This is a genomic window from Bacillus cereus group sp. BfR-BA-01309, assembly GCF_022664315.1.
GTDB classification, from domain to species: domain Bacteria; phylum Bacillota; class Bacilli; order Bacillales; family Bacillaceae_G; genus Bacillus_A; species Bacillus_A mobilis.
Genome location: NZ_JAKUHE010000004.1, coordinates 115344 through 341651, shown reverse-complemented (window position 1 = coordinate 341651; position 226308 = coordinate 115344). Strand labels below are relative to the sequence as shown.

The window sequence follows — 226308 nt, the reverse complement described above, 5'->3', positions numbered from 1 at the left end:
CGCCCTCGGCACCATATGCGCCCGTAGCTCAATTGGATAGAGCGTTTGACTACGGATCAAGAGGTTAGGGGTTCGACTCCTCTCGGGCGCGCTTTTATTAACGGGAAGTGGCTCAGCTTGGTAGAGCACCTGGTTTGGGACCAGGGGGTCGCAGGTTCAAATCCTGTCTTCCCGATTTTCCAAAAACATGGGGCCTTAGCTCAGCTGGGAGAGCGCCTGCCTTGCACGCAGGAGGTCAGCGGTTCGATCCCGCTAGGCTCCACTTTTTTAATATCATTTATGGCGGTGTAGCTCAGCTGGCTAGAGCGTACGGTTCATACCCGTGAGGTCGGGGGTTCGATCCCCTCCGCCGCTACCATAAAGGACCTTTAGCTCAGCTGGTTAGAGCAGACGGCTCATAACCGTCCGGTCGTAGGTTCGAGTCCTACAAGGTCCACCATTAGACGTTTCTATCTCGGAGGTATACCCAAGTTCGGCTGAAGGGATCGGTCTTGAAAACCGACAGGCGGCGAGAGTCGCGCGGGGGTTCGAATCCCTCTACCTCCTCCATTTTTTCTAAATTAAATATTTTATCATCGCGGGGTGGAGCAGCACGGTAGCTCGTCGGGCTCATAACCCGAAGGTCGCAGGTTCAAATCCTGTCCCCGCAACCAAATGGTCCCGTGGTGTAGTGGTTAACATGCCTGCCTGTCACGCAGGAGATCGCCGGTTCGACCCCGGTCGGGACCGCCATTTTTTTACATAAAGGCTCGGTAGCTCAGTCGGTAGAGCAGAGGACTGAAAATCCTCGTGTCGGCGGTTCGATTCCGTCCCGAGCCACCATTTTGAAGTCGCAAGCCGACTTAGCTCAATTGGTAGAGCAACTGACTTGTAATCAGTAGGTTGGGGGTTCAAGTCCTCTAGTCGGCACCACTTTCAAAATGAGCCATTAGCTCAGTTGGTAGAGCATCTGACTTTTAATCAGAGGGTCGAAGGTTCGAATCCTTCATGGCTCACCATTTACAATTTAATGCGGGTGTAGTTTAGTGGTAAAACAAGAGCCTTCCAAGCTCTGGTCGAGAGTTCGATTCTCTTCACCCGCTTTTCAATTATGGGCCTATAGCTCAGCTGGTTAGAGCGCACGCCTGATAAGCGTGAGGTCGATGGTTCGAGTCCATTTAGGCCCACCATAATTGTTCCGCAGTAGCTCAGTGGTAGAGCTATCGGCTGTTAACCGATCGGTCGTAGGTTCGAGTCCTACCTGCGGAGCCATATTATAGAGAAGTACCCAAGTGGCTCAAGGGGCTCCCCTGCTAAGGGAGTAGATCGCGAACGCGGTGCGAGGGTTCGAATCCCTTCTTCTCTGCCAGAACTGGCCCGTTGGTCAAGTGGTTAAGACACCGCCCTTTCACGGCGGTAACACGGGTTCGAATCCCGTACGGGTCATACTAAAAGAGATAGCATAATCTGCTATCTCTTTTTTGTTGTGTATAAATATAAAAGAAGCTATAACAGATTATAAATAATCAATTAAAAAAGTTATATTAATTTAAATAGGATTACCTCTTCTTATACATAAGAAGAGGTAATCCTATTTTTTGAATATGTTTTAACTCTCTGCTGAATGTCCATCCGGTTTCATAACAGCATGACTATATGCGGAGTAAAGAGTTTTGTATCCTAAAAGTGCAATAGTGAAAGCAAGGCCTCCTGCTATAATAGCCACACTAAATCCTGCCCGAGCTCCAAAGTTATCAATAACTAAACCAGCTATCGCTGATCCTAGGGAGACTCCAATACCAAGTCCTGTAATTGCCCAAGTCATTCCTTCGGTTATTTTTGATTCAGGTACGATTTTTTCCACAAGCCCCATAGTAATAATCATAGTAGGGGCGACAGATAACCCTGCAAAGAAAACAATAACTACTAGCCAAGTAATAGTGTTTACGAAAACTAGTGGCAGCATTGTTATCATGGAAAGCGTGACTGCTATTAAAAACTGATTATAGGGTGGAGTATTGAGTTTAAGCGTACCGAAAATAAGGCCTGCTAGGCATGAACCGATTGCATAGACGGAAAGCACAAAGCTAGCAGCTACCGTGTTTCCTTGATGTTCAGCAAAAGCTACACTAACGACATCTATTGTGCCGAAGATAGTACCAATAGCAATGAGTGTGCATACTAGTACTCGCAAAGAACCAATTTTAAATACTGTTCCTTTGTTTGTAATGTCGTGAGGGTGTACAGGCGGTTCTGTGCTTTTTTGCATGGTGAATAGGCATACCCCAATTGTAAGAAAAACAGATGATAAAAGTGGGCCTGCTTCTGGGAAGAACATAACGCTTAAACTGACAGATAATACAGGACCAATTATGAAGCAAATTTCGTCGACAACCGATTCGAAGGAAAATGCTGTATGCAATTTATGGGATCCGCGGTATAGTTTAGTCCAACGTGCACGCACCATGGCTGACATGTTGGGCATACAACCTGCACATAAGGCGGATAGAAATAGCGTCCAATAAGGAGCTTCATATTTCGTACATAGAAGTAAGAGGATCGTAAAGAAAACACTGATACCTGTAGTCGGAAGAAGTATGCGAGATTGCCTTAATTGATCGGCCATCCGAGAAATATGAGGAGCTAGTAAAGCTGATGATAATGTAAAGGTGGCTGCAACAGCTCCAGCAAGCCAATAGTCACCACGTAACTGAGATAACATTGTAACAATACCAATGCCCATCATTGATATGGGCATCCGAGCTATAAATCCTGCTAATGAGAATCCTTTTGTACCAGGAGAACTGAAAATTTCACGGTAGGAATTAAACATAATAATCACCAAAGTATTTGACGTTTACATATACATTCTTCATTCTTTTAACTCCTCCTCTGTTTCATTAATACCTTCTATAAAAAGGGACAGTGAGTCAATGTAGGGTATGGGTAAGAAATTATATTATCTTGTAAGCTAGAAATAATTGACATACGCACCGTATGCCAATATCATATTAACATACGGTGCGTATGTCAATTGAAATGTTTTATCTCTGGATAGAGAGCTGACGTTCAAAGGAGTTATTCTTTTACATAGAGAACGATACTATAATGCGATTTATTTTGAATAAAGAGAATGAATAGAAATAGGAGGAAAAGATGGTTAAAAAAACGAGAGCAGAAATGATTACTGAAACACGTGCTAAATTGCTGAGTGCAGCAAGAGAGGCTTTTGGTACGGTTGGATATGTAAACACGTCTATGGATGAATTTACAGCATCTGTCGGTTTAACACGTGGTGCAATTTATCATCATTTTGGTGATAAAAAAGGATTGTTAGAAGCAGTTGTAAAAGAAATTGACATGGAAATGGATAATAAATTAGGGGAAGTATCAGATAAGGCAGAAGGAAAATGGGAAGGATTTGTTGGGCGTTGTCGTGAGTATTTAACAATGGCACTTAATCCAGAAATTCAGCGAATCGTACTTCGAGATGCACCAGCAGTACTAGGAAATAGTTATTATCAATCATCACAGTCGCAATGTTTAACGACGATGGCGGAGATACTTCAACAATTAATGAAGGACTCTATTATTGAAAAAACGGACTGTGAAGCTTTAGCAAGATTCATAAATGGCGGACTAGTGGACCTTGCTTGTTGGATTGCGAATTCTGAAGATGCAGAAGCGCAGTTGTCTAAAGCTTTGCATAGCCTATCACTTATATTGAATGGTTTATTATTAGAAAAGAACGCATGATTTTAACTGATATTTTTTTATTAATATACGGGAATGGTTAAAAGGGAGGTGTTAAAGTATAGGTTAATTCATTCAAATCATATTCTTTTTATTCACAATCTAAAGAAAACGCCTCCATTGAGATTGATTTCATACTTGATTCAATAACTTTACACTCTATGTGAAAAAGTTCACAATTAGGTCATAATTTGTGAAGTGATTCACAATGATACGTGCTACAATATGAATGTAAAGAAGTTAAACAACATTAAATTAGTATTTTAATTAATTACTTAAACAATCATAAAAAAATATATGTGAACAATAGAGAGGGGAAATTAACATGAAAAAAGGTATCAATCGTGTAGTATTAGTAGGAACAGGAGCTGTAGGTTGTAGTTACGCTTACTCAATGATTAACCAAGGTGTAGCTGAAGAATTCGTACTTGTAGATGTTAATGAAGCAAAAGCAGAAGGAGAAGCAATGGACTTAAGCCATGCGGTACCATTCTCTCCAGCAGCAACAAAAGTTTGGAGCGGTAGCTATGCAGATTGTAAAGATGCAGATTTAGTTGTTATCACAGCTGGATTACCACAAAAGCCAGGTGAAACTCGTTTAGACTTAGTTGAGAAAAATACAAAAATCTTTAAACAAATCGTTCGCGGTATTATGGATAGCGGATTCGATGGAATCTTCTTAATCGCAACAAACCCAGTTGACATTCTAACTTACGTAACTTGGAAAGAATCTGGTTTACCAAAAGAGCGCGTAATCGGTTCTGGTACTACTTTAGACTCTGCTCGTTTCCGTTACATGTTAGGTGACTACTTAGATGTAGATCCACGTAACGTTCATGCTTACATCGTTGGTGAGCACGGTGACACTGAACTTCCAGTATGGAGCCACGCTACTGTAGGTGTACAAAAACTAGAAACAATCTTAGCTAACAACGAGCAGTACAATCAAGAAGACTTAGATAAAATCTTCGAAAATGTTCGTGATGCAGCTTACCATATTATCGAGCGTAAAGGCGCAACTTACTACGGAATCGGTATGTCACTACTTCGTGTAACTAAAGCAATCTTAAGTAACGAGAACAGCGTATTAACTGTATCTGCATACCTTGAAGGTCAGTATGGTGAGAAAGATGCTTACGTAGGTGTTCCAGCTGTAATTAACCGCCAAGGTGTACGTGAAATCGTAGAACTTGAGTTAAACGAAGAAGAAAAAGCGAAATTCGCTCATTCTGTAAAAGTATTAAAAGAAACAATGGCACCAGTACTATAATAATTGCTAAATAATTCAGAGGCGGGAAACTGCTTCCTACCTCTGAGTTTTTATCCCGCTTTAATGGGCAGTAAGACCCCCACCTCAAAATTCAGCGAAAGCAAAGAAGTTAGGTGGGGATCAACTGCTGCCCATAAAAGTCCGATTGGTTCAACTAATAATTAGTGGGTGATGAAGAAAACCCCCACTGATTAAAGTTTCACTTTATATAACTTAATATAAATTCCTTTTCCGGTTTCCCTTGTATATCCCCAATATACCCCTTTTGCTGGATCAGGGTCGTTTATAGAAAAGAGCACTCCACTTTTATGTAGAGTGCTCTTTATTACTATTTTTTAGGAGTTAATCCTAATTTCTTTAAAATATCTGCTAGTGTACCGCTTTTTGATTTTTCAACAGGCGTTTGTGATTGAGATGCATCTGGACCTTTCTTCAAGAAGTTCTTTTCAACGAAGCGAATATCTTTTTCATCGACAATGCCATCTTTATTAAGGTCGCCGTCTTTTACAGATAGTCCTTTTTTACCATAGTTGTTAGCGATAATTTCTGCATCTTTTATATCAATTACTTTATCTCCATTTACATCACCCGCAAGGTTTTCATCAAAGCGTGCATAGTAATATTGGCCAAGTAGCTTACCATCTTTTTCAGTACCTAATTTCGTTGTGAGACGGCTTGTTAAATGCCCTGGAACTTCTACGTACAAGTTGTAGTCGCGTTTATTAACAGGAAGTCCATTTAGTTTAAAGTAACCGTATTTATCAAGTGAGCCTTCAAACTTATGACGATAAGAATCTGTTGCATATACTTTTACGCCAAGCTTTGTATAATCAAATTTTTCATCTAAATATCCACGTTCATTTAAGAATGCACCAGGTTTAATATTGCCTTCTACTAGTGAGTTTAAAGACATCACTGAGAATGTTTGATCTTGAAGGACACGCATTCGGTTTGGTTCTGATTGACCTTGTTTCCAGTAAGCAAACACAGCTAAATCTAATTGAGCATTTGCTTCATAAAATTCATCATTTTCTACTTTGAAAGTTACATCAATGAACGGGAAGTCACCATCTAACCCCGCGAAGTTTTTGTCATCGATAGCTCCGCCTACTGTAACAGAACCTTCTTCTAATTTAGGTTCATTCACTTTTGCTGTTACACCTTTTTCAGAAAGGAGCTTTTCAAAAGCAGGATTCAATTTTGCATTTGCAAATTTGAAGTTTTTCTCTAGGAATTTTACGTTAAATTCTCCGGCAACAAATTGTTTTACATGCTTCGCGTTTAATGTCAGAGTGAATTCATCATTTTTATATAATTCTTTTTTATCATAACTAGCTTTCGCATATTGGGCACCTTGCGGGATAAACCAATAGTTATTTACACCGCTCGGGTAGTCAGGGCCTGCAGTTGCATAATCGAAAATATATACGCCTGTATTCATTGGACCTTCAGTTTTAAAGGAATCAGGTGTAATGCCAACTTTAAAGTCACCATTTTCCGTAATAGGTAAAAACTTGTGCAAGTATGGAGAATAGTCATAGTACATAACGCCGTTCGCTTCTTGCGTAATGTTTAATCCTTTTCCTCTTAAGTAGTCAACGTTAGAATCATATACATTTCCTTTAATCCATAGTGCTTTTTTACCATCTTCTACTGTATAGTTTTCTTCATTTAATTCATAAATACCAGGCTGTAATCCAGTTAATTTCACTTCTGGCGGTGTATTATCAATTACGACATAATCACCTTTCACACGTGCTTTACCGGCTTTATCATAGCCAACAAACTCAATTGTGTAATCACCTTCTGGTAAGTCGATTTTCTCATCACCAATTGGTTTTGCAGGATCATTTGTAAAAGGATATACTCTGCCGTTAAAGAATGAATCTAAATAGTAATACACGTCCGTTTTTAGGCCACTCGTGTTTAACGTTCCGATGAAGCCGAGCGCTTTATTTGTTTTTGAATCTTTCACGATAAGATCTAACGTCTCCAGTTCGCTGTTTAATTGGAACGCCCCGTGAACATATGATTCGCGGTATGGATTGAATTTAGATGTATCAGTTGAGATAGTTTTTCTTGATAATAGTGCATTTTCAATACCAGGCTCTGATACACGAATAGAGAACGGAATTTGATACGTTTCTTCTTTATTTTTCGTGTTTGTAATATGAATATATCCTTCATAGCGGCCTTGCTTTGCACCAGCAGGAATATTAATTTTTGCTTCAATCTCATCTGATTTACCAGCATCAAGCGTAATTGTTTCAGAAGTAGAAACCTTTACACCGTTTGCGATAGCATCGTTAATAGCAGAAGATGCTGGTGTATAAGAAATTTCTGTTTTAAATTCTTTCTTCTCTTGTTTATTGCGATTTTCAACTTTAATTTTTCGTTTTTGTTCAAGAGATTCCCCGTCTTTTTGATAGTACTTACCGAATGCAATGGATCCAGTTTCTTCAGGTACTTCAATTACTTCATCATTTACAATTGTTTTTGTCGTATCTAACACTTTAAAACTTGTTTCCGTATGAACAGAGTTATAAGCATCTACTCGTCCAGCACCCACTTCATATACGGAATACTTTTCTTTTAAATCATCAGCTGTGTTCATAAGAGACGCTTTTACATCGAATGGAGAGTATTCTGGATGTTCTTGTAAAATAAGAGCAGCAACGCCAGCAATATGAGGAGAAGCCATAGATGTTCCTTGCATACGTTCATAGGAAACATCATAGTTTTCACCTTCTTGCGGGTCGTTAATATATTCAGGTACTGTTGAAAGTACCGCAACACCAGGTGCTGTAATATCAGGTTTAATATCATCATTTGATGTAACAGGGCCGCGTGAGCTAAAGTCTGCAAGATGATCGCCTTCTGTTTGAATGTAATTGATTTCATCGAAAGTTAATGATGTTTTACCTTGTTCAATTTGAGCTTTTAGTTTTTCGCCATCTTCTTTCGTTAAGCGGAATGCTGGAATGTATTTTGTGCTTTCGCCGATGTAGTAAGGAATTTCTCCATCCACATTGTTATAAATAATAACTGCTTTTGCACCAGCTTGTTTTGCATTTGCAATCTTTTCATCAAATGCGAGTGTGCCGCGTGCAACGAGAGCGATTTTTCCTTTTACATCCTTTTTACTAAACTCGTCAGGAGTACCGATTCCGACAGATTCAATAGGGAGAGATTGTCCTTTGAAATCTTCTATTTTATCAGTAAAGTTTTTGCCGAATAAAATTAGGTTAGGGAATTGTAATTGTCCAGCATGACCTGATAGTTTCGGTAAGGAAATAGAGCTATCACTTGCTCCAACTGTAATAGCAAATGGAGAAGCACCTGGTGATCCGAGTGTCGCTGGATTTGGACCAGAGTTCCCAGCAGCAACGACTGTAACAACACCAGAAAGCATCGCGTTATTAACAGCGATAGATGTTGGATCAAGCGGATTGTTGCTATCATCACCTAAAGATAAGTTAATGACGTTCATACCGTCAGAAATAGATTTGTCGATTGCAGCGATAATACCAGAACTATCTCCGCTTCCGTAAGGACCGAGTACACGATAGTTATACAGTTCAATGTCAGGTGCAACACCTTTTACTGCGGAATCTGATTTATTTTTCTTTTGAGCAGAAACGATACCTGCTACGTGAGTACCATGCGCAGTGTAGAAGGAAGAACCACGATCATCAAATTCAGGAGCACCAGATTGTTGCCACTCTGTATAAGTTGTTTCCATCGGATCTGCATCGTTATTAATAAAGTCCCAACCTTTTACGGAGTTTGGGTCTACCTTACTAGAATCTTCACCCGGTTTTGCGCGATAGCCCTTATACACGTCTTTTAAGTCAGGGTGAGTGTAATCAATACCTGTATCTAATACACCAACTTTAATTCCTTTTCCAGTAATGCCTTCGCTATGTAACTTATCTACTCCAATTTGCGGAATGCTATCTGTTAGTTTTTGAGATGCTTTCTGCTCCGCTTGTTTTGGTAAATTTAATTTCACTTCGTAATCTTTCCAAATACGTTTTACAACGCCAATTCGTAACAATTCTTCCACTGTATTTGCAGGTAACGTTAGAGCAACCCCATTTATCGCATGCTTATAAGAACGTTTAATTTGGACAGACTGGAAATTCCCTGACTTTACTGATGGGCTGAATTGATAAAGGCGCTTTAATCCTTTTTGGAATTCCTCATGTTCTTGATCAATACGTGCTTTTATATTTTCAGGAGCAGCTTGTAATCCTTTTTCTTTTTGTTTTAATTCATTGATCTTTACTGGAGCCGTTTGAAATTCTACAATGATATTTACTGGTTCGGAACTACTCGTATTAATATCTGGCGAAATAGTAAAACCAGGATTGGCATCTAACGTTTGTAATGCCTGACGTTGTTCTTTAGAAAGTTTTGATAGTAAAGACTGGGCGCTTGAAGAGTCAATTTGGTTAATAGGATTTTCAGCAAGTACATTGAACGGAAGGGCAGTTGAAAGTAGAACGCCAGCCGTTACAATTCTGGTAACAAAACGATTTTTCTTTTTCATGTATAGGCCTCCGATAATTTATATTTTTAAAATTATTTCTCCACGCCTGGTGTTTGCTCTGCATGGAATGTCCAGTTTAGCTGTAAGGAATCACCCTGGAATTTATTTTGATCTTGGTCGTTATCTTCAAAGGAGAAGAGCACGTGTAAGTAATCTGTTTCACCAGATTTAATACCATCTATTAAGTTATGACGTTCTAGAGAAGTAGCTACATCTTCAGGTTTCATAGTTTTTAATTCTGATAGTTTTGTTTCCCACAAAATTTCGTGATCATCGTTTGGATTAGAAGGCTTTCCATCATTCACTAAAAATTTGACGATGATGTGATCACCTAAATCTTCACCATCATTATTTTGTTTTGCATCTGTAACTTCATAGGATGTTTCAAGTGCTACTTTTGCAATATCTAATGTTCCTTTGTTTTCAAGCTTGAAGTTTCTTTCGATCAAATCACCTGGCTTTAAATCTTTCACATTAACAATTACGCTTGGGTTAATAGAAAGATCTAGTGTACCAGCTTGAAATGAGTTACTAGATGTTTCAGAATCACTGAAATAGGCGAATACACCGCCGAATGTAAGGGATAAGCCAAGTGAAGCTGTGACAACTCCCATTCCAACCTTTTGTTTTAATGACATAAGAAAGCCCCCTAGTTAAATTTTTATAGCGACCGTTCGTAACAAGGATAAATAAGTAAACATAGTAGTCCGCTATGAATTATAATTACGAAAGGTCAATGTTCTTTATTGAGAACAAGTATATGCTTATGAATTTTCCATTTCAATAAAATTATGACAAAAAATGTTGAGAAACATTTTTTTATGACAGATTATTTTGTTACGATTTTAAGTGATAACTAGCGAGTAAAATAGGATAGATCTAATGAAATAAAGGTTGAGAAATAAATAATAGGATGAAAGACTAGTAGAAAATGAAGCGTTTGCAATGAATATTCGTCAAAATTCGATATTTTACACAGTAAATTTGAATATTTTAAGCGAAATTAAAGAAAAAAACGAATATTTTTTAAAAGATAACAAGGATATTTCAGTTTTTCGCAGAAATGATAAAGAGTAAAAAATTTCTGTCATCTTAGTGAGGTGAACATATTGGATGTAATAAATTGTGAAAAAGTGAAACGAGATGAGTTTCATACAGAAAAGTACTATGACAGTTATAACATCTTTGGGGCACATATTGTGGCGGAAGATGGGATGCGAGGTGTACGATTCACAGTATGGGCTCCTCATGCGAAAGCAATGAGTGTTGTTGGAGATTTTAATGAATGGGATTATGAGCAACATAAGATGCTACAAGTGACAGAAGAGGGGATTTGGTCCTTGTTTGTACCGCATATTGAAGAGAATGAGATATATAAGTATGCGATTGAAACGATGGATGCTAACGTGATTTTAAAAGCAGATCCTTACGCAGTATATGCAGAAGTAAGACCAAATACGGCATCTGTAGTTTTTGATATAGAGGGATATGAATGGAATGATAAAAACTGGATTCGTAAGAGAAAGAAAAAATCGATTTATAAAGAAGCGATGACAGTTTATGAATTACATTTCGGTTCTTGGAAAAAGAAAGAAGATGGCGCTCTGTATTCTTACAGAGAAATGGCCGAGGAGCTCATTCCGTATGTGGTGGAACATCAATTTACACATATTGAAATTATGCCGCTTGTTGAGCACCCATATGATCGTTCTTGGGGATATCAAGGAACGGGATATTATGCAGCGACAAGTAGATTCGGCACGCCACATGATTTGATGTATTTTGTCGATGAATGTCATAAATATGGAATCGGTGTCATTTTAGATTGGGTGCCGGGGCATTTTTGTAAAGATGCTCACGGTTTATATTTGTTTGATGGGACACCGACTTATGAATATAAAGATATAGATGTACAAGAAAACCTGGTATGGGGAACTGTTAATTTTGATTTAGGGAAGAGGGAAGTGCGTAATTTTTTAATTTCAAATGCGTTATTTTGGATGAAGTATTTCCATATTGATGGTTTCAGGGTGGATGCAGTTGCAAACATGCTGTACTGGAATAAAGAAGGACAGGAGCAAAGTAATGAGCACGCTGTTTCATTTTTACGAGAGTTAAATGAAGCGGTGTTTGCAGAAGATGAAGATTTTCTTATGACAGCAGAAGATTCAACAGCTTGGCCACTTGTAACAGCTCCAACGTATGAAGGTGGGCTTGGATTCAATTACAAATGGAATATGGGCTGGATGAATGATGTGCTGAAATATATGGAATGTGCGCCTGAGTACAGAAAGCACATTCATGAGAAAATAACGTTCTCATTACTATATGCTTACTCTGAAAACTTTATATTACCGCTTTCTCATGATGAAGTCGTTCATGGGAAAAAGTCGTTATTAAATAAAATGCCAGGAGATTACTGGGATAAGTTTGCTCAACTTCGTTTATTATATGGATATTTCTTTACTCACCCAGGCAAGAAATTACTCTTTATGGGTGGAGAATTCGGGCAGTTTGATGAGTGGAAAGATCTTGAAGATTTAGATTGGAATTTACATGACTTTGAAATGCATCGTTATATGCATGATTACTTTAAAGAGCTCATAGCATTGTATAAGCGCTCCAAACCACTTTGGCAGCTTGATCATTCACCGGAAGGATTTCAGTGGATAGATGCTAATAATCATGAGCAAAGTATCTTCTCGTTTATCCGCCAAGGGGATAAGCAAGAAGATGCGTTAGTTGTCGTATGTAATTTTACGAAAGCTACATATGAAAACTATAAAGTAGGTTTGCCAGATTTCGAGTATTATAACGAGGTTTTAAACAGTGACGCTGAGCAATATGGCGGATCGGGGCAAGTGAATAAGAAACGTCTTAAGACGATTCAAGAACCGTATCATAATCAAGCGGCACATGTAGAAATTACAATTCCACCATTTGGCGTATCCATATTACGACCAGTGAAGACGAGAAAGGGGAGCAAAAAACAAGATGGCTCAAAAACAAAAGTGCGTAGCAATGTTACTAGCAGGGGGAAAAGGTAGTCGATTAAGTGCATTAACAAAAAATCTAGCCAAGCCAGCTGTTCCATTTGGTGGTAAATATCGCATTATTGATTTTACGCTAAGTAACTGTGCGAATTCTGGTATTGAAACAGTGGGGATTTTAACGCAATATCAACCACTCGAACTTCATAATTATATCGGAATCGGCAATGCTTGGGATTTAGACCGAGTAAGCGGTGGAGTCACAGTTTTACCTCCTTATGCGGAGTCTTCAGGGGTGAAATGGTACACAGGTACGGCAAGTGCCATTTATCAAAACTTAAACTATTTAAGTCAGTACGAACCAGAGTATGTTCTGATTTTATCAGGCGACCATATTTATAAAATGGATTACAGTAAAATGCTAGATTACCATGTGGAGAAAGAAGCGGACGTTTCAATTTCTGTTATTGAAGTACCTTGGGATGAAGCGAGTCGTTTCGGCATTATGAATACGAACGAAGAGATGGAGATTGTTGAATTTGAGGAGAAACCGCAATTTCCAAGAAGTAATCTTGCATCAATGGGAATTTATATTTTTAACTGGGCAATTTTGAAAGAGTATTTAGAGATGGATGCAAGAAATCCTGAATCTAGTAATGATTTCGGAAAAGATGTACTTCCGCTTTTATTAGATGAAGGGAAAAAGCTGATGGCGTATCCGTTTGAAGGATATTGGAAAGATGTTGGAACGGTGAAAAGCTTATGGGAAGCGAATATGGATTTACTTCGCGATGAAACGTCGCTGAATTTAAATGATCGTAATTGGCGTATTTATTCTGTGAATCCAAATGAGCCACCTCAATATATTGCACAGCAGGCAAAAGTAGAAGAATCACTTATTAATGAAGGATGCGTCATTGAAGGGGACGTGAAGCATTCTGTATTATTCCAAGGTGTGACGGTGGAAGAAGGTAGTATGGTTATTGATTCTGTCGTTATGCCAGGAGCGAAGATTGGTAAAAATGTTGTGATTGAAAGAGCGATTGTTGGATCGGAAATGGTTATTGAAGATGGAACAATTATTCGTCCAGAAAAAAATGTCGACGATGTAGTACTCATTGCTGAAGGGAAATAGAAAAGGGGGATGAAATGAATGGGAGAAAAAATGTTAGGAATTATTAATGCAACGGGAAGTTTTCCTTCCTTAAAGAAAGTAACAGGGCATCGTTCACTAGCGGCGTTACCGTTTGGGGGCCGTTATCGACTCATTGATTTCATGCTTTCAAATATGGTGAATTCTAATATTCATAGTGTAGCGGTTTTTACAAGTCATAAAAACCGTTCACTAATGGACCATGTTGGTTCAGGAAAACAGTGGGATTTAGATAGAAAAAGAGACGGACTGTTTTTATTCCCGCCAAATTGCCAATGTGATCAAGATGAATTTGGTTCTTTTGCACATTTTAGAAGACATATTGATTATTTTTTAAGAGCTAGAGAAGAATACGTTGTTATTACGAATAGCCATCTCGTAACAGCATTAAATTTCCAGGCGGTGTTAGAGCGACATATACATACGGCAGCTGATATTACTGAAGTTTGCCATGAAGGGGTTTCGCTTCAAACTTACGTGTTAAAGAAACAATTATTGTTAGATTTATTTGAGACATATAAAGATGTGGAGCAATACAGTTTATTTGATGTAGTGAGAGAAAAGCGCGGAAAATCACTGCATATTGCTACGTATGAGCATACAGGATATGTAGCTATTATTGATTCGATCGAAAGTTACTATAAACATAGCTTAGAAATTTTGCAGCCTGCTATTTGGAAGCAATTATTTAAGAAAGAAGCACCGATCTTTACGAAAGTAAAAGATGAACCACCAACTCGTTACCTGAAGGGTGCAGCCGTGAAAAATACAATGATTGCAAACGGCAGTATTATTGAAGGTGAAGTAGAAAATAGTGTTATCTCCCGTTCTGTTAAAATTGGCAAAGGTTCAATTGTTCGTAATAGCATTATTATGCAGAAGAGCAAAATTGGAGATAACTGTATAATAGACGGTGTTATTATTGATAAAGACGTGAAAATTGGTGACGGTGTTGTACTAAAAGGAAACGCCGATGAGCCATATGTTGTAGAAAAAGGAAGCATCCAAAATAGTACAATTAATAGTTATTCTTAAAAGAATCAGTGGGGGTTTTTCCTCCACTGATTAAAGCATTCATTTAAATGAAAACTCGAAGGGAGGAAGCTGCAAGGGAAGTCGTATAAGCTTTTCGTGCAGTGGGACAACAAGTGAATATTTTATTTGCAGTATCAGAATGTGTACCATTTGTTAAATCGGGAGGATTAGCTGATGTAGCAGGTGCGCTCCCAAAAGAGCTAAAAAAATTAGGCGTGGACGTTCGCATTATACTTCCAAATTATAGTCTTATTCCGCAAAAATTAAGGGATGGATGTACGTTACATAAAGTAATTAACGTCCCGCTTGGGTGGAGAAATCAATATTGCGGAATTTTAAAAGGTGAGCAAGACGGGATTACGTATTACTTAATAGATAATGAATATTATTTTAAGAGAGATTCTCTATATGGTCATTATGATGACGGAGAGCGTTTTTCTTATTTTTCGAAAGCAGTTTTAGAGTGTATTCCTCATCTTGATTTCGAAGTGGATGTTCTTCATAGCCACGATTGGCATACAGCTATGGTGAATTTCTTATTACGTGAAAAGTATCAAGATAATCCATTATATGAGCATATTAAAACGGTATATACGATTCATAACTTGCAGTTCCAAGGTGTATTTCCTCCTGAAGTGATGTACGACTTGTTAGAACTTGGTGATGAATATTTTCATAGTGAGCAGCTAGAGTTTTATGGAAATGTGAACTTTATGAAGGGTGGAATTATTGCTTCTGATCAAATTACAGCGGTTAGCCCGACATACAAAGAGGAAATTCAATATGAGTTTTTCGGTGAGAAGTTAGATGGGTTGTTACGAAAGAATAATGGTAAGCTTAGCGGCATCGTAAATGGAATTGATACGAGCGTATATAATCCAGAAACGGATTCGTATATTACTGCTCAGTATGATGCGGAGTCATTAGAGGAAAAGAATGAAAATAAACGCGCTTTGCAGCGTTATTTTGGTTTGCCAGAAAAAGAAGATACACCAATTATTTCGATGGTAACGAGATTAACGAAGCAAAAAGGTCTTGATTTAGTACGTACTGTATTCCGCGAAATAATGGAGGAAGATGTACAATGTATTATTTTAGGATCAGGTGATTCGGAATATGAGCAATTCTTTGAGTGGATGGCATACGAGTATCCTGAAAAGGTAAAAGTGTATATCGGATTTAATGAAGAATTAGCTCACCAAGTATATGCGGGAAGTGATTTATTTTTAATGCCATCACTATTTGAACCGTGTGGACTTGGACAACTTATCGCATTAGCGTACGGTACGATTCCGATTGTAAGAGAAACAGGCGGATTAAATGATACGGTACAATCTTATGACGAAGAAACTGGAGAAGGAAATGGTTTCAGTTTCACGAACTTTAATGCACATGACATGCTGCACACGGTTCTTCGTGCAATTGAATTTTATCATGATAAACCGGTATGGGAGCAGCTTGTAAAGCAAGCGATGACGGAAGATTATAGCTGGGAGAAATCAGCTCTTGCCTATAAGAAATTGTATAAAAGTCTCATGGAATAACATGTAGGTGGTGAAGAAATGTTTACTCATGTTGAAAGCTTCAAATCAGCTTTTCTAGAAAAGTTAGAGACGATGTATGGGAAAAGTTTCAAAGATTCTACAACTCGTGATCAATACAATACACTTGGGTACATGGTACGTGAGTATATGAATAGTCAATGGATTGCAACGAACGAAAGCTATCGATCTGGAGAGCGAAAGCAAATGTATTACTTATCCATTGAGTTTTTACTTGGGCGTTTGCTTGGAAGTAACATATTGAATTTAGGCATCAGGGATGTATGTGAGCAAGGACTTTCTGAGCTTGGGATTTCGTTGCAAGAATTAGAAGAGGTGGAAGCAGATGCAGGTCTTGGAAATGGTGGACTTGGACGATTAGCAGCCTGTTTCCTTGATTCACTTGCATCGTTAAATTTACCAGGTCATGGCTGTGGCATTCGTTACAAACACGGCTTATTTGATCAAAAAATTGTTGATGGTTATCAAGTTGAATTTCCAGAACAGTGGCTTCTTCATGAAAACGTATGGGAAGTAAGAAGGCATGATCAAGCTGTAGAAGTAAGTTATTTCGGTAATGTTGAACCGCTATACATTGATGGACGTTTAGAGTTCAGGCATACGAATGCAGAAGTGATCATGGCAGTACCATATGACGTTCCGGTAGTAGGTTATGAGACGAGTACTGTAAACACACTTAGACTTTGGAATGCTGAACCAGTTCCTTTCCCGCAAAATTGCAAAGATATTTTGAAATATAAGCGTGAAACAGAAGCGGTATCGGAGTTTTTATATCCAGATGATACGCATGATGAGGGGAAAATACTTCGTTTGAAACAACAGTATTTCCTCGTATCAGCAAGTTTGCAAAATATCGTTCGTCTGCATAGAGAAAGATATGGTGACCTTCGTCAATTGCATGAAAAAATTGCGATTCATATTAATGATACACATCCAGTTTTGGCGATTCCAGAACTGATGCGTATTTTATTAGATGAAGAAAAACTAGCATGGGAAGAAGCTTGGCACATAACGACGCAAACGATTTCTTATACGAATCATACGACGTTATCAGAAGCACTTGAGAAGTGGCCAATTCACATTTTTAAACCGTTATTACCGAGAATTTATATGATTATTGAAGAGATTAATGAACGTTTCTGTCACGAACTTTGGGAACGTTATCCATATGAATGGCATCGTATTGAAGAGATGGCGATTATTGCACATGATCTTGTGAAAATGGCTCATTTAGCAATTGTCGGTAGCCATAGCGTTAATGGTGTAGCGAAAATTCATACGGAAATTTTAAAGCAACGTGAAATGCGATTGTTTTATGAGTTTTATCCAGATAAGTTTAATAATAAAACGAATGGAATCGCTCATAGACGCTGGTTAATGAAGGCGAATCCGCAGCTGACGAACCTTATTTCAGAGGCGATTGGAACAGAGTGGAAGAAAGAACCGATTAAGCTTCAAGCGCTGCAATTAGTTCAACACGATGCGAGTTTCCAAGAGAAATTTGCAGAGGTAAAACAAGAGCGTAAAGAGATTTTAGCGGAGCGTATTCATAATAAAATGGGGATTACAATTGATCCTAATTCTATTTTTGATGTGCAAGTAAAAAGACTGCATGCTTACAAACGACAATTATTAAACGTTCTTCATATTTTATATTTGTATAACCGTTTGAAAGAGGATGCTAGTTTTACATTTTATCCGCGTACTTTTATTTTTGGAGCGAAAGCATCACCTGGCTATTACTATGCAAAAAAAATTATTAAATTAATTAATGAACTCGCAAGGAAAGTGAATAATGATCCGTACGTAAGCCAATATATGAAGGTTATCTTTCTAGAAAACTATCGGGTGTCTCTAGCGGAAGATATATTCCCAGCGGCGGATATAAGTGAACAAATTTCAACTGCGAGTAAAGAGGCATCTGGAACAGGTAATATGAAATTTATGATGAATGGTGCGATTACACTCGGCACGTTAGACGGAGCTAATGTTGAAATAAAAGACAGAGTCGGTGATGATAACTGTTTCATTTTTGGTTTAACGGCGGAAGAGGTTCTTCATTACTATCAAAATGGTGGATATCGTGCAAGTGATTATTATCACCACAATATGCATATTAAAAAAGTAGTAGATCAGTTAACGAATGGTTTCTTTGCACATTCGGGAGCTGAATTTGAAGCGATTTACGATTCTCTCGTAATTCAAAATGATGAATACTTCGTTCTGAGAGATTTTGGTCCATATGCGGAAAGGCAAGAAGCTGTCGGTAGAGCTTATGAGAATCGAACGAAGTGGCTAGAAATGTCGATTTTAAATATTGCACAATCTGGTCATTTTGCGAGCGATCGAACGATTTTACAGTATAGTAATGAGATTTGGGGTATTGGTAATGCGGTTACGCAGTATTAAATGAAAGTCCTTTTTAAAGGGGCTTTTATTCATCGAGACAAAGTGTAAAAATGAATAATGCGTATAGGGATGCTAAAGTGTATTCACTTTTAAAAGACGAATATAATTGCTAAAAAACCCGAGCTTAATCTCATTAAGCTCGGGTTTCTTTTTTTGCTTAAGAAAGAAATGGGATGGCAGTATACATGATACCTGTTCCACCGTATTCTCCTGTCGCAAAGTATGAAAATGTAAAGAAACCTGTAAACGAAAAAATTACAATGAGAAAAAGTGCAAAGATAAATTTTAGCATGTAAGGTCCCCTCATCCAAAAATAACTTCATATATTATTATAGTATAAGGATATTGGATTTCCAATTGTTTACTGTTCAAAAATGAGAAGTCAGACATGTTTTGTATGTTGTAATGGCATGATTATTTGTAATAGATTTTGTGTTTTTTGTAAAAGTCATGTTGTGATGAACGTGTGCATATTCCCAGTCTTGTTCATTAAAATGGACATTGCGTGGAGGGAGAAGAGGAACGACATCAAATAAATTAACGAAGCGAAAGCTACTAGCTACTTGTAGTTTATAATAATTACGAAATGCAATATCGCCCACTTTTGGAGAGGCAAATGTATAAAGACCGTATTGTGCGAAGGCGGTGTTTATACGCGCATCGAGTATATGTAGTGTGGCGAGCGCGCCGCCTAGGCTATGACCTGTTGCAAGAAGTTTTTTATGGGCTGGTAGTGATACGAGCATATCCATAATAGAATCTCGGCAAGATTCATAAATGGAAAGAAAGCCGTTATGGACATTTCCGCTATTCAAAGCGTATGGGTATGGTTTTTGGTTAACGAGTGAATCGATAATCCAGTCTGTATCTGTTTGTGTCCCGCGAAAAGCTACAATAATCGTATCCTCAGATTCTAGTATGAATCCGAACCATTCTGTCGTTTGAATGGTTTTTCCTTGAAAGCCTTGTACATATTGAAAACCATCTGGTATTTCGAAAATCCCATTTTGTTTATATTGTTCATACGTTAACTCGCAACAAGAAGCTAACAATATGGCAGTATCTTTATCGAAGGATAAAGGAGTACGCATTAAGGAAGCCCTCCTTAAGAAAAGGTATAGTTCAATATATGCAGTGAGGGACTTGATTCATTCTTTTGAGGAGGTTTGAACCTTTATAAATATGAAGAAGCGCGGCCAAATGAGGCTATGGAATTCAAAGTGGTTTATACATTCAAAAAAAGATAGTTCCCTATGAGGGAGACTATCTCTTTTTTGTTTTATCCCGCTTTAATGGGCAGTAAGACCCCCACCTCAAAATTCAGCGAAAGTAAAGAAGTTAGGTGGGGGATGAAGAAAACCCCCACTGATTAAAGTTTCACTTTATTCTTTCCCATCTAAAAGACGTCCAAGTCCGCCTAAAACGCTGCCTTCACCGCTGTTTTGAGCTGCTGGGCTTGTAAGGCGTGCTGCTAAACGGCTAAGTGTTAAGGACTGAATCCAAACTGTTCCAGGTCCTTCTAACGTTGCGAAGAATAAACCTTCGCCGCCAAATAGAGCTGTTTTTACTTTTCCAACGAATTGAACATCGTAGTTAACGTCTTTTGTCATGGCTACGAGACACCCCGTATCAATGCGAAGTCTTTCGCCAGGTTTTAATTCACGCTTGTATACAGTTCCGCCTGCATGCATGAAAGCAAGTCCATCACCTTCAAGTTTCTGCATGATGAAACCTTCTCCACCGAAGAAACCAGTTCCGATTTTTTTCGTAAACTCGATTCCGATAGAAACGCCTTTTGCTGCACAAAGAAACGCATCTTTTTGGCAAACTACTTTTCCTTGATATTCTGTTAAATCTACAGGAACAATTTTACCAGGATAAGGAGCAGCAAAAGATACGTGGCGCTTGCCATGACCTGTATTTGTAAAGACAGTCATAAACATACTTTCGCCTGTAACAAGACGCTTACCAGCGCCCATTAATTTACCGAATAGACCACTAGATTGGCCAGAACCATCACCGAAGATTGTTTCCATTTCGATATGATCTTCCATCATCATCATTGCGCCAGCCTCTGCGATAACGCTTTCTTCTGGATCTAATTCAATTTCAACAAACTGCATATCATCGCCATATAATTTATACTCGATTTCATGTGCTTGCATTTTTTCACCTCATCATATGTAGTAATTATATTGTACCGAAATCAAAGAAATTAGAATACTGTAGATTTGTTAATTTTTAAATAAAAATAGAATGAAAATTTAAGGTTATACTAGGATTATAAAAAACGATGGATTGAAAGTGTTCTCATTTGACGTTTTTGATATAGCATGATATAGTGAAATCACTATTGAGCTACATAATGTGGTACGGAAATAAAGCACGTTGTATTAAAGGCTGTAAGCTTGTTATACATTCATGTCCTTTATATCCACCTTTTCATGTGGATTCATAGTTTCATTTTTATTTAGGAGGTACATGACATGCAAACAGGTAAAGTTAAATGGTTTAACGGCGAAAAAGGTTTTGGCTTCATCGAAGTTGAAGGCGGAGAAGACGTATTCGTACATTTCTCAGCTATCCAAGGCGAAGGCTTCAAAACTTTAGAAGAAGGTCAAGAAGTTTCTTTCGAAATCGTTGAAGGAAACCGCGGACCACAAGCAGCTAACGTTACAAAAAACTAATTAGCTAGCGATAAAAAGCATTCCGATTTTCGGAATGCTTTTTTTTATTCTTTGGAACTCGATTCATTTGAGGATAATTCGCCCTTAAAGGTACGCTCTTCAAAGTCATCAAGCATTTGTTCATATTCTTCATGCTCTTCTGTAGCGAAAACTTGCGGATTTTTTCCATACATGTCTGTTCCTATAAAATTTTCGAAATCCTCTACATACCCAACATTTTCCTCACTATTTACGTACATGCCATTATAGTTTTTTGAATCCTGTCTTTCTAAATCGGACGGTGTTTCGGATGTCCCGTAATTTGCGACATCTTGCCATGCATCTTCCGCATCGTATTCAACAGAATGATCTTCGTCGTGCTTGTGAAAAGAAGGAGCCAACACTTCTTCTTCAACTGGTCGCGTGTTCATATTTAATTTATTTGTAGTGTGCTGAATACACGTTGTAGCAGTTGGCATTGCCTCTAATCTTTCAAACGGAATTTCTTCGCCAGATACTTCGCAAATTCCATACGTACCTGCTTCAATTTTTTGCAGAGCATGTTTCGTATCTTCTAGCTGCTTATGCCAAAACTCGATGAGCCCGAAATCTTTTTCACGTTCGTACAATTCTGTAGCCATATCACCTGGATGATTGTCATAGCTAGATAATTCTCCAACAGAATCGCGTTCAGAAGCACGATCTGTATTCTCATGAGTTTGTATTGTTTGTTCAACTTCTAGCTGTTGTTTTTCTAAAATAGATTTAAATTGATTTATTTGTTGTGGAGTTAACATAGTCGTCCACCTTCCTACAATTCAGTTTCTTTACATAGTATGAGCGTTGCGAGTAGGAATTATGAGCTGAAATTGGTATATGAAAAAGGAGCCGCGTTAGCGGCTCCTTCTTATAGGAAATATCCAAGTAGTAATCCGATTCCCATTAAGAGACCGAAGATTGTATTTGTTTTTGCTGTTGCAATCATTGCAGGTACCATTTCCATTGGAATGCTTTTGCCGATAAAGCCTTTCGTCGCTTTAAATGCTTTCGGTGCACTTAAAAATACGATAAGCATCCATGGTGATACGATGCCTACGATAATTAAAGCAATTGTCCAAATGTAGGAAACGATGAACATAGAAGCAAGTACACCAACGGCTCTTTCACGTCCAACGAGAATTGCTAACGTTTTACGACCATTTTCTTTATCGCCATCTAAGTCACGAATGTTATTAGCTAATAATATGGCGCCAATTAAAATGGAGCTTGGAATAGATAGTAAAATGACTTCTGATGTTACAGTTCCAGTTTGAATAAAGAATGAAATCCCGATAATAATGACACCCATAAATAGTCCGGCGGTTAACTCTCCAAATGGTGTATATGCAATTGGAAGTGGACCGCCTGTATAAAGGTAAGCAACAGCCATACAAACAAGACCGATTGCCGCAAGCCACCAGCTAGAATTCATACAAATATAAACACCTAATAGTATTGCGATGCCGAAAAATCCAAATGCTAAGTTAAGCACTGTTTTTGGTTGAATGCCATCGCGAACGATAGCGCCGCCGATACCAACTGAGCCTTCGTGATCAAGTCCTCTTTTATAATCAAAGTATTCATTAAACATGTTTGTTGCTGCTTGAATGAGAAGACAAGCAAGAAGCATCATAAGGAAAAGAGGGAGATGTATTTGATTTATGCCTCCGACCTGCATTGCATATGCTGTTCCGATGAAAACAGGAACGAAAGCTGCTGTTAATGTATGGGGACGTAGTAAACTCCACCAAATGCGCCAGCCGGTTTGCTTACTTGGCTTTGGCGCCGTAGGAGAGGAATTCGTTTCGACGTTCATTTCCATGTTGAATCCTCCTTTGGTCACATATTGTACACAACTAAGTGTAGAAAAAGCATCATTTAGTGTCAACGTTTATTTTCTAGGAAGAGAAGGTGAATTTCTCAGAATTGCTAAACGTTGACAGGCCTTTCGTTTGAGGTGTATCTTAAAATCAAGCGTAATTATGACTATTTTTCGCCCATAGGGGGGAGACAATTGTGATTCAAACGAAACAAGTAGGCTTGCAAGAAGTTCTTGCTGCAGCTATTAAGCGTGCAACTGATGAAAAAATATTGGTGAGCTTCGTAAAACAAATGGACTGGATGGATCCGCTTCTGTTTTATGCAGCAGGTAAAAGGATTGCATCCGAAAATAGATGTTATTTTGCAGACCCAGCTCAGCATGTAATATTTGCTGGAATTGGCTCTGTTTTCACTATAGCAACTGCTTCTCAAAAACGCTTTCAAACTACTCGTGATGAGTGGGATAAAGTAAAAGAAAAAGCATTTGTACAAAGAGAAAAATACGAATTTGGAACAGGTCCTCTTTTATTTGGTGGATTTTCATTTGATCAAGAAAAAGAGAAAACGGACTTATGGAAAGAATTTGATGATACGACATTTTCACTACCAGCATTTTTATTAACTGTAAAAAATGAAAAAGCATGGTTAACAATGAATACATTCGTTTCAGCAACAGATTGTGCAGAAACTCTTTATAATGAAATTGTTTCTTTAGAAGAGGAAATTTTACGAGAGAGTAAATGTGCACTAGAAGGATCGAAATTAACAGTTACTTCTAAAGTAGAAGTAGATCCGAAAGGCTGGATGAAGGCCATTGAGAAAGTGCAAGATGAAATGAAGCAGGGGAACGTGCAGAAGGTTGTATTAGCGAGGGAGCTAAAAGTAGAAATGGATCACCATATTGATTCTGCTCTCGTTTTAGAAGCACTTCGCATAGGGCAACCAGATTGTTACGTATTTTCTTTTGATTATAAAGGAGCATGCTTCTTAGGAGCGACGCCAGAGAGATTAATTCGCAAAGAAGATGAGAAGTTTACTTCGATGTGTCTTGCTGGTTCAACTGGTCATGGTCAATCTATAGAAGAAAGTAAACGAAATAGTAATGCGCTTCTTCATGATGAAAAGAATTTAGCTGAACACGGTTATGTTGTGAACATGATCCGAGGAGTATTAAATGAGCACTGCGAATCTGTTAATATTCCGGAAAGTCCGGGCTTATTAACAACGAAAAACTTAATTCATTTATATACGCCTGTAGAGGCAAAAGGCGATGCGAGTCTTTTAACAATGGTAGAAGAATTACATCCAACACCAGCTCTTGGCGGGACACCCCGTTTGGAAGCGATGACACTGATTCGTGATGTTGAATTGTTAGACAGAGGATTATATGGTGCACCGATTGGCTGGATAGATGATGAAGGAAATGGTGAATTTGCGGTTGCGCTTCGCTGCGGATTATTAAATGGCGAGAAAGCATCCTTATTTGCCGGTTGCGGGATTGTAATTGATTCAGTACCGCAACTTGAATATGAAGAAACAAGTTTGAAGTTTAGACCGATGCTTGGTGCTTTGGAGGAATTAATGAAATGAACAATCATATAGAAGCATTATCATATTATTTAGGCGCGTTCGTGGATGAACTGACGCGTCTAAATGTATGTGATGTTGTCATTAGTCCAGGCTCACGGTCAACGCCGATTGCTTTGCTAATGGAACAACATGAAGGAATGAACACATATTTACATGTAGATGAAAGATCAGCAGGATTTTTTGCGCTCGGTATCGCAAAAGCGAAAAAGCGTCCCGTTGCATTATTATGTACGTCAGGAACGGCAGCAGCGAACTACTATCCAGCTGTATGTGAAGCTTTTCATTCAAGGGTCCCGCTCATCGTCTTAACAGCAGATAGACCACATGAATTAAGAGACGTCGGTGCACCACAAGCGATGAATCAATTCAATTTATACGGTACATTTGTGAAGCAATTTACAGAGATGGCACTTCCAGAAGCGAGTGAAGCGATGTATCATTACGCTCGTATGACGACGCAGCGCACGATAGCAAGCGCACTTCTAGCGCCGCAAGGACCTGTTCATCTTAATTTTCCAGTTCGCGAACCGCTTATTCCGGACTTTTCATTAGAAAGTTTATGGGATAAAGGACGCGGGGAATATACAGGAGTAGTTCAGCAAGGGAACGTGATGATGCCGAGTGAATATGTAGATTCTCTTGTAGGGCGCCTTTCACATATGGAAAAGGGGCTTATTATTTGTGGAGATGATAGTCATTCAGAAATCGCAGCGTTTGCAACGCAACTAGCTGAAAAAACGGGATATCCAATATTAGCAGATCCACTTTCTAACATTCGTAGCGGACACCACGATAAAACGATGGTAATCGACTGTTACGATACATTTTTACGAAATGAACTGTTAAAAGAAACGTGGGAGCCAGAAGTCATGATTCGCTTTGGTGGTATGCCTGTTTCGAAAGCATTAACGCAGTTCATTAAAAAACAGACGAAAGCCATTCATATCGTTGTTGAGGAATCTGGACAATGGAGAGATCCAGCTCTCGTTGCGACAGAAGTGGTCCAAGCGAGTGATATTGCATTTTGCAAGGCACTAATAGAAAAAATGCCAGTTATGAAAAAGAATGATTGGTTCGGAATGTGGCAACATATAAACGAAAAAACGAAGGAAACGCTTCGTGAAATGGAAACATATGATACTGCATTTGAAGGGAAAGTTATTACGGATATCGTCCGTGTATTACCAGAAGGGGCAACGTTATTTGCGAGTAATAGTATGCCAATTCGTGATACAGATTCATTCTTCTTCACATCGGACAAAAATATTCAAGTGATGGCAAACCGCGGTGTAAACGGGATTGATGGAATCATTTCGACAGCTTTAGGAGCGAGCATTATTTGCGATCCGCTCGTATTAGTTATTGGTGATTTATCATTTTATCATGATTTAAACGGATTATTAGCCGCAAAATTACATGAATTAAATATAACGATTGTTGTCGTAAATAATGACGGTGGTGGTATTTTCTCATTCTTACCACAGTATGAGAAAAAGGAACACTTCGAATCATTATTTGGAACACCGATTGGGCTTGATTATGAGCATGTTGTCAAAATGTACGGTGGTTCATTTAGCCGTGTAAATGGTTGGGCGCAATTCCGAGAAGAAGTACAAAAAGGAACGACGGCGGCAGGTTTACACGTTGTAGAAATTTGTACGAACCGTGATGAAAACTTAACATTGCACCGCAAATTATGGGCAAAAACGCAGGACGTAATTACTACATCGTTGCAAGGTGAATCAAAATGAACGTAACACTGCAAGGTGTATCGTATGAATATGAAGTAGTCGGAAGCGGGGAACCACTTCTACTTCTTCATGGTTTTACGGGAAGCATGGAAACGTGGGGTTCTTTCGTTCCTTCTTGGAGCAAGCAATTTCAAGTCATTTTAGTAGACATTGTTGGGCACGGAAAAACGGAAAGTCCTGAAGATGTGACTCATTATGATATTCGAAATGTAGCATTACAAATGAAAGAACTACTGGATTATCTTCATATTGAAAAAGCGCACATACTTGGCTATTCAATGGGCGGTAGACTGGCGATTACGATGGCATGTTTATATCCGGAGTATGTACATTCTCTTTTATTAGAAAATTGTACAGCTGGGCTCAAAAGTGAAGAGGACAGAAAAGAACGTCGTGAAAAAGATGAGCGACTTGCTCATAAAATTAAGCGAGAAGGCATCAATAGTTTTGTAACGATGTGGGAAAATATTCCGCTGTTTGAAACGCAAAAACGTTTAGCACAAAATGCACAAGAAGCGGTGCGAAAAGAACGACTTGCTAACGATCCAAAAGGACTTGCAAATAGCTTGCGCGGCATGGGAACAGGGGCTCAGCCTTCATGGTGGGACGAGCTGCCGAACTTAAAAATGCCTGTTCTTTTAATGAACGGAGAGCATGATGAAAAGTTCTTTCACATATTAAAAAACATCGAAAAATGCGTCTCTGACGCGAAATTTGTCAAAATTGATGGTGCTGGCCATGCAATTCATGTGGAACAACCGGAAAAGTTTGATACAATAGTAAAGGGATTTCTAAAAACTATGCAGTGATGCTTTTTCACCTAAGAAGGAAGCTACACTTATAGAGGAGATCAGAAATATACAAGGAGGTAGTTGTAATGGCTATTGAATGGGTAAAAGAAGGCAATTACGAAGATATTATTTATTCAACATACAATGGTATCGCAAAGATTTCGATTAACCGCCCTGAAGTACATAACGCATTCCGTCCTAAAACGGTAATGGAGTTAATCAACGCTTTTGCACACGCTCGTGATGATGCAAATGTTGGCGTTATCATTTTAACAGGTGAAGGTGGACGTGCATTCTGTTCTGGCGGCGACCAAAAAGTTCGCGGTCATGGTGGATATGTAGGTGACGACCAAATCCCTCGTTTAAACGTATTAGACTTACAACGTCTAATTCGCGCAATTCCTAAACCAGTTATCGCAATGGTAGCAGGTTATGCAATCGGTGGTGGACACGTACTTCATATCGTATGTGACTTAACAATCGCTGCAGACAACGCTGTATTCGGACAAACTGGTCCTAAAGTAGGAAGCTTTGACGGTGGATACGGAGCTGGTTACTTAGCTCGTATGGTAGGCCACAAGAAAGCTCGCGAAATTTGGTACCTATGCCGTCAATACAGCGCACAAGAAGCGCTTGATATGGGCTTAGTAAACACAGTAGTACCATTAGAAGAGCTTGAAGCAGAAACAGTACAATGGGCACAAGAAATCTTAGCAAACAGCCCAATGGCACTTCGTTTCCTAAAAGCTGCATTCAACGCAGACACAGACGGTCTAGCTGGTATTCAACAACTAGCTGGAGATGCAACGTTATTGTACTATACAACTGACGAAGCAAAAGAAGGTCGCGACGCGTTCAAAGAAAAACGCAGTCCGGACTTCGGTCAATTCCCTCGTTTCCCGTGATCAAAAGCGGAAGCAGCTCGTTCAGAATGTGAGGGGGATGGAGCTTCTGACGTAGAGGCGCTTTTTGCCTCATAGGAAGAAGCGAAGCCACCGAACATTCTAGCTGCTGTAGCTAGATGTTTTAAAAGCGGAAGCGGCTCGCCTACAAAGTGAGACGCAACCGATGATCAAACCGGAAACAAAACAACTAAGAGACTTGATGTCATATCAAGTCTCTTTCTTTCATGAAAGGAGAATGGATGATGGAGACGATGCCAAATTGGTTAAAGCAACGTGCATTTTTAACACCAGATCGCACTGCAATTGAAATAGAGGAAGAGAAAGTTACTTTTATGCAGCTGCATGAAAAAGTAGTATCTGTTTGTGAACGCCTCACGCATGTAGGAGTGAAGCGTGGGCAAAAGGTGGCTGTTCTGATGAAAAATGGTATGGAGATGATTACAGTTATTCACGCCCTATCTTACGTAGGTGCAGTAGCTGTACTTTTAAATACGCGTCTTTCAAGAGAAGAGCTACTTTGGCAAATGGATGATGCTGAAGTTGCATGCTTAGTGACAGATCAAAATTTTGAGACTAAAGATGTTCCTGTATATTCATTCGCCGAAGTGATGAATGGACCGAAGGCCGAAGCGGAAGCCTCTATACAAGAAGAATTCTCTTTAGAAGAAGCGATGACAATTATTTATACGTCAGGGACGACAGGAAAACCGAAAGGCGTTATTTTGACGTACGGCAATCACTGGGCAAGCGCGGTTGGTTCTTCGTTTAATTTAGGGCTTCGTGATGATGATTGCTGGTTAGCTTGTATGCCGATGTTCCACGTTGGCGGGTTATCTCTTTTAATGAAAAATATTATGTACGGCATGCGCATTTTACTCGTTCCGAAATATGATGCTGACTTTATTCATAAAGCACTTCAAACGAGAGGCGTAACGATTATTTCTGTCGTTTCTAAAATGTTAACTGATCTATTAGAAAGACTTGGAGAAGAGACATATCCATCTTCTTTACGATGCATGTTACTGGGCGGGGGACCAGCGCCGAAACCGTTACTTGAAACATGTGTAGAAAAAGGAATTCCTGTGTATCAAACGTACGGTATGACAGAAACGTCGTCGCAAATTTGTACGTTATCAGCAGATTACATGTTAACGAAAGTAGGATCAGCCGGGAAACCACTATTTCAGTGTCAACTTCGTATTGAAAAAGATGGCGTAGTAGTAGCGCCGTTTGCGGAAGGCGAGATCGTAGTAAAAGGACCAAACGTAACAGGCGGTTATTTTAACCGTGAAGATGCGACGCGCGAAACAATTCAAAATGGATGGCTTCATACTGGTGACCTCGGTTATTTAGATGAAGAAGGATTTTTATACGTATTAGATCGCCGCAGTGATTTAATTATTTCTGGCGGGGAAAATATATATCCGGCTCAAATTGAAGAAGTGTTGCTTTCTCATCCGATGGTAGCGGAAGCCGGTGTTGTCGGTATGACTGACGATAAATGGGGACAAGTACCCGCTGCTTTTGTGGTGAAAAGCGGAGAGGTAACAGAAGAAGAAATTCTTCATTTTTGCGAGGAGAAATTAGCGAAATATAAAGTGCCGAAAAAAGTATGTTTCTTAGAGGAATTACCACGAAACGCTTCGAAAAAATTGTTAAGGCGAGAGTTAAGACAATTAGTGGAGGAGATGTAAGTGGAAATAAAAAAAGCGACACTTCATATAACGGAAATGCCACTCGTAACCCCGTTTGCTGCAAGCTACGGAACGTATGAGAAGCGTGAGAGCATCGTGATTGAATTAGAAGATACGGACGGGTACATTGGATTTGGCGAAGTCGTTGCGTTTTCTGAACCGTGGTATACGGAAGAAACAGTGAAGACAGCGCTGCATGTACTACAAGATTTTTTATTACCTGATTTATTAAAGGCAGAGATTTCTCATCCGAATGAAGTGCCAGGTTTGTTCCAGCATATAAAAAGAAACCGAATGGCAAAGGCCGGAATTGAAGGGGCTGTTTGGGATTTATACGCAAAGCGTGAACAGAAATCACTAGCGACATTACTTGGCGGAACTAGGACTGAAATTGAAGTTGGTGTTGTGGTTGGTATTAATACAATTCCAGTTATGTTAAAACAAATCGAGAAGTACGCAGAAGAAGGGTACGAGCGTTTTAAAGTGAAAATAAAGCCAGAGCATGACTACGAGTTATTGAAAGAAATTCGTAAAGAGTTTCCGCACATCCCGTTAATGGTTGATGCAAATTCTGCCTATACATTAGCGGATACGGAGAAGTTGAAACGACTGGATGAATTTCAATTGATGATGATTGAACAGCCGTTAGCCGATTACGATTTTCTCGACCATGCACAGTTACAAAAGAAAATAGAAACGCCCATTTGTTTAGACGAAAGCATCCATAGTTTAGAAGACGCGCGAGTTGCGATTACGCTTGGCAGCTGCCGCATCGTTAATATTAAACCAGGGCGAGTGGGTGGATTAACGGAGTCGATTCAAATCCATAATTATTGTATGGAGCACAACATACCCGTTTGGTGTGGCGGTATGGTAGAGATGGGGATTTCACGAGCACAAAATGTTGCACTAGCTTCATTGCCGAACTTTACGATTCCAGGTGATATATCTGCCTCTAGTAGGCACTGGGAGAAGGATATTATTTCGCCGGAAGTGATGCTTGAAGGCGGAAAGGTGATTGTACCGCAAAGCGTTGCCGCTGAGTATGAAGTAGACCGTGGAAGGTTGGTGGAAATTACGAAGCAGCGAATTATTTTGGAGCGATAGGTTGAGTCTTTCAAATAGCGGGAGAATTTCGTCGTTAATTGTCGGTAAGTCGATATTCCTTGTCGAAACGTCGATATATTAAAAAAATCGTTGATATATTTCAAGTTGTGTTCGATATATTTGAAAAATCGTCGATATAATTTCATTTACTAAGGTTACTCCCGTGAGTAACCTTTTCGTATTGTACAAATTGGATAGACTAGTTTACAATCGAGCGTATACAAGGGGGAGTAATATGAAGCGCATTTCAATTTTAATAGCGGATGATGAGGCAGAAATTGCTGATTTAATTGAGATACATTTAGAAAAAGAAGGCTACCACGTCGTGAAAGCAGCTGATGGAGAAGAGGCAATTCATATTATTGAAACGCAGCCAATCGACTTAGTGGTTTTAGATATTATGATGCCGAAAATGGATGGTTATGAAGTGACGCGCCAAATTCGCGCGAAGCACCATATGCCAATCATTTTCTTAAGTGCGAAAACATCTGACTTTGATAAGGTGACAGGTCTTGTATTAGGCGCAGATGATTATATGACGAAGCCTTTTACACCAATTGAACTAGTTGCGCGTGTAAATGCACAATTACGCCGATTTCTTACGTTAAATCAGCCGAAAGTAGCGGAGAATAAATCTGCTTTAGAGGTAGGCGGGGTCGTTATTGATCCGGAGCGAAGAACGGTAAATGTGTACGGAGAACAAGTTGAATTAACACCGAAAGAGTTTGACATTTTATATTTATTAGCGAGCCATCCGAAGAAAGTGTACAATGTAGAAAATATTTTTCAGCAAGTATGGGCAGATGATTATTTTGAAGGCGGAAATACAGTTATGGTACATATTCGTACATTGCGGAAAAAACTTGGGGAAGATAAAAGAAAGAACAAGTTAATAAAAACAGTGTGGGGAGTAGGGTATACGTTCAATGGCTAAAAAGATGAGAAGCTTTCGCTCGAAGATGGTTATGCTATTTGCGTTAAGTATGATATTTGCTGGTGGCGTAACGTATATCACTTATGAAGGATTACGGATTTATTATAAATTAGTCGTTCGTTTTGAGGATCCGTTAGCTCAATTTCGTTCCATGGTAAGACAAATTGGGGATGTTAATTTCTTTTTAATTATTTTCATCCCTCTATCGATTATGTTTTTCTTCATCCTTACTAGGCCTTATGTAAAATATTTTGATGAGATTTCAAGCGGGATTCATCATTTGGCAAACGGTGATTTTACAAATGAAGTGCGCGTTTCATCAAATGATGAGTTTGGATATATCGCCGGTGAAATTAATGTAGCGAGTGAAAAATTAAAGGAAGCGGTTGAACGAGGAGACTTTGCGGAAAGTAGTAAAGATCAGCTCATTGTTAATTTAGCTCATGATTTAAGAACACCGTTAACATCCGTTTTAGGTTATTTAGATTTAATTCTTAAAGATGAGAATTTGACGAAAGAACAAATTAAACATTTTTCCACAATCGCTTTTACGAAATCGGAAAGGCTAGAAAGTTTAATTGATGAGTTATTTGAAATTACGAGAATGAATTATGGGATGTTGCAGTTGGACAAAAGACCAATTGATATAGGTGAATTGCTTATACAGTTAGAGGAAGAATTGTATCCGTTATTAGAAAAAAAGGAATTAGAAGCGAGATTGAATATCACGCCGCAGTTACCTATTAACGGTGACGGGAAGTTATTAGCGAGGGTATTTGAAAATCTTTTAACGAATGCGATTCGCTACGGGTATGATGGAAAGTTTGTTGATGTGAACGGGTACATTGAAGGTGAAGAGGTAGTCGTACAAATTATTAATTACGGAGACAGCATTCCAGAAGAAGATTTACCGTATCTTTTTGATATGTTTTATACAGGTGATAAGGCAAGATCAGAGCAGCAAGGTGGTACAGGCCTTGGGCTATTTATTGCGAAAAATATTGTTGAGCAGCATGATGGAAAGATTTCTGCTGAAAGTAATGTAATTAGAACGATATTTGAAGTGAGATTGCCAAAAGAAGAGAGCGAAGTAATTTAATAAAAATTTAAACTTTACCCCACTTTTTATTTTAATAGTTTTTTCTATTCTATACGTAAGTTACGTTAAGGAGGAACTAGAAATGAAAAAGTGGGTATTTATTTCTTTTTTTATAGCATGCACAATCTGTGTAGGCGTTTATATATCACCATTATTTCAAAAAGAGATCGATGTTAAAATTGCCGACAAAGATAATACGGTAAGAGCTGCGAATACAGAAAATATAGAGATTACAAAAGAAGAAATTTATAAAGGGGATCTATTATTAGTTAATAAAGATTACCCAGTTAAAAAAGATAGTATTAGGTCTGACATTATAAATGTAAATCACAATAGTGAATTAGTAAGAGGTTACGTCATATTTGATAGAAATCTTCGCTTATCAAAGGGTGTTGTGGAAAGTTTTTTGAACGTTGTCGATGCAGCTGGAAAAGATGGAGTACAGCATTTCTTAATGAGTAGCGGGTATCGAGATTTTCAAGAGCAAAGTAAATTATATAAAGAAATGGGATCTGATTATGCACTTCCAGCAGGATACAGTGAACATAATTTAGGATTATCGCTCGACGTTGGATCTACGCAAAAGAAAATGGAGAGAGCCCCTGAAGGAAAGTGGATTGAAGATAACGTATGGAAGCATGGCTTTGTTTTACGTTATCCGAAAAATAAAAGTCATATTACAGGCATTCAATATGAGCCGTGGCATATACGTTATGTCGGTTTACCTCATAGTGCGATTATGCAAAAAGAGAAAATTACATTAGAGGAATACTTAGACTTCTTAAAAGAGAAAAAAGAAATTTCAACGAATGTAGAAGGTAAGAAATATACGGTTTCTTATTATAAAGTTTCCGGGAACAGGAAAGTGAATGTTCCAGCGAATAAGCAGTATGAAATTTCGGGGAATAATATGGATGGGGTTATTGTGACGGTACAGGAATAGATAATCTTGATTCTCCCATAATAGTGCTCTACTACAGGAGAATCAAATAGGGGGAACACATATAAATTTTTATATAACGAGGATTGGAATGAACACATTTTCAATGACGTTCATTCCGAGTAAAAAAGATTGGAGCCTCATCAACATTTTTCAGCCATATATACTCCTGACTATGTAAGCTATCCTTCATCCAGACATCGCCTTTATATATATTTGTTTTCTTGCGAAGCCAAGTAAGATAAGGTCCAATAACTTGAGGGTCTTCATCACGTTCATTCTGTTTTGGGAACGAGATTTGTTTCTGTTCTTCTGTTTTTATATTGATCATATAAAGTGTTGTAAATATCGCCGGAACAGGACCTTCTTTCCATACCTTATTTTCTGTTGCACGAGCCACAATCACTTTGTTTGGTGAAAACCATTCTAAATCAAGGTCTACATAACCGACAGGTGTGTAGACCTTTTGTTGTTTTGCTGTTACCATGTCTGCAACTGTAAATTTTTTATTTTCTACAAAGAACCTTCCTTCTCCTGAAATATAGGCGAGTTGATTAGTTGATGGAGCCCACTTCATCCAATCGTTGAACCATAGCATGTTACCAATCGTTCGAAAGTGTCTTCCTTTTGATGAGATAACACATAATGTATTGCTATCCATTGCCAAAGAAGCAGTAGGACTAGCCAAAAAGCTAATCCACTTTCCATCAGAACTCCACTTGAAATAGTTAGCGTTAATCGCAAATAAATCAGTTTCATTTGTTTGAATCGTATAAAAAGGCTTTATTTTATCTTTAGCAAGATTTGCATTGACTGGTATTTTATAAAGTGGAATTGTGCCCCATCCGGTCGGACGCAAGCAGGATTGTGAGGAGACGATAAATTCCTTTCCGTTCGGGAACCATTCGAAATCACTAACCCCAAGTGATACATTTTCAAAGCCTTGTGGGCGACCGTTTTTAATTTTTGTAACGTTTAATAAACCTTGATCAGTGTAAGCCAATTGATTTTTATTTGGTGACCACTTAAAGTCAGATGTTACGACTCTTACATAAGGCTGATAGTTTATTTTCTTTTTCGTATCATAAATGAATAAGTTAGATTCTTTACCCGCTTCATTACTATCAATATAGCCAATAAACCTACCGTCATAAGACCATTTTGGAGAATACACATATCGATTTTTTGTGATTTGTATTTCTTGATTTTCTGTCTTTATCCATAGCTGATGGTCCCGGATAAATGCAGCCGTGAGTGATGGAGGGGCTGCGCTAACCGTTGTTGGTACATACAAAGTGATTAAAATTATAAATAATAAAATTCGAAATCCCAAGAATATCCCTCCTGCTTATAGGGTGTCCGAATATGTAATGGAAACTCATATTTTAATATAAAATTAAACATTATAACGTTATATTTACTTTTCGTTTTTTTCATGTTACTCTAAATATGTGAAAGAGATATAAAATGAAATTTTAATGTAAGCGTATTCTTACGGCTTCTTATAGAAAAGGGTGGAAATACAATGACAGAACGATTCGTACTACGTAATGTGAAACGTGTGAACGGGGAAGAGATTGACATTGTAATTGAAAATAACAAAATCGCACAGGTGACGAAAGCTGGTGCTGGCGAGGGTGGAAAGGTTCTTGATTACTCTGGTACTTACGTATCGAGTGGCTGGATTGATTTGCACGTTCACGCTTTTCCAGAGTTTGATCCGTATGGCGATGAGGTGGATGAAATTGGCGTTAAGCAAGGGGTAACGACAATTGTTGATGCGGGTAGCTGCGGAGCTGATCGTATTGCAGATTTAGTAAAAAGTAGAGAACAGGCGAAAACGAATTTATTTGCCTTTTTGAATATTTCTCGCATCGGTTTGAAACGAATTGATGAACTGTCCAATATGGAATGGATAGATAAAGAGAAAGTAATAGAAGCAGTAGAAAAGTATAAAGATGTAATCGTTGGGTTAAAGGCGAGAATGAGTAAAAGTGTCGTTTGTGATAGTGGAATTGAACCGCTTCATGTTGCACGCTCTTTATCTCGTGAAACATCATTACCGATTATGGTACATATCGGTTCAGCGCCTCCTCGCATTGAGGAAGTTGTACCTCTTTTAGAAAAAGATGATGTGATTACACATTACTTAAACGGGAAAAAAAATAATTTATTTGATGAAGAAGGCAAACCGCTACCTGTATTACTAGATGCAGTAAACCGCGGTGTTCATTTAGATGTTGGCCATGGCAATGCTAGTTTTTCTTTTAAAGTAGCAGAAGCGGCGAAGCGTCACGATATTGCTTTTAATACAATTAGTACAGATATTTACCGAAAGAATCGTATACACGGTCCAGTATATAGTATGGCTCACGTTCTTTCGAAATTCCTTTACTTAGGTTATCCGCTAGAAGAAGTAATTGATGCGGTGACGAAACATGCGGCAGAGTGGCTGAAAAAACCAGAGCTTGGCCGTATTCAAGAAGGCGATATTGCAAACTTAACTTTATTTACGGTGAAAGATGAGAAGGTTACGTTAATTGATTCAGAAGGGGATCAGCGCGTTGCTGAAAGAAGAATTGATACGAAAGGGGTTGTAATTAATGGGTCATTCATTGAATGCTAAGTACGGATTAAAAAGAGTGATTAATGCGAGCGGTAGAATGAGTATTTTAGGTGTATCCGCTCCTACAGATACAGTTATGGATGCGATGAAACATGGTGGACAAAATTATGTAGAAATTGCAGATTTAGTAGATAAAGCAGGAGACCATATTGCGAGAATTCTAGATTCAGAGGCAGCGGTTGTTGTAAATTCAGCATCGAGCGGAATTGCACTTTCGATCGCTGGTATCGTTACAGAAGGAAATCGCCGTAAAAGTGAAAGACTTCATCAAGAGGTCATCGCAAAAAACGAAGTGATTATGTTAAAAGGTCATAACGTTCAGTACGGTGCTCCTGTTGAAACGATGATTTACTTAGGCGGAGGTAAACTTGTAGAAGTTGGCTACGCAAATGAAGGGAAAGCAGAGCATATTGAAGATGCGATTGGTGAAAATACAGCGGCGATTCTGTATGTGAAATCCCATCATACCGTGCAAAAAAATATGATTTCTGTTGAAGAAGCATGGGAAGTTGCGCAGCGAAATAACGTACCACTTATCGTCGATGCGGCAGCTGAAGAGGATATTCAAAAATACGTGAAGTATGCAGACCTTGCCATTTATAGCGGTTCAAAGGCGATTGAGGGGCCGACTTCTGGTATTGTCGGCGGGAAACGAAAATATATTGAATGGCTGAAAGTGCAATTACATTGCATCGGAAGAAGTATGAAAGTTGGGAAAGAGACAACTTTCGGTTTACTTCAAGCGCTTGATGAGTACGGAGTAAAAGAAGATAAAAGTGAGCAAGAAAAAGAGTTATTACAAGTGCTTATGCCGCTAAAAGAGTTAAACGGTGTAAATGTAACGATCGTTCAAGATGAAGCAGGAAGAGCAATCTTTAGAGCACGCATTCACATTAACGAGAACGAGTTAAATAAATCAGCCAAAGACGTCGTAACAGCATTACGCGAAGGGGAAATTGCCATTTACACACGTGATTACGGCGTAAGACAAGGATTCTTTGATATTGATCCACGTCCACTTCAAGGTGATGACATACATGTAATTGAAGAAAAAATGAGAGAAATTGTAGGGGGAAAATAAAATGACAAACATTCAAAAACGTTTTTATAAAGGCCGTGTAGCATTAAATGTATTAGCGAACAATATCGAAAATGCGAAAGATATTTTTGAAGTAGCAGAAGGTTATGTAGTAGTGGGAGTGCTATCAAAAGACTATCCAACAGTAGAAGAAGCAGTTACAGCGATGAAAGCATACGGAAAAGAAATTGATGACGCGGTATCGATCGGACTAGGAGCAGGAGATAATCGCCAAGCAGCAGTTGTAGCTGAAATCGCGAAGCATTATCCTGGTAGTCATATTAACCAAGTGTTCCCTTCAGTTGGAGCGACACGTGCAAATCTTGGCGGAAAAGATAGCTGGATTAATAGTTTAGTATCACCAACAGGAAAAGTAGGGTACGTAAATATTTCTACTGGTCCAATTAGTGCAGCTGGAGAAGAAAAAGCAATCGTTCCAATTAAAACGGCGATCGCACTTGTACGTGATATGGGCGGAAATTCATTGAAATACTTCCCAATGAAAGGTTTAGCTCATGAAGAAGAATATCGCGCAGTTGCGAAAGCGTGTGCGGAAGAAGGATTTGCATTAGAACCAACGGGCGGAATTGATAAAGAAAACTTCGAAACAATTGTACGTATTGCGCTTGAAGCAAACGTAGAGCAAGTTATCCCGCACGTATACTCTTCTATTATTGATAAAGAAACTGGTAATACGAAAACAGAAGATGTTCGTGAATTATTAGCGGTAGTGAAGAAGTTAGTTGATCAATATGCGTAAGAAAATTGCAGCATTCGGCGAAGTAATGATGCGCCTGCAAGTACCAGGATATGAATTGTTGTCGCAAGCTAACACATTAAAATACTCATTTTCTGGTACAGGTGTGAACGTTGCAGCAGCGCTTTCTCATCTCGGGCATGAAGGTTTTCTTATTTCAACTTTACCGGAAAATTCGGTTGGGGATGCTGCGATATCTCATATTCAAAAGTTAGGCATTCGGGCGCCGTTTATTTCAAGAGGCGGTAAATATGTCGGTATGTACTTTTTAGAAAATGGATTTGGTGCACGTGCAAGCCGCGTTACATATTCAAATCGATTAGAAAGTAGCTTCAATACGGCGTCTGAAGAGATGTACCAGTTTGAAGAAATCGCCAAGGAAATTGATATCGTTCATTTTTGCGGGATTACACTTGCGATGAATGATACGGTGCGCCATCATATGAAATCTTTAGCGAAAGCAGTTAAAGAAAACGGAGGCACTGTCGTTTTTGATTGCAATTATCGTCCATCGCTTTGGGGAGAAGATGGATATGAGCAGGCGAAACCGCATTATGAAGAAATGCTAGCTCTTGCTGATATCGTTATGATGAATGAAAAAGATGCAATGTTCGTTCTTGGAATGCAAACAGAAGAGACGGAGCGAGAAGCACAACTTGTTGATCTTATTCCGAAAGTGGCTGGAACATATCATATCGCTACAATTGCTGGCACACATCGCTCTATTAATAGCGATAATACACACTCGCTTCGAGGGTTTATATGTAAAGATGGTGCGTTCACTTTTGCAAAAACACTTACGTTTTCTGTATATGATAGAATAGGTGCTGGAGATGCTTATACGAGCGGGATTATTCATGGCGAGATAGAAGAGTTTGCACCAGAGAAAGCTGTTTCATTTGCGTCAGCAGCTGGAATGCTTGCACATACAATCGTCGGTGATACGCCAATGTCATCAGAGAAGGATATACTTCGGGCAATGACGGCATCAGTAGGTGATGTAGAAAGGTAGTGGGTGTAACGGTGAACGTAACGAGAAAAAAAGGACCATTATATTTACAAATAAAAAATATTATTCGTGATCGAATATTGCATGGTGTATATGCGATTCATACAAATATTCCTTCCGAACCGCAGTTAGAAGAAGAGTTCAAAGTAAGTAAAATTACAGTGCGTAATGCGATTAAAGAACTTGCTCAAGAAGGATATTTGGAAAAGAAAAGCGGTAAAGGAACGAAAGTCATCCGTAATACTTCTGCGACAAAGTTGTCAAAGGGTAAGAAATTTACAGAAGTGTTAGTGGAAGAAGGATATAAAGTACAGAAGAAATTGCTAAAAGCAGAAATCGTTCATAATGAAGAAGGAACAGTGCCGTTTCGATTATTCGGTAAAGAGAGTTTCCGTATCGAACGTTTATATGCATTAAACGATGCGCCGTATATTCATTATACGCACTATTTCTCAGCACATATGGCAAGTACAGATTTATCGGACTTTGACTTGCAATCACTTTATGATTTAGTCGAGGACCGAGGTATACATTTAGAAAACTTCAGAGATGAATTCGCTGTTGGACTTGCGCCTAATTTCGTTGCAGAAGCGTTAGGTGAAAAAGAGGGGACAGCGTTATTAAAACGTATGCGCTATTCTTACGATGAAGTTGGCGAAGTAATTGAATATAGCGAAGGCTACTACAATACAGAAATGCAGCATTATGTAGTGAATTATGACGTATAAAAAGAGGGGATTGTCCCTCTTTTTTTATAAAGTGAAACTTCAATTGTATTCATCCCGCATCAATCAGGTGTTACCGCCTGCAAATACGGGGTAAAAATAAGGGGAATGAGAGATGGATATATACTTATTAATCGTCACGTTACTTGCGATCGCAATTGTTATTTTAGGGGTATCATGGTGGAAATGGCATGCATTTATTAGTTTAACAGTTGCGAGTTTATTTTTAGCTATCATGTCTGGACTGAATTTAACGAAAATAGTGACTGCCTATGAAACTGGTGTTGGTAGTGTACTAGGGCATTTAGTTGGTATTTTAGCTCTCGGAACCATTTTAGGGAAAATGATGTCCGATTCAGGGGCTGGCATGCAAGTGGCAGATTTCTTTATTCGATTTTTCGGTGTGAAGAAACTACCTTGGGCTATGTTATTTGCAGGATTTGTTATAGGGATTCCGGTATTTTTCGAAGTGGGGATCGTCATTTTATTACCACTTGTTATTTCAATTCGAAAAACGACGAAACAAAATATATTATTAATTGCGTTACCCGTTATCGCTGGATTATCTATTGTTCACGGGCTCGTGCCACCACATCCAGGAGCGATGACAGCAATCGGTATTTATAATGCGAACTTAGGAAAGGTACTTTTATATTCATTAATTATCGCGTTACCAACAGCCATTATTGCAGGACCGATATTTGCAAAGTGGGTACATAAAAGGGTTATACCTGAAAATGAACCAGAGCTAGTTCGAGTTACGACTGTATCAACAGATTTACCGAGTCGTAAAGTTTCATTCTTTATTATTTTATTACCAGTTGTATTAATGATTTTATCAGTAGTAGCACCATATATTTCATTACCGAAAAAGATGACTGAATTTTTTGTGTTTATAGGAAGTCCAGTAATTGCTTTACTTATTTCATGTTTCGCAGCATTCTATTTACTGGGAATCAGACAAGGAATTAATAAAAAGGTAATTAAAAAATTAACGGATGAAAGTTTATTACCGGTCGGTTCCATTATTTTAATTATCGGTGCAGGCGGTGGGTTTAAACAAATATTAATTGAAAGCGGCGTTGGAACGGCGATTGCGCAAATGGCAGAACATATATCGTTATCACCAATCGTCTTAGCTTTCATGGTAGCTGGATTAATTCGAATTGCAACTGGTTCAGCAACAGTAGCATTAACGACAGCGGCAGGAATTGTTTCACCAGTTATTCAGCACATGTCAGGTGTGAATTTAGAATTGCTCGTTATTGCAACAGGGGCGGGATCATTAATGTTTTCTCACGTAAATGATGCAGGATTCTGGCTTGTAAAAGAGTATTTAGGATTAACGGTGAAGGAAACGTTTAAAACGTGGACAGTACTCGAGACATTGTTATCATTTATTGCATTTGGCTTTGCGCTTTTATTAAATACTTTTATTTAGAAGATACCTTAATTGGTATCTTTTTTTGATGAAGTCCATTTCTCAAAACAAGCCCGTTTTTAGGTGAGCCAAGCTTCCTATTCGCCCTGAAAACATACTATAAATGGAATCCCCTCATTTAGAGCAAGGTGAACTTGTTATGAATGATACTAAAGGAGGAATAGAGTAATGAGCGAAAAGTGTGAACACAGACATGATGATTGTAACCGCAGACACCATGGTTGCGGAGGCGGTTTTGCGCTTCTAATCGTATTGTTTATTTTATTAATCATCATCGGTGCTAGCTGCTTCGGCGGAGGCGGCGGATATGGTGGATATTGCTGCTAATTAAAAACTATTGAAAATAGCCTTGTGCATACTGCACAAGGCTATTTTATTCATATCTTGATATGCTGTGATAATTTATTAATGTACAGAGAACGGATTAAGAAGAAGAAAATAATCTCGATAATCCCGAAAAAGGTAAGTATAATCAATAACTCTTTTAGTAACGAGAAAGAAAACATGCTTTGTAAAAACTTAACCGCAAATAACGTGTGAACACCAGCAACGATGTAAGGAACGAAAAATAAAATTCCTAATTGAATCGTTGCAGAACGAAACATTTCTGATTCAGTTAATCCAAGCTTTGTAATCGTAATATACTTTTGTCTCTCAGTTGTTAAGTCATTATACATACGGAAATATAAAACACTAGCCGCACCGATAAAGAAGATAAAGCCAAGAAATGCCCAAATAAAGAAGTGAGCAATTGCATTCCCTTTACTGTTAATGAGTTCATCGGTAGCAGTGTGAATATAAAATGGCTTGAAAAAATTTTCTTCACTCTTATGTGCTTCATATAAGTTATTTGCATCTTGATCTAATATTTTTAATATATTTTTTGTCGGGATAATTGCATTTTCCCAATTTTCCACGAAGTAGTTATAAATCGTAATTGTTTCAATATGAGGAATCATATTTTCAATTGCATTATCTTGCATAACAATGAGATGAGGTAATGCAAAGGAGGGTTCGATTCCTTTATTAATAAAACCTTTAATATGAAATTCTTTTTTATTAGAGCCAAGTGTAATCGTATTTTGTTTAGCAAATGGGTTTGATACAAGATTTAATAGCTCTGGTGCATAGCGAGAAATAATGTAAACTTGTGTAGAATCAAGAGTAACTACTGGTCTATTTAGTCGTTTAGCAATTGCGTTATAATCACTCATTTTCATTAGCACAATGTCTTCTTTTAACGCTGTATCTTTTAATACTGTAAATTTATATTTTTTGTAATCGAAATTGTTATTTGTAAGTTCGTTTTCAATTGTATGAATATGTTTTTGTTCAAGTGCATTCTCTCCTTCAGATGTATATGTGAAGGGAATAGGGTATCGCTCTAGTATGGATGCTTTCGTATTGTTATTAGCAGCGAATAATCCAATAATAATTGTAAATGCAAGTGCAGATAGCATAGACACGATAAAGAGTACGTTAATATTACTCCGGGTACGAGAAACTAAATCTGAAATCCATAACATATTTATTTGTTTCAAATAAAACTTTCGACGCTTCTTTAAAATATGGATGAAAAGAAGGAATGTTTGTGAAAAGAATAAATATGTCCCGACTACTACGAGCGGTAAAATAGATAACATAATAAAGAAGACAGATCCATTTTGCACATTTTCTTCTGTTACGTAGCCTTGCGGATAACCAGCGATGTAATAACATAGCCCTAAACAAATTAAAGCAAATAAAGAGATGAGTATAGACGGCCTTTTTTCGGCTTTCACTTTCTTGTTCCCTTTTATAAGGTGGACTGTTTTACGAGTACGAATAAACATCGGTGTAAACGTAGATACGATTAAAAATAAAATGATAAATGTTACAGTTGTAACGATAATTGCCTCTGTTGGCCAATATAAATAGAGGCCTTTCGCACTTGTTAATTTTGAAGTGACTAATAAGAAAAAGTTAGAAAATACAAGACCACCTTGTATCCCGATAAAAATAGATAATATCCCGATGATCATGTTTTCAGTAAATAGCAGTTTTTTTAATTGTCTCTGTGAGATACCGAGAATCGTGAGTATCCCGAATTGCTGCTTCCGTACATTTAAAAATGTTCCAATTGAATATAAGAGAAAGAAGAACGAGAACATAACGATAACAAGCTGTGCTGTACTAGCTAAGTTCATTAGAGGATCACGTTCTTGAAAGCTTTGTACATGTTGTAAGCGCGGATGATACGCGTATACAGTAAATGAAAAGAAAACCATGATAGAAAAAGCACTACTTACAAAATAAGCGAAATATGCTTTAGAATTACGCGAGACATTTTTAAATGCAAATTGCCAAAATGTCATCCACGTCTTCCTCCTAATAATGCTAAAACATCTAATATTTCTTGATAAAACTTCTCGCGATATAGCCCGCGGTGTAGTTCATTGTAAAGCTCGCCATCTTTAATGAAAATGACGCGGTTACAATAACTTGCTGCGAACGGATCGTGAGTAACCATTAAAATTGTTGCATCTTCTTCTTTATTCAATTTCGTAAATAGTTCCATTACGTCAATTGCCGCTTTTGAATCTAAGTTTCCTGTTGGTTCATCGGCAAGTAGAAGTGAAGGGTGATGAATAACAGCACGCGCTACTGCGGTACGTTGTGCTTGTCCTCCAGAAACTTCAAAAATACGTTTGTCCAAAATATGATCAATGCCAAGCTTTTTTGAAATGTTATCAAGCTGTTCGTCCATTTCTTTTAATGGAACATTATCTAGTGTTAAAGGTAGTACGATATTTTCACCGATTGTTAGTGTATCTAGTAGGTTAAAGTTTTGGAAAACAAATCCTAACTCTTGTCGGCGGAAAATAGCTAACTTCTCTCTACGAAATGTGTGCGGTTTTTTTCCGTTAATTACGACATCACCAGAAGTAGGTGAATCAATTGTAGAGATAACGTTTAAAAATGTAGATTTACCGCTACCAGATGGTCCCATGATAGCAACAAATTCACCTTTATCTACATGTAAATTTATATTTTTTAAAGCAGTGTGAGGGACTTTTCCTTCATACACTTTTGAGACGTTTTTTATGTGTAAAACTTCTTCCATAGTAATCACCTTTCTATCCTTTAAAACTTAATATGTTGTGATAATTTTTGCATATAGAAGGAACGAATTAAAAGGAAAAATAACATTTCAACTGTTCCAAAAATCATAAGTACGACTGTAATCTCAGCGAAGAACGAGAGATGTAAAACTTCTTGTAGCATCTTTGTCGCAAACATCGTATGGATCGATGCCATAATGTATGGAACAAAGAACAGAATCGCGAGTTGAATTGTAGCAGATCGTTTCATCTCAGCTTCTGTTAAACCAATTTTTGTAATCGTTACATACTTTTCTTGCTCATTTGTTAAATCTGTATACATCCTGAAATAAAGAACACTGCCAGCACCAATAAAGAAAATAACACCTAAGAAAGTACCAATTAAGAAGAACGAAGCGACATTTTGTTTTGTTGTGTATAGAGAATCGCTTGCTTCACTTGCATGGAAAGGCGGGTGCTCTGCTTGAATGTTGTTCGCATCGGTATTAATTTTGTCTATGAATGCCGAGCCGATGTTATTAGCCTTTTCCCAGTCTTTAACTTTAAAGCTATATACACTCATCTGTTTTGAAATGGATGATAATGCCTCTACATTTTCATCAGATAATACGAGTAGTTGTGAGATTAACCTATTTGGGAATGGGTTATAACTTTTATATTCTTTTATGTGTAACTGCAAAGAATTTTGGTTTAGCGTAAGAGTATTTCTCGTTTTTTGATCATGAAGTGTTTCAAAAACTTGATTATCTAAATCTTTAATAAGAACATAGGATTCATTATTCTTCACGTGGAGATTTTCCCAGTTTAATGCTTTAGCAAGTATATTATAGTCACTTTGTTTAATTGCATAATAGAGATGCGGGGTTTCTTCCGCCGAAGATACTTCATATATATCTGTTTTGAATTGTGTATAAGCAAATTGCTCTTCGTTAAACTTTTGTTTTAACCAATTCAAATGATCATCTGCTAACGTATTTTCAGTATGTGATAAGTATGTAAAAGGAAAAGGATTTTCCCTTACTGCATCAAATTTTGTAAATTTCCCAAAACCGTATAAGAATGTAATCATAGTAAAAGCGAGTGTTGATAGCATCGCTACAATAAAGAGCATGTTAATGTTTGTCCGAATGCGCGCTGCTAAATCAGAAATCCAAAGCATATTCGTACGCTTCATATAAAATGTTCTTCGTGTTTTTAATATACGAATGAGTAAAAAACTAATTTGTGAAAAGAAAAAGTATGTTCCAGCTGCAACAAGTGACGGAATGAGAAATATACAGGTGGCGGCGTACAAAAGCCCAACTACGTCGCCAAGCGATATGAAATATATCGGATTTGCTGCTAGTACGTACCCAGATATTAAACATGTCGCACCAAATAGAGAGATGAGCACGGACGCTTTTCTTTCTTTTTGTTTTGTTCCTTCTTTTAAAAGACGTACAGCCTTTCTCGTCCGAATGAGCATCGGTGTAAAAGATGAGACGAGAATGAAGAGCCCAAGAAAGATGACCATAGTTAAAATAATGGCACCCGTTGGCCAATATAAATATAAACCAGGTACATGCGTAATTTTTGCGGTAACTAATAAAAAGAACTGCGAGAAGACGAGTCCAAGTTGAATACCGAAAAAGATGGAAAGAACACCAATTAGCATGTTTTCTAGAAAGACAAGTCTCTTTAATTGCTTTTGAGATATACCAAGTACTGTTAAAATCCCAAATTGCTTCTTTCGTACTTTTAAGAAAGTACCGATTGAATATAGTAAAAAGAAAAAAGAAAAGAATACAATGACAACTTCTGAAATTGTCATCAATATGTTCAGAGCAGCATTCACGCCTGTCATATGCAATTTAGGATGAAATAAATAAACTGCAAATGAGAAAAAAATTGCAATGGAAAACGCACTACTTACAAAATAGGCGAAATAAGCTCTGGCGTTCCGCGTTACGTTTTTAAATGCAAACTGCCAAAATGTCATTCACCTGAACCTCCTAGTAGAGTGAAGATGAAAAGAGTATGAGAGATACTCTTTTCGTTAAGTTTGTTTTAAGTACTTTGTTCACTCGTGTACTGTGATAATTTTTGCATATAAAGTGAACGGATGAATAAGAAAAATACGATTTCAACGAATCCGAAAATAATAAGAACGGCTGATACTTCTTTAAACAAAGATAAACCAATTACATCTTGTAGCATTTTCGTTGCAAACATTGTATGAATTGATGCCATAATGTAAGGAACGAAAAATAAAATACTAAGCTGAATGGTTGCAGATCGTTTCATTTCTGTATCTGTCACACCGATTTTAGAAATTGTTATATACTTCTCTTGTTCATTCGTCAAATCTGTATACATTCTAAAGTAAAGAACGCTACCAGCTCCAATGAAGAAAATAACTCCTAAAAATGTCCCGATTAGGAAGAATGCAGCACTACCAGATGTTATTTTGTATAACGCCCCCGCTGATTCAAAGAATTGAATAAGAGGTCCTTCATACTGGGAATTATTTAGATCTTTTTGCACTTTGTCTATAAAATCATCAGCAATTTTATATGTTTGTTCCCAGTTTTGAATTTTGTAATTGTATGCTGATATATGCTTTACCGTGTTGGGGAAGTTATTTACTTGAATATCAGGCAAAACTACCGTTTGATATGAAAAGTCAGATGGAATTGCATTTCCAGGCTCATAGCCTTTTACTCGTAATTTTGTATTTGTACTAGATAGTGTAATGTAATCTCTTTTGTATCTTTGCTCAAACTCGTTGAATATAGTGACATAAGATGTCCCCGTTAACACGTATGCTTCGTTATTATCCATAAATAGTTGTTTCATTCGTAAAGAACTCGCAAGTTTGTTATAGTCACTTTGCTTAATTGCGTATACGTCATTATAAATAGCTACATCTGTATCTTCTTTTAGTGGTGTTTTATATATATCAGTTTTGATTTTTTTATAAGGAAAATGCTCTTTTTGTAACTGGTGTTCAAGCCAATTTAAATGCTCCGTAACAAAAGGATTTGCATCATAGGAAAAATAAGAAATTGGGAAAGGAGCAGTTCTATTAACCTCTAACTTAATAAATTTCCCGAATCCATATAGGAATGTAATCATTGTGAAAGCAATTGTAGAGAGCATTGCTACAATAAAAAGCATATTAATATTCGTTCGAATACGGCTTGCTAAATCAGAAATCCAAAGCATATTAACCCGTTTCATATAAAACTTTCTTCTCGTTTTTAAAATGTAAATAAGTAAAAAACTAATTTGTGAAAAGAAAAAATATGTACCGATTGTAACAAGTGTTGGGATAATGAAAATACTCGAAAGCATATATATATAACCTATTTGCGGACTTACTGATACGAAATATTTAGGATTTCCAGCTAAAGCATAACCACCTAATAAACAAATCGCACCAAATAAGGAAACGAGTATGGACGGTTTTTTTTCTTTTTGTTTTCCGCCATTTGTTTTTAAAAGTTGTACCGTTTTTTTTGTACGGATAAGCATTGGTGTGAATGTAGATACAATGATAAAAAGACTAAGGAAAACGATGGTCGTTAAAATAAACGCGTTAATAGGTAAGTATAAATATATTCCTGGCACGTGCGTAATTTTTGCTGTTACTAATAAGAAAAATTGTGAAAAGACAAGTCCAAACTGCATGCCGAAAAAGATAGATAAAATCCCAATTAACATATTTTCCATAAAAACGAGACGATGTAATTGTTTTCTCGATATTCCTAAAACGGTTAAAACGCCGAATTGCTTTTTTCGAACTTTTAAAAAGGTACCGATGGAATATAGTAAAAAGAAGAAAGAAAAGAAAACAATTACTACTTCTGAAAATATCATCAATCCTGAAATATCAGAGCCCATATTGAAGTTTTGTAATTTTGGATGGAATAAGTAGACAGCAAACGAAAAGAAAACAGCAATGGAAAAGGAACTACTTAAAAAGTAAGCAAAATAAGCTCTCGAGTTGCGTGTTACATTTTTAAAGGCAAACTGCCAAAATGTCATAATATGTACCTCCCGCTAGAAGGCAAATATGTAGTTTTATTGCAAAAAATGTATGAGAGTGCGTTCTCATACATTTTGCTAGCATATGTTCCGATCATGCTTCAGTCACCTTCTCCACATGTTCTGCTTGATTATTTGCAGCATTGTGGAAGATGATTTTAATCGTCGTTCCTTTGCCAACTTCAGAGTCTAGTTTGACAGAGTGACCTAAATAATCACAAATTTTACTTACAATATAAAGTCCCATACCAGTAGATTCTCCGAATGCGCGACCGTTTTTCCCAGTGTAAAACGGTTCAAATACTCTTCGAATATCTTCTTGCGGAATACCAACACCTTCATCGCGAACTTCTAAAATAATATCTTTGCCGTTTCGGTAGGCAGATAAGAATACTTTCTTTCCGCGTTCACCAGAGTAACGAACTGCATTTGTCATTAACTGATAAATGATGAACTTTAGCCATTTCGCATCAGAAGCAACTTTTAAATCGGAATGAACTTCTAAAACAGGGAAGACTCCGTTTCGAATGAATAGTTCTTTTAATCCGTTAATATTTTTTGTTACCGTATCTTTTAACGAAATCGTCTCAACATGGAAATCTTCATGGAAGTTATTTAACCTTGCCATATATAAAGCCATATCGAGTCCTTGATTTAATCGTTCTAATTCTTTTTTGAATTTCGGAATCAAATGTTCATCTGCCATTTCGAGCACCATAAGTTGCATAACGGATACAGGTGTCTTCATTTGATGCACCCAGTGGTTAATGAATAATTGATGTTCTTGTTGTTTTACTTCATACGATTGTAGTTCTTTTTGGAAGAGACGATACTGCGTACGCACGAGCTCATTTACACCGTGAGGCATCGGAGCAGTTGCTCTTTCAATAAACGCATCTTCCATTTTCTCTGGTTGCTCACTTAATCTATGGTACATTCTACGATTTCGAACGTAACGATAAGCGAGGAAACAAATAAATAAGTATAAACTTAAAACGACGAAGTAAAATTTATTATTTTGAAATCCATCTACTGCATCATAAAGAACGAAGATGATACCGAAGTTTAATACGTATAGTAGAAAAAATGCAAAATGATCACGTAAAAATAGCTTCATGCTTATTCACTCCAAGTTGCGTTAAAACGATACCCAAGTCCACGTACTGTTTCAATAGCATTTTCAATACCAAGCTCATTGAACTTTTTACGAAGACGCGTAATGTTTACGTTTAATGTATTTTCTTCAACGAAGCTTTCGTCGTCCCATAGGGCAGCTAATAAATCTTCACGGCTCGCTGTACGAGGGAATTTAGATAATAACATTTCTGCTAAAATTGCCTCTTTCTTCGTTAAAAGAACTTGCTCAGCTCCGAAATGAATTTCTGGACGCTCTGGGAATAATTTTAGTCCTTCTACTTCAACGATACGTTCAGAAATATTTGGTGCATAATCACCGTAAATACGGCGTAATTGTCCTTTAATTTTCGCCATTACAACGTCGTAGTGGAACGGTTTTGTAATATAATCATCCGCACCGCTTTCAATCGCCATAATTTGTTCCATCTCACCAGCACGTGCTGAAATGAAAATAATTGGACAAGTAGATTCATGACGAATTTGACGGCACCAGTAGAATCCATCGAATTTTGGTAAGTTTACATCAAGTAAAACAAGATGTGGTTTCACTGCGTTAAACGATTCCATAATATCATCGAAGTTCTCTGCAACAACAGCTTCATAGCCGTATTTTTGAATGTGAGATTGTAGTAATGATGAAATATTTGGATCGTCTTCAACGATTAAAATTTTATACATATGTATATTCCTCCTAAAAAACAATTGTAGCTATAGTGTATCATGTGTTTCAAGTCTTTTCATTATGTTGAAAGATAAGCTAGTAAACAGTATAGGTCAAAAGTGAGAAAAGTAAAAAGTATTATATTTTTTTATGAAATTTGGAACTTTATTTTGCTTACTGTCCAATATATAGTGAGAACATCGTTAAGGAGGGGGCACTACTTGGTAAGTAATGAAGAGATACATATTTGGATAGAGCGTTTACTAAAAGGTGACGAGGAGGCTTTTGAATTTATATTTGACTTAACGAGTCAGAGAATCTATGAAACCGTCTTTGCTATAGTTAAAAATCGGCATGATACAAATGAAATCGTGAATGAAATCTACTTTCAACTTTGGAAATCTATTTCAACATATGATCAATCTAGACCGTTTTTATTTTGGTTGAATGGAATTGTTTATAAGCAGATTAGTCAGTGGAGAAAGCACATATGGAAGAGGATGCGCTTATTTGAAAAACAACAATTAAATGATGAGACAGTTGTAGAGGTTCCGGAAAAAATATTAGTAAGAAAAGAAACAGAAGAGCAGTTAGTAACGGTGATACAAGAACTACCATTTAAGTTTAGAGTAGTAATCGTTTATCGCTTTTATCATGATTACACGTATGAAGAAATTGCAGAACTATTACAAATTCCTATAGGCACAGTAAGATCTAGAATTCACAGAGCGTTAGAAAAAATTCGGAATCAATCTAGTATAGAAATAGATGAGGAGGAATCTAATTCAAATGTCGTTTTCAAATGAATGTAAAAAAGCAATGAAACAAGAGGTTCCAAAAGAGGTTAAAGAGCGTGCTTATCAATCCTTTAGTCAAATGTATAAAAAAGATAACAAAAAGAAAACGAAAAAGAAATTATTAATAGCAGGTTTAATAGCGGCTGTCATTATACCAACGAGTACAATGGCATTAAACAATTCCTATTTTGCAAAGCCAGAGGTAAAGTTAAATGAAATGATTGGTGAAGAAGTTAAAAAGGATGCTGCGAATGGGAAGTCCATACAGTTAAACGAAAAAGTAGTAGATAATGGTATTACGCTTCATGTAAAAGAAATGTTAATTCAAGACGCTAAAATACTTATTTACTATCGGCTTGAGCAGCAAGATGGATCGCTTGTTCCTTATAAATTTAATACAACTGGGCTTGAGATTACAAACGATGGTAAAGAAGATGGGGAACAAATAGAGAGCCCGCATTATAAAAATAAGAAATTTAATGCTGTCCAATATTTGCATTTTCTTAGTAACACTCATACGGATAATTATCAAAAAGATCGTATTGGTAATCCCGATGCATTTGAGACAAGTATATTTTATTTAACGAATCAAGCGGGAGAAGCTTTTGAAACGGTGTTCGCTGCTCACGATAAACCAGAGGGAGTAATGGTTTTTGAACCGTTAGAAGGTGAAAGATTTCCAGACTTCTTATCTGTAAATATTAATATTAACAGAGTTGGAGGAACGGAAGGAACTTGGACAGCGAAAATTCCTGTGGATATGGTGCATAAAACTATCCAAAAGGACTCTACAAAGAACGAATGATAATCCATACTAGGTGTGTGAAAGCATGATTAGTTATTGGTTAGATGAATTCGGAACGATAGTAGGTATGTCCTTTATTATAAGCTTGCTAATCTTTTCGATTTCTTCGTTTGTTAATAAAATAATAAAGTTTAAATAAAGCAGCTTTTCTTATTAGAAGAGCTGCTTTACTTTTTAACCTGCGTAATCTATAGATTTTATTCAATATAGAGTAATTGGCGTAGGATAAAAAAATAAAAAGGGCGTATAGATAATTGACAATTAACTAAAATCATTTTAACATTTAGATAAATATCTAAATGTCTAATTAGTGAAGGGAAGAAAGACATTGAATCAAGCATTTAAAGCATTAGCAGACCCAACAAGGCGAAAAATTTTAGATTTATTAAAAGAAGGCGATTTAACCGCTGGGGAAATTGCTGAACATTTCAATATGACAAAGCCAAGTATTTCACACCACTTAAACGCACTTAAAAATGCTGAACTTATCCAAGATGAAAAAAAGGGGCAATTTGTTATGTACTCTTTAAACACAACTGTATTTCAAGACTTGTTGACTTGGGTGTTTACGTTTACGAATAAGGGGGAAGAGGGGAAATGAGGAAGCATCTTTTTGCAATTTTATTAATTGTTATAACTTGTTTAGCTTGGGCGTTTGCTTGGCCACATTTACCAGATACAATTGCAACGCATTGGAGCGGTGGTAAGGTAGATGGCTATTCTTCTAAACTGTATGGAATGATCTCGATGGTTGGAATTATGATTGGGTTATATATATTTCTAAATGTATTACCAAAGATTGATCCAAAGAAAGCAAACTACGAGAAATTTTCTAAAGCTTTTATGATGATGAATAACGGGATACTGCTACTACTATTTGTAGGGAATATAGATATTATTACAAGTGGGCTTGGATATAACTTATTCATTAATCGCGTGCCTGAATTATTAGTTGGTATTTTATTTATAGTCATCGGAAACTATTTACCACAATGTAAACCAAATTACTTTGTAGGTATAAAGACGCCATGGACATTAAGTAACGAAGAGGTATGGAGAAAAACACACCGTTTTAGCGGAAAAGTTTTTGTTGCATTAGGAATTATTATGATTTTAAGTGTTTTTGCACCAGTAGCATGGAAATCTTTCGTAATGGTTGGCATTATTATCGGTGCAGTAGGACTAACGATGGGATATTCATATGTTGCTTATAAAAAAGAACTAAAAATGTAAATAAAAGCTGCTTTTCCATCTAAGGAAAAGCAGCTTTATTTTTTATTTCTTCAAAACCGGTATCCAAATTTCACTTTTATAGTTTGGAGAGGATATATCTTTCTGTTCATTCCACAATATTTCCGGTCCTTTTGCTAGTTCATAGTTTGAGGAAGGAAACCATTCGGAATAAATGCGTCCCCATACATTTTGTAATGTTTTAGGAAATGGACCGACAGCTTCAAATACGGCCCACGTTGAAGCTGCGACTTCAAGTTGAGCGAATTGCTCTGGACAATCTGTCGTTGTGGCTACTCCAATGTAGTGATCAAGTTCTCCTTTTTCCTCCATCCTTCCTTCAGAAAAGTTAGTAGAGGCACTAATGATTCCATTCGGTTCCATGTTTGCAAGCATCTTTAATGTTTGAATGGACTCTGGATTTAAACTTTTCCACATAGAAGCAATTTCTTCATTTACACCGTTAAATACAATTGGTACGCGTTTTGTAATACCAATAATACGAAATGCTTCTTTTTCTTCAATTCGATAGTTCATTTCATTTCCTCCTTGAATCGATAACTGGAAGATCATTGGTGAATAAGCTTTCAAAGAATGACTACTATTTCGGGCCTCTGAAGGTGTTATGCCGTGCAAGTTTTGAAAGGCACGTGCAAACGAATCTGGTGAGTTGTATCCATATTTTATAGCGACATCAATGACTTTTGCATCGCTAACTTTTAGTTCAAAAGCAGCAAGAGTAAGACGTCTACAGCGAATATATTCTGATAGTGATATGCCAGCCAGAAAAGAAAACATTCTTTTGAAATGATATTCAGAGCAGTACGCTATTTTTGCGACTTTTTTAAAATCAATTTCATCTGTTAGGTTGTTTTCAATATACTGCATTGCTGCATTCATATTTTTAAGTGAATCCATATGATGACCTCCTTGTTAAATAGAATAGCAGGAAAAAAATAAGTCCATCCGACATTTCGTGCACAACTTTGTAGGGGACATTTTTAACCTTACAAAATTGTAATGTTCCTGTAAGGAGAATGAATGGATGGCATGATATCCCAATGTTATAGTAACAAAGTACTTTCGTTCAGTAGGTTAAATTTTGATTTCTCTGCTTATCGGCCTTACATAACTGTCATGTTTGTGTAAGAAACATCGATAGTGGCAAGAGTAGAGAGTGTATATAGTTGAAAATAGAGAATAGAAGAAATGAGGGATGTCGAGATGAAAACAGTGTTAGAAGCAAAAAATATTGAAAAAGTGTATGACACGGGTGGTAATAAATTCGCAGCGTTAAAAGGTATTAACTTACAAGTAAAAGAAGGTGAGTTCGTTGGAATTATGGGACCTTCTGGTTCGGGGAAGACGACTTTACTAAACGTTCTTTCTACAATTGATAATGCGACGAACGGTGAAATTTTAATTGATGGAAAAGATATTGTGAAGATGAACGATGATAAGCTAGCGTTATTCCGCCGCGATCATTTAGGGTTCATTTTCCAAGATTATAATTTATTAGATACGTTAACAGTGAAAGAAAATATTGCTTTACCACTTGCATTATCAAAGGTGAAAGCAAGTGAGATTGATCGCCGAGTTCTTGAAATCTCAAAGAAATTCGGTATTGATCATATTTTAAGTCAGTTCCCATATCAAGTATCTGGTGGACAGAAGCAGCGCTGCGCAGCATCACGTGCGATCGTGACAAATCCTAGTATGATTTTTGGAGATGAGCCGACAGGAGCGCTTGATTCTAAATCAGCAACAGATTTATTAGAAAGTATGAAGTCGTTAAACGAATATGATAACTCTACAATTTTAATGGTAACGCACGATGCGTTTGCGGCGAGTTATTGTAAACGAGTTATTTTCATTAAAGATGGTGAGTTATATAAAGAGTTGCACCGTGGTGAATCAACGCGTAAGCAGTTCTTCCAAAAAGTTGTTGACGTAATGTCTTCTATTTCTGGAGGTATGGCTGATGACCTTATCTAGCATTGCCCTCCGCAATATACAGCGGAACTTTAAAGACTACTTTGTATATTTTGCATCTATGATCTTTAGTATCGTCATTTATTTTACATTTAAGGCGTTACAGTATAATTCACAAATGGAAAAAGCCGCGGAAGGTTCAAAAAAAATTAGCGGTGCGTTTCAAGTATCAAGTGTCATGCTAATTATTTTCGTAGCAGTGTTCATTATATATTCAAACGGTTTCTTTACAAGGAAGCGTAAAAAAGAAGTTGGACTCTATTCCTTATTAGGTATTCGTAAAAGACAGATTGGTAAAATGCTGTTTTATGAAAATATGTTAATGGGATTAATGTCTTTAATTATCGGTATTGCGATTGGTAGTGTCCTTTCGAAACTATTCCTTGAACTGCTAGTAAGCATGATGGGATTAAACTTAAATGTACATTTTGAAGTACCGATGGCTGCAATTGTTGATACAGCACTTATTTTCTTTGTGATTATCTTGTATACATCACTTCAAGGATATCGTTTAATTTATCGATTTAAGCTAATTGAACTTTTCCGAGCAGAACGCGAAGGAGAAGCAATGCCAAAAGGATCAGTTATTATGGCATTAATTTCAGTTTTCTTAATCGGTTCAGGTTATTTCTTAGCATTAATGTACGTGAAGGCACTTAAGTATGCAGACTTTATGGTAGTTGCACTTTACATTTTACTTGCGACAGTATTAGGTACGTACTTACTATTTATGTTCTTTACAGTATTCGTACTAAAGCGTGCAAGAAATAATAAATCATCGTTTTATAACGGTATGAACATGGTAACGACGTCACAGTTACTATACCGTATTAAAGGAAATGCAAAATCACTTGCGACAATTTCTATTTTAAGCGCGGTAACATTAACAGCTGTTGGTACGTCAGTTACGATGTATTACAACACATTTACACAATCAAAAGCAGTTGCACCATATAGCTATTCTTATGAGAAAAAAGATGCAGAGCTTGATAAGAAAGTGAATGCGATTTTTGCAGAAGAGAAGCAAAATCATCCAATCAAAGATCAATTTGAAATTGAGACAGTTCCTGTAAAAGGGAAGTTTGAAGGAAATAAAGTTGATTTCATTCTGAATATGAACTATACGATTTCAGAGAAGTATCAGTTTATGTCTCAGTCTGAATTTAATAAACTGGCGAAAAAATATGATGTAGAACCAGTGAATATAGCTACTGGCGAAGCATTTGTATATGATAGTTCATACATTGAGGGATATGAATTCAGTCCTCAATATAAAGGGAATAAAGCGGTATTCCAAATTGGAAATGAAACGAAGACTTTAAAGATTCAAGGTGCAAATAATACAGCAATTACGAATTTAGGTGAATTAGTTGTTGTCGTTTCAGACGAAATGTATGGGCAAGCGAAACAGACATTTGGAACACGCGTTGTAAAAAATATTGATGTAAAAGATGAAAGAAATAGTAAAGTACTAACAGAAAAATTAGCGAAAGTGATGCCAGCTGGTGAATCAGAAATGATACCACCATTTAGAGATTTCTATACTGGTTTCCAGATGGGGCTTGAAGGAACAGGGTTAATGATGTTCATCGGAATGTTCTTAGGACTTGTGTTCTTACTAGCAACAGGATCTATCATTTACTTCAAGCAATTAACAGAAGCAAATGCTGACCGTGAACGTTACATTGTACTTCGTAAAGTCGGTGTAACGAAACAAGAGATGAAAAAAGCTATCGCAAAACAAGTAAGCTTTATCTTTGCGATTCCGTTAGTCATTGGAATTCTGCACAGCCTATTTGCACTAAAAGGTTTAGCGAACTTACTACCATTCGAAATTATGATCCCACTCCTAATTAGTATTGGAGTATATGGCGTCATTTATATCGGATATTACTTCCTAACAGTTCGTTCTTATTATAAGATTGTGAGCGCGAAATAATAAGTGAAAATAAGAAAGCCATTTACCTAATTTTTTATGAGGTGAATGGCTTTTTTCGTTCTAAATACTACCGCGCATCGATTATGTCGATGAAACTAAAAGTATGTTTTCTGTCAAAGGCATCTATACATATTAAAGAACGTTTCAAAGGATTTAATTCAATTACAGTCATATAACTTGTAGGGAAATAAATATCTTTATAATAAGTGATCAATATTTCTTTTTCTGAAATGTAAGAGTGTAATAAAGTATCTTCAATTCTGTCTCTATCATCATATGGTGATACTTTTCGCGATTCTTTCATGTCAGTCGATTTTGATATTTTTGTACTACTCATGCTTTCTATTCTCCTAACAATATATTTTCTATATAGAAAGGTTCACCACTATGGAAGTAGGTACTACTGATCATTCAGAAGTACCGTATGTTCGTTTATTATGGATGATTGGAAGCCGAATTTGCTTAGTACTAAAAAATTATCAAATTCATTCACTTATTTATAGTAATTATTTGTCATTCTTGTACTTTTTTGAATGGGATTAAAACTTTATTAAGGTGAATCTGGATGAAGGTGGGCTAGTATGATAACTATCTCACCTCCTATTAAGAAAGCGTTGCTATATCACAGTATGACTTTCACGATATTGTCTAGGCGTCATACTAGTAATTTTTTTGAAGACTCGTGTGAAATAACTTTGATCATTAAAATTAAGCCAGGCACAAATATCTGATAATGGATAGGTCGTTAATGTTAATAATTTTTTTGCTTCTTCTACTCGTTCTCTCTGGATATATTCAATTAAAGAAATTCCCACTTCTTTTTTAAACAGTTTTGATAAATAAGTAGGAGAAATATGTAAAAGATTAGCAAGGTCATTCAGAGATATTTCATCGTAAATATGTTTGTGAATATGATTGAGGCACGTAGTAATGGAATTAGAATATGCTTGATTATTATATTCTTTCACACGTTCTGCAAAAGTGCATAATGCATCTTCAATTAACCTATTTACCGAATACATGTTATCTAGTTTTTCAATCGTTTGTATATATAAAGTACCGAGTGAAAAAGCAATATGTGATGGAAGGTTCCCTTCTATCGCATATCGAATAGCTAGCGTAATGGCGATAATGCCATTATTTTTTTGGTTTCTAAGTTGATCTCCTTTAGATGAAATTGCCGCATCTTCTTGTGGATATGAATACGCATATTGTATGACCTTTTCTTTATTGCCTTCTTTAATGGCTGAAAAAAATTTACGTTCCAATGATATGTCATAATTTTGCGGATCATGGCGGCGACGTTTTGAAATATATAAATCAGGATTTACAATTTTATAAGAAACATCTTCGAGTAATTTATTTTCTTTCCAGACAATATCTCTATCTAATTTTTCATTGGAAATTACGTAATGTAACCAAATACTTATATCAATTAGCGTACTTTTTTTTATCTCGGGTAGAGATTGGTAGTAGTCTACTCCTTGTTGCATTTTATTATTACAGTTGAAATATTTCATAAGTTTAATAGCCATTTCATCTGATACTTTTGGATAGGTAGTGGGGCCGATTATAAGTGTTCCTTTTATATGTTCATGATTTGTTATATGGATGCTAATGAAATTCTCAAGATACTTATTCCCTCTGAAAACTGGAAAATTACAAGGAGCGTTTTCTTGATAAATTTCATTAAGATGTTCTGCTTTAGAAGAATAAAACGGACTACCAATCGTATGAGAAGTAGATTCATATACAATTTTTTTATCCGTAGATAGAAATTGAACAGGAACATGAAACGTTCTATGTACAAGATCACATAAGTGCTGTAGGTCGATGGAATTATTCATTAGCTACTCCTTTTAAATAGTTTTGAAATATTACATATTAATTAGATCTACATTTGTTTCTATAAAATATAAATTTCTTATTCTTTTCATTTTTTTATTCACATGAAAAGAATTACATATATTGGATGGTAATGAAAGGTAATTTATTGATTAATTTCCGCAGATGTTGTATGAAAATAGACGTAGCGATAGCATCTTCCATAAAATTTCTTTTTATATCTATTATACCAAATTAATAAATATAAAAGAGGTATTTATATAGAGAATACGAAATGTTTCATTCTTCATAAAATCTTAAGAAATCTCCTCAATTTTTGTTAAGAAACGATAGTTATACTTAGAAACAAGTTAAAAACTATTGAACGAATGGGGAGAGGTTTACATGCAGCTCATAACATTCTTACATGAATTTATTAAACATCCGAAACATACTGGCGCTATTGCGCCAAGTTCAAAGATATTAGCAAAGAAAATGGTAGATGTAATTGATTTTAATAAGGCAAAGTGCATCGTAGAGTTAGGGCCTGGCACAGGGGTCTTTACGAAAGAGATTATGAAGAGAAAGAAAAAGGAGACAATATTTCTTCTTATTGAAATTAATGAAGTGTTTTGCAAAGAGTTAAAGAGAAAGTTTAAAGATGAACAGAACGTCATTGTCGTACACGGTTCAGCTGAAAATATAAAGAAATATATAGAAGAGTTCAATATAGAAAGCGTTGATTACGTTTTATCGGGATTGCCTTTTACTTCTTTACCAGAAGAAGTTTCAAAGCGAATTTTAAATAATGTAATGGAAGCGATACACGAGAAAGGTGAATTTATTACATTTCAATATTCACTTGTGAAAAAAGGATTTATCCAGCATTTCTTCCCTGAAATTACGCTAGAGAAAGTGTGGCTCAATTTCCCGCCAGCGTATGTCTTTAGCTGTAAAAAAGAGCTAAGGGGAGCATATGCATAATGGAATTACATGAATTATTATCTTATATTGAACAGTACGGTTATTGGGCATTATTTTTCTGTTTATGGTTGGGTATTATCGGTATGCCAATTCCAGACGAAATGATCGTAATGAGCGGTGGTTTTGTCTCTTCACTAGGGATATTAAGTGTCATTCCTGCATTTTTATTAACCTATTTCGGGGTTGTATCTGGGCTATCTTTAGGTTATATATTAGGAAAAATATTTGGTACGAAAGTACTGGATAAGCTAATGAAAAAGAAAAAAGCGAAATATCTTTTGAAATCTCAACAAATGGTAGAGAAGTATGGTCATTATGCGTTAGTCACAAGTTACTTTATACCAGTTATAAGACATATCGTACCGTATTTAGTGGGAATGAATAACATGTCATTTAAGATGTATGCTTTGTATTCTTATACGACAGGATTTGTTTGGACACTCGTTTACTTTGTGCTCGGTTCTTTATTTGGACAACATATTGAAAGTATTGTAGTAGTTGTGATAGAGTATGGCATGTATTTTGGCGGGATTGTTTTTGTTGTTGCGAGTGGTGCTTATTTGTATAAGCAAAGAAGAAGTACAGTGATGAGTAAATAGAATGAAGGTTTAAGCTTATTGAAAGTAGTATAAAAGGGAGAGTTATTTTGTAAAATAACTCTCCCTTTTAATGTAATAGTTCTTTATTACTTTCATTAGGTGTTGTCTGAAATACAGTTATATAAATTGTTAATATGGTTGTATTGATTAGATTAGCTAATACAGTCATAAAATCACTTGATGGAGTGATAAGAACGAAGATTGAAAGTATGGCAGAAGCAAGTGGAATAAACTTTTGTAGTGTAGTTAACTTTCCATTTTTATGAAGCTTCGAAGATTGAAAGAAGCAAAGTAAGAAAATAAAGGATGTAAATAATAATCCTAAATATCCCCATCCATCTTCAATATACCAAGGTAAAAAGCTCATTCTTGATGTGAAAATAAATAAATTGAATACTAATGTGCTAATGATTAGTGTATTTAAAATCGTGATATTTGTTTGTTTTTCCATTTGAATTACACTCCAGAATTTATTTTATCCCGTATTAAAGGGCAGTAAAACCCCTACTGATTAAAGTTTTACTTTATTGAGATGTTGTTACCATTTCCATAAATCTTTGTTCCATTTCATCCAAATCGAACGAGTGGCATATTCTGCGGTCTTCTTTATCTAAAATTCGATAATGTTGCGATAAAATATTTTGTTGTATTTGATAACCGTTCAATTCTTTTATTTGTCGCCACCATACTTTTCCTCCTAAAGTTTTCGGGAAGTTCGTATTGTAATGTGTAAAAGCGAGTGTTTTTATAATTTCATTCACATCATCCCCAAATGTCATTTGGACTGTATCACACTGCTCGAAGAGTGTTACGACACAAACGGCACCTGACCATGTTAGTGTGCGTCTTCCTTTTTCAATTTCCACTAATGTTTTCTTCGATAAACCAATAATTTCTGACATTTTATCTTGTGATAGATTATTTTCAACACGGATGAGTTTTAATTTTGAATTAACGAGTTTAATAAATTCTTGTTTATCCATTATGCATCTCCTTTTTCTTTATAGTGTAAAATTACACTAAAGGTGTAATTTTGTCAACTGTAACGTGAAGAGTTCTTTTTGTTTGTTTTTTGAGCTTACTAACTAATATTTCACTTTTAGTTTAAGAAAATGTTAAGAAACAGTACGAGTTTTTATTAAGAAATACGCCCTATACTTAGAAGCATCTTAAAGAAAACATAATGAAAGGCGGAATATAGATGAAAAGATTTATTTTTGGATCACTACTTGTTATCGTCGCAGGAGCGGCATATTTATTAAATGGGAGTACTGAGATTGATAGAATGAATCCATTTCTTGATATAGAATATCATTACGCAGTGATTAATAATGAGGGAAAAGAGATAGGCGACAGTAAAGGTCGTGAATATAAAGTGAAAGCTTATGATGAAAATGGTAATGAAAAAGAAGTTACAATTGACGGAGTAGATGAATTACCAAAAGGATCGTACTGGTATGTGCTTACAAGAGGGAAGCTTTTACATGACAAAGTACAAGTAACGCCAGATGAAATTCCTGATGGAGCAAAGGTGAAGTTAGGATTATAAGTATAAAACCGATTCTCAATGTGGGAATCGGCTTTGTTATTTTATGGTAAAGTTTAGTGGGGGAGGCGAGAGTGATGCTACTTATTGTTAGTCTTATTTTAATTGGATTTATGTGTAGTATGAGAATAGTATCTTTACATATGATAGAGCGAGAAAAGATAGAAGAGCGATATGTGTATTGTCCAAAATGTGATGGGAAAATTAGAAGAGGAAATTCTGCTCCTTTTTGTTCGAAATGTAATTTAATATTTTAACGAAAATTTATATTAAAAATTACAGAGTAAATCCAAATGCCGTGCTAATAAAAAGCCGAGCCAAAGTATTGAAACTTTAGCTTGGCTTTTTGCATTACACAATCGCAGGATTATAAATCATCGTAAAGTGTCCTTGTAATAGTTCAATATGACAAGGTGTATGAAGCGAGCTTTCCCCATCTGTATCTACTTCTTTTTCTTCTTTTGTTTCAATATGAATGGATTTCGCTTTTACATGGAAGATGTCATTTTCATTTGAGTCTTCAAATAGTTTCTTTCCGATATAATCTTTAAACGCTTGAATGCCCGTTGATTTTACGACGAAAATATCAAGTGTTCCGTCGTCGCACTTTACGTTTGGGATAAAGGACGGGATCCCGCCAAGATATTCACCGTTTCCAACCATAACAAGGACAGCTTCGTCTTCATATACTTGTCCATCGTACGTAATTTTTACGGGGAATGTTTCAGCATTTTTGACAGTTCGAATGGTGCTTAAATAGTAACCAATTTTCCCAAGCTTTGCTTTCTCTTCCGCATCAATATTGTTTGATACTTCAGAGACAAGTCCAATGCCCCAGAAGTTTAAGAAGTGTAGGTCATTTGCTTTTGCGACGTCAACTGGTTTTACATGTCCTTGTGTAATAAGTTTTGCAGCTTCTGCGATGTTTTGCGGAACGCCGAGTGTGCGAGAGAAGTCGTTGCAAGTTCCGCCTGGAATGATTGCAAGTGTAGGTCTAGTTTCAAGAGGTGCTAAGCCATTTGTGCATTCAAATACAGTGCCGTCACCACCAAAGACGATAATTAAATCTACTTTACTAGCAAACTCTTGGCAATATTTTGTTGCATCACCTTGCTTTTTCGTATGAAGGATATGTAAGTCAGGAAAGGCTGCCGCAAGAGGTGGTACGATTTTTGTTAAGTTTGCATGTAAATCGCCTTGTCCAGCTTTTGGGTTTACGATGAGAAGTACTTTTTCAAATTTTGTCTTTGTCATTATTTTCTCTCCCTTTGTCTTTTACGAATCGTGATAGAAAATAAACTTCCACCAGTAATTGATGGAAGTTTATTCTATTATATTATTTCGTTACAACTGAAGCGATAAATGGTAAGTTACGATATTTTTCTGCGCAGTCGATACCGTAACCAACGATAAATTCGTCTGGAATTTGGAAGCCAACATATTCAGCTTTTAAGTCCACCTTACGTCGCTCAGGTTTATCAAGTAACGTACAGAATTTCAATGCTTTCGGTTTATGCATAAAGAAGTGATCTTTTAAGAAGTGAAGTGTTAAACCAGAATCGATAATGTCTTCTACGACAATTACGTTTTTGCCAGTAATGTTTACATCGATATCTTTTAATAGTTTTACTTTTCCAGTTGTTTCTGTTTGATTTCCGTAGCTAGATGCAGAAATAAAGTCGATTGTTACATCGTTTTTAATGTGACGAATTAAATCAGCAGCGAATACGAAAGATCCTTTTAATACAGCGATTACTACGATTTCTTCTCCTTCAAAGTCACGTTCGATTTGAAGTGCTAGTTCTTTTACTTTTTCTTGTAATTGTTCTTCAGAAATTAAAGTGTCTTTTATTTCAATATTCATTGGGGTCCTCCTACAGTGTAAAACTTGTGAACATTTCGACTGTAAAGGATAGAAAGGAAAAAGTCAAAGAAGATATAAGTTTTTTTACAGAAATCCCCACAAAATAGTCAGATGATATGATATACTGACTATATTAAGAAAACGCTTCCATAAAGGGTGATTATGATGAGAAAGAAAGAGTATACAAGTGCAACATTTATAAAAGCATTACTTTTAACAATTGTTCTTGGTAGTTTGGCTTACATAATTGATGTACCAGCGATTCGGATTTCACTAATTGGAATGACTTTAGTATTAGGTGCAATTTCCCACGGTATGATGTCACAGTTGCAAGAAGCTGGAGTCGATCATATGAAAGATCATATAGATGAGAAATGAGAAACCTTCACGTATAGAGAGTGAAGGTTTTTTGTTTCTTACAAAAATGTAAGGTAGTTGTAAGGCAAATCGATAGTTGCCTAGTAGTGTTTTGGATAAACTATAAGTGTAAGGTAAAAGGCAAGCATATTTTAGGTAAATTAAGTTTTAGGCACTCTATATGTGAAAAAGGAGTAGGAGGGCATGGAGAAACGTTGGACGACCTTTTCTTTTTTAGCAACTAGCAACACCGTAATGCTAGCTGGCGAAATGGATTTTTTGCACTTGTTTGATCGAGAAGACGATCATTCTTCTTCTAAATTTACAATGAAATGGAGTAAGTGGAGCGATAGTTGTAGGTTTGAAGAAGAGACCCCTAACGAAGAGCAAAAGATTATTTTGACAAACCCTATTAAAGCATGGGTTGTTCAACGTCGTAAGTGTAACGTCAAAAATCACTTAAAGAAAACTGAGCCGAGACAATTAGTTATCGCTCCGGCCCGTTCTACTTCTAAATCACGCGAAAGTAACATGTAAATAATTGAGACACACACCCGAAAAAACATCGTATATATTGCGATGTTTTTTTATTTGTCTACAATGAAATCTTTAAATGAAATATATTTCATCTGCATCTTATATTTATATCTCTTGTTTATTCTATTGATACATCCGATGCGAAGTGATGTGAATAAAGTATAAGGGGAGAATTGAAGATGAAAAAGAAACTATTACCAATCTGTGCAATGGCACTGTTAACAGTAGGATATTCTTCAGTAGCAAGTGCCGATACTGGAACAGTAACAAAGGAAGATGCAGCGCAAGTACAACAAGATAAGGCTAAAAAAGAAGAAGCGATTAAGATACAGCAAAAGAGCGATGCAGAGAAAAAGCAAGCGGAGCAAGTACAAGAAAAAAGTGATATGGCTAAAAAAGAGGAAGCAATAAAAGCTGAGAAAAAAAGTGAAGAAGAGAAAAAGAGAATAGCACAAGAACAGTTAAAAAACGATATGGCCAAAAAAGAAGCAGCTAAAAAAGAAGTAGCAAAGCCAGCTGTACAAGGTAAAAAATTACCAAATACTGCATCAAATAATGTAGTGATGATGGGTCTAAGTGCATGTCTTGTAGCAATCGGTACATTATTTGGTTTGAATCGTCGCAATAAAGTTAAGGCGTAATTAAAATATTGTCCTATAAAGAATGGAATAATTTCATATATTAAAAATGGTAGGTTATTCCTACCATTTTTGGCATGGAGGGATGAAACATGAAGTTACTCAATTATATCGGTATCATATTGATGGCTATAGGACTATTTATGGGATCATATTACGCTATGGAATGGTATAAAGGAAAAAGCTCTGCTCAACAATTAACGAAAGAAGAACTAAAGAGCCTTGAAAATATACAACATAATCAACTTTCTTACGAAACACCTGTAAATTCCCAAGTGCCTTCTTCTCAAACAGAGCATAAAGAAGGAGAAAAGGTTGCACTGTTAAATATACCGAAAATAAAGAAGAAGTTTTCTATATACTGGGGAGCGGATGAGACAACGCTGAAAAAAGGAGTTGGAATGTTCGTTAGTGATTTAACGACAACGCCATCTGGAGGGGGACATACTGTACTGAGTGGGCACCGGGACACTGTATTTACTGATTTAGGAGAGTTAAAAGAAAAAGACACTCTTGTTTTAGAGTATGATAATAAAATGTACACATACGAAATTCAAAAGATATGGATTACCCATGCGGATGATCGTACTGTTATTATAAAAAAAGAAGAACCGATATTAACACTGACAACGTGCTATCCGTTTGATTATATAGGGGATGCACCAGATAGATATATTATCGAGGCGAAGTTAAAGACTAGTTATTCAAAATGAAGTTGTAGTTTTGAAAGCGAGAGGGGGATATATGAGTTATGTCAAAAAACATTTTAATTGTGGAAGATGAAGATATTTTACGTGAAATATTAAAAGATTATTTTTTGAGTGAGCAATATGTAGTGTTTGAAGCAAGAGATGGGAAAGAAGCTTTAGTTGTATTTGAGGAAGAAGAGGTTGATTTAGTTATTTTAGATATTATGTTGCCGGAACTTGATGGGTGGTCCGTTTGCCGCAGAATCCGTAAAACATCCGAGGTTCCTATTATTATGCTGACAGCTCGTGTTGATGAAGATGATACGTTACTTGGATTTGAACTTGGAGCAGATGACTATGTGACGAAGCCGTATAGCCCACCCATTTTATTAGCTAGAGCGAAAAGATTGTTAGAAAGTAGAAAAGTAACAAAGCAACTGTTAGAGAATGAAGATGATACATTATCAATTCATGGTATTCACGTCCATTTCCCGTCGCGTACTGTTACGATAGAAAGAACAGACATTAATTTAACACATACAGAATTTGAAATATTAGCGTATTTTATGAAAAATCAAGGGATTGTTTTAACACGAGAGCAATTAATTTCAAGAATTTGGGGATACGAATTTGCCGGTGATGACCGAACGGTTAATAGTCATATTCGTAATTTGCGAAATAAATTAGGAGAGAAAGCGAAGTACATTACCACTGTAGTACGAACGGGATATAAATTTGAGGGGAATGTATGAGAAAAGGGATTGTTCTCAAATTATTTACTCTCACAACAGCATTATGTATGTTAATTTTAGCGACGATATTTATTGGACAAACGATATTTTTTAAACAATATTACGCGAATCGAAAAGTGGAAGATATTAAAGTTAACTTAAATTCCTTTGAGAAGAGTTATTTGAATTATGTAGGAAATACAGAAGAAATTAAGCGACTGGAGCAAGATTTTTTAAGAGAAAATAATACGTGGATTACGACATTAGACCAGAATGGGAATTTAAAACATGCGGATGATTTCTATTTTGAGGTAGCGATAGATCGTAGGCAACAAAAGAGTTTTGGACAACAAATATTCAAAATTCCTTTATACAATCTCATCAATATAGAGGAGATTGATAATAAATCATCAAATGCATTTTTAGGACAAGAAATTTATTTTTCTGGCGTGAAAAAAGATGATAGTTATATTCCATTCTCTTTCGCGTTAGGCAAGCAAAATTTAAGCGGATCTAATAAACCGTTAGAAAAAGCGTTTCAGGAGAAAATGAAATTAAATGAGGAGGAAAAGAGAGCAGCCGGGGAACAACTTGCTAAGGAAAAGAAACCGGCTGTCCAGGAAGAATCTGCTCAAGAATTAGATGCTTACATAAGTGGGCGTGTTACGAAAGTTCAGCTTCCTGATGTAACAGGTCCTATAAATCCAATTTATAAAAATAGCATCTTCTTAGATAACATAAAAGAATTTCAAACTAATTTATTATTAAAAGAGAGCAAGCAAATCCAATATGCAATACAAACAATGGACTATGAAAAAAATGATATTAAATATAAATTATTAATCAAGCCAACAAAAGAAAAAGATGGATCAGTAACTTATATATATGCGATGGCTTCTTTACAGCCTGTAGATGAAGCTGTACAAATGGTGCAAGATTACTATATTTACATCATTGCATTTGTAGTTGTTCTTATTTTTCTAGCGTCATTCTATTATTCAAAACAAATTGCAAAGCCGTTATTAAAAATAAATGATACAACGAAGAAAATAGCGCATTTAGATTTTACAGAACAAATACCGATTACTTCAAAAGATGAAATTGGTGATTTATCGAAAAATATTAATGTATTGTCCAATAAACTCCATTCCCATATTGGACAGCTAGAACAAGATATTGAAAAGGAAAGAAAATTAGAAAAGACGCGGAAAGAATTTATTTCTGGTGTTTCGCATGAACTAAAAACACCGCTGAGTATTATGAAAAGCTGTATTTCTATTTTAAAAGATGGAGTAGCTGAGCATAAAAAGGAGTATTATTTTCAAGCGATGGAACGAGAAGTAGATAAAATGGATACGTTAATTTTGGAGATGCTGGAGTTAGCTAAATTTGAGTCAGGTACATATAAAATGAAAAAGGATGCATTTTATATTGATGCAGTAATTGAAGATATATGTGAACATCTTTCTGTAGAAATAGAGAAAAAAGAACTTCGTGTTCATAAAAATATAGGTCCATTTGAAGTAGTCGCAAATCAAGGCCGGATTGAACAAGTCATCGTGAACTTCATTACGAATGCCATACGTTATACACCAAATAAAGAAGATATTATTATTTCTACAATAGATGAGAAGGATCGTATCAAAGTGTGTATTGAAAATAAAGGCACTCACATTGAAGAAGAGCAATTAGATAAAATTTGGGATCGTTTTTATCGCGTGGATGCAGCTCGCAAGCGTTCACAAGGTGGAACGGGGCTTGGGCTAGCTATTTCTAAAAATATTTTAGAGCTACACGAAGCTGAATATGGAGTAAAGAATACAGAAGACGGTGTATTATTTTACTTCTATTTACCGAAAAAAGCGTAGACAATGTAATCTACGCTTTTTTAATTTATTTTCATATTATCTTTACCTAATCTTTATTTTTAAGCGATATAATCGGGTTAGAAAATGAGGTTATGTAAGGAGTCGATGAACCGTGCATAGCAATTGGCTAAGTATAATGGTATTTATTTTCTTTTGTGCATTTATTGTATTTCTAATTGATATTACGATATGAAAAAAGAGCGCTTATTAAGCGCTCTTTTTCTTCGAGTTCAGTTGATAAGCATTGATGCTTTTGAATAAACGTGGTGAAGTAAGAAATAAAAATATAAGTAGAACGGTACATAGAATATAGGAACCAATCATTACACTACCGTTTACAATTAATGAATATAGGACAGCTGATTGACCTTTCGGTGCATATTGTCCCCAGAAAATAATACCGGCAATAAAGTGACAGAAATAGCGAGCAAAGCTACCAACAAATGTAGCAAGAATAATGTAACCAATAACTTTTTTTCCTTCGTTTTTCTTTTGTGAAGGTTTGTCTTTACGGCTACTTAAACTGGATTGTTCTAAGCTATTTTCATTGGATGTTAAAATGGCTTTTTGAATTGGACGATAGAATAAACCAGCAAATCCAATGAATGCAAAAGCAACGAAGTATTCAATTAGTACTTGAATTGGTGTGACGATAATGGCATCGCCTACGACAATTTGTAATAATCCCCAAATTAAGCCTCCTAAGAAAGCCATTTTGAAGCCCCAGCGGTATGCGATAATAAAAATAGGAATCATAGCGAATGAGATGGAACCACCTGTTGGAATTTTGATTGATATTGGTAAAATGTCGATGACCAAGGCGAAGGCTGCAAGAATTGCAGATTCGATCATCGCTTGTAAATTGGTGTTACGCATGTTGTCTCCCCCTAAATCCAAGTTGTACAAAAAAGAATAGATATCATAGGAGGATACGAAATACGTAAATAAAAAAGAGGTATGTATTTCGGACGTTTGCACAATCCCTGCGTTAGCATTAACTAACAGGTTCGAAGGGTCGGAACGAAGTGTTCCCTCTCAGCGACATGGCTCCCCCTGTGATAACGAGATTCTTTATTTGCTATTGTTTATTGTAAGCGAAATGGATGAGAATGGCAAATGAATACAGTATGACAATAATTGAAATAGAATTGTAGCGAAATGTTAATAAATATGAAGCAAAAGGGTATAGTACAAGAGAAATTGGGTGTGGTATAATTTTTTTGAAAATAATTATCATTCTCTTCTGAGGGGGAAGGTTATGAGCTTAGTAGATATTAAAATTGGAGAGAAAGTATTAGTAAAAAGTATTCAGTCTGTAGATCAGCTATTAAAGCGTAGACTAGCTGCTTTCGGTCTTGCTGAAGGAAGCGAACTTCGCCTGAAACAGAAAGCGATGTTTAAAGGTCCTTGTACATTGGAGTGTCGTGGACAGTTAATTAGTATTCGTCATTGTGACGCGAAAATGATAAAGGTGGAATTAGCGTGAATAAGGTAGCTTTGCTAGGGAATCCGAATACAGGGAAGACATCATTATTTAATGCACTTACTGGTTCTTATGAGTATGTAGGAAACTGGAGCGGTGTAACAGTAGAAAAGAAGGTTGGTAAATTAAAAGATAAGCAAGGAACATTAATTGATTTACCAGGCGTTTATGATTTAAATCCAGTTTCGCGTGATGAAGGTGTCGTTACGAATTTTCTACTAACAGACGAATTTCATCATATGTTAAATATAGTGGATTCTTCGCAATTCGAGAGAAATATGCACTTAACATTGCAATTGCTTGAATTTGGTAAACCGGTTTCGATTGGTTTAAACATGGTTGATGTGGCGAAGCAAAGAGGAATTGTAATTGATGTAAAACGGTTATCAGAACTATTAGGTGTAACAGTCGTTCCTGTCGTTGCAAGAAGCGGAAAAGGCTGTGAAGAACTACTTGCTACTCTTAAAGAAAATGACAAAAAAGAGAAAAAGCCATTCATTATTTCATATGGTGTACAAATGGATGAAGGAATTGGAGAGGTAATAACTCTTTTAGAAACAGCGAATTATAAGCATCCAAGATGGTTAGCCCTTCAATTTTTAAGCAATAACGAAGTAGTAGAAAAAGAAATGAAAGCATTACCAATTTATAAGGAACTTGTAGCCATTCGATCTCGCTTAGAAGGAAAACTTGATTGTACGTTGGAAGAGCACATTTACAAAACTCGTGAAGCGTATATTGAAAAGTTAAAAACAAATGTTATGCAGCAAGAGAAAGAAGGAAAAATTCCTTTTTCGGAAAAAATGGATAGATTAATTACACATAAAATTTTAGGACTTCCAATCTTTTTAGCAGTTATGTTTTTTATTTTTCAGGTTACGTTTACGTGGATTGGTACACCTTTATCGGATATGTTAGATGGCTTTTTTGGTGGACAGCTTACGGATTGGGTGACAGCTGGGCTCACAAGTGTTGGAGCTTCTGAATTTATTCAAGCGCTCGTTACAGAAGGTATTATTGCCGGCGTTGGTGCGGTATTAGTATTCGTTCCACAAATCTTTGCACTATTCTTTTTCATTTCATTATTAGAAGACTCCGGATATATGGCGCGAATTGCAGTTGTTATGGATAGAATTATGGAGTTCTTCGGTTTAAACGGAAAAGCATTCATTCCGATGATTATCGGTTTTGGATGTAATGTTCCAGGTATTATGGCAGCGAGAACGATTGAACAAGAAAAAGAACGTTTACTTACAGTGCTTGTAACACCGTTTATGTCTTGTTCAGCACGTTTACCTGTATATGCATTATTTGCGGGAGTGTTCTTCCCTAATAGTCAGGCAACTGTTGTATTTTCTTTATATGTTGCAGGTATTGTGCTTGCGTTATTAGTTACAAAAATTATGTCTCTGACAATTTTAAAGGCGGAAAAGTCTATTTTCGTCATTGAATTACCTCCTTACCGCGTGCCACAAGCGAAAACGTTATGGTTAAGTACGTGGGAGAAAGGAAAAGGATTTGTTCGTAAAGCAGGTACATTCATCTTCGGTGGTTCTGTTGTCATTTGGCTATTAAATTATGCAGGTCCATCAGGATTTGGTGTGGATATGGGAGACAGTTACTTAGCGATGATTGGTGGATTTATCGCACCACTATTTGCACCGCTTGGATTTGGAACGTGGCAAGCTGCGGCATCCCTTTTAACAGGATTTTTAGCGAAAGAAGTTGTCGTTTCTACAATGGCAATTATTTATGCGGTGAAAGAAGATGTGTTAGGAAATGTTATGGGAGCACATTATACTGCGTTATCAGCATATGCATTTATGTTCTTTATTTTATTATATGTTCCGTGTTTAGCGACAGTAGCTGTTATTAAACGTGAAACAGGATCAGCGAAGTGGACGATTTTCTCTGTCGTTTATCCACTCGTTGTTGCTTATGTATTAACGTTCATTATATACCAAGTTGGATCCTTACTCGGATTCTAGAAGGAGATGTATTAGAGTGATGGTCAATATTATAATTGGAGCTATCATTTTTGGTTATGCAGCATACACGTTAGTTAATTTTGTAAAGAGAAGTAAAAAGGGAAAATGCGCAGCATGTTCTTTAAATAAGTCATGTCAGTCTCAAACTTGTAGTCCGGATATGGAGCACATTGCTCATAAATAGAAAAAAGCTTTGCGAATTTCGCAAAGCTTTTTTTGTTTTACTTTTTAATTTTTACAAGTTGAGAAGCTTCTACTCCATTTGCTCCAGGTAGCTCTTTGCTTGGGTCTTTATCAAATTTCAAAATACCTACAGATTTTTCTTCACCTTTTACATTTACATATGTTGCATCATCAACGATAGCAAACATATCTGCATAAGAACGGCCATCACCGATAATTGTGTTGCCTTCATATTTTAATTTTGCTCCGTCAAGCGTAGCATTTTCTACTTTCTCTTTTGCAAACAGCACGCCTTCTTCTGCTGTTACAGTTGGTAATTTATCGATCGCCTTTGTATCATCATTTTTACCGACTTTTTTAAGTAGTTCTTTCTTAACAAGTTCATCACCAGTTTTCTTATCCATTACAAGTACTTTTTTACCCTCTAATGTTGCCATTTTCATTTTATAGAAGTCTTTTTCTTTTACTTCTTTCTTATTTTGATCTGTAATTTTTTGAACTTGCTCTTCTGATCCGTATAATACTAAGCCGTTCGCTTTCTCTCCTAATAAAGAACAACCTGATAATGCTCCAAGTGAAATTGCTGCTGCTAATCCGATTCCTACTAATTTTTTCATGATGATTTCTCCTTTTATATGTTTTATAGTAATACATTTTTTGTATTAGTTTTGAAATGATGAGAAGCTTGTTTGTTGCTTCTGGTATTAGTGTATAAGAAATATTGAAACGTAACTATCGAGTTAGCTTACAGTAACATTACAATAATGTAATTTAGTGAAAGTGCATAAAAATAAGTCAATTCTAAAGAGAATGAATGAGAATATATTAGAAATACAATGTTATATATGGAATGTCATATTATATTGGCTGTATTTTGGAAATAACATGTAAGGACATATTAGTTTTGTTATAATAAACACATAGGTTGTAAAAATGAATATTCTTTACTGTTAAGGGAGATTTTTCAGTTTTCCAAGTAGTGAATTTGAAATATGAGGTAAGTCATAGGAGGAATTAGAATGTCTGTATTTAAACGATTAAGAGATTTAACAATGTCGAATGTATATTCATTAATTGAGAAAGCAGAAGATCCAGTTAAGATGACGGATCAATATTTACGCGATATGCAAGCTGATGTACAAGAAGCTGAGAAAAGTGTAGCAGCTCAAATCGCACTTGAGAAGAAATTCAAAATATTATTTGAAGAGCAAGAAGCACTTGTGAAAAAACGTGAAGAGCAAGCTCATATGGCTGTTCAAGCAAGCAATCTTGATCTTGCGCGTCGTGCTCTTGAAGAAAAACAAAACGCAGAGCAAAAGATGAATGAGTATAAAGCAAGCTATGAGCAAAACAAAGCTGCTGCTGATAATCTTCGCCTGAAGCTAGAAGAAATGCGTAAGCAATTAACAGAGCTGAAAAATAAACGTGAAACACTTGTAGCACGTGTAAATGCAGCGAAAGCACAAAAAAATATTAATCAGGCGATGTCTGGATTTGATTCAAATTCAGCAAAAGCTGGTTTAAGCCGTATGGAAGAGAAAGCTCTTCAATTAGAAGCTGAAGCAGAAGCAAGTGGCGAAGTGTATAAGAAGGAAAAATCATTAGATGATGAATTCGCAAGCTTAAACAAAAATTCTGCTGTTGACGATGAATTAGCTCGTATTATGAAGCAGTATGAGAAATAATATAGAATAGACAAAGAAACCGACATGTCTGAAGAGAATTCATGTCGGTTTTCTATTATTTTTTTAGAGGAGGTTTTGCAATGACATGGACAAATGTGTTAGCCATGCTTGTATGGACTGGAGCAAGTGCAGTACTTTTATTTGCAATTATGTGGGTTGATTCAATTTTTACGAAATACAATGATTTAAAAGAAATAAAGAGTGGGAACACAGCTGTAACAACGCGTTTCGTTATGAAATTATTCGCACAAGGGTACATTTTATCTCAATCCATAACGAAAGCAAACGACTTATGGCAAGCACTACTTGCATCAGCAGTTTCTTTCGTTATTTTATTAGTGGTAGAAATGTTTATCGAATTTGTGTTAAAGAAAATGGCTGGTTTAGATTTAGAAGAAGGTACGAAAGAAGGCAGTGTTGCACATGCGATGTTGGCCGGATCATTACATATCGTTGGTGCACTTATTTTAGGTGCTTGTTTATAAAGAGAGAAGGAGGGATAAATCATGAGTTTATTTAAACGAATTAAAAATATAATGAAGAGCCCAGAGCCGCCGAAACCAGAGAAAAGTTTGTTAACGTTAGCTCCTGGCGATATGATTGAAGTTTCATTAGTTATGTACGAATTAATTGGGAAAACGAGTATGCATTCTCGTAAAGAAATTGTTTTAACGCTGCAAGACGGGAAAGATATTCGTTATTTAAAAATTGAAGACCGTGAAAATATGTATTACAAATTATATACACCCATTGATGGTCGCTTAGATTCGATTGATGAAATTCCGACGACAATTGAAATGGATGATACAGAGTACCATATGGAAGAGCAATATAACGGACGTGTTGTTGTGATGGGGAAAACACCATTTTCTGCTTCAGAGGAACAGCATGTATGGGAATTCCAATCCGATAACCGAAAATTATTGCGTATTGAATGGCAAAATGGTCGCACAATGATGTATGAGGGAGAAGCAATTATTCCTGCTGATGTACAAATTATAAGAGCAACGTAAGGGGGCGTAATCATGTCAAACCGATTGTTTACCATGATTAAATCGTTCGTGATCCCTATACTTGCTATCGTTACATTACTTGTTGTTGCTGGATATGCCTTATCGGGTTGTCAAGGCGGGCAGACAAAGTCGATTCAAGATCGTTATCCACTTGAGTCTGTTGCAAAAGAAGGTAAACAAGAATCTTACGTGTATAGGGCCGCCAATCGGTCAGTTCCTGAAGTCGCGAAGGAACTTATAGCCGAAAGGAAACCGAAGCAAGCATCTAAAGAAGACGAAAATCAAATGTTCCTCGTTTATTCTGATAAAATGTATAATTTGCAAAAGGATAAAGAGAAACCATCTGATACGTTAATTGAAGTAAGCAATGAAGAATTTGTCCGTCAAAATTACCAACCATCCTTCCTGCAAGGATATATTATGGGAAGCATATTAAACGATATATTCGGTTCAAAAAAATCATCATCCGGTGATTACCGAGGATATAATGACAGACAAAATCATCAACCAGTTATTCCAGAAAGACCACCTACGAAAGAAGAAAAGAAAACCCCACCTCCAATTACGAAGGAAGGGAAAGGATCTATCATTAAGCGAGGCGATAATGTAGATTCGAAATCTTCTGTAGGAGATACAGGAAGTATTACGAAAAAAGGAAGTAGTACCCCTCCGCCGTCTACTGGAAGCAAAGGGAAAATCACAAAAACACCAGGTGGCTCGAGCGGATCAGATGTGAAGCCGAAATCATCTATTAAAACGCCGCCAAAGAATACATCTCCTCCAAAAACGAGGGTTGGTGGTTCAGGAAAGATTACGAAGAGAAGATAGTTATAGAGACCGAAAAGTGGAATTTGCTTTTCGGTCTTTTTATTCTGGGAATTAATTCCTTGTAGCTGGTACAATTAAGTTATAAGGAGGAGGTTATTATGACTCTATATAAAAGGTTTAGTTTAATTATGTTCCTCGTCTTATTTCTCAGTTTGTTTATTAGCACAACGATGAAATTTCATTTTGTAGTAGGTATTCTATGGATACTATGTACATGTACTCTCTTTCTATATGTTCCGCTTCGTTTTCAACAAGAAGTACCCGCCTTCCAAAAATACGTAGCATGGATTAAGAGAGGAGGAAGATGGGGAGAGTAAAAATATATGAGCGATTATTAGAATATATCGACCGCAACTTAATAATAAGAAGAGGGTGTACCAAATTGTTGGCACACCCTCTTTATTCATAATGATTAATGAATATCACGTTTCTTAAAGTTACCGCCTTTTACTTCTGCTACGTCATAAACTGTAATAAAGGCATTTGGATCGATTTCATTAATTAGATCCTTCATTTTACTTTCTTCTAAACGGTTAATTACACAAGAAATTTCTTTGAATTTCTCTCTTGAATAACCACCATATACTTCGTTATACGTTGCGCTTCGGCCTAAACGATCACGAATTGTTTCTACCATTAATTCAGGCTCTTTTGTAATGATTTTAAATGCTTTTGAACCACTTAAACCAACTTCAACGATATGAATCACTTTCGAAGCGATAAAGTAAGCAATTGCCGAAAGGATAGCTCCTTGAAGGCCGAATACTGTTGATACGAAAATAAATACGAACATGTTTAAGAATAAAATAAGGTCACTCGTTCCAAATGGTAACTTACGAGAAAGTAATACAGCTAGCATATCGATTCCATCTAACGCGCCGCCGTTACGTAATGCTAGTCCCATACCGAAACCGATAATAATACCACCAACAACTGTAACAAGTAATGTATCACCTTCAATAATAGCTGGTATTCCGTGCATGACAACGGTACCGATTGCTAATGAAGCGATCCCGATAATAGAATAAATTGCAAAGCTTTTACCTATTTGTTTATATCCTAACCAAACGAACGGAATGTTAATAACTGCGATTAGAGCTCCTAATGGCAATCCAAATAATCTTGAACTAACGATACTTAAACCAGTTACACCACCGTCGGATACGTTATTTGGAATTAATACCGCTTCTAATCCGTATGCTGTGATAAATGCCCCAATAATAATCATCAAAGCTTTTGAAGCGATTTTTAGCTTATTGGGCTTGTTTTTGATAATTTTCTCCATGTAATTTCCTCGTTTCAAACTAGTTTCTTATTTGTTACGTCATTCACACCTACATTCCATTTTAACATTTAATTTGAAAAAATTCTCCTTTAATGGATGTATGCAGGGAATATTATCATTAAAATGTTATGGAAATAAGTATAAGAAATCCCATCCGTTCAAAGGATGGGAGATTATTAAGAAATGATAAAACTAAGCACGGATAGGAATAAAGAGAATCCTAAAATAGCTCCGCAAACTTTCATATGACGTTTACGTCCCATCACAACAATTGCGACATATTCACGAATCATTGCATTAGGCCAGTAATAAAATGCAGTTTTTGATCCGATTCCTTGGCTATTAAGCCCTGCTAGTCTTGCATATATACCAGCGCGGAAAAGGTGGAAATTATTCGTTGTAAAAATACTTCTATATTTACCTTCAGGCTTTAAAGAATCCATAATTTCTTTAGAGAACGACATATTTTGATATGTGTTTACAGAGCGATTTTCTTGCACTGTATGTTCAAGCGGAATTCCTTTTTCAATCGCGTACTTTTGCATCGCTTCTGCTTCTGGAAGGCCTTCATCTGGACCTTGTCCGCCAGAGAAAATGATTGTTGGCGCTGTATTCACAGCGGCTTGTTTCCAGTAAAAGTCGATTGCTTTATGAATACGACTTGCAAGTAAAGGCGGTACTTTATCATTAATTAAGCCGCTACCAAGAACGATGATGAAATCTTGATTACGCCTTGGTCTGTTGAATTGATATAAAAAATAAGCGGTTAAGAAATTAGATAAGTGTATAAAGAAATATAAGGTTATAAGAGAAATCCCACCAAAAATAGGTTGGAAATGCAGTGAGAACAAACTTGCTGGACTTATAAAAGGGAGTAACATAAATAATAGAATACCTAAAGCAGCAAGGAGTGTTAAACAGTTAGTGAAACGTCTACCTTCTCGCTTCATTAAAATTCTAGCATTCAGAAATAGCCCAAACATTAAAGCAACAACACCGAAAGGAATCATAATGATAAGTGCTAAAATAGGTAAGACTATACTATAGCGCAGGATATCATTACTTGAATTAACAGATATAATCACACAAAAAAGAAGGAAAAAACAGAAAAAGACATTAAATAAAAAGCCGTTTATTATTTTTCGTGGATCTTTTAAATAGGAGATAAGAAAAATAATAAACAATATAAGAGGAATAATTCCAAAATACATAAATATAGTACACCTCAATTTGTATAATAATTTGACATACCCTTTATATTACATGATTTTATAATTGAAAATGAAAGGAAAGATGATTTTGAATTTTCTCAATAACATATAAAGATACGTATGTTAAAATGTATGTAAGGCGATATATTAAAAGTAAAATGGTTGAAGAGGCACTCTATGGAGTGTCTTTTCTTTTTGGTATGTAATTGTGCATATTGTATTTATTTTCAGAGGAAGAGGATTAAAATATGAAATGTGGATACAGGCTATAAAACAGAATTTTAGACAAACATTTCCCTCTACTTTTTGTATCTAACAATCGTATAACAATAAAAAGTTCTGTTTTATAGTGTTTGTTTATGAAAGGTGTCTTCTTTGAAGGCACCTTTATGTTGTTTAACGTAGATACTTTTCACTGTTGATATAGTGGAAAGTATCTATACTAAACATTAGCAATCTTCCGTATAAATATTATCAATTTACTATATATTCCAGTGGTGTTAACCTACATATGAAAGGCTTTCTTTTTCAAAATATTACCCCTAATAAATTTTTGAAGAAGTCAACTGTCTCCAAAATTGCCATTCATGCTTAGCAAAAAAGAATCCTGCCGGATTCTTTTTTGTGTTCGACATAATGTGATAAATTATATTTAAATAATTTTTTATATTGTTAAATGGTTATTACCGGAAAGAGAAGGAGACTCAAATATGGGATTTTAAAAAATAATTTTAACAGGTGCAATTGTTGCAACTACAGCATTTACTTCAATTGGAACAGCGCAGGCAAGTGCAAATTTTAAAGATGTTCCAAACAATCATTGGTCTTATAAAGCGATTATGGATTTAGCAAATAAAAATGTTGTTGCTGGATACGGAAATGGGATTTTGGGATTTGGTGATGATGTAACACGTGAGCAAGTTGCAGCTCTTATGTTCCATCATTTAAAACCGACAGTAAAAGAACAGTATAACAATCCGTATAAAGATGTTACGGATCGTTCAACTATGTTTAAAAAAGAGATTCTTGCTTTAACAGAGATGGGTGTATTCGTTGGAGATAACACAGGGAAATTTAGACCGAAAGATGCGTTAACTCGTGAAGAAATGGCACAAATTTTGACAAGGGGATTCCAATTGCAAATAAGAGGGGATCATAATTTCCCAGATGTAGATAGAAATGGATGGGCGAATCCTGCGATTACTGCAATTAAATCAAATTATATTACGGCTGGAACTGGTGATGGTACATTCGCACCTAAAATGCGTGTAAGTCGTGAGCAATACGTTCAGTTCTTATATAATGCAACGCTACCATTTGAAGAAAGACCAGGAGCAAAACAACCACAACCAGAAGTGAAGCCAGAAGTAAAACCTGATCCGAAACGTTTTGCTAACTGTAAAGAAGCAAACGATGCTGGATATTATGATATTACAAGAGACAGCCCGTATTATGGTAAGCATTTAGATCGTGATGGCGATGGAATTGCTTGTGAAAAAAAGAAAAAAGGTAAATAAGAAAAAGCACTCAGCCTGAGTGCTTTTTCTTATGGAAGCAAGATATTTTTGTAGGCGGTTCTCATAAACTAAAAGTAACGAAATGAAAGTAGGTGACAAAATGCCGTCAATTGTGGAAGGTGTTATTATTGAAAATTGTAACGGAACAATTAACTTAGGTGATAAATATAACGTGCAGCCAATTGAAAAAACGAAAGCTTATAATGGATCGGGTTCATCGAATACTGGAAAAAAAGTACAAACATTTAGTGGTATTAGTACAGCAGATGTAAAGGATAGCGATGTGTATGATCAAGTCATTCAATCCACGTTATAATTTTTATATGCAAAATTGCATAAAGTAACATGTTTGTGGTGTGTTACACTTTAGCTGTGAGCTGTTAATGATTCTTCAGTATTATAGTTGTTAGATTAGAAATATAACATCTTATCGAAAATCATACGTACAAAAAAGACACTTCAAACGAAGTGTCTTTTTTATTTTAGTGATACCCTTTAGCAGAGTCTTTATGAATTTTATTTTTAAAGATACTGTAGCTCCAAAGTTGATATCCAATAACAATTGGTACCATAACCATTGCAACGAAGAACATAATTTTTAAGTTTAATTGACTACCAGCTGCGTTATATAGCGTTGTACTATAAGCATCGTTAATACGAGATGGTAACATTCTTGGGAACATACCTGCAAATCCAGTTGTCATAAACATTGCGATTGTTAAGCAAACGAATGTGAATGCGAGACCTATTTTATGTTTGTACACCATAATAAGTGCGAGTACACTCATTAACATGGCAAGTACCGGAAGAATGAATAGTACCGGATACTCTGTGAAGTTTTGGAATAAGTTTGTACGATTTGCAGTTGCTACATAGAAAATAGCTAAAATGATAGCAGCTGCCATTGAAAATGGTCTTGCAATTTTATAAGCACGATCAGATACTTCACCAGTCGTTTTGATCATAACCCAAAGGGCACCAGATACGACGAATATAGCAGTGAAGAACAGGCCACCTAAAATACCGTAATGATTTAGTAAGCTAAGTAAATTTCCTTCATAACCATTTTTTCCGATTTGTAGTCCGTAATACAGGTTAGCGAACGTAACTCCGAATAAGAAGGCGATTAGGAAACTACCGATTGTAAATGCCCATTTGCAAGTTTTTTGCCAAATTGGTGAATCGTCTTTATGCATAAATTCAAGTCCGGCAGCACGAGAAAACAGTGCGAGTAATACTAAAAATAGTGGTGTATATAGGTAACTAAACATATTTGCATACGTGATTGGGAAGGCAGCAAATGTTGCACCACCAGCCGTAATTAACCATACTTCATTACCACCCCAGAATGGGCCAATTGCTTCTTGTAATTGATTTCGTTCTTGTCGGTCTTTCGCAACGAAAGGAAAAATCATTCCGTTACCAAGTGCATACCCATCAAGAATGAAGTAAACTGTCCAAATTACGCCCCATAAACCGAACCAAATGATTGCGAGCATATCATGAGACATGAGCGGCACCTCCTTCAGTAGCAGGCTCTTCTAATGCAGCAGGTCCTTTTTTTGCGAACTTTAGCATTAAGTATACGTCTGCAATTAAGAGTAGAGTATAGAACAATATTAAACTAATTAATGAGAACCAAATCTGCGGAACTGATATAGGTGATACGGATTCTGCTGTACGCATTAGTTTATAAACTGTCCATGGTTGACGACCTACTTCGGCAACAATCCAACCAGCGTTAATTGCGATATATGGTAGTAAAACAGACCACATTGTAATTTTTAAATAACGTTTTGAGTTTTCTAGTTTTCCTTTCCGGTTTAAATAGAAGCCATACCAAGTTAATGCCATAAAGAACATACCAAGTGCAACCATTAAGCGGAAGCTATAGTACACGAGGTTAACGTTTGGACGATCTTCTTTCGGGATATCTTTTAAACCGACAATCTCTCCATCAAATGAGTTTGTGTAGAAGAAACTTCCTAGTTTCGGAATCGTAAGGAATTCAAAGTTCTTTTCGTTTTTTACATCAGGAATTTGAACAATCGAGAAGCCTTGTCCTTTTCCCGTTTCCCAAACTGCTTCCATCGCAGCTCCTTTTGCTGGTTGATATTTAGCTGCGGATACACCAGACTGATGTCCCATAAACGGCGTAACAGTTGCGGCAAATAAGCCTAACAGTAAGCCAAATTTAAATGATTTTTTGAAGAATTCCACTTCATTTTTACGTAATAAATGATAGGCACTAATTGCCATAACGAAGAAAGCACCAACGATATAACAACCAATTACAGTATGGAAGAACATATTCCAAGCATATGGATTTGTAACAAGTGCCCAGAAATCATTTAATTCAGCGCGGCCGTTACGTACGACGTAGCCAACTGGATTTTGCATAAAGCCGTTTGCTGTAATAATCCAAAGGGCGGAAATGTTTGTTCCAAGTGCAACCATCCACATACAGAAGGCACGGAACTTTGGTGAGATTTTGTCTTTACCGAATAACCATATTCCCATGAAAGTAGATTCTAAGAAGAAGGCAACGAGTGCTTCGATTGCGAGAGGGGATCCGAAAATATCTCCCATATATTTGGAGTACTCAGACCAGTTTGTTCCAAATTGGAACTCCATCGTAATCCCGGTTATAATTCCCATGACGAAGTTAATTGTAAATAATTTACCCCAGAAATTTGCCATTTTGCGATATGTTGGATTCAATGTGCGGGCGTATTGAGTTTCCATACATGCCACTAAAATAACAAGTCCGATTGTCAAAGGTACAAATAAAAAGTGATAAAAAATAGTAATTGCAAATTGAAAACGACTCAGTAACAGAACGTCGGACATAATAAATATTCACTCCTTTTTTACATTATCTACAATTAGTTTATAGTGAAAATAGGAGTATAGTATGTGAGACTTGTTACAAAGCTGTGTGTATATTTTGAAAGAATTATGTCGGTTATCTGAAAATATATTGCTTTTATAATAATACAATATGCTTTTTGTGTTTTTCATATTTTGGTACACTGTTTATGTAGTGTAAATGAGAGAAAAGAGGGTTCCTTACTATGAAGTCATTAGAAGAGATTATGCAGTACAATGAAAAATTCGTTGAAGAGAAAAAATATGAAGAGTTTGTAGCAGGGAAATTTCCAAACAAAAAGATGGTTATTATCTCTTGTATGGATACACGTCTTGTTGAACTATTACCGAAAGCAATGAATATGCGTAACGGTGATGTGAAAATTATTAAAGTAGCAGGCGCTGTTATTTCACATCCTTTCGGAAGTATTATGCGTAGTATTTTAGTTGCTGTATACGAGCTTGGTGCTGATGAAGTATGTGTAGTTGGTCACCACGATTGCGGTATGGCTAAAATTCAAGCGAGCAGCACAATTGAGAAGATGAAAGAACGCGGTGTAACAGAAGAAAAATTAGATACACTTCGTTATTCTGGAATCGATTTAGAACAATTCTTACGCGGTTTCTCTAGTGTAGAGGAAAGTGTAGAACATAGCGTATCAGTACTTCGTAACCATCCGTTACTTCCTGAAGAAGTACCTGTTCATGGTCTTGTTATTCACCCTGACACAGGAAAATTAGATTTAGTTGTGAATGGCTACGACAATTAAGAATTTACTTTGTCATCCTTTTTATCTGGGACAGGATCAAATCCTCCTGGATGGAAAGGGTGACATTTTAATATACGCTTACAAGTTAGCCAAAATCCTTTCAGGGCACCATGCTTTTGAAATGCTTCTAATCCATAATGAGAGCAAGTTGGGTAAAAGCGGCACGTTGGTGGTGTCATTGGAGAAATGAATTTTTGATAAAAGCGTATAATCCCAATAAAAATCTGTTTCATAATGGTCTCCTTTTGAGCATAGTCTTAAAGTATTATAGCACGACTGTACATAATACTTTACTAATGTTGATTTCCGTTATATCATATTGGATATAACGGAATTAAATTAAAAGCGGGAGAGATGTTGTATGCCATCAGTAGAAAGCTTTGAATTAGATCATACGATTGTAAAGGCGCCTTATGTAAGACATTGCGGAGTTCACAACGTAGGTAGTGACGGTATTGTAAATAAATTTGATATTCGTTTTTGCCAACCGAATAAACAAGCAATGAAACCAGATGTTATTCATACGTTAGAACATTTATTAGCATTTAATTTACGTAAATATATTGATCGTTATCCGCATTTTGATATTATCGATATTTCACCAATGGGCTGCCAAACAGGATATTATCTTGTAGTAAGCGGGACACCAACGGTTCGAGAAATCATTGATTTATTAGAACTAACATTAAAAGATGCGGTTCAAATTACAGAAATTCCAGCTGCAAATGAAACACAATGTGGCCAAGCGAAGCTTCACGACTTAGAAGGAGCACAACGCTTAATGAACTTCTGGTTAAGCCAAGATAAAGATGAACTTGAGAAAGTATTTGGATAGAAAGAAAAACTGCCTGTAACAGGGCAGTTTTTTTTGTTTGTAGAAATGTATGTTAAGAAGAGTATTGACTCTAACGTATACGTCAAAGTTTATAGTAGAGATAAATAAAGTAAAGGGAGGAAATGATGGATAAGTATAGTATTGGTGAAATTTCAAAAGAAACGAATGTAACGACGAGAACACTTAGATATTATGAGGAAATTGGATTGTTAACACCTTCGCATGTTGCCGAGTCAGGATATCGTTACTATTCAAAAGATGACGTAATTACATTGCAGCAAATCACAACTTTTAAAAAGCTCGGTTTTAAGCTTTCAGAAATAAAAGAAGTGTTAAAAGAAGAAAAGGGGATTTCAGAAGAAGAAAGATGGAAAAATGCGATTCAAAATGAAATTCAAACGATACAAGGGGAAGTAAAAAGATTACAGGATTTAGAAAAACTACTATATACAACATTTCATTCCATTGAATTAACAGGGGAGCTTAGAACAGAAGATTTAATGTTATTTATAAAATCCGTACAGGGAATTGATCAGAGGGAGAAATTTTGGAAAAGGTATTTTAATGAGGAAGAGCAGCATATTATTCAGGGTTTACCAACATTTGAAGAAAACGATAAAAGAACGCAAGAGTGGTTGCAAGTATTAAGAGAAATTCGTGAGCGTATAAATGAACCAGTAGATTCATCAGAAGTTCAACAATTGGCGGAAAAAGTAGTGGGTTTTTCTATGCATGTATTTCAAGAAGATGAACAATTAATAAATAAGTATTGGGAATTAATTAGACCTGAAGAGGGGGAGATTGCAAAAGTATATGGACTTGATTCGGAAACAATGAAGTATATAGATGAAATGGTAGAGTATTATTTGAAAAAGGAGGAAGATAAATGACAGCTATGCAAAAAGAGAAGCTATATGGAAAGGAGCACGCGAGATTAGAGCGGCAATACTTTTATAAACATGTGGGCATTTTCATTCTTGCACAGCTTTTATTTATTTTTGTAATAGGGCTTGTACCAGCTCAAGAGCTACCAAGTGGATCTTATATTTTTCATATGAAAGAATGGATTTTGAATAAACAAATAGGCTTTTATAAAAATGAAACTATTAATACCATTGTCAGTGTTTGGACATCGGTACTTATGATTCATTTTATATGGGCGATGTCTTACGTTCTTTTTCCGAAAAAGAAACGTAGCTCTTCAAAACAAGAAATACGACAAGAAGTAAAAGAAGAAGTGAAAAAGAAAAAGGAGATTAGTACAAATCGGGCTTGGCTGTATTTAGTATTTGGCGGCTTAATCGAAATATATTGGGCAACAGGATTAAAAACAAATTCGATGAGTATTTTGACACTTATTGCAATTTTAGTTAGCTTTCATCTCTTAATTGAAGCGACGAAAAGAATCCCAATTGGAACCGCATATGCAGTATTTACTGGAATTGGGACAGTGGGAACGATAGTAGTAGATATTGTGTATTTTAAAGAGCCATTTTCGTTTATTAAAATTTTCCTTGTTTGTTTATTAGCATTATTTATTATCGGATTGAAATTTAGTGGCGGCAAGGAAGAGGTGAAATAAAATGGCGTGGATGTATTTAATTATAGCCGGGCTTTTTGAAATTGTCGGTGTAATTGGGATAAAGAAAGTAGCAAAAGATAATAATTGGACGAATAATATTATTTTAATAGGTGGATTTATTATTAGTTTTCAATTTTTAACGATGGCGCTTCAAGAAATTCAGTTATCAATTGCATATGCAGTTTGGACTGGAATTGGGACGCTCGGGGCAGCAGTTGTCGGTATTTTATTCTTTCAAGAGCCGAAAAATGCTTTTCGAATTATTTGTATCGTTGGAATTATGGGGACGATTATTGGATTGAAAATGGTGAGTTAAAGAAGAGCTGAAATGCTCTTCTTTTTTTATGAAAGGATACTAGACACCCCAACATATAAAATAAAGGCAGAACCGAGAAAATAAACAAATGCTTTTGCTTTTTGTCGCTCTTTCATTTCATCAATTCCAAAAAGGATAAACATAATACTCAAAAGGATAAAAACGTATGGTAAAAGCATAAAGAGGTTTGCGAAGAAGCTAAATAGGGCGAGAATAAGTGCGATAGTGGCGATTATAATTCGAATGTTTTTAAACATATAATCCTCCTTTAAAAGAACATTATAAATGGAATAACAAAAACAATCGTAAAAAGACTTAAACCGATGCTAATAGCTCCAATTTGTTTTTGCTGTTTTTGAATCGTCTCAATTCCTACTAAAATGCCATATAAACTAAAGAGGAGCAAAATGATAGGTGAAAAGATTTGAAAGTTCATTGTAAATGTGCTGTATAAACATAAGATCAAAGTAATAAAAACGATGGTTAGCTGTAATTTTCTTATATGCATTTTAACCTCCTATTAGAAAGATAGTTATTGAGAGACAAAAATTATAATAGCAACGATTAAAGTGAATACGCCAGAAAAGAAGGAGAGTGTACTGTGTACTTTCTTTTGTTTCTGTTTTTCTTCTGCACTCATGATGAAGGTCATAATAGATAAGGCGATGAGCATATAAGGCATTATAATAAGTGCGTTTGTCAACATTCCGGATAGAGCGAGAGCGATGACGATAAGAGCGGATACAATTCGTAATGTTTTTAGCATACAAATCTCCACCTTTTAAATAGATTATTTACCGAAATAGTTCTGAGAAGCTAAGAAATAAAGCACCGGCTCCAGCCATGAAAGCGAGTATACCGCTAGATTTTCTGTCTTGTTTTATTTCTCCTAGCGCTACAGTGAAAGCCATTAATCCTAAGAAAAAGAACATATAAGGCATTATTTCTCTATTGCCAGTAAAAAATCCATAGATTGCTATACATAAAGCGATAAGTGCAAAAGTAATTCGAACGCCATTTAACATAAAAACCCTCCTTCTATTTTATCCCGCATTTAACGGGCAGTAAGACCCCGACTGATTAAAGTTTAATGATAAGAACAATCCAAGAGAAAGCTCCAGCAGCAATACAAATAAAGCCTGTTCCTGAATCCTTTTTCTTTATTTGTTCAATTGCGATAAGAAACAGTAAAGCTCCTAATAGAAATTGTGAAAGTGGTAGAAAGTTATTTTGACCTGTATAGAGCCCAATTGCTGACATAATTATCACAGCGAGAGCGATTACAATGCGAAGTATACGAAGCATATTATGAACCCTACTTATTATTTTTTGCGTAAGGATTATCTTCTGGTTTATCAACGGAATGTTTATATGCGTAGCCTTTATTAATCGTCATGACGGAGAGTACTAGTATGACTAGGACGATTATAATACCGATAATTAATATTTTGAGCATAAAATCCCTCCTTTTCTTTATTTTACATAATTTTGTAATTGATGAAAACAATAGAAATTAAAAGGATGAAAGAAGGGTGTTACATGGAGCAGAAAAAAACATATTATATATCAATAGGAAACGGTCAAATTTCACAAGTGAAGACGGCGGATACTTATAATTTTGAAATTTCCGCAAGTGATGAGGAAATTACGGAGTTAAGAGAGTACTTCGATCAAGCATATGTAGAGGATTTAGGTTCGTTTGTACGTTCTCACGTTCCATTTGTTGAGTATCATCACGATTCAAATAATGACCGATATGATGAACAACTACAAAAAGCATATAAAATGATTTACGATTTAGGAAATCATGAGACGAAAGAATTAGTCGCGCAAATGGGAATAATCAATGGATTGTAATTGGATAATATTATGCAGAAAAGCGAGAATATGCTACAATTTGTGGTAGGAAAAACTTGTAACCATCAATAGGGGAGTAATGGCATGTACAAATTTAAAGATTATTACCACAACACTGTACAATTATCGTTTGAACGTTATCCATTTTCTCCTGAGCCAAAGCATGTTTGGGTTGTATGCCGGTACGGGGATCAATGGTTATTAACGCATCATTTACGTCGCGGTCTTGAATTTCCAGGTGGTAAAGTAGAACTAGGGGAAACACCGGAAGAAGCGGCAGTTCGAGAGGTTCATGAAGAAACCGGCGGCATAGTTTCTGATTTAACTTACTTAGGACAATATAAAGTATCTGGAAAAGACAAAATAATCATTAAAAACATTTATTTTGCAACAATTAGTGCGGTAGAAGAACATACGCATTACGAAGAAACGAAAGGGTCTGTTTTATTAACAGACATTCCTGACAATATTAAAACGGATAGAAAATTTAGCTTTATAATGCGCGACGATGTATTGGCGCGTACGATGAAACATATAGAAGAAATCGGCTGTTTTACGAAGTAAAGTGGCTGGTTTCTTTTTTTTGTGCGTAAGAATAAATGTAAATATATCTTCACATTGTTTTGGGCATATTATACAATTTTGTAAAGATATATTTGCATTTAAGGAGGGGAAAGATGGATAAAGGAAAAGAAACGACTGTTACTGTTTCGATGGGGAAATTAAATTTCTATTCATGTTGTATAGCATTCGTTCTGGCGATTGGAGTTAGTTTTTTGCATTCACTTCTTTCAGGTGGATTTCAAATTGAAATTACGTTACCAACTATGTTTCTTTTTATTATCGCAATGATTGTTCTCGTTTGTATTCATGAAGCGATACATTTAATAGGGTTTCGCTATATCGGTGGTGTGCCGTGGAGTGAACTGAAATGGGGCGTTAATTGGAAATTAGGTGTTGCATACGCTCATTCTAAACAGGCGATTACAGTAAAGCAAATGAAGAAAGTGTTAATGCTGCCGTTTTTACCAACTGGCATTTTGCCAATTGTAATTGGGTTAGCTATGAATATGCAATCCATCTCATTTATAGGGATTTTACTAACAGCAGGTTGCATCGGTGACATTGCCTTATATCAAAAAGTTTCAAAGTTTCCAGATGATGCGCAAGTGAAAGATCATCCGAGTAAACCGCAGTTTACAGTATACGAATTATAAAGGAAGAGGAGGCGCTAGAGTAGCGACCTCCTTTTGTCATTGTCATTTTTTTTCGGTAAGTCGATATATTGCAAAAATCGCCGATATAATTTATTAACTATTATTTTGTTTTCATCTCGACCTCTAAAAACGAAAGCACCTCCAACAAATCGTTCACTACACGTGGATGCTCAAAGTCATCCCAAAATGAATCTCTCTTCCACACACCAAGAATCCCTACTCGTTCAGAACCAAGCACATCGTTTTCTGGATGATCTCCAACGTAAAGACATTCTGTGGCCTTAACGTCTAGTTTTTGCAAAGCTCGCTCGAAAATTTCAGGATGTGGTTTTTTAATTCCTTCCGCTTCTGAAACGAGAATTGTGTTTGTATACGTATGTATGTTTAGTGCGCGAAGATTGTTTATTTGAAAGTCAGTAAAGCCGTTTGTAATAATGCCGATTTTAATATTTTGTTGTGTTAAACGCTGAAGTAATTCATGCATGTTTTGGAAAGGAATACAATGATGTTGAAAGTTGGTAATATAGTCGTGCAGCAGTTGCTCTGGTGTTAAAGTGGTAATGTTGTATTCGCAAAGGAGAGTAGCATATACTTTATCTTTCCACGTATAGCCATTATTATCGAGCTCAAGAAATCGAGAACAATACTCTGATTTTTCTATGTTCATTAAGTGAGGGGTAAAGCGATTATATTGATCATGAATAAATTGTTCTAGAGATTGGCGCCGATCTAATAGTGTTCCATCTAAGTCGAATAAGACTGCTTGAATCATGAGAAACCTCCTTATAGTTTATCTAATTAAGTATCGCATATTCTTTAAAAAATGATTATGATATTTTTGTAGAATGGAACGACGGAGGTTTATATGAAGAGACTGTATGGCAAGTTAGTAGGTTTTATCGTCGCAATTGGTTTACTAGCAGGATGCGATAGTTCTATGAAGAGTGTGAAGGAAAAAGAAGTTTGTAAAACAGAAGAAGAATGCGTGGAAATAGGAGATAAGAAGCTTCAAAAAGTATATGAAAAAATAGGTGGATTATCTGAGCTTGAAGCGGTAGAAGATTATGATATAGAAGAGCATGAAAGTGCGGATATGAAAGAGGCAGAGCAGAAAAAAGAGAATGACGAAAATTATTTCTTTTTAGCTTCTTATTATATTGATGGTGATGAAATTGTAGATCCTTATTTTGAAAAAATAGAACGGAAACGTTTAAATAAAGTATTCGCTGAAGATAAAGAAGCGAAAGAAGAAGTGCTACAACAACGTCAAGATAGAGGTTATCATGAAGACTTATGGGATATGTACCGCACTCTTATCCCAGCTAAATATCGCGGGAATATAACAGAATTCGATTTAATAACGGATGGTTATGACGGCGTTGTTGCCCACGTTATGCCTAGTATGGAGAATCCGAAAGATTGGACGCTAAGCTTAGATACACTTGATTCTGCGGTAAATATCGATGAAGTGATGAAAACATTAATTCATGAGACGGCTCATGTGCTGACACTCGGACATAAGCAAATACCAGTAGATGAAAAGTATTTGAAGGATTTTGACGAAGATAAAGATATTTCAACGTACAGAAGTAACTGTGAAACGCTTTTCTTACAAGAGGGGTGTGCGAGGGAGAAATCTTATATTAATCAATTTTATAACTCTTTCTGGAAGGATATTGAGCAGGAGTGGACAGAAAAGAAAGTGGAAGAAAGTGAAGAAACTCAAATTGAATTTTTTAAAGAAAAGCATGAGGAGTTTGTATCACAGTATGGGACGACCAATGTAGCGGAAGATATTGCAGATACGTTTACAGCGTTTATTTTGCAAGATTCCAAAAAGGTGAAAGAGGGAACGGAGTTAAAGTATAAAAAAATTGCGTTCTTCTATCAGTTCCCTGAGCTTGTAAAAATGAGAGCGGAAGTGTTGACTGGATTATATGATGTTTCGAAAACGATAGAGCAACAAAGTGGACACTAATGCGAGTTATATATTTTAGCCAAGAAAACGTAAAGAATTTTAGTTCTTTGCGTTTTTTTTGTTGATAAAATTGAAAATTCTGTCTTTTTATAAAAAGAAGAAGGAACTGAAGCTTTAAAAGAGAATTAGTATAAAAATGTCACAAATTAGACACAATTATAATGCGCATATTGTAGGGACTAAAAGTTTACTCTCGAGGAGGTAATGAAACGTATGAAAACGATTCTTGCGGTTGCTGGTCTCATTTGGGTAATGTCTCACGGTTTTCCGATTTTTGAAGGAGAGCAAATTCGTAGTGCATTAAATAAAAAGTATGATGATTATCATGTAATAGATCGAAAAGAAAATGTCGTTACAGTACGTGTGAAAGATTGTTTCCATACAGTTACGGTTGCGAATGGCAACGTTACAAATGAAACAAAGATGTGTGATAAAAAGTAAAGAAAGAAGCTGACTATAGTCTATCGTCCTAAGTCAGCTTCTTTTTCGTTTTCCAATTAGAAGTTTTTCAAATGCCTCAACAAACACATACATAAGTGTTGCGAGGACACAGGTGAGTAGTACGCTCAGTAAGACGAGCGTGAAATTAAATACTTGGAATCCGTAGCTAATTAAGTAGCCAAGACCTTGTTTAGAGACGAGAAGTTCACCGAATATAACACCGACCCATGATAAACCAACGTTCACTTTTAACGTGGAAATAATTGCTGGGAAGGATGCAGGGAGAACTACTTGCTTATAACATTGCCACTTATTGGCGCCAAATGTGTCCATCACTTTTATATAGTTAGAATCGACTTCTTGAAATGCGCTGTAAATAACGAGAATGGTAATGATGATGGAAATGATTACTCCCATTGCAATCGACGAAGAAATATTTGGACCGAAGATTACAATGATAATAGGTCCAAGTGCCACTTTTGGCATGGCGTTTAGGACGACGAGATAGGGATCGAGTACGCGGGCGAGAAGTGGCATCCACCAAAGAAAAGTAGCGATAATAGCGCCGAGCACTGTTCCAAGAATGAAGCCTACCCCCGTTTCAAGTAATGTCGTCCATATGTGAACCCAAAGCGAACCGTCAATCCATTTACTAATGAAGAGGTCCCAAATGCTTGAAGGAGAGCTAAAGAGTAAAGGGTCAATCCACTCTTTTTTGCTAGCTATTTCCCATAGTGCAAAGAAAAGAATGAGCAGTAAAAGCTGTAGTGAGCGTGCTAACCATGCGCGCCTGCGTTCTTTCTTCCGAAACTGTTCATGTAGTTGCTTTATATTATCCAAGTCGCTCCAGCTCCTTCCATATATCTTGGAAGAGGGATGGAAAGTCATGGTGGTGGCGTGATTCTAACGGTGATAAGGAACGGATGCTTTCTGGGACGATAAATATTTTTGCGATTTTTCCAGGATTTGCTTGCAGTAAATAAATACGATCACTCATCGCAATGGCTTCTTCAATATCGTGTGTTACAAGTAGTGATGTTTTTTTATAGTTACGTAATAATGTGAAGACGAGATCTTCTAGTTTCAACTTCGTTTGATAATCGAGAGCTGAAAAAGGTTCATCTAGCAATAAAATTTTCGGATCGGTCGCTAACGTTCGAACGAGAGCGGCACGTTGACGCATACCACCGGACAGTTCACGAGGGTATTGCTCTTCTACATCATGTAGGCCGACTTGTTTTAAAAGCTGTAATGTGTGTTCTTTCGTCTGTTCATTGTAAATTTTTCGAGTGTGAAGTCCAAGCATTATATTCTCTTCAATTGTTTTCCAAGGGAACAAGTAATCCTGCTGCAACATGTACCCCATAGAGGAAGTTTTCGTTGTAATGGGTTCACCATCTAAAAAGACGATACCTTCAATTGGATCAAGCAGTCCGGCAATAATGGAGAGGAGTGTTGTTTTGCCGCAACCACTCGGACCGAGTATAGAAATAAATTCGCCTTCTTCCACTTGTAAACTCATATCTTCGAGAATCAGTTTGGCATTCTCTTTTGCGAAAAAGCAGTGAGAAACGTTACGTATTTGTAAAAAACTCATACACTTCGCCTCTATTTCTTAATAACGCTTTCGGCAATTTTTGTATTGACGAGCGCTTCATATGGAACTTCTTTTTGTAATTCGCCAGCTTCTTTCATAATCGTTTGGAGCTGTTTCCATTCTTCAGCATCTAATAGCGGATTTGTCGCATAAGAATGTTGCTTTTTATAACGTTCAATTACTTTTACTGTAATGTCTTTTGAAGTGTCTTTAAATAACGGAGACACGGCATTAGCAATCTCTTCTGGACTATGAGTATCAACCCATTGTTGTGCTTTATAGAGCGCACGTGTGAACTTTTCAGCAGCATCTTTATCTTTCTTTAAGAAGCTTTCTTTTGCCATGAACGATGTATATGGAACAGTTCCAGATTCATTTCCGAACGAAGCGACGATATATCCTTTACCTTCTTTTTCGAATATACTTGCAGTCGGTTCAAAGAGCTGTACAAATTCCCCGGTACCAGATGCAAAGGCACTTGCAATGTTAGCAAATTCGATGTTTTGAATTAAGTTTGTATCTTTGTGAGGATCAATGCCATTTTTCTTTAAAACGTATTCTCCAACCATTTGCGGCATGCCACCTTTACGCTGTCCTAAAAACGTAACACCTTTTACGTCATTCCAATTAAAAGAGTCTAACTTTTTACGCGAAACTAAAAATGTTCCGTCTGTTTGTGTGAGTTGTGCGAAGTTAATGACAGGGTCTTTTGCACCTTGTTGATGAATATAAATAGATGTTTCAGAACCGACGAGAGCGATATCAATTCCGCCAGATAATAAGGCGGTCATCGTTTTATCTCCGCCAGCTGTTGTTTGGAGGTCAATATTTAATCCTTCATCCTTAAAAAAACCTTTTTCAATCCCAACATATAACGGGGCGTAGAAGAGAGAGTGGGTAACTTCGCCGATGCGAATGTTTCGCGTTTGTTCTTTCGTACCTTCTTTTTTACTACTGCAAGCAGCAAATGTGAAAACAGCTAGTAACATGATGCAAAAAACAGCTATAAATTTTTTCACTATATGACACCTCCTAGAAGTCACTCTACAAGCATGATATGTAGGTAAGTGCCCATATGTGAGTGGAGATAGCAGGAATTTTTTTGGGGATAAAGAAGTACAAATATAAGGGGTGATAAAATGGAGTACGAATATGATGATAGCGTACATTTACATCTTGATTATTTCGGAACAGAATGTGATATGGAATCGATTGCTTATAAGCGGAAGAATGAAGACGTGTGGGATGTGTATTTTAATTTTGGAGCATATGGTCTTCAGAAAGATGAAATCGAGACAGGTAGATTTATGGACGAATATGCTGGTCATTACGTTTTTTCTGTACATGCTCGTGATCTTAGTTGGGAATTTGGAAGTGCTCAATTTGAAGAGTGGGTTTTGAGAAATCAAATAGTAGAAAAATCGCTGCAAAAATAGGGAGGAAGTTTGTGGTCGAATTTCTCATTTTCTTGTTCATTTTCGTAGTCGGATTTTTTATTATGCAAGTACTCATTTACCGATTTGCAAAGAAAAACATTCAAAAATATACAAAAATAAAATGGGTTCATATGTGGCTAGAGATGAATATGAAAAAGGGTCCGAGATTAGATCTTTTTGATTTTGTAGTTATCGTATTTGTATGTGTTATATGGAAAGTATGGATGTATTCTCTTCTATAATACATATGCTCATGTCTGTTAAAATGAAGAAGAACCTGTCAGTGTTGATAGGTTCTTTTTTAATGAGCTTTTTAAAGCAAGGTTCTATACCATATCAACAAGCGGTGACAGGACAAAGAGAAATTGCGTCTATCGCAAGTGAATTGAAAAAACATGGATATTATACGAATGCAATTCATGCTTATGGAAGATCATTTTATAAGCGGGATGATGTATATAATGTTTTAGGAATTGATAATTTCAATGCAGAAGATACAATGAACAACGTAGAGGTAGATGGAGATTATATTAGCGATGTATCTATTAGTAAAGAAATAATAGAGGAATTGAATAAGAGACAGCAACCTACGTTTATTCATGCAGTTACGATGCAAAATCATTTTCCATTCAATCCAGGAAGATTTGAAGAAAAGAAAGTAGAAATTAGCGGATTAACAGACGAGGGATCGAAAGCAGAATTAGAAACATATACTGAGGGTGTACGACGTTCTGATGAGGCTCTAAAATATTTAGTAGAACAAATTCAAGAGCTAGAAAGACCTACTATATTGGTTTTCTTTGGAGATCACTTACCGATATTAGGGGTAAATAAAGCTATCTATGAAGAAGTTGGATATATAGAAAATGAAGAAACTCTAAATGAAAGATTAGCTATGTCAGAAACGCCATTGTTAATGTACGCAAATTTCGATTTGCCAAATGACAATTTAGGTTTAGTAAGTCCAATTTATTTTTCTAATCTTGTTTTTGATTATACAGGGATAAATAAATCACCATTTTATCAATTTTTATCGGAAATGCATAAAGAAATACCAGTCCTTAAAGATGAGTTAAAGGTTAATAAAGATGGAGAAGAGATAACAGATTTAACAAAGAAACAAAAAGAAATGTTAGAGCAATATAAAATGATCCAATATGATTTACTTGTTGGAAAGCAGTATAGTAAAGATATACTTTTTAAATAGAAAAACAAAAAGAACTTGTATAACGATACAAGTTCTTTTTTTATAGTATTTAACGGGGTAACCAGACAAGCTGGGGTTAGGGAGTATTACCTGTACATTTAGTATAAATGATAATGTAATCGTTTTATTAATTGATTTGTGAGAAATATGTGAATTTTGCCCTTTTCAAAAACTGCGTTCCTATCGAAACAATTTGGCATAGATTTTTATGAATGCAAAAACTTTATAAGTTCTTCATTTAATTCATCTGTTTGATCGATTGGAGAGCCGTGACCGCTATTTGTAAGAGGATGTAACTGAGAATTTTTGATCCGCTTTTGCGTGAGTTCAGCACTTTTGTAAGGGATAAGTTGATCGTGAACACCGTGAAATATTTTTGTTGGGACATTAATTTTACTTAAATCTTTCGTTACATCTTCATTTGCGGCTGCTTGCAATATTTTGATGAGAGCGTAGGAAGCAGACTGCATACCGAGATAAGAAAACCATTCTAACGTAGCGGATCCTAAGTTTCTATTAAAAAATGATAAAGATACATCATTTAAAAATTTTGGCATATTGGCATACATTTGATTAATGAGGGTATCTGCTTGTTCTTTTGGGACACCATAGGGAGATTCTTGATTTTTAACGAAAGAGGGGGAAACAGCATCGACTAATACAAGTTTAGAAATGCGATGACCATTATAGCGGGACATGTACCGAATAGAAAGGGCGCCACCTACGGAAAAACCGACTAATGTAGCATTTTCTACTTGAAGTGCTTCTAGAACAATGGCGATATCGTCTGCTAAACGATCGTATGTGTAACCAGTCCATGGTTTATCAGATTGTCCGTTTCCGCGTATATCCATAGCGATGCAGCGGAAACCATGCTGTGGTAACACATTGAGTTGATATTGGTACATTTGATGATTTAAAGGCCACCCATGGACGAAGAACACAGTTTTACTACCTGGTCCGGGATTAACGTCTTGCACAAAAATATGCACATCTTTCTCGACAGTAACAAACATAAATTATCCCCCCTAACCTATTCATATGCTCTATCCCAAAAGCGTTGTTTTGCCATAGCTTTAATAAACTCATTCGCCAGGAGCGTAGGGTTCTGTTCTACTAAAACACCAGGCTTTCCTTTAATATTTAAAGATTGAATAACAGTAAATCCATTTTGGAAGGCACCAATTGGCTTAAAGTGATTATATGATTCTACGACAAATGAACTTGCTTTATTAAGAAACTGTTCATCAAGATTTCCTCCAATAAGAAGTAGCCCGTCATAAAGAAGTGAGGATCCTGTTAAAAAAGTATCATTCACGTCCCAACGTACATTTTGCGTTCCTTGCACAATACCTAACCGCTCGGAAACAATTACTGGCTGCAACCCAACTTGTTTGAATTGACTTAGTATATATTGCGCGTTTTGTCCGTCATATCCATTTGCAACAATGACACCTACTCGTAATGTATTAGGACTAAATGTCGTATTTGCCATACTGAGTGCTGGCGATGATTTCGTAACGCTCGATTCTTGAATATTTGGGACTTTTGCTCCGACCGCTTCAGCGACTAACGTAGCCAATTCAGTACTAATATGACCAATCATATTTACGACTTGTTGACGGACGGATTTGCTTTTTACTTTTCCTAATTCAAAGGAGAAGGCTTGCATAATATGAACCTTTTCGACGTTACTCATACTATTCCAAAATAAACGTGCTTGAGAGAAATGATCTTTGAAACTGGCGGCTGTTTCTCTCGTTTTATGTCCTGATACAGTGGAAGGATATGTAACGAACCCACCCTTTGTACCGGGGACCGTGTAAGGAGTGTTATTTGCTAAGGAATTATTATGGTAAGCAATTTTTCCTTTATCAATTATATATTTAGAGGCACCATCTCTTTGGTTGTTATGAAATGGGCATACCGGACGGTTAATCGGTAATTCTTGATAATTGGTACCGACGCGTGCCAATTGAGTGTCTGTATAAGAAAAGAGCCTACCTTGTAAGAGTGGATCATTGGTGAAATCAATACCACGGACGATACTTCCAGGATGAAGTGCGACTTGTTCCGTTTCAGCGAATACATTCTCGACGTTGCGATTTAATGTCATTTTTCCAATGATTTTAACGGGGAAATCTTCTTCAGGCCAAATTTTCGTCGCATCTAATATATCGAAATCGTATTTAAATTCATCCTCTTCTTCTAAAATTTGAATGCCAAGTTCGTACTCAGGATAGTTTCCGGCATTAATATTTTCCCATAAGTCACGACGATGGTAATCTGGATCAGCGCCGCCTAATTTTTGAGCTTCATCCCAAATTAATGAGTGAATACCAAGTTTCGGCTTCCAGTGAAATTTTACAAATCGCGACTTTCCATTTTTATTCACTAAGCGGAATGTATGAACACCAAACCCTTGCATCATTCGAAAGCTTCTTGGAATGGCACGATCAGACATAATCCACATCATCATCGCAGCAGATTCTTGGTTATTGGCGATGAAGTCCCAAAATGTATCATGTGCTGTTTGTCCCTGTGGAATCTCATTATGCGGCTCAGGTTTAAGGGCGTGAATAAGATCAGGGAATTTAATGCCATCTTGAATGAAGAAAATGGGAATATTGTTTCCGACTAAATCAAAATTTCCTTCTTCTGTATAAAATTTAACGGCGAACCCCCGTACATCTCGATTTGTTTCATTCGCTCCTTTTGATCCAGCTACTTCAGAGAAACGAACAAAAAGGGGTGTTTTTTTTGAAGGGTCTTGTAAAAAGTGGGCCATTGTTAGCTCTTCTAAAGATTCATATAGCTCGAATATACCATGTGCGCCGTATCCACGTGCGTGAACGACTCTTTCAGGAATTCGTTCACGGTCAAAATGAGCAAGCTTTTCTCGCATTAGGAAATCTTCTAGAAGGGTAGGGCCACGATCACCAACGGTTAAAGAGTTTTCATCATTTGAAATTGTAACACCTGTATTTGTTGTCATTTTCTTTCCTTCATTCTCACGGGTGAAGGCTTCCAGTTGTTCTGTTTTTTTATTTTTTTTGCCGTCCATATAAAACACCTCCCATAATATACGTATTATTGTTTATAGCTTTTATTCTTATATAGTCTGAAGATACTTAGCTTTATTGGGATGATTTTCCTCAAATGTTCGATTTGTCTTTGTTTGTCTATGAAAATCATTTATTATAATAAATGGTATTCTTCGAGATATTATTTTGAAGGGGTGTTGAAGTGAAAGGAAGTTTTCTATCATATAAAGAAGAAGAAAGGAATGCAAAAATTTTTTTATGGGTGCTATATGTCATTGTTGTTTCATACCAAATTTTCTACGCAATCGTATTAGAGAATAAATCGCTAACGGATAAGGGCCATAGTATACTATGGCAAGTTATTTGCGGAACTGCAATACTCGGTGTGAATGTATATTTAACAAAAAAAGAGAAAGCGAACCTTGTTAAATATACATGTGTATTTGCATACATAGGAATAGAAATCGTTAATATACTCTCGTATATGCTTTATAATGAGGCGGCATTTGATGGAGTAAATATAATAGAAATTATTTTCATCTTCTTTGTACCTATATTTTTAAATACAAAATATTTTGTGTTTGTACTTTCGACAATTGTAGGGAAATATATTATTTATTTATTTGTATTAAAAGAAGTAAAAGGGTTTATGTTTCTCATTATGTATACACTCGTATTAATAGCGGCATACATCATTTTAAATCGATTTATACAATACCTTTCAGCGGTAAAGGAAAGTATTAAGGTTGCTAGTGAATCACAAAAATTAGCGGTAATTGGAAAAATGGCAGCGACAGTGGGACATGAAATTAAAAATCCACTTGCTTCATTAAAAGGGTTTACGCAATTACAACGAGAGAAGCATGGGGAGGACCCTATTTACAAACAGATGATTTTTGAAATAGAAAATATGAATAATATGATAAGTGAGTTAATGGAAGTTGCTACATGTAAACCTTCTGTTTATAAGAAACATAATATAGGTGAAATTGCATTACAAGCAGTAACAATTGTTCGTGAAAAAATGAATGAATCTAGCGTTCAGCTTATTTCTAATGTGGAAGAAAAGACGATAGAAGTTGAATGTGATGAGCGGAAAATAAGAGGAGTCTTTCTATATGTCATAAAAAATGCTCTGGAGGCGATGGAGCAAGGTGGCACATTAGAGTTACGGTTAGAAAATAAAGGACGAGATTATGTAATGCTAAGTGTAATTGATAATGGTTACGGTATTAAGAAAGAAAATTTAGCTCGTGTTAAAGAGGCCTTTTATACAACGAAACAAGATAAAATTGGCCTAGGCCTTACGGTAGCGAATCGGCTTGTTACTGAGCAGCATCTTGGTGAATTACATATTTCAAGTGAAAGAGATATTGGAACTAGAATAGATATTATACTCCCGAAGCAACGTGGAAATAATGAAATCCAAGAGGGAGAAAAGCTAGGAGTTACCATATGAATAAAGACGATATATTTAAAAATGAAGAAATGAAGGCACTGAAAATATTTTTAAGTTTATTTTTTATTATATTTTTTGTATACGATCTTGCCTACGAATTTATTGTACCTTTAATTGGAGGAGAGCAAGAGGGAGTAGGACAATTTGAAGATGGTTTAGGTTTATGGCTTTATTTTCTAATGGTGATTTTGTTTTGTATTGGAGTATACTTCATGAAATGGAAGAATCCGTTTGCAGTGAAATATATTATTTTAATTGGATATAACCTATTAGATTTTATCCATAATTTTATGATTTACTACGGTAGTGATGCTGAGTTTGATGGGGGGAATATAGTAGAAGGATTTTTTATTTTATTTGCCCCACTCTTTGTGAATAAAAGATATTTTTGGTTAGTTCCGAGTATACTTGTTGGGAAATATGCTCTTATAGGAATCATCATTCAATCGTCACTCGTTTTAATCCCGATGGCATTATATAGCGTATTTACTATCATATGTTGGATTATGTTTTTAAGGTTTCAATCTTACGTTCGTACGCTTGAGATGATGGATAAAGAAATACAACAAACAGAAAAGCTAGCAATTGTTGGGAAAATGGCTACAGTTATTGGTTACAAAATTAGAAGACCTCTAGCTAATTTAGATAAATTTGTTAATAAGCAAGCGATTAAATATCCAGAGGATAAAATATATAGTGATATTATGAAACAAGAAGTAGAACGAATTCATACAATCGCTACAGAACTTAGTGGATTTGAGAAATCTAAATCACTAGAATCAGAAGTTTATAATATAGAAGAAATTATTGCTTATGTTATCCGAGTTATGGGGAAGCCTGCTTTAAAGCAAGGAGTGCACATACAGGGTATTTATAGTAAAGACATACCATCGATTACATGCGATGAAAAACGATTAAAACAAGTGTTTTTTAATTTAATTAAAAATGCGATTGAAGCAATGTCAATTGGCGGAACGATTACGATTAAAGTGACTGTAGAAGATGCAATCATTGTTCAAGTTAAGGATGAGGGTTGCGGCATTCCAAAAGACAAAATTCCGAAGCTAAATGAAGCTTTTTACACAACGAAAGAAACAGGAACAGGTTTAGGTTTAGTAGTTACAGAAAAAATTATTAAAGACCACAACGGTAAAATGAGTTTTGAAAGTGAAGTTGGAGTTGGAACGACTGTGAAGGTTATGTTGCCGATGTAATAAAAAAAATTTTAAAAAGGGGGATCACTTATTTGAGCGTGATCTCCCTTTTTATCGTGGATGAGAGGAAGACATGTTGATAAAGGTAGGAAAGTTAGCTACATTAACATAGTGTATACAATTAAAAATCCAATATATGGATATATTTACAAAGATAGTATATAATGAACTTGTCTGTTATTTGTTTTAATTCATTTGTATTTCTATTTATTGGGGCCTTTTTTGTTAAATAAAGTACTGTTAAGAAGGTACTAAATATTAGTGATTAGAAAAATAGAATATACAGCACTGGCAGTAATTCCAGGGTTAATATAAAGGGAAATAGCATCTCCTCTCGAAATGGGGTTTCCAGTTGTAACGCTAGTCCAAGTTACAGTAGCGGGACCTACCGCTGGAGTGGGATTAAACACTTGAATTTGTCCTGATCCAGTATCCGTCGGTTTAATTGAAAATACTATAGTTCCGGTAATCTTGTCAGTAGTAGTTAAGGTAATGGTAGATAGGATGTAACTAGCAGTAGGGGCAGTGAGGTTTGTAGGGACATTCCTGCAAATATCAATCGTATAAACAGCAGCAGGTAAGTTATTTACATTTATAGACGCAGCAAATCCAACTATACTACCGGCTCCGGCAGTGACATATGGAATAACATTGGAGTCAATTCCAGGAGAACCCGCTATACGTTGAAAACCAGCATTTGTTCCTTGAAAAACAATACTTTTTGCTGATGCGCTACCGGCAGTTCCAGTGTTCCCAGAAGGCCCAGTGATGCCAGTAGCTCCAGTGCCACCGGAAGGTCCGGTATTCCCAGAAGGCCCAGTGATGCCAGTAGCTCCAGTATTCCCGGAAGGTCCGGTATTCCCAGTAGCTCCAGTGCCACCAGAAGGTCCGGTGATGCCGGAAGGTCCAGTGCTCCCGGAAGGTCCAGTGATGCCAGTAGCTCCAGTGAGACCCGAAGGTCCCGTATTCCCAGTAGCTCCTGTGCCACCAGAAGGTCCAGTGCTCCCGGAAGGTCCAGTGATGCCGGAAGGTCCAGTGATGCCGGAAGGTCCAGTGTTCCCAGTGGGTCCAGTGATGCCGGAAGGTCCAGTATCCCCAGTAGATCCAGTACTCCCCGAAGGTCCAGTACTACCAGTCGGTCCACTTTCTACTAATACGATATAATCTGGAGATATATTCGGAAACCCTTGAGGTGCATCTTTTTTTACAACATAGCCGCTGCTCGTATAAGTGACAACTTGTCCTGTTTTATAGGTGGGAGCGGCTGCTAGACTAAAGGCGGTAGTACTTTGTAAGCCAGCCCCGGTAGATCCAGCACTCCCCGAAGGTCCGGTAGCTCCAGTGGGTCCAGTAGCTCCAGTGCTACCAGTGGGCCCGATACTGCCCGTAGGCCCAGTGTTTCCGTTAGAACCACCGTTACGTCTGCCGTCGCAATTAAAACAATTACGTGGGTACATGTACGCTCTCCTTTCTATATTTTGAAAATCTATTTTTAAAAATAGAACTACTATATATATATTATGAATTCTATATTTTTGTGTGGTCGATCGTATTGTATGTCTAGATTTCAAAAATAGGGGAGAATTCTAGCGATGAGTGACATGTTTGTTTCTCCTGCTTAAAAGAATTCCATCCGTGTTAGTTTTTCTTATTTTTCATCGCAAAATAGGAAGCGGATAGGAAACAAATAAAACCTGAAATCCAGCCAATAGAAGGAGAATAGGGAAGTATATGTTGTAATACCATTCCGCTAGAAATAAAAAAGCTACCGAGTAGACCTAAGAAGATGGGGTATCGCAATAATTTGAACATAAGTGATACAACCTCCTTTTTTATGACATATATTGTATGTTAGTCTTAATTTTCTGTATACAATGTTTTAGAAAAATAGTGGTACAATATATGAATGATACGAGAGAGGATGAGCATTAACATATGTACGTTACTGTAACAAAAGCAGCATATAAAAAGATTATGGATACGATTCCAAATGAAGCGAAATATATAAAGTTATTTTACGATAATGAAGGTTGCGGTTGTGTCATGAGCGGAATTATCGATTTAGTAGCTGTAGCAGAAAAAGATGAGCGCGATGTGGATATCGAATCTAGCGCAATGAATTTTATTGCAGATCGTACAAAGCTTGTATTTATGGATGATAAGTTAACAGTTGATTGGCATGAAGGTGGAGGAACTTTTCAGCTGAAGAGTCCGAGTCAATTTTATAATCCAAATATGAAGTTACACGTTCGAGTGTAATAGAGGAAAGGTGGTTCCAAAATATGTTTTGGAACCACCTTTTTTTATTGTATAAGTCGATATAATGTCATGTACCAAACAAAGCAAACTTCTCCATACAAATGAGAAGATTTTTTCACATAATGAAATGTACATATGATTGAATTTTCTGTATAATTTTATTTGCGGAGGGGATACGCATGAGAAGATGGGGGATTGAGTTTTTAATTTTAACAGTCGTTATTATTTGGGGGATTAATTTTACGATTGCAAAATATGGACTTTTAGAATTTACAGCAATTGAGTTTACTGCACTTCGGATGATATCGGCGGCACCGCTTATGTTACTCCTTACATTTTTTATTGAAAAGTCGGTTTACATGGAACGAAAGGATATACCTAGATTAATAATCGTTAGCGTTGTAGGTATTGTACTGTATCAAACATTGTTTATGGAAACTGTCAAATATACGTCTGCTACAAATGCCTCTTTACTCATTTCTATTTCACCTATTTTTACAACTGTATTTGCGATCTTTTTGAAACAAGAAAAGTTTTCTTCTCGAAAGCTCATCGGTTCTATTATTGCCTTTGGTGGTGCCGCATTAGTTTTAGTAGCAGGGCATTCACTTACTAGTTCTTTTTACGGGAATGGAATTGGACTTATTACATCAATATGCTGGGGACTTTATCCTGTTTTAGCAGGTCCATTAATTAAAAAATATTCAGCACTACGTGTTACCGCATGGTCAGCATTAGTTGGCGCGATTCCGCTTTTATTGTTAAGTGGACCACATGTATTTATAATGCCATTTCACATTACACACGGAATGACACTATTCGCTTTACTATATTCTATTTTCTTTGTAACAGTATTTGGTTTAGTAATGTGGTATGTTGGTATTCAAAAAATTGGCGCGTCACATACGATGGTATATATGTATATAACGCCGCTTGTAGCTGTTTTATTTGCAGCTGTATGGGCAAATGAATATGTATCGTTTCAACAAATAATCGGTGGCATTATTATTTTCTTCGGTCTATGGTTTGTGAAATCGGAGAAAGTAAAAGCTCATTCTATTGCGGGGGAACCTATATCAAAATAGGAAAACAGATCACCTATGATCTGCTTTCCTATTTTTTTATTTTTGGTAAGAAGACGAGAAATAAGATAGCAGTAATAAGAGGAATTAAGTTTAAAAATGGAATACGGAAGAGTGTGATAAGAATAATACCTGGAAGAAGAACACCGAGGACAGCGTAAAAAATACTGTGATTTTTCGTGTACCAATACAATGAAAGTCCAATAAGTGCAGGGATAATGAGGTGAATGAGAGCCATTAAAAAATAAATCATTAGACGCCCCCTTTATTTGTGTGCTTATTACATCATATCCGTATGTTCATAGATTGATATCATTTTTTTCATAAATGGACGAAAAATGTTTGGAAAAACGTCACAAATTATGAGAATATGATGTTTGAAATCTTGTATAATATTATTTCCTGAAAATATTAAAAACAACATAAACAAACTGTTTATGTTGTTTTTAATTTGAGTGAAATGAATTTTAAGTAGTATGAACTCGAAAGAACTGAGTTATACAGCTTTTGTTGGATAGATAAAAATTACTGAAGAGGAGAACAGCATGATTAGTATGTCATTAAGATCGTTTAAAATTCAATCGTATTATTTATTAGGTTTTCTTTTACTAGGCTGGATGTTAACGCCGTTTTCAGCTCATTTTCTAGGTGCAGGAATTGGACTGATTGTAAGTATGTATTGTGTTTGGCTTTTAGGGAGACGAATTGAGAAGCTTGGAGATAGTATCGTAAAGAAAACGAAAGCACCGACGCTCGGTATGTTTAATCGTTTTGCAGCTGCTATTTTAGGTGCTATTATTATGTACGAAATTGAGCACCACATGGTTATGTGGGCATTTGCAGTAGGGATTCTGGGTGGCTATTTCTTAATCGTTGTGAATTTAGGCTACTATAGTATGAAAGATGAGGAAGAATTAACGAAGAGCTAAAAAGATAAAAAGATAAAAGCCTCTTTTAGATGGAATAGAGGATCCGGCGGAGGATAGAAGCGGTCAGGGACTTTTTTAGCCCCATACGATGTGAAACCAGATAGATGTAGTGAGTAGGGATATAATTTATATGTTCGAAACCGTGATTTGTCTGTGTGGAAATCTGGGTATGTAAATTGAAAACGGGTTTACTGTGGAATAGAGGATCCAGCGGAGGATAGAAGCGGTCAGAGACTTTTTTAGCCCCATGCGATGTGAAACCAGAGAGATGTAATGAGTAGGGATATAATTTATATGTTCGAAACCGTGATTTGTCTGTATGGAAATGGGTTTATTCTGGGATAAGTGATTCAGTGATGGATAGTACAACAGGAAGCAAAACTTTGCACAAAATACAGGTTTCTGCTTCCAATAAGTTAACATGAAATCACTTATTAGTATGATTCTTAGGTTCTTTAAAAAAGCTGGATATAATACAACAAATTATACCGGTAAATAGAATAATGTATTTTATCGTTTCACTTTGCTGAAATAAATTAACGTTAAGCATCACAAGTCCCCAAAACATTTGGATTGCTCCGTAACTGAATAAAATTTTTCCTATACGAGAAAAATTTTTCATAGGACTCCTCCTTTCCTGTATATGTAAATTTTATCATAAAAAACGAAAAGTGAATGATTATAAAACGAATTTTCTGTAATTTTTCCGAACTACATCACGGATGAAGAGAGAAGATATAGAAAGAAGCTTACGTAAAAACGTAAGCTTCTTTTTTATGTAAGTGTGTGTAACCGTTAAGCCGCATTGGGTTTTGTCGGTGAGTACGCGAAACTTTACGGTTATACGACACTTATTCATATGAGTAAAAGGGTTATTCCAACAGAAAGTTTGTACTTAAGCGATTGGACCGCCTAAGTTAATAATATTTTCAGAAACGCTGTCGAACTTTTTGAAGTTCTCTTTGAATTCGCTCGCAAGCTCGATTGCTTTTGCTTTGTAAGCAGCTTTATCAGCCCAAGTTTGTTCAGGCATTAACACTTCGTCAGGTACACCTGGTACGTGAAGTGGAACTTCAAGACCGAAGATGTCATGTTTAGCTGTTTCTGTTTTCGCAAGTTCGCCGCTTAATGCTGCTTGAATCATTGCACGAGTGTAACCTAAGTTCATACGTTTACCAACGCCGTATTCGCCACCAGTCCAGCCAGTGTTTACTAAGAATACTTTCGCATCGTGTTTCTCGATTTTTTCACCAAGCATTTCAGCATAGCGAGATGCATCAAGTGGTAAGAATGGTGAACCGAAGCAAGTTGAGAATGTTGCTTGCGGTGATGTAACGCCGCGCTCTGTTCCTGCTAGTTTACTAGTATAACCACTTAAGAAATGATACATAGCTTGTTCTTTTGATAACTTGCTGATTGGAGGCAATACGCCAGATGCATCAGCAGTTAAGAAAATGATTGTATTTGGGTGTCCAGCAACACTTGGCAGTACGATATTGTCGATCGCATGCATAGGGTATGCAGCACGAGTATTTTCTGTTAAAGTAGTATCGTTGTAGTCTGCGATACGCGTTTGGTCATTAATGATAACGTTTTCTAAAACAGATCCAAATTTAATTGCATCGAAAATTTGTGGTTCTTTCTCGTGAGAAAGGTTTACACATTTTGCGTAGCAACCGCCTTCAATATTGAATACACCGTTATCAGACCAGCCATGCTCATCATCACCGATTAATTTACGGTTTGGATCAGCAGATAATGTTGTTTTACCTGTCCCAGATAAACCGAAGAATAGTGCTACGTCGCCTTCTTCACCTACGTTTGCAGAGCAATGCATAGAAAGAATATCTTGTTCAGGTAATAAGAAGTTCATAATAGAGAAGATTGATTTTTTCATTTCTCCAGCGTATTCTGTACCACCAATTAGTACGATACGTTTTTCGAATGAAACCATAATGAATGCTTCAGAGTTTGTACCGTCAACAGCTGGCTCAGCTTTGAAATTCGGTGCAGAAACAATTGTGAACTCTGATTCATGAGTTGTTAATTCTTCTTCAGTTGGACGAATGAATAATTGATGTACAAATAAATTGTGCCATGCATATTCGTTAATAACTTGAATTGGTAGGCGGTAATTGCGGTCAGCGCCTGCAAATCCATTGAAGATGAATAACTCTTCTTTTTCTTTTAAGTATTCTAAAACTTTAGTATATAATTTATTAAAATGTTCTTCAGAAATCGGTTGATTCACTGCTCCCCAAGCAATTTTGTCAGCAACCGATGCTTCTTTCACAATAAATTTATCTTTAGGAGAACGTCCTGTATATTTTCCTGTTGAAGCAGAAACGGCACCAGTAGAAGTTAATTTCCCTTCATTTCGCATTAATACTTTTTCCACTAATTGCGGAACACTTAGTTGAATCTGTGCATTGCTTCCGTTCAATAATTCGTGTAAACCAATTTGGACATTCACAGTACTCATATTTATATACCATCCTTTTCATTTAATGAAATATTTCTCGTAATCCCCAACAAGAGTATAACACAATTATATAAATAATGTATACTATTTATTTCTTTTTGTTTGTGTGAATGCATTATTTCCTTATTAATATTTCATTCCAGGCGTATTGAGAAAAACTTTCAGGAAAATGTGAATATTAATTGACAAATGAATATCATTTCTTTAGTATAGGTTGGGACGGATACTCTCTTATCCCGAGCTGGCGGAGGGACAGGCCCGATGAAGCCCAGCAACCTCACTTGTAGTGGTAAATACAGGTGAATAGGTGCTAAAACCTGTGCGAGGCTAACGGTCTCGAACGATAAGAGCAAAGGGCAAAAAGCAGTATGCAAGTAGCAAATTAAACCTTTCCTCTATGTAAAGTAGGAAAGGTTTTTCTGTATGCTTGTGTGGGAGAATAAATGTATGTCGCAGTTTGTGGCAAATTAAGGATGAGTTCCGTACAATATATACAATTACTGTAGGGAGGTTTACCACATGACAAAAAAACGTCATCTGTTCACATCTGAGTCTGTAACTGAAGGACATCCAGATAAAATTTGTGACCAAATTTCTGATTCAATTTTAGATGCGATCTTATCAAAGGACGCTAATGCACGTGTAGCTTGTGAAACAACTGTAACAACTGGTTTAGTATTGGTAGCGGGGGAAATTACGACTTCTACTTACGTAGATATTCCAAAAATCGTTCGTGAAACAATTCAAGGCATTGGTTACACACGTGCAAAATACGGATTCGATGCAGAAACTTGTGCAGTTTTAACATCTATCGATGAGCAATCTGCTGACATCGCTATGGGTGTTGACCAAGCGCTAGAAGCACGCGAAGGTCTAATGACTGACGCTGAGATTGAGGCAATTGGTGCAGGAGACCAAGGTTTAATGTTTGGCTTCGCATGTAATGAAACACAAGAATTAATGCCACTTCCAATCTCGCTTGCTCACAAATTAGCTCGCCGTTTAACTGAAGTACGTAAAGATGACACATTATCATACTTACGTCCGGATGGAAAAACGCAAGTTACAGTTGAGTATGATGAAAATGGTAAACCTGTACGTGTAGATACAATCGTAATTTCTACACAGCATCATCCAGATGTTACATGGGAAGAAATCGATCGCGATTTAAAAGAGCATGTAATTAAAGCTGTAGTTCCAGCAGAATTAATGGATGGAGAAACGAAATTCTTCATTAACCCAACTGGTCGCTTCGTAATTGGTGGACCACAAGGTGATGCTGGTTTAACAGGACGTAAAATCATCGTTGATACTTACGGTGGATACGCTCGCCACGGTGGCGGTGCATTCTCTGGTAAAGATGCAACAAAAGTTGACCGTTCAGCAGCATATGCAGCTCGTTATGTTGCGAAAAACATCGTAGCAGCTGGTCTTGCTGACAAAGCAGAAGTACAACTTGCATACGCAATCGGTGTAGCACAACCAGTATCAATTTCAGTTGATACATTCGGCACTGGTAAAGTATCTGAAGACGTACTAGTAGAACTAGTTCGTAACAACTTCGATCTTCGCCCAGCTGGTATTATTAAAATGCTAGACTTACGTCGCCCAATTTACAAACAAACAGCAGCTTACGGCCACTTCGGACGTACTGATGTAGATCTAACATGGGAACGTACAGACAAAGCTGCAGCTTTAAAAGAGCAAGCTGGTCTATAATATATGAAAAAAAGCTTTGCGCGGTGAGCGCAAAGCTTTTTTTATTTTGTTTACTTACAATTTGAATGCATGAGCTACAATACACTTCGCCGTCTAGCTCAATATACTTTTTCATATTCGTCATGCCACTTGTCGGAAAGGGCATATGAATCCATGCTTTTTCATACGTTTGGATTTCTTTTTTACATGATTTGCAAAGGGTTGGTTTCTTTTGGAACATATGTAATCAACCTTTCATTTGACGTGCTTTACCCGCGTAAAAGGAACTGCTTAGTAAAAATAGTGTTGCGAATATAATGCTTACTAATGTAGCGTATGGAATTGCGCCTTTTAGAGAAAAGCCAACAGTAATGGAAGCGACGAATAAGAGGATGAATGTTGTTGTTAGTTTTTTGTAAAGTTCCATAATATGTAGACCTCCTTATTTAGAGATAGAACGTTTAAATATAAAATCTACTTTGTAGGCAAGTACGAGAGGAATTAATGTGCTAGTCAAATAGTAACGAATACCACCATCAGGCATAAGCACATACAATTTTAAAAAGTTAATATCAAACCCGTAAGCGATACATTGAAAAAGGGATAATATAATTAGGAATGGTATAATGGGTACGTATCGTTTCATATTTTGAATCATATAAAGCTCCTTTATATGGATAAATATACTTATATTGTATCATATTGAATTCTTTAATTTATACATAATTTTACAAAGTTAAATGAAAGGAAAGATGAAAAATGAGTGTTAATGAACATAAAAAACAAGCGCCAAAAGAAGTGCGCTGCAAGATCGTGACGATTTCTGATACACGTACAGAAGAGACGGACAAGAGCGGACAACTATTACATGAATTATTAAAAGAAGCAGGGCATACAGTAATCTCTTATGACATTGTAAAAGATGATAAAGAAAGTATTCAGCAAGCGGTGCTAGCTGGTTATCATAGGAAAGATGTTGATGTCGTGTTAACAAATGGCGGTACGGGCATTACGAAACGTGATGTGACGATTGAAGCAGTATCAGCGTTATTAGATAAAGAAATTGTTGGATTCGGTGAGTTGTTCCGCATGATTAGTTATTTAGAAGATATCGGAAGCAGCGCAATGTTAAGTAGAGCGATTGGCGGTACAATTGGGCGCAAAGTTGTCTTTTCCATGCCAGGGTCTAGCGGAGCAGTTCGTCTTGCGATGAATAAATTAATTTTACCGGAATTAGGTCATATTACATTTGAGCTGCATCGCCAATGAGTAAGTATGCTGGAATTGTATTGGCAGGAGGTATGTCGAGTAGATTCGGTGAGCCGAAAGCATTAGCGATTTGGAAGGGGACTCCTTTCGTTGAGCATATTTTGAAAGTGATGACAAGTACTTTGCAAGAAGTTGTAGTCATTAGTCACTCCGATATAAAAGAGCGAGTAGAGCAACTTGTACAAGTTCCAGTTATAGAAGATATTCCGCATTATAAAGGAAATGGACCACTTGCTGGAATTGTATCAGGAATGGAATATATAGAAGCAGATTGGTATGCTATTATGCCTTGCGATGCGCCAAATGTTTCGCAGGAATGGTTTACCATTTTACTAGAGCAAACGAGTAATGAATATGATGCAGTTGTCCCTATTATTAATGGAAGGAAACAACCGTTACTTGCATCGTATCATAACCGTGTGAAAGAAAAGATTTATGCTTTGTTTCAGGAAGAAAAAAGAAGTATGGGTCAGCTTTTATCACAATGTAATGTGAAATATATTGCTGGTGAAGATGTACAAGCGAATGCAGATTGGTTTATAAATGTGAATACGAAAGAAGAGTATGTGCAGGCTCAAAAAGACCTTTCAAATGAATGAAAGGTTTTTTTGATATACAGAAATTGGGGAACAATTACTGTATAAAGGTATGTGAGCAAGTTGATTTTAAGGGGAATCTCTTAAAATCATCATACAGTAAAAATACTGTATAACCATATATTAATTTTTATGGGTTTTTATTACAAGTCTGTTTATTTATGTGTCTTTTTGTTATGATGAATATGAAAATAAATAGATATTTCACCTTGTGTATCATTTAGTAAACTAAAATTTATAACTGTGTAATAAACTCCCTTCGTTTTTTGAAGGGAGTTTTTCTGTTTAAGCGAGTAATTCTGATGCGGTGTGCTGAAGAACTTCTTCATATTGGTCAAGTAAGCCACGAAAGATCTCATCCCAGCTTTTTGATTGGGCATAAGACGAAGCCGCTATGCCCATTTGCATAAGTTGCGTTTCATTTTGCAATAAAGAGTAAATGGATGATAGAAATGCGTCCTCATTTTTGGGCGGACAAAGAACTCCCGTTTTTCCATCCGTAATAATATTTTTAACTCCGCCACTATTTGCACCAATGACAGGTGTACCGCATGCAAGTGATTCGAGTACGACATTTCCGAACGTTTCAGTAGCGGATGGAAATACCATGATGTTAGAACAAGCATATGCTTCGGCTAAATCCTTCCCTTGTAAATATCCAGTAAAAGTGATATTTGCACTCGGAACAGCTTCACGCAAATTTGTTGCTAGCGGACCGTCTCCTGCGATAAGCCAATGAATGTCGTTTCGAGTATGCGTCGTTGTCACGATAAGGTGTTGCAACGTATCAATATCTTTTTCAGGAGCAATCCGTCCAACATAGGAAAGGACATACTTCGCTGTAATATTATATTTTTTTCGGAATAGGTCTGTATTGTAAGATGGATGAAAGAGTGTGCAATCTACACCACGTCCCCATATGGAGAGGGCCTGAAAACCTTTGTTTTTTAGTTGGTGTAACGTTTCAAAGGAAGGAACGAAATTTTTTTGCATATGACTATGAAACCATTTTAAATAGTTCCAAAGCATATTAGAGAGAAATTCGATTTTGTAATAGCGTAAATAAGCATCGAAATCAGTATGATAAGAACCGACAACTGGGATGTTTAATTTTTTTGCATAATACAATCCACAAAGTCCCATGTTGAAAGGTGTAGCAATGTGAATAATGTCAGGTTTAAAGGAAAGAAGTTCTCGTTTAATACGCGGAGTAGGAAAAGAAAAGCGGCATTCTGGATATAATATTGTTAACGGGATACTTCTCATCTTGTTTACATTAGCTACGAAATCATCTTCAGCTGTATGCTGAGGGGCGAAAACAGAATAGGCGATCTTTTCTTTCTGAAAATAACGTGTTAATCGTTCTAATGTTTTCGCAACCCCGTTGACTTGTGGTGTAAAAGTATCGGTAAAAATGGCGACTCTCATCATATCACTCCTTTATGTGAAAAGTGGGATGAATTGATAAAAAGAGATGATGCCAGAGCAAGTGCCGAGGCACATACCGACAAATACATCAGACGGATAGTGAAGCCCTAAATAAATACGAGAAATACCGACGCATAATGCTAAAGGTAATAGAAAAACAAGTAAGTTTGGATTATAGCAAATAAATGGAATGAAGACAGAGAAAACGGCTGTTGTATGACCAGACGGGAAAGAGTGGTCTTTTAATGGATGGACTGGATATTTCGCATCCTGAATTGTTAAATAAGGACGTTTTCGCGGATACCATCTTTTTAATATTTGTACAGGAATATGGCTAATTACTAAAGAAATAGCAGTTGCGATTGCAGCTTGATGCAAAGTCCCTTTTGCAAAAATTAAAAAGAAAAGTGTGAGTGCGATTGAGAAAGTAGCACCACCGATATGAGTAATATTGCTGAAAAAAATATTTAATGTTTTTTGATCAAAGTATCGGTTAATTCCTTTGAAAATGTAACATTCTATTTTATACAGTCCACTGACCTTCATGAAAATTCTCCTCCCTCGTTTACATATATATGGAGATATTAGCTTTTATTTTAATAAGATTTTATTGAGGGAGTAATAATGTTTTGTAAAGAAAAAGTTAGTTTTTATTCCGCTTTAATGGGCAGTAAGCCCCCCACCTCAAAATTCAGCGAAAGCAAAGAAGTTAGGCGGGGGTCGGGCTGCCCATAAAAGTCCGATTGGTGAGGGCTAATAATCAGTGGAGGATGAAGAAAACCCCCACTGATTAAAGTTTCACTTTATATAAAAAGCTGCCACTTTAATGGCAGCTGGAAACGTTACTTCTGTAATGATTTATAATACTGGCCTTTTTCAACATATTGTGTGCGAATGCGCTCCATGTCTTTACGGTCTTCCTCTGTTAACTCACGAACGACTTTAGCTGGGCGACCGAAAGCTAACGTGTTTGGTGGAATTTTCTTTCCTTGTGAAACAAGGCTTCCAGCACCGATAAAGGCTCCTTCGCCAATTTCAGCACCATCTAATATAATAGATCCCATTCCAATTAAAGCATCTTTTTTAATATGACAGCTATGTAAAATAACTTGATGCCCAATGGTTACGTCATCTTCTAAAATAAGAGGATACTGTGGGCTTTGGTGAAGTGTACATTGGTCTTGTACATTTACTCGGTCTCCAATGATTGTTGGTGAAACATCACCACGTATGACTGTATTAAACCAAATACTTGATTCTTCGCCAATGGAAACGTCGCCTGTAATGGTAACATAATCAGCGATAAAAGCACTACTCGCAATTTTCGGATTTTTTTCTTTATAAGGGTATATCATGTAAAGCCTTCCTTTCCTAGAGACTAGTTTCAGTGTATCAAATTATAAGAAAGAGTGAAATGGAGGAGAGCCGTATGTGGAGTTATGAAGCAGAGGAAGCGAAAGCTGTCGTTGTTATCGTGCACGGTGCAATGGAATATCACGGACGTTACGAAGCAGTTGCAGAAATGTGGAATCATATCGGCTACCACGTCGTGATGGGGGACCTTCCGTCACATGGAACGACTTCAAGAAATAGAGGACATATTGATTCGTTTGATGAATACATAGAGGAAGTTAAATTATGGGTGAAAGAGGCAAGAAAGTATCGGTTACCTATTTTTATATTCGGTCATAGTATGGGCGGTCTTATTATTATTCGTATGATGCAAGAAACGAAGAGAGAAGATGTAGAAGGCATTATTTTAAGTTCGCCATGTTTAGGCGTAGTAGCTGGACCTTCTGCACCGCTTCAAGTTGCTTCAAAAATATTAAATATTATCGCTCCAAAACTGCAATTTGCAACGAATCTTACAGTGGAAATGTCAACTCGTAATCATGAAGTTAGAGACGCGATGGAGAATGATTCATTGTTCTTGCGCAAAGTATCAGTACGTTGGTATAGTGAATTGATTAAGTCTATCGAAATTGCTCATAAGAAAATAGATGATTTTCCAGATGTTCCGCTCTTGCTAATGCAGGCGTGTGAGGATAAACTTGTAGATAAAATACGTGTCCGCACTTGGTTTGATAATGTTAAAATAAGTGATAAGGCTTTTAAAGAATGGCCGAATTGTTATCACGAGTTATTAAACGAGTATGAGCGTGATGAAATTTTGAATTATATTCAGTCATTTACTGAAATACGCATCAATAACATAATAGAAACAAATAAGTAAATTATTTGTACATTGAATAGAGGAGATGAAGGAAGAAGTGAACGTACCGAGTAATCCCATAACGCTCATGGCGAAAGTATACCGTGATGTGTTTCCGGTTGTACACCATGAGCTAGCGATGTGGAAAGAGCGTGCCTACCATATTCCGAATGATGAGCTTCATAGTCAGGCAATCGCAAGTATTGAGCATAAAACGTTTCATTGCGAAGGCGGAGGTATTTTAGCGCTATTAGCAGATGAACACCGAGAGGAATGTATTCGTTTTATCGTAGCGTATCAAACGATCAGCGACTATTTAGATAATTTGTGTGATCGCAGTACATCACTTGATCCAAATGATTTTGCCGCACTGCATGAATCGATGTTAATGGCATTATCACCTGAAGTAGAAGGTGGGGGTAATTATTATCGCTATCGTGATGATCAAGATGATGGTGGTTATTTAGATGAACTTGTTGAAACATGCCAAGATGTTTTAAAGAAAACGAAGCACTATGACAAAATTGCTCCTGTTCTTCATGAACTTGCTTGTTATTATTGTGATTTGCAAATTCATAAACACGTGAAGTTAGAAGAAAGAGAACCACGCTTACAAAAATGGTTTGAAGCACATAAAGAAAACTTACCAGAGATGAGTTGGTTTGAATTTTCAGCATGTGCCGGTTCTACGCTTGGAATCTTCTGTCTTGTTGCATATGCATTTCATGATGAGTTACATGATGAAGATATTGCGAAAATTAGACAAGGGTATTTCCCTTACGTACAAGGACTTCATATTTTACTTGATTATTTCATCGATCAAGAAGAAGACCGTATGGGCGGGGATTTGAATTTCTGTAGTTATTATGAAAACGAGCAAGCTATATTAGATCGTATGAAACACTTTGTAGAAGAAGCAGAGAAGAGTATTGGTGATTTGCCTCATGCGAAGTTTCATCGTCTCATAAGCCGAGGGTTACTTGGTATTTATTTATCAGACCAAAAAGTATCAGCGCAAAAGAATATGCACAAAATGGCACGGCGCATTGTAAAGTACGGAGGCCTCACTTCACGATTCTTCTATTGGAACGGGAAGATGTACCGAAAGAAAACGGCGCAGTGACGAAGAAAACCACTCATGTAGAGTGGTTTTTTGTTATGATCGTATTTTTGAAAATACATATATAAGAAGTTCAATCGCAAAAATTACTAATACAGATAGTCCGAACAAAGGCATGACAGCGCCTAGTATAACCATCATGATAAAGAAAACAATTATGCTTTTCTTATCTCTTTGCTTTGGCGGTGCTGCTAATTTTCCTTTCGGCTTTCTGGCTAACCACATTTTTATTCCATAATAAATAAGAAGTAATAAAGATAACGTCGTTAGTAAGCATAATATTTTATTTGGCCATCCGAATAAATGTCCTTCGTGAAGCGGGATACCGTAAGTGAACCATTGTGCAAATAAGCCATAATCGCGATAGTCTGTTTTTGAAATGAGTTTTCCGCTATATTGATCAAAGTAAGCTGTTATTTCTTCATTTGGTGCGACATGCATACCAGTAATGCCAGAACCACTTGATTTCGAAACGGTGAATACACCTTTCGGATCAGTCGGTAGTGAGATAACGTACGGCTTCTTTATTTCAATTCCTTTTTGTAATTCATCGACAGAAATAGATTTCGGTTCATTTGAATTTGATTCAGGAGGAGCTTCTTTTCTTGTTGCCCATGGTAATTCTTTTACCTTTGATTCAGGCGGTGCCATATACAACTTTGGATATCCAATCGATTCATTCGACGATGCAATTTTATAAATTTGGTTCCCCATAAATCCTGACCATGGCAATCCAGATGCGACTAGCAGAAAGAGAGGAATTGTAAATATAATACCGATAATAGAGTGACGTCTTTTTGCTTTTTCTCGCTTATTGGATGCTGGTGTGTTTTTGAATTGGCGTATACTCATATACAACCCAGTTACAATTAAAAAGATTGTCCAACATGCCGCAAGCTCTACAGTATAGTTGACGACAGTGCCACCAACTAAAAGGGAGCTATGTAATTCTCGCATTATATTGGCAAACGTTTCACTTGCATTTTGATCCCCAACAATTTGATTATTGCTATCTAAATATACATACTTTTGTTGCCCAGTATATTCATTTGCAATAGTAAGCCTCGTATTATAATCCCCATTAAACTCACTAATTTTCGCCACACTATAATGTGGATATTTTTTCTCGGTTAAGGAAATAGAATCAGACATCGAAATAGACTCTGTTTGGGCGCTCTTCCCAAAATATAAATCTTTATAGATGAAATCTTCAACCTCTTCCCGAAATAAATACCCAATTCCGCTTAGTGACAACGTAATAAGAAGCGGCGTAATAAAAAGCCCAGCATAAAAATGCCAACGCCAAAAAATGTAATGAAGCGAACGATTTACTTTCATACTTTCAGTTCCCCTAACCTTCCCTATATGAATAAATTCCTCATTTTAATATAGCGAGATTAAGTGTGGATATTTTGAAGTAATTGTGAAAAATGTTAAAAGTTTTTGGGATTTTCATCAAACATAAAACACATTTCAGAAAGGATGTTTTCTATGTTTACGAAGATTTCTTTATATTTGATAGATACTTCCTAACAACCGCCTCAGCAAGACATTGAGCAGAATCAACAAAATCTTCACTCGCCACAACATTCAAATCAGTGCATGCGATAATGGCGGTATCTACTTCATCTTTCAACTGAACAACGAGCGCGCTCCATAATTTGCGAGCTTCTTCAACTTCTCCGCTTTTAATATACGTAATAATTTGATTAATCATCGTTTGCCATTTTTCATAATGAATGTATTCTATATTCCGTTTTGCAATCCCGTCTTGATAAATACCAGCTTGAACTGTCGCTTCTGTTGCGAGAAGAGCGACTCTTTTTATATTTTCGGGAATTGCTTGTAACGTCTCATCGACTATATTTAAAATCGGAATGGACAGAGAGTGCTGTAATTCCTCGAAATAAAGATGCGCCGTATTGCACGGCATAGCGATAAATTCTACGCCAGTACTTTTAAGTTTTTGTGCCCCTTCAATAATCGCTTTTTTCATCGCTTCGTGATCAATAGGGCAATCCATGTAAAACGGTGTTGGGCACGAGTAAATCATCATATGAGGAAAGTCCATATCATGTTTTGCTCCGTATATTGTTTGGCACTTTGCTATAACTGTATCAACGAATGGCCCAGTTGATTTTGGTCCCATTCCTGCTAGTATTCCGATCATTGTTTCGTCTCCTTTAATATGTAATTAAAAACGTTTTTTGCGAACGATAAAAAGAAATAAAGTGAGTAATAAAAATGAATATGCGATAGCCCAAGCTGTGAGCCATAGCGTGTGATTTAGTATATTATATTTGTATTGACCAAGCATTAGAAGGCTTTCGACAGGTGGTAAAAACCATAGTAACTCTTTTTTAAATCGGATGGAGGCGATCGTTATAAGTAATATGAATGTAAGGCTAAGCCAAGCGGTGCTTGCTTTTGGAATCATATTTCTAGTAAATAAAGTTGCGATTGAAATTCCAAGTATAGAGAAAGACATATGAGCGAGAAATCCGACTAAAAATAAAGAAACTGTCATTTCTTCATTAAACATTTGCAAAATAATTGGATAGATTACAGATATAAAAGATAACACAGTACAAATGAGAAGAGCCGTAATATATTTACCAACATATAGTGCGGAAATATTATTTGTGTGAGAAATCGTAATTTGTTCTTGTACAGGGTCTTCTGTATGAAAAATTGTGACTGTAATCCAGGCAGATAATAAATAAAGTGCGAGTGCCGTTTCTAAGTATGTCGGCACAATAGGAGTCGGTTTATATGCATATACAAAAAGTAAGCTCACAAAGTACATCGCAATAGGAGGGACGTACTTATACGATTTTGTATAGTCGAGAAAGTGATAACGAATAAGAGCAAACATAATGAACCTTCTTTCGATTTAAAAGTTAGGTTGTAGCAGTGTGATAGATGCTTTTTTATGCAATAAAAACTGAAGCATTTCGTTTGTATATTCTTTTTCGATTTGTAATTGAATAAGGTTTTGAGTTGAGTTGTGTGCAACGTGTATAAATCCTAATTGTTTACGTAATTCTATCGCTGAAAATGTTTCGTGAACGATTGCCTCAATATAGACTTGTTCTGCCGCCTTTTGCACAGAGATATCTTCTGTGATTGTATGATTTGCTAATGTCACAATTCTATTGGCGAAGTTTTCTAGTAGTTGTTTTTCATGACATGTGAAGAGCACGGATATACCTTGTTGTTTTAATGAGAGTAAAATATGTTCTAATTCTTGCTGAGAGTTAGGATCAAGTCCAGAAAGAGGTTCATCCAAAATTAATAAATGGACGTCTGTAAGCAATGCTTGCATAATACCTGTTTTTTGTTTCATGCCTTTTGAAAAGTTTCGTACAACGGAATGCCTTGCATGATGTAAATGAAAAGATTCAAGAAGCATCGGAATTTTATCTTTTAAATATTTTGTTGATAAACCGTGAATGTGGCCGAGATGATATAAATAATCCTCTAATGTAAAACGAATCCCTTCAGGAAAATGTTCAGGTACATAACCAATTTGTATATGTTCTTTTTTTTGAAGTGTCCCTGCCGTAGGTGAAATAAATCCTGCAATTATTTTGAGTAGAGTACTTTTTCCAGTCCCGTTCCCCCCAATAATAGCGAGTGCCTCTCCTTCTGGAATGGATAAATCAATGTTGTCTAGTATAAGTGATTTGCCGTACTTCTTTTGAATGCCCCTTAGTTTTACTAGCAAAGTTCTATCCTTCTTTCTTCAAATATTGTATACATCCATTATATAGGAGAATAAGAAAAAGACGTGTAATGAGTACACGTCTTTTTTTGTTATGTTTTGTCGAATCGTCGATATATTATCGCTTCTCAATCGCTACAATAAATGGCGGGTTATTTTGCTGGTTAATGAAGCCATATCGCAGTACGTGAGCTTGTTTTTGATCTAGTTCTTCTGCAAATTTGAGAACAGCGTCGCGTTCCACTTGTCCTTCTGGGTGTCCGTGGTAAATGACAAGGACGATGATTCCTTCAGGTGCCATTACTTCTAGTAATTGTTCGATAGCCGAAATTGTTGAGTTCGGTTTTGTAACGATATGCTTGTCACCGCCAGGAAGGTAACCTAAGTTGAAGATAGCGCCTGTTACTTTTCCTTTTGCATTTACTGGTAATACGGATAAAAGCGTATCGTGACTATCGTGAACTAAAACAGTACGTTTGAAAAGCTCTTTTTCTTTTAAACGGATAGTAGAGCTTTCAATTGCTTCTTTTTGAATATCAAATCCAAATACTTTTCCGTTATCTCCAACGATTTCAGCTAGGAAGCAAGTGTCATGACCATTTCCTAAAGTTGCATCTACAGCATAATCGCCTTCTTTAACAGCCGTTTGCAGCAGTGTGCGAGCAAACGGTAATACACGTTCTAACTTCATTTTTGTTTCTCCTCATTTGCATATTTTCCTTGCCAGCTTCCGCGGCGTACAAATTCTGCATCGATGGAATTTAATACTTCCCATTTATTTAAGCTCCACATTGGGCCAATCATTAAATCAGGTGGGCCGTCACCTGTGATGCGGTGCACAATTACGTCTTCTGGAATTATTTCAAGTTGGTCAACAACGAGACTTACGTAATCCTCAAGAGAAAGGAACTCGAGTTGTCCTTTTTCATATTGCTTCACCATTGGCGTTCCTTTTAATAAATGAAGTAAATGAATTTTAATTCCTTGCACATCAAGCTTCGCTACTTCACGAGCTGTTTCCATCATCATGTCATAATCTTCAAGGGGAAGACCGTTAATAATATGAGAGCAAACTCTAATGCCATGCTTACGTAATTTATTTACACCTTCCACGTAAGAGGGGTAATCGTGAGCGCGATTAATAAGGTTTGCAGTGCGTTCATGAACGGTTTGTAGTCCAAGTTCAACCCAAAGATACGTACGTTTATTTAAGTCCGCTAAATATTCAACAACATCGTCTGGTAGGCAATCTGGACGAGTTGCGATAGAAAGACCGACAACATCTTTTTCTGCTAGAAGTGGTTCGAATTTTTCTTTTAACACTTCAAGTGGTGCATGTGTATTTGTGTACGCTTGGAAATAAGCGATACATTTGCCATCTTTCCACTTCGAGCGCATTTTTTCTTTCATTTCATGATATTGCGTTATAACATCATCGCGGCGATCACCAGCGAAGTCACCAGATCCGGCAGCACTGCAAAATGTACAACCGCCATAAGCAACTGTACCGTCACGGTTTGGACAATCGAAGCCAGCATCTAATGAAACTTTAAAGATTTTTTCACCAAATTCATTGCGTAAATGGTAATTCCATGTATGATAACGTTTATTGTCGTTTGTATATGGAAAAGGGTTTTGAACCTTCATTACTTTCCCTCCTAAGCCGAGTCAAAATGAAACAAAATCCATTATAACATACTCATAAGGTAGAGATGGAAGGGACACACTAAAGGGGAATTGAAGCAAGGAGGGACAATTATGGCAGAGCGTCAATCACTTGAATCGTATATTACACAAGCGGAGCAAGCTGTGGAATATGCGAAAGAACAATTAGATATTGGTATGAGACAAGAGCATTACAATACGTTGGAGTATGGAGATGCGCAGTTACAATTAGAACAAGCATATAACGATTTACAAACGATGCAACAACATGCGAATGATGAGCAACGTGAGCAATTAAATAGAGCGCGCATGGCAATTCGCCAACTGCAACATCAAATGATTATTACACCGCACTAATAAGGAGTGAATGTAATGGCGAAACGTTCAGATCAAAATAATCCAGAGCAAAAAACGCAAAATGGACATAACGCTGAGTTTTCAAATGAGCTTGATCCGGTTATACAAGTGAAACAGCGTAATAGTAAAAAAGGACAACCGCAAAGATCAAAACAATCAGAGTAAACCAGGTCGCAATATGACCTGGTTTTATTTTGCATCGCAAAAGTCCGATTAAAATTTCATTTTACTATATGACAATAATGTAAGATTTCTGTAAGGTTTGTCGATAGTTACAAGCTTACTTTTCCAGTAGAGTAAGGAAGGATTAAATTTTAGACAAGGAGTTGCTTTATGGGGAACAATATTACAAACAAACGAATTGATGAGTTAGATTACATTCGTGGCTTCGCATTACTGGGGATTATTTTAGTAAATATTCTTGCACTACTTCATATTAAAATCCCAGAACCAAATACGATGGATGCTAGCTACCAAAGGTTTCTATACTTATTTGTAGAAGGTCGTTTCTTCTCGATTTTCTCATTCTTATTTGGAGTAGGATTCTATATCTTTATTACACGAGCGATTGCGAAAGGGAAGAATGGATACATTCTATTTCTACGCCGCGTAGTTGCGCTATTTATTTTTGGTTTGATTCATCAAATGTTTCAGCCTGGAGAGGCGTTAACGTTATACGCAATTTGTGGATTAATCGTTTTACCGTTTTATAAAGCGAAAAAAGAAATAAACTTAATAATTGGTCTTATTTTGACGATCGCCTTTAGTGTGATGGGTGTTAAAGAACTATTACCATTCGGCTTAATTTTATTAGGTCTTGCTGCAGGGCAGTACAAAGTGTTCGAAAATCTTTCAATGAAAATCAAACAAGTAGCTATTTTTACAGGCGTTATGTTTGTTTTAAGTGTGGTGGCTTTATGGTATCAATATGGGCACGTTCCTGCTGAACCATTTATAAATATGATACTTATGAATGAGGATGGAACAATAGATGCTGCATCTCAATTCTTAAAAATTGGTGTGACAGTTGGACCAGTAATCTCAGCTTTCTATGTCGGAGCATTAATTTTATTACTTCAGTTAAAACCAGTTCAAATATTGCTAGCACCACTGAAATACTACGGTCGCATGGCTTTAACAAATTATATCGGACAAACGGCAATGATCTTAATTGCAGGTAGTGTGTTTAATTTTGCAGGTAACTTAACGTACATGCAGACGTTATATGTATGTATCGCAATTTATGCAATTCAAATTGTGTTTAGTGTAATTTGGATGAAAATCTTTAAAATGGGTCCATTAGAATGGATTTGGCGTGTTATTACGTATTGGACGGTAACACCTTTAAAGAAATAAAGTGAAACTTTAATCAGTGGGGGTTTTCTTCATCCCCCACTGATTATTAGCCCTCACCAATCGGACTTTAATGGGCAGTAAGACCCCCACCTAAATTCTTTGCTTTCGCTGCATTTTGAGGTGGGGGTCTTACTGCCCATTAAAGCGGGATAAAGAGAGAAGTAGGCTGTTCCTTTTGTGGAACAGCCTATTTTTATTGTTATCTTATGTCGATAAGTCGATATATTTTGAAAAACGCTGATAAAAGTTCATTTGCGAATGAACCTTACACGCGCCCATTTTTTATATTACAAAAGTGTAAGGTAAATGTAATGTTAACAAATAGCAGTTCCCTTCCAAAAAGCGCAAAATAGGTAATGGAAAAACAAGCGTAGGAGGATATATATGACGAAACCAGTTGTAGACGTGAAAAATGTTCAAAAAGTGTACGGTAAAAAAGGTGAGAACCAATCACACGCGTTAAAAGGTGTGTCATTCTCAATTCAAGAGGGTGAGTTTGTTGGGATTATGGGACCATCTGGTTCTGGTAAAACGACATTATTAAATGTAATTTCAACGCTTGATAAAGCAACGGGCGGCGTTGTTGAAATTGCGGGCACGGATATTACGAAAATGAAACAAGGTGAGCTTTCTGATTTCCGCTCACAAAAATTAGGATTCATTTTCCAAGACTTTAACTTATTAGAGAACTTATCTGTTTATGAAAACATTGCACTTCCCCTTTCTCTTCAAGGTGTTCCATCACGTAATATTGGACCGAAAGTAGAAAAAGTAGCGGATATGTTAGGGATTACAGAAATTCTTCAAAAGTATCCATCTGAAGTATCTGGTGGACAGAAACAACGTTCAGCAGCAGCGCGTGCGTTAGTGCATGAGCCAGCAATTATTTTAGGGGACGAACCAACAGGAGCTCTTGATTCTAAAAATGCAACGAGTTTACTTGATGCGATGACAAACTTAAATAAAGATCAAGGCGTATCAATTATGATGGTTACGCATGATCCGTACAGTGCAAGTTACTGTCAGCGTATTTTATTCATTCAAGATGGTGAACTGTATAAAGAAATTCACCGCGGTGGTACGCGTGAAGAGTTCTACAAAGAAATTTTAGATGTACTTGCAGATTTAGGTACACAAAAAGCGTAAGAAAGGAGGGACCAGTATGTTATTTAAACTTTCCATGTCGGGGCTGAAAAGTAAGCTGAAAGATTATATCGTCTTACTTGTCGGTCTTGTCATGTCGATTTCAATTTTTTACATGTTCCAAACGTTAGCACTAAATAAAGCGTTTCTAGAATCCAATTCAGTTATTAAATCTATTGGATTCGTATTCCAAGCAGGATCATTTTTATTAGCAATTATAACGTTCTTCTACATTTTATATGCGAACTCGTTCTTATTGTCTCTTCGTCAAAAAGAATTTGGTATGTATATGATGTTAGGTGCGAAAAAACATAAAGTTACATTACTTATGTTTATTGAAACAATCGTATTAGGTGCTGCGTCTCTTGCGATCGGGATTGCAGTTGGTGTAGGACTTGCAGCAGGTATTGGACAGTTATTAATGAAACAGCTTGAATTTGCTGGTGAAGGGTATAAATCATTTTATCTACCATCTATGACTGTTACGTGCATCTTCTTCTTTGCACTATTTGTATTATCAGCAATTATGAACAGTATTAAATTATCACGTATTTCTGTATTGCAACTCGTACATGCAGATGCGCAAACAGAACGTGTTGCGGTAAAAGGAAAAATGACAGGTTTAGTTGCATTCCTTGCCGTTATCTTATTAGGAATTGGCTATGCGTCAATGATCTACATGGAAAAACTAAAAGAGATGGGAATCCTTATTGCATTAGTTACAACAACAACTGGTACTTATATGCTATTTGGTTCACTTCTTCCAGTTATTATTAAAAAGTTAAAGAGTAATAAAAAACGTAGTGAAAAAGGACTTAATGCTTTTACGTTTGCACAATTAAACTTCCGTATTAATAGTTTAACGAAAGTACTTGCGACAGTAGCGATGTTAGTAGCGCTTGGAGCTGGTGCGATTTCAGGTGGTATGGCGTTTAAAAATAACGTTATAAAAACGGTTGATGGTGTAGAAATATATGATTCAGTTATTCACAATCCAACAGCTGAAGAAAAGAAAATTTTAGACGGCATATCCTTTAAAAATAAAGCTGAATACCGTTATAAAGTAGATGATAAGTACGTTTATTATGTGAAAGAGGATTTAGAGAAAAATCGCCCACTTATTCCGGATGGAGTAGGAAAAGAAAGTTTCGGTAAGGTTAAAGAAATTTCAGGAGAAGTTCCTGTAAATGTAGTTTCTAGATCAAACATAGAGAAAAGTGAAGATGTAAAAGAGATGCCGATAGAATGGGACGATGCCTTCAGAGTAATCCAGCCATATTACGTATATAAAGATCACGCAATTAAAATTGTAGATCAAAAAATGTACGATAGTGTAAATGGTAAAGAAGGTATGGCATTCCTTGGCAAGACAGATGACTTTGTATCATACACAAAAGAATGGAAAAAACTTGACGAGTTGCAGCTAGTTAAATATAAAAATATAAAAGCTGAAGATATGAATAGTAAATATCAAATGTATGATATGTTCTATGGCGTTGCGAGCGGAACAGTGTTTATGGGATTCTTCCTTGGAATTGCGTTCTTAGCAATGATGGCAAGTTGTTTAATGTTTAAAATTCTTTCTGGTGCATCAAAAGATATTACACGTTATCAAATGCTTCGTAAAATCGGTGTGCGCCGTGAGTTATTAACGAAATCGATTTATAAAGAGTTATTCTTAGTATTCTTATTCCCAGCAATTGTGGGTATCGCTCACGTATTAGTTGGTATGAATATTTTCGGATTTATTTTAGTTGATCCGTACTTCCGTATTTGGTTACCGATTGTTATTTTCGTAGTTATTTATGCGATTTATTACTTCATCACAGTTCAATTGTATAAAGGAATTGTTCTTCCTAAAGAAGATTGATAAAAAACCGAGCGAAACTGCTCGGTTTTTATTATTTTCAGAAAAAATACTTTAATGTTACTGAAATATATAATATAATATAGATAAGTAACATAATATGTGAGTATCAGCAACCGAAAAACGAAAGGAGGAATCCGATCTGTAGAAAGAAGCTGAACTTGTATCCCCTATTTTTCTACCCACACCGTATTTGTACAATCATAAATTTCCGAATGAAAAATTGTCAGACCTAAGTCGTATATTGTGAAAATAATGGATAATACATGGAAATCTCATAGCGTGATAAGGTAAAATGAACAGGATAATGAGAAAATTACCGTTCATAAGATGAGGAGATACATGTATGGAAGTTGTAGAGGCATTAAAAGATATAAGCCAAATTGAGGCTATGAAAAAGTATTTAAAAGAGCACTCACAGCGAGATTATCTTTTATTTGTTATTGGAATTAACACGGGATTAAAGATTACTGAGCTACTTAGTATGAAATTTGAAGAGGTATTAAATGAAGATAGAACTGTTAAAGAGTTTTACTCTCTTCCTGTGAAAGATGAAAAATTTAAACAAGATATTTATTTAAATACAAAAGTAAAAGAAGCGCTTTTAGAGTATGTACAATCTATTGATGCTCAAAGAGAAAACTACGTATTTCAATCTAATAAAACGACAAATTCAATCTCGCGCCAACAAGCGTATCGTGTGATCCATAGCGCAGCTGAAGCGGTTGGAATTGTTGGAAAGATTGGAACGAACTCAATGCGAAAAACATTTGGATTTCACGCGTACAAAAGAGGAATAGCGATTGCGCTATTGCAAAAGCATTTTCATCACGCAACTCCATCAGAAACACTCAAGTATTTAGGAATCTCAAAAGATGAAAAGTTTAAAACAGAGATTGATGTAGATTTGTAAAAGCCGTAACTAAAACTTTAGGAGGCGGAAAATATGAATATTAGAGAAAGTGAACTTCCGGGTATTGGATGTAAATTTGAAGTAATTACAAAAGGTAATGAAAAAATGGTTATCGTGATTCATGATGATGGCAGAAGAGAAATGTATCATTTTGATGCGGATCATGATGAGAGTATTTCAAGCGTTTCTCTTCGCGATTCTGAAGCGAGACAAATTGCAGCTATATTAGGCGGAATGGTATATAGACCACAAGCGTTAGATACAATTGAGATGGCTTTTGAAGGATTATCAATTGAATGGTTTAAGGTGGAGAATAAGGCGCCAGTAGTACAGCAAACAATTGGTAGCTTACATGTCAGAAAAACATATAACGTAACGATTATTGCTATTTTGAAAAAGAACATGAAGAAATTCTTTAATCCAGGTCCAGACTCTATTATTGAAGCTGGCGATATGCTCGTGTTGTCAGGCGCGAGACATGAAGTGAAAAGAATTATTAATGAATTGCTTTCAGCAGGAGGTGATTCCTAATCGATGGATACTTTAATCTTTGAAGTTGGAACTGCGTTAGTATTAGTAGCTTTTGCAGCTATCCTCGCTGCGAAGTTAAAGTTCTCGATTATTCCGTTTCTTATTATACTCGGTATGTTAGTGGGGCCTCATGCCCCAGATTTAGGACTTATCGATTTAAGGTTTATTGAAAGCGGAGAAGTTATTTCCTTCCTCGGCCGCGTTGGCGTCATATTCCTCCTATTCTATTTAGGTCTAGAATTCTCAATAAAAAAATTAATTAAATCAGGAAAGTCGATTGCATTCGGGGGGACTGTCCACATATCGCTTAATTTCATATTAGGTTTGCTTTATGGATATGTGATGGGCTTCCCCTTATTAGAAACATTAATTATTGCTGGAATCATTACAATTTCATCGAGTGCAATTGTTGCAAAAGTAATTGTTGATTTAAGAAGATCCGGTAATAAAGAAACTGAATTAATATTAGGAATCATTATGTTTGATGATATTTTTTTAGCTGTATATTTATCAGTCGTTTCAGGGTTAGTACTTGGGGGCGCAACGTCATTTGTAGGTGCTCTTACATCCGTATTAATTGCAGTAGGGTATATGCTACTATTCTTTGTAATTGCTAGAAAAGCTACGCCGTTTCTAAATAAAATATTAGATATTTCGTCAAATGAAATTTTTATTATCGTAATATTCGCTATTTTATTCTTTGTAGCAGGATTTTCAGAAACGATTCATGTTGCTGAGGCGATTGGGGCATTATTGTTAGGACTCGTTTTTTCTGAAACAGAGCATAGCGATCGGATTGAGCATCTCGTCGTCCCGTTTCGTGATTTCTTTGGAGCTATATTCTTTTTCAGCTTCGGTTTAAGTATAGATCCGTTTTCACTTGGAGGGGCAGTGTGGTTGGCGTTAGGAGCAGTTCTTATTACACTCATCGGTAATTTTACAGCGGGAATGATGGCAGGACGTAAAGCCGGGTTATCGCATAAGGCTTCTACGAATATCGGTTTAACACTCGTATCACGCGGGGAATTCTCTATTATTGTAGCTAATATCGGCATTGCGGGTGGTTTAATGGCAACGATTAAACCGTTCTCTGCACTGTACGTTTTAATATTGGCATCGTTAGGTCCGTTATTAACGAAGGAGTCTGGGAGAATATACTCTCTACTAGATAAAATATTTAAATGGAGCGCTAAGGAACGTGCGAAGCGAGAAAAAGAAGTTGGATAGTGATAAAAAGGGGAGACTGCATGAACTTCATGTAGCCTCTCTTTTTTTATATATTGTTACTGATGTCGTTTTTGTCGGTAAGTCGATATATTTTAATAATCGTTGATATATTTCGAAAATCGCTGATATATTTTCAAGTGGCCATCAATATAATTTCATTTACCGACAAACCGTTATCTGAATTTCATCAACTATTAATCAGTTGCCTTCCTATTTAAAAACGACTACAATTTTACTGTTATAGATGAACGAAAAAATAGAATAGGAGGAGAGACTATGCCAAGGAAAGTATGGCTATTAGTAGCTGGGATGATTATTAATGTCACGGGTGCTTCTTTTTTATGGCCTTTTAATACAATTTATTTGCATGATCACCTAGGGAAATCTTTATCTGTGGCCGGAATGGTATTAATGATCAACTCGCTTACTGGTGTAATCGGAAACTTGCTCGGCGGTGTTTTATTTGATAAATGGGGCGGTTATAAATCAACTTTAGTAGGGATTGTTATTACACTCGTATCGATTTTAGGTCTTGTGTTCTTCCACGGTTGGCCGTTATATGTAGTGTGGCTAGCGTTAATCGGTTTTGGTTCTGGAATGGTCTTCCCATCGATGTATGCGATGGTTGGTACGGTTTGGCCAGAGGGCGGAAGACGAGCATTTAATGCGATGTATGTCGGACAAAACGTTGGTATTGCGATCGGAACAGCGTGTGGTGGTTTAGTTGCATCTTACCGTTTTGATTATATTTTCTTAGCTAATTTTATTTTATACTTTGTTTTCTTCTTAATTGCTTTTATCGGCTTCCGTGGTATGGAAGACAAAAAAGAGCCGGGCGTACAAAAAGAAGTCGAAACGAAAAAAGGCTGGTCGCTTACACCTGGATTCAAAGCACTTCTTATCGTATGTGTAGCATATGCTTTATGCTGGGTTACATATGTACAGTGGCAAGGGGCGATTGCGACTCATATGCGGGAATTAAATATTAGCCTTCGTCATTATAGTTTATTATGGACGATAAACGGAGCGATGATCGTTTGTGCGCAGCCGCTAGTTAGTATGTTAATTCGCTGGATGAAGCGTTCTTTAAAACAACAAATTATGATTGGGATCGTCATTTTTGCGGCGTCATTCATTGTATTAAGTCAGGCGCAGCAATTTACGATGTTTCTCGTTGCGATGGTAACATTAACAATTGGTGAGTTATTTGTATGGCCAGCAGTTCCGACCATTGCAAATATACTTGCGCCAAAAGATAAACTTGGTTTTTATCAGGGCGTTGTAAATAGCGCGGCGACTGTAGGGAAAATGTTCGGACCGGTCGTTGGCGGAGCGATTGTTGATTTATACAATATGGAAGTATTGTTTATAGCAATCATGGTAATGCTTGTAGTAGCGCTTATAGCAACGAGCATGTATGATAAACGAGTAAAAGTAGAAGAGACAGTTGAAGAAAAAATTGCAGTTTAGTTTGACGGAACATGTAACATGTTTTAGAATATATTTAAATAAAACAACCTTTAGAACAAGGGAGATAGCTCGGCTGTCCTAAGACGAATTCGTTAGTGATTAACAGTAACGATTAACCGAGAAGCCTTCGCTTTAAGTAAGCTCTTTAGAGATACGAAGTGGTGGGTAGTTCACATTAACTCATATTTGTAATAACAGTGAGAAGGAGTAGTAGTAATAGAAGCTGGTTTAGAGAGTTGACGGTCGGTGCAAGTCAATCCACGTTTCGTTATGAACTCGCCTTTGAGTTGCAGTTGTGAAACTATTAGTAGCAATTGCCGTTAATCCACGTTACGGATCTAAGCGAATGTATATTTGTACATTAATTTAGGGTGGTACCGCGGGAATCTATAACCTCTCGTCCCTTTCTAGGGATGAGAGGTTTTTTGTATTTTGGGCGGTGAAAATAAATAGAATTTCAAGGAGGGTATCTCATGAGCTTTAATCATCAAGATATTGAGAAGAAGTGGCAAGGGTACTGGGAAGAAAATAAAACATTCCGTACGCCAGATGAGACAGAAAAACCAAAATTTTATGCACTAGATATGTTCCCATATCCATCAGGTGCAGGCCTACACGTAGGACATCCAGAAGGTTATACAGCGACAGATATTTTATCTCGTATGAAGCGTATGCAAGGATATAACGTTCTTCATCCAATGGGATGGGATGCATTCGGTCTTCCAGCAGAGCAATATGCACTTGATACTGGAAACAGCCCGGCAGAATTTACAGAGATTAATATTAATACGTTCCGTAATCAAATTAAAGCATTAGGCTTCTCTTATGATTGGGATCGTGAAGTAAATACAACAGATCCAAACTACTATAAGTGGACACAATGGATCTTCCTAAAACTATTTGAAAAAGGCTTAGCTTACGTTGATGAAGTACCTGTAAACTGGTGCCCAGCACTTGGTACAGTACTTGCAAACGAAGAAATCATTGACGGTAAGAGTGAGCGCGGCGGACATCCAGTTGAGCGTCGTCCGATGAGACAGTGGATGTTAAAAATTACAGCTTACGGAGATCGTCTATTAGAAGATCTAGATGAGCTTGATTGGCCAGAAAGTTTAAAAGATATGCAACGTAACTGGATCGGTCGTTCTGAAGGTGCAGAAGTACACTTCAACATCGACGGTACAGATGAGAAGTTCACAGTTTTCACAACGCGTCCTGATACACTATTTGGTGCGAGCTACTGTGTACTTGCTCCGGAACATGCACTTGTTGCTGACATTACAACAGCAGAGCAAAAAGAAGCTGTAGAAACTTACATTAACGCTGTAAAAATGAAGAGTGACCTAGAGCGTACAGAACTTGCGAAAGAAAAAACTGGTGTATTCACTGGTGCTTACGCGGTTAACCCAGTAAACGGTGAGAAATTACCAATCTGGATTGCTGACTATGTTCTTGCAACTTACGGAACAGGTGCTGTAATGGCAGTTCCAGCTCACGATGAGCGTGACTATGAATTCGCATCAGTATTCAATCTTCCAATGAAGGAAGTTGTAAAAGGCGGAGATATTACGAAAGAAGCATACACAGGTGATGGTGCACACGTAAACTCAGCATTCCTTGATGGTTTAAATAAAGAAGAAGCAATCGCAAAAATGATTGAATGGCTTGAAGTAACGAGCGCAGGAAATCAAAAAGTAACGTACCGTCTACGTGACTGGTTATTCAGCCGTCAACGTTACTGGGGTGAGCCAATTCCAGTAATCCACTGGGAAGATGGCACAATGACAGCTGTGAAAGAAGAAGAATTACCATTAGTTCTTCCGAAAACAGAAAACATCCGTCCTTCAGGTACAGGTGAATCACCACTTGCGAACATTGAAGAGTGGGTAAATGTTGTTGATCCTGAAACTGGTAAAAAAGGTCGTCGTGAAACGAACACAATGCCACAATGGGCTGGTAGCTGCTGGTATTACCTACGTTACATCGATCCAAACAACAGCGAAGCGCTTGTAGATCCTGAAAAAGTAAAACAATGGCTTCCAGTTGATATTTATATCGGCGGAGCGGAGCACGCTGTACTTCACTTACTATATGCTCGTTTCTGGCATAAAGTATTATACGATATCGGTGTAGTTCCAACGAAAGAGCCGTTCCAACAATTATTCAACCAAGGTATGATTCTAGGTGAAAACAACGAGAAAATGAGTAAATCAAAAGGTAACGTTGTAAACCCTGATGATATCGTAGCAAGCCACGGTGCAGATACACTTCGTCTATACGAAATGTTCATGGGACCATTAGATGCTTCAATCGCTTGGTCTGAAAATGGTCTTGACGGAGCTCGTCGTTTCCTAGACCGCGTATGGCGTCTATTCATTCAAGATAACGGTGAATTAAGTGAGAAAATTACTGATGCACCAAATAAAGAGCTTGAAAAAGCTTACCACCAAACAGTGAAGAAAGTAACAGAAGACTATGCAGAGCTTCGCTTCAACACAGCGATTTCTCAAATGATGGTATTCATCAACGATGCATACAAAGCTGAAACACTTCCGAAAGAATATGTAGAAGGTTTCGTAAAAATGATTGCACCAGTTGCACCTCATATCGGGGAAGAACTATGGAGCAAACTTGGATACAATGAAACAATCACATATGCAAGCTGGCCAACATTTGATGAGTCTAAACTTGTAGAAGACGAAGTTGAAATCGTTGTTCAAGTTATGGGCAAAGTTCGCGCAAAACTAACAATGAGTAAAGACGCATCAAAAGAAGAAATGGAACAACTTGCACTTGAAGCAATTCAAGATCAAATTGAAGGAAAAACAGTTCGTAAAGTAATTGTAGTTCCTGGCAAACTTGTTAATGTTGTTGCAAACTAATGAATGAAAGAAAAGCTCAGAGCGGTTATGCTCTGAGCTTTTTTGTGTAGAAAATAATTTCAGGATCTCCTTCATCTAAATTTTCAACTATTCCACTACGTACAAATAAAAGAGCGGAATTCCAATACAGACAAACACCTATTTTTCTATAGGAAATATGATAAAAAAGGTAGGCTAAATTGAGTAGAAGAGGTGAAAGGAATGAAAGGGATGGACAATAATGCACCACATGGCTTCTTCGGAGGCGAATCGGACAGTTATACACAAATGATGTTAATGGGAGGAGCTGGCCAACAAGGGTACGGTGGAATTCCGAGCTGGATGGGTGGAGCAGCAGGAGGATTTCCAACATCGGTAGCTGGCATGCAAACTGGAATGCCTACATTAATGGGAGGTTTTTCGACATCAGGGGCTGGAATGCCTACAGTAACAGGAGGATTTCCGACATCAGTAGCTGGCGTACAGACAGGAATTCCAGTAGGAGTACCAACTACATTTCCTTCTTTCGTTGGAGGAGTGCAGACAGGATTTCCGGTACCGGGAGTAGGTGTTGTAGCAGGCGGAGTAGGTGGTTATCCGCAAGGTGTTCACGGTCACCATGTACATCACCATCATCAAGGCCAACACGGCCACCATGTACACCATCACCACCAAGGCCAACACGGTCATCATGTACATCATCATCACCAAGGCCAACAAGGCCATCATGGTCACCACCACCAAGGTCACCATGGTCATCATCATCACCAAGGTCAGCACGGTCATCACCACCATCACGGATATCAACAACAAGTACATCACCACGGTCAACACCACATTCATCCACAAGCTGTTCTTTACCAAACGCATCAAGGCCATCATGGTCACCACCACCAAGGGCAACAAGGTCACCATGGTCATCACCACCAAGGGCAACAAGGTCACCATGGTCATCATCATCACCAAGGGCAACAAGGTCACCATGGTCATCATCACCAAGGGCAACAAGGTCACCATGGTCATCATCACCAACAAGGCCATCAAGGCCAACAAGGTCATCACCATCAAGGACACCAAGGCTATCAAGGTCAACAGAGCCATCAAGGTCAGCAGGGTCAACAACAACAATATCAGCAATATCAACAACAGCAACAATCTTCTCCTTGGACAGGTGGAATTGGAGCAGGAGGAGCAGGGGCAGCAGCAGGAGCGGCTAGTATTGGCGGAGCAGCAGGACACGCGGGACACGTGGGTCATTAATGACTTGCAGAAAAAAAGACATAATAAAAAACTGCTAGGAAATCCTAGCAGTTTTTTTCAGCTTCTTGGCGTTGGCGTTCGATTTCAGCACGAAGTTGTGGCTCTGGTGCCTGCCAGCCTTCCGGTTTTAGAATTTTGCCATCGCCTTCGCGGAATCGAGGTTTCCCATCAGGGAATAATTTTGCCATGTTTGCATTATTTACAATTTCGAATCCTTTATCTGGACGTACGCCCATTTCGGCAAACGTTCCGAATGCAAAGTAAATAAGATCAATCAGTGCATCATATTGATCTTCAACAGTCGTTGCTTCTAGAAATTCTTCTAGCTCTTCTTGCATAAAACTTGCACGGATTTTTGCACGTTCTTCTGCTAATTTTGTTGGAGTATTTGTCACAGGATGTCCGAACTCTTCATGCATTTTTGCAACAAGTTCGTATCCTTTATCTAAACCTTTTTCGATTGTCATGTTGTTTCATCCTTTCTCGCTTTGTGCCGAATCTCATTGTAACATATGGTGATTATGAAATGAAAAAGGACTGTCCAAAAGTTTCATCTTTTAGTTCAGATGGCGTTAGTGAAAGATTATATCGACAGAACGACAAAACATATCCTGTTAATAAAAGAAAGCCATCCCGGAATACTTTTGGGACGGCCCTGCTCGTTATTTTTCTTCTTTTATTAAAATGGATAAAATAAGGTCGATGCCAAACATACCAACGAGCAACATTGGTATAACGACAAGTAAATAACGTGTGAAGGAAACATTTTTTAAGTATGTATGAGCAAATAAAAAGACGCCGAGAAATAAAATACCATTTAAAATAGGCTTTACTAATTTTTTAGACATAAGCTCCCCCATAAATATCTTCTCTCTCTATCTAAAATAAAAACTCCTCTTTCCGTTGTATCATGCCGGAGAGAGGAGTTCAATCATTTCTCATTCAATTACACCAGAATTTGTAATATTTACGGTGTATTTTACAGTAACAGGGACATTTTTGTACATCTGTTTCCACTCTTCTAACTTGAATGGACGGTAATGTTGTTTATATTTTGCTCCTAGTCCGAGGGGATCAACGTCTAAAGATTTAAACTGCTTAATTAATTTAGCAGCTTGTGTATCTAATTGTTTTTGTACATTTTTTTCAATTTTTTTTGAGTTCTTGTTATTTTCTAAGTTAATTTGTTTCGATAGTTCTTGAATGCGTGCCTCAAGATGAACGTGAATGAAGAAAGAAGGTTTTCCGTTTTTAATCTTAATATCGTAAGTTGGTACAGAACGAATATTATTAATCATTACGTACGCAGAATCGGTTTTAAATTCATGTGAATCTAATTTATGCTTCTCTAATAATCCTTTAAATATGAACATATCCTTTTCCGCAATTTTCCCGATATATTTATCCTTTTTAAAAAGACCAATTCCATTGATTTTTATTTTATCACCATGTTTTTTTAAAATTGGAATATAGTAGTCTTGCCCTTCTTGATAATAACGGAATGCTCCTACATGCAGATTATCCGTTGGTAAAGGGCCAGTTTCCATGTTATGCTCTAACAATTTCTTCATATAAATTGCAACGTTGTATGAAGTTGTATATTTCCCTTTTAAAAGTTCTGTACCGTTACCTTCAAGTAAAGCAACATATAAAGCGTTCCCTATGTTCACATCTCGAAGTAATGTATCGAATGAAGTAGACATTCCTTTTTTTGCCAGTGGTATAGTATATAGAGCAACACGCATTTGTCCGCTAGCAAATGGTTGAGAAGATTCTAAAGATGTGTCTGCTTTTACTTGTTTTACGGCATTTGCGCTGCCTTCAAAAACTTGAACTTTATTTCCTTTTTTCTGAATGGGACAAACGAATGTCACTTTTACTTTATGATCCTTTGCTACATCAAAAACGGTTCCTTGAATAAGTTGTACATCATCGATAATATTTTTTTGTAAGCATCCAGTTAAACTGAAAAGTGCTATACAAGAAATAAGTATTAATTTGCTTTTGATTTTTTCCATTTTCTTTTCACCCACACAATAATAAATAGGATTGGGATGTATACATAAATGAGCCAAAAACTAACTTTTGATGCATTACTAATAAAGTTATTAATATCGTGTCTGTTCGTTAAAAGTTGTGAAACAATAAGAGTGATAATGATAAAAGCGATTAAAACACCTCTTTGTTTTACACGGAATATTTCGTGAGTTGCTCTCATTGACGCCCATAAAGGGAGGATAAAACTTGAAATAATAACGAGTGCATAGCCTGATATTGCGATATATTCTAGCCTTTCTATGAAGGGTAATTGAATGACTTGAGTCATGGAAAGTTGCGACCATATCGTTTTTAACAATTGTTTCTCACTAAAAAATGCAAAGGCTAAAAGGGTACTAAATAAATATAGAAGATTTGAAAATAGTGCCCCGAGTTGAGCGTACTTATGAGATTGCATAGGCTTTTTCACGAATGGATAAACCATGAGGTAAATCTCAAATCCTGTCATACTGTAGATTGACATATGGGCGGATTTTAAAATATCTGAAAAAGAATGTGTGAAAATAGGTAGTAAATTCTCCCAATGTGAGTATTTTAAAACGAATAAGCTTAGAAATAAATATCCTAGTGTACCCCCAACAGAGATGACGCAAATACCAGTAATGACACGGAAGCCAGAAGAAATAATGTAATAACTAACTAAGCATAAAAAGAGTGTTAACATAAAGGTGGAAGCAGTTGGGAACATCCATACTTGAATAATTTCAACATACGTTCGAATGACGGAAATACTGACGATTAAAAAATAAGCTGCAAAGATGATATTAAAGAGGTTCCCTATCCACTTTCCGAATGTTTGTCGTTGTAAATCAATTAAATTCCCGTTTGTTTCTTTTAATAAAAAATACATCATCCATATAAGGATATGGATAAATACCCCTGTAATTAGAACCCCTATCCAGCCGTCGTATCCAGCAGCTTTCGCAATAATTCGAGCGAAGCCGAGAACGCCAGCTCCAAACTGTGCACCGTGAATTAAGAAGAAAACAAAGACAGGAGATATTTGATATTTTTCTTGAACTTTACTCATCAATGCACCTCATTTCTTAATCATCAAAATCCGATCTATGTTTTGTTGAAATCCCTTTTGCTGCTTTTTTTACATGTTGTGGCCTTGCTTGTACATCCCTTGTATCAATCATTGTTAAGGGAAAACGAATCCAAGAATCTTTAACAGATTGTTGTCTTGTCGGATAAAACAAAGCGTACGGCTTACGTAAGGAAGTAAGTCTAAATAGATGAGTAAATAAAAAGATAAATCCAAGAGAAATCCCGAAGAGTCCTCCTATTTCTGCAAAGATGAGAAACGGGAATCGTAGTAATCGAACAGCATTACCCATTTTATAAATAGGTGTAATAAAGGAAGCAAGTGCTGATAAGGCAACGATAATTAATAAAATATTACTCGTTAAACCAGCTTGTACAGATGCTTGCCCGATTACGATACCGCCTACAATACCGAGCGTTTGACCAACTTTCATCGGTAACCTTGCGCCAGCCTCTCTCAATAAGTCGATTGCAAGTTCTAAAAAGAGTGCTTCAATTAAAGGTGGGAACGGTACTTGAGCTCTTGATAAAATCAAAGTTTCAAGTAAATCACTTGGAATAAGTTCATAATGATAATTTAAAACTGCAACGTATAACGGTGTAGCACAGATTGAAAATAGAACGGCGATTAATCTTAAAATCCTCGAAAATGTAGCATATAGCCAAGAGACGTTATAGTCTTCTGGCGAAATGAAAAAATCGAAATAGGATACAGGCGTTAGTAAAACGCTTGGAGAACCATCCACAAAAATAGCGATTTTCCCATCAATGAGTGCTTTTGTAACTCTATCAGTGCGTTCTGTATTGATATAGAGAGGGAAAATTGACTTTTCACCCATTAATTCTTGTATATAAGCACTATCATTAATTTGATCATATTCAAGAGCGCGTAATGACTCCTCGAGAAAATCTACATTATCTTTTTCAGCGAGGTTGTCTAAATACATCATGACAACTTTTGTTTTGGAAAACTCACCGACAATCATTTCTTTTGTTTGTAAATCTAAAACAGGAAGCCGTTTTCGAACTAAATTAATATTTGTATCAATATCCTCTACGAAACCTTCTTGAGGACCGATAACAGTCGATTCGTTTAAGGGAGGAGTTGGTGCACGATAATTATCAATCGCGATGTTTGCAAGCATACATTTTTGATCTTGCTGGTTTAATTGAATAATCGCATGTCCTTTTAACACCATATCCTCAATTTTTTGTAAATCGTTTGTAATTGTAATCCCGCTCATCGGAATATGTTCTTTCAGCTCTTCTAGTGAGGCGTTAGGTCGTTCTAAAAGAGTAGGCATTAAATACTTTTGTAATTTCTCACCATCAAGCGAAGGTCGATAGTAAGAAATCCAATAAGGCATCGTTTCATCATCAGATGTATGGTAATTAACAAAATCACTAGACTTTTTGAGCTTTTCTATTAAATCTTGTAGAGAATGAATACGGTCTTTTCCTGGTTTCGTAAAATCATAAATACTATTATTTCCAGCGTTTTGCTGCTGGTTTTGATCCGAGTTACCTTGTTTAGAGCTTTGCTGTTGATTTTGATCCGAGTTATTTTGTTTAGAACTTTGCTGTTGATTTTGATCCGAGTTACCTTGTTTAGAGCTTTGCTGTTGATTTTGATCCGAGTTATTTTGTTTAGAACTTTGCTGTTTATTTTGATCCGAGTTATCTTGTTTAGAACTTTGCTGTTTCTCCTGATTCGAGTCGTCTCGTTTAGAACTTTGTTGTTTATCCTGAGCTGAGTCGCTTTGCTTAGAACTTTGCTGTTTATTTTGATTCGAGTTGTTTTGTTTAGAACTTTGTTGTTTATCTTGATTCGAGTCGCTTTGCTTAGAATTTTGCTGTTTATCTTGATTCGAGTCATCTTGTTTAGAGCTTTGTTGTTTATCTTGATTCGAGTCGCTTTGCTTAGAATGTTGTTGTTGATCCTGACCCGATTCGTCTTGTTTAGAGTGTTGTTGCTGCTGATCCGAGTTGTCTTGTTTAGAATGTTGTTGTTGTTGTTTATCCTGAGAAGGCTCTTTGTGCTCCTCTTTTTCTTGCTCGCTATTGTTACCTTTATTATGTTTCATACTTCTAGTTTGTTCTTTGTTATCATCCTCTTGATTGTTAGGTTGTTGCTCCGAGTTATCTGTTTCGTTTTTCTCTGTTGTATTTGATTTTTTTTTCTTACGTAGCCAATTCCAAATCATATGTATTCCCTCTTTAATTGTGTAATATAGTGCTATTTTGTGGCTAATTTTGTATATTATTCATTTATTTATGAAAAGAAGGAGGAGATTGGTTTGCATAGAAAAAATCCTTTAGTAAGCAGTTCATACTATAACGGGGAGAGGGAGAGTCTGTGCAAATTGTAAAAAAAGAGAAGTTTATTTTAAAAGAATTTACGTTTGAAAATGGTAGGGAAATGCCTGTTCAAATGGGGTATGAGACGTATGGCACTTTAAATAGAGAAAGGTCAAATGCGATTTTGGTTTGTCATCATTTTAGTGCAACGAGTCACGCGGCAGGAAAATATATAGCGCATGATGAGGAGTCTGGTTGGTGGGATGGTTTAATTGGACCTGGAAAAGCAATTGATACAAATAAATACTTTGTTATATGCACTGATAATCTTTGTAATGTGCAGGTAAAGAACCCTTATGTGATTACAACAGGACCAAAATCAATTGATCCGAAAACTGGAGATGAATATGCGATGGATTTCCCGGTTTTTACATTTCTTGATGTAGCTCGTATGCAATATGAGTTAATAAAAGATATGGGAATCGCAAGGCTACATGCTGTAATGGGACCGTCAGCCGGCGGGATGATTGCGCAGCAATGGGCTATTCGTTATCCTCATATGGTAGAGCGGATGATTGGTGTTATTACGAACCCACAAAATCCAATTATTACGTCAGTAAATGTAGCGCAAAATGCTATTGAGGCCATTCAACTAGATCCAAGTTGGAGGGGCGGAAAATATGGAGAAGAGCAGCCAATGAAGGGGCTTCATTTAGCAAATAGAATGATGTTTATGAACGCGTTTGATGAGCATTTTTATGAAACAACATTCCCTCGTAATAGTATAGAAGTAGACCCTTATGAAAAGGTTTCTACATTGACATCATTTGAGAAAGAAATAAATAAAGTGACATATAGAGGTATAGAGTTAGTAGATGCAAATTCATGGATATACACGGCGAAAGCAGTTTTATTACATGATATTGCGCATGGATTTTCGTCTTTAGAAGAGGCACTGTCTCATATAGAAGCAAATGTACTTATGATTCCGTGTAAACAAGATTTGCTTCAGCCGTCACGTTATAATTATAAAATGGTAGACATGTTGCAAAAACAAGGGAAGTATGCGGAAGTATATGAGATAGAAAGTATAAATGGGCATATGGCGGGAGCGTTTGATATTCATTTATTTGAAAAAAAGGTTTATGAGTTTTTAAATCGGAAAGTGTCTAGTTTTGTGTAGAAAATAAATGGTGTGAAAAAGGTGCAATGTATGTAGTAGGCACCTTTTTTTACATAATTTGTAGACGGAAAATATATGTGGCAATTGCTATACCGAAGAACGCTATACTAAGTAATAAAAATAAGAATGATATTTCTTGTGGCGATTTTATCTTTTTATTATTTTTCATACTAAGAGCAATAATTGCAGCGATTAAGAAAATGATGCCGGTAATGAAAAGAAAAAGTGTCATTTTCATTGGCTCCTTTCATAAAACAAGTATATTGAGGATACAATGCACGAGTTATGTTTGTAAAGAATAAGTTTTGTGGGAAAATTGAGAAATAATTTTTCCGTTCTTTGCGTTCTTTCTGTCGCATGCTAAAATTGATTAGACATGCTTTTTTAAGGAAGAGACTAAAGGTTTTATTGTATATAAGGAGGAACGAAATATGACAGAAGTTAAAACAATTACTACAGAAGAAGTGCAAGAACGTTTAGAAAATGGTGAAACGTTATTTTTAGTAGACGTAAGGGAAGATGAAGAAGTAGCAGCAGGGAAAATTCCAGAAGCTGTACATATTAAAATGGGTGATATCCCAAATAAAGTAGATTTCTTTGATAAAGAGAATGAATATATCTTTATTTGTCGCTCGGGAATGCGCAGTGAAAATGTATGCCATTATTTAAATGAGCAAGGATTTAAAACAATGAACATGGTTGGCGGTATGCTTCAATATGAAGGTGAAACGAAATAGGTAGTTTAAAAAACTTGAAACGTGTTTGTTTCAAGTTTTTTTCTTTTGCATACAGTATACAAAAGGGGGAGGGGTAAATGGGGATTAACATGCGTAAAGTAAAAATTATTAACAATACAGGAGCTGTTAATGTTGGCGACTGTTATAATATCGCACCTTTAGCTGTAGCAAAAATATATGCAGGTGCTGGAGGTTCGAGTGCGGCAGTTTTTTTAAATGGGAAAAGGCAGCAAGAAGCAGTGATTCGAACATCAGTGTTTCTTCCGCCGTTAGCAACGAGTACACGTACATTAGGTTCATAGAGGAAAGGTAGAGTGTAATTATGCCTGCTCATATAAAAGAATTTGTTATTGTGAATAACACCGGGAATATATTTACCGGTGATAATTTGAGTGATACGTCATTTACTGCTTCGAAGTCGTATAGTGGTTCAGTCGGGTGTACGTGGATTGATGTTGTTACAGTAATAGGAACGGAGACGAAGCTTTGCTTGCAGCCAGGAGATTCGGTGACGACAACATATACGCGAGGTACTCCTGCTGGTACTGTAACGGGAACAAATACAGGGCAAAGTGTAAATACATCGAGTATATCGCAAGCTGTCCCTAATACAGATAATATGGATTCAGTTGCTGGACTCCCTTAAGAAATTAAGGGGGTTTTTATTATTTAAAATAAAAATAGTCTTTGAGTTTGTTTTTGAAAATACATATTAAGAAGAAGAGGTTTGTTTAATGTAAAAAAGATGGTGTGCAGGTGGTGAAAGTGTGAGAGAGCGCGATAAAAAACATTCATTAAACTCTAATTTCAGAATTTCACCAAATCTTATTGGGCCTACCTTTCCACCCGTTCCGACGGGATTTACTGGCATTGGGATTACTGGCCCAACCGGTCCACAAGGCCCGACTGGCCCTCAAGGACCAAGAGGATTACAAGGTCCGATGGGGGAGCTGGGCCCGACAGGACCTCAAGGTGTGCAAGGGATACAAGGGCCAGTTGGACCAATAGGTGCAACGGGACCAGAAGGACAGCAGGGGCCACAAGGATTGAGAGGACCACAAGGAGAAACAGGAGCGACAGGATCTCAAGGTGTGCAAGGGTTACAAGGTCCGATTGGTCCAACCGGAGCGACTGGGGCACAAGGTATACAGGGGATACAAGGGTTACAGGGACCGATTGGAGCTACTGGACCAGAGGGTCCACAAGGAATTCAAGGTGTGCAAGGGTTACCGGGTGCAACTGGTTCGCAAGGTATACAAGGGCCTCAAGGGATACAAGGCCCACAAGGACCGAGTGGAAGTACAGGTGCAACAGGAGCAACGGGTCAAGGGGTTACAGGCTCAACTGGCATAACAGGTCCAACAGGAATCACTGGCCCATCAGGAGGACCTCCTGGTCCGACGGGGCCAACTGGTGCGACAGGTCCGGGTGGTGGACCGAGTGGAAGTACAGGAGCGACAGGAGCGACAGGAGCAACGGGAAATACAGGAGTAACAGGAAGTACAGGTGCAACTGGAGCAATGGGAAATACAGGTCCGACAGGAAGTACAGGAGCACAGGGCTTGCAAGGAATACAAGGAGTTCAAGGGCCAATTGGACCAACAGGTCCAGAAGGTCCGCAAGGTATTCAAGGTATTCCTGGTCCGACGGGCGTAACTGGTGAGCAAGGGATCCAAGGGGTTCAGGGGATTCAAGGGATAACAGGTGCAACTGGAGATCAAGGTCCGCAAGGTATACAAGGACCTATAGGACCTCAAGGTGTAACAGGAGCAACAGGTGATCAAGGTCCACAAGGAATACAAGGGGTACCAGGTCCAACAGGAGAAACAGGACCACAAGGAGTGCAAGGAATACAAGGGCCGATGGGAGATATAGGACCAACAGGACCAGAAGGACCAGAAGGACTTCAAGGTCCACAAGGAATCCAAGGTGTGCCAGGACCAGCTGGAGCAACAGGTCCAGAGGGTCCACAAGGAATCCAAGGAATTCAAGGGCCAGTAGGAGCGACAGGACCAGAAGGCCCGCAAGGAATTCAGGGAATACAAGGGATACAAGGTGTAACAGGAGCAACAGGAGCACAAGGAGCAACTGGAATTCAAGGGGTTCAAGGTACTCAAGGGGCAACAGGTCCAGAGGGTCCACAAGGAGTGCAAGGTACTCAAGGGGCGATAGGTCCAACAGGTCCAATGGGAGCGCAGGGAGTGCAAGGTATTCAAGGAATCCAAGGTCCGACGGGTGCGCAAGGAGTACAAGGACCGCAGGGAATACAAGGGATCCAAGGTCCAACAGGAGTAACAGGGGATACGGGTGTAACCGGAGCGACAGGGGAAGGGACTACAGGACCGACAGGAGTAACCGGTCCAACAGGGGTAACAGGTCCTTCTGGAGGACCAGCAGGACCGAGTGGTCCAACGGGGCCATCAGGTCCGACTGGAGTGACAGGTCCATCCGGTGGACCACCTGGACCGACAGGAGCAACCGGTGTGACAGGAGCAACTGGAGATACCGGGGCGACAGGCTCAACAGGAGTGCCAGGAGCGACAGGAGCAACTGGGGTTACGGGTTTACAAGGCCCGCAAGGAATACAAGGAGTGCAAGGGATCCAAGGTCCAACAGGCGCGCAAGGAGTGCAAGGGCCTCAAGGGATACAAGGAGTAACTGGTGCGACAGGAGATCAAGGTCCACAGGGAATCCAAGGTCCTCAAGGAATTCAAGGGCCAACCGGTCCTCAAGGAATTCAAGGGGAACAAGGTCCCCAAGGGATTCAAGGAGCAACCGGAGCTACGGGAGCACAAGGTCCACAGGGGATTCAAGGGATACAAGGAGTGCAGGGGCCGACCGGTCCACAAGGTCCAACTGGAATACAAGGTGTGCAAGGTGACATAGGTCCAACCGGTCCGCAAGGTGTGCAAGGGTTACAAGGTCCCCAAGGCCCAACAGGGGGCACTGGGGCAACCGGAGCACAAGGCCCGCAAGGAATCCAAGGTCCAACTGGAGTCACGGGAGCAACCGGAGCGACCGGTCCACAAGGAATTCAAGGTCCGCAAGGAATCCAGGGTCCCCAAGGTCCAACTGGGGCCACAGGAGCAACTGGTGCCCAAGGCCCAACAGGGGACACGGGGCCAACTGGTTCACAAGGAATCCAAGGTCCAACAGGTCCAACTGGAGCTGGAGCAACTGGGGCCACAGGAGCAACGGGTGTGACTGGAGTTAGTACAACTGCAACGTACTCATTTGCGAATAACACATCAGGAAGTGCTATTTCTGTTCTGTTAGGTGGTACGAATGTACCATTACCGAACAATCAAAATATTGGTCCAGGAATTACCGTTAGCGGAGGAAATACTGTATTTACAGTTGCGAATGCGGGGAATTACTATATAGCTTATACAGTAAATTTAACAGCCTCTTTACTTGTAAGTTCTCGTATAACTGTAAATGGCAGTCCACTCGCAGGAACAATAAATTCACCAGCAGTAGCCACAGGTTCATTTAATGCGACAATAATTGCTAATTTACCTGCTGGAGCTGCTATTAGTCTGCAGTTATTTGGATTAGTTGCAATCGCTACATTATCTACGACAACGCCAGGGGCTACTTTAACTATTATTAGATTAAGTTAATAAGAAGAGAACCTTGGGGCTTTTATGCTTCAAGGTTTTTTATCTCGTTATTTGTAGGTAGTCTAATTGGTTAGGAAAGTTTTACTTTATTCACTTGAGCAAAAACATCGCAGTTCGAAAATATATTATAATAGAATGAAAAGAGAGAAATTTGGCAGAAAGGGAGGGTGGCGATGCAGGAGATGGTTACTGATTTTTTTGAACGCCCACTTCAAGATTTGCGCATATCTGTCATTGATCGTTGCAATTTTAGATGTACATATTGTATGCCGGCGGAAGTATTTGGGCCAGATTATGCTTTTTTGAAAGATGAGTTTTTACTGACGTTTGATGAAATTGAGCGTTTGGCAAAACTATTTGTTAGCATCGGTGTACGAAAAATTAGACTTACTGGTGGCGAGCCGCTGCTTCGTAAAGATTTAACAAAGCTTATTGCACGTCTCGTGAAAATTGACGGGCTATTAGATATAGGGTTAACGACAAATGCGATTCATTTAACGAAACAAGCAAAAGTATTAAAAGAAGCTGGATTACATAGAGTAAATGTTAGTTTAGATGCAATAGATGATGATGTATTTAAGGGCATTAATGGCCGGAATATTAATACGAAACCTGTTATAAAGGGAATTATGGCTGCAAAAGAGGCTGGGCTTGATGTAAAGGTAAACATGGTTGTGAAAAAAGGGATGAACGACCATCAAGTACTTCCGATGGCTGCCTATTTTAAAGAACAAGGAATCACGCTTAGGTTTATTGAGTTTATGGATGTTGGTAGTACAAATGGATGGAACTTTGATCAAGTCGTTACAAAGCAAGAATTAATTGAAATGATTCATAGCGTGTATCCGCTTGAGCCGGCTGAAGCGGATTATTTCGGTGAAGTTGCGAAGCGATATCGTTACGTTGGAACAAATGTCGAAGTCGGTTTTATTACTTCTGTTTCTGAATCGTTTTGTTCTTCTTGTACGAGAGCGAGAATTTCGGCAGATGGAAAGTTTTATACTTGCTTATTTGCGACAGAAGGATTGGATATAAGGGAACTTCTTAGAGGGAATCTTTCGGATGATGAGCTATTAAGTGTTATACAAGATGTATGGATGAATAGAAAAGATAGATATTCGGATGAACGGACAGAAGAAAGTGCAAAAAATCGTCCGAAAATTGAAATGTCTTATATAGGAGGATAAGAAAGGGGGCTATCGTATGCAGGAGCGATATTCAAGACAAATATTATTTGCTGGTGTTGGAGAAGAAGGACAGAAAAAAATTAGAGAGAAACATGTGCTTATTATTGGTGCTGGAGCTCTTGGTGCAGCAAATGCAGAAGCGATTGTGAGAGCAGGTGTTGGAAAAATAACAATTGCAGATCGTGATTATGTAGAATGGAGCAATTTACAAAGGCAACAACTATATACAGAAGAAGACGCAAAGCAGTATAAACCGAAGGCGGTAGCAGCGGCAGAACATTTAAAGGCGATTAATTCTGAGGTGGAAATAAATCCAGTTGTGACAGATGTAACAGTGCAAGAAATGGAAGAGCTAGTGAATGATGTAGATTTAATATTAGATGCGACAGATAATTTTGAAACGCGTCTTCTTATTAATGATATTTCACAAAAGTATAATATTCCGTGGATATATGGTGGTTGTGTAGGAAGCTACGGAGTAACGTATACAATTTTACCAGGAGAAACACCGTGTTTCCGCTGTTTAATGGAGCATCCGGCGAGCGGAGCAACATGTGATACGGCTGGTATTATACAACCGGCAGTACAATTAGTAGTTGCACATCAAATAACGGAAGCGCTAAAAATATTAGTAGAAGACTATGGGGCACTTCGCGAAACGATGTTATCGTTTGATCTTTGGAATAATCAACAGATGGCATTTAAAGTGAATAGGCAGAAAAAAGACACGTGTTTATCTTGCGGAAGATTACGTACATATCCGAGTTTAACATTTGAAGCACAGACGAAAACAGAAGTGTTATGTGGCCGAAATACAGTACAAATCCGTCCAGGTGTGCGGAATGAATTTAATTTAGAAGAAATTAAAAAGCGCTTACAAAGAAGTGTGGATGTAAAGGCTACGCCGTATTTATTATCATTTCCGATAGAGGAATTTCGTTTTGTTTTATTTACAGATGGCAGGGCGTTTATTCATGGGACGAATGATATCAATGTGGCAAAACGTTTATATGCAAGATATATAGGTTGAACCTAAAGGGAAACCCTTTAGATTCAACGGAGATAAGGTTAAGACTTTCTCGTATAATCTCCACTTTTTCCACCTGTTTTTTCAAATAAGTACGTTTCGCCAATAATCATACCTTTATCAACAGCTTTACACATATCGTACACGGTAAGAGCAGTAGCGGAAGCTGCTGTTAAAGCTTCCATTTCAACACCGGTGCTACCTTCTGTTTTAACTTTTACTTCAATAAGTAATCGATATTGTTCTTCGGATTGTTTCCAATCGAAAGAAACGTCAACACCTTTTAATAATAAAGGATGGCACATTGGGATAATATCAGAAGTACGTTTCGCAGCCATAATACCTGCGATTTGTGCAACTGCTAATACGTCACCTTTCCCGATTTCATTATGAGAGATTTTATCGTAAATTTCTTTTGTAACGACAATGCTAGAGCACGCAATTGCAGTTCGAACGGTTGTTTTTTTGTCACTTATATCAACCATCTTCGCGCGTCCTTGGTCATTAAAGTGTGTGAATGAAGACATGGAATTCCTCCTTGAAGTAATTTCTATTTAATATATAAAGTTTAATCGAGATAAAAAAAATTGCAAATATGAGGTGAGAAACGATGGTAGAAAAACGAATTCCGATTCAAGTTGCTGAGGCAGTGGAGAGAGTAATGGAATATGCGAAGAATGGTGAAGTAGAAGAAGTTTCTATTACGGAAAGTTACGGGAGAATTCTTGGAGAAGATGTTGTCTCTGATCATGACGTTCCTCATTTTGATCGTTCTCCTTACGATGGTTTCGCAATTCGGGCAGAAGATACGAAAGAAGCAAATCAAGAGAATTCGATTGAGTTTGAAGTAATAGGAGAAATTGGGGCGGGATTTGTATTTACAGAAGAAGTAGGGGCATTTCAGGCGGTTCGTATTATGACAGGAGCAGCTATTCCAGAGGGTTGTAATGCAGTCGTAATGCTAGAGCTGACAGAAGGTTTTGAGAAGAACGGAAAAACATATATGAAGTTAAAGCGTCCTTTTCATAGTGGTGACAACGTGTCATTTAAAGGGGAAGATATAAAACAAAATCAAGTTCTCGTTAAGAAAGGTGTTGCAATTAATCCAGGTGTTACGGCCTTATTAGCGACGTTTGGATATAGTACTGTGAAGGTTGTGAAACAGCCTGTTGTTGGTATTGTGACGACAGGAAGTGAATTATTAGAAGTACATGAGTCGTTACAGCCGGGGAAAATTAGAAATAGTAACTCGTATATGATTGCCGCTCAAATTATGAAAGCTGGAGGGAAAGTTCGTTATTATGGCCAACTTGCCGACGAGTTAGATGCATGTTTTACAGCCGTTCAATCAGCAATGAATGGGGTTGATATTTTAATTACGACAGGCGGTGTGTCGGTAGGAGATTATGACTACTTTCCGGCCATTTATGAAAGATTACAAGCGAATGTACTCTTTAATAAAATAGCGATGAGACCAGGTAGTGTAACGACAGTAGCTGAAGTTGATGGGAAGTTACTTTTCGGTTTATCAGGAAATCCTTCAGCTTGCTATGTAGGCTTTGAACTATTTGTGCATCCGGTTATAAAAACATATTTGTATGCGAAGGAGCCTCACGTATATAGAGCTGATGCCATTTTACAAAAAGATTTTCCAAAGCCAAATCCGTTTACTCGTTTTGTAAGAGCAAACGTGACAATTGTGGACGGGGCATTACAAGCGATGCCGGTTGGTTTAGATAAATCGAGTGCGGTATCTTCACTTGCTGATGCGAATGCTTTTATTGTGTTGCCTGGAGGAACGAGAGGATTTGAGGCAGGAATGAAAGTATCGGTATTATTGTTAGAGCACGCCGAGGGATGTGATTGGCCATGGGCAAGGCCCCTTCAATCTTACAAATAGTAGGGTATCAAAATAGCGGGAAAACAACGCTTGTTGAGAAAATAGTGCATGCGTTAGCTGAACGGAAAATGAAAGTTGCTACCATTAAACATCACGGGCACGGAGGTTTTCCAGAAGTAGCGCAAAAAGATAGTGAAAGGCACCGAAAGGCGGGTGCTGTTGTCAGTAGTGTAGAAGGTGCGGGATTACTTTCGCTGTCGTCATTAAAAGAGGAATGGTCCTTGCGAGAAATTATTCGCTTATATGAGTTTTTTGAAGTGGATACAATTTTAATAGAGGGCTATAAAAAAGAGAGCTATCCGAAAGTAGTGTTACTTCGTTCTGCCGAAGACGTTGAACTTTTACATAAAGTAGAGAATATAGTAGCGGTTATTACGTGGCATGATGCTCCCGCAAACTTACGAGAAGAATATAAAGTATTTCATATAACAGAAGAAGAGTTGTATATAGACTGGTTTGTACAAACGGTAAGGAGTACGCAATGAAAAATACGTATTATGAAGTAATTGATACAGAAATCTTGGTTGAAGAGGTAGCGAAAAAAGTAATTCGCCGTGAATGCGGTGCCGTTACAACGTTTATTGGAACGGTTAGAGAGTTTACGAAAGGGCGTCGTACATTATACTTAGAATACGTCGCTTATAAAACGATGGCAGAAAAGATGCTAGAGAAAATTGGCTTAGAAGTGAAAGAGAAGTGGCCAGGTACACACGTTGCGATTACACATCGCATCGGTACACTGCAAATTTCTGATATCGCGGTTGTTGTTGCTGTTTCAACACCGCACCGTAAAGCGGCTTATGAAGCGAATGAATATATTATGGAACGCATAAAACAAATTGTTCCAATTTGGAAAAAGGAGTTTTGGGAAGATGGAGACTCTTGGATTGGTGATCAATTAGAAAAAACACCATATCCGGCGGGAGAGCCTGGGAAGGAGCTATAAGTATGATTCGAGTATTGTTATTTGCGCACTTGCAAGAGGAAGCAGGAACAAGTGAATTACAAATAGAGAAAGAAAATATTACGGTTGCAGAGTTAAAAGATGTTGTTGCTAAAGAATATAATGTGCCAGTGACAGAACCAATTATGGTTGCGATAAATGAAGAATATGCAAATGAAGATGACAAGATTCAATCTGGTGATGTTGTTGCACTTATCCCACCGGTGAGCGGTGGTTAATATTGGATTTATTAAAACGACTTTCCTACATAGGGGAAGTCGTTTTTTTATGGCATTTTTGCGAACACTAATTTATAGAAAAAGGAGGGTATTATGAAAAAAATATGTGTAGTTATTACAATGATATGTTCGGTCTTTTTCTCTTCTCCAAGTGATTCTTTTGCGAAAGAATCAAGGGAACAGCTTTTAGAAAGTGCATTATCGAATAGGTACTATTCAATTATTAGACAAGTGACAGAAGATCAATATGAATGTGCTTCAGTTATAAATATAAAGCGTCTTGGCAAGAAAGATGAGTTCGTTCCTAGATTTGAAATTACGCTACAATTTCTTACGTTCCAAGGTGCACATAATCCGCCAAATGATAAAGTTACACTTACTTTGGAAGATCATTTAGATCACGTAAAGATAAAGAAGGTGGAGCGAGAAAAGAATGTTTCTGGTGATGTTGCAGAAAAGGTTTGTGAACGTGAAAAAGAAAAAATAAAAGCTCACTCTAATGATTCAGAGTAATAACCCATGACATTCAGTAAAGAAAGGTAATGAGCGATGGACATACTTTTAGCGATTTTACCGGCTCTATTTTGGGGAAGTATTGTGCTATTTAACGTGAAACTGGGTGGAGGACCGTATAGTCAAACGCTCGGTACAACGCTTGGCGCACTTATTTTCTCGATTGTTGTTTATATTTTTGTGAAGCCAGTATTAACTCCTACTGTTATTGGAGTTGGGATTGTGTCAGGTTTATTTTGGGCACTTGGACAGGCGAATCAATTAAAAAGTATTGATTTAATGGGCGTTTCGAGAACGATGCCCATTTCGACAGGACTGCAATTAGTTGCGACGACTTTATTTGGAGTCATCGTATTTCATGAGTGGTCCACGACAATATCAGTCGTCCTTGGCGTTTTGGCACTCGTTTGTATTATTGTCGGTGTTATTTTAACATCACTTCAAAGTGAGGAAGAAAAGAGTGCAGAGCAAGCGGGAAATTTTAAAAGGGGTATTATCATTTTATTGATTTCAACAGTTGGTTATTTAGTTTACGTAGTAGTGATTAGACTTTTTAATGTAGATGGTTGGTCAGCTTTATTGCCACAAGCAGTTGGTATGGTGTTAGGAGGCATTTTGCTTACGTTCAAACATCATCCATTTAATAAATATGCGATACGAAATATTATTCCAGGATTAATTTGGGCAGCTGGAAATATGTTTTTATTCATTTCACAGCCGCGTGTTGGAGTGGCAACAAGTTTCTCGCTATCACAAATGGGAATTATTATTTCAACGCTTGGTGGGATCCTTATATTAGGTGAAAAGAAAACGAAACGCCAATTAATGGGGATTGTTGCCGGTATCGTTTTTATTATTGCAGCCGGAATTATGTTAGGTGTTGCAAAAAGTTAAAGGGGGTATTGAAATGTATAGTGATTTAGCAGGGAAAGTTGTCGTTATTACAGGATCGGCAACTGGTCTTGGAAGAGCGATGGGGGTAAGGTTTGCTAAGGAGAAAGCAAAAGTAGTAATTAACTATCGCTCACGAGGGTCAGAAGCGCATGATGTATTAGAAGAAATTAAAAAAGTAGGCGGAGAAGCGATTGCTGTAAAAGGAGATGTCACGAATGAATCTGATGTTGTGAACCTCATTCAATCTGCTGTGAAAGAGTTTGGTACGCTTGACGTTATGATTAATAATGCAGGGATAGAAAATGCGGTACCATCACATGAAATGCCGCTCGAAGATTGGAATAAAGTAATCAATACAAATTTAACAGGTGCTTTTTTAGGAAGCCGTGAAGCGATTAAATATTTTGTAGAACATGATATTAAAGGGTCTGTCATTAATATGTCGAGTGTTCATGAGAAAATTCCGTGGCCGTTATTTGTGCACTATGCGGCCAGTAAGGGTGGTATTAAACTGATGACAGAAACGTTAGCATTAGAATATGCACCAAAAGGTATTCGAGTAAATAATATTGGGCCAGGTGCAATAAATACGCCAATTAATGCAGAGAAGTTTGCTGATCCTAAAAAACGTGCTGATGTGGAAAGTATGATACCGATGGGCTACATCGGAAAACCGGAAGAAATTGCAGCCGTTGCAACGTGGCTCGCTTCATCAGAGGCAAGTTACGTAACTGGAATTACGTTATTTGCAGATGGTGGAATGACATTATATCCATCGTTCCAAGCAGGGCGTGGGTAATAGAAAAGGACAAAGAGTTTTTAGCTCTTTGTCCTTTTTTCTGCAAAAAAAAATAGCGGTCGGCTATTTTAAATTTAATGATTAATTGTATCTTGAAGAAATTCTGTTGCTTGATGTTCAGAAACATTTTGTACGAGTGCAACTTCGCTAATCATCATTTTTCGTGCATTATCTAGCATTTGTTTTTCGCTCGCATTTAAAGCTCTCTCTTTATTGCGGCGAAGTAAATCGCGAACAACTTCTGCACTATCTTGCAGATTACCGTTTTTCATTTTTTCCATATTCATTGTATATCTTTGTTTCCAGGAAAGTGATGGGTCTGATTCCCCGTTTTGAAATTCAAGAAGTATATCATTTAATGTGCCTTTATCGACGATATAACGAATACCTGATTTTTGTAATTGATCCATTGGAAGCATTACTTGCATATCTTTACTGAGGATACGTATCACACAATATTGACGTATTGTTCCTAATATTTCTTTCTCTTCAATGGCTTCGATGACTCCTGCGCCGTTCATTGGATAAACGATTTTATCACCAATTTGAAACAAATCATCCACCTCCATATGTGGTAACCATCTTTAATGATAACATAAGTGAATAAAAATGTCAAATTTTATATAATAACATAATAATTACATCCGAGTCAATAAGTAAAAACTCTTTTTTTATATATTTTTTTGCTCTTACTTATCTATGATTTTTTTAGAAAAATAGTACAGGTGAAGAAGGGAGGCATATCCACTTATTTTTAAGCATAAAATGTAAAATCGCTAATACAATATACCTAAATCCGTTCTTTGCAAAGGAGGGAGAGAAGGTGGGGCGCACAATAAAAATTGATATTACAAATAAAGTTGTAGCTAAATTTAGACCAGATTGTTTGGAATTATATACGAGTAAATTTATGATAGGTAAGTTTTATGTCTATACTGAAGGTAAACAATATGTGTTAGAAGACGGATATATATATGAAGACGGAAAATTTTATCGCATCATAGATACGCACCGTGGCAATAATCAAGCGGCGGAGGGCTGCGATCTAGGATGGTGTTAACATGATTCGTGTGAAAGTGTTTGATGAAAGTCACGAAAAAGACTTAGAAGACGCTGTAAATGTGTTTTTGAAAAAGATTGATGATAGTAACTTTGTAGATATTAAGTACCAAGTTGGTGTTTCCATTAACGATGATGAGAACCAAATTTATTGTTTTTCAGCAATGATCGTTTATAAAGCATAAAAAAGAGCTGGGTGAGCCAGCTCTTTTTTATGCTTTATGTTGGGACAACGTGTGTCGGTAATACGTTCATAATAGATTGGGGTGTACCTAATTTCTTTGTCGTTAAAAGAGGCTCCCCAGTCTCATGGTTTTGGGCATCTGTACACATACCAAGGTGATAACGATCACCTAAAAATGGATCAATATAAAAACCGTTTTTGAATACTTTATCATTCGGATGTTTTTCATGGTGAATATCAGAGCAGTTAATGCAATAGAACATAGCGTTCATCCCCTTTTTATTTTTGTTTGAAAAAAGTGAGTCGGTAGTCATTTCGCTCCTAAGGAAATGTTGAGGAGAAGAGAAATAACTACCTACTCAAATGGTGGGCATATTCCTTCTGATTTTTCATATCTCGCGTAGTGTCCCCGAGGGAAGGAGGAGAGACGAAATACGCATGATATACGTAAGGCTCTTCTTTCAAGATGAATGATGGAGTTTCATGTTGAGAGAAGTTTTTATTTTTTGTTGCCTTTGTGAGTATATTATGAAGGAATGCTGAGAGGGTGTTTGTCCTGTTGAAAAAATGTTGAGAATTTCTCAACAGTAAAAAAAGAATTAGCGTTGACATGAAACTAAAAGGTGTTATATTATCTAAATGTAACCAAAAGGTGTTATATTTTATCGCTGAATAAAGGAGAAAGAAAATGAAAATGGAACAACAAAATACATTAAATGATATTAAACAAACAATCGTTTTCAACGCGTCTATTCAAAAAGTATGGAATGTAGTGTCAACTGCAGATGGAATCGCATCATGGTTTATGCCAAATGATTTCGCATTAGAGGTAGGACATGAATTTCATGTGCAATCACCATTTGGGCCATCACCATGTAAAGTGTTAGAAATTGATGAACCAAACCATCTATCTTTCTCATGGGATACAGATGGCTGGGTCGTTTCATTTAATCTGAAAGACCTAGGAGATAATAAAACAGAATTTACGTTAATTCACGGCGGCTGGAAGCATTCTGATGAAATCCTTCCAAAACCAAATGCGAAGAGCTCTATTATTCACGAAAGAATGAGCGGCGGCTGGGTAGCGATTGTAAATGAAAAACTGAAAAAGGTTGTCGAAGGCTAAGTGTCCTCATCGGCAGCGAAATACGATGTGTTTCAAGCAATTGCTGATCCAACCCGCCGAGAAGTAATCCGGTTATTAAGTGATAAAGAGTTACCGATTTCCAAAATAACGGATCATTTTCCGATGAGTCGTACTGCGGTTGTAAAGCACCTTCATATTCTTTCAGAAGCGAATTTAGTAAGCGGAAGAAAGAGCGGAAGAGAGAAGATATATCGCTTGCATCCGGAACCATTAGAGGAATTACAACAATGGCTCTCGTATTATGAACGTTTTTGGGATAATAAATTGTCCATGCTGAAACATATTGTGGAGAATGAAGAATAAAAAGAGGATGACCATTTTGGTCATCCTCTTTATTTTTGCTCACTTGTTTGTGTAGCTGGTTTTAATAAAATCCAAGCGATAATTAGTGTAAATACTGCTAATACGAAAGTACTCATATAAATGACGTGTACACTTGATGCTAATGCCTCTTGCGATTCGGTTACTACATTTGCTGTAGTTCCTCCGTGTCCGCCACCAGATACAAGATCAAGATTTTTAATACCACGTGCGTGAATCATCGTATTGAAGATAGTTCCAAAGATTGCAGCACCTAATGTTTGACTAAATGTATTAATAAATGTGTTTAAACCAACGGCTGTTCCGCGTGTATGAGCTGGTACGGCGGCTTGAATTGTTACCATGTAAATCGGTGTCACAAGCCCCATTCCTAAGCCGAATAATCCGACTGCTACATAAATAAGGAACGATGGTGAATTTGTTGATAATGTAAATAATAAGAACGTAGCGACTGATAAAATGCTAGCTCCAAGTAAAATGATTTGTTTCGTTTTTAATTTGCCCACTAAGTTACCTGAGAACATGGCACCGAATGTCCACATAACAGGAATCGGCATTAAAATGAGTCCGGCTTCTGTCGCGTTTTTTCCTAATACACCTTGGCTCCAGATTGGAAGGTATACTGTAATACTAATAATCATGGCACCGGCAATGAGAGTTAGTATGTTTATCGTAGATAATGTACGGTTAGAGAAAAGCGCTAACGGAATTAATGGTTCCGGAGATTTTTTCTCGATGAATAAGAAAAGAATGAATGAAACGACGGCGAAGATTAATAGGCCGATAATTGTTATATCTCCCCAGTTTTGCTTACTGCTACCTGTTAATAATGCGTATAGTAAAGCGATTGTGCTTAATGAAAAGACTGTAGCCCCAAGATAATCGATATGTTGCTTAGATGATTTAATAGATTCTTTGTAATAAATGGCGATCATTAAGCAAGCGATAATTCCAAATGGAACGTTTAAGAAGAAAATATAACGCCAAGAAAGAGAATCAACTAAAAATCCACCTACTAACGGCCCGATAACGCCAGATACACCCCAAACGGCACTCATCCAGCCTTGTGCTTTCGCGCGGTCTCTTGCTTCGCTATATAAGTCGCCGATAATCGTCATTGTGATCGGCATAACAGCACCAGCACCAATACCTTGAAGAGCGCGGAAGAAGATTAATTGTTCCATTGATGTAACGACTCCGCAAAGTGCAGAACCGACTAAAAAGATTGTAGCTCCGATAAGTAAAACTTTTTTACGGCCGAATAAATCAGCGAGCTTTCCGTATATTGGAGTCGAAACAGCTGTTGCAAGCATATAAATTGCATATACCCAACTAACAAGTTCGACGCCTGACAAATCACTCGTTATACGAGGGATTGCTGTACTAACAATCGTTCCTTCTACCGCAGAAAGAAACGTCATTAGCATTAAAGACATCATGACTTTTTTTCTCATATTTTTTCCCCTTACCCTTTTTCAAATATTCAACAATATAAAATATAAAGGTACTAAGGTATATAAAGCAACAAAAAAGCAATGGGAAGTTAAGTGGATCGTATATTTGTCGCTTCTTGTCGGTAAGTCGATATATTTGAAAAATAGCTGATATAAGTTAAAGAATCGCTGATATAACTTCATGTACCTATAAAAAAAGAAACAGGAATCCCTGTTTCTTTTTTTAATATTTCATTTTCGCGTTTTCTCCAGCTGTAGTCCCGGCAATTCTACCAGTAACGAGAGCAGATGTAATGTTATATCCGCCAGTATAACCGTGGATATCAAGAACTTCGCCGCAGAAATATACGCCGTTCGTGAATTTAGAAGACATTTCTTTCGGGTTAATTTCTTTAACGGATACACCGCCGCCAGTAACGAATGCTTTTTCAATTGACTGCGTACCATGTACATTCACAGTAAACTCTTTAAAGTCTTTCACAAGTGCACGAATCTTCTCGTGAGAAACTTGTCCAGCTTGTTCACTACCGTCAATTTCATTTTTTTCTAATAAGAATAGGAAGTAACGTTCAGGTACATAACCTTTTAAAACGTTTTTAATTCCTTTTTTCGGATCTTCTTTCATTTGTTTCAGCATGCGCTGGAATAGTTGTTCACTATTTTCTTCTGGCAATGCATCGATGCTCATTTGAATCGTATTCGTTTTAAACTTTTTCAGTGCTTTCACGACAAATTGACTACAGCGAAGAGCAGCAGGACCAGATAGGCCGAAATGAGTGAAGAGCATGTCCATTTTGTGAGAAATGATAGCTTTTCCTTTCGGGTTTAATACGCTTAAATTTACATCGCGTAAAGCAAGACCTTGTAAGGAACGATCACGAATAAATGATTCGTTTGAAAGGATCGGTACTTCTGTTGGGAATAATTCTGTAATTGTATGTCCAGCCTTTTCAGCCCAAGCATATCCATCTCCAGTAGAACCAGTTTGAGGAACAGATTTCCCGCCAACAGCGATAACGACGTGATTCGTTTCTAACACTTCGCCAGTTTGCAGTACGACTGCTTTCGTTTGACCGTTCTCATATTCAATCGTTTCAACAGGTGTATTCGTACGGATTTTTACACCTAAGTCTCTTAATCGTGTTAAAAGTGCATCTACTACTGATTGTGCTTTATTTGAGACAGGGAACATGCGACCATGATCCTCTTCTTTCAGTTTTACACCGAGATTTTCGAAGAACGTAATAATATCTTCATTATTGAAAATAGAAAAAGCGCTGTATAAGAAGCGGCCATTTCCTGGTATATGTTTAACAATCTCATCAAGTGGTAGACGGTTCGTTACGTTACAACGGCCACCACCAGAAATCGCAAGTTTACGTCCTAGTTTATTTCCTTTATCAAGAAGTAAGACATTTGCGCCTTCTTCTGCAGCACCGATTGCAGCCATTAGCCCAGAAGGCCCGCCGCCGATGACAATAACATCATAATGCATAATATATCGACCTCATTTTCTACATTTCCTGCCTAAAAGAATAGCATGTTTTCCCTTAAAAGAAAAATAGAGTGAAGTACTGCTTAAGGAGAGAATTGTGGTACAATACAAAAGTTAGAGTTCAGCACTATCCTGCTATTTGTGGGCCATAAGACGAAAACCTTATGATGTAAGAGAAATAAAAAGGGATTTGATAGCCCGTAAATGCTCGAATAGTTCAACTAATTATAGTTTCACTTTATGTAGATGTAGGAGGATTTTTGTATGTCCGATTCGAAATTTCTGCGCGGAACGCTTATTGTTACGTTAGGGACATTTTTAGTAAAGTTCTTAGGCATGATTTACGTCTTTCCGTTTCATGCATTAGTAGGTACAGAAGGCGGAACGCTCTATACATATGGATACATTCCATATACGATCTTTTTAAGTATTGCAACGGCAGGGGTGCCACTTGCTGTTTCAAAATTTGTTTCCAAATATAATGCGCTTGGCGATTATAAAACGAGCCGGAGAATGTTCCGCTCGGGAATGGTTATGATGATAGTAACAGGAGTTCTTTCGTTCCTAGTTCTATATATGTCGGCGCCATTGTTTGCAGAAGCAATGCTTGGTAAACAAAGTATACACAGTAATGTAGAAGAAGTTACGACGATTATTCGTCTTGTAAGTTTTGCACTTATTGTTGTACCAGCAGCGAGTTTAATTCGAGGTTATTTCCAAGGTCACCAATCTATGGGACCGACTACTGTTTCGCAAATTATTGAACAAATTATTCGTATCGTCTTTTTATTAGCGGGTAGTTTTATCGTTATTAAAGTACTTGGCGGTACAGTTGCAACAGCGGTTGGGGTAGCGACATTTGCTGCGTTCGTTTCAGCAGTTGGAGCACTCGGCGTATTAATTTGGTACTGGTTAAAACGTAAAAAACATTTGGATCAATATTTAATTGAACAAACTGTACCAGAATCGACAGTGAGTACTGTTCAATTATTTAAAGAATTATTTGCATATGCGATTCCTTACGTTGTAATTGGGTTAACAATTCCTTTATATCAACAAATTGATACATTGACATTTAACTCAATTATGCAAGCGATTGGCCAAGGTGATATCGCAGAGCGAGCACTTGGTATTTTCACAATGTGGACGCATAAATTAATTATGATTCCTGTATCACTTGCAACAGCGTTTAGTTTAACGCTTGTACCAGCGATTACAAAATCATTTACTGAAAAACAATACCGTTATTTAAAGTTACAAATTACACAAACATTCCAGGCAAATATGTTCTTAACATTGCCAGCAGTTGTTGGTATTTCAACACTTGCATATCCAATTTACACTGCGTTCTATGACTCAGATCCACTAGGTGGACAAGTGCTAATGTGGTATGCACCGGTTGCGTTGTTATTCGCTTTATTTACAGTAACAGCTGCAATTCTGCAAGGGATTAACCAACAAAAACATGCGATTGTCGCGCTTATTATGGGTGTTATTTTGAAATTCGTATGTAACGTAATCTTTATTCGTTATTTCGGTACAGTTGGAGCAATTTTAGCAACAGCAGTTGGATTCTTAGCTTCTGTATGGTATACGAATAGACAAATCAAAAAACATGTACACTATTCATTTGGTGTTGTATATAAGAGAACATTCCAAATTGCAGTATTAACACTTGTAATGGTCATTGCTGTAAAGTTATCACAATGGATTCTGTCCTTCATGATTTCGCCTGATGGCCGAATCGGTGCTCTTATTACAGTTGTGGTTTGTGCAGGTATTGGTGGTCTTGTGTACGGATTGTTAGCAATTCGCACAGGAGTACTTGAACGAGTATTTGGCGGAGAAGCGTTAGAGAAAATCCAACGTAAACTTGGCAATAGATTCAAAATAAAGTTGAAATCAAAAGGGGCGTAATTACGTCCCCTTTTCTATGATAAAAAAAGAAGGTGAAAAGCGTGAGATTAGATAAATTATTAGCAAATATGGGATATGGAAGTAGAAAAGAAGTAAAGAAATTATTGAAAGACGGCGTTGTGAAAATTGATGGAACGCCAGTGAAAGATGCAAAGGTTCATGTAAATGTAGAAGAGCAAGAAGTTATGATTCACGGTGAAGTTGTGGAATATAAAGAGTTTGTTTACTTAATGATGCATAAACCACAAGGCGTTATTTCAGCGACAGAAGATGATAATCATGAAACAGTAATAGATTTATTAGAATTAGAAGATGCAATCTTTGATCCGTTCCCAGTTGGAAGACTTGATATTGATACGGAAGGTTTCTTATTGATAACAAATGACGGGAAGTTATCACATCAATTGTTATCTCCGAAAAAGCACGTGCCGAAAAAATATTATGCACACATTGCAGGAGTCGTAACAGAAGAGGATGTAAAAGAGTTTGCTAAAGGTGTTATTTTAGATGATGGCTATGAAACAAAGCCAGGTGCACTTACAATATTAAAAAGCGATGAGATTTCTGAAATCGAGCTTGTCATTACAGAAGGAAAGTTCCATCAAGTAAAGCGTATGTTTGAAGCGGTAGGGAAAAAAGTAGTCTACCTAAAGAGAACAGAGATGGGACCGTTAGTATTAGATGCAGAGTTAGAACTTGGAGAATACCGAGAGCTATCAGATGAAGAAGTAGAAATGTTAAAAACATATCAAGTAGATACTGAGAAATAGTGCTGTTTTTCGGCGCAGAAAAGACCCCTTTCTAATGAGTTAGAAAGGGGTATGTATTTATTTACATACAATTATTTTTTCATTATGAGGTCATTCTCACTTTCTTTCCTGTTGTTGTCCACTTACCGCGGCAAGGGCTATACACGAGTTCATTAAACTGCAACACATTTAGATCACGTTGTATCGTTCGCGGTGTGATCCCGAACTCATCTACAAGGTCTTTCGTCGTTACCGTTCCGTTTTCATTGATGTACATATAAATTGATTTAATGCGTGTTAGCATACGAGTAGTTGTAGGTTTCAAGAGAAAACCACTCCTCTACTAGTTTTTTTGACCCCATTCAGGAAAGAAGGTCGTTACTACCATTGTACTCTACATGATAAAATTCATGCTTTAATCTACTTAAATTTTACAAAAGTTTAACAAATATTCATATAGAAAAATATTGGTAGTTGACATTGTATATATGGTCAGTCAACTAACACATAAAATTCTACGTAAAACGCCAAATTCCTGCAAATTTTTTTGAAAAAACAAAAGAAAAACTAATGGGAAATATCTGAAATATTACAATTGTTCGGTATTTAAGTTTCGTGTATAGCATAAGAGATTTCGGTTTGTTATGATGAAAGAAACAATATAGTGAAGGATGGATGCGTGATGTCAGCAATTAATTGGACAGAAGAGGTTGCAAAACGAAAAGAAGATTTAATTCGTGATACACAACAATTTTTACAAATTAAAAGTGTATGGGAAGAAGAATCGGCGAAAGAGGGCGCACCATTCGGTGAAGGCGTAGAAAAAGCGTTATCTTTCATGTTACATAAAGGAGAAGCTGAAGGTTTTACTTCTAAAAATTTAGAAGGATATGCAGGTCATCTTGAAATGGGACAAGGAGAAGAGTTAGTAGGTATTCTTTGTCACGTTGACGTTGTACCAGAAGGAGATGGCTGGACGACTCCTGCATATAGTGCAGATATTCGCGACGGAAAGATTTTTGCACGTGGTGCAATTGACGATAAAGGCCCAACGATGGCAGCTTATTATGCGATGAAAATTGTGAAAGAATTAGGTTTACCTCTTTCAAAACGAGTTCGTATGATTTTAGGAACAGATGAGGAAAGTAATTGGAAATGTGTAGATCACTATTTTAAAAACGAAGAAATGCCAACAATCGGTTTTGCGCCAGACGCGGATTTTCCAATTATTAATGCAGAAAAAGGAATTTCTGATATACAAGTTGTGCAAAGTGGTAGTGAAGAGAAGAAAGGTACATATGAACTTGTTTCATTTGAATCAGGTCGCCGTTTAAATATGGTTCCTGATTTTGCAGAAGCAATTATTACAGGAGAAGATGTAAATGCACTTACAGTAGCATATGAAGAGTATTTACAAACTGCTAAAAAAATAGGTGAAGTAATTGTAGAAGGTAATACGGTGACGTTGCAAATTAAAGGGATTTCAGCTCACGGATCTACCCCAGAGAAGGGCGAGAATGCAGGTTTATTACTGGCAAACTTCTTAACGAAAGTCGCTCTTGATGGAAAAGGAGCTTCGTTTGCAACATTTGCAACAGAGACATTTACTGGTGATATTTATGGTGAAAAGGCTACTATCGCCTATAAAGATGAAGTTAGCGGTCCGTTAACAGTGAATGTTGGTCGTCTTTCTTATACGAAAGAGACTGGTGGTAATTTAGGATTAAACGTACGCTACCCAGTTACGACTAACTTTGAAGAGATGATTGCGAAGTTAAAAGAATACGTTGGTACTCATGGATTTGAAGTAGCGGATTATTCAAATTCTCGTCCGCATCACGTTGATAAAGACCACGTATTAATTCGTACGTTGCAGCGCGTATACGAAGAACAAACAGGTGAAAAAGCAGAGCTATTAGCGATTGGCGGCGGTACTTACGCTCGTTCATTGGAAGCTGGCGTTGCGTTTGGTCCGTTGTTCCCTGGAAAAGAAGAGCTTGCGCATCAAAAAGACGAGTACATTGAAATTGAAGACTTATTAAAAGCGACAGCAATTTACGCGCAAGCAATCCATGAATTAGCGAAGTAATAGATATATAAATAATAAGAGGCCGTCCCGATACATATTTTGGGACGGTTTTCTGTTACGTATCGTTTGTTGGTAAGGCGATATTCCTTGTCGAAATGTCGATATAATTTCATATAGTATTGCAATCTTAACTTGGTTAGACTGTTAGGAAAGTTTGATTCTTTTTCATTGAATGAGATACGAAAGAAAAGCAACAATAGAAAGAAGGAGAAGATGTACATGGAGCCGCATTATTTTGTCGCAATCACTTTACCAAATCATATAAAAGAAGTGCTGTCTAACTATAAAGAGGAAATGCAGGAGGAATTACCATTTCGTTCATGGGTACATAAAGAAGACTATCATATTACCCTTTCATTTTTAGGGAGTGCGACAGAGGAACAATTAGAGGGAATAAAGAATGGATTACAAACACTTACAGAAACAAAGGAACTATCGTTCACATTACAAGGATTTTCAACGTTTGGTATGGAAGATAGGCCACGTATTTTTTGGTCGAAGGTAAGTGAGAATCACGATTTGTTCCAGTTACAAAAGCAAGTACACGCTATTTGTGAAGGGAATGAATTTTCTTTAGAAACGCGCCCGTATCATCCACATATTACTGTAGCTCGTAAATGGGTAGGAGAAGGAAAGTTTGATTTAGAACATATAAAGGAAGTGCCTGAAATATCATTTCAAGCGGATACAATTACTTTATACGAATCTCACGTGAAGGAGACACCGAAGTATAAAGCGATTGCTGAAATAAAATTACAAAAATAGAATGTATGAAAACGTTTTTTATACAGGTGAATATACTATAGGGAATAATGTGTTACTGTATAGAGCCTTGCTGATAAGAATAGCCTTATCATTTGCAGCTCGTTTCATTTAACTTTAAGAATGATGGTGATTTTTTTATGTTGAAAGTAAAACGTCCATTTGATGCCTATTTAGATGAAATGAATAAAATTACAATTTTGCTCCCACATGCGTATGGAACAAGTCGGACATTTCGTTTGCAAGAAGGAAGTAACGTGAAAGATTTACCGATTGCTCATACAATTGCGCTTCCGGATGCAACGAAGTATGAGTGCTTTATAGAAGAGCCGCTAGATGTGGGGAAGTATTATACAGTACGAGATGAACGGAATGAAGAAACAGATTTACAAATAGGTGCTGTCATAAGAACAGCGATTTTCGATGAAAAGTATTATTACGAAGGTACCGATTTAGGGGCTGTGTATCAAAAAGAAGCAACGACATTTAAAGTGTGGGCTCCAACTGCGAGGCTTGCGAAAGTAAGGATTTATAAAAGTGATAAAGAATATACCGATCATGAAATGTACAGAGGAGAAAATGGAGTTTGGACTCATACATTACAAGGCGATTTAGCTGGAGCAAAGTATACATTTCTTGTTTGTATTAATTTAATATGGAATGAAGCGGTGGACCCTTACGTAAAGTCAGTGACTGTAAATGGGAAGTACGGCGTTGTTATCGATTTAGAAAAGACAAATGTAACGAAGAAAGTGCAATTACCACCATTACAGGCAATGACAGATGCCATATTGTATGAACTGCATATTCGCGATGCTACTATTCATCGGGGCAGCGGAGTGAGTAAAAAAGGAACATATAAGGGGCTAATGGAAGAAGGAACAACAGGGCGAAATGGGACGTTAACGGGCTTGTCTCATATAAAGGATTTGGGTGTTACACACGTTGAATTATTACCTTTATATTGTTTCGGTGGTGTAGATGAGGCGAATCCTTCCTCTGCATATAATTGGGGTTACAATCCATTATATTACAATGCGCCAACGGGATATTATGCTACAGACCTCTCTGATCCGTATAACAGGATAGTAGAGTGTAAACAGTTGATCGAAACATTTCATGAGCATGGCATTAGGGTGATTGTAGATGTTGTATATAATCATGTGTATGAAAGAGAGCTATCATCATTTGAAAAGCTTGTCCCAGGATATTATTTTCGTCATGGTGAAGATGGCATGCCTTCTAATGGGACGGGAGTCGGGAATGATATAGCATCTGAACGGAAAATGATGAGGAAATTTATTGTAGAGTCTATTTTATATTGGCTTACTGAATACAATGTTGACGGATTCCGATTCGACTTAATGGGAATTTTAGATGTCGATACAATGAATATAATAGAAAAAGAAGTGCGAAACATAAAGCGAGATGCATTGTTATTAGGAGAAGGGTGGGATCTACAAACACCACTTCCTCTAGAGGAAAAAGCAACGTTAAATAATGCAAAGAAAATGCCGTATATTGCGCAGTTTAATGATCAATTTCGTGATGGAATAAAAGGGAGTACCTTTCATATAAATAAACGCGGTTTTGCATTTGGTGGGCATGTAGACTGTAATCATTTGCAGTATATAGCATCAGGAAGCCTTTTGAGTAGGAAAGAAACAGGTTTGTTTTTAGAGCCTGTGCAAAGCATTAACTATGTAGAATGTCATGACAATATGACGATGTGGGATAAACTAATGCGCAGTAATGAAGAGCCAGAAGAGATTTTGAAAAAACGTCACCTTCTAGCGAGCGCAATGGTAATTCTTTCGCAAGGTATTCCTTTCTTGCATGCGGGGCAAGAGTTTTATCGTACGAAGCAAGGAAATGAAAATAGTTATAATGCAAATGATGAAATTAATCAATTAGATTGGGATCAAAAAGAGAACGAGATAGAGACCGTTAACTATATAAAAGGTTTAATTGCGATTCGTAAAGAGCACGGAGCATTCCGATTGCAAAACGCAGACCTTATAAAAAAGCACATGACTTTTTTGCAAACATCTCCAGAAGTACTTGCATATCACCTAGTGCATGCGGAATCGTTTGGACCGTGGAAAGAGATTGTAGTTTTATTTAATAGCGGTTTAGAAGCTAAAACGGTGCAACTTCCGAAAGAAGAAACGTGGCATGTGTTAGTAAACGAAAAGCAAGCAAAAATAGAGCCAATTTCTTCATTTAGAGGAAAGGAACTTAGGCTCGCACCAATTAGCACGTATATATTGACGATAATGTGACAAATCGCTACTTGACGATGAGAATGTAATAAATGTAGAATTGACAAAGGTGACGATTTTGATAAGTTGTCATTCTATGACTGGTTTTGTAAAATAAAATAGAGAGTTTTTGGCTTATGCCAAGTTTTCTTTTCATTTACAGTAAAATATATGAATCCACAACATGTGTAGAAATGTTGCGGTTTTTCTTTTCATAACTATAAAAGATAAGGATTTGTTAACGGGTAATGAATATGGAATGGTTGGAACAATTATTAGGAAAAGAGTGGAGTCTTGTACCGGCTGGTGGAGTAACGGGCGATGCATATATTGCGCAAAACGGACAACAGAAGTTATTTTTAAAGCGGAATACATCGCCCTTTTTAGCGGTATTGTCAGCAGAAGGAATTGTTCCAAAATTACTTTGGACAAGAAGGGTAACGAACGGTGATGTAATTTCTGCTCAAAAATGGCTTCCGGGACAGAAGCTAGAGCCAGAGGATATGAAACTAGAACGTGTTGCAAAACTTTTGAAGAAAATACACTCCTCTAAAGCGCTTGTACAGATGATTCAAAGACTTGGGAAGCAGCCGCTTCACGCACAAGAGTTATTACAACAACTGCAACTTGTTTTAAGAGGAGATATAAGGGATGATGAAGCAATTCAGCAAGGCCTTCAATATTTAATGGATTCATTAAAAGAAATTGAACACAATGAATTCGTTGTATGCCATTGTGATGTAAACCATAACAACTGGCTATTGTCGGATGAAGATGAGCTGTTTTTAATTGATTGGGATGGAGCTGTAATTGCTGACCCAGCTCTAGACCTCGGTATGTTATTATATTGGTACATTCCGCGCCACGAATGGAGCGGGTGGCTCGAATATTATGATATTGAAATGGATGAATCGCTGCTTAGGCGTATGAGGTGGTATGTAATAGCGCAAACGATTTTGTCTATTCAATGGCACACAACAAAAAAGCAGCAAGCAGAAACTGAATATTGGCATCAATATTTACAGCAACTACTTGCTTCGGAGTAATACTTAAGAAAAATTGTCCATTCCAGCAATCCACTGAGTAAGTTGTTCTTGATTATTGGAAATGTGGTTGTCCAAATTAGAGGAAGATTTACCCGATTGACTATAAGAATATACATCGTTTAGCATTGCTTTAGCGTCACTACTTATACTATCGTTTGCGAGTAACGATTGAATGAGACGCTCTAATTGCTCGCATTCAGAAACTGTCCCGCAACAATCACTTTGGTGATTGACTAAAATATCTTTCAGCACTTCTAATTGATGTTGTTGATTAATTGGCATGAACGGATCATCCTTTCGATTGTTTTTCTCTCCCTAGAAATGTAAGAGAAAAAGCTGTTTCGTCATGGAATGTTTAATGCTGTATGTAGTTTTTATCAAAATGGTACATCTTATACTTGAAAGAAACGGACCGAGTGCTCGTACGTACTTGGTTTTTTGTTTGGTAGATTGATTAAAACAGAAAGAAGGAATTATTCCTTTAAAATAGCTATGTAAAGAGAGGGAAACATCTATGCGTTTAAGACATAAACCATATGCAATGGATCGAATTAATGAGTATTCACATATCGTAATCGGAAACCCAGAGGAGCGCGCTGGTAATTGGAAAGAAGTATTTGGAAATGAACAACCAATTCATATTGAAGTAGGTACAGGTCGTGGCCGCTTTATGTATGATATGGCAAAAGCAAATCCGCATATTAATTATATTGGAATTGAAAAATTCACAAGTGTTGTTGTAGATGCACTTGATAAATTAATTGAAGAAGAAGTACCGAACTTAAAGTTAATTAATAAAGATGCTGAAGATTTAACAGTTTTCTTTGCAAAAGGTGAGATTGATCGCGTTTATTTAAACTTCTCAGATCCATGGCCAAAGAAACGTCATACGAAGCGTCGTTTAACGTATAAAACATTTTTACGCAATTATGAAGAAGTGTTAGTAGAAGGCGGAGAAATTCATTTCAAAACTGATAACCAAGGTTTATTTGAATACTCTCTAATGAGTATGGCTGAGTATGGTATGTTATTAACTTACCTTAGCCTAGATCTTCATAATAGTGATTATGAAGGTAATATCATGACTGAATACGAAGAGAAATTCTCTAGTAAAGGTCATCGTATTTACCGAGTGGAAGCGAAATATCGTACAGAGCCTATGCAGTAATGCATAGGTTTTTTGTAGCTAAAACAATCAGAATTTTATGTTAATATTAATTTAAAAGGGGGATGCGTAATGGAACAGTTACAAGTTGGAGATATAAAAGTGACGTGGCTAAAAGGTGGGAACACACATTTAGACGGGGGAGCGATGTTTGGAGTTGTGCCGAAAGTACTTTGGTCACGTAAGTATAAACATAACGATACAAATCATATTTATTTACGAACAGATCCGTTACTTTTGCAAACGAAAGACGGGAATATGCTCATTGATTCTGGAATAGGAAACGGTAAATTGGATGAGAAGATGAAGCGAAATCAAGGTGTAACAGAAGAATCATCGGTTTATGAATCATTAGAAAAATTAGGATTAAAGCCTGAAGATATCCACTACGTTTTAATGACGCACCTTCATTTTGATCATGCATCTGGTTTAACAAAACGGAAAGATGATGGCCTTGTACCAGCTTTTCCGAATGCGAAAATTTACGTAAGCGAAACAGAATGGAATGAAATGAGGAACCCAAATATTAGATCACGTAATACATATTGGAAGGAAAATTGGGAGCCAATTGTAGATCAAGTTATTACGTTTGAGCAAGAAATAGAAATTACAGATGAAATAAAAATGGCGCATACAGGCGGTCATAGTGATGGACATGCAGTTATTGCTTTAGAAAGCAAAGGTGAAACGATGCTTCATTTAGCAGACCTATTGCCGACACACGCCCATCAAAATGTACTATGGGTAATGGCATACGATGATTATCCAATGACATCGATTGAAAATAAGCAAAAGTGGATGAAGTACGGCGCTGAAAACGATGCTTGGTTTACGTTTTATCATGACGCATATTACCGTGCCGTAAAGTGGAATGAGGAAGGGCATATCGTAGAAAAAATAGAGCGGAAAACGAGTATAGAAGCATAAACAGAGGAGGTTGTTCCAGAAGTCTGTTGGGGCAACCTTTTTATTATTGGCTTTTTTGGTCGGTAAATCGATATATTTCAAAAAACGCCGATATAAACTGAGTTGCACCGATATAATTTCAATTACTATCCATAATTAAAAAATAAGAGGTTCACCTAATGGGAACCCTCCTTTTTATGCTGCTATAACCTCTAAAACAGTACCTGTTTTAGCATCAACTAAAAATTCAAATCGTTCTTGTATATCATCTAACATCGTTGTAAGACCGCCGCGATAAACTTCATATGCGACATCATATTTTTCAAATGTCTCTGGAACCATATGTACCCAAGAGCCAGTAATTTCACCTTTATGACTTAATGCTTGTTTCACCATTTTCAATGCTTTTTCTGAAGAAATATGGGATTGTTCTTGGACTTTGTTTGCAACAAGATAACCAGCTGCAAATCCAACGCCAAGACCTGCTACTAAACCTTTCCAGCTCATATATTCACCTCAATTCTATAAAATAAAAATAGTGTACCAATAATAATTATAAAGCAAATACAGCTAAAAAAGAAGAAACTAGAAACATTTCGAAAATTTCGTTACAATAAAAGAGGTATTCTACTAAGGTTTGAAAGAAGGGGACTTCGTGAATAAAGAGACATTACAATTATTTCGTACGTTAACAGAATTACAAGGTGCATCAGGTTTCGAACATGATGTACGCCGTTTTATGAAGCAAGAATTAAGCAAATATGCGGATGAAATTGTGCAAGACGGTTTAGGTAGCGTATTTGGTCTGAAAAAAGGGGACGAAACTGGCCCACGTGTTCTTGTAGCAGGTCATATGGATGAAGTAGGTTTCATGGTTACGCAAATTACGAAAAACGGGATGCTTCGTTTTCAAACGTTAGGCGGCTGGTGGAGCCAAGTTCTATTAGCACAACGTGTACAAGTTATGACGAAGAATGGTCCTGTTATTGGGGTTGTTGGTTCTATTCCTCCTCATTTATTAAGTGACGCGCAACGTGCAAAACCGATGGATATAAAAAATATGTTAATTGATATAGGTGCAGATAGCTATGAAGATGCGATTGAGATTGGTGTAAAACCAGGACAACAAATCGTGCCAATCTGCCCGTTTACGCCGATGGCAAACGAAAAGAAAATTATGGCGAAAGCTTGGGACAACCGTTACGGATGTGGCCTTGCAATCGAATTACTAAAAGAATTAAAAGACGAAACATTACCAAACACATTATACTCTGGCGCGACTGTACAAGAAGAAGTTGGTCTTCGCGGTGCGCAAACAGCTGCAAATATGATTCAACCAGACATTTTCTATGCGCTTGATGCAAGCCCAGCGAACGATGCATCTGGTGATAAAACGCAGTTCGGTCAATTAGGAAAAGGTGCTCTTCTTCGTATTTACGATCGTACGATGGTAACACATAGAGGAATGCGCGAATTTATTTTAGATACAGCAGAAACACACAACATTCCGTACCAATACTTTATTTCACAAGGGGGTACAGATGCGGGCCGTGTACATACAAGTAACTCAGGTATCCCATCAGCAGTAATTGGTGTTTGCGCGCGCTACATTCATACACATGCTTCTATTTTACATGTTGATGACTATGCAGCAGCGAAAGAGTTAATTACGAAGCTTGTAAGAGCAACGGATAAAACGACGCTAGAGACAATTAAGAATAACGCGTAGATAAGAAGGGCTGAAGAGCCTTTCTTTTTTTGGCTTGAATAGATGCCCCATCCATGTGTGGGGGCGGACAGTGCTTAATTGGTGCTCGAATGGTGTATTAAGACATTAGGTAGGAAGTCTGTTTTGTGTTCGAGGTCGGCAATGGTGAGGGAATCCATCTTCTTTTTTAGGGTGAATAGATGCCCCGGTGATGTATGGTAGTGATTGATGTTTAATTTAAGTAGGGCGAAATGATGAATTTTTATAGAGGTGAACGAAATGAAAGTAGTAGTTGGATCGAAGAATAAAACGAAAGTTGGAGCTGTGGAGAAGGTTTGGAATGATGCTACAATTACATCTCTTTCTGTTCCTTCAGGAGTAGCGAACCAGCCATTTTCAGATGAAGAGACGATGCAAGGAGCGGTTAATAGAGCGAAGCGAGCGCTGCAAGAAGGAGAAGCTCAAATTGGTATTGGGCTAGAAGGCGGCGTAATGAAAACGGAGCACGGTTTATTTATGTGTAACTGGGGCGCGCTAGCAACAAGTGACGGTAAAACATTCGTTGCCGGTGGGGCGCGTATTAAGTTACCGGATGATTTTTTAGCACCTCTTGAAGATGGCAAAGAGTTAAGTGAGGTGATGGAAGAGTTTGTGCAGAGAAAAGATATTCGTAGTCACGAAGGTGCAATCGGTATTTTTACAGATGATTATGTCGACCGTACGGAATTATTTGTACACGTTGTTAAGTTACTTGTTGGGCAATATAAGTATGACGAAAAGCAAGCATAAACCTTGCACCGTGCGCGATGTATGGTAGTATAAAAGAAAGATTATAACATGAAAAAATGCACTCGTTAGAGGAGGAAATATAGATGAAATCATTAGAAAGCATGGAGCAATTCCAACAATTAAAAAATGAAGAGAATGTAGTCTTTATGTTCTCAGCAGAATGGTGCCCTGACTGCCGTTTTGTAGATCCATTTATGCCAGAAGTAGAAGAGAAATATAGTGATTTCTCATTTTACTATGTAGATCGTGATGAATTTATTGATCTATGCGTAAAATTAGACGTATTTGGCATTCCGAGCTTTGTAGCGTACAATAAAGGTGAAGAAACAGGTCGCTATGTAAACAAAGACCGTAAAACACAAGAACAAATCGAAGAGTTCATTGAAGGTTTAAAATAAGGCAATTTGCCAATTGAATTGTAAAACAACCTCTACCTTCGCGGGGGAGGTTATTTTTTTGGAAGGGAGGAAAAAGAGATGAAGATGACAAGTAAAAAGATGAAAGATGAGTTAATGAAGAAATTATCTCGCCCAGAATGGGACTTTCAGTATGATAGCGAGAAAGAAGTTCTACGTATAGAACAGAAAGACTCGAAAAAAGGTATTAACGTATCGCTTCCAGGAGTTGTGGCAAAATGGGAAGTGAATAAAGAAAAAGCAATTGAAGAGGTTGCTTATTACGTACAAGAAGCGTTAATTGCGATGCATAAAGAAGAAAATAGCGCGGCGAAAATTTTACCTGTTATTCGCTCTACTTCTTTCCCGAAACAAGCAGAAGAAGGAAATCCGTTTATTATGACGGATCATACGGCGGAAACACGTATTTACTACGCGTTAGATTCGAATAAAACGTATCGATTAATTGATGAACGTCTATTACAAAAATTAGAACTGACAGAGCAACAAGTGCGTGAAATGGCATTATTCAACGCTCGCTCATTAGGTTATGAATTTAAACAAGACACAGTAGCAGGGAATACATTCTACTTCTTAAACACAAATGATGGGTATGATGCGACTCGTATTTTAAACGAATCATTACTACAATCGATGCGTGAAAAGATTTCTGGTGATATGGTTGTTGCTGTTCCTCACCAAGATGTATTAATTATTGCTGATATCGTCAACGAAATCGGTTATGATATTATTGCACAAATGACAATGAAATTTTTTGCCGAAGGGCATGTTCCGATTACATCACTTTCATTCGTATATGAAGATGGGGACTTTGAACCAATCTTTATTTTAGCGAAAAATCGGAAGAAGACAGATGGAAAAGAGAAAGGATGAACGAAGTGAACGTTTTTTACAACCTTGAAGGAATTGGTGACACTCTAATTGTTGCCTTACAAGATATTACTTTAGAGAACCGTACTTTTGATCGCAAAGGAGATGTTGCACGCGTATACGATCGTGAAAGCAACATGGCAGCAGGATTCAACATCTTTAATGCATCTTCTTACTTAGAAGTAAAAGAAACAGGTAACTTAACATTAACGAAAGAACTTGTAGAACAAATCAACGGAATTTTAGCGAAGAACGGCTTTGAAGAAACAGTAGAAGCAGATCTTTCTCCGAAATTTGTTGTAGGCTATGTAGCTGAAAAAGAGAAGCATCCAAATGCTGATAAGTTAAACATTTGTAAAGTAGAAATCGGTACAGAAACATTACAAATCGTATGTGGCGCACCGAACGTTGATGCAGGACAAAAAGTTGTCGTTGCAAAAATCGGCGCTGTAATGCCAAGCGGTATGTTAATTAAACCAGCTGAACTTCGCGGTGTTCCTTCTTCTGGAATGATTTGCTCAGCACGTGAATTAGAGCTTCCAGATGCTCCACAAGAAAAAGGTATTCTTGTATTAGAAGATAGCTTTGAAGCTGGACAAGAGTTCAAATTTTAATTGATGTAAAAAAGAGAGGTTGTCCTTTTGGACAGCCTCTCTTTTCTATTGAATCGATGATATATTGCGAGTTGTGATAGATATATGTAGAAAATCGTCCATATTCATAAGGATGTCACCTTTTTTCATAAAATCTATATTGTATTTTATGAACAAACTAGTTAAAATTTAGAAAAATAGAAGGGGATAGACGTATGAAACAACAACTAAAAATCGCAGAACTTCTGAAACGAATTGAAACTTCAAAACAACAAGATATCGAGTTAGGTTCCTATGAAATATATTTGTTTAGTGAAAATGAATTAGAAAAAGGACAAATCGGTTATCGATATGATAAACATAAAAATTCATTAATAAGTGAAGAACATGGAAAATGGAAAGAGGAATGGATTGTTATCGGTTATGAAACAGATATGGGGGATCCGGTTTTCGTAAATGTGGCTGATGGTGCTTACCTAGTTTATACTGCAGAGCGTGGTACAGAGACGTGGCAACCTGTTCACATTGGAAATATGGATGAGATTATAAAACAATTATAAGAAAAACTTTGAGACCGGTGCAAAGTGATGGGAGAAAAATATGAAGTATATAAAAATAATGAGCATGATTGCATTTATTGGCATATATATGGGCGGTTGTTCGCAAGAAGAGCCGAAACAAGAAGTAAAATCTTCTATGCAGGAAGCAAACAAAGATAACAAGGAAGACTCACCGGTAGAAAAGCAGCAAGAAGAACAAGAAAAGAAAGAAGAACCGCAAGCAGTTCAAACAACTGAGCAAGTGGAGCATAAGCAGGAGGAAGTGCCGGCCGATGAAAAGAAAGAGGAAGCTACGCCAGTGCAGCCAACTGAGCAACCGCTGCAAAATAATGAACAAAAAGTAGAGAGTAATGAAAAGCAAGGAAAGTTTCTTGTCGTTATTGATCCGGGGCATCAACAAAAAGCGAATTTAAATTTAGAGCCGATTGGGCCAGGAGCAGCGACGCAAAAATATAAAGTGACAGATGGTACAACGGGTGTTGTGACGAAAAAAAGAGAGGCTGTTCTCGTATTAGAAATGGCTTTCGTATTAAAAGAAAAGTTAGAAGCAAAGGGAATACAAGTATTAATGACGAGAACGTCACAAGATGTGGATATAAGTAATAAAGAACGCGCGACATTTGCAAATGATCATAAGGCAAACTTGTTTTTACGTCTTCATGCAGATGGTTCTGAAAATCCGAATCAAAGTGGATTTGCTGTATTAACGCCGGCAGAAGGTAGTCCGTACACGAAAGAGATTTATGCTGAAAGTCTTCAAATCTCTCAAACGATTGTAAATAAAATGAGAGAAAATCAGCAAGTGAAAGTGAATGGAATTAAATTCAGGGATGATCTGTCTGGATTTAATTGGTCCAAAGTACCTGGTGTACTATTAGAACTTGGGTTTATGTCAAATCCTGAAGAAGATAAAAAATTATCTGACTCGCAGTATGTAAATTCTTTATTGCAAAGTGTAACGGATAGTGTAGAGGAATATCGGAAGAGTAAAGCTTAAACGCAGTCTTATATGTAAGGGTGCGTTTTTCTATATGAAAATACTCGTAAATTAGAATGTTATGGATAAATATGACATGCTTAATTTTACCTGCACTTTTCGCCGAATGCTGATACAATAAAGGATGTTACTATTTAGTAGAAAGAGTGGTAAGCATGTTAGATTGGATGAAAAAGCTGTTTAACAAAGAGGAAGAACAAACAGCGATGAATAAAGAAGTACCGAAGCAAGTTGAAAGTCAGCCGAAATTTCCTCGTGTAAACCACTACACTGAAGCAAGAGAAGCACAAATGGCAAGTAGGAATGCAGGTAAATGCCGTTTTCCATTAGTACCGGATAATGGGTTCGATGAAGAGGATGTTATAGAAACAGGGCATTTTGAAGAACAACCTGTTCAAGCTGTAACATATGAAAATCAGCCTACTCAAAGAGGAATAAAAGTGGAAAGAAGTAGACGACAGTATGTGGAGAAGGTAGTTGCTACATATGAAGAGCCGGAAATGCAATATGAACCGGAGCGAGAGCCTGTCGTAAAGAAAGCATCTGCACCTACGCAAGAAAGTAACCGTAGACCATTTCGTCCAACAGAAATGATTTCGCCAATTTACGGATATAATCGTCCTTCAGTAGAGAAAAAGGTAGAAAAGCAGGAGGAAGAAAAGGAAAGAGAAGACCTTGAAATATCTGTAGAGGGCAAATCAGTCGTTGATGCATGGTTAGAGAAAAAAGGATATGCATTATCTGATTTCTCAGAAGGACAAGCAACGAATTCTTCCAGTCATGAAGGCGTTGATCAGCGAGATCAACAAAATAAAAAGGAAGAAAAGTCAGTTGTCGATCAATGGCTAGAGAAAAACGGTTATGAAATTGAACGCCAAGAACCTATAGTAGAAGAAAGAGAAGTGGTTCAAGAAATTAGTGCACCGCAGGAAGTTCCAGCGGCTGAATTACTTCAGCAAGAAAGTGATGTAGTGGCCAAAAACACTCTACAAGCAGAATTAGTAGATTCTAAAGTAGAGCACGAGGATACAATATTATTAGAAGAAACTAAACGTAATACAGAAATAGAACAACCTACTATTGAAGTAGAAAAACAAGCACCAGAAGAATCAGTGATTGTTAAAGCAGAAGAGAAACTTGAAGAAACAATCATTGTGGAAATACTAGAAGAAGCGGAAGTAATTGCAGAAACAGAAGCGCCAGAAGAAGTAGAAGTAATTGCAGAAACGGAAGCGCCAGAAGAAGTGGAAGTAGTTGCAGAAGCGGAAGAAACAGAAGAAGTGGAAGTAATTGCAGAAACAGAAGAGTCGGAAGAAGTGGAAGTAATTGCAGAAGCGCAAGAAGAAGTAGAAGTAATTGCGGAAGCAGAAAAGTTAGAAGAAGTAGAAGTAATTGCGGAAGCAGAAGAGTCAGAAGAAGTGGAAGTAATTGTGGAAGCGGAAGAACCAGAAGAAGTAGAAGTAATTGCAGAAGCAGAAGAGTTAGAAGAAGTGGAAGTAATTGCGGAAACAGAAGAGTTAGAAGAAGTGGAAGTAATTGCGGAAGCAGAAGAGTCAGAAGAAGCGGAAGTAATTGCGGAAGCAGAAGAGTCAGAAGAAGTAGAAGTAATTGCAGAAACGGAAGCGCCAGAAGAAGTGGAAGTAGTTGCAGAAGCGGAAGAGTTAGAAGAAGTGGAAGTAATTGCGGAAGCAGAAGAAGTAGAAGTAATTGCAGAAACAGAAGAGTTAGAAGAAGTGGAAGTAATTGCGGAAGCAGAAGAAGTAGAAGTAATTGCAGAAACAGAAGAGTTAGAAGAAGTGGAAGTAGTTGCAGAAGCGGAAGAGTTAGAAGAAGTGGAAGTAATTGCGGAAGCAGAAGAGCAAGAAGAAGCGGAACCCGTAGCACTTGAGGAAACGCAGCAAGAAATATTGTTAGATGAAGCAATTGCACAAAAGAATGAATTCATACATGTTGCTGAGGCTGAAGAACAAACGAAGAAAGATGTTCAAAGCTTTGCGGATGTTTTAATTGCAGAAGAACAACCAGTTGTCCAAAAAGAAGAACCAAAACGTGAGAAGAAGCGTCATGTACCATTTAATGTTGTTATGTTGAAACAAGACAGAACGCGATTAATGGAAAGACATGCGGCTAGAACGAATGCAATGCAATCTTCTATGAGTGAACGAGTAGGGAATAAGCCTGTACAACAAGTAGAAGAAACACCAGTGCAGCAAGTGGTAGTGGAACCACAAGTGGAAGAAAAACCAATGCAGCAAGTAGTGGTAGAACCACAAGTGGAAGAAAAGCCAATGCAGCAAGTAGTGATAGAACCACAAGTGGAAGAAAAATCAGTGCAGCAAGTAGTGGTAGAATCACAAGTGGAAGAAAAACCAGTGCAACAAGAGGTAGTGGAACCACAAGTAGAAGAGAAACCAGCGCAGCAAGTAGTGGCAGAGCAAGTACAAAAGCCAATTTCAAGTACGGAAGTACAAGAGAAAGCATATGTTGTAAATCAAAGAGAGAACGATATGCGAAATGTATTGCAAACACCACCGACATATGCAATTCCGCCATTAACATTGCTGTCGATTCCGCAGCAAGCGGCGTTGGATAATACGCAATGGTTGGATGAACAGAAGGAATTATTAGATACAACGTTTAATAATTTCCATGTTGGCGCACATGTTATTAATGTATCACAAGGTCCAGCAGTAACTCGTTTTGAAGTACAGCCAGACCCAGGTGTGAAAGTAAATAAAATTACAAACTTAAGTGATGATATTAAGTTAAGCTTAGCAGCGAAAGATATTCGTATTGAAGCACCGATTCCAGGGAAGAGTGCAATTGGAATCGAAGTTCCAAATAAAGAAAGTAAGCCAGTATTTCTTCGTGAAATTTTAAGAAGTCCTGTGTTTACAAAGAGCGAATCACCGCTTACAGTTGCGCTAGGACTTGATATTTCAGGCGATCCAATTGTAACGGATATTCGAAAAATGCCACATGGACTTATTGCAGGTGCAACGGGTTCTGGTAAAAGTGTGTGTATTAACGCAATTTTAACGAGTATTTTATATAAAGCGAAACCGCATGAAGTGAAGTTAATGTTAATCGATCCGAAGATGGTTGAGCTTGCGCCATACAATTCTGTTCCACATCTTGTAGCACCTGTTATTACGGATGTAAAAGCAGCGACAGCTGCATTAAAGTGGGCAGTTGAAGAAATGGAGCGTCGTTATGAATTGTTTGCGCATGCAGGGGCTCGTGATTTAACTCGTTACAATACGATTGTAAGTGGGCGAGAAATTCCGGGAGAGACATTACCTTATATCGTTATTGTCATTGACGAGTTAGCCGACTTAATGATGGTAGCACCTGGTGATGTTGAGGAAGCGATTTGTCGTATTGCGCAAAAAGCACGTGCTTGTGGTATTCATTTATTAGTAGCGACACAGCGTCCGTCTGTAGATGTTATTACAGGTTTAATTAAGTCAAACATTCCAACGCGTATTGCGTTTACTGTATCATCTCAAGTTGATTCGCGTACGATTATCGATATTGGTGGCGCGGAGAAATTACTTGGCCGTGGTGACATGTTATTCTTAGGGAACGGTACATCTAAGCCTGTTCGTGTACAAGGTGTATATGTATCGGATGATGAGATTGAAAAGACAGTTGATCATGTGAAAAAGCAAATGAAACCGAATTACTTATTTAAGCAAGAGGATTTATTAGCGAAAACAGAACAGGCTGAGTCGGAAGACGAATTGTTCTTTGAAGCATGTCAATTTGTTGTAGAACAAGGGGGAGCGTCCACATCTTCTGTACAGCGAAAATTCCGCATCGGTTATAATCGCGCGGCACGTCTCATTGAAGAGATGGAATCGCAAGGAATTATTTCTGAAGCAAGAGGAACGAAGCCAAGAGATGTCCTTATTTCTGAGGATGAATTCGCTGCTATGCAGGAAACAAATGTATAGTAAACGGTTTTGCTGTATACTAAGAGAAAATGTTGGATAGTAAAGTAGGGAGTAAAGCGACATGAAAGAAATTGAATTAAAATTAAAAGGTGAAATAAATAGACTAACAAATAGAACATTTAAATTTGACGAACGTGTTGGAGAAGGTTGGTTCTCTGCCGTTTACTTTTTAAAGACTAGAGAAATCATTGAAGAATTTCGCCCGAAAAGTGTTGTAACGATGCAATTTTTCCAAAAGGAAAATGCAGTTCTTTGCGGAACAGATGAAGTAATTGCATTGCTACAAACATTCGCTAAAAATCCTGAGGAACTTGAAATTAACTCTTTAAAAGATGGCGATAATATTAGTCCGTTTGAAACAGTGTTAACAATTCATGGTCCTTATGAAAATTTCGGATTTTTAGAAGGTGTTATTGATGGGATTTTAGCTCGTCGTACATCAGTTGCGACAAACGTATATAACGTTGTCCAAGCTGCGCGTAGCGTAGATAAAGAAAAACCAGTTATTTTCATGGGAGACCGTGATGATCATTATACACAACAAGCTGGTGACGGTTATGCAGCATACATCGGAGGTATGAGCGCACAGGCGACGCATGCGATGAATGAATGGTGGGGCAGAAGTGGTATGGGGACAATGCCTCACGCATTAATTCAAATGTTTAATGGTGATGTTGTGGAAGCGGCAAAAGCATATCATAAGAAATTCCCAGAAGACGAATTAGTTGTATTAATTGATTACAACAATGATGTCATTACAGATGCACTTCGCGTAGCGCGTGAATTTGGATCAACATTAAAAGGTGTACGTGTAGATACGTCGCGTACGATGATTGATCAATACTTCATTCGCCACCCAGAAGTACTTGGAACATTCGATCCACGTGGTGTAAACCCATCGCTTGTATTCGCACTTCGTAAAGCACTTGATGAAGAAGGATTCCAGCATGTAGACATCGTTGTAACTGGTGGATTTGATGAGAAGCGTATTCGTGAATTTGAAGCTCAAAACGTACCTGTTGATATATACGGAGTAGGAAGTAGCTTATTAAAAATGAATATTGGCTTTACTGGTGATAACGTAGAATTAAATGGAAAACCAGAAGCGAAAGCTGGTCGTAAATATCGTCCAAACCCACGTTTAGAGCGTGTGCAATTAGAAAAAAGAGAAGATATGTAAAAGAGAGAAAAACTGATAGGTGATTGACCCTATCAGTTTTTCTGTTATCATAGTATAGCGGCTTCTTTTTTGCTATAATGGATTTGTTATGGACATAAAAAAGAAGTACGTACGAGTTTATCCTGATAAGTGAAGGGAAGAATAACTTCACTACATCAAAAATGTATGATGATTACCAAAATAAGAAAAGATTCATATACTGTCTTATAGATAGGCCGTTGTATTAGTTCGAAATGTTGGAGGTTCTTTAAGATGACAGTTTACCATTTTGTAGGAATTAAAGGAACAGGAATGAGTTCATTAGCTCAAATTCTTCATGACATGAAGCATACTGTTCAAGGGTCTGATTATGAAAAGCGTTTCTTTACACAAACAGCGTTGGAAAAGCGTAATATCTCGATCCTTCCTTTTGATAAAAATAATGTAAAAGAAGGACAAGTGATTATTGCAGGAAATGCATTTCCTGATACGCATGAAGAAATCGTAGCAGCAAAAGAATTAAACATCCCAGTACATCGTTACCATCACTTCTTAGGTGACCTTATGAACCAATACACAAGTGTTGCTGTAACTGGTGCACATGGAAAAACATCAACAACTGGTTTGTTAGCCCATGTAATGCAAGGTGCACACCCTACATCTTACCTTATTGGAGATGGAACAGGGCATGGGGTAGAAAATAGTAAGTATTTTGTATTTGAAGCTTGTGAGTATCGTCGTCATTTCTTGTCTTACAATCCAGACTATGCGATTATGACAAACATTGATTTTGATCATCCAGATTATTTCTCAGATATCAATGATGTATTCAATGCATTCCAAGAGATGGCATTGCAAGTGAAAAAGGGCATTATTGCATGTGGAGATGATGAAGAACTTCAAAAAATTCAAGCGAAAGTACCTGTTATTTTCTATGGATTTGGAGAAGATAATGATTTCCAAGCACGTAACATTCAAAAGAGAACAGATGGTACTATTTTCGATGTATTCGTTCGTAATACGTACTATGACACGTTCAAAATTACAGGATACGGCAATCACAGCGTATTAAATGCATTAGCAGTAATCGCGCTTTGCCATTATGAAAACGTTGATGTAGAAGCAGTTAAGCATCAGCTAACAACTTTTGAAGGCGTAAAACGTCGCTTTAATGAAAAGCCAATGGGAGAGCAAGTTATTATCGATGACTACGCACACCATCCGACAGAAATTAATGCAACGATTGAAGCAGCTCGTCAAAAACATCCAGAGCGTGAAGTTGTCGCTGTATTCCAGCCGCATACATTCTCACGTACAGAAAAGTTCTTAGATGAGTTCGCTGAAAGCTTAAGCAAAGCTGACCAAGTATACTTATGTGATATTTTCGGATCAGCACGCGAAAACAAAGGTGAATTAACAATCGAAGATCTGCAAAAGCGTATTGACGGTGCAGAACTAATTACAGATACAACAACGGATGTATTAAAGAAACATAAAAACGGCGTTCTAATTTTCATGGGCGCAGGCGACATCCAAAAATTCGAAGCAGCTTACGTAAAAGAAGTTCAAGTTGCAGAGAAGTAATAGAAAAGACGCATAGCTGAGGCTGTGCGTCTTTTTTGTTGTGTTCAATATATTTTAAAAAGCGTTGATCTGTTGGTATTGTTCATTCTTTTTGTATAGTTGTTTTAATAAGAAGATATATAGTGAACTAAAAAGTACGTATCCGATTAAATAATAGAATGAAAACATATCGAATTGTTTTGTTATCATAATTCGAATCGCAAAAAAGCTGAATGGGAGAGCAATTAGCAGTCTTGAACTGATGAAAATAATTGTTTTAAAGTATTTTAATAAATCTATATTCCAATGGTTTTCTCTAAAGATAAACCAAATATTGCTTGCAATAAAGGCTAGTAAAAATGGTAAATTAGCAGAAAAATTTATAAAACCGAGTACAATAGGCACTGATAAAGCGCCGAGTGGACCGATAGATAGGCCGGAATAATATTTAATAAATGTATTTGTAGATTGCTGTGCATCTTGAATAACATCTGTATATTCTCCTGCAATTTCCTTTGCTAATTTTTTTGGAGGAAGAAATTCTTCAATCACTTGTGAAGGGATGATTTCTAATGGTATCCCTTCGCTTTCTTTACTTAATGCATTTTCATATAAATCCGATTTGATCTCTAGCACATGTTGTTCTCTTGCTGACGCAGGTAAGTTCATTAAACCTTTATGAAGATCGTGTAAGAAAGAAGTAATGAGTTCATTTGAAAAGAATTGTTCTTTGTTCATTTTTTATCCTCTCCTTTAGCTAGTAACATTAGAGCATGATACACTGCATCATAATCATGTAAGCGACTATTTAAAATTTCTCTCCCTTCGTCTGTAATTCGATAGTATTTTCTTTTTGGGCCATCACCGGACTCTTCCCAATAGGAAACAGCCCAATTGTTTTTCGTGATTCGATTTAATATGGGGTAAATCGAACCGTTTGGGATATGAAACACAGGGATATCTTGTAATGCACTTGTAATTTCGTATCCGTACATAGGTTGTTTACTTATTAAAGACAAAATAGCGAGATCAAAAACACCTTTACGTAATTGAATTATAAAATTATCATTTTTTTCCATACTTTAACTATATATGATTCATATCTAGATATCAATCATATATAGTTGTTTTTTTATTTGTGTATTGACCTAGAGCTAACTCTAGGTTGTAAGATGAAAATGTAAAAACAAGGGGGAGAGAACATGTATAAAATCGGTGAAGTAGCAGAGTTAACTGGGATGAGCATTCATACTTTGCGTTACTATGAGAAATTAGGATTATTACCACCACCAACGCGAAATAGCGGGATTCGCCAATATACAGAAGGTGATGTACGCCTATTAAAATTTTTATATTCTTTAAAACAAACTGGAATGTCATTAGAAGAGATGGCTGAGTTTGCAAGTGATGGATGTATTATAGAGGAAATTAGGCAGAGAAAAGAGGAAGTACCAGCGAAAGTAAAAAAGAGAATTTCAATTTTAACAACTCACTTGGAGCGATTAAAAGAACAGCAGGAACAATTGCAAAAGGTTGTTCAGCTAACGGAGGAGAAGCTAGAAATTTATTACGGTTTTCTAGGAGGGGAAGATTCGGAGGCTGACAATGAAAAATAAAGTATACGCTCAGCTACTTGGATTTGCGATTTTCACTGGTGGGACATTTAATGCTTCGAAATATGCTGTGCAGTATTTCGAAGCAATTCATATAGCAGCATGGCGCTTTGGAATTGCTGCATTTGTGATGTTATGTTTGTTAAAAATAAGAAAAGATTTTGAGGTAGAGGTATGGAGGGAGAATAAGGCTTATTACTTTTTGTTAGGTATTGTTGGTGTATTCGGTTTTAACTTCTTTTTCTTTTTAGGTATGAAACATACAGAAGCTATGAATGGTGCACTGATTATGGCGACGAATCCGCTCGTTACGACGCTGTTAGCAAGTTTTATTTTACGAGAACAAATTATAAAACGCCAAGGTATTGGGATGTTACTTGCATTACTTGGTGTTGTTTTTGTACTGACACAAGGTTCGTTTACGATACTGCAAAACTTATCATTTTCAAAAGGAGATTTTTATATTTTATTAGGGAATATTTGCTGGGCGTTATACGGTGTACTAGGCAGAAAGTTTATTAAAACTAGTAGCCCAATACAAACGACGACATACACAATGACTATTGGTGCCATTGCCTTTATTATCATATCTTCCACTCAAAAAAATATAGTACCAGTTTTGGAAATTCCTTTGCTAGCTTGGGGAGCGATTCTTTTTATGGCAATTGGAATGAGCGTGCTCGGTTACTTATGGTGGAATAATGGAATCGCTCAACTTGGAGCAGCAAGAACATCCTTATTTTTTAATATAGTACCTGTTGTTACAATGGTTATTTCTTTTATTGAAGGAGTAAATATAACACCGGCACAATTTCTAGGAATGATATTAGTTGTTACGGGAGTAGTGTATTCTTCAGGTTTTATACAAATAAAATCAAAAGAAAGTGTGAATATTTAACAATTTACATCCATAAATGTTAGAATAATAAGAAAACTAAAAAGGAGCTATAAAACATGTTCACACTTCGAGTAGACGATGAAATCGAATTACAGTTATTAGAGAAGCATCATAAAGAGGAACTATATCAATTAATAAACCAAAACCGTAGTCATTTACGAAGATGGCTTCCTTGGGTGGATGGGCTAAAATCTGCTGGTGCGTATGATGAGATTTGTCCGATGTGGTTAAAGAAGTTTGCAGAGGGAGACGGTTTTGAAAGTGGCATACGTTATAAAGGAAAGCTCGTTGGGATGGTAGGCATTCATCCGGTAAGTTGGGGGAAGAAGGCGGCGAGTCTCGGATATTACCTTGCAGAAGATGCTGGCGGGAAAGGCATTATGACGCGTAGTGTGAAGGCTGTACTTCACTATGCTTTTGAGAATTTAAAATTAAATAAAATGGAAATTAGATGCGGTGTTGAAAATGTGAAAAGCCGCGCTATTCCAGAGCGTTTAGGTTTTAAGTTAGATGGTATTTTAAGAGATGATGAATGGCTATACGATCATTTTCACGATATCGCTGTATATAGTTTACTAGCTTCTGAATGGAAGGAGATTCGATGAACGAGAAGATACGCATTATTCCGTATGAAAGTACGTTTCAAGATGAAGTAGTAGATCTTATCGTTCATATTCAGCAAAAAGAGTACAATGTTCCTATTACGAAAGAAGAACAGCCAGACCTACTTGAAATAGAAACGTTCTATCAAAGGGATTATGGAAACTTTTGGGTTGCAACTTATGATGGGAAAGTAGTTGGAACAGTAGCTTTATTAGATATTGGGAACGATCAAGTAGCGCTAAGGAAAATGTTCGTAAAAAAAGAATTTCGCGGAAAAGAATGGGGCGCATCACATAAGTTGCTCCAAACAGCAATTTCGTGGGCTGAGAATAAAAAGCTGAAAGATATTTACTTAGGAACGACAGTGAAATTTTTAGCAGCGCATCGCTTTTATGAAAAGAATAATTTTCAAAGTGTGAGTATAGACGAGTTGCCAAAAAGTTTTCCAGTGTTGCAGGTGGATAAGAAATTTTATAGATATATTGTTTAAGAAGGTCATGTGAAAATGGCCTTTTTTTATGAACTAAAATGGAAAAAGTGGTATAATTTAGGTCGGGGGGGTGCGTGTATGAACATTCCGATTCAAAGAAGTAAGTCGGTAGTAATTTTCGTTTGTCTCACGTTAGTTTTTATGTTCGTATATCCACTTGTCATGCTTTTCGCAAATAAAGAGCAGTGGATGTCAGCGTTAATTGGAATGGGTTTATGCTTCCTTGTAAATGTACCACTCGTTTGGGAAGTATTTATTAAAAAGCATAAAATAGAAAATGGTGTATTGAAGTACGGCATTTTAAATGATGATGTTGTATTAAAAGATATTAGAGTTGTTCGTCAAGTTGGAAAGTATCTTGAAATTACGACGAACGCATACAAAGTACATATGGTTGCGATGCCGCAACATATGAATGAATTCTTGGCGCTTATCGAGAAAGAAAATCCACATGTGAAAATAGAAATGGTAGGTAAGAAATGAAGTATGTAAAACCTTTATTCTGTTTGGAAATTTTGCTTGTGTTTGCTATTTGCACTAGAGTATATATGAAATGGGATCTGCCCTTATATGAACCAATATTAATAGGTACTATCGCAGTGGCGCTTTTATATTATTTTCATTTTCAGCAAACAAAAAACGAAAAAAGTAGCTCTATGTAGTTAGGAGGATTAGAAATGAAAAAAGTCCTTACGTTATTTTTACTTCTGCTAACCGCATCCGTTCTTTTAATAGGGTGTAGTGCGAAGAAGGAAAAGGCTGATATGAACTTTGAAAAGGCACAAAAGGTTGAGATTGAATCACTTACAGATTCAAGTGATCAAAAAGTAATTACCGATAAGAAAGAAATTGAAAAGCTGTTTGAAGTCATGAAAATGGATAAGTGGGAAATGCAATCGGCTCCTTTAGATACTCCGCAAGGGAAAACATTTAAAATGTATCAAGAAGATACACCAAAATTATCAGAGTCGAGTAAAGATAAAAAAGAGTTACATGAAATTGGTACAATGACAGTATATAAAGATGTCCCTTATGTCGAAGTTGAAATGAAAAATAAGAAGATGAGTTTTAAAGTGCCAGAAGATGTGGCAAAAGACTTATTAAAGTATTAAAAAAACGCTCGGAGAAAATTCCGAGCGTTTTTATTATTATTTTAAGTTCTCTGGGTTTAAAGCTTCTAGTTCAGATACAACGAAGCGTCCATCTTTACGGATTAGTACGTCGTCGAAGTAAATTTCGCCGCCGCCGTATTCCGGGCGCTGGATGCATACTAAATCCCAGTGAATGTTCGAGTTGTTGCCGTTCCATGCATCGTCGTAAGCTTGTCCAGGAGTGAAGTGGAAGCTGCCATCGATTTTTTCATCGAATAGGATATCTCCCATTGGATGTAAGATGTATGGGTTTACGCCGATTGCGAACTCGCCAACGTAGCGTGCGCCTTCGTCTGTATCGAAGATTTTGTTAATGCGCTCTGTATCGTTTGCAGTTGCTTCAACGATTTGGCCATTCTCAAACTTAAGTTGTACATTTTCAAATGTATAACCGTTGTAAGGAGATGGCGTGTTGTAAGAAACTGTACCGTTAACAGAATCGCGAACTGGTGCAGAATATACTTCACCGTCTGGAATATTTAAATGACCTGAGCATTTAATAGCTGGAATGTCTTTAATAGAGAATGTTAAGTCAGTTCCAGGGCCAGTTAAGCGAACTTTATCTGTTTTATTCATTAATGTAACAAGGCTATCCATCGCCTTATCCATTTTACTGTAGTCTAAGTTACAAACTTCGAAGTAGAAGTCTTCGAAAGCTTCTGTGCTCATTTTAGCAAGCTGCGCCATAGAAGCATTTGGGTAGCGGAGAACAACCCAGCGCGTTTTCGGAACGCGGATGTCTCTATGAACTTTCTTACCAACTGTTTGACCGTGAATTTGCATTCTTTCACTTGGTACGTCAGCTTGTTCGTTAATGTTATCGCCAGAGCGAAGACCGATATAAGCGTCCATATCTTTCATTACGCTTGCTTCATATGCAGCGATTTGTTCGAAGTGTTCTTCAGTAGCACCCATTAATAAAGAGCGATCTACTTGATGATCTTTTAAAGAAACGAATGGGAAACCACCAGCTGCATATGCTTCTTTTACAAGTGCAGTTACAAGTTCTTTTTGTAAGCCAAAGTTTTCAATTAATACTTTTTCGCCTTTTTGTAAGCGAATAGAGTAGTTAATTAAATTGTATGCTAACTTTTCAATGCGTGGATCTTTCATATGTAAAGCCTCCCTACTAATTATGTATCCTCTCCTATTGTAACCTACTTAGTGGAATTTGTTGAATCATTTATGTTAAAGTTAACGAATAAGTATGAAAATTCTAATGAAAAGATAAGGATTAGAACGAAACGGAAAATGATTGTATAATAGGAGAAAGTATGAAAAAGATAAAGGAAGTGATGAAATGCAAGTTCTTTTATATGTAAGTGCGGCTATTATCGCGGTTGCTTTCGCTGTATTAGTAGTGTATGTATGCAGAACGTTGTTATCGGTTCAAAAGACGTTAGAAAACGTTGCGAGCACGTTAGAAGGTTTAGAAAAGCAAATGCAAGGGATTAGCGTAGAGACGGAGCAATTATTACATAAAACAAATGCGTTAGCTGATGACATTCAACAGAAGTCACAATCATTAAACAAAGTAGTATCGGGTGTAGATGGAATTGGAACGACAATCCATTCTTTAAATACGAAACTTCGTAATGTATCAGAATCTGTTACAGACGAAATTGAAAACAATGCAGATAAAGTAGCGCAAGTTGTACAGTGGAGCAGCGCAGCAATTGAAGTATACAATCATTATCGTGCGACAAGACAAGAAAAAAAGGTTGAAAAAGAAGAGCGTAAATTAGAAAGACTTGAGAAAAAGGCTGAAAAGAAAGAGAAGCGCTCTAGACTTCGTATGAGAGGTGAATCGTGATGAATATGACAAAAGTTGAAACAATTGAAGAGCTTGAAGTATTAGTAGAAAAAAATGAGCCTTATGTTCTTTTTAAACATAGTACGACATGCCCAATTAGTCACGGTGCATATACAGAATTTCAAGCGTACTGTAATGAAGAAAGAGCAGTACCAGCGTATTACTTATACGTACAAGATGCGAGAGATGTTTCGAATCGTGTTGCAGAACAGTACAGCATTAAACATGAATCTCCGCAAGTGTTATACATAAAAGATGGGATGGTAGTATGGAATACGTCTCATTGGAACATTAAAAAAGACGCTTTAGAAGAGAATATTAAGTAAAAAGAAGCAAGCTAAAGGTGCTTGCTTCTTTTTTTTGTTTTTGTTGAAATATATTTAATGGTACACTGTTAATAGTTCAAATTAAATAACTAGATTGTTGAAAGTAGGTTTTAAGTAATGAAGAAAATGGCATTATCCTTCGCAGTCGTAAGTTTATTACTAGGAGCTTGTAGTAATGATACGATTAGTAAGAAGGATGAAGTTATACAGAAAGATACGAAAGAAAAAAGCATGATTCCGAGAACTGCTGTTTCTAAAGATTATTATAGAACTGTAATTCCTTTAAAAGAACAAAAGGTTATAAATACAGCTAATATAAAAACAAATTCTAAATTAGATTTAGCAGAGTATGAAAATGGTTTAATGAATATTGCAAAAGAGCAATTTGATACAGAAAATCATGTACTACAATTAAATCAGTATATCCCTGAGAAATTAGTTGATGAACTAGTCGCGAAAGTAGAAGCGCCAGTTTTGACAAATATTATAGAACAAGACTATTTCGGGAAGCAGAATTCAAATGAATTAAGTTTATCTGGCGTTGTGATTGGGCTAGCGATGTCTTCAAGTGTATCGAATGAAGAAGCAATGGCTAAGGGCGCTGAAGTTGCCAAGCAACTTACTGAAGCTATTAATAAAAATGACAAGTATAATAAATCTCCAATTACGTTTGCTATCTTTAAGCAAGAAAGTACAAGTTCTTTAAAAAATGGTACGTATATTGCTAGTGCTACTGTTCAAAAGAATGATACGAACCTTGGAAATTGGGGCATGATCGATGAACAAGTGTTTTCATATCCTTCTGATGAATTTAAACAAGCACATGGAGAAGATAATACAAAAATAAATGAGTTTGCTAAGGCAATGAAAGATTTTTCTCCGGCAGATTTTATCCCAGTCAATGCTAAAGTTTCTTATAAGAAAAATCAAATGGATACATTGAATATGAATATTGTTATTAAATATAATGGTAAAACAGAATTAATGGCCCTTACCCAAATGGCTGCTCAAAGTATGTTAGAAAAATTACCTAAAGATGCGAAAGTACAATTACAGATCAAGTCTGAGAGCAAAATCGAGGCAATTATTATAAAAGAGAAAAACAGCGATAAACCGTTTGTTTCCTTCTTGTAAAAAAAGACAGTGTTTACACTGTCTTTTTTACTTGTAAGTGAAAATGTACGATGGGAAAGAGCGCGTCCTATTTCCGCTGTGCCAATTGTAAAGGAAGAAATATAGTTACCCTTGTTGTTCTTGATATAACGCATTCTACAGGGCGCCGCGCACCTCCAAATCCGGCGCATCAAATGACTATCATTGTCGGTTTCTGTCGGTAAGTCGATATATTAAAAAAATCGCTGATATATTTCGAGTTGCGGTCGATATATTCGAAAAATCGCCGATATAAATTTCATTTACTATCGTACTGCTTAAAATAAGGTTCCTCCGTATGAAATATCTATATTTTTACAAAAAATGCCCTTTTTTTCATAAAAAATACGAAAATACGAGAAAAGAAGCGAATTTTTTCGAAACTTTTGCGGGAAAATATTGTATGAGCCTGCGTTTTTATCGTATCATTAGTAAAAGGAAGAACTCGGGACGATTGGTGGCATCTGCAAATAGAGTTGATGTCTTTTTTTCATTCAAGTAACCGATACATAAAAATAGATAACAAAAATAGAAGGAGTGTGCGAAGAGATGAACGTAACAATCTATGATGTAGCGCGCGAAGCGAACGTTTCAATGGCTACCGTATCACGCGTTGTGAATGGTAACCCAAATGTAAAGCCTACAACAAGAAAGAAAGTATTAGAAGCAATTGATCGTTTAGGATACCGCCCAAATGCGGTAGCACGTGGACTAGCAAGTAAGAAGACAACTACAGTAGGTGTTATTATTCCTGATATCTCAAATACGTTTTATGCAGAACTTGCTCGTGGAATTGAAGATATCGCAACAATGTACAAATATAACATCATTTTAAGTAACTCTGACCAAAACAAAGAGAAAGAGTTCCATTTATTAAATACGATGCTTGGAAAACAAGTGGACGGAATTGTTTTCATGGGTGAAGATATTACAGACATTCATATTGAAGAATTCAAAAAGTCTCCAGTACCGATCGTATTAGCAGCGTCATTTGATGAGCAAAATGAAACGCCATCAGTAAATATTGATTATACACAAGCAGCTTACGACGCAATGAAGCACTTTATTGAGCAAGGACATAAGCGTATCGGTTTCGTCTCTGGTCCTTTCATTGATAAAGCGGGAAGCGCGAAGAAGTTACAAGGTTATAAAAAAGCTTTAGAAGAAGCAGGTATTTCATATGATGAAAATCTTATAATCGATGGAGATTACACATATGATTCAGGTATCGAAGCATTCGAAAAGCTTTGGAGCAGCGATGAAAAGCCAACAGCAATCTTCGTATCTTCTGACGAAATGGCACTAGGTGTAATCCATGCAGCACAAGACGCTGGGTTAAACGTACCAACTGATGTAGAAGTACTTGGTTTCGATAATACACGCCTTGCATTAATGGTTCGTCCACAACTTTCAACAGTTGTACAACCAATGTATGATATCGGTGCAGTAGCAATGCGTCTATTAACAAAGTATATGAACAAAGAAAAAGTGGAAGATCACACTGTTATCTTACCTCACCGTATCCAATTTAGAGATTCAACGAAGTAAGTATAAAAAAAGCTCACAGCATTCGCTGTGAGCTTTTATTCTTATTCGGGATAGTATTTTTGTACGACTGTATCTACCGTTTCATTTTTCTTAACGTGTAAAAATCTTGCGTATAATTCTTTTCCAGTTTCAAATGGTGTATCGTCTAATTCAAACACATGCAGCACTTTTCGAAATGTCCATTTCACTTGCTCATCATACATGTTATCGTACGTATCCTCAGATTGCATCGCGATTTTTTCACCTAGTTTGTATGCTTCTTCTAAACTGTTTGCTTTAACAAGAATAATACTTTCTTCAAAAAGTGTATCGTGATGTTCTTCATAATGCTCATCCATTTTCGTAGGATTAGGCTCACCAGAATGAACAGATTCAAATAACAATTTTACAGCATACATATTATGCTGCATGTTTCACTCTATAAATAATACTTGCGACAAGCGAAGCAGGTATTGTAAATACGTTACTTTGATAATGATAGTGTATTTGGGATTCTTCATAAGACATGTTGTCATATAGTTCGTTTTGTGACATGTTCATTTTTTTCTGTTGTGTCTTGAGCATCTTAATATAGTTATACTGTATTGGGACGAGGATGATGAAATAGGCTAATACGATTAGTGAAATCCAAATCATTATGAACACTCCCTTGTAAAGAATATTTGTATATGGTAATTATATCAAATTATATGAATTATACCCATTTTTTTCTAGCGATCAATTTCCTTTCCAAAATGCAAAAAGTTCTTCAGGACTTCGTAAATTATGTTCAAGGCATGTTTGTGCAGTGTGTTTAAAACTTTGTATTAGTTGTTCTAACCTAGAAGGATCGTATTGTTTCACATTGCCAGCAATAATGGTTTCATCTTTATATAAGTTAAGTGATATTTTTAACAAAGTTATATTTGTTTCTAATTGCACAACTTCAATATAAAAAAACTTTTTGTCTAAGTCGATTGTAATATAATCGAATCTCTCTATTTGTTTAAAATATCCTACAATATCATCTTCCAATTGAAATCCTCCCGAGTATATAGCTTATTTGGAAGACTTCTCTATAGATTGTATGATTCCTTGTTATATGTCACATAAGTGCAAATTTAACTATTATAGGGCAATGTCATGTATAATAGAAAGAAAAGGCTTGTGAGGGGGGAAAAGAGATGATCGTTCTTTGGATAATTACGCTTTGTATGACTGCTATTTTTGCATATATGACGTTAAAACAAAATGGCTTAAAGCGATTTGTTCCAGGAAGTATTCTTGCAGGAATTGCCCTTATCACGTATGTAATTTCTATTTTTATTGAAAGTGTATCAGTGGACATGAGCACAAGTTTAATGTTCATGGGTATTACACTATTTGCAGGTAGTGTCATGGTACTTATGGTTGCTGGTATTATTTTATTTATTCATATGAATTCGGAAACGTTATAGCATATAGAAAAGGCATGTCCCGAGGGGACATGCCTTTTTATCCGTTCAATTATGCTCTATCTTTAGAAGAATTTTGTTGTTTTAATAAGTCGCGAATTTCGCCAAGAAGTTCTTCTTCTTTTGTTGGTTCTGGAAGTTCTTCTTCTTTTTCTTCTTCTTCTCTTTTAGATGTTAGTTTGTTGAATACTTTAATGAACATAAAGATAGCCGCTGCAATAATTAAGAAATCAAAAATAGTTTGGATGAAGTTACCATACATAATAGATGATTTGCCGAATGTAATTTTTAAATCTGTAAAGTCAACGCCACCTAATACCATACCAAGTAATGGTGTGATGATATCTTTTACTAAAGAACTAACGATTTTACCGAATGCAGCACCGATTACAACCCCGACAGCTAAATCGATTACATTCCCTTTGAATGCGAATTTTTTAAACTCGTTCCACATGTGTTAATCCCATCCCTTCCACGATTCATTATGAAATTTATAATTCCTATCAACATATTCTATAGAAATTTGCGACAGAAATAAAGAGGAAATGGGAATGAAAGTAAATTCTGAAAAATGTATCCGTTTTAATTTTTATTGATATCATTTAGTAGAGATTGCAGCAGTTGCTGCGTTTTTAACGCTTCTAATCCATCTACAACAGGCTTTGTATCACCGTGTACACATTCAATAAAATGATGAACAGCATCTTCAAAGCCACGTTGCTTTAACGTCGTATCCCATGATGGTGAACCGCTTTGAGAAACTGTATTATCCTGCTCAACTTCAAATGTATTCATATTTTTTACGCGAATGATTTTCCCTGTCGTTACAAGTTCAATTTGTTCTAAATTTGTACCAGCATGGCGATGCATTGCGGTAGAAAGTAACAGTCCACTTGGCGTTGTATATGTGTGGTGCCCGTAAAGAAGTTCATTCTTTTCATTGGTTTGCACCATATTATAAACGACGTTAAGATCATCATTAGCTAACCAGCGAGCAGTATCTACAATATGTAAGTAATCATCTAACATAGTAAAGTCGTACGTATATGGTCCTACTTTATTTGTACGATGCTTTTCAATTCGAATCCATGAAATATCATGGGCTTGCTCTTTTGCAGCAACATACATAGGAACGAATCGGCGATTAAATCCGACCATTAACTTTCGGTTATACTTTTCGCTCAACTCGACTAGTTGTTCAGCTTGTTCCACTGTAGCTGCTAGCGGCTTATCAACATAAACGTCGATTCCTTTTTTCAGAAGTTCAGAAACGATTTCATAATGTGTAGCAGTTGAACTATGAACGAAGATTGCATCGCATTCCGACGCTAACGTTTCAATAGAATGAAAGTCTTGCATGCGGTATTGCTGGCAAACTTGTTTTCTTTTCACTGCGTTAGGTGTAAACGCCCCTACAAAATTCCAATCTGTTTCTTTTGTAAGTGTTGGAAGATAGGCTTTTTGCGCAATACTTCCAAGTCCAATCATCCCGATTTTAGGTTTGTTCATGTTTATTCCCACCCTATTAATATTGATGTAACGGGTTAAATGTAGCATAGGGCGAGGGAGGAAGGCAAAAATTAGCTTTTTACTTACGTCCTTCTAACAAAATCTTCTCTATCTCTTCAAAGTTATGAGCGCGCGCATGCTCTAGCGGGGTAACACCATCGTTGTCTGGAATATTTACATCAGCACCGTGCTCAATAAGAAGGCGAATGACTTGTTGTTGTGTTTCGTTTCCGTTACTTAGTACGATGGCTTCCATTAAAGCAGTCCATCCGAGATTATTTACATGGTTAACATCAATAGTTGTTTGCATAAGGAGTTCCTTAATAACATCGATATAGCCATGTTCTGAGGCAGGGATAAGAGCTGTTCCGCCGTAACGATTCGTAAGTGATGGATCTGCGCCAGCATCAATCGTTAGTTTTAAAATATCCAAGTAACCTTCTGCACCGGCGTATAGGAATGGATTGTTTTTCATATCGTCTTGGATGTTTACGTCAGCACCTGCTTCAATAAGCGCTTTTGCGGTTTTTACATCATTTTTGTATGTAGCAATCATAAGAGGGCTACGTCCTTTACTGTCCGTTATATTTATGTCAGCCCCTTTTTTGAGTAACGATATAACAGTATTCGTTTCTTGTTTCTCAGTAGCTGCAAGTAACGCTGTCTCCATGTTTGTCATCTCCTTTTTAACTTCTTGTTCTTGTGAGCAACCTTGCAAAAAAATTACACAACAGATCATACTTACTGTTTTTTTGAACATGGAATTTCAACCCCCTCATTTCAACTGTAAAATAAGAACATTAAATTTTTATAAACTGACGCTAAAATTACTATAAAATCGCTTGAGTATTTGAACATATATTTTTATGCTTATGGGAAAGAAGGTTTCATAAAGTGAGGATGTAAGATATGTCTATTAAAACAAGATTTTTATTCTCTTATATTGCTGTTATTCTCGTTTCCATTACGCTCATATTAGTTGCGGGATTTTTAATTGTTTTTTCCATAACAGGAGACTTGGAATCAGTGAAAAATTTCTATAAAAGTTCCTATATTCAAAAGCCGCTTACGCCAGAAGAAGAAAATACGTATATTGAATTGAAATTGGCGGCAAAGAAAAATCAATCACAACTATTAGATGAATCGTTCGTTTCATCGCTTGAAAAAGAAGGTGTGAAGATAGTTGTAAGAAAGGGAGAAACCATTTCTTATGCTACAAAAATATTTGAAAGTATATCTTTAAAAGAAGCTCTTCCGAAATTTGAATCAGCAAATATTAATAGTCGTGGTACAGCGGAACTAGGCGATACATTTTATCGATATGTAAAATTTGATTTTTATTTTCCCGGAGATGAAGAAGGGAGTATATTTGTACTAAAAAGGCAAAGTTCATTTGTTGATCTTACACAAAAATTATTTCCGATTTTATTCGTAGCGCTTTTACTGCTAGCGATATTACTCATTGGATTAGTAAGTTATTTCGTCTCAAGAAGTGTGATAAAACCAATTTTTGTATTGAAAGATGCGACTGGTAGAATTAAAGAAGGGGATTTAGATTTTCAAATTCCAGTTACATCTCATGATGAAATCGGGCAATTAAATCAAGGGTTTGAGGAAATGAGGAAGAAGTTAAAAGAATCGATTGAAGTACAAACGCAGTATGAAGAAAATCGAAAAGAGCTCATTTCAAACATATCTCATGATTTAAAGACACCGATTACTTCTATTATTGGATATGTAGAAGGCATAAAAGATGGAGTCGCAAATACGCCAGAAAAAATGGATAAGTATTTAACGACCATTCATACGAAGGCAAAACATATGGATACACTCATTGATGAACTCTTTTTATTTTCGAAGCTTGATTTGAATCGAGTTCCCTTTCAGTTTGAAACGATAGAATTAAACATGTTTATGCAGGAATTATTAGAAGAGATGCAGATGGATTTAAGTGAGGAAGGTATAGAAGTTCACTTACAATTACAGCCAGCACCACTATATGTAACGGCCGATTGTGAAAAGATAAATAGAGTGATATCCAATTTAATTCATAATAGTGTGAAATACATGGATAAAGAAGAGAAGAAAATTACTGTAACAGTATTGAGTGATAACAATACTGTCATTGTGAAAGTGATGGACAATGGGTTAGGTATAGAAGCTGATACGCTACCGTATATATTTGAGCGTTTTTATCGTGCCGAGCAATCGCGAAATTCTAGCACAGGTGGAAGTGGACTTGGCTTAGCGATAGCGAAGCAAATTGTTGAAGAACATGGCGGAGAAATTTGGGCGGAAAGTAAGCTTGGAGAAGGTACAAGTATTTTCTTCTCATTGAAAAAAGTACAGGAATGTGGTGAGTAGAATGAAGAGAATTTTACTAGTAGAAGATGAAATAAGTATTGCAGAATTACAGCGAGATTATTTAGAAATTAGTGATTTTCAAGTCGATGTAGAACATTCAGGAGAAATAGGTCTACAAATGGCTCTTCAGGAAGAATACGACTTAATTATTTTGGACATTATGCTTCCGAAAATGAATGGATTTGAAATTTGTAAACAAATACGTGCTATAAAAGACATCCCGATTTTACTTGTTTCAGCAAAGAAGGAAGATATAGATAAAATTCGCGGACTCGGTTTAGGGGCGGATGATTATATAACGAAACCATTTAGTCCAAGTGAATTAGTCGCAAGGGTAAAGGCACATATTTCTCGTTATGAAAGATTATCAGGAAATGTGAGTAAGCAACACGATACGTTATACATTCACGGAATTTCTATTGATCAGCGAGCGAGAAAAGTTTTTATAAATAATGAAGAAATCGCGTTCACAACGAAGGAATTTGATTTATTAACATTCTTTGTAACGCATCCAAACCAAGTATTAAATAAAGAACAGTTATTTGAACGTATTTGGGGACTAGACTCAGCTGGTGATTTAGCCACTGTCGTTGTTCACATTAGAAAGCTACGTGAAAAAATTGAAAGAGATCCCGCTCACCCGCAATATATTGAAACGGTGTGGGGAGCTGGTTATCGCTTTAACGTGTAACGTACCTGCCGAGTAATTGGCAGGTTTTTTATGTTATTCGAACGAAAAGGAAATAATAGGTAATTTATGTTAAGATATATATATAGATAAAACATAGGGGAGTATGAGAGGGCGTGCTACATTTTGGGAGATACATGAAAAGATAATAAGTCAAACAAGGCTTTAAAGATGGGAACTAATATCGTACTTATCTTATTAGTTATTGGTGCAATACAAATGTTTTATGATGAAGATTATACGAATGATCATTTTGGTTGGCTCTTTTTTGCAATCTTTTGGGTAATTAAAAGTATTTCTAGCTCTAAGGCAAGCTTAAAAGATGGAGATAAAAAGTCAGTATTACTTGATGTAGGTTTAGTTGTTATTTCTTGTGTTCTTTTAGTTGTTTTTAGTATGAAATATTTCTTTTGAAAAAAGCTCATAGTCTTATAGAGACTGTGAGCTTTTCTTAATAATAACGGTACTAGTGTAATGATTTATCCCGCTTTAATGGGTAGTAAGACCCCCACCTCAAAATTCAGCGAAAGCAAAGAAGTTAGGTGGGGGATCAACTGCCCATAAAAGTCCGATTGGTGAGGGCTAATAATCAGTGGGGGATGAAGAAAACCCCCCACTGATTAAAGTTTCACTTTATAAAATGTCTGAGTAGTAGAAGTAAACTGAGCAGCTTCTTCTAAAAAGGGATAATGGTTACTCTCCTCAAATGTCACAAAGATAGAATTACGTATACCGTTATGCATCTCAATAGAATACTGAATTGGGCATTGTACATCATGTCTTCCGCATATAATAAGGGTCTTTGTTTGGATGGAGGGTAAATTCTCTCTTAAATCAAATGACGGGTATTCATGAGTGAAAGCGTTCATCCGGCTAGCAGACATTGTTTTTTTGATTGGTTTACAAAAATAAGAGTTGTAGTTTTCTGGATTGTGCAATGATAATTTTGTTCTCTCAGTAGATAGTTCTTTCTGTTCTTCACTTGTAAGGTGAGGGCTTTTTAAGTTTTCGATGAGCTGTTGCATATAATGAAACTGTGGATGTGCTGGGTGATAAATGCAAAATGGTGTTTCGGTATAATTACTTGCTGCGGCTCCGGCCACGACTAATGATTGTAAGGAATTTGGATATGTAATTGCATATAAAAGTCCAAGCATACCACCTGTTGAATGACCGGCGAAATGCCATATTGGAAGGTGTAAAGCTTCCCGTATTGCTTCTAAGTCGTGAACCGTTTCAATCATACGTAATTCTTTTTCTGAATTGGCTTTTGCTGAGTTACCAGCGTCTCGTAAATTAATGAGGAATACACGATGCGTAGCAGTGAAAACATCCGCAAAGTAATCACCAGTTTCATTAAATTGTGAATAGTGATGTGTAATACAAAGTGGTTCGCCATTTCCTTTTGTAAAGAGTTCAAATGTGCCACGTTTTGTAGGAACCATTTGTTGCTGCCACATAATAACACGACCTTTTCTTATAAAAGTTGGACCGGCCAATTCTTAAATAAAATACATCGACTTATCAACAAAAAACGACAATACAAGCTATAAATAAAAGGAGGCTATTCAAAAACGAGCCTCCTTTTCGTTTAGTATAAAGATTTTGTCATATTATTCCGAATTATTTCAAGAGATTTCGCTACAGTTAATGCATTCTTTTCTTCAATTTCTGGTTTACGGGGGATAGGTTTATACATGTTGTCTGGATCTTCCCATGTGAGGGGAAGTTCTGTTTCGGCATGTCCTTTCCAAGCGTCAATCCATTCTGGAGGAAGATAACCTGAGATGTTTTGGATGTTGTTCATTTCGAGCCAAATGAGTGCCCAAGCTCTTGGGACGACGCGCCAGTGATCATAGCCACCGCCGCCGACAGCGATCCAGCGACCTTCGCAATATTCGTTAGCGATTTCGCGAGCGAGCTTCGGTATTTCACGGTAAATATTCATCGTTGCGCAAAGGTGTGTAAGTGGGTCGTAATAATGTGCGTCAGCGCCATTTTGCGTTAAAACAATATCCGGTTTAAAGTAGGCTGCAACTTCTTTTACGACAGTTCGATATGAATCTAAAAACGATTCATCCTCTGTAAAAGCATCGAGTGGAACGTTAAAAGAATAACTATAGCCATTACCTTGTCCACGTTCATTTACAGCGCCAGTTCCAGGGAATAAATAACGACCAGTTTCATGTAGTGAAATGGTGCATACGTTAGGATCGTCGTAAAAAGACCACTGTACACCATCACCGTGATGAGCATCTGTATCAATATATAAGACGCGTAAACCGTATTTCTTCTGAATATATTTCATTGCGATGGAACTATCGTTATAAATACAAAAGCCAGATGCCTTGCCGCGGAAGCCGTGATGTAAGCCGCCGCCTAAATTAAGCGCGTGTTTTACCTTCCCGGAAAGAACAGCATCGACAGCTGTTAACGTACCACCAACGAGTAATGCGCTTGCTTCGTGCATATTTGGAAACATCGGTGTATCTTCTGTTCCGAGTCCATATGTCATCGCAATTGATTTTTCTAACTTACCTTCTCCAGCACGTTTTACCGCATTTATGTATTCCTCTGTATGAACGTAGGCAATCTCTTCATCTGTAGCCATCCGTGGTGCGATGATTTGGGAAGGAGAGATAAAACCGCCCTTTTGTAATAAATCATACGTGAGTGTGACGCGCAGTTGGTTAAAAGGATGATCAGGGCTAAATGAATAGCCCCGAAAGTCATCCGAATAAATAAATGCGCTACTCATGCTTGCATCCCCAGGATATTCGGCCATAATACGCGGTAGCCTTCTACTTCAAGTGCCTCAATCACTTTTAGCGGATTCATCGTTTGAATGCGGAAAACGAGTACTTTATCATTCTCATCTTTTGCTGGGTAGACGAGAACGCTCACGATATTGATTTGTAACTCACTAAAAATGGCAACGACTTTTCCGAGAATGCCAGGTTCATTTTTTACTTGAATTTCAATTTGTGAACTCGGTTGATGTGCTCCTGTTAATTTCACTAACGTGTGCAGTACAGTAGATTCAGAGATGATTCCTACTAACTTTCCTGCTTTTGTAACAGGAAGACAGCCAATTTTATTTTCAAAAAATAAAGTAGCAATTTCCTCAACGAAATCAAGAGGATGGCAAGTCATAACAGGGTGTTTCATAATCAGTTCAAGTGGTTGCTTCAGCATATCGAGTGAAACTTGTTCATCTAAAATAGACGGACTTGCATCTCTTACATCCCGATCAGAAATAATACCTACCACATGATTATTTTGATCGACAATTGGAATGTGCCGAATGCCTTTCGTGCGTATCGTTCGGATTGCTGTTTCGATTGTATCGTTTGGATGTAGTGTCACTACATCTTGATTCATAATTTCTTCTACAATCATTCCAGTTGCCCCCTTTATTAATACATAAAACGATTGTGAAAACGTAGACGATCAAATGCTTGAATAGAATCCGTATCAACGCGTTTACCGATGCGGACCATTAAACAGTTAGCAGGATGTGAACAAATTTCAGGATCATCTGTAGCCATCCATTGTAAGCCACCAGCATTCATCATTTTTTCCATTACTTTTCGGTACTCCCAAACATTTAAGCCTGTTTGTTTTAAATCCCAGTGCCAATAATATTCAGTCGTCAATATAATGTAATCTTCCATATGGTCGTCCATCATTGAAACTTCTAATAAGTTCTTTCCGACAGCGCAACCGCGGAAGGCAGGGACAACTTCAATCGCCCCGAGTTCAATTAAGTTTTCTATCTTTCCTTCTGACCATCGTTCGAGTGGATCAGGATACAAGTATGTAACATATCCAACAATCGTTTGGTCATGTCTAGCAATAATGAGACGAGCTTCTGGTAATTTAGAAATTTCGACAATTGCTTTATATTGCTGCTCGGCAGGACGAAACGCAATTAAATCTGGATGAAATTCATACATTTCTAAGTTATGTGTAGAGACAGGACCTTCAATAATTAAAGTGCCTTTCGCTGTTTTTAAGTTTCTAGCATTATATATTTTTTTATGAATCAATGTATTGCTCACCACCTTGAGGGTTTGTGAATCTATTCATATCGTACTTTATAATATATGCGATGTGAATCGAAATTTGTCATTAAAAATTTGTCTAAAAATCAACAAATATACTGAAAATTTTAAATAATGTTATTATAATAGATAATAGAATACATAGGAGGGGGATGTAAAGTATGAAAGTAGAAACGCTTCCTGTCATTAAAGGAGAAAATAATTTGCCGAATTATGATGAGGCATACGCGAATTTTAACTGGGAAGAGGTTAATAAAAACTTTACTTGGAATGAGACAGGCCGAGTAAATATGGCGTATGAGGCAATTGATAAGCATGCGAAATCCGATCGTAAAAATAAAGTAGCTCTTTATTATCAAGATGGATCGCGAAAAGAGAAGTATACATTTAAGGAAATGAAGGATTTTTCTAATAAAGCAGGAAACGTCCTGAAAAATTATGGCGATGTAGAAAAAGGCGATCGTGTTTTTATTTTTATGCCGCGTTCTCCAGAATTATATTTCGCACTTCTTGGTGCAGTGAAATTAGGGGCAATCGTTGGTCCACTATTTGAAGCATTTATGGAAGGCGCAGTTCGCGATCGTTTAGAAGATAGCGAAGCAAAGGTGTTAATTACAACGCCTGAATTGTTAGAGCGCGTACCATTAAATGATTTACCTGCTTTAAAAACAGTCTTCCTTGTTGGAGATAATGTAGAAGAAGGCGGTAAAACGGTAGCGTTCAATCCTTTATTTGAACAAGCTTCAAAAGAATTACATATTGAATGGTTAGGCCGTGAAGACGGTTTAATTCTACATTACACATCTGGTTCTACTGGTAAGCCAAAAGGTGTGCTTCATGCGCAAAATGCAATGGTGCAGCACCATCAAACGGCGAAATGGGTATTAGATTTAAAAGAAGACGATGTATATTGGTGTACAGCTGACCCAGGCTGGGTAACTGGAACAGCTTACGGTATTTTCGCACCATGGTTAGTTGGGGCATCAAATGTTGTTTTAGGTGGCCGCTTTAGTCCAGAAGCGTGGTATGAAGCGCTGCAAGATTACGGTGTAACAGTTTGGTACAGTGCACCAACAGCGTTCCGTATGTTAATGGGAGCTGGACAAGACGCAATTAAAAAATATGATTTATCACAAGTGCGCCACGTATTAAGCGTTGGTGAACCGTTAAATCCAGAAGTAATTCGCTGGGGTATGAACGCATTTGGACTGCGTATCCATGATACGTGGTGGATGACAGAAACAGGTGGACAAGTTATTTGTAACTACCCTTGTATGGAAATCCGTCCGGGTTCAATGGGTAAACCGATTCCAGGTGTGAAAGCAGCGATTGTTGATAATGAAGGAAATGAAGTTCCTCCATACACAATGGGTAACTTAGCAATTGGTAAAGGTTGGCCAGCGATGATGCGTGGAATCTGGAATAACCAGCAAAAGTATGAATCTTACTTTATGCCGGGAGATTGGTACGTATCAGGTGACTCAGCATATATGGATGAAGATGGATACTTCTGGTTCCAAGGGCGTATTGATGATGTAATTATGACATCAGGTGAGCGCGTTGGTCCGTTTGAAGTAGAAAGCAAATTAATTGAGCATGCTGCTGTTGCAGAGGCTGGTGTAATTGGTATTCCTGATCCAGTGCGCGGCGAAATTATTAAAGCATTTATCGCGCTTCGAGCAGGATACGAACCATCTGATGAATTAAAAGAAGAGATTCGTCAATTTGTAAAAAAAGGCCTAGCAGCTCATGCAGCGCCACGACAAATTGAATTTAGGGATAAATTACCGAAAACGAGAAGTGGTAAAATTATGCGCCGCGTATTAAAAGCGTGGGAATTAAACTTACCAACAGGTGACTTATCAACGATGGAAGATTAAGAGAGAAAGGTCTGAACAAGTAATATGTTCAGACCTTTCTTTTTTTATGGTATCATAAACTTATACATACGAGTTAAGGGGGATAATAAAATGAAAACAGAAAAAGAAAAGATGATACTAGGGGAAATGTACATACCAGCTGATCCTGTTTTGATTCAAGAGAGGGAGCAAGCTCGTATACTAACGAGAAAATTAAATGAAACACCAGAAGTGCAATTAAAAGAGCGTAGCGAAATCGTAAAAGAATTATTCGGAACGACTGGAGATAACATTCATCTTGAATCTTCTTTTAGATGTGATTATGGCTATAACATTCACGTTGGCGAAAATTTTTACGCGAACTTTGACTGTACAATTTTAGATGTATGCCCGGTGACAATCGGAGTGAACTGTATGTTAGCTCCAGGTGTTCACATTTATACAGCAACACACCCGCTTGACCCAGTAGAGCGCATAAGCGGATCAGAATACGGAAAACCAGTTACAATTGGTGATAACGTATGGATTGGCGGAAGAGCGATTATTAATCCTGGTGTCACAATTGGAGACAACGCGGTGATCGCATCTGGCGCTGTTGTAACGAAAGATGTGCCTGATAATGTAGTAGTTGGCGGAAATCCTGCGAAGATTATTAAAAAAATAAAATAATATTTGAACGAAGTGCCTTCCTCGTCTGTATACATTTATGAAAGAATAGATGAGGGAGGCTTTTATATGTCTAATAAGTTACTTCTTACTTTTGCTTTACTTGGAATTATAGTCGTATTTTCTTGTGGTTTGCTATTACCGATGCCAATCGGATTTAAAGTATCAATGATTACAGCCGGTGTCATGATGATTGTTATGTTTTCAATCATTATTCCGTTTGATAGAAAACATATAGTACGGAAAAAAGGATATAAAATTGATTTTACAAAAACAAAAGTGTATTTTCGCTGGAATGTATTTGATACGATTTCGGCCTGTCTTGCAGTGTATGCATGTATTTGTGTGCAAGCATTAAATATTTTAGTTTCAACCGGACAGACAATTCAAAACCCGTATGTTCAATTTTTTACGAATCAATCACAAGTATGGATTATTGTCGCAAGTTGCTATTTAATTTCCCGCATTTCATTAACGTTAAAAGGAATAAAGGAGATCAAAAATCATGGCGCAGATTGGGATTGAGGAGGAACTCATGCTTGCGTATCAAAAGGGAGATAAACAGGCGGGAGAAAAACTATATGTTTTGATCAAACCAGCGCTATACACATTTTTATATCGATTTAACCGAGATGAACAATTAAGTATCGATCTTGTGCAAGATACGTTTTTGACGCTAGAACGAAAGAAACATATGTATGAACCTGAAAAAGGTAAAATAAAAACGTATTTATTCCAAATTGGTTATCGTCTTATGATTAATAAATTAAATAGAAGAAAAAAGTGGCGTACGCTTTTGCCATTTTTAGTGCCGATTCAGGAAAAAGAATTTTCTCACGAAGATCGGCTCACAGTAAGAGAAGCGATTTTGAAAGTTCCTGAAGAACAGCGAGCTGTCCTTATTCTTTCTTATTATCATGATATGCAGCAAAAAGAAATTGCAGAGATATTAAACATTCCGATTGGAACAGTGAAATCGAGACTCCATAATGGAATAAAGAAATTGAAACAATTGCTGGAGGTGGATGAAATTGAGCGAAAATCCCTTTAAGAGTGAATATAAATTAAAACAGCATTTAGATAGTGACCATGTAGAAATACCGGATTTTCCAAAAACGGTAAGTTGCTTCGATCGATTAATCGGATTTCTTGGTTCTCCAGCGAAAGATCCTGTGGAGGCGACGATTGGGAATGATTTATCGGTTGTGTTTCATGTATCGTTATTAGTTGGGGTTCCAATTCTTTCTCTTATTACGATACTCTTTGTGACGTTGTAAAGGATTGGCAAGGAGAGAAACCCGACCTCTATTTGACATGCCTATATAAATGATGGTATAAAGAAAAGTATATGAATAATTGAGCGTGGAAAGGGAGAAGTAGTGATCATTTCCCTGTTTTAGAGAGCTGATGGCCGGTGAAAATCAGCACATAGATGATCGCGAATTACGCCCCTAGAGCATCTTTTTTCGATTGAATTGTATTCAAAAGGGAAAAGACGGTGCTAAGCCGTTATGTAAATAAGGTGGTAGGCTTTTTTGGCCTGCAACTAGGGTGGTAACGCGATAATCAAAATCGTCCCTTATTTGAAGGGGCGATTTTTTTATGTTTTCAACCTTCACGCCAGTAATGAACTTAAAGGAGAGTATGTAGGATATGGGTATTTTACAAGATCTTGAATTTCGCGGTCTAATTAATCAGCAAACAGATGCTGAAGGACTTGAGCAATTATTAGAAAAAGAAAGCGTTAAATTATACTGTGGTTTCGACCCGACAGCGGATAGCTTACACATCGGTCATATGTTACCAGTATTAATGTTACGTCGTTTCCAATTAGCTGGTCACCAACCAATCGCACTTGTTGGCGGTGGTACTGGTATGATCGGTGATCCAAGTGGTAAAAAAGCAGAGCGTACATTAAATACGAAAGATACAGTTGCTTACTACACAGAAAGCATTAAAAACCAACTTTCCAACTTCTTAGAGTTCGAAAACGTGGACAACCCAGCAACGATGGCTAATAACTATGATTGGCTTGGTAACTTAGATGTCATTTCATTCTTACGCGATATCGGTAAAAACTTCGGTTTAAACTATATGTTAGCAAAAGATACAGTAGCATCTCGTTTAGATACTGGTATTTCATTCACTGAGTTTAGTTACATGATTTTACAATCATACGACTTCTTAAACTTATACCAAAACCATAATTGCCGCTTGCAAATCGGTGGTAGTGACCAATGGGGTAACATTACAGCTGGTCTGGAATTAATCCGTAAATCAGAAGAAGATGCGAAAGCGTTCGGTTTAACAATTCCACTAGTTACAAAATCTGACGGTACGAAGTTTGGTAAAACAGAAGGCGGCGCAATTTGGTTAGACCCAGAGAAAACAACTCCTTACGAGTTCTACCAATTCTGGATTAACACAGATGACCGCGACGTTGTTAAATACTTAAAATACTTCACATTCTTATCTCATGAAGAAATTCTTGAGCTTGAAAAGCAAGTAGCTGAAGCACCAGAAAAACGTGCAGCACAAAAAGCATTAGGTTCTGAAATGACTAAACTTGTTCACGGCGAAGAAGCATTAGAGCAAGCGATTAAAATTTCAGCTGCATTATTCAGCGGTTCTGTAGCAGAACTGACTGCAAGCGAAATCGAACAAGGATTCAAAGACGTACCATCTGTAGAACGTACTGCAGAAGATACAGTATTAATCGACTTACTTGTAGAAAGCAAAATCTCTCCATCAAAACGTCAAGCACGTGAAGATGTAACGAACGGCGCAATCTACGTAAACGGTGAGCGTACACAAGCATTAGACTACGTTGTAACAGAAAACGACCGCATCGAAGGTAAATTCACAATCATTCGCCGCGGTAAAAAGAAATATTTCTTAATTCGTTACTAATCAGAAACGAATATAAAACAAATAGTACCCCGGATTGTAGGCTGAAAAGTCTATGATTCGGGGTTTTTATGTATAAATTTAGATTGCCTCACGAGTTCTTGTAAATAGAATATGAAGAATTAATACGAGCATATAAAGTAAGCTAATAAGCATAACAACAAATGCTGTTGGATAAAATTTTGCCGCATATATAAAGAAATCGATTTGATAAATATCTTGGTAATTTGAAACGGTACCTTTAAAGTAATTTGTAAACTTAGCGCTATATTTCCATTCATTAGGATCATCTATTAAATTACTCCCCTGATACCAATTAATAAGCGCGGAAGTAGTAAAGAACATACATGCACTACCTAACTGAACCATTTGGTTTATTGTCAAAATGAATCGACCTCCTATTTAATGGTTATTATAGCGTGCATTCATATTCCTGTAACCTTTTTGTTGTAATCTCCTTTTCGAGTTCATACGGAAATCACATGTAAGCGGTATGATAAACGTATAACAACTAGAAAGGAGTGGTAAAACAAAATGTCACTAGAAGCGCTCATTATTTTTTCTTTGCTAAACGCGGGTCAGCTTGCAGAGAATTCGAAGGTAGATATACATAAAGAGCAGAAAGATGCTTATGTATATGTTCAAAAAGAGGAAAATAAATAACTTTAATATATATAAATAAAAGCTACTCGAAGTAACTGTTTTGGTGTCTTCGGTAGCTTCTTACATTATGAATAAATAGGAATTAATTCTCGCTTGAAATCTTCGTACATTTCAAAGGCAATTTTCATGATTTCTTTGAGTTCATCGTAACTGTGGAAGCATACTGCCGGTAATCTGTCAGAACCATTGGATAATACTTTTACAAATATATCCCATGAATTCCCAACTCTAACTTCACCATTATACCTTGCAGACCAAATGAACTCAACAAGCCCATATTTTAAGCTGATATTGAATCTGAAAGTATAGAAATCCTTGTTCTTTACTTCACCAACAATAAAAAAATTTTCTTTTTTCATAAAACGAGCTTTATAGCCAAGAGACTCAAATACTACAATTACTTTTTCGTTTTCATAGTTTTCAAATGTATTTGTTCTATCGGGAAATTTTTCTGATAAGGATTTATATCTTTCTACAAAATCAATTTTCTCAAGTACCTCTTTTATTTCAAGTTCTAAATCATATGCCATCAATTATTCCTCCCTAAACCTAATCTCAATAGCATATTTACCTTTCATTTCTTTCAAATACGTCTCAAAATTTTTCCTGAATTTGTTTCTTTTTTCGTACGTGAAATTGAAGTCTTTGCAAATGTATAATTCGCTTGATGCAGTTCATTTCGAAGTATCTTAGTTATAATATTTTCACCAGTAAAATCAAATATGCCTTTTCCATGATATTTGATTTGAAACAAACGAAAAGCTAACGTAAACATTAGTTTAAATATCAATCAGGTGTTACATCGAGTACATCCCTAAATAGAATGTCATCAACAGTTACATCGGGACCAAATAGTGCGACATCGTCTGCAAATTTTATTCCTTCTATTTTTCGGCTACTCTCTGTGTAACCAATTCTTTCATATCGGCTTGCTTTTAGAGTTGTTTCAACAACTGATATTAATTGAGATTGCAATCTAGTATATGCTTGCTCTATATTGAATTGTGCCGATAACTCATTATTCAAAATGAAAAAGAAGAACGTTAATCCTTATGATAAGGCGTTCTTCTTTGTGTGATTTTTATCTCCATCGCCATGCAATCGTGGTATCTTCAATGTGGATTGCTGGAATGTCGATTCCTAAATATTTCCCTTCGTTTTCATCGAAAACGGACCAATTTTCATCGTCTAGAAATTCAGGATCAATACTTTCAAAGTCAAAAGTACTGTCTTCATCTACCATTTCACGAAAATATTCCTGAAATGGTTTACTATTATCATTTAAATGTATTGTTCCATACATCCATGGTGTTTCTACAAAAACGTCTCTGATTTCACCTATTTCAGTATCTTTAAAGTATAATTTCATATTTGCACCTTCTTATTCATGGATTTTGAAATAGTCTTTTGGTATCTCGCCTTTTATCAAATACTCATTATCTCTTTTTGTCCACTTTAGAGCGAGTTTTTTCCAATGAGGCGTTGTTAGTCTATCCTGCTCAATTAAACGTTCGATTTGTTTTGGTTTTAAGATTGCTACATCTTTTACATCTCCATTACGGATTGCTGTTCGTAAACCATTAAAATCGAGTTCGATTGATTTATCTCCATATTTCACGGTAGCACCACTATTAGGGGAGAAGCTTGTATAGGGACTATTGTTTTTTGCACCTTTCCTATATCCTCCTAATATATGTTCAGTAACTGTAACTTGTCTACCTTTGTATATTCCTTCTTTATTAGATGGAACTAGATTGCCTGATTCGTCGATATATGATTTTTTAATTCCCTTTGCATTCTTAGTAGAACGTAAATAATCGTCTGATCGAAGTAAGTTTTTTGTAGCCGTAACAACCTTTTTTCCGCCTTTAAGTAATTTGATCCCTTTTCCAACTGGTGTAAGGCCTGCAAAAACCATGACACCGGCTCCAGTACGTTCCCACCAAGAAAGTTTTTCCCCAGTGTCAGGATCAACACCTTCCATAACTCGCCTCACATCGTATTCACCTGATAATTCACCAGTTAAGTCTCTAGCAGCTTTCTTTAAGTCATTAGTAGTTTCTTTAGAGGTAGAAGGTATATTATTTGTTGTATCACTTTTAACTAGATTCCTGCCTTCAATGGAATTATCAGCCTGACGATTCTTTTCTTCTGCAATCGCTTGAATTGAAGTCGCCCATTCCATATTCAATCCTTGCGTACTAAATGTACCACTTGCAGGACTAAAACCTTTTCCACTTTGAACTTCCGCCAAACCTGTCGCAATGCTAGCGGCTAGCTGGAGTGCAGTATCATAATTATTAATAGAAGTATAATTAAATTCATATAGATGTTCTAATTTTTCTTGCAGTTTTTGCCTCATGACAGTAAAAAGATTTACCATAGCGTCCATACCTGGGATCGACATAGTTTGGTTGAACGCTTCTGTACTTGCTATCATTCGATCGATTTCTCGAATTTGTTCTAATATCTTCTGTTCGATAACATCTGTAGAAGCTACCTGTGATTGAAAGTCTCTTGGAAAGGCATCATTTTGACGAATTAATTCTTCACATAAGTAAATGATTCCTTGTGCTAACGGACGAAAGGTTTGTAAGAAATATGCTTTTGCACTGCTATATGTTTGCCCTTGTAGAACAGTATCCAATGCAAAAGCGTCAATAGAATGAATAATTTGTTCCATACCTTGAATAGTAGCGGTACATAAAGCGTTCATACTTTCTGTTTGAGCTTGTACTTCACCGAGATACATATTTAAAGACATGAACTTTCCCTCCCCTTACAAGAAAATAATACCAATTTAAAGGAGGGGGTGTAAATGGAATATTCTAATGATTAGACAGTTACAGAGATACTTGTTTATTAAGTTTTTTAATCTTATTCAGATGCTCGGGTGATGAAGAGGTTTTTAAGTTGAGTGTAAATAGAAAAAGGGAATGTATAGATTATGTACAAATAAATACGTTGTAAAAATAATGTTAACAAAAGCAGAGTACAACAAAGAAAAATGAGTTATGGGGTAGGTTTTTATTAATGTGGATAGAAAATGGATGAAATTCTAGAGAGAGGGTTAAGTTGTATTAGCTGTATACTTGCAGTTCTTTTTTATTTTGTTAAATTGGTCTGTTTCTATACATATAATCGGCTATATTCAATAAAAAAAGCCCAGGCCCCTTGATAAACAAGGTTCCTAAGGCTTTTAATAATACTCTTTTCAGAGTACCGAGATTAACGAGAGTAGAACTCTACGATTAATGCTTCGTTGATTTCAGCTGCTAACTCAGAACGCTCAGCGTGACGAGTGTAAGTAGCTTCTAATTTATCAGCATCGAAAGTTAAGTATTCTGGTACGAAGTTGTTAACTTCGATCGCTTCTTTAACAACAACAAGGCTGTTAGATTTTTCGCGAACGCTGATTGTTTGACCAGGTTTTACACGGTAAGATGGGATATCTACGCGAGATCCATCAACTGTGATGTGGCCGTGGTTTACTAATTGGCGAGCTGCGCGACGAGTGCGAGCTAAGCCCATACGGTAAACTAAGTTGTCAAGACGAGCTTCAAGAAGGATCATGAAGTTTTCGCCGTGCTTACCAGGCATTTTACCTGCTTGGTCAAATGTGCGACGGAATTGACGCTCAGTCATGCCGTACATGTGACGAAGTTTTTGTTTCTCTTGTAATTGTAAACCGTATTCTGAAAGTTTCTTACGTTGGTTAGGACCGTGAGGACCTGGTGCGTAAGGGCGTTTTTCTAATTCTTTTCCTGTGCCGCTTAGAGAGATTCCAAGACGACGAGACAGTTTCCAAGCTGGACCTGTATAACGAGCCATAGTTGACTCCTCCTTTAAAAATGTTTTTATTTACGTAAAATAAAAACAGACGTAATCGATATTTACGGGCATTTTGTTTTCATGTACCTTCGCTCCAGCAGCAGGGAGTTACGAGATACACCTCCGTAGAGGAACAAAATACAAACGATAAACTCACATTACAAGGCTGCCTTTTTATTTTACACAAACGCTATTATATCTTTTACCCAGAGTTTCGTCAAGCGAGTACGTATTTGTTTTATGCATATAAATTTTGGAAATTAACAAGAAGGAATTTAAAACGATATAAAAGAAGTGATAGAAACACAAATAAAACGCTTACATAAAATGTAGTAAAAAACATTCATCAAATTTTTGTTGGTGAACATGCGGAAATAAAAACATAAAAGGGGATGTTTTTATGAAAAAGAAGCATATGGAGACAGCGTTAATTCATCACGGTTATACATCTGAGGAACATAAAGGAAGTTTGACACCACCGTTATTTCAAACGTCTACATTTACATTTGAGACTGCGCAGCAAGGGGAGGCGAGTTTTGCGGGAGTGGATCCGTCTTATATTTACTCAAGACTTGGAAATCCGACCGTAAAATTATTTGAAGAACGTATGGCGGTGTTAGAAGGAGGAGAAGAAGCTCTTGCCTTTGGATCTGGTATGGCAGCTATTTCCGCAACATTAATTGGTTTTCTAAAAGCTGGAGATCATATTATTTGTTCAAATGGATTATACGGGTGCACGTACGGTTTTTTAGAAGTATTAGAAGAGAAGTTCATGATTACGCATTCGTTTTGTGATATGGAGACAGAGGATGATGTCGAAAATAAAATCCGTCCAAATACAAAAGTTATTTTCGTTGAAACACCGATTAATCCAACGATGAAATTAATCGATTTAAAACAAGTGATTCGGGTTGCGAAGCGAAATGGCTTACTTGTCGTTGTTGATAATACGTTTTGTTCACCTTATTTACAAAGACCGCTTGAGCTTGGTTGTGACGCAGTTGTGCATAGTGCGACAAAATATATTGGCGGTCATGGCGATGTTGTGGCGGGTGTAACGATTTGTAAAACGAAAGCGTTAGCTGAAAAAATTCGCCCGATGCGAAAAGATATTGGCGGTATTATGGCGCCGTTTGATGCATGGTTATTGTTACGCGGATTAAAGACGTTAGCGGTAAGAATGGATCGTCATTGTGATAATGCAGAAAAAATTGTATCGTTCCTGAAAAATCATGATGCGGTAGAAGGTGTTTGGTATCCAGAAGGGGAGTTAGCATCTCGCCAAATGAAACGAGGCGGCGGTGTGATTTCTTTTTCAGTGAAAGGCGGAAAAGAAGAGACGCAAGCGTTTATCAATGACCTTCATTTTATTACAATTGCCGTAAGTTTAGGGGATACAGAAACGTTAATTCAGCATCCGGCAACGATGACGCACGCTGCGATTCCAGCTGAGCTAAGACAAGAAATGGGCATTTACGATAATTTAATACGTTTATCTGTCGGTTTAGAATCATGGGAAGATATCGTGTCTGATCTAGAGCAGGCGTTAAAGAAAATATCTACTGTGAATCAATAAAAAAGAGTGAGCTATCGGTTTCGTACGTGATGTACGCAATCGATAACTCGCTCTTTTCTTTTTAAATATGTTTTAAGAGTGTTTCCACAAACTTTTCTAAATAGCGCTGATCTACTTCATCAAAACGATTTTTTTCAGGGCTATCAATATCAAGTACACCAATGACAGTTTCTTCTTTCACAATCGGTACAACGATTTCTGAATTCGAAGCACTATCGCAAGCGATATGTCCTGGGAATTGGTGAACGTCTGCTACAAGCTGCGTTGTTTTTGTTTCAGCTGCAACACCGCAAACGCCTCGTCCAAATGGAATGCGCACGCAAGCAGGCATCCCTTGGAATGGTCCAAGAACAAGCTGATTTCCTTCTGTTACATAAAAGCCAACCCAATTCACACGATCAAAAAATTGGTTTAATAGTGCGGACGCATTTGATAAGTTTGCGACTACGTTTGATTCGCCAGTTAATAATGCATCCAGTTGTTTAATTACTGTCTCATATTGCTGCACGCGAGATCCTGCATAACTTTCTTTAGTAAACATGGAAACAGCCCCTTTTTTATCGAGATGTGTAAAATATTAGCAAAATACGATGTATTTCACATGACTTTGTCGATAGAAAATTAAAGGAATTTGTCTTAAAAGTCAAGAAATTTAAACTATAGCTGTTCAGTGAGAGGAAGTGAGCGCATGAAACAGACGAAACAAAAAGTAATTGATGCGGCAATATCGTTGTTTAACACGAAAGGTTATGATGGAACGTCGGTGCGAGACATTGCAAAGCGAGCGGATGTGAATGTAGCGAATATTTCATATTATTTTGCTGGAAAGCAAGGCCTATTAGAGCAGCTTATTACGGATTTTTTAGAAGGGTATATTCATGTAATTGAAACGTCCTTTGAACAGAGAGAGTATTTGTCGGCTAAAGATGTAATGGTGCAAATGGTGCGTGGGATTTTACGATATCAATTTGAAAATAGGGAACTGACACGTTTCTTCTACCGAGAGCTTTCACTGGATACGACATTAATTCGCGAAGTGATGACCATTTATTTTTCTAAAGAAAGATATTATATAGAGCAAATCATAAAGCAAGGACAAATGAAACGAGAATTCAAAAAGGTATCTTTTACAATGTTTATGACGCAATTAAAAGGCATGATGAATATGCCGTTTTTATATCCGCAATATATATCAGAAGTGCTGCATTCTTTTCCGTCTGAGACATTTTTTATAGAAATGTACACGAAGGAAATTGAACAATGGATGGAACAAACATTATGTATAACGAATATGTATCAGGAATGGCCAAGAGCTGTTCATATGTGAAAAATCCCCACCTAACGAACTGAGGTGGGGATTTTTGTGCTTTCTTTTCTTTGCCATACATTGTTGCATAATAGCGCGATAATTGTTAAAGAGGCTCCGGAAATTTCAATTTTGTCGACTGTATAACCTCGAAAGATGGAACCGATAAGTGCAAGTATAGGAACTAAATTCATAAATAATATGCCGTTAATAGATGAAATATAGCGATTTCCTGTGTTCCAGCAAAATACAGCGATAACACCTGCAATAATCGACATATACAAGAGTTCAAAACGAACGTTCATAATTGTACGTAGTGAAGGTACAGTAATGACGTTTGTGTAAGTGAAGAAAGTGACGATAACGATGAGTGAAATTGAGCCGAATAGACAAGTTAACGTCGTATACCTGAGTGGTGACCAAGATTGAAAACGAGCACCGCCGTTCGTGTAAATGACCCAGCAAGTAACGCCGCATAGCATAAGTATATTTGTTGAGAGGTGACTGGCAGCTCCAAATAATAAGTGAATATTTCCTTTTGAAATGACAAGCATCACACCGAGCAATGCAACGAACATACAAAGGAATGTGTAGTTTTGTGGACGTTTATTTTTTGTTAGCCACTGCAATAATAAAGCGATGAGTGGCATAAGAGACTGGATCATCGCGGCATGGATGGCTCCAGAAGGTCCGGCAAGTTGTTGACCGTAAAAAACGAGAAAACCGTATCCAGCGAAGCCGACCGTTCCGTAAAAGAATAACGAAAGTGTTCTTTTTTCTAAGCGTAGTGAAGTTCTTCCTTCAGTAATGAATAGCAAAATAAGAAAAATAATAGCTGCTGATCCGTATCGGATAGTTGTGAAGAAAAATGGATCGATAAACTGCAGGGCATTTGCCATGACAGGAAACATAAATCCCCAAGCAGTTACGGCAAGTAAGCATAAGAGGGATCCGAGTAGCATTTGTTTTTTGTTCAAGAGTTTCATTCCCCTTTATATTTCGTTATAGTAAGTTGATGAAATAAGTATAAAGAGTAATTGTTTATAGAAGGAAATATCGATTTTTTATGACAGTTATAACTTTTGGTTAGAGGTGTGTACGATGGATTTGGAGGCAGTACGATCGTTTATTGAAGTAAAGAATACGCGAAGTTTATCGAAGGCGAGTAAGCTATTACATATTTCTCAACCGGCGCTTAGTAAGCAAATTCAAAGATTAGAAGCGGATTTAGAGGTTACTTTACTGAAGCGTTCCGCGCAAGGAGTGGAGTTAACAGAGGCTGGAGAGTTATTTATAACAAGAATGTTACCGATTTTGAAACACATATATGAAGTGAAAGCCGAAATGAAGACTTTTCAAGAGAAGCGGAAAATTTCTATAGGTATATTACCAAGTTTAGCAGCTCATTACATATCAAAATGTAAAGATGTATTAGGTGAAGAATTCGAAGTAGAATGGAAAATTGAGCATACGAAAGTACTAATGGGACTCTTTAAAGAACGGAAGATTGAAGCGATGTTCGTCGATTCAGTAGTAGAAGGCGCTACGTGTATAAAAGAAATGCGAGAAGAAAAAATTGTTTGTGTCGTTTCAAATGATCATCTTTATAAAGAGAAAACAGTGATCCGAATGGAAGATTTGCAAAATGAAAAGTTAATCGTATACCCAGAAATCTGTGATGTAAGGAAATTGATTACGAATATGTTTCAGGGGATAGGTGCGAAACCAATCATTGCATTTGAAACTTCTTATGCAGAACCGATGCTTGCGATGGTCGGAGCTGGACTTGGTATTACGTTACTTCCAGAAATGTCAGTAAAGCAAGCGGCAAAGCAAGGGAATGTGTATGCGATTTCTATTGAACCACCACTTGCGCGCAAAATTTATTTCGTATCCCATATGGAAGAGAACCCGTTATTGCAATCATTTGATGATGGAAGCTAATCGAAACAGAAGATTGAGAAAGATTACAATTGCATTGAAAGAAACATGAAATTTTAAAAAAAACTAGGTCAAAAACAAGCCATTACATGGTATGATTAGTACATTGTTAGTTGTTAAATATAGGGGGATTCCCTTTTTATACATAATGCCTTCCATTTCATAAACGGAACGGACAAAAAAAGAGATATAACTAGGAGGCTTTTTTGCATGGATTCTATCCTGACGATCGTTATCATTGTAGTAAGCTCTATTCTAGTGCTGCTCATGATAGAGCTTGTGATAAGAAATCGTTCATATAAAGATATTGAAGCACTGGAGCAGTGGAAACAAGAGATAAAAGATAAACCTGTGGCAGATGAACTAAAACGGGTGAAAGATTTAAACATGACGGGTCAAACAGAAGAACTGTTTGGTAAATGGCGTGAAGAATGGGATGAGATTGTATCAACAACCCTTCCGAAAGCTGACAAAGATTTAGCGCAAGCGCGAAAATTCGCCTCGCAATTCTCCTTCCGAAAAGCAAAGCATGCGATGAATGAATCCATAAGTGGTTTAGATGACGCTGATAATCGTATTACAGACATTTTAAATGAATTACAGCAATTGTTAGAAAGCCATGAAAAAAATAGCTCGGAAATTGAAGAGTTACGTGATACATATCGTAGTATGAAGAAAAGTGTTCTTGCTCATAGACATATGTATGGAGCAGCAGAGCAGAAAATCGAAGAGATGCTAGATGCTGAATCTAATAAGTTTAAGAGCTTTGAAGAGGCAACAGATAATGGCGACTATTTAAAAGCGAGAGAAATTGTTATTAGTTTAGAAGAAGGTTTGGCAAGCTTAGAAATCATTATTCACCAAATTCCAGATTTATTGGTAGAGTGCCAAGCGACGTTACCAGTTCAGCTGGAAGATTTATTACACGGACATAATGATATGGTAAGACAAGGTTATGTATTAGAGTATTTGGAAATCCCTAAAGAAGTTCGTGATATGACGACACAACTACACACATGTTTAATGGATATACAAGAGCTTCATATAACAGAAGCTGCTGAAAAAGTAGAAAACTTAAAAACGCGTTTAGATGGCTTCTATGATCAACTGGAACAGGAAGTACATGCGAGACATTATGTGGAGCAAAAAACACTTGCTGTTTATGAAGACTTAGAAGAAATTCGTACTGAAACGATTGAAACAAAAGCAGAAACACAACTTGTGAAACAAAGTTATCAGCTACAAGATAAGGACATTGAGTCTCAAAAAGTAATTGAAAAGCAAATGCATATTTTAACGAAACGTTTTGAAATGCTGCAATTACGCGTTGCGGAACAAGATATTGCCTTCTCTATTATTCGCGAGGAACTAGAAGAGGTTTATGAGCAATGTGAAACGTTAAAAGTACTTCATGCAGAATATAAAGAAATGCTGCAAACGATGCGTAAAGAGGAATTTGAAGCGCGTGAGAAGTTGCAAGAAATGCGAAATATCATTTTTGAAACGAAACGTTTTATGCAAAAGTCGAATTTGCCAGGTCTTCCAGAAAGCATTATGGAAGATTTAAAAAGAGGACAAATGGCAATGCAAGCTGTATATGAACAATTAGAAGTGAAACCGTTAAATATGAACGCTGTAAATAGCAGTTTAGAAGAAGCATACACAACTGTTAATGGTGTAGCTGAAATGACAGAAGAGTTAATTGGACAAGCGTATTTAGTTGAAAAATTAATTCAATACGGTAATCGTTACCGCAGTCATGATGAGAACCTTGCAGAGAGCTTAAACTATGCGGAGAAATTATTCCGTGAATATCAATACGATGCAGCTTTAGAACAAGCGGCTTCTGTACTAGAGCAACTTGAACCTGGCGTTGTTCAAAAAATAGCTGAATATGTAGACAATCAACAAACCCTTTCATAAGGGTTTGTTTTTTTGTGTAATTTTAGGGACGATGTTGCTATAATGAATAGCGGAATACAGTAAGGTTATTCGTTTTAAAATATAACGGAACCTTTTAGTAGTCTTAGCGTAATGACACGTATTTGTGATATGATTATATGATGTGATAGCGCTGAAAGGGGAAGAACGATGATCTATTTTGATAATAGTGCGACGACGAAGCCATATCCAGAAGCCCTTCAATCGTACGTAACGGTTGCTGGAAAATATTTTGGAAACCCTTCTTCTATTCATTCGCTTGGAGGAGAGGCAGAGCGTCTATTAACACAATCAAGAACGATTGCAGCGCAGCTTCTTCACGTTAAACCTTCTGAGATTATTTTCACATCAGGTGGAACGGAAGGGAATAACCTTGCGATTAAAGGAATAGCGATGAGGAATCGTTCGCGCGGTAAACATATCATTACAACAAATATTGAACACGCGTCTGTGTTTGAAGCATATAAACAGTTAGAAGATCTCGGTTTTGATGTAACATATTTACCGGTTAATGAGCATGGTGTTGTATCGGTAGAGGATGTAAAACGAGCACTTCGTGAAGATACGATTCTTGTGTCAATTATTCACGTGAACAACGAGACTGGAGCAATTCAGCCTGTTGCTGAAATTGGAACGTTATTATCGAACTATCCGAAAATAAGATTCCATGTGGACCATGTACAAGGGATAGGAAAAGTACCGCTTGATTTATATGCTTCTCATATTGATCTTTGCTCAATATCTGGACATAAATTCCACAGTGTAAAAGGAACGGGTCTTCTTTATGTGCGTGATGGCGTAAGGTTAGATCCAATTTTATCAGGTGGTCAACAAGAGCTTAAGTATCGCTCTGGTACAGAAAACTTACCTGGTATTGTAGCGATGGTGAAAGCACTTCGCATGACAATGGAACAAGTGAAGGAAAAGATAGCTCATTTGCACAATTTACAAACAGAGCTTGTCCGTTTCTTTAAAGAGATGGAAGATGTAACGATCAATACGTCGCTTGCATATGCAGCACCGCACATTTTAAATGTATCATTTGTTGGTTTAAAACCAGAAGTGGTCGTTCATGCTTTAGAAGAGCACGGTGTATATGTATCGACGAAGTCTGCTTGTTCTTCAAAAGCAAATGAAGTGAGCAGAGTGTTAGTGTCAATGGGAGTACCACATGCCGCTGCTGCAAGTGCTATTCGCATTAGTTTGGCACCAGAAAACACGATGGAAGAAGTAAAACAATTTGAAGGTATTGTGAAAGAGACGATGCCAAAATTACATGAAGTGATGAGGTAAAGGAATATGATGACATATGAATATATTTTAGTTCGTTATGGAGAAATGACGACTAAAGGTAAGAACCGTTCTAAATTTGTAAGCACATTAAAAGATAACGTAAAGTTCAAACTGAAAAAGTTTCCAAATATTAAAATCGATGCAACACATGATCGTATGTACATCCAATTAAATGGCGAAGACCATGAAGCAATTTCTGAAAGATTGAAAGATGTATTTGGTATTCATAAGTTTAACTTAGCGATGAAAGTACCATCAGAATTAGAAGATATTAAAAAAGGTGCATTAGCAGCTTTCTTACAAGTAAAAGGCGATGTGAAAACATTTAAAATTACAGTGCACCGTTCTGATAAACGCTTCCCGATGAAGACGATGGAGTTACTTCCAGAAATCGGTGGGCACATTTTAGAAAACACAGAGGATATCACAGTAGATGTTCATAATCCAGATGTGAATGTACGTATAGAAATTCGCAGTGGTTACACATATATTATGTGCGGTGAGCATATGGGAGCTGGCGGTTTACCAGTAGGCGTTGGCGGAAAAGTAATGGTACTTCTTTCTGGTGGTATCGATAGCCCAGTAGCAACGTACTTAACTATGAAACGCGGCGTGTCTGTGGAAGCAGTCCACTTCCATAGCCCACCTTTCACAAGCGAGCGTGCAAAACAAAAAGTAATCGATTTAGCACAAGAGTTAACGAAGTACTGTAAACGTGTAACGCTTCATCTTGTTCCATTTACAGAAGTGCAAAAAACGATTAATAAAGAAATTCCATCTAGCTATTCAATGACAGTTATGCGTCGTATGATGATGCGTATTACAGAGCGTATCGCAGAAGAGCGTAATGCACTTGCAATCACGACTGGTGAAAGTCTTGGACAAGTAGCAAGCCAAACATTAGATAGTATGCATACAATTAACGAAGTAACAAACTATCCAGTTATTCGTCCACTTATTACGATGGATAAATTAGAAATTATTAAAATCGCTGAAGAAATCGGCACATATGATATTTCAATTCGTCCATACGAAGATTGCTGTACAGTATTCACACCAGCAAGCCCAGCGACGAAGCCGAAGCGTGAAAAAGCGAATCGTTTTGAAGCGAAATATGATTTCACACCATTAATCGATGAAGCTGTAGCGAACAAAGAAACAATGGTATTACAAACGGTAGAAGTAGTGGCGGAAGAAGAAAAATTCGAAGAACTTTTCTAAAACCATAAATTACCATATCTAAAACGTGTATGAAGTCATGTTGTTTATCACACTCTATACTCACAAGGAGGTGATACAACATGGCAAGCAACAATAAATTAGCAGTATCTGGTGCTCAAGCAGCATTAGATCAAATGAAATACGAAATCGCTCAAGAGTTTGGTGTTCAACTTGGAGCTGATGCAACATCTCGCGCTAACGGTTCTGTTGGTGGCGAAATCACTAAACGTCTAGTTTCACTAGCTGAGCAACAATTAGGCGGTTTCCAAAAATAATCCCATATATGATGGCTTAGAAAGAGCGGGTTCTCCCGCTCTTTCTTTTTGTTGTTTGCACCGTTATACATTTATCCCGCTTTAATGGGCAGTAAGACCCCCACCTCAAAATTCAGCGAAAGCAAAGAAGTTAGGTGGGGATCGGGCTGCCCATAAAAGTCCGATTGGTGAGAGCTAATAATCAGTGGGGGATGAAGAAAACCCCCACTGATTAAAGTTTCACTTTATTTCGACATAGACATAAAAAATTTGTCAAAAGAAGAGGGTTCAAAATTAACTGAAAATTCTTTATTATATAAGGGAGGCATAGAAATGGAGGAGGATATTGTATGAAAAGAGAAGAATTGTTGGCGCCGCCGTCTTATAATTTAGTTTCTGAAATAGAGAAATATACAGGTGATAAAGAGAAGCTTGCTTTAATTTGGCAAGATGATAAAGGGAATAGACGAGAAGTTACATACACTGAGTTAATGCAAGGTGCGAATAAAATTGGAAACGCTTTTATAAAGAGTGGTCTACAAAAAGGGGACAAGCTTCTTATCATGATGCCACGTTTAATTGAAGCGTACATGACGTATATCGCTGCAATTAAAGCAGGATTTGTCGTAATTCCAAGTTCGGAAATGTTACGTAAAAAAGATATTGAATATCGAATCGAGCACGGGGAAGTAAAAGCGATCGTAAGTTATGAGCCGTACATTGGCCAGTTTGATGATATAGAAGCGATGGAGTCTCTTCAAAAATTCGTTCTGAGCGAGCAGTCAGTAGATGGATGGATTAATTTGAAAACAGCGTTAGAAACAGAAAGTGACCTGTTAGAAATGGCGAAGACAGATAAAGAAGATATGGTCTTTTTATCTTACACGTCAGGAACGACAGGAAATCCAAAAGGTGTTGTTCATACGCATGCGTGGGCATACGCTCATTTACGTACGAGCGCTCCAAATTGGCTCGGAATTGAAGAGAATGATGTTGTGTGGGCAACAGCTAGTCCAGGCTGGCAAAAGTGGATTTGGAGTCCGTTTGTAGCAACTCTTGGATCAGGAGCAACAGGGTTTGTATATCACGGTAAGTTTGAACCAAAAACGTATTTAAATTTATTAGGTGAGAATAAGGTGAATGTACTTTGTTGTACGCCAACTGAGTATAGATTAATGGCAAAAGTAGAAGACTTAAGTGAGTACAATTTAGAGGCGTTACATAGCGCTGTATCCGCAGGTGAGCCGTTAAATAGAGAAGTCATTGAAACGTTCCAAAAGCACTTTAATATTACAGTAAGAGACGGCTATGGGCAAACGGAAAATACATTGCTTGTTGGTGTAATGAAAGGGATGGATATTAGACCAGGATCAATGGGAAAACCAACGCCAGGCAACCACGTTGATATTGTAGACGAGGAAGGTATGCCGGTACAGGTAGGAGAAGTTGGTGATATTGCAGTTCACATTGAAACACCAGCCCTCTTTAAACAATATTATAAAGACGATGAGCGCACAGCGATGCAATTTCGCGGTGATTATTATATTACCGGTGATAAAGCGAAGAAAGATGAAGACGGCTATTTCTGGTTTGAAGGGCGCGGTGATGATATTATTATTAGCTCTGGTTATACAATCGGACCGTTTGAAGTAGAAGATGCACTTGTAAAACATCCTTACGTAAGAGAGTGCGCAGTTGTTGCAAGCCCTGATGAAATTCGTGGAAGTGTCGTGAAGGCATTTATCGTATTAAGAGAGAATATAGACAAGAACGAGGAAACATTAATTCCAATACTCCAACAACACGTCAAAGAACTTACTGCACCATATAAATACCCTCGCAAAATTGAATTTGTAGATGAACTACCAAAAACGATTTCCGGAAAAATTCGCCGTATTGAACTTAGAAAACAAGAGATGGAGATTCCATCAAAATAATTTCGAAAATAGTTGAATGAACTGTAAACCGTATGGTATTATAAAAAACGAACGTAAGTTCGATTTTATAAATTAAAAAAAGAGGTGTCCGTATGATTTTAGGTATCAATCCGTACTTAGTTTTAGATGGTGGTGGGCAAGAGGCTGTACAGTTTTATAAAGAGGCGTTAGATGCAAAAGTAGAAGTCATGCAAACTTTTGGTGACATGCCTGAAAATCCAGAATATCCGATTCCAGCTGAAGCAAAAGAGCGCGTTTTACATGCTACTTTAAAAGTTGGTAATACGGACCTTATGATTTCTGATACATTCCCAGGTAAAGGGCATGCAATCGGATCTCAAGTAACAATTGCAATTCAAATTAGTGATGCAGAAAAAGCGAAAGAAGTATTCGAAAAGTTACAAGAGGGCGGAGAAGTTATTATGCCACTTCAAGAAACGTTCTGGAGCCCAGCATACGGACAACTTAAAGATAAATTTAGCATTGAATGGCAAATTACAACGAATCCTACTGAACAAAAATAATTTTTGGAAAAGCACCATTTTTAATCGAAATGGTGCTTTTTTTATACGAATGAATTTCGTAGACTAGAGGGAAAAGGGGGATGAGTATATGGGAGAAATTTGGTATGGTGGCACCATTTACACGATGCGAGAAGAAAATGAAAAAGTAGACGCTGTTTATGTTGAAAACGATATGATCGTTGATGTCGGGAGTAAAGAAGGGTTAGAAGACCGATATGCTGCGGTTAAATTGCACGATTTAGAAGGCAAAACGATGATTCCAGGTCTCGTTGATAGTCATATGCATCTTATTGGGCATGGAGAGAGGTTACTCCGTCTAGATTTATCAAACTGCACATCTTATAGCGAAGTGCTGACTCTCGTGCGGAAGCGAGTGGAAGAAGCTCCAAAGGGGTCTTGGGTTATTGGAGAAGGATGGAATGAAAATAACTTTATAGATACGAAAGATGTTCATGTGAAAGATTTAGATGAAATCTCGAAGGAACACCCCATTTTATTAAAACGCGTTTGTCGTCACGTAACATGGGTGAATTCATACATACTGCAAGAAGCGAACATAACAGAAGCGACGCAAGACCCGAAAGGCGGAAAAATTGGTCGTGATGCGTCAAATAATTTAACAGGACTTTTATATGAACAGGGGCAAGAGTTAATTAAATATGTTCAGCCAGAAATTGATGAAGCTTATTTACAAAGCGCTTTGCAAACAGCGATTAAAGACTGCTGGCAATATGGTCTCGTTGGTGGGCATACGGAAGATTTAAATTATTACGGTGGTTTTAGAAAAACGCACAATGCGTTTTCTCATGTTATAAAGGAAATGCCATTTAAAGCACATTTACTCGTTCACCATGAAGTAGCACATGAACGAAAAGAATATGAAAATGAGCATTATATTGAATTTGGCGCGATGAAAATTTTTTCTGATGGTTCTTTTGGTGGAAGAACAGCTTTATTAAGTGAACCGTATGAAGATGCGCAGGAAACAAATGGAGTTGCAATCTTCTCACGCAAAGAGCTTGCGGAGTTAGTGAAAAAAGCACGAGATTTACATATGCCAGTAGCGATTCATACAATCGGTGACTTATCGCTAGAATATGTCATTGATGCACTTGAATTATATCCACCAGCAGAAGGATTACGTGACCGTATTATTCATTGTCAGCTCGCTCGTGAAGAGTTGATTGAGAGAATGAAAAACTTACAGGCCATTATTGATATACAACCAGTTTTTGTTTCATCAGATTTTCCATCAGTTATTGAAAAACTAGGAGAGCATCGTCTTCGTTATGCGTACGCTTGGAAGACGTTACTGGAAGCAGGATTACACTGCAATGGTGGATCTGACGCGCCAATTGAACAAGTGAATCCGTTTTTAGGCATATATAGCGCTGTTACACGCAGAAGTTTTATTGACGGTATATGTTATATGCCAGAAGAGAGATTAACGGTATATGAGGCTGTCTCTTTATTTACAACAGGAAGTGCCTATGCAATCGGAAAAGAAGCGAAGCGAGGACAAATTGCAAAAGGATATGAAGCAGATTTTACGATAGTAGATCGCAATATTTTTGAAATAGAGGCTGAAGAAATAAAAGAAGTACAAGCAGAAATGACCGTAATTGATGGGAAGATTGTGTATAGGAAAGATGTGTGAAA

Annotated in this window: 244 protein-coding genes, 16 tRNA genes, 2 pseudogenes, 2 riboswitches and 2 other annotated features; of the genes and pseudogenes, 169 read left to right on the top strand and 93 right to left on the bottom strand. The window is 37.0% G+C overall.

The genetic code is table 11. The annotated features are described in order from the left end of the window. Nucleotides 1–17 precede the first annotated feature (17 nt). The 16 genes from MR115_RS10960 to MR115_RS10885 all read left to right on the top strand — a co-directional run bounded on the left by MR115_RS10960 (nt 18) and on the right by MR115_RS10885 (nt 1425). Nucleotides 18–91 (top strand) — tRNA-Arg (locus tag MR115_RS10960). A gap of 10 nt (nt 92–101) precedes the next feature. Next, nucleotides 102–175, top strand: a tRNA-Pro gene (locus MR115_RS10955). A gap of 14 nt (nt 176–189) precedes the next feature. Continuing rightward, nucleotides 190–262 (top strand) — tRNA-Ala (locus MR115_RS10950). A gap of 19 nt (nt 263–281) precedes the next feature. Next, nucleotides 282–358 (top strand) — tRNA-Met (locus tag MR115_RS10945). A 4-nt stretch (nt 359–362) separates the two neighbouring features. Continuing rightward, nucleotides 363–439: transfer RNA gene (locus MR115_RS10940), tRNA-Ile, on the top strand. Nucleotides 440–456: 17 nt separating this feature from the next. Next, nucleotides 457–549: transfer RNA gene (locus MR115_RS10935), tRNA-Ser, on the top strand. A 27-nt stretch (nt 550–576) separates the two neighbouring features. Beyond that, nucleotides 577–653 (top strand) — tRNA-Met (locus MR115_RS10930). A gap of 3 nt (nt 654–656) precedes the next feature. Further along, nucleotides 657–732, top strand: a tRNA-Asp gene (locus MR115_RS10925). A gap of 14 nt (nt 733–746) precedes the next feature. Further along, nucleotides 747–822 (top strand) — tRNA-Phe (locus MR115_RS10920). 14 nt (nt 823–836) lie between these two features. Continuing rightward, nucleotides 837–912, top strand: a tRNA-Thr gene (locus tag MR115_RS10915). 10 nt (nt 913–922) lie between these two features. Next, nucleotides 923–998, top strand: a tRNA-Lys gene (locus tag MR115_RS10910). Between the two features lie 13 nt (nt 999–1011). Next, nucleotides 1012–1082 (top strand) — tRNA-Gly (locus MR115_RS10905). Between the two features lie 10 nt (nt 1083–1092). Then, a tRNA-Ile gene (locus MR115_RS10900) sits at nt 1093–1169 on the top strand. 7 nt (nt 1170–1176) lie between these two features. After that, a tRNA-Asn gene (locus MR115_RS10895) sits at nt 1177–1251 on the top strand. Nucleotides 1252–1257: 6 nt separating this feature from the next. Beyond that, nucleotides 1258–1348, top strand: a tRNA-Ser gene (locus MR115_RS10890). A gap of 5 nt (nt 1349–1353) precedes the next feature. Continuing rightward, nucleotides 1354–1425, top strand: a tRNA-Glu gene (locus MR115_RS10885). Between the two features lie 163 nt (nt 1426–1588). Here MR115_RS10885 and MR115_RS10880 read toward each other — a convergent pair. After that, nucleotides 1589–2812, bottom strand: coding sequence for an MFS transporter (locus MR115_RS10880; RefSeq protein ID WP_242241217.1), 1224 nt, complete (start codon nt 2810–2812; stop codon nt 1589–1591). 323 nt (nt 2813–3135) lie between these two features. Between MR115_RS10880 and MR115_RS10875 the strand changes: the two genes are divergently transcribed. After that, entirely contained in the window at nt 3136–3735 is a 600-nt protein-coding gene (locus tag MR115_RS10875) for a TetR/AcrR family transcriptional regulator (RefSeq protein WP_097865230.1), read from the top strand. A gap of 322 nt (nt 3736–4057) precedes the next feature. Then, nucleotides 4058–5002 carry an L-lactate dehydrogenase gene (locus MR115_RS10870; protein WP_088232905.1) on the top strand — a complete coding sequence of 315 codons (945 nt, stop codon included), beginning with the start codon at nt 4058–4060 and terminating at the stop codon, nt 5000–5002. A gap of 328 nt (nt 5003–5330) precedes the next feature. On the opposite strand, the gene MR115_RS10865 is transcribed toward MR115_RS10870, so the two are convergent. After that, nucleotides 5331–9554 (bottom strand): S8 family serine peptidase, encoded by a 4224-nt coding sequence (locus MR115_RS10865; protein ID WP_242241215.1) that lies wholly within the window; start codon nt 9552–9554, stop codon nt 5331–5333. Nucleotides 9555–9586: 32 nt separating this feature from the next. Beyond that, a complete protein-coding gene (locus MR115_RS10860) occupies nt 9587–10192 on the bottom strand; it encodes a CalY family protein (RefSeq protein ID WP_061679984.1) in 606 nt (201 codons plus the stop codon). 471 nt (nt 10193–10663) lie between these two features. Between MR115_RS10860 and glgB the strand changes: the two genes are divergently transcribed. The 5 genes from glgB to glgP all read left to right on the top strand — a co-directional run bounded on the left by glgB (nt 10664) and on the right by glgP (nt 18703). Continuing rightward, entirely contained in the window at nt 10664–12601 is a 1938-nt protein-coding gene (glgB, locus tag MR115_RS10855; RefSeq protein ID WP_242241213.1) for a 1,4-alpha-glucan branching protein GlgB, read from the top strand. After that, nucleotides 12549–13679 carry a glucose-1-phosphate adenylyltransferase gene (gene glgC, locus MR115_RS10850; RefSeq protein ID WP_098373900.1) on the top strand — a complete coding sequence of 377 codons (1131 nt, stop codon included), beginning with the start codon at nt 12549–12551 and terminating at the stop codon, nt 13677–13679. The genes glgB and glgC overlap by 53 nt, the downstream gene beginning before the upstream one ends. Nucleotides 13680–13697: 18 nt before the next feature. After that, nucleotides 13698–14732, top strand: a complete 1035-nt coding sequence (gene glgD / locus MR115_RS10845) for a glucose-1-phosphate adenylyltransferase subunit GlgD (RefSeq protein ID WP_000504142.1) — start codon at nt 13698–13700, stop codon at nt 14730–14732. A 113-nt stretch (nt 14733–14845) separates the two neighbouring features. Continuing rightward, nucleotides 14846–16276, top strand: a complete 1431-nt coding sequence (gene glgA / locus MR115_RS10840; RefSeq protein ID WP_002203738.1) for a glycogen synthase GlgA — start codon at nt 14846–14848, stop codon at nt 16274–16276. A gap of 18 nt (nt 16277–16294) precedes the next feature. Continuing rightward, a complete protein-coding gene (glgP, locus tag MR115_RS10835) occupies nt 16295–18703 on the top strand; it encodes a glycogen phosphorylase (protein WP_097865227.1) in 2409 nt (802 codons plus the stop codon). A 157-nt stretch (nt 18704–18860) separates the two neighbouring features. Here the strand turns inward: glgP and MR115_RS29820 are convergent, their stop codons facing one another. From MR115_RS29820 to MR115_RS10825, 3 genes are all read right to left on the bottom strand, one after another. Continuing rightward, nucleotides 18861–18995 (bottom strand): hypothetical protein, encoded by a 135-nt coding sequence (locus MR115_RS29820; protein WP_097816484.1) that lies wholly within the window; start codon nt 18993–18995, stop codon nt 18861–18863. Between the two features lie 76 nt (nt 18996–19071). After that, nucleotides 19072–19794: a lipase family protein gene (locus MR115_RS10830; RefSeq protein WP_097865226.1), complete on the bottom strand. Its 723-nt coding sequence runs from the start codon at nt 19792–19794 to the stop codon at nt 19072–19074. Nucleotides 19795–20085: 291 nt separating this feature from the next. After that, a complete protein-coding gene (locus tag MR115_RS10825; protein WP_061677621.1) occupies nt 20086–20868 on the bottom strand; it encodes a TIGR00266 family protein in 783 nt (260 codons plus the stop codon). 321 nt (nt 20869–21189) lie between these two features. On the opposite strand from MR115_RS10825, the gene cspD reads away from it, so the two are divergent. Further along, entirely contained in the window at nt 21190–21390 is a 201-nt protein-coding gene (cspD, locus tag MR115_RS10820) for a cold-shock protein CspD (RefSeq protein WP_001193053.1), read from the top strand. Nucleotides 21391–21434: 44 nt separating this feature from the next. On the opposite strand, the gene MR115_RS10815 is transcribed toward cspD, so the two are convergent. Both MR115_RS10815 and MR115_RS10810 read right to left on the bottom strand, forming a co-directional pair. Next, nucleotides 21435–22166 (bottom strand): yteA family sporulation protein, encoded by a 732-nt coding sequence (locus MR115_RS10815; RefSeq protein WP_061677620.1) that lies wholly within the window; start codon nt 22164–22166, stop codon nt 21435–21437. Between the two features lie 110 nt (nt 22167–22276). After that, complete coding sequence (locus MR115_RS10810) at nt 22277–23230, bottom strand: 1,4-dihydroxy-2-naphthoate polyprenyltransferase (RefSeq protein WP_000425753.1); 954 nt, start codon at nt 23228–23230, stop codon at nt 22277–22279. 194 nt (nt 23231–23424) lie between these two features. Here MR115_RS10810 and MR115_RS10805 point away from each other — a divergent pair, with 194 nt between their 5' ends. The 9 genes from MR115_RS10805 (at nt 23425) to MR115_RS10765 (ending at nt 34043) form a co-directional block, all read left to right on the top strand. After that, nucleotides 23425–24819, top strand: coding sequence for an isochorismate synthase (locus MR115_RS10805; RefSeq protein WP_242241211.1), 1395 nt, complete (start codon nt 23425–23427; stop codon nt 24817–24819). Continuing rightward, a complete protein-coding gene (gene menD, locus MR115_RS10800; protein ID WP_242241207.1) occupies nt 24816–26570 on the top strand; it encodes a 2-succinyl-5-enolpyruvyl-6-hydroxy-3-cyclohexene-1-carboxylic-acid synthase in 1755 nt (584 codons plus the stop codon). The genes MR115_RS10805 and menD overlap by 4 nt, the downstream gene beginning before the upstream one ends. Beyond that, a complete protein-coding gene (menH, locus tag MR115_RS10795; protein WP_242241205.1) occupies nt 26567–27379 on the top strand; it encodes a 2-succinyl-6-hydroxy-2,4-cyclohexadiene-1-carboxylate synthase in 813 nt (270 codons plus the stop codon). The genes menD and menH overlap by 4 nt, the downstream gene beginning before the upstream one ends. 68 nt (nt 27380–27447) lie before the next feature. Next, the gene (gene menB / locus MR115_RS10790) at nt 27448–28266 is read left to right on the top strand and encodes a 1,4-dihydroxy-2-naphthoyl-CoA synthase (RefSeq protein WP_000963888.1); all 819 of its coding nucleotides are present in this window, start codon (nt 27448–27450) and stop codon (nt 28264–28266) included. Between the two features lie 242 nt (nt 28267–28508). Continuing rightward, a complete protein-coding gene (locus MR115_RS10785) occupies nt 28509–29960 on the top strand; it encodes an o-succinylbenzoate--CoA ligase (protein WP_242241203.1) in 1452 nt (483 codons plus the stop codon). Further along, nucleotides 29961–31067, top strand: coding sequence for an o-succinylbenzoate synthase (menC, locus tag MR115_RS10780; RefSeq protein ID WP_242241201.1), 1107 nt, complete (start codon nt 29961–29963; stop codon nt 31065–31067). A gap of 235 nt (nt 31068–31302) precedes the next feature. Next, nucleotides 31303–32001: a response regulator transcription factor gene (locus MR115_RS10775; RefSeq protein WP_000822490.1), complete on the top strand. Its 699-nt coding sequence runs from the start codon at nt 31303–31305 to the stop codon at nt 31999–32001. Continuing rightward, on the top strand, nt 31994–33100 hold the full coding sequence (locus MR115_RS10770; protein ID WP_242241199.1) for a HAMP domain-containing sensor histidine kinase: 1107 nt from the start codon (nt 31994–31996) through the stop codon (nt 33098–33100). Before MR115_RS10775 ends, MR115_RS10770 begins: the two co-directional genes overlap by 8 nt. 82 nt (nt 33101–33182) lie before the next feature. Continuing rightward, nucleotides 33183–34043 (top strand): M15 family metallopeptidase, encoded by an 861-nt coding sequence (locus tag MR115_RS10765; RefSeq protein ID WP_242241197.1) that lies wholly within the window; start codon nt 33183–33185, stop codon nt 34041–34043. A gap of 100 nt (nt 34044–34143) precedes the next feature. Here MR115_RS10765 and MR115_RS10760 read toward each other — a convergent pair whose 3' ends face one another. Continuing rightward, entirely contained in the window at nt 34144–35373 is a 1230-nt protein-coding gene (locus MR115_RS10760) for a translocation protein TolB (RefSeq protein ID WP_242241195.1), read from the bottom strand. Nucleotides 35374–35565: 192 nt separating this feature from the next. On the opposite strand from MR115_RS10760, the gene MR115_RS10755 reads away from it, so the two are divergent. From MR115_RS10755 to MR115_RS10725, 7 genes are all read left to right on the top strand, one after another. Further along, nucleotides 35566–36666: an amidohydrolase/deacetylase family metallohydrolase gene (locus MR115_RS10755; protein ID WP_242241193.1), complete on the top strand. Its 1101-nt coding sequence runs from the start codon at nt 35566–35568 to the stop codon at nt 36664–36666. Then, the gene (locus MR115_RS10750) at nt 36644–37747 is read left to right on the top strand and encodes a DgaE family pyridoxal phosphate-dependent ammonia lyase (RefSeq protein ID WP_242241190.1); all 1104 of its coding nucleotides are present in this window, start codon (nt 36644–36646) and stop codon (nt 37745–37747) included. Before MR115_RS10755 ends, MR115_RS10750 begins: the two co-directional genes overlap by 23 nt. A gap of 1 nt (nt 37748) precedes the next feature. Continuing rightward, nucleotides 37749–38504, top strand: coding sequence for a 2-dehydro-3-deoxy-phosphogluconate aldolase (gene dagF, locus MR115_RS10745; protein WP_242241188.1), 756 nt, complete (start codon nt 37749–37751; stop codon nt 38502–38504). After that, nucleotides 38497–39513, top strand: coding sequence for a sugar kinase (locus tag MR115_RS10740; RefSeq protein WP_242241187.1), 1017 nt, complete (start codon nt 38497–38499; stop codon nt 39511–39513). The genes dagF and MR115_RS10740 overlap by 8 nt, the downstream gene beginning before the upstream one ends. Next, entirely contained in the window at nt 39513–40238 is a 726-nt protein-coding gene (locus MR115_RS10735; RefSeq protein ID WP_061677598.1) for a GntR family transcriptional regulator, read from the top strand. Before MR115_RS10740 ends, MR115_RS10735 begins: the two co-directional genes overlap by 1 nt. 112 nt (nt 40239–40350) lie before the next feature. Next, nucleotides 40351–41676, top strand: a complete 1326-nt coding sequence (gene gntP, locus MR115_RS10730) for a gluconate permease GntP (protein WP_098597511.1) — start codon at nt 40351–40353, stop codon at nt 41674–41676. 168 nt (nt 41677–41844) lie between these two features. Continuing rightward, nucleotides 41845–42003, top strand: a complete 159-nt coding sequence (locus tag MR115_RS10725; protein WP_375337814.1) for a YjcZ family sporulation protein — start codon at nt 41845–41847, stop codon at nt 42001–42003. Nucleotides 42004–42053: 50 nt separating this feature from the next. Here MR115_RS10725 and MR115_RS10720 read toward each other — a convergent pair whose 3' ends face one another. The 6 genes from MR115_RS10720 to MR115_RS10695 form a co-directional block, all read right to left on the bottom strand. Then, the gene (locus MR115_RS10720; RefSeq protein ID WP_242241185.1) at nt 42054–44030 is read right to left on the bottom strand and encodes an FtsX-like permease family protein; all 1977 of its coding nucleotides are present in this window, start codon (nt 44028–44030) and stop codon (nt 42054–42056) included. Continuing rightward, nucleotides 44027–44779, bottom strand: a complete 753-nt coding sequence (locus MR115_RS10715; RefSeq protein ID WP_098585976.1) for an ABC transporter ATP-binding protein — start codon at nt 44777–44779, stop codon at nt 44027–44029. The genes MR115_RS10720 and MR115_RS10715 overlap by 4 nt, the downstream gene beginning before the upstream one ends. Before the next feature lie 20 nt (nt 44780–44799). Continuing rightward, nucleotides 44800–46755, bottom strand: a complete 1956-nt coding sequence (locus MR115_RS10710; protein ID WP_242241184.1) for an ABC transporter permease — start codon at nt 46753–46755, stop codon at nt 44800–44802. A 68-nt stretch (nt 46756–46823) separates the two neighbouring features. After that, nucleotides 46824–48803 (bottom strand): ABC transporter permease, encoded by a 1980-nt coding sequence (locus MR115_RS10705; RefSeq protein ID WP_242241182.1) that lies wholly within the window; start codon nt 48801–48803, stop codon nt 46824–46826. Between the two features lie 94 nt (nt 48804–48897). After that, the gene (locus MR115_RS10700) at nt 48898–49920 is read right to left on the bottom strand and encodes a sensor histidine kinase (RefSeq protein WP_242241180.1); all 1023 of its coding nucleotides are present in this window, start codon (nt 49918–49920) and stop codon (nt 48898–48900) included. 2 nt (nt 49921–49922) lie between these two features. Beyond that, nucleotides 49923–50618 carry a response regulator transcription factor gene (locus tag MR115_RS10695; protein WP_000276736.1) on the bottom strand — a complete coding sequence of 232 codons (696 nt, stop codon included), beginning with the start codon at nt 50616–50618 and terminating at the stop codon, nt 49923–49925. Nucleotides 50619–50822: 204 nt separating this feature from the next. Between MR115_RS10695 and MR115_RS10690 the strand changes: the two genes are divergently transcribed. The 4 genes from MR115_RS10690 to MR115_RS10675 all read left to right on the top strand — a co-directional run bounded on the left by MR115_RS10690 (nt 50823) and on the right by MR115_RS10675 (nt 53436). Then, nucleotides 50823–51407 carry a sigma-70 family RNA polymerase sigma factor gene (locus MR115_RS10690; RefSeq protein ID WP_073516866.1) on the top strand — a complete coding sequence of 195 codons (585 nt, stop codon included), beginning with the start codon at nt 50823–50825 and terminating at the stop codon, nt 51405–51407. After that, entirely contained in the window at nt 51391–52203 is an 813-nt protein-coding gene (locus tag MR115_RS10685) for a DUF4179 domain-containing protein (protein WP_242241177.1), read from the top strand. Before MR115_RS10690 ends, MR115_RS10685 begins: the two co-directional genes overlap by 17 nt. Before the next feature lie 328 nt (nt 52204–52531). Continuing rightward, complete coding sequence (locus MR115_RS10680; RefSeq protein ID WP_001070523.1) at nt 52532–52804, top strand: autorepressor SdpR family transcription factor; 273 nt, start codon at nt 52532–52534, stop codon at nt 52802–52804. Continuing rightward, nucleotides 52801–53436 (top strand): SdpI family protein, encoded by a 636-nt coding sequence (locus MR115_RS10675; RefSeq protein WP_097865214.1) that lies wholly within the window; start codon nt 52801–52803, stop codon nt 53434–53436. Before MR115_RS10680 ends, MR115_RS10675 begins: the two co-directional genes overlap by 4 nt. A 42-nt stretch (nt 53437–53478) precedes the next feature. On the opposite strand, the gene MR115_RS10670 is transcribed toward MR115_RS10675, so the two are convergent. Then, complete coding sequence (locus MR115_RS10670) at nt 53479–54351, bottom strand: AraC family transcriptional regulator (RefSeq protein ID WP_242241175.1); 873 nt, start codon at nt 54349–54351, stop codon at nt 53479–53481. Between the two features lie 306 nt (nt 54352–54657). Here MR115_RS10670 and MR115_RS10665 point away from each other — a divergent pair, with 306 nt between their 5' ends. After that, complete coding sequence (locus tag MR115_RS10665; protein ID WP_000859656.1) at nt 54658–55428, top strand: ABC transporter ATP-binding protein; 771 nt, start codon at nt 54658–54660, stop codon at nt 55426–55428. Continuing rightward, the gene (locus tag MR115_RS10660; RefSeq protein WP_242241172.1) at nt 55415–57364 is read left to right on the top strand and encodes an ABC transporter permease; all 1950 of its coding nucleotides are present in this window, start codon (nt 55415–55417) and stop codon (nt 57362–57364) included. The genes MR115_RS10665 and MR115_RS10660 overlap by 14 nt, the downstream gene beginning before the upstream one ends. Nucleotides 57365–57431: 67 nt before the next feature. On the opposite strand, the gene MR115_RS10655 is transcribed toward MR115_RS10660, so the two are convergent. Beyond that, a complete protein-coding gene (locus tag MR115_RS10655; protein ID WP_242241170.1) occupies nt 57432–57701 on the bottom strand; it encodes a YolD-like family protein in 270 nt (89 codons plus the stop codon). A 280-nt stretch (nt 57702–57981) separates the two neighbouring features. After that, nucleotides 57982–59211: a helix-turn-helix domain-containing protein gene (locus MR115_RS10650; protein WP_242241168.1), complete on the bottom strand. Its 1230-nt coding sequence runs from the start codon at nt 59209–59211 to the stop codon at nt 57982–57984. Nucleotides 59212–59593: 382 nt separating this feature from the next. On the opposite strand from MR115_RS10650, the gene MR115_RS10645 reads away from it, so the two are divergent. Then, on the top strand, nt 59594–60172 hold the full coding sequence (locus tag MR115_RS10645) for a class I SAM-dependent methyltransferase (protein ID WP_242241167.1): 579 nt from the start codon (nt 59594–59596) through the stop codon (nt 60170–60172). Then, nucleotides 60172–60771: a DedA family protein gene (locus tag MR115_RS10640; RefSeq protein ID WP_242241165.1), complete on the top strand. Its 600-nt coding sequence runs from the start codon at nt 60172–60174 to the stop codon at nt 60769–60771. The genes MR115_RS10645 and MR115_RS10640 overlap by 1 nt, the downstream gene beginning before the upstream one ends. Nucleotides 60772–60838: 67 nt before the next feature. Here the strand turns inward: MR115_RS10640 and MR115_RS10635 are convergent, their stop codons facing one another. Together MR115_RS10635 and MR115_RS10630 are read right to left on the bottom strand one after the other, a co-directional pair. Continuing rightward, nucleotides 60839–61222, bottom strand: a complete 384-nt coding sequence (locus MR115_RS10635) for a hypothetical protein (RefSeq protein WP_242241162.1) — start codon at nt 61220–61222, stop codon at nt 60839–60841. 73 nt (nt 61223–61295) lie between these two features. Then, a complete protein-coding gene (locus MR115_RS10630; RefSeq protein WP_242241160.1) occupies nt 61296–61754 on the bottom strand; it encodes a helix-turn-helix transcriptional regulator in 459 nt (152 codons plus the stop codon). A gap of 218 nt (nt 61755–61972) precedes the next feature. On the opposite strand from MR115_RS10630, the gene MR115_RS10625 reads away from it, so the two are divergent. Together MR115_RS10625 and MR115_RS10620 are read left to right on the top strand one after the other, a co-directional pair. Then, nucleotides 61973–62320 (top strand): YxeA family protein, encoded by a 348-nt coding sequence (locus MR115_RS10625; RefSeq protein WP_242241158.1) that lies wholly within the window; start codon nt 61973–61975, stop codon nt 62318–62320. A gap of 74 nt (nt 62321–62394) precedes the next feature. Continuing rightward, nucleotides 62395–62574, top strand: coding sequence for a hypothetical protein (locus MR115_RS10620; protein ID WP_000924667.1), 180 nt, complete (start codon nt 62395–62397; stop codon nt 62572–62574). 94 nt (nt 62575–62668) lie between these two features. Here the strand turns inward: MR115_RS10620 and MR115_RS10615 are convergent, their stop codons facing one another. Both MR115_RS10615 and hpt read right to left on the bottom strand, forming a co-directional pair. Continuing rightward, nucleotides 62669–63571: a diacylglycerol/lipid kinase family protein gene (locus MR115_RS10615; protein WP_242241156.1), complete on the bottom strand. Its 903-nt coding sequence runs from the start codon at nt 63569–63571 to the stop codon at nt 62669–62671. A gap of 82 nt (nt 63572–63653) precedes the next feature. After that, nucleotides 63654–64181: a hypoxanthine phosphoribosyltransferase gene (gene hpt / locus MR115_RS10610; RefSeq protein ID WP_001019305.1), complete on the bottom strand. Its 528-nt coding sequence runs from the start codon at nt 64179–64181 to the stop codon at nt 63654–63656. Between the two features lie 162 nt (nt 64182–64343). On the opposite strand from hpt, the gene MR115_RS10605 reads away from it, so the two are divergent. The 6 genes from MR115_RS10605 (at nt 64344) to MR115_RS10580 (ending at nt 69001) form a co-directional block, all read left to right on the top strand. After that, complete coding sequence (locus MR115_RS10605) at nt 64344–64559, top strand: hypothetical protein (protein WP_061677576.1); 216 nt, start codon at nt 64344–64346, stop codon at nt 64557–64559. Nucleotides 64560–64742: 183 nt separating this feature from the next. Beyond that, a complete protein-coding gene (locus tag MR115_RS10600; protein ID WP_000415602.1) occupies nt 64743–65075 on the top strand; it encodes a hypothetical protein in 333 nt (110 codons plus the stop codon). A 179-nt stretch (nt 65076–65254) separates the two neighbouring features. Then, nucleotides 65255–65716, top strand: a complete 462-nt coding sequence (locus MR115_RS10595) for an LPXTG cell wall anchor domain-containing protein (RefSeq protein ID WP_242241153.1) — start codon at nt 65255–65257, stop codon at nt 65714–65716. An 89-nt stretch (nt 65717–65805) separates the two neighbouring features. After that, the gene (locus tag MR115_RS10590) at nt 65806–66426 is read left to right on the top strand and encodes a class D sortase (protein WP_242241151.1); all 621 of its coding nucleotides are present in this window, start codon (nt 65806–65808) and stop codon (nt 66424–66426) included. A gap of 38 nt (nt 66427–66464) precedes the next feature. Beyond that, complete coding sequence (locus MR115_RS10585) at nt 66465–67154, top strand: response regulator transcription factor (RefSeq protein ID WP_242241148.1); 690 nt, start codon at nt 66465–66467, stop codon at nt 67152–67154. After that, nucleotides 67151–69001: a sensor histidine kinase gene (locus MR115_RS10580; RefSeq protein ID WP_242241146.1), complete on the top strand. Its 1851-nt coding sequence runs from the start codon at nt 67151–67153 to the stop codon at nt 68999–69001. The genes MR115_RS10585 and MR115_RS10580 overlap by 4 nt, the downstream gene beginning before the upstream one ends. A gap of 207 nt (nt 69002–69208) precedes the next feature. On the opposite strand, the gene thiT is transcribed toward MR115_RS10580, so the two are convergent. Continuing rightward, entirely contained in the window at nt 69209–69877 is a 669-nt protein-coding gene (thiT, locus tag MR115_RS10575; RefSeq protein WP_242241144.1) for an energy-coupled thiamine transporter ThiT, read from the bottom strand. 86 nt (nt 69878–69963) lie between these two features. Then, a riboswitch (TPP riboswitch) is annotated at nt 69964–70065 on the bottom strand. A 194-nt stretch (nt 70066–70259) separates the two neighbouring features. Between thiT and MR115_RS10570 the strand changes: the two genes are divergently transcribed. The 3 genes from MR115_RS10570 to MR115_RS10560 are packed head-to-tail and all read left to right on the top strand — an operon-like array spanning nt 70260 to nt 72656. After that, nucleotides 70260–70487: a FeoA family protein gene (locus tag MR115_RS10570; protein ID WP_242241142.1), complete on the top strand. Its 228-nt coding sequence runs from the start codon at nt 70260–70262 to the stop codon at nt 70485–70487. Then, nucleotides 70484–72472, top strand: a complete 1989-nt coding sequence (gene feoB / locus MR115_RS10565; RefSeq protein WP_242241141.1) for a ferrous iron transport protein B — start codon at nt 70484–70486, stop codon at nt 72470–72472. Before MR115_RS10570 ends, feoB begins: the two co-directional genes overlap by 4 nt. Nucleotides 72473–72488: 16 nt before the next feature. Beyond that, entirely contained in the window at nt 72489–72656 is a 168-nt protein-coding gene (locus MR115_RS10560) for a FeoB-associated Cys-rich membrane protein (protein ID WP_061677562.1), read from the top strand. Nucleotides 72657–72693: 37 nt separating this feature from the next. Here the strand turns inward: MR115_RS10560 and MR115_RS10555 are convergent, their stop codons facing one another. Next, entirely contained in the window at nt 72694–73272 is a 579-nt protein-coding gene (locus tag MR115_RS10555; protein ID WP_242241139.1) for a lipoprotein BA_5634 family protein, read from the bottom strand. Between the two features lie 402 nt (nt 73273–73674). Between MR115_RS10555 and MR115_RS10550 the strand changes: the two genes are divergently transcribed. The 5 genes from MR115_RS10550 to MR115_RS10530 all read left to right on the top strand — a co-directional run bounded on the left by MR115_RS10550 (nt 73675) and on the right by MR115_RS10530 (nt 76498). Continuing rightward, a complete protein-coding gene (locus tag MR115_RS10550; RefSeq protein ID WP_000110287.1) occupies nt 73675–74340 on the top strand; it encodes a PspA/IM30 family protein in 666 nt (221 codons plus the stop codon). Nucleotides 74341–74420: 80 nt separating this feature from the next. Next, nucleotides 74421–74825, top strand: coding sequence for a DUF350 domain-containing protein (locus tag MR115_RS10545; protein ID WP_061677558.1), 405 nt, complete (start codon nt 74421–74423; stop codon nt 74823–74825). Nucleotides 74826–74846: 21 nt separating this feature from the next. Then, nucleotides 74847–75353, top strand: a complete 507-nt coding sequence (locus MR115_RS10540) for a DUF4178 domain-containing protein (protein ID WP_098218450.1) — start codon at nt 74847–74849, stop codon at nt 75351–75353. Between the two features lie 12 nt (nt 75354–75365). Next, a complete protein-coding gene (locus MR115_RS10535; protein WP_132135391.1) occupies nt 75366–76181 on the top strand; it encodes a DUF4247 domain-containing protein in 816 nt (271 codons plus the stop codon). 98 nt (nt 76182–76279) lie between these two features. Then, nucleotides 76280–76498, top strand: a complete 219-nt coding sequence (locus MR115_RS10530) for a hypothetical protein (protein WP_000177450.1) — start codon at nt 76280–76282, stop codon at nt 76496–76498. A gap of 95 nt (nt 76499–76593) precedes the next feature. Here the strand turns inward: MR115_RS10530 and MR115_RS10525 are convergent, their stop codons facing one another. Together MR115_RS10525 and MR115_RS10520 are read right to left on the bottom strand one after the other, a co-directional pair. After that, a complete protein-coding gene (locus MR115_RS10525; RefSeq protein ID WP_097816536.1) occupies nt 76594–77466 on the bottom strand; it encodes a YitT family protein in 873 nt (290 codons plus the stop codon). 176 nt (nt 77467–77642) lie between these two features. Continuing rightward, nucleotides 77643–78677: a YdcF family protein gene (locus MR115_RS10520; protein WP_242241137.1), complete on the bottom strand. Its 1035-nt coding sequence runs from the start codon at nt 78675–78677 to the stop codon at nt 77643–77645. Between the two features lie 725 nt (nt 78678–79402). Between MR115_RS10520 and MR115_RS10515 the strand changes: the two genes are divergently transcribed. Together MR115_RS10515 and MR115_RS10510 are read left to right on the top strand one after the other, a co-directional pair. After that, complete coding sequence (locus MR115_RS10515) at nt 79403–80194, top strand: S-layer homology domain-containing protein (protein ID WP_242241223.1); 792 nt, start codon at nt 79403–79405, stop codon at nt 80192–80194. Between the two features lie 82 nt (nt 80195–80276). Beyond that, nucleotides 80277–80510, top strand: a complete 234-nt coding sequence (locus tag MR115_RS10510) for a spore germination protein (protein ID WP_304657891.1) — start codon at nt 80277–80279, stop codon at nt 80508–80510. A 166-nt stretch (nt 80511–80676) separates the two neighbouring features. On the opposite strand, the gene cydB is transcribed toward MR115_RS10510, so the two are convergent. Both cydB and cydA read right to left on the bottom strand, forming a co-directional pair. Next, nucleotides 80677–81705 (bottom strand): cytochrome d ubiquinol oxidase subunit II, encoded by a 1029-nt coding sequence (gene cydB, locus MR115_RS10505; RefSeq protein ID WP_242241133.1) that lies wholly within the window; start codon nt 81703–81705, stop codon nt 80677–80679. After that, nucleotides 81695–83044 (bottom strand): cytochrome ubiquinol oxidase subunit I, encoded by a 1350-nt coding sequence (cydA, locus tag MR115_RS10500; protein ID WP_242241131.1) that lies wholly within the window; start codon nt 83042–83044, stop codon nt 81695–81697. The genes cydB and cydA overlap by 11 nt, the downstream gene beginning before the upstream one ends. A gap of 224 nt (nt 83045–83268) precedes the next feature. On the opposite strand from cydA, the gene MR115_RS10495 reads away from it, so the two are divergent. Continuing rightward, nucleotides 83269–83832, top strand: coding sequence for a beta-class carbonic anhydrase (locus MR115_RS10495; RefSeq protein ID WP_061677533.1), 564 nt, complete (start codon nt 83269–83271; stop codon nt 83830–83832). Here MR115_RS10495 and yidD read toward each other — a convergent pair. Next, nucleotides 83829–84065: a membrane protein insertion efficiency factor YidD gene (gene yidD, locus MR115_RS10490; protein WP_000809334.1), complete on the bottom strand. Its 237-nt coding sequence runs from the start codon at nt 84063–84065 to the stop codon at nt 83829–83831. The two genes, MR115_RS10495 and yidD, sit on opposite strands and share 4 nt — an antisense overlap. A 128-nt stretch (nt 84066–84193) precedes the next feature. Between yidD and luxS the strand changes: the two genes are divergently transcribed. From luxS to MR115_RS10470, 4 genes are all read left to right on the top strand, one after another. Beyond that, nucleotides 84194–84667, top strand: a complete 474-nt coding sequence (gene luxS / locus MR115_RS10485) for an S-ribosylhomocysteine lyase LuxS (RefSeq protein ID WP_001141371.1) — start codon at nt 84194–84196, stop codon at nt 84665–84667. A 125-nt stretch (nt 84668–84792) separates the two neighbouring features. Then, nucleotides 84793–85557, top strand: a complete 765-nt coding sequence (locus tag MR115_RS10480; protein WP_242241129.1) for a MerR family transcriptional regulator — start codon at nt 84793–84795, stop codon at nt 85555–85557. Next, nucleotides 85554–86249: a DMT family transporter gene (locus MR115_RS30040; protein WP_097816541.1), complete on the top strand. Its 696-nt coding sequence runs from the start codon at nt 85554–85556 to the stop codon at nt 86247–86249. The genes MR115_RS10480 and MR115_RS30040 overlap by 4 nt, the downstream gene beginning before the upstream one ends. A 1-nt stretch (nt 86250) precedes the next feature. Further along, a complete protein-coding gene (locus MR115_RS10470) occupies nt 86251–86565 on the top strand; it encodes a DMT family transporter (RefSeq protein WP_000312450.1) in 315 nt (104 codons plus the stop codon). A gap of 26 nt (nt 86566–86591) precedes the next feature. On the opposite strand, the gene MR115_RS10465 is transcribed toward MR115_RS10470, so the two are convergent. The 6 genes from MR115_RS10465 to ytzI are packed head-to-tail and all read right to left on the bottom strand — an operon-like array spanning nt 86592 to nt 88021. Further along, a complete protein-coding gene (locus MR115_RS10465; RefSeq protein ID WP_242241127.1) occupies nt 86592–86822 on the bottom strand; it encodes a YczI family protein in 231 nt (76 codons plus the stop codon). Nucleotides 86823–86833: 11 nt separating this feature from the next. Continuing rightward, nucleotides 86834–87073: a hypothetical protein gene (locus tag MR115_RS10460; RefSeq protein ID WP_242241124.1), complete on the bottom strand. Its 240-nt coding sequence runs from the start codon at nt 87071–87073 to the stop codon at nt 86834–86836. 24 nt (nt 87074–87097) lie between these two features. Continuing rightward, complete coding sequence (locus MR115_RS10455) at nt 87098–87331, bottom strand: DUF3953 domain-containing protein (RefSeq protein ID WP_097816544.1); 234 nt, start codon at nt 87329–87331, stop codon at nt 87098–87100. A 28-nt stretch (nt 87332–87359) separates the two neighbouring features. Next, nucleotides 87360–87590, bottom strand: coding sequence for a YczI family protein (locus MR115_RS10450; RefSeq protein WP_097816545.1), 231 nt, complete (start codon nt 87588–87590; stop codon nt 87360–87362). Between the two features lie 55 nt (nt 87591–87645). Further along, nucleotides 87646–87870, bottom strand: a complete 225-nt coding sequence (locus MR115_RS10445; protein WP_097816546.1) for a DUF3953 domain-containing protein — start codon at nt 87868–87870, stop codon at nt 87646–87648. A gap of 10 nt (nt 87871–87880) precedes the next feature. Further along, entirely contained in the window at nt 87881–88021 is a 141-nt protein-coding gene (ytzI, locus tag MR115_RS10440; protein WP_141434813.1) for a YtzI protein, read from the bottom strand. Nucleotides 88022–88104: 83 nt separating this feature from the next. Between ytzI and MR115_RS10435 the strand changes: the two genes are divergently transcribed. The 3 genes from MR115_RS10435 to MR115_RS10425 all read left to right on the top strand — a co-directional run bounded on the left by MR115_RS10435 (nt 88105) and on the right by MR115_RS10425 (nt 89639). Further along, nucleotides 88105–88422: a hypothetical protein gene (locus MR115_RS10435; RefSeq protein WP_000435821.1), complete on the top strand. Its 318-nt coding sequence runs from the start codon at nt 88105–88107 to the stop codon at nt 88420–88422. A gap of 84 nt (nt 88423–88506) precedes the next feature. After that, nucleotides 88507–88986 (top strand): antimutator 8-oxo-(dGTP/GTP)ase, encoded by a 480-nt coding sequence (gene mutTA / locus MR115_RS10430; RefSeq protein WP_000276386.1) that lies wholly within the window; start codon nt 88507–88509, stop codon nt 88984–88986. Nucleotides 88987–89099: 113 nt separating this feature from the next. Further along, complete coding sequence (locus MR115_RS10425; protein ID WP_097816548.1) at nt 89100–89639, top strand: DUF3267 domain-containing protein; 540 nt, start codon at nt 89100–89102, stop codon at nt 89637–89639. A 100-nt stretch (nt 89640–89739) separates the two neighbouring features. Here MR115_RS10425 and MR115_RS10420 read toward each other — a convergent pair whose 3' ends face one another. Continuing rightward, the gene (locus MR115_RS10420; protein WP_097816549.1) at nt 89740–90411 is read right to left on the bottom strand and encodes an HAD family hydrolase; all 672 of its coding nucleotides are present in this window, start codon (nt 90409–90411) and stop codon (nt 89740–89742) included. Between the two features lie 93 nt (nt 90412–90504). Between MR115_RS10420 and MR115_RS10415 the strand changes: the two genes are divergently transcribed. Then, a complete protein-coding gene (locus MR115_RS10415; RefSeq protein ID WP_097865187.1) occupies nt 90505–91617 on the top strand; it encodes a hypothetical protein in 1113 nt (370 codons plus the stop codon). Nucleotides 91618–91830: 213 nt separating this feature from the next. After that, nucleotides 91831–92058, top strand: a complete 228-nt coding sequence (locus tag MR115_RS10410) for a hypothetical protein (protein WP_061680464.1) — start codon at nt 91831–91833, stop codon at nt 92056–92058. A 33-nt stretch (nt 92059–92091) separates the two neighbouring features. Here MR115_RS10410 and MR115_RS10405 read toward each other — a convergent pair whose 3' ends face one another. The 3 genes from MR115_RS10405 to MR115_RS10395 are packed head-to-tail and all read right to left on the bottom strand — an operon-like array spanning nt 92092 to nt 94674. After that, the gene (locus MR115_RS10405; protein ID WP_242241122.1) at nt 92092–92898 is read right to left on the bottom strand and encodes an ABC transporter permease; all 807 of its coding nucleotides are present in this window, start codon (nt 92896–92898) and stop codon (nt 92092–92094) included. Further along, entirely contained in the window at nt 92891–93655 is a 765-nt protein-coding gene (locus MR115_RS10400) for an ABC transporter ATP-binding protein (protein ID WP_063262093.1), read from the bottom strand. Before MR115_RS10400 ends, MR115_RS10405 begins: the two co-directional genes overlap by 8 nt. Nucleotides 93656–93666: 11 nt before the next feature. Beyond that, the gene (locus tag MR115_RS10395; RefSeq protein ID WP_242241120.1) at nt 93667–94674 is read right to left on the bottom strand and encodes an ABC transporter substrate-binding protein; all 1008 of its coding nucleotides are present in this window, start codon (nt 94672–94674) and stop codon (nt 93667–93669) included. A gap of 120 nt (nt 94675–94794) precedes the next feature. Between MR115_RS10395 and MR115_RS10390 the strand changes: the two genes are divergently transcribed. The 3 genes and pseudogenes from MR115_RS10390 to MR115_RS10380 all read left to right on the top strand — a co-directional run. Beyond that, entirely contained in the window at nt 94795–95091 is a 297-nt protein-coding gene (locus tag MR115_RS10390; RefSeq protein WP_000455571.1) for a DUF3986 family protein, read from the top strand. Between the two features lie 11 nt (nt 95092–95102). Next, nucleotides 95103–95333 carry a hypothetical protein gene (locus MR115_RS10385; RefSeq protein WP_242241118.1) on the top strand — a complete coding sequence of 77 codons (231 nt, stop codon included), beginning with the start codon at nt 95103–95105 and terminating at the stop codon, nt 95331–95333. 53 nt (nt 95334–95386) lie between these two features. Continuing rightward, a pseudogene (locus MR115_RS10380) lies at nt 95387–96298 on the top strand (LTA synthase family protein); the annotation flags it as partial. A 206-nt stretch (nt 96299–96504) separates the two neighbouring features. On the opposite strand, the gene MR115_RS10375 reads toward MR115_RS10380, so the two are convergent. Together MR115_RS10375 and MR115_RS10370 are read right to left on the bottom strand one after the other, a co-directional pair. Continuing rightward, a complete protein-coding gene (locus MR115_RS10375; RefSeq protein WP_242241116.1) occupies nt 96505–97314 on the bottom strand; it encodes an alpha/beta fold hydrolase in 810 nt (269 codons plus the stop codon). A 17-nt stretch (nt 97315–97331) separates the two neighbouring features. Continuing rightward, the gene (locus tag MR115_RS10370) at nt 97332–99362 is read right to left on the bottom strand and encodes a catalase (protein ID WP_242241115.1); all 2031 of its coding nucleotides are present in this window, start codon (nt 99360–99362) and stop codon (nt 97332–97334) included. A 182-nt stretch (nt 99363–99544) separates the two neighbouring features. Between MR115_RS10370 and MR115_RS10365 the strand changes: the two genes are divergently transcribed. After that, nucleotides 99545–100801: an ATP-binding protein gene (locus MR115_RS10365; RefSeq protein ID WP_242241113.1), complete on the top strand. Its 1257-nt coding sequence runs from the start codon at nt 99545–99547 to the stop codon at nt 100799–100801. Beyond that, nucleotides 100798–102015, top strand: a complete 1218-nt coding sequence (locus tag MR115_RS10360; RefSeq protein ID WP_242241111.1) for an ATP-binding protein — start codon at nt 100798–100800, stop codon at nt 102013–102015. Before MR115_RS10365 ends, MR115_RS10360 begins: the two co-directional genes overlap by 4 nt. A 251-nt stretch (nt 102016–102266) precedes the next feature. Here the strand turns inward: MR115_RS10360 and MR115_RS10355 are convergent, their stop codons facing one another. Beyond that, nucleotides 102267–103472: a collagen-like domain-containing protein gene (locus tag MR115_RS10355; protein WP_242241109.1), complete on the bottom strand. Its 1206-nt coding sequence runs from the start codon at nt 103470–103472 to the stop codon at nt 102267–102269. Nucleotides 103473–103653: 181 nt separating this feature from the next. Next, nucleotides 103654–103827 (bottom strand): hypothetical protein, encoded by a 174-nt coding sequence (locus MR115_RS10350; protein WP_080492529.1) that lies wholly within the window; start codon nt 103825–103827, stop codon nt 103654–103656. Nucleotides 103828–103950: 123 nt separating this feature from the next. Here MR115_RS10350 and MR115_RS10345 point away from each other — a divergent pair, with 123 nt between their 5' ends. Together MR115_RS10345 and MR115_RS10340 are read left to right on the top strand one after the other, a co-directional pair. After that, a complete protein-coding gene (locus MR115_RS10345; RefSeq protein WP_242241107.1) occupies nt 103951–104274 on the top strand; it encodes an iron-sulfur cluster biosynthesis family protein in 324 nt (107 codons plus the stop codon). Between the two features lie 179 nt (nt 104275–104453). Next, on the top strand, nt 104454–105359 hold the full coding sequence (locus tag MR115_RS10340) for a DMT family transporter (RefSeq protein ID WP_242241105.1): 906 nt from the start codon (nt 104454–104456) through the stop codon (nt 105357–105359). 28 nt (nt 105360–105387) lie between these two features. Here the strand turns inward: MR115_RS10340 and MR115_RS10335 are convergent, their stop codons facing one another. Continuing rightward, nucleotides 105388–105609, bottom strand: coding sequence for a hypothetical protein (locus MR115_RS10335; RefSeq protein WP_000639043.1), 222 nt, complete (start codon nt 105607–105609; stop codon nt 105388–105390). Nucleotides 105610–105901: 292 nt separating this feature from the next. On the opposite strand from MR115_RS10335, the gene MR115_RS10330 reads away from it, so the two are divergent. Further along, a complete protein-coding gene (locus MR115_RS10330; RefSeq protein WP_000624932.1) occupies nt 105902–106285 on the top strand; it encodes an ATP synthase subunit I in 384 nt (127 codons plus the stop codon). Nucleotides 106286–106712: 427 nt separating this feature from the next. On the opposite strand, the gene MR115_RS10325 is transcribed toward MR115_RS10330, so the two are convergent. Together MR115_RS10325 and pckA are read right to left on the bottom strand one after the other, a co-directional pair. Next, nucleotides 106713–106907 carry a hypothetical protein gene (locus tag MR115_RS10325; RefSeq protein WP_242241103.1) on the bottom strand — a complete coding sequence of 65 codons (195 nt, stop codon included), beginning with the start codon at nt 106905–106907 and terminating at the stop codon, nt 106713–106715. 273 nt (nt 106908–107180) lie between these two features. Then, nucleotides 107181–108767: a phosphoenolpyruvate carboxykinase (ATP) gene (pckA, locus tag MR115_RS10320; RefSeq protein ID WP_242241101.1), complete on the bottom strand. Its 1587-nt coding sequence runs from the start codon at nt 108765–108767 to the stop codon at nt 107181–107183. 228 nt (nt 108768–108995) lie between these two features. Beyond that, nucleotides 108996–109117, top strand: a riboswitch (SAM riboswitch). Nucleotides 109118–109286: 169 nt separating this feature from the next. Here pckA and metK point away from each other — a divergent pair. Next, the gene (gene metK / locus MR115_RS10315; protein ID WP_000163113.1) at nt 109287–110486 is read left to right on the top strand and encodes a methionine adenosyltransferase; all 1200 of its coding nucleotides are present in this window, start codon (nt 109287–109289) and stop codon (nt 110484–110486) included. A 226-nt stretch (nt 110487–110712) separates the two neighbouring features. On the opposite strand, the gene MR115_RS10310 is transcribed toward metK, so the two are convergent. After that, entirely contained in the window at nt 110713–110892 is a 180-nt protein-coding gene (locus MR115_RS10310) for a hypothetical protein (protein WP_242241099.1), read from the bottom strand. Between the two features lie 15 nt (nt 110893–110907). Then, nucleotides 110908–111123: a hypothetical protein gene (locus MR115_RS10305; RefSeq protein WP_242241096.1), complete on the bottom strand. Its 216-nt coding sequence runs from the start codon at nt 111121–111123 to the stop codon at nt 110908–110910. Between the two features lie 101 nt (nt 111124–111224). On the opposite strand from MR115_RS10305, the gene MR115_RS10300 reads away from it, so the two are divergent. Both MR115_RS10300 and MR115_RS10295 read left to right on the top strand, forming a co-directional pair. Then, a complete protein-coding gene (locus MR115_RS10300; protein ID WP_242241094.1) occupies nt 111225–111734 on the top strand; it encodes a MogA/MoaB family molybdenum cofactor biosynthesis protein in 510 nt (169 codons plus the stop codon). Beyond that, a complete protein-coding gene (locus MR115_RS10295; protein ID WP_242241092.1) occupies nt 111731–112333 on the top strand; it encodes a molybdenum cofactor guanylyltransferase in 603 nt (200 codons plus the stop codon). The genes MR115_RS10300 and MR115_RS10295 overlap by 4 nt, the downstream gene beginning before the upstream one ends. A gap of 282 nt (nt 112334–112615) precedes the next feature. Here MR115_RS10295 and MR115_RS10290 read toward each other — a convergent pair whose 3' ends face one another. The 3 genes from MR115_RS10290 to MR115_RS10280 form a co-directional block, all read right to left on the bottom strand. Then, the gene (locus tag MR115_RS10290; protein WP_242241090.1) at nt 112616–113758 is read right to left on the bottom strand and encodes a glycosyltransferase family 4 protein; all 1143 of its coding nucleotides are present in this window, start codon (nt 113756–113758) and stop codon (nt 112616–112618) included. Between the two features lie 12 nt (nt 113759–113770). After that, a complete protein-coding gene (locus MR115_RS10285; protein ID WP_242241088.1) occupies nt 113771–114304 on the bottom strand; it encodes a phosphatase PAP2 family protein in 534 nt (177 codons plus the stop codon). Between the two features lie 296 nt (nt 114305–114600). Continuing rightward, nucleotides 114601–115113: a gamma carbonic anhydrase gene (locus MR115_RS10280; RefSeq protein WP_000640195.1), complete on the bottom strand. Its 513-nt coding sequence runs from the start codon at nt 115111–115113 to the stop codon at nt 114601–114603. A gap of 74 nt (nt 115114–115187) precedes the next feature. Between MR115_RS10280 and MR115_RS10275 the strand changes: the two genes are divergently transcribed. Together MR115_RS10275 and MR115_RS10270 are read left to right on the top strand one after the other, a co-directional pair. Further along, nucleotides 115188–115991 carry an alpha/beta hydrolase gene (locus tag MR115_RS10275; protein WP_242241086.1) on the top strand — a complete coding sequence of 268 codons (804 nt, stop codon included), beginning with the start codon at nt 115188–115190 and terminating at the stop codon, nt 115989–115991. A 37-nt stretch (nt 115992–116028) separates the two neighbouring features. Further along, complete coding sequence (locus tag MR115_RS10270; RefSeq protein WP_242241084.1) at nt 116029–117093, top strand: tetraprenyl-beta-curcumene synthase family protein; 1065 nt, start codon at nt 116029–116031, stop codon at nt 117091–117093. A 33-nt stretch (nt 117094–117126) separates the two neighbouring features. Here the strand turns inward: MR115_RS10270 and MR115_RS10265 are convergent, their stop codons facing one another. From MR115_RS10265 to mnmL, 6 genes are all read right to left on the bottom strand, one after another. After that, nucleotides 117127–118428 carry a PepSY-associated TM helix domain-containing protein gene (locus MR115_RS10265; protein WP_242241083.1) on the bottom strand — a complete coding sequence of 434 codons (1302 nt, stop codon included), beginning with the start codon at nt 118426–118428 and terminating at the stop codon, nt 117127–117129. 157 nt (nt 118429–118585) lie between these two features. After that, on the bottom strand, nt 118586–119260 hold the full coding sequence (locus MR115_RS10260; RefSeq protein ID WP_242241081.1) for an aspartate/glutamate racemase family protein: 675 nt from the start codon (nt 119258–119260) through the stop codon (nt 118586–118588). Between the two features lie 24 nt (nt 119261–119284). Next, nucleotides 119285–119965, bottom strand: a complete 681-nt coding sequence (locus tag MR115_RS10255; protein ID WP_242241079.1) for an ABC transporter permease — start codon at nt 119963–119965, stop codon at nt 119285–119287. Nucleotides 119966–119983: 18 nt separating this feature from the next. Then, nucleotides 119984–120817 (bottom strand): ABC transporter ATP-binding protein, encoded by an 834-nt coding sequence (locus MR115_RS10250; protein ID WP_242241077.1) that lies wholly within the window; start codon nt 120815–120817, stop codon nt 119984–119986. Between the two features lie 115 nt (nt 120818–120932). Beyond that, the gene (gene mnmM / locus MR115_RS10245; RefSeq protein ID WP_242241075.1) at nt 120933–121505 is read right to left on the bottom strand and encodes a tRNA 5-(aminomethyl)-2-thiouridylate-methyltransferase MnmM; all 573 of its coding nucleotides are present in this window, start codon (nt 121503–121505) and stop codon (nt 120933–120935) included. Then, nucleotides 121502–122461: a tRNA modification radical SAM protein MnmL/YtqA gene (mnmL, locus tag MR115_RS10240; RefSeq protein ID WP_000868033.1), complete on the bottom strand. Its 960-nt coding sequence runs from the start codon at nt 122459–122461 to the stop codon at nt 121502–121504. The genes mnmM and mnmL overlap by 4 nt, the downstream gene beginning before the upstream one ends. 111 nt (nt 122462–122572) lie before the next feature. On the opposite strand from mnmL, the gene MR115_RS10235 reads away from it, so the two are divergent. The 10 genes from MR115_RS10235 to leuS all read left to right on the top strand — a co-directional run bounded on the left by MR115_RS10235 (nt 122573) and on the right by leuS (nt 134225). Then, a complete protein-coding gene (locus MR115_RS10235) occupies nt 122573–122836 on the top strand; it encodes a YtzC family protein (RefSeq protein ID WP_242241073.1) in 264 nt (87 codons plus the stop codon). 15 nt (nt 122837–122851) lie between these two features. Next, complete coding sequence (locus MR115_RS10230; protein WP_144656018.1) at nt 122852–123001, top strand: glycogen biosynthesis protein GlgD; 150 nt, start codon at nt 122852–122854, stop codon at nt 122999–123001. Between the two features lie 168 nt (nt 123002–123169). Then, entirely contained in the window at nt 123170–124192 is a 1023-nt protein-coding gene (locus tag MR115_RS10225) for a DUF418 domain-containing protein (protein WP_242241071.1), read from the top strand. A 384-nt stretch (nt 124193–124576) separates the two neighbouring features. Next, nucleotides 124577–125338, top strand: a complete 762-nt coding sequence (locus MR115_RS10220; RefSeq protein WP_069605241.1) for an ABC transporter ATP-binding protein — start codon at nt 124577–124579, stop codon at nt 125336–125338. A gap of 16 nt (nt 125339–125354) precedes the next feature. Continuing rightward, nucleotides 125355–127205, top strand: a complete 1851-nt coding sequence (locus MR115_RS10215) for an FtsX-like permease family protein (RefSeq protein ID WP_242241069.1) — start codon at nt 125355–125357, stop codon at nt 127203–127205. Nucleotides 127206–127548: 343 nt separating this feature from the next. Then, nucleotides 127549–128115, top strand: coding sequence for a tyrosine-type recombinase/integrase (locus MR115_RS10210; protein WP_242241067.1), 567 nt, complete (start codon nt 127549–127551; stop codon nt 128113–128115). A 33-nt stretch (nt 128116–128148) separates the two neighbouring features. Then, a complete protein-coding gene (locus MR115_RS10205) occupies nt 128149–128646 on the top strand; it encodes a cation:proton antiporter regulatory subunit (protein ID WP_001026050.1) in 498 nt (165 codons plus the stop codon). Nucleotides 128647–128649: 3 nt separating this feature from the next. After that, the gene (locus MR115_RS10200; protein WP_098597465.1) at nt 128650–129873 is read left to right on the top strand and encodes a cation:proton antiporter; all 1224 of its coding nucleotides are present in this window, start codon (nt 128650–128652) and stop codon (nt 129871–129873) included. 276 nt (nt 129874–130149) lie between these two features. Beyond that, a complete protein-coding gene (locus MR115_RS10195) occupies nt 130150–131343 on the top strand; it encodes an MDR family MFS transporter (protein WP_063262131.1) in 1194 nt (397 codons plus the stop codon). A 188-nt stretch (nt 131344–131531) separates the two neighbouring features. Next, nucleotides 131532–131751: a binding site (T-box leader), on the top strand. 65 nt (nt 131752–131816) lie between these two features. Further along, nucleotides 131817–134225, top strand: a complete 2409-nt coding sequence (gene leuS / locus MR115_RS10190; protein ID WP_097819383.1) for a leucine--tRNA ligase — start codon at nt 131817–131819, stop codon at nt 134223–134225. 25 nt (nt 134226–134250) lie between these two features. On the opposite strand, the pseudogene MR115_RS10185 reads toward leuS, so the two are convergent. Continuing rightward, nucleotides 134251–134331, bottom strand: a pseudogene (locus tag MR115_RS10185) (GNAT family N-acetyltransferase); the annotation flags it as partial. 95 nt (nt 134332–134426) lie between these two features. Here MR115_RS10185 and MR115_RS10180 point away from each other — a divergent pair. Further along, entirely contained in the window at nt 134427–135464 is a 1038-nt protein-coding gene (locus tag MR115_RS10180) for a hypothetical protein (RefSeq protein ID WP_242241065.1), read from the top strand. Between the two features lie 44 nt (nt 135465–135508). On the opposite strand, the gene MR115_RS10175 is transcribed toward MR115_RS10180, so the two are convergent. The 5 genes from MR115_RS10175 to MR115_RS10155 all read right to left on the bottom strand — a co-directional run bounded on the left by MR115_RS10175 (nt 135509) and on the right by MR115_RS10155 (nt 140773). Continuing rightward, the gene (locus tag MR115_RS10175; RefSeq protein WP_097819381.1) at nt 135509–135931 is read right to left on the bottom strand and encodes a pyrophosphohydrolase domain-containing protein; all 423 of its coding nucleotides are present in this window, start codon (nt 135929–135931) and stop codon (nt 135509–135511) included. 195 nt (nt 135932–136126) lie between these two features. Further along, nucleotides 136127–136312: a hypothetical protein gene (locus MR115_RS10170; protein ID WP_000038782.1), complete on the bottom strand. Its 186-nt coding sequence runs from the start codon at nt 136310–136312 to the stop codon at nt 136127–136129. Nucleotides 136313–136402: 90 nt separating this feature from the next. Next, nucleotides 136403–137482: a Ger(x)C family spore germination protein gene (locus tag MR115_RS10165; protein WP_098763454.1), complete on the bottom strand. Its 1080-nt coding sequence runs from the start codon at nt 137480–137482 to the stop codon at nt 136403–136405. Next, nucleotides 137458–138552, bottom strand: coding sequence for a spore germination protein (locus MR115_RS10160; protein WP_097819379.1), 1095 nt, complete (start codon nt 138550–138552; stop codon nt 137458–137460). Before MR115_RS10160 ends, MR115_RS10165 begins: the two co-directional genes overlap by 25 nt. A 16-nt stretch (nt 138553–138568) precedes the next feature. Continuing rightward, entirely contained in the window at nt 138569–140773 is a 2205-nt protein-coding gene (locus MR115_RS10155) for a spore germination protein (protein WP_242241063.1), read from the bottom strand. Between the two features lie 152 nt (nt 140774–140925). On the opposite strand from MR115_RS10155, the gene MR115_RS10150 reads away from it, so the two are divergent. Next, nucleotides 140926–142050, top strand: coding sequence for a homoserine O-acetyltransferase family protein (locus tag MR115_RS10150; protein WP_242241059.1), 1125 nt, complete (start codon nt 140926–140928; stop codon nt 142048–142050). A gap of 49 nt (nt 142051–142099) precedes the next feature. Here MR115_RS10150 and MR115_RS10145 read toward each other — a convergent pair whose 3' ends face one another. Beyond that, nucleotides 142100–142282 carry a hypothetical protein gene (locus MR115_RS10145; RefSeq protein ID WP_016085879.1) on the bottom strand — a complete coding sequence of 61 codons (183 nt, stop codon included), beginning with the start codon at nt 142280–142282 and terminating at the stop codon, nt 142100–142102. A gap of 199 nt (nt 142283–142481) precedes the next feature. Here MR115_RS10145 and MR115_RS10140 point away from each other — a divergent pair, with 199 nt between their 5' ends. From MR115_RS10140 to MR115_RS10115, 6 genes are all read left to right on the top strand, one after another. Continuing rightward, entirely contained in the window at nt 142482–142787 is a 306-nt protein-coding gene (locus MR115_RS10140) for a rhodanese-like domain-containing protein (protein ID WP_000141210.1), read from the top strand. A gap of 77 nt (nt 142788–142864) precedes the next feature. Continuing rightward, nucleotides 142865–143089, top strand: coding sequence for a spore germination protein (locus tag MR115_RS10135; protein WP_242241058.1), 225 nt, complete (start codon nt 142865–142867; stop codon nt 143087–143089). A 20-nt stretch (nt 143090–143109) separates the two neighbouring features. Continuing rightward, entirely contained in the window at nt 143110–143433 is a 324-nt protein-coding gene (locus tag MR115_RS10130; RefSeq protein ID WP_242241057.1) for a hypothetical protein, read from the top strand. Nucleotides 143434–143554: 121 nt separating this feature from the next. Further along, nucleotides 143555–146410 (top strand): BclA-related collagen-like exosporium protein, encoded by a 2856-nt coding sequence (locus tag MR115_RS10125; RefSeq protein ID WP_242241056.1) that lies wholly within the window; start codon nt 143555–143557, stop codon nt 146408–146410. A 173-nt stretch (nt 146411–146583) separates the two neighbouring features. After that, nucleotides 146584–147597, top strand: coding sequence for a GTP 3',8-cyclase MoaA (gene moaA, locus MR115_RS10120; RefSeq protein ID WP_242241055.1), 1014 nt, complete (start codon nt 146584–146586; stop codon nt 147595–147597). Between the two features lie 16 nt (nt 147598–147613). Continuing rightward, nucleotides 147614–148627, top strand: a complete 1014-nt coding sequence (locus MR115_RS10115) for a molybdopterin-synthase adenylyltransferase MoeB (RefSeq protein WP_242241054.1) — start codon at nt 147614–147616, stop codon at nt 148625–148627. 38 nt (nt 148628–148665) lie between these two features. On the opposite strand, the gene moaC is transcribed toward MR115_RS10115, so the two are convergent. Further along, nucleotides 148666–149151 (bottom strand): cyclic pyranopterin monophosphate synthase MoaC, encoded by a 486-nt coding sequence (moaC, locus tag MR115_RS10110; RefSeq protein WP_097865160.1) that lies wholly within the window; start codon nt 149149–149151, stop codon nt 148666–148668. 83 nt (nt 149152–149234) lie between these two features. Here moaC and moeA point away from each other — a divergent pair, with 83 nt between their 5' ends. The 7 genes from moeA (at nt 149235) to MR115_RS10075 (ending at nt 153912) form a co-directional block, all read left to right on the top strand. Continuing rightward, nucleotides 149235–150524, top strand: a complete 1290-nt coding sequence (moeA, locus tag MR115_RS10105; RefSeq protein ID WP_242241053.1) for a molybdopterin molybdotransferase MoeA — start codon at nt 149235–149237, stop codon at nt 150522–150524. Beyond that, nucleotides 150494–151009, top strand: a complete 516-nt coding sequence (mobB, locus tag MR115_RS10100) for a molybdopterin-guanine dinucleotide biosynthesis protein B (RefSeq protein ID WP_242241052.1) — start codon at nt 150494–150496, stop codon at nt 151007–151009. The genes moeA and mobB overlap by 31 nt, the downstream gene beginning before the upstream one ends. Then, complete coding sequence (gene moaE, locus MR115_RS10095) at nt 151006–151470, top strand: molybdopterin synthase catalytic subunit MoaE (protein WP_242241051.1); 465 nt, start codon at nt 151006–151008, stop codon at nt 151468–151470. Before mobB ends, moaE begins: the two co-directional genes overlap by 4 nt. 2 nt (nt 151471–151472) lie before the next feature. Then, the gene (gene moaD / locus MR115_RS10090; RefSeq protein WP_242241050.1) at nt 151473–151706 is read left to right on the top strand and encodes a molybdopterin converting factor subunit 1; all 234 of its coding nucleotides are present in this window, start codon (nt 151473–151475) and stop codon (nt 151704–151706) included. Nucleotides 151707–151799: 93 nt separating this feature from the next. Beyond that, entirely contained in the window at nt 151800–152219 is a 420-nt protein-coding gene (locus tag MR115_RS10085) for a DUF3888 domain-containing protein (protein WP_063262117.1), read from the top strand. A 36-nt stretch (nt 152220–152255) separates the two neighbouring features. Then, entirely contained in the window at nt 152256–153113 is an 858-nt protein-coding gene (gene glcU, locus MR115_RS10080) for a glucose uptake protein GlcU (protein ID WP_242241049.1), read from the top strand. Between the two features lie 13 nt (nt 153114–153126). Continuing rightward, entirely contained in the window at nt 153127–153912 is a 786-nt protein-coding gene (locus MR115_RS10075; protein WP_242241048.1) for a glucose 1-dehydrogenase, read from the top strand. 74 nt (nt 153913–153986) lie between these two features. Here the strand turns inward: MR115_RS10075 and MR115_RS10070 are convergent, their stop codons facing one another. Further along, nucleotides 153987–154481, bottom strand: coding sequence for a CarD family transcriptional regulator (locus MR115_RS10070; RefSeq protein WP_097819369.1), 495 nt, complete (start codon nt 154479–154481; stop codon nt 153987–153989). 254 nt (nt 154482–154735) lie between these two features. On the opposite strand from MR115_RS10070, the gene MR115_RS10065 reads away from it, so the two are divergent. Both MR115_RS10065 and MR115_RS10060 read left to right on the top strand, forming a co-directional pair. After that, entirely contained in the window at nt 154736–154972 is a 237-nt protein-coding gene (locus MR115_RS10065) for a DUF2553 family protein (protein WP_000533797.1), read from the top strand. A gap of 1 nt (nt 154973) precedes the next feature. Next, a complete protein-coding gene (locus MR115_RS10060; RefSeq protein WP_000621751.1) occupies nt 154974–155156 on the top strand; it encodes a sporulation protein Cse60 in 183 nt (60 codons plus the stop codon). A gap of 34 nt (nt 155157–155190) precedes the next feature. Here the strand turns inward: MR115_RS10060 and MR115_RS10055 are convergent, their stop codons facing one another. Next, nucleotides 155191–155418: a DUF3973 domain-containing protein gene (locus MR115_RS10055; RefSeq protein ID WP_033659785.1), complete on the bottom strand. Its 228-nt coding sequence runs from the start codon at nt 155416–155418 to the stop codon at nt 155191–155193. 431 nt (nt 155419–155849) lie between these two features. On the opposite strand from MR115_RS10055, the gene MR115_RS10050 reads away from it, so the two are divergent. Both MR115_RS10050 and MR115_RS10045 read left to right on the top strand, forming a co-directional pair. Beyond that, nucleotides 155850–156281, top strand: coding sequence for an SRPBCC family protein (locus MR115_RS10050; RefSeq protein ID WP_071722477.1), 432 nt, complete (start codon nt 155850–155852; stop codon nt 156279–156281). Further along, nucleotides 156282–156605, top strand: coding sequence for an ArsR/SmtB family transcription factor (locus MR115_RS10045; RefSeq protein WP_000098837.1), 324 nt, complete (start codon nt 156282–156284; stop codon nt 156603–156605). A 29-nt stretch (nt 156606–156634) separates the two neighbouring features. Here the strand turns inward: MR115_RS10045 and MR115_RS10040 are convergent, their stop codons facing one another. Further along, nucleotides 156635–158077: an MDR family MFS transporter gene (locus MR115_RS10040; RefSeq protein ID WP_242241047.1), complete on the bottom strand. Its 1443-nt coding sequence runs from the start codon at nt 158075–158077 to the stop codon at nt 156635–156637. 223 nt (nt 158078–158300) lie between these two features. Then, entirely contained in the window at nt 158301–159572 is a 1272-nt protein-coding gene (locus MR115_RS10035) for a BaiN/RdsA family NAD(P)/FAD-dependent oxidoreductase (RefSeq protein ID WP_242241046.1), read from the bottom strand. A 264-nt stretch (nt 159573–159836) separates the two neighbouring features. Here MR115_RS10035 and MR115_RS10030 point away from each other — a divergent pair, with 264 nt between their 5' ends. Both MR115_RS10030 and MR115_RS10025 read left to right on the top strand, forming a co-directional pair. Then, a complete protein-coding gene (locus MR115_RS10030) occupies nt 159837–161489 on the top strand; it encodes a putative polysaccharide biosynthesis protein (protein WP_242241045.1) in 1653 nt (550 codons plus the stop codon). Nucleotides 161490–161530: 41 nt separating this feature from the next. Next, complete coding sequence (locus tag MR115_RS10025; RefSeq protein ID WP_001234945.1) at nt 161531–162259, top strand: pseudouridine synthase; 729 nt, start codon at nt 161531–161533, stop codon at nt 162257–162259. Between the two features lie 82 nt (nt 162260–162341). Here MR115_RS10025 and MR115_RS10020 read toward each other — a convergent pair whose 3' ends face one another. Beyond that, nucleotides 162342–162563, bottom strand: coding sequence for a DeoR family transcriptional regulator (locus MR115_RS10020; RefSeq protein ID WP_000805512.1), 222 nt, complete (start codon nt 162561–162563; stop codon nt 162342–162344). 357 nt (nt 162564–162920) lie between these two features. On the opposite strand from MR115_RS10020, the gene pepV reads away from it, so the two are divergent. From pepV to MR115_RS10000, 4 genes are all read left to right on the top strand, one after another. After that, nucleotides 162921–164327 carry a dipeptidase PepV gene (gene pepV, locus MR115_RS10015; RefSeq protein WP_097819365.1) on the top strand — a complete coding sequence of 469 codons (1407 nt, stop codon included), beginning with the start codon at nt 162921–162923 and terminating at the stop codon, nt 164325–164327. 219 nt (nt 164328–164546) lie between these two features. Then, the gene (gene thpR, locus MR115_RS10010) at nt 164547–165092 is read left to right on the top strand and encodes an RNA 2',3'-cyclic phosphodiesterase (protein ID WP_097819364.1); all 546 of its coding nucleotides are present in this window, start codon (nt 164547–164549) and stop codon (nt 165090–165092) included. A 137-nt stretch (nt 165093–165229) separates the two neighbouring features. Then, the gene (pulA, locus tag MR115_RS10005; protein WP_097819363.1) at nt 165230–167371 is read left to right on the top strand and encodes a type I pullulanase; all 2142 of its coding nucleotides are present in this window, start codon (nt 165230–165232) and stop codon (nt 167369–167371) included. A 227-nt stretch (nt 167372–167598) separates the two neighbouring features. Continuing rightward, nucleotides 167599–168396 carry a phosphotransferase family protein gene (locus MR115_RS10000; RefSeq protein ID WP_097819362.1) on the top strand — a complete coding sequence of 266 codons (798 nt, stop codon included), beginning with the start codon at nt 167599–167601 and terminating at the stop codon, nt 168394–168396. A gap of 3 nt (nt 168397–168399) precedes the next feature. On the opposite strand, the gene MR115_RS09995 is transcribed toward MR115_RS10000, so the two are convergent. Next, nucleotides 168400–168678 (bottom strand): YtzH-like family protein, encoded by a 279-nt coding sequence (locus MR115_RS09995; protein WP_001122236.1) that lies wholly within the window; start codon nt 168676–168678, stop codon nt 168400–168402. A gap of 232 nt (nt 168679–168910) precedes the next feature. On the opposite strand from MR115_RS09995, the gene trmB reads away from it, so the two are divergent. Then, nucleotides 168911–169564 carry a tRNA (guanosine(46)-N7)-methyltransferase TrmB gene (gene trmB, locus MR115_RS09990; RefSeq protein ID WP_063262108.1) on the top strand — a complete coding sequence of 218 codons (654 nt, stop codon included), beginning with the start codon at nt 168911–168913 and terminating at the stop codon, nt 169562–169564. A gap of 69 nt (nt 169565–169633) precedes the next feature. Beyond that, entirely contained in the window at nt 169634–170488 is an 855-nt protein-coding gene (locus MR115_RS09985) for a YtnP family quorum-quenching lactonase (RefSeq protein ID WP_097819361.1), read from the top strand. A gap of 174 nt (nt 170489–170662) precedes the next feature. Here the strand turns inward: MR115_RS09985 and MR115_RS09980 are convergent, their stop codons facing one another. Next, nucleotides 170663–170974 carry a PepSY domain-containing protein gene (locus tag MR115_RS09980; protein ID WP_000118541.1) on the bottom strand — a complete coding sequence of 104 codons (312 nt, stop codon included), beginning with the start codon at nt 170972–170974 and terminating at the stop codon, nt 170663–170665. Nucleotides 170975–171122: 148 nt separating this feature from the next. On the opposite strand from MR115_RS09980, the gene MR115_RS09975 reads away from it, so the two are divergent. From MR115_RS09975 to murC, 10 genes are all read left to right on the top strand, one after another. Beyond that, entirely contained in the window at nt 171123–172196 is a 1074-nt protein-coding gene (locus MR115_RS09975; RefSeq protein WP_001031515.1) for a M42 family metallopeptidase, read from the top strand. A gap of 258 nt (nt 172197–172454) precedes the next feature. Continuing rightward, nucleotides 172455–172964 carry a DUF84 family protein gene (locus MR115_RS09970; RefSeq protein ID WP_063262105.1) on the top strand — a complete coding sequence of 170 codons (510 nt, stop codon included), beginning with the start codon at nt 172455–172457 and terminating at the stop codon, nt 172962–172964. Nucleotides 172965–173047: 83 nt separating this feature from the next. Then, complete coding sequence (locus MR115_RS09965; protein ID WP_000838193.1) at nt 173048–173362, top strand: thioredoxin family protein; 315 nt, start codon at nt 173048–173050, stop codon at nt 173360–173362. 78 nt (nt 173363–173440) lie between these two features. Continuing rightward, nucleotides 173441–174253: a DUF1444 domain-containing protein gene (locus MR115_RS09960; protein ID WP_000784600.1), complete on the top strand. Its 813-nt coding sequence runs from the start codon at nt 173441–173443 to the stop codon at nt 174251–174253. Further along, a complete protein-coding gene (gene ytpR / locus MR115_RS09955; RefSeq protein WP_242241044.1) occupies nt 174250–174864 on the top strand; it encodes a YtpR family tRNA-binding protein in 615 nt (204 codons plus the stop codon). Before MR115_RS09960 ends, ytpR begins: the two co-directional genes overlap by 4 nt. Before the next feature lie 194 nt (nt 174865–175058). Further along, a complete protein-coding gene (locus MR115_RS09950) occupies nt 175059–175403 on the top strand; it encodes a hypothetical protein (protein ID WP_063262104.1) in 345 nt (114 codons plus the stop codon). Nucleotides 175404–175443: 40 nt separating this feature from the next. Further along, nucleotides 175444–176400, top strand: a complete 957-nt coding sequence (locus tag MR115_RS09945) for an N-acetylmuramoyl-L-alanine amidase (RefSeq protein ID WP_242241043.1) — start codon at nt 175444–175446, stop codon at nt 176398–176400. Between the two features lie 155 nt (nt 176401–176555). Continuing rightward, nucleotides 176556–180356, top strand: coding sequence for a DNA translocase FtsK (locus MR115_RS09940; protein ID WP_242241042.1), 3801 nt, complete (start codon nt 176556–176558; stop codon nt 180354–180356). Between the two features lie 61 nt (nt 180357–180417). Continuing rightward, a complete protein-coding gene (locus MR115_RS09935) occupies nt 180418–181536 on the top strand; it encodes a nicotinate phosphoribosyltransferase (RefSeq protein ID WP_000658380.1) in 1119 nt (372 codons plus the stop codon). 252 nt (nt 181537–181788) lie between these two features. Further along, entirely contained in the window at nt 181789–183099 is a 1311-nt protein-coding gene (gene murC / locus MR115_RS09930) for a UDP-N-acetylmuramate--L-alanine ligase (protein ID WP_000219461.1), read from the top strand. 54 nt (nt 183100–183153) lie between these two features. Here murC and MR115_RS09925 read toward each other — a convergent pair whose 3' ends face one another. Beyond that, the gene (locus tag MR115_RS09925) at nt 183154–183816 is read right to left on the bottom strand and encodes an HAAS signaling domain-containing protein (RefSeq protein ID WP_242241041.1); all 663 of its coding nucleotides are present in this window, start codon (nt 183814–183816) and stop codon (nt 183154–183156) included. After that, a complete protein-coding gene (locus MR115_RS09920) occupies nt 183813–184157 on the bottom strand; it encodes a PadR family transcriptional regulator (protein ID WP_000414140.1) in 345 nt (114 codons plus the stop codon). Before MR115_RS09920 ends, MR115_RS09925 begins: the two co-directional genes overlap by 4 nt. A 123-nt stretch (nt 184158–184280) precedes the next feature. Between MR115_RS09920 and MR115_RS09915 the strand changes: the two genes are divergently transcribed. The 7 genes from MR115_RS09915 to MR115_RS09885 all read left to right on the top strand — a co-directional run bounded on the left by MR115_RS09915 (nt 184281) and on the right by MR115_RS09885 (nt 187794). Then, entirely contained in the window at nt 184281–184694 is a 414-nt protein-coding gene (locus tag MR115_RS09915; RefSeq protein ID WP_242241039.1) for a MerR family transcriptional regulator, read from the top strand. Continuing rightward, on the top strand, nt 184684–185589 hold the full coding sequence (locus tag MR115_RS09910) for a DMT family transporter (protein ID WP_242241038.1): 906 nt from the start codon (nt 184684–184686) through the stop codon (nt 185587–185589). Before MR115_RS09915 ends, MR115_RS09910 begins: the two co-directional genes overlap by 11 nt. Before the next feature lie 56 nt (nt 185590–185645). Continuing rightward, a complete protein-coding gene (locus MR115_RS09905) occupies nt 185646–186194 on the top strand; it encodes a GNAT family N-acetyltransferase (protein WP_242241037.1) in 549 nt (182 codons plus the stop codon). After that, nucleotides 186191–186682 carry a GNAT family N-acetyltransferase gene (locus tag MR115_RS09900; RefSeq protein WP_242241034.1) on the top strand — a complete coding sequence of 164 codons (492 nt, stop codon included), beginning with the start codon at nt 186191–186193 and terminating at the stop codon, nt 186680–186682. Before MR115_RS09905 ends, MR115_RS09900 begins: the two co-directional genes overlap by 4 nt. Before the next feature lie 78 nt (nt 186683–186760). Beyond that, entirely contained in the window at nt 186761–187165 is a 405-nt protein-coding gene (locus MR115_RS09895; protein ID WP_242241032.1) for a PH domain-containing protein, read from the top strand. Further along, nucleotides 187162–187344, top strand: a complete 183-nt coding sequence (locus tag MR115_RS09890; RefSeq protein WP_063260679.1) for a hypothetical protein — start codon at nt 187162–187164, stop codon at nt 187342–187344. Before MR115_RS09895 ends, MR115_RS09890 begins: the two co-directional genes overlap by 4 nt. A 15-nt stretch (nt 187345–187359) precedes the next feature. Beyond that, nucleotides 187360–187794 carry a hypothetical protein gene (locus MR115_RS09885; RefSeq protein ID WP_242241030.1) on the top strand — a complete coding sequence of 145 codons (435 nt, stop codon included), beginning with the start codon at nt 187360–187362 and terminating at the stop codon, nt 187792–187794. Nucleotides 187795–187830: 36 nt separating this feature from the next. Here the strand turns inward: MR115_RS09885 and MR115_RS09880 are convergent, their stop codons facing one another. Further along, entirely contained in the window at nt 187831–188946 is a 1116-nt protein-coding gene (locus tag MR115_RS09880) for an aminopeptidase (protein WP_242241028.1), read from the bottom strand. 187 nt (nt 188947–189133) lie between these two features. Between MR115_RS09880 and MR115_RS09875 the strand changes: the two genes are divergently transcribed. From MR115_RS09875 to ccpA, 5 genes are all read left to right on the top strand, one after another. Continuing rightward, on the top strand, nt 189134–189646 hold the full coding sequence (locus MR115_RS09875; RefSeq protein WP_001197726.1) for a DUF948 domain-containing protein: 513 nt from the start codon (nt 189134–189136) through the stop codon (nt 189644–189646). After that, entirely contained in the window at nt 189646–189972 is a 327-nt protein-coding gene (gene ytxJ / locus MR115_RS09870) for a bacillithiol system redox-active protein YtxJ (protein ID WP_064056632.1), read from the top strand. Before MR115_RS09875 ends, ytxJ begins: the two co-directional genes overlap by 1 nt. A 117-nt stretch (nt 189973–190089) precedes the next feature. Next, nucleotides 190090–191106, top strand: coding sequence for a CamS family sex pheromone protein (locus MR115_RS09865; protein WP_242241026.1), 1017 nt, complete (start codon nt 190090–190092; stop codon nt 191104–191106). A gap of 50 nt (nt 191107–191156) precedes the next feature. Then, nucleotides 191157–191309 carry a hypothetical protein gene (locus MR115_RS09860; protein WP_242241025.1) on the top strand — a complete coding sequence of 51 codons (153 nt, stop codon included), beginning with the start codon at nt 191157–191159 and terminating at the stop codon, nt 191307–191309. 364 nt (nt 191310–191673) lie between these two features. Then, nucleotides 191674–192672, top strand: a complete 999-nt coding sequence (ccpA, locus tag MR115_RS09855; RefSeq protein ID WP_001103291.1) for a catabolite control protein A — start codon at nt 191674–191676, stop codon at nt 192670–192672. 41 nt (nt 192673–192713) lie between these two features. On the opposite strand, the gene MR115_RS09850 is transcribed toward ccpA, so the two are convergent. The 3 genes from MR115_RS09850 to dhp61 all read right to left on the bottom strand — a co-directional run bounded on the left by MR115_RS09850 (nt 192714) and on the right by dhp61 (nt 193686). Next, nucleotides 192714–193070 carry a DUF4288 domain-containing protein gene (locus tag MR115_RS09850; RefSeq protein ID WP_242241221.1) on the bottom strand — a complete coding sequence of 119 codons (357 nt, stop codon included), beginning with the start codon at nt 193068–193070 and terminating at the stop codon, nt 192714–192716. Between the two features lies 1 nt (nt 193071). Beyond that, nucleotides 193072–193308, bottom strand: a complete 237-nt coding sequence (locus MR115_RS09845) for a DUF3949 domain-containing protein (RefSeq protein WP_242241024.1) — start codon at nt 193306–193308, stop codon at nt 193072–193074. A gap of 81 nt (nt 193309–193389) precedes the next feature. Beyond that, the gene (dhp61, locus tag MR115_RS09840) at nt 193390–193686 is read right to left on the bottom strand and encodes a protein Dhp61 (protein ID WP_242241023.1); all 297 of its coding nucleotides are present in this window, start codon (nt 193684–193686) and stop codon (nt 193390–193392) included. Nucleotides 193687–193835: 149 nt separating this feature from the next. On the opposite strand from dhp61, the gene MR115_RS09835 reads away from it, so the two are divergent. Then, a complete protein-coding gene (locus tag MR115_RS09835; protein ID WP_061680140.1) occupies nt 193836–194108 on the top strand; it encodes a DUF3917 domain-containing protein in 273 nt (90 codons plus the stop codon). A 49-nt stretch (nt 194109–194157) separates the two neighbouring features. On the opposite strand, the gene mscL is transcribed toward MR115_RS09835, so the two are convergent. The 3 genes from mscL to MR115_RS09820 all read right to left on the bottom strand — a co-directional run bounded on the left by mscL (nt 194158) and on the right by MR115_RS09820 (nt 196374). Then, a complete protein-coding gene (mscL, locus tag MR115_RS09830) occupies nt 194158–194559 on the bottom strand; it encodes a large-conductance mechanosensitive channel protein MscL (protein WP_061680139.1) in 402 nt (133 codons plus the stop codon). A gap of 128 nt (nt 194560–194687) precedes the next feature. Then, nucleotides 194688–195614: a Gfo/Idh/MocA family protein gene (locus MR115_RS09825; protein ID WP_242241022.1), complete on the bottom strand. Its 927-nt coding sequence runs from the start codon at nt 195612–195614 to the stop codon at nt 194688–194690. Between the two features lie 79 nt (nt 195615–195693). After that, nucleotides 195694–196374 (bottom strand): ankyrin repeat domain-containing protein, encoded by a 681-nt coding sequence (locus tag MR115_RS09820; protein WP_242241021.1) that lies wholly within the window; start codon nt 196372–196374, stop codon nt 195694–195696. Between the two features lie 149 nt (nt 196375–196523). Here MR115_RS09820 and MR115_RS09815 point away from each other — a divergent pair, with 149 nt between their 5' ends. The 3 genes from MR115_RS09815 to MR115_RS09805 all read left to right on the top strand — a co-directional run bounded on the left by MR115_RS09815 (nt 196524) and on the right by MR115_RS09805 (nt 199080). After that, nucleotides 196524–197978, top strand: a complete 1455-nt coding sequence (locus MR115_RS09815) for a sensor histidine kinase (protein ID WP_242241020.1) — start codon at nt 196524–196526, stop codon at nt 197976–197978. Nucleotide 197979: 1 nt separating this feature from the next. After that, complete coding sequence (locus tag MR115_RS09810; RefSeq protein ID WP_242241018.1) at nt 197980–198669, top strand: response regulator transcription factor; 690 nt, start codon at nt 197980–197982, stop codon at nt 198667–198669. A gap of 168 nt (nt 198670–198837) precedes the next feature. Then, nucleotides 198838–199080, top strand: coding sequence for a hypothetical protein (locus tag MR115_RS09805; RefSeq protein WP_242241016.1), 243 nt, complete (start codon nt 198838–198840; stop codon nt 199078–199080). 206 nt (nt 199081–199286) lie between these two features. On the opposite strand, the gene MR115_RS09800 is transcribed toward MR115_RS09805, so the two are convergent. From MR115_RS09800 to acuA, 4 genes are all read right to left on the bottom strand, one after another. Beyond that, nucleotides 199287–200147: an alpha/beta fold hydrolase gene (locus MR115_RS09800; RefSeq protein ID WP_242241218.1), complete on the bottom strand. Its 861-nt coding sequence runs from the start codon at nt 200145–200147 to the stop codon at nt 199287–199289. Between the two features lie 110 nt (nt 200148–200257). Continuing rightward, nucleotides 200258–201424 carry an acetoin utilization protein AcuC gene (gene acuC, locus MR115_RS09795; RefSeq protein ID WP_242241014.1) on the bottom strand — a complete coding sequence of 389 codons (1167 nt, stop codon included), beginning with the start codon at nt 201422–201424 and terminating at the stop codon, nt 200258–200260. After that, nucleotides 201421–202065: an acetoin utilization AcuB family protein gene (locus tag MR115_RS09790; protein ID WP_242241012.1), complete on the bottom strand. Its 645-nt coding sequence runs from the start codon at nt 202063–202065 to the stop codon at nt 201421–201423. The genes acuC and MR115_RS09790 overlap by 4 nt, the downstream gene beginning before the upstream one ends. Before the next feature lie 17 nt (nt 202066–202082). After that, nucleotides 202083–202715 carry an acetoin utilization protein acetyltransferase AcuA gene (gene acuA, locus MR115_RS09785; RefSeq protein WP_061680131.1) on the bottom strand — a complete coding sequence of 211 codons (633 nt, stop codon included), beginning with the start codon at nt 202713–202715 and terminating at the stop codon, nt 202083–202085. A 176-nt stretch (nt 202716–202891) separates the two neighbouring features. Here acuA and acsA point away from each other — a divergent pair, with 176 nt between their 5' ends. The 6 genes from acsA (at nt 202892) to tyrS (ending at nt 208165) form a co-directional block, all read left to right on the top strand. After that, nucleotides 202892–204610: an acetate--CoA ligase gene (gene acsA, locus MR115_RS09780; RefSeq protein ID WP_016130337.1), complete on the top strand. Its 1719-nt coding sequence runs from the start codon at nt 202892–202894 to the stop codon at nt 204608–204610. A gap of 90 nt (nt 204611–204700) precedes the next feature. Continuing rightward, entirely contained in the window at nt 204701–205258 is a 558-nt protein-coding gene (locus MR115_RS09775; RefSeq protein WP_061674735.1) for a maltose acetyltransferase domain-containing protein, read from the top strand. 66 nt (nt 205259–205324) lie between these two features. Further along, a complete protein-coding gene (locus tag MR115_RS09770; RefSeq protein ID WP_000066455.1) occupies nt 205325–205780 on the top strand; it encodes a hypothetical protein in 456 nt (151 codons plus the stop codon). Beyond that, a complete protein-coding gene (locus tag MR115_RS09765) occupies nt 205761–206306 on the top strand; it encodes an RNA polymerase sigma factor (protein WP_098888776.1) in 546 nt (181 codons plus the stop codon). Before MR115_RS09770 ends, MR115_RS09765 begins: the two co-directional genes overlap by 20 nt. Continuing rightward, complete coding sequence (locus MR115_RS09760; RefSeq protein ID WP_242241010.1) at nt 206287–206532, top strand: hypothetical protein; 246 nt, start codon at nt 206287–206289, stop codon at nt 206530–206532. The genes MR115_RS09765 and MR115_RS09760 overlap by 20 nt, the downstream gene beginning before the upstream one ends. 77 nt (nt 206533–206609) lie before the next feature. Then, nucleotides 206610–206838, top strand: a binding site (T-box leader). Nucleotides 206839–206908: 70 nt separating this feature from the next. Then, nucleotides 206909–208165: a tyrosine--tRNA ligase gene (tyrS, locus tag MR115_RS09755; protein WP_000512075.1), complete on the top strand. Its 1257-nt coding sequence runs from the start codon at nt 206909–206911 to the stop codon at nt 208163–208165. A gap of 78 nt (nt 208166–208243) precedes the next feature. On the opposite strand, the gene MR115_RS09750 is transcribed toward tyrS, so the two are convergent. Next, on the bottom strand, nt 208244–208546 hold the full coding sequence (locus tag MR115_RS09750; RefSeq protein WP_242241008.1) for a YjdJ family protein: 303 nt from the start codon (nt 208544–208546) through the stop codon (nt 208244–208246). A gap of 150 nt (nt 208547–208696) precedes the next feature. Between MR115_RS09750 and MR115_RS09745 the strand changes: the two genes are divergently transcribed. Next, the gene (locus tag MR115_RS09745; RefSeq protein WP_000050940.1) at nt 208697–208825 is read left to right on the top strand and encodes a hypothetical protein; all 129 of its coding nucleotides are present in this window, start codon (nt 208697–208699) and stop codon (nt 208823–208825) included. A gap of 65 nt (nt 208826–208890) precedes the next feature. On the opposite strand, the gene MR115_RS09740 is transcribed toward MR115_RS09745, so the two are convergent. The 5 genes from MR115_RS09740 to rpsD form a co-directional block, all read right to left on the bottom strand. Further along, nucleotides 208891–209355, bottom strand: coding sequence for a hypothetical protein (locus MR115_RS09740; protein ID WP_242241006.1), 465 nt, complete (start codon nt 209353–209355; stop codon nt 208891–208893). A 256-nt stretch (nt 209356–209611) separates the two neighbouring features. Continuing rightward, nucleotides 209612–209800, bottom strand: coding sequence for a hypothetical protein (locus tag MR115_RS09735; protein ID WP_242241004.1), 189 nt, complete (start codon nt 209798–209800; stop codon nt 209612–209614). Between the two features lie 106 nt (nt 209801–209906). Continuing rightward, the gene (locus MR115_RS09730) at nt 209907–210194 is read right to left on the bottom strand and encodes a hypothetical protein (RefSeq protein WP_098652567.1); all 288 of its coding nucleotides are present in this window, start codon (nt 210192–210194) and stop codon (nt 209907–209909) included. A gap of 12 nt (nt 210195–210206) precedes the next feature. Beyond that, nucleotides 210207–211589, bottom strand: coding sequence for a pre-toxin TG domain-containing protein (locus tag MR115_RS09725; protein ID WP_242241001.1), 1383 nt, complete (start codon nt 211587–211589; stop codon nt 210207–210209). Nucleotides 211590–212053: 464 nt separating this feature from the next. Then, nucleotides 212054–212656 (bottom strand): 30S ribosomal protein S4, encoded by a 603-nt coding sequence (rpsD, locus tag MR115_RS09720; RefSeq protein ID WP_000135322.1) that lies wholly within the window; start codon nt 212654–212656, stop codon nt 212054–212056. 400 nt (nt 212657–213056) lie between these two features. Here rpsD and megL point away from each other — a divergent pair, with 400 nt between their 5' ends. Next, entirely contained in the window at nt 213057–214232 is a 1176-nt protein-coding gene (gene megL / locus MR115_RS09715; RefSeq protein WP_071724304.1) for a methionine gamma-lyase, read from the top strand. 61 nt (nt 214233–214293) lie between these two features. On the opposite strand, the gene MR115_RS09710 is transcribed toward megL, so the two are convergent. Next, nucleotides 214294–214773: a GAF domain-containing protein gene (locus MR115_RS09710; protein ID WP_071724301.1), complete on the bottom strand. Its 480-nt coding sequence runs from the start codon at nt 214771–214773 to the stop codon at nt 214294–214296. Between the two features lie 147 nt (nt 214774–214920). Between MR115_RS09710 and refZ the strand changes: the two genes are divergently transcribed. Continuing rightward, complete coding sequence (gene refZ / locus MR115_RS09705; protein WP_061679867.1) at nt 214921–215559, top strand: forespore capture DNA-binding protein RefZ; 639 nt, start codon at nt 214921–214923, stop codon at nt 215557–215559. 11 nt (nt 215560–215570) lie between these two features. Here the strand turns inward: refZ and MR115_RS09700 are convergent, their stop codons facing one another. Beyond that, nucleotides 215571–216515, bottom strand: a complete 945-nt coding sequence (locus tag MR115_RS09700; RefSeq protein ID WP_242240999.1) for a DMT family transporter — start codon at nt 216513–216515, stop codon at nt 215571–215573. A gap of 124 nt (nt 216516–216639) precedes the next feature. Here MR115_RS09700 and MR115_RS09695 point away from each other — a divergent pair, with 124 nt between their 5' ends. The 8 genes from MR115_RS09695 (at nt 216640) to MR115_RS09660 (ending at nt 226306) form a co-directional block, all read left to right on the top strand. Continuing rightward, nucleotides 216640–217482 (top strand): LysR family transcriptional regulator, encoded by an 843-nt coding sequence (locus MR115_RS09695; protein WP_242240997.1) that lies wholly within the window; start codon nt 216640–216642, stop codon nt 217480–217482. A 207-nt stretch (nt 217483–217689) separates the two neighbouring features. Next, nucleotides 217690–219402 (top strand): septation ring formation regulator EzrA, encoded by a 1713-nt coding sequence (ezrA, locus tag MR115_RS09690; protein ID WP_242240994.1) that lies wholly within the window; start codon nt 217690–217692, stop codon nt 219400–219402. Nucleotides 219403–219570: 168 nt separating this feature from the next. Further along, nucleotides 219571–220713, top strand: a complete 1143-nt coding sequence (locus tag MR115_RS09685; RefSeq protein WP_063260703.1) for a cysteine desulfurase family protein — start codon at nt 219571–219573, stop codon at nt 220711–220713. A gap of 6 nt (nt 220714–220719) precedes the next feature. Continuing rightward, nucleotides 220720–221934 (top strand): tRNA uracil 4-sulfurtransferase ThiI, encoded by a 1215-nt coding sequence (gene thiI, locus MR115_RS09680; protein ID WP_063260704.1) that lies wholly within the window; start codon nt 220720–220722, stop codon nt 221932–221934. 80 nt (nt 221935–222014) lie between these two features. Next, complete coding sequence (locus MR115_RS09675; RefSeq protein WP_000157912.1) at nt 222015–222209, top strand: alpha/beta-type small acid-soluble spore protein; 195 nt, start codon at nt 222015–222017, stop codon at nt 222207–222209. A 329-nt stretch (nt 222210–222538) separates the two neighbouring features. After that, nucleotides 222539–224125, top strand: a complete 1587-nt coding sequence (gene mbcS, locus MR115_RS09670; RefSeq protein ID WP_132130970.1) for an acyl-CoA synthetase MbcS — start codon at nt 222539–222541, stop codon at nt 224123–224125. 92 nt (nt 224126–224217) lie between these two features. Continuing rightward, the gene (locus MR115_RS09665; RefSeq protein ID WP_097818384.1) at nt 224218–224649 is read left to right on the top strand and encodes a VOC family protein; all 432 of its coding nucleotides are present in this window, start codon (nt 224218–224220) and stop codon (nt 224647–224649) included. Between the two features lie 88 nt (nt 224650–224737). Then, entirely contained in the window at nt 224738–226306 is a 1569-nt protein-coding gene (locus MR115_RS09660; protein ID WP_097865065.1) for an amidohydrolase, read from the top strand. Nucleotides 226307–226308: the final 2 nt, after the last annotated feature.

Bases quoted from the DNA above. Each gene is read 5' to 3' on its own strand.
- MR115_RS10030 (WP_242241045.1), top strand. From the start codon at position 159,837: ATGTCCGATTCGAAATTTCTGCGCGGAACGCTTATTGTTACGTTAGGG.
- MR115_RS09740 (WP_242241006.1), bottom strand. From the start codon at position 209,355: ATGGCATATGATTTAGAACTTGAAATAAAAGAGGTACTTGAGAAAATT.
- mnmM (WP_242241075.1), bottom strand. From the start codon at position 121,505: ATGAAGTTAGAACGTGTATTACCGTTTGCTCGCACACTGCTGCAAACG.
- MR115_RS09810 (WP_242241018.1), top strand. From the start codon at position 197,980: ATGAAGAGAATTTTACTAGTAGAAGATGAAATAAGTATTGCAGAATTA.
- MR115_RS10650 (WP_242241168.1), bottom strand. From the start codon at position 59,211: ATGAATAATTCCATCGACCTACAGCACTTATGTGATCTTGTACATAGA.
- MR115_RS10235 (WP_242241073.1), top strand. From the start codon at position 122,573: ATGGCAGAGCGTCAATCACTTGAATCGTATATTACACAAGCGGAGCAA.
- menH (WP_242241205.1), top strand. From the start codon at position 26,567: ATGAACGTAACACTGCAAGGTGTATCGTATGAATATGAAGTAGTCGGA.
- MR115_RS10470 (WP_000312450.1), top strand. From the start codon at position 86,251: ATGGCGTGGATGTATTTAATTATAGCCGGGCTTTTTGAAATTGTCGGT.
- MR115_RS10510 (WP_304657891.1), top strand. From the start codon at position 80,277: ATGAAAGTAGGTGACAAAATGCCGTCAATTGTGGAAGGTGTTATTATT.
- MR115_RS10755 (WP_242241193.1), top strand. From the start codon at position 35,566: ATGACAGAACGATTCGTACTACGTAATGTGAAACGTGTGAACGGGGAA.
- MR115_RS09860 (WP_242241025.1), top strand. From the start codon at position 191,157: ATGGGAAAGAGCGCGTCCTATTTCCGCTGTGCCAATTGTAAAGGAAGA.
- MR115_RS10465 (WP_242241127.1), bottom strand. From the start codon at position 86,822: ATGTTTAAAAACATTCGAATTATAATCGCCACTATCGCACTTATTCTC.
- MR115_RS09790 (WP_242241012.1), bottom strand. From the start codon at position 202,065: ATGATTGTAGAAGAAATTATGAATCAAGATGTAGTGACACTACATCCA.
- MR115_RS10145 (WP_016085879.1), bottom strand. From the start codon at position 142,282: ATGACACTTTTTCTTTTCATTACCGGCATCATTTTCTTAATCGCTGCA.
- MR115_RS09880 (WP_242241028.1), bottom strand. From the start codon at position 188,946: ATGAAAGATCCACGCATTGAAAAGTTAGCATACAATTTAATTAACTAC.
- MR115_RS10335 (WP_000639043.1), bottom strand. From the start codon at position 105,609: ATGATTTATTTTTTAATGGCTCTCATTCACCTCATTATCCCTGCACTT.
- MR115_RS10350 (WP_080492529.1), bottom strand. From the start codon at position 103,827: ATGTTCAAATTATTGCGATACCCCATCTTCTTAGGTCTACTCGGTAGC.
- MR115_RS09910 (WP_242241038.1), top strand. From the start codon at position 184,684: ATGAAAAATAAAGTATACGCTCAGCTACTTGGATTTGCGATTTTCACT.
- MR115_RS10370 (WP_242241115.1), bottom strand. From the start codon at position 99,362: ATGGACGGCAAAAAAAATAAAAAAACAGAACAACTGGAAGCCTTCACC.
- MR115_RS09960 (WP_000784600.1), top strand. From the start codon at position 173,441: ATGAAGATGACAAGTAAAAAGATGAAAGATGAGTTAATGAAGAAATTA.
- MR115_RS09660 (WP_097865065.1), top strand. From the start codon at position 224,738: ATGGGAGAAATTTGGTATGGTGGCACCATTTACACGATGCGAGAAGAA.
- MR115_RS09685 (WP_063260703.1), top strand. From the start codon at position 219,571: ATGATCTATTTTGATAATAGTGCGACGACGAAGCCATATCCAGAAGCC.
- MR115_RS09875 (WP_001197726.1), top strand. From the start codon at position 189,134: ATGCAAGTTCTTTTATATGTAAGTGCGGCTATTATCGCGGTTGCTTTC.
- MR115_RS10360 (WP_242241111.1), top strand. From the start codon at position 100,798: ATGAATAAAGACGATATATTTAAAAATGAAGAAATGAAGGCACTGAAA.
- MR115_RS10085 (WP_063262117.1), top strand. From the start codon at position 151,800: ATGAAAAAAATATGTGTAGTTATTACAATGATATGTTCGGTCTTTTTC.
- ytpR (WP_242241044.1), top strand. From the start codon at position 174,250: ATGAACGAAGTGAACGTTTTTTACAACCTTGAAGGAATTGGTGACACT.
- MR115_RS10810 (WP_000425753.1), bottom strand. From the start codon at position 23,230: ATGGAAATGAACGTCGAAACGAATTCCTCTCCTACGGCGCCAAAGCCA.
- MR115_RS10135 (WP_242241058.1), top strand. From the start codon at position 142,865: ATGGGGATTAACATGCGTAAAGTAAAAATTATTAACAATACAGGAGCT.
- hpt (WP_001019305.1), bottom strand. From the start codon at position 64,181: ATGAATATTGAAATAAAAGACACTTTAATTTCTGAAGAACAATTACAA.
- moaA (WP_242241055.1), top strand. From the start codon at position 146,584: ATGCAGGAGATGGTTACTGATTTTTTTGAACGCCCACTTCAAGATTTG.
- moaC (WP_097865160.1), bottom strand. From the start codon at position 149,151: ATGTCTTCATTCACACACTTTAATGACCAAGGACGCGCGAAGATGGTT.
- cydA (WP_242241131.1), bottom strand. From the start codon at position 83,044: ATGTCCGACGTTCTGTTACTGAGTCGTTTTCAATTTGCAATTACTATT.
- MR115_RS10495 (WP_061677533.1), top strand. From the start codon at position 83,269: ATGAAGTCATTAGAAGAGATTATGCAGTACAATGAAAAATTCGTTGAA.
- MR115_RS09925 (WP_242241041.1), bottom strand. From the start codon at position 183,816: ATGAACAAAGAACAATTCTTTTCAAATGAACTCATTACTTCTTTCTTA.
- MR115_RS10290 (WP_242241090.1), bottom strand. From the start codon at position 113,758: ATGAGAGTCGCCATTTTTACCGATACTTTTACACCACAAGTCAACGGG.
- MR115_RS10415 (WP_097865187.1), top strand. From the start codon at position 90,505: ATGAAGAGACTGTATGGCAAGTTAGTAGGTTTTATCGTCGCAATTGGT.
- MR115_RS09825 (WP_242241022.1), bottom strand. From the start codon at position 195,614: ATGAACAAACCTAAAATCGGGATGATTGGACTTGGAAGTATTGCGCAA.
- MR115_RS09920 (WP_000414140.1), bottom strand. From the start codon at position 184,157: ATGGAAAAAAATGATAATTTTATAATTCAATTACGTAAAGGTGTTTTT.
- MR115_RS10640 (WP_242241165.1), top strand. From the start codon at position 60,172: ATGGAATTACATGAATTATTATCTTATATTGAACAGTACGGTTATTGG.
- MR115_RS10280 (WP_000640195.1), bottom strand. From the start codon at position 115,113: ATGATATACCCTTATAAAGAAAAAAATCCGAAAATTGCGAGTAGTGCT.
- MR115_RS10450 (WP_097816545.1), bottom strand. From the start codon at position 87,590: ATGTTAAATGGCGTTCGAATTACTTTTGCACTTATCGCTTTATGTATA.
- MR115_RS10230 (WP_144656018.1), top strand. From the start codon at position 122,852: ATGGCGAAACGTTCAGATCAAAATAATCCAGAGCAAAAAACGCAAAAT.
- MR115_RS09965 (WP_000838193.1), top strand. From the start codon at position 173,048: ATGAAATCATTAGAAAGCATGGAGCAATTCCAACAATTAAAAAATGAA.
- MR115_RS10200 (WP_098597465.1), top strand. From the start codon at position 128,650: ATGGATACTTTAATCTTTGAAGTTGGAACTGCGTTAGTATTAGTAGCT.
- MR115_RS10155 (WP_242241063.1), bottom strand. From the start codon at position 140,773: ATGATTTGGAATTGGCTACGTAAGAAAAAAAAATCAAATACAACAGAG.
- leuS (WP_097819383.1), top strand. From the start codon at position 131,817: ATGAGCTTTAATCATCAAGATATTGAGAAGAAGTGGCAAGGGTACTGG.
- dagF (WP_242241188.1), top strand. From the start codon at position 37,749: ATGACAAACATTCAAAAACGTTTTTATAAAGGCCGTGTAGCATTAAAT.
- MR115_RS10720 (WP_242241185.1), bottom strand. From the start codon at position 44,030: ATGACATTTTGGCAATTTGCATTTAAAAATGTCTCGCGTAATTCTAAA.
- thiI (WP_063260704.1), top strand. From the start codon at position 220,720: ATGATGACATATGAATATATTTTAGTTCGTTATGGAGAAATGACGACT.
- MR115_RS10305 (WP_242241096.1), bottom strand. From the start codon at position 111,123: ATGATTCAAAATATGAAACGATACGTACCCATTATACCATTCCTAATT.
- MR115_RS10300 (WP_242241094.1), top strand. From the start codon at position 111,225: ATGAGTGTTAATGAACATAAAAAACAAGCGCCAAAAGAAGTGCGCTGC.
- glcU (WP_242241049.1), top strand. From the start codon at position 152,256: ATGGACATACTTTTAGCGATTTTACCGGCTCTATTTTGGGGAAGTATT.
- MR115_RS10215 (WP_242241069.1), top strand. From the start codon at position 125,355: ATGTTATTTAAACTTTCCATGTCGGGGCTGAAAAGTAAGCTGAAAGAT.
- MR115_RS10060 (WP_000621751.1), top strand. From the start codon at position 154,974: ATGATTCGTGTGAAAGTGTTTGATGAAAGTCACGAAAAAGACTTAGAA.
- MR115_RS09665 (WP_097818384.1), top strand. From the start codon at position 224,218: ATGATTTTAGGTATCAATCCGTACTTAGTTTTAGATGGTGGTGGGCAA.
- MR115_RS10700 (WP_242241180.1), bottom strand. From the start codon at position 49,920: ATGAAGCTATTTTTACGTGATCATTTTGCATTTTTTCTACTATACGTA.
- MR115_RS10420 (WP_097816549.1), bottom strand. From the start codon at position 90,411: ATGATTCAAGCAGTCTTATTCGACTTAGATGGAACACTATTAGATCGG.
- MR115_RS10285 (WP_242241088.1), bottom strand. From the start codon at position 114,304: ATGAAGGTCAGTGGACTGTATAAAATAGAATGTTACATTTTCAAAGGA.
- MR115_RS10260 (WP_242241081.1), bottom strand. From the start codon at position 119,260: ATGATCGGAATACTAGCAGGAATGGGACCAAAATCAACTGGGCCATTC.
- MR115_RS10625 (WP_242241158.1), top strand. From the start codon at position 61,973: ATGAAAAGATTTATTTTTGGATCACTACTTGTTATCGTCGCAGGAGCG.
- thiT (WP_242241144.1), bottom strand. From the start codon at position 69,877: ATGCGTAACACCAATTTACAAGCGATGATCGAATCTGCAATTCTTGCA.
- MR115_RS09995 (WP_001122236.1), bottom strand. From the start codon at position 168,678: ATGCCAATTAATCAACAACATCAATTAGAAGTGCTGAAAGATATTTTA.
- MR115_RS10390 (WP_000455571.1), top strand. From the start codon at position 94,795: ATGGAGTACGAATATGATGATAGCGTACATTTACATCTTGATTATTTC.
- ccpA (WP_001103291.1), top strand. From the start codon at position 191,674: ATGAACGTAACAATCTATGATGTAGCGCGCGAAGCGAACGTTTCAATG.
- MR115_RS10035 (WP_242241046.1), bottom strand. From the start codon at position 159,572: ATGCATTATGATGTTATTGTCATCGGCGGCGGGCCTTCTGGGCTAATG.
- MR115_RS10815 (WP_061677620.1), bottom strand. From the start codon at position 22,166: ATGTTAACTCCACAACAAATAAATCAATTTAAATCTATTTTAGAAAAA.
- MR115_RS09970 (WP_063262105.1), top strand. From the start codon at position 172,455: ATGAAAGTAGTAGTTGGATCGAAGAATAAAACGAAAGTTGGAGCTGTG.
- MR115_RS10220 (WP_069605241.1), top strand. From the start codon at position 124,577: ATGACGAAACCAGTTGTAGACGTGAAAAATGTTCAAAAAGTGTACGGT.
- MR115_RS10705 (WP_242241182.1), bottom strand. From the start codon at position 48,803: ATGACATTTTGGCAGTTTGCCTTTAAAAATGTAACACGCAACTCGAGA.
- MR115_RS10400 (WP_063262093.1), bottom strand. From the start codon at position 93,655: ATGAGTTTTTTACAAATACGTAACGTTTCTCACTGCTTTTTCGCAAAA.
- MR115_RS10870 (WP_088232905.1), top strand. From the start codon at position 4,058: ATGAAAAAAGGTATCAATCGTGTAGTATTAGTAGGAACAGGAGCTGTA.
- MR115_RS10375 (WP_242241116.1), bottom strand. From the start codon at position 97,314: ATGTTTGTTACTGTCGAGAAAGATGTGCATATTTTTGTGCAAGACGTT.
- MR115_RS10620 (WP_000924667.1), top strand. From the start codon at position 62,395: ATGCTACTTATTGTTAGTCTTATTTTAATTGGATTTATGTGTAGTATG.
- moaD (WP_242241050.1), top strand. From the start codon at position 151,473: ATGATTCGAGTATTGTTATTTGCGCACTTGCAAGAGGAAGCAGGAACA.
- luxS (WP_001141371.1), top strand. From the start codon at position 84,194: ATGCCATCAGTAGAAAGCTTTGAATTAGATCATACGATTGTAAAGGCG.
- MR115_RS10830 (WP_097865226.1), bottom strand. From the start codon at position 19,794: ATGCGTACTCCTTTATCCTTCGATAAAGATACTGCCATATTGTTAGCT.
- MR115_RS09845 (WP_242241024.1), bottom strand. From the start codon at position 193,308: ATGATTTGGATTTCACTAATCGTATTAGCCTATTTCATCATCCTCGTC.
- MR115_RS10055 (WP_033659785.1), bottom strand. From the start codon at position 155,418: ATGTTCTATTGCATTAACTGCTCTGATATTCACCATGAAAAACATCCG.
- MR115_RS09915 (WP_242241039.1), top strand. From the start codon at position 184,281: ATGTATAAAATCGGTGAAGTAGCAGAGTTAACTGGGATGAGCATTCAT.
- pckA (WP_242241101.1), bottom strand. From the start codon at position 108,767: ATGAGTACTGTGAATGTCCAAATTGGTTTACACGAATTATTGAACGGA.
- MR115_RS10555 (WP_242241139.1), bottom strand. From the start codon at position 73,272: ATGAAAAAATTAGTAGGAATCGGATTAGCAGCAGCAATTTCACTTGGA.
- MR115_RS10310 (WP_242241099.1), bottom strand. From the start codon at position 110,892: ATGGAACTTTACAAAAAACTAACAACAACATTCATCCTCTTATTCGTC.
- trmB (WP_063262108.1), top strand. From the start codon at position 168,911: ATGCGTTTAAGACATAAACCATATGCAATGGATCGAATTAATGAGTAT.
- MR115_RS10130 (WP_242241057.1), top strand. From the start codon at position 143,110: ATGCCTGCTCATATAAAAGAATTTGTTATTGTGAATAACACCGGGAAT.
- MR115_RS10425 (WP_097816548.1), top strand. From the start codon at position 89,100: ATGGATAAAGGAAAAGAAACGACTGTTACTGTTTCGATGGGGAAATTA.
- gntP (WP_098597511.1), top strand. From the start codon at position 40,351: ATGGATATATACTTATTAATCGTCACGTTACTTGCGATCGCAATTGTT.
- MR115_RS10725 (WP_375337814.1), top strand. From the start codon at position 41,845: ATGAGCGAAAAGTGTGAACACAGACATGATGATTGTAACCGCAGACAC.
- MR115_RS09745 (WP_000050940.1), top strand. From the start codon at position 208,697: ATGTCACTAGAAGCGCTCATTATTTTTTCTTTGCTAAACGCGGGTCAG.
- MR115_RS10075 (WP_242241048.1), top strand. From the start codon at position 153,127: ATGTATAGTGATTTAGCAGGGAAAGTTGTCGTTATTACAGGATCGGCA.
- MR115_RS10330 (WP_000624932.1), top strand. From the start codon at position 105,902: ATGATTAGTATGTCATTAAGATCGTTTAAAATTCAATCGTATTATTTA.
- MR115_RS10600 (WP_000415602.1), top strand. From the start codon at position 64,743: ATGGAGAAACGTTGGACGACCTTTTCTTTTTTAGCAACTAGCAACACC.
- MR115_RS09945 (WP_242241043.1), top strand. From the start codon at position 175,444: ATGAAGTATATAAAAATAATGAGCATGATTGCATTTATTGGCATATAT.
- MR115_RS29820 (WP_097816484.1), bottom strand. From the start codon at position 18,995: ATGCTAAAATTTATCTTTGCACTTTTTCTCATTGTAATTTTTTCGTTT.
- MR115_RS10445 (WP_097816546.1), bottom strand. From the start codon at position 87,870: ATGCTTCGTATACTTCGCATTGTAATCGCTCTCGCTGTGATAATTATG.
- MR115_RS10170 (WP_000038782.1), bottom strand. From the start codon at position 136,312: ATGTCTAAAAAATTAGTAAAGCCTATTTTAAATGGTATTTTATTTCTC.
- thpR (WP_097819364.1), top strand. From the start codon at position 164,547: ATGGAGCCGCATTATTTTGTCGCAATCACTTTACCAAATCATATAAAA.
- ytzI (WP_141434813.1), bottom strand. From the start codon at position 88,021: ATGCTCAAAATATTAATTATCGGTATTATAATCGTCCTAGTCATACTA.
- MR115_RS09695 (WP_242240997.1), top strand. From the start codon at position 216,640: ATGGATTTGGAGGCAGTACGATCGTTTATTGAAGTAAAGAATACGCGA.
- megL (WP_071724304.1), top strand. From the start codon at position 213,057: ATGAAAAAGAAGCATATGGAGACAGCGTTAATTCATCACGGTTATACA.
- MR115_RS09895 (WP_242241032.1), top strand. From the start codon at position 186,761: ATGAACATTCCGATTCAAAGAAGTAAGTCGGTAGTAATTTTCGTTTGT.
- MR115_RS09815 (WP_242241020.1), top strand. From the start codon at position 196,524: ATGTCTATTAAAACAAGATTTTTATTCTCTTATATTGCTGTTATTCTC.
- mscL (WP_061680139.1), bottom strand. From the start codon at position 194,559: ATGTGGAACGAGTTTAAAAAATTCGCATTCAAAGGGAATGTAATCGAT.
- pepV (WP_097819365.1), top strand. From the start codon at position 162,921: ATGTCAGCAATTAATTGGACAGAAGAGGTTGCAAAACGAAAAGAAGAT.
- MR115_RS10615 (WP_242241156.1), bottom strand. From the start codon at position 63,571: ATGACAAAGACAAAATTTGAAAAAGTACTTCTCATCGTAAACCCAAAA.
- MR115_RS09675 (WP_000157912.1), top strand. From the start codon at position 222,015: ATGGCAAGCAACAATAAATTAGCAGTATCTGGTGCTCAAGCAGCATTA.
- MR115_RS10645 (WP_242241167.1), top strand. From the start codon at position 59,594: ATGCAGCTCATAACATTCTTACATGAATTTATTAAACATCCGAAACAT.
- MR115_RS10460 (WP_242241124.1), bottom strand. From the start codon at position 87,073: ATGCATATAAGAAAATTACAGCTAACCATCGTTTTTATTACTTTGATC.
- menD (WP_242241207.1), top strand. From the start codon at position 24,816: ATGAACAATCATATAGAAGCATTATCATATTATTTAGGCGCGTTCGTG.
- mbcS (WP_132130970.1), top strand. From the start codon at position 222,539: ATGAAAAGAGAAGAATTGTTGGCGCCGCCGTCTTATAATTTAGTTTCT.
- acsA (WP_016130337.1), top strand. From the start codon at position 202,892: ATGAAAGTAGAAACGCTTCCTGTCATTAAAGGAGAAAATAATTTGCCG.
- MR115_RS10595 (WP_242241153.1), top strand. From the start codon at position 65,255: ATGAAAAAGAAACTATTACCAATCTGTGCAATGGCACTGTTAACAGTA.
- MR115_RS10040 (WP_242241047.1), bottom strand. From the start codon at position 158,077: ATGAGAAAAAAAGTCATGATGTCTTTAATGCTAATGACGTTTCTTTCT.
- MR115_RS10140 (WP_000141210.1), top strand. From the start codon at position 142,482: ATGACAGAAGTTAAAACAATTACTACAGAAGAAGTGCAAGAACGTTTA.
- MR115_RS10825 (WP_061677621.1), bottom strand. From the start codon at position 20,868: ATGCAAGCACATGAAATCGAGTATAAATTATATGGCGATGATATGCAG.
- yidD (WP_000809334.1), bottom strand. From the start codon at position 84,065: ATGAAACAGATTTTTATTGGGATTATACGCTTTTATCAAAAATTCATT.
- cydB (WP_242241133.1), bottom strand. From the start codon at position 81,705: ATGTCTCATGATATGCTCGCAATCATTTGGTTCGGTTTATGGGGCGTA.
- cspD (WP_001193053.1), top strand. From the start codon at position 21,190: ATGCAAACAGGTAAAGTTAAATGGTTTAACGGCGAAAAAGGTTTTGGC.
- MR115_RS09865 (WP_242241026.1), top strand. From the start codon at position 190,090: ATGAAGAAAATGGCATTATCCTTCGCAGTCGTAAGTTTATTACTAGGA.
- MR115_RS10580 (WP_242241146.1), top strand. From the start codon at position 67,151: ATGAGAAAAGGGATTGTTCTCAAATTATTTACTCTCACAACAGCATTA.
- moeA (WP_242241053.1), top strand. From the start codon at position 149,235: ATGGTAGAAAAACGAATTCCGATTCAAGTTGCTGAGGCAGTGGAGAGA.
- MR115_RS10570 (WP_242241142.1), top strand. From the start codon at position 70,260: ATGAGCTTAGTAGATATTAAAATTGGAGAGAAAGTATTAGTAAAAAGT.
- MR115_RS10715 (WP_098585976.1), bottom strand. From the start codon at position 44,779: ATGGAAGAAGTTTTACACATAAAAAACGTCTCAAAAGTGTATGAAGGA.
- MR115_RS09775 (WP_061674735.1), top strand. From the start codon at position 204,701: ATGAAAACAGAAAAAGAAAAGATGATACTAGGGGAAATGTACATACCA.
- MR115_RS10740 (WP_242241187.1), top strand. From the start codon at position 38,497: ATGCGTAAGAAAATTGCAGCATTCGGCGAAGTAATGATGCGCCTGCAA.
- MR115_RS10530 (WP_000177450.1), top strand. From the start codon at position 76,280: ATGACTCTATATAAAAGGTTTAGTTTAATTATGTTCCTCGTCTTATTT.
- MR115_RS09850 (WP_242241221.1), bottom strand. From the start codon at position 193,070: ATGTATGCTGTAAAATTGTTATTTGAATCTGTTCATTCTGGTGAGCCT.
- MR115_RS10225 (WP_242241071.1), top strand. From the start codon at position 123,170: ATGGGGAACAATATTACAAACAAACGAATTGATGAGTTAGATTACATT.
- acuC (WP_242241014.1), bottom strand. From the start codon at position 201,424: ATGAGTAGCGCATTTATTTATTCGGATGACTTTCGGGGCTATTCATTT.
- MR115_RS10345 (WP_242241107.1), top strand. From the start codon at position 103,951: ATGTACGTTACTGTAACAAAAGCAGCATATAAAAAGATTATGGATACG.
- MR115_RS10115 (WP_242241054.1), top strand. From the start codon at position 147,614: ATGCAGGAGCGATATTCAAGACAAATATTATTTGCTGGTGTTGGAGAA.
- MR115_RS09900 (WP_242241034.1), top strand. From the start codon at position 186,191: ATGAACGAGAAGATACGCATTATTCCGTATGAAAGTACGTTTCAAGAT.
- menB (WP_000963888.1), top strand. From the start codon at position 27,448: ATGGCTATTGAATGGGTAAAAGAAGGCAATTACGAAGATATTATTTAT.
- metK (WP_000163113.1), top strand. From the start codon at position 109,287: ATGACAAAAAAACGTCATCTGTTCACATCTGAGTCTGTAACTGAAGGA.
- MR115_RS09725 (WP_242241001.1), bottom strand. From the start codon at position 211,589: ATGTCTTTAAATATGTATCTCGGTGAAGTACAAGCTCAAACAGAAAGT.
- MR115_RS10265 (WP_242241083.1), bottom strand. From the start codon at position 118,428: ATGAAAGTAAATCGTTCGCTTCATTACATTTTTTGGCGTTGGCATTTT.
- MR115_RS09935 (WP_000658380.1), top strand. From the start codon at position 180,418: ATGAAAGAAATTGAATTAAAATTAAAAGGTGAAATAAATAGACTAACA.
- MR115_RS10275 (WP_242241086.1), top strand. From the start codon at position 115,188: ATGTGGAGTTATGAAGCAGAGGAAGCGAAAGCTGTCGTTGTTATCGTG.
- MR115_RS10775 (WP_000822490.1), top strand. From the start codon at position 31,303: ATGAAGCGCATTTCAATTTTAATAGCGGATGATGAGGCAGAAATTGCT.
- MR115_RS10695 (WP_000276736.1), bottom strand. From the start codon at position 50,618: ATGTATAAAATTTTAATCGTTGAAGACGATCCAAATATTTCATCATTA.
- MR115_RS10865 (WP_242241215.1), bottom strand. From the start codon at position 9,554: ATGAAAAAGAAAAATCGTTTTGTTACCAGAATTGTAACGGCTGGCGTT.
- MR115_RS10785 (WP_242241203.1), top strand. From the start codon at position 28,509: ATGGAGACGATGCCAAATTGGTTAAAGCAACGTGCATTTTTAACACCA.
- MR115_RS09980 (WP_000118541.1), bottom strand. From the start codon at position 170,974: ATGAGCTGGAAAGGTTTAGTAGCAGGTCTTGGCGTTGGATTTGCAGCT.
- MR115_RS09765 (WP_098888776.1), top strand. From the start codon at position 205,761: ATGGCGCAGATTGGGATTGAGGAGGAACTCATGCTTGCGTATCAAAAG.
- MR115_RS10205 (WP_001026050.1), top strand. From the start codon at position 128,149: ATGAATATTAGAGAAAGTGAACTTCCGGGTATTGGATGTAAATTTGAA.
- mutTA (WP_000276386.1), top strand. From the start codon at position 88,507: ATGTACAAATTTAAAGATTATTACCACAACACTGTACAATTATCGTTT.
- MR115_RS09710 (WP_071724301.1), bottom strand. From the start codon at position 214,773: ATGTTTACTAAAGAAAGTTATGCAGGATCTCGCGTGCAGCAATATGAG.
- MR115_RS30040 (WP_097816541.1), top strand. From the start codon at position 85,554: ATGACAGCTATGCAAAAAGAGAAGCTATATGGAAAGGAGCACGCGAGA.
- MR115_RS10325 (WP_242241103.1), bottom strand. From the start codon at position 106,907: ATGAAAAATTTTTCTCGTATAGGAAAAATTTTATTCAGTTACGGAGCA.
- MR115_RS10340 (WP_242241105.1), top strand. From the start codon at position 104,454: ATGAGAAGATGGGGGATTGAGTTTTTAATTTTAACAGTCGTTATTATT.
- MR115_RS09890 (WP_063260679.1), top strand. From the start codon at position 187,162: ATGAAGTATGTAAAACCTTTATTCTGTTTGGAAATTTTGCTTGTGTTT.
- rpsD (WP_000135322.1), bottom strand. From the start codon at position 212,656: ATGGCTCGTTATACAGGTCCAGCTTGGAAACTGTCTCGTCGTCTTGGA.
- MR115_RS10670 (WP_242241175.1), bottom strand. From the start codon at position 54,351: ATGGATTCACTTAAAAATATGAATGCAGCAATGCAGTATATTGAAAAC.
- MR115_RS10195 (WP_063262131.1), top strand. From the start codon at position 130,150: ATGCCAAGGAAAGTATGGCTATTAGTAGCTGGGATGATTATTAATGTC.
- MR115_RS09730 (WP_098652567.1), bottom strand. From the start codon at position 210,194: ATGAAATTATACTTTAAAGATACTGAAATAGGTGAAATCAGAGACGTT.
- MR115_RS10255 (WP_242241079.1), bottom strand. From the start codon at position 119,965: ATGTTTGCTCTTATTCGTTATCACTTTCTCGACTATACAAAATCGTAT.
- MR115_RS10050 (WP_071722477.1), top strand. From the start codon at position 155,850: ATGGAACAACAAAATACATTAAATGATATTAAACAAACAATCGTTTTC.
- glgP (WP_097865227.1), top strand. From the start codon at position 16,295: ATGTTTACTCATGTTGAAAGCTTCAAATCAGCTTTTCTAGAAAAGTTA.
- MR115_RS10455 (WP_097816544.1), bottom strand. From the start codon at position 87,331: ATGCTAAAAACATTACGAATTGTATCCGCTCTTATCGTCATCGCTCTC.
- tyrS (WP_000512075.1), top strand. From the start codon at position 206,909: ATGGGTATTTTACAAGATCTTGAATTTCGCGGTCTAATTAATCAGCAA.
- MR115_RS10165 (WP_098763454.1), bottom strand. From the start codon at position 137,482: ATGGAAAAAATCAAAAGCAAATTAATACTTATTTCTTGTATAGCACTT.
- MR115_RS09805 (WP_242241016.1), top strand. From the start codon at position 198,838: ATGGGAACTAATATCGTACTTATCTTATTAGTTATTGGTGCAATACAA.
- MR115_RS10480 (WP_242241129.1), top strand. From the start codon at position 84,793: ATGGATAAGTATAGTATTGGTGAAATTTCAAAAGAAACGAATGTAACG.
- MR115_RS10635 (WP_242241162.1), bottom strand. From the start codon at position 61,222: ATGGAAAAACAAACAAATATCACGATTTTAAATACACTAATCATTAGC.
- MR115_RS10000 (WP_097819362.1), top strand. From the start codon at position 167,599: ATGAATATGGAATGGTTGGAACAATTATTAGGAAAAGAGTGGAGTCTT.
- MR115_RS10520 (WP_242241137.1), bottom strand. From the start codon at position 78,677: ATGTATTTTGGAATTATTCCTCTTATATTGTTTATTATTTTTCTTATC.
- MR115_RS10540 (WP_098218450.1), top strand. From the start codon at position 74,847: ATGAGTTTATTTAAACGAATTAAAAATATAATGAAGAGCCCAGAGCCG.
- MR115_RS10750 (WP_242241190.1), top strand. From the start codon at position 36,644: ATGGGTCATTCATTGAATGCTAAGTACGGATTAAAAAGAGTGATTAAT.
- MR115_RS10665 (WP_000859656.1), top strand. From the start codon at position 54,658: ATGAAAACAGTGTTAGAAGCAAAAAATATTGAAAAAGTGTATGACACG.
- MR115_RS10605 (WP_061677576.1), top strand. From the start codon at position 64,344: ATGATGAGAAAGAAAGAGTATACAAGTGCAACATTTATAAAAGCATTA.
- MR115_RS10295 (WP_242241092.1), top strand. From the start codon at position 111,731: ATGAGTAAGTATGCTGGAATTGTATTGGCAGGAGGTATGTCGAGTAGA.
- MR115_RS10770 (WP_242241199.1), top strand. From the start codon at position 31,994: ATGGCTAAAAAGATGAGAAGCTTTCGCTCGAAGATGGTTATGCTATTT.
- MR115_RS10070 (WP_097819369.1), bottom strand. From the start codon at position 154,481: ATGGAGGTGGATGATTTGTTTCAAATTGGTGATAAAATCGTTTATCCA.
- moaE (WP_242241051.1), top strand. From the start codon at position 151,006: ATGAAAAATACGTATTATGAAGTAATTGATACAGAAATCTTGGTTGAA.
- MR115_RS10180 (WP_242241065.1), top strand. From the start codon at position 134,427: ATGAAAGGGATGGACAATAATGCACCACATGGCTTCTTCGGAGGCGAA.
- glgC (WP_098373900.1), top strand. From the start codon at position 12,549: ATGGCTCAAAAACAAAAGTGCGTAGCAATGTTACTAGCAGGGGGAAAA.
- pulA (WP_097819363.1), top strand. From the start codon at position 165,230: ATGTTGAAAGTAAAACGTCCATTTGATGCCTATTTAGATGAAATGAAT.
- refZ (WP_061679867.1), top strand. From the start codon at position 214,921: ATGAAACAGACGAAACAAAAAGTAATTGATGCGGCAATATCGTTGTTT.
- MR115_RS10630 (WP_242241160.1), bottom strand. From the start codon at position 61,754: ATGGATAAACAAGAATTTATTAAACTCGTTAATTCAAAATTAAAACTC.
- MR115_RS10355 (WP_242241109.1), bottom strand. From the start codon at position 103,472: ATGTACCCACGTAATTGTTTTAATTGCGACGGCAGACGTAACGGTGGT.
- MR115_RS10550 (WP_000110287.1), top strand. From the start codon at position 73,675: ATGTCTGTATTTAAACGATTAAGAGATTTAACAATGTCGAATGTATAT.
- MR115_RS09940 (WP_242241042.1), top strand. From the start codon at position 176,556: ATGTTAGATTGGATGAAAAAGCTGTTTAACAAAGAGGAAGAACAAACA.
- MR115_RS10660 (WP_242241172.1), top strand. From the start codon at position 55,415: ATGACCTTATCTAGCATTGCCCTCCGCAATATACAGCGGAACTTTAAA.
- mobB (WP_242241052.1), top strand. From the start codon at position 150,494: ATGGGCAAGGCCCCTTCAATCTTACAAATAGTAGGGTATCAAAATAGC.
- mnmL (WP_000868033.1), bottom strand. From the start codon at position 122,461: ATGAAGGTTCAAAACCCTTTTCCATATACAAACGACAATAAACGTTAT.
- MR115_RS10590 (WP_242241151.1), top strand. From the start codon at position 65,806: ATGAAGTTACTCAATTATATCGGTATCATATTGATGGCTATAGGACTA.
- MR115_RS10535 (WP_132135391.1), top strand. From the start codon at position 75,366: ATGTCAAACCGATTGTTTACCATGATTAAATCGTTCGTGATCCCTATA.
- MR115_RS09985 (WP_097819361.1), top strand. From the start codon at position 169,634: ATGGAACAGTTACAAGTTGGAGATATAAAAGTGACGTGGCTAAAAGGT.
- MR115_RS10710 (WP_242241184.1), bottom strand. From the start codon at position 46,755: ATGACATTTTGGCAGTTTGCATTTAAAAACGTAACGCGGAACGCCAGA.
- MR115_RS09770 (WP_000066455.1), top strand. From the start codon at position 205,325: ATGTCTAATAAGTTACTTCTTACTTTTGCTTTACTTGGAATTATAGTC.
- glgD (WP_000504142.1), top strand. From the start codon at position 13,698: ATGGGAGAAAAAATGTTAGGAATTATTAATGCAACGGGAAGTTTTCCT.
- MR115_RS09950 (WP_063262104.1), top strand. From the start codon at position 175,059: ATGAAACAACAACTAAAAATCGCAGAACTTCTGAAACGAATTGAAACT.
- MR115_RS10525 (WP_097816536.1), bottom strand. From the start codon at position 77,466: ATGGAGAAAATTATCAAAAACAAGCCCAATAAGCTAAAAATCGCTTCA.
- MR115_RS10685 (WP_242241177.1), top strand. From the start codon at position 51,391: ATGTCGTTTTCAAATGAATGTAAAAAAGCAATGAAACAAGAGGTTCCA.
- MR115_RS09885 (WP_242241030.1), top strand. From the start codon at position 187,360: ATGAAAAAAGTCCTTACGTTATTTTTACTTCTGCTAACCGCATCCGTT.
- MR115_RS09905 (WP_242241037.1), top strand. From the start codon at position 185,646: ATGTTCACACTTCGAGTAGACGATGAAATCGAATTACAGTTATTAGAG.
- MR115_RS10675 (WP_097865214.1), top strand. From the start codon at position 52,801: ATGAGGAAGCATCTTTTTGCAATTTTATTAATTGTTATAACTTGTTTA.
- MR115_RS10880 (WP_242241217.1), bottom strand. From the start codon at position 2,812: ATGTTTAATTCCTACCGTGAAATTTTCAGTTCTCCTGGTACAAAAGGA.
- ytxJ (WP_064056632.1), top strand. From the start codon at position 189,646: ATGAATATGACAAAAGTTGAAACAATTGAAGAGCTTGAAGTATTAGTA.
- MR115_RS10175 (WP_097819381.1), bottom strand. From the start codon at position 135,931: ATGACAATCGAAAAAGGTTTAGATAAAGGATACGAACTTGTTGCAAAA.
- MR115_RS09820 (WP_242241021.1), bottom strand. From the start codon at position 196,374: ATGTTCAAAAAAACAGTAAGTATGATCTGTTGTGTAATTTTTTTGCAA.
- MR115_RS10585 (WP_242241148.1), top strand. From the start codon at position 66,465: ATGTCAAAAAACATTTTAATTGTGGAAGATGAAGATATTTTACGTGAA.
- MR115_RS10435 (WP_000435821.1), top strand. From the start codon at position 88,105: ATGGAGCAGAAAAAAACATATTATATATCAATAGGAAACGGTCAAATT.
- MR115_RS10860 (WP_061679984.1), bottom strand. From the start codon at position 10,192: ATGTCATTAAAACAAAAGGTTGGAATGGGAGTTGTCACAGCTTCACTT.
- murC (WP_000219461.1), top strand. From the start codon at position 181,789: ATGACAGTTTACCATTTTGTAGGAATTAAAGGAACAGGAATGAGTTCA.
- MR115_RS10160 (WP_097819379.1), bottom strand. From the start codon at position 138,552: ATGAGTAAAGTTCAAGAAAAATATCAAATATCTCCTGTCTTTGTTTTC.
- MR115_RS10655 (WP_242241170.1), bottom strand. From the start codon at position 57,701: ATGAGTAGTACAAAAATATCAAAATCGACTGACATGAAAGAATCGCGA.
- MR115_RS10765 (WP_242241197.1), top strand. From the start codon at position 33,183: ATGAAAAAGTGGGTATTTATTTCTTTTTTTATAGCATGCACAATCTGT.
- MR115_RS10210 (WP_242241067.1), top strand. From the start codon at position 127,549: ATGGAAGTTGTAGAGGCATTAAAAGATATAAGCCAAATTGAGGCTATG.
- MR115_RS10410 (WP_061680464.1), top strand. From the start codon at position 91,831: ATGAAAACGATTCTTGCGGTTGCTGGTCTCATTTGGGTAATGTCTCAC.
- MR115_RS10875 (WP_097865230.1), top strand. From the start codon at position 3,136: ATGGTTAAAAAAACGAGAGCAGAAATGATTACTGAAACACGTGCTAAA.
- MR115_RS10545 (WP_061677558.1), top strand. From the start codon at position 74,421: ATGACATGGACAAATGTGTTAGCCATGCTTGTATGGACTGGAGCAAGT.
- MR115_RS09835 (WP_061680140.1), top strand. From the start codon at position 193,836: ATGATCGTTCTTTGGATAATTACGCTTTGTATGACTGCTATTTTTGCA.
- ezrA (WP_242240994.1), top strand. From the start codon at position 217,690: ATGGATTCTATCCTGACGATCGTTATCATTGTAGTAAGCTCTATTCTA.